This is a genomic window from uncultured Porticoccus sp. (assembly GCF_963975625.1).
Taxonomy (GTDB): Bacteria; Pseudomonadota; Gammaproteobacteria; order Pseudomonadales; family Porticoccaceae; genus Porticoccus.
In genome coordinates this window covers 1-176,219 of sequence record NZ_CAXBHS010000006.1, presented here as the reverse complement: position 1 = coordinate 176,219, position 176,219 = coordinate 1, and the positions used below count along the sequence as shown (strand labels likewise).

156 protein-coding genes, 1 tRNA gene, 2 other RNA genes and 1 pseudogene are annotated in these 176,219 nt (G+C 53.6%); 110 read left to right on the top strand and 50 right to left on the bottom strand.

The window, feature by feature from the left end:
* Positions 1-97: 97 nt before the first annotated feature.
* The 21 genes from rnpB (at position 98) to mutT (ending at position 24,168) form a co-directional block, all read left to right on the top strand.
* Positions 98-484, top strand: an RNA gene (gene rnpB / locus AACZ64_RS07610) — RNase P RNA component class A.
* A 470-nt stretch (positions 485-954) separates the two neighbouring features.
* Entirely contained in the window at positions 955-1,410 is a 456-nt protein-coding gene (gene mraZ, locus AACZ64_RS07605; RefSeq protein WP_036859270.1) for a division/cell wall cluster transcriptional repressor MraZ, read from the top strand.
* A gap of 17 nt (positions 1,411-1,427) precedes the next feature.
* Entirely contained in the window at positions 1,428-2,363 is a 936-nt protein-coding gene (rsmH, locus tag AACZ64_RS07600) for a 16S rRNA (cytosine(1402)-N(4))-methyltransferase RsmH (protein ID WP_293613582.1), read from the top strand.
* A complete protein-coding gene (ftsL, locus tag AACZ64_RS07595) occupies positions 2,360-2,665 on the top strand; it encodes a cell division protein FtsL (protein WP_339639851.1) in 306 nt (101 codons plus the stop codon). The genes rsmH and ftsL overlap by 4 nt, the downstream gene beginning before the upstream one ends.
* Positions 2,662-4,404, top strand: coding sequence for a penicillin-binding transpeptidase domain-containing protein (locus AACZ64_RS07590; RefSeq protein ID WP_293613580.1), 1,743 nt, complete (start codon positions 2,662-2,664; stop codon positions 4,402-4,404). The genes ftsL and AACZ64_RS07590 overlap by 4 nt, the downstream gene beginning before the upstream one ends.
* Entirely contained in the window at positions 4,404-5,906 is a 1,503-nt protein-coding gene (locus AACZ64_RS07585; protein ID WP_339639852.1) for a UDP-N-acetylmuramoyl-L-alanyl-D-glutamate--2,6-diaminopimelate ligase, read from the top strand. The genes AACZ64_RS07590 and AACZ64_RS07585 overlap by 1 nt, the downstream gene beginning before the upstream one ends.
* Positions 5,903-7,261, top strand: coding sequence for a UDP-N-acetylmuramoyl-tripeptide--D-alanyl-D-alanine ligase (gene murF / locus AACZ64_RS07580; protein WP_339639850.1), 1,359 nt, complete (start codon positions 5,903-5,905; stop codon positions 7,259-7,261). Before AACZ64_RS07585 ends, murF begins: the two co-directional genes overlap by 4 nt.
* Before the next feature lie 2 nt (positions 7,262-7,263).
* Entirely contained in the window at positions 7,264-8,346 is a 1,083-nt protein-coding gene (gene mraY, locus AACZ64_RS07575; RefSeq protein WP_339639849.1) for a phospho-N-acetylmuramoyl-pentapeptide-transferase, read from the top strand.
* A gap of 21 nt (positions 8,347-8,367) precedes the next feature.
* Positions 8,368-9,711 carry a UDP-N-acetylmuramoyl-L-alanine--D-glutamate ligase gene (murD, locus tag AACZ64_RS07570; RefSeq protein WP_293613578.1) on the top strand — a complete coding sequence of 448 codons (1,344 nt, stop codon included), beginning with the start codon at positions 8,368-8,370 and terminating at the stop codon, positions 9,709-9,711.
* Positions 9,708-10,892, top strand: a complete 1,185-nt coding sequence (ftsW, locus tag AACZ64_RS07565; RefSeq protein ID WP_293613577.1) for a putative lipid II flippase FtsW — start codon at positions 9,708-9,710, stop codon at positions 10,890-10,892. The genes murD and ftsW overlap by 4 nt, the downstream gene beginning before the upstream one ends.
* Positions 10,873-11,958 carry an undecaprenyldiphospho-muramoylpentapeptide beta-N-acetylglucosaminyltransferase gene (gene murG / locus AACZ64_RS07560; RefSeq protein WP_293613576.1) on the top strand — a complete coding sequence of 362 codons (1,086 nt, stop codon included), beginning with the start codon at positions 10,873-10,875 and terminating at the stop codon, positions 11,956-11,958. Before ftsW ends, murG begins: the two co-directional genes overlap by 20 nt.
* A gap of 22 nt (positions 11,959-11,980) precedes the next feature.
* The gene (murC, locus tag AACZ64_RS07555; protein WP_293613603.1) at positions 11,981-13,372 is read left to right on the top strand and encodes a UDP-N-acetylmuramate--L-alanine ligase; all 1,392 of its coding nucleotides are present in this window, start codon (positions 11,981-11,983) and stop codon (positions 13,370-13,372) included.
* An 18-nt stretch (positions 13,373-13,390) separates the two neighbouring features.
* On the top strand, positions 13,391-14,317 hold the full coding sequence (locus AACZ64_RS07550; protein WP_339639848.1) for a D-alanine--D-alanine ligase: 927 nt from the start codon (positions 13,391-13,393) through the stop codon (positions 14,315-14,317).
* Between the two features lie 78 nt (positions 14,318-14,395).
* The gene (locus AACZ64_RS07545; protein WP_293613574.1) at positions 14,396-15,226 is read left to right on the top strand and encodes a cell division protein FtsQ/DivIB; all 831 of its coding nucleotides are present in this window, start codon (positions 14,396-14,398) and stop codon (positions 15,224-15,226) included.
* Between the two features lie 8 nt (positions 15,227-15,234).
* Positions 15,235-16,473 carry a cell division protein FtsA gene (ftsA, locus tag AACZ64_RS07540; protein WP_036859281.1) on the top strand — a complete coding sequence of 413 codons (1,239 nt, stop codon included), beginning with the start codon at positions 15,235-15,237 and terminating at the stop codon, positions 16,471-16,473.
* Positions 16,474-16,511: 38 nt separating this feature from the next.
* Positions 16,512-17,696: a cell division protein FtsZ gene (ftsZ, locus tag AACZ64_RS07535; RefSeq protein ID WP_272992564.1), complete on the top strand. Its 1,185-nt coding sequence runs from the start codon at positions 16,512-16,514 to the stop codon at positions 17,694-17,696.
* 142 nt (positions 17,697-17,838) lie between these two features.
* Entirely contained in the window at positions 17,839-18,753 is a 915-nt protein-coding gene (lpxC, locus tag AACZ64_RS07530) for a UDP-3-O-acyl-N-acetylglucosamine deacetylase (protein WP_036859284.1), read from the top strand.
* Positions 18,754-18,795: 42 nt separating this feature from the next.
* Positions 18,796-19,716, top strand: a complete 921-nt coding sequence (locus AACZ64_RS07525) for a M23 family metallopeptidase (protein ID WP_293613573.1) — start codon at positions 18,796-18,798, stop codon at positions 19,714-19,716.
* A 71-nt stretch (positions 19,717-19,787) separates the two neighbouring features.
* Positions 19,788-22,493, top strand: coding sequence for a preprotein translocase subunit SecA (gene secA, locus AACZ64_RS07520; RefSeq protein WP_293613572.1), 2,706 nt, complete (start codon positions 19,788-19,790; stop codon positions 22,491-22,493).
* Positions 22,494-22,549: 56 nt separating this feature from the next.
* Positions 22,550-23,767, top strand: a complete 1,218-nt coding sequence (gene argJ / locus AACZ64_RS07515; RefSeq protein WP_293613571.1) for a bifunctional glutamate N-acetyltransferase/amino-acid acetyltransferase ArgJ — start codon at positions 22,550-22,552, stop codon at positions 23,765-23,767.
* A complete protein-coding gene (gene mutT / locus AACZ64_RS07510) occupies positions 23,764-24,168 on the top strand; it encodes an 8-oxo-dGTP diphosphatase MutT (RefSeq protein WP_293613570.1) in 405 nt (134 codons plus the stop codon). The genes argJ and mutT overlap by 4 nt, the downstream gene beginning before the upstream one ends.
* A gap of 43 nt (positions 24,169-24,211) precedes the next feature.
* Here mutT and yacG read toward each other — a convergent pair whose 3' ends face one another.
* The 5 genes from yacG to pilB all read right to left on the bottom strand — a co-directional run bounded on the left by yacG (position 24,212) and on the right by pilB (position 29,134).
* A complete protein-coding gene (gene yacG / locus AACZ64_RS07505) occupies positions 24,212-24,430 on the bottom strand; it encodes a DNA gyrase inhibitor YacG (RefSeq protein ID WP_293613569.1) in 219 nt (72 codons plus the stop codon).
* Positions 24,431-24,596: 166 nt separating this feature from the next.
* Positions 24,597-25,217 carry a dephospho-CoA kinase gene (coaE, locus tag AACZ64_RS07500; protein ID WP_293613568.1) on the bottom strand — a complete coding sequence of 207 codons (621 nt, stop codon included), beginning with the start codon at positions 25,215-25,217 and terminating at the stop codon, positions 24,597-24,599.
* 96 nt (positions 25,218-25,313) lie between these two features.
* On the bottom strand, positions 25,314-26,177 hold the full coding sequence (locus AACZ64_RS07495; protein WP_293613567.1) for an A24 family peptidase: 864 nt from the start codon (positions 26,175-26,177) through the stop codon (positions 25,314-25,316).
* A gap of 8 nt (positions 26,178-26,185) precedes the next feature.
* Entirely contained in the window at positions 26,186-27,394 is a 1,209-nt protein-coding gene (locus AACZ64_RS07490; protein WP_339639847.1) for a type II secretion system F family protein, read from the bottom strand.
* A 3-nt stretch (positions 27,395-27,397) separates the two neighbouring features.
* Positions 27,398-29,134, bottom strand: coding sequence for a type IV-A pilus assembly ATPase PilB (gene pilB / locus AACZ64_RS07485; RefSeq protein ID WP_339639846.1), 1,737 nt, complete (start codon positions 29,132-29,134; stop codon positions 27,398-27,400).
* Positions 29,135-29,554: 420 nt separating this feature from the next.
* On the opposite strand from pilB, the gene AACZ64_RS07480 reads away from it, so the two are divergent.
* The 3 genes from AACZ64_RS07480 to AACZ64_RS07470 all read left to right on the top strand — a co-directional run bounded on the left by AACZ64_RS07480 (position 29,555) and on the right by AACZ64_RS07470 (position 33,922).
* Positions 29,555-30,034 (top strand): pilin, encoded by a 480-nt coding sequence (locus AACZ64_RS07480; RefSeq protein ID WP_293613564.1) that lies wholly within the window; start codon positions 29,555-29,557, stop codon positions 30,032-30,034.
* A 126-nt stretch (positions 30,035-30,160) separates the two neighbouring features.
* A complete protein-coding gene (locus AACZ64_RS07475; protein WP_293613563.1) occupies positions 30,161-32,260 on the top strand; it encodes a sulfatase-like hydrolase/transferase in 2,100 nt (699 codons plus the stop codon).
* A 63-nt stretch (positions 32,261-32,323) separates the two neighbouring features.
* Positions 32,324-33,922, top strand: coding sequence for a hypothetical protein (locus AACZ64_RS07470; RefSeq protein WP_293613562.1), 1,599 nt, complete (start codon positions 32,324-32,326; stop codon positions 33,920-33,922).
* Positions 33,923-33,989: 67 nt separating this feature from the next.
* Here the strand turns inward: AACZ64_RS07470 and rffA are convergent, their stop codons facing one another.
* The 10 genes from rffA to AACZ64_RS07420 form a co-directional block, all read right to left on the bottom strand.
* Complete coding sequence (rffA, locus tag AACZ64_RS07465; protein ID WP_339639845.1) at positions 33,990-35,126, bottom strand: dTDP-4-amino-4,6-dideoxygalactose transaminase; 1,137 nt, start codon at positions 35,124-35,126, stop codon at positions 33,990-33,992.
* Positions 35,127-35,350: 224 nt separating this feature from the next.
* A complete protein-coding gene (locus tag AACZ64_RS07460) occupies positions 35,351-36,109 on the bottom strand; it encodes a class I SAM-dependent methyltransferase (protein WP_293613560.1) in 759 nt (252 codons plus the stop codon).
* Positions 36,099-36,542, bottom strand: a complete 444-nt coding sequence (locus tag AACZ64_RS07455; RefSeq protein WP_293613559.1) for a GtrA family protein — start codon at positions 36,540-36,542, stop codon at positions 36,099-36,101. The genes AACZ64_RS07460 and AACZ64_RS07455 overlap by 11 nt, the downstream gene beginning before the upstream one ends.
* The gene (locus AACZ64_RS07450) at positions 36,539-37,723 is read right to left on the bottom strand and encodes an ATP-grasp domain-containing protein (RefSeq protein ID WP_293613558.1); all 1,185 of its coding nucleotides are present in this window, start codon (positions 37,721-37,723) and stop codon (positions 36,539-36,541) included. Before AACZ64_RS07450 ends, AACZ64_RS07455 begins: the two co-directional genes overlap by 4 nt.
* Before the next feature lie 172 nt (positions 37,724-37,895).
* Positions 37,896-39,029 (bottom strand): Gfo/Idh/MocA family oxidoreductase, encoded by a 1,134-nt coding sequence (locus AACZ64_RS07445; RefSeq protein ID WP_293613557.1) that lies wholly within the window; start codon positions 39,027-39,029, stop codon positions 37,896-37,898.
* Positions 39,019-39,975 (bottom strand): glycosyltransferase family 2 protein, encoded by a 957-nt coding sequence (locus tag AACZ64_RS07440; protein WP_293613556.1) that lies wholly within the window; start codon positions 39,973-39,975, stop codon positions 39,019-39,021. Before AACZ64_RS07440 ends, AACZ64_RS07445 begins: the two co-directional genes overlap by 11 nt.
* A gap of 469 nt (positions 39,976-40,444) precedes the next feature.
* Positions 40,445-41,944: a hypothetical protein gene (locus tag AACZ64_RS07435; RefSeq protein WP_293613555.1), complete on the bottom strand. Its 1,500-nt coding sequence runs from the start codon at positions 41,942-41,944 to the stop codon at positions 40,445-40,447.
* A gap of 159 nt (positions 41,945-42,103) precedes the next feature.
* Positions 42,104-43,171, bottom strand: a complete 1,068-nt coding sequence (locus AACZ64_RS07430) for an ABC transporter ATP-binding protein (RefSeq protein ID WP_293613554.1) — start codon at positions 43,169-43,171, stop codon at positions 42,104-42,106.
* Position 43,172: 1 nt separating this feature from the next.
* Positions 43,173-44,837 carry an iron ABC transporter permease gene (locus AACZ64_RS07425; protein WP_293613553.1) on the bottom strand — a complete coding sequence of 555 codons (1,665 nt, stop codon included), beginning with the start codon at positions 44,835-44,837 and terminating at the stop codon, positions 43,173-43,175.
* Between the two features lie 20 nt (positions 44,838-44,857).
* Positions 44,858-45,883, bottom strand: coding sequence for a Fe(3+) ABC transporter substrate-binding protein (locus AACZ64_RS07420; RefSeq protein ID WP_293613552.1), 1,026 nt, complete (start codon positions 45,881-45,883; stop codon positions 44,858-44,860).
* Positions 45,884-46,218: 335 nt separating this feature from the next.
* On the opposite strand from AACZ64_RS07420, the gene AACZ64_RS07415 reads away from it, so the two are divergent.
* The 3 genes from AACZ64_RS07415 to AACZ64_RS07405 are packed head-to-tail and all read left to right on the top strand — an operon-like array spanning position 46,219 to position 48,476.
* Positions 46,219-46,953 (top strand): CDP-alcohol phosphatidyltransferase family protein, encoded by a 735-nt coding sequence (locus AACZ64_RS07415; protein WP_339639844.1) that lies wholly within the window; start codon positions 46,219-46,221, stop codon positions 46,951-46,953.
* Positions 46,954-46,957: 4 nt separating this feature from the next.
* Positions 46,958-47,350, top strand: a complete 393-nt coding sequence (locus tag AACZ64_RS07410) for a GtrA family protein (protein ID WP_339639843.1) — start codon at positions 46,958-46,960, stop codon at positions 47,348-47,350.
* A 31-nt stretch (positions 47,351-47,381) separates the two neighbouring features.
* Entirely contained in the window at positions 47,382-48,476 is a 1,095-nt protein-coding gene (locus AACZ64_RS07405) for an inositol-3-phosphate synthase (RefSeq protein ID WP_339639842.1), read from the top strand.
* Here the strand turns inward: AACZ64_RS07405 and nadC are convergent.
* A complete protein-coding gene (gene nadC, locus AACZ64_RS07400; protein ID WP_339639841.1) occupies positions 48,473-49,327 on the bottom strand; it encodes a carboxylating nicotinate-nucleotide diphosphorylase in 855 nt (284 codons plus the stop codon). The genes AACZ64_RS07405 and nadC overlap by 4 nt on opposite strands.
* Positions 49,328-49,584: 257 nt before the next feature.
* On the opposite strand from nadC, the gene AACZ64_RS07395 reads away from it, so the two are divergent.
* The 4 genes from AACZ64_RS07395 to ampE all read left to right on the top strand — a co-directional run bounded on the left by AACZ64_RS07395 (position 49,585) and on the right by ampE (position 55,818).
* Entirely contained in the window at positions 49,585-51,855 is a 2,271-nt protein-coding gene (locus AACZ64_RS07395) for a DUF1631 family protein (RefSeq protein ID WP_293613549.1), read from the top strand.
* A 188-nt stretch (positions 51,856-52,043) separates the two neighbouring features.
* Entirely contained in the window at positions 52,044-54,293 is a 2,250-nt protein-coding gene (locus tag AACZ64_RS07390) for a DUF1631 family protein (protein WP_293613548.1), read from the top strand.
* Between the two features lie 126 nt (positions 54,294-54,419).
* Positions 54,420-54,977 carry a 1,6-anhydro-N-acetylmuramyl-L-alanine amidase AmpD gene (ampD, locus tag AACZ64_RS07385; RefSeq protein WP_051921201.1) on the top strand — a complete coding sequence of 186 codons (558 nt, stop codon included), beginning with the start codon at positions 54,420-54,422 and terminating at the stop codon, positions 54,975-54,977.
* A gap of 1 nt (position 54,978) precedes the next feature.
* Positions 54,979-55,818, top strand: coding sequence for a regulatory signaling modulator protein AmpE (gene ampE, locus AACZ64_RS07380; protein WP_293613547.1), 840 nt, complete (start codon positions 54,979-54,981; stop codon positions 55,816-55,818).
* Positions 55,819-55,825: 7 nt separating this feature from the next.
* On the opposite strand, the gene AACZ64_RS07375 is transcribed toward ampE, so the two are convergent.
* A complete protein-coding gene (locus AACZ64_RS07375; protein WP_339639840.1) occupies positions 55,826-56,860 on the bottom strand; it encodes an ABC transporter permease in 1,035 nt (344 codons plus the stop codon).
* 4 nt (positions 56,861-56,864) lie between these two features.
* Positions 56,865-57,749 (bottom strand): ABC transporter ATP-binding protein, encoded by an 885-nt coding sequence (locus AACZ64_RS07370; protein ID WP_200877041.1) that lies wholly within the window; start codon positions 57,747-57,749, stop codon positions 56,865-56,867.
* Between the two features lie 68 nt (positions 57,750-57,817).
* On the opposite strand from AACZ64_RS07370, the gene AACZ64_RS07365 reads away from it, so the two are divergent.
* Positions 57,818-59,197, top strand: coding sequence for an AmpG family muropeptide MFS transporter (locus AACZ64_RS07365; RefSeq protein ID WP_339639839.1), 1,380 nt, complete (start codon positions 57,818-57,820; stop codon positions 59,195-59,197).
* Here AACZ64_RS07365 and AACZ64_RS07360 read toward each other — a convergent pair.
* On the bottom strand, positions 59,155-59,463 hold the full coding sequence (locus AACZ64_RS07360) for an MGMT family protein (RefSeq protein WP_293613545.1): 309 nt from the start codon (positions 59,461-59,463) through the stop codon (positions 59,155-59,157). The two genes, AACZ64_RS07365 and AACZ64_RS07360, sit on opposite strands and share 43 nt — an antisense overlap.
* 100 nt (positions 59,464-59,563) lie before the next feature.
* Here AACZ64_RS07360 and AACZ64_RS07355 point away from each other — a divergent pair, with 100 nt between their 5' ends.
* The 3 genes from AACZ64_RS07355 (at position 59,564) to groL (ending at position 62,164) form a co-directional block, all read left to right on the top strand.
* The gene (locus AACZ64_RS07355; RefSeq protein ID WP_293613544.1) at positions 59,564-60,031 is read left to right on the top strand and encodes an FxsA family protein; all 468 of its coding nucleotides are present in this window, start codon (positions 59,564-59,566) and stop codon (positions 60,029-60,031) included.
* A gap of 134 nt (positions 60,032-60,165) precedes the next feature.
* Positions 60,166-60,459 carry a co-chaperone GroES gene (gene groES, locus AACZ64_RS07350; protein ID WP_293613543.1) on the top strand — a complete coding sequence of 98 codons (294 nt, stop codon included), beginning with the start codon at positions 60,166-60,168 and terminating at the stop codon, positions 60,457-60,459.
* Between the two features lie 52 nt (positions 60,460-60,511).
* Positions 60,512-62,164 carry a chaperonin GroEL gene (groL, locus tag AACZ64_RS07345; RefSeq protein WP_293613542.1) on the top strand — a complete coding sequence of 551 codons (1,653 nt, stop codon included), beginning with the start codon at positions 60,512-60,514 and terminating at the stop codon, positions 62,162-62,164.
* 213 nt (positions 62,165-62,377) lie between these two features.
* On the opposite strand, the gene AACZ64_RS07340 is transcribed toward groL, so the two are convergent.
* Complete coding sequence (locus tag AACZ64_RS07340; RefSeq protein ID WP_339639837.1) at positions 62,378-63,703, bottom strand: sigma 54-interacting transcriptional regulator; 1,326 nt, start codon at positions 63,701-63,703, stop codon at positions 62,378-62,380.
* Between the two features lie 187 nt (positions 63,704-63,890).
* Between AACZ64_RS07340 and AACZ64_RS07335 the strand changes: the two genes are divergently transcribed.
* The 7 genes from AACZ64_RS07335 to AACZ64_RS07305 all read left to right on the top strand — a co-directional run bounded on the left by AACZ64_RS07335 (position 63,891) and on the right by AACZ64_RS07305 (position 72,016).
* Complete coding sequence (locus tag AACZ64_RS07335; protein ID WP_339639836.1) at positions 63,891-65,315, top strand: cytochrome ubiquinol oxidase subunit I; 1,425 nt, start codon at positions 63,891-63,893, stop codon at positions 65,313-65,315.
* Positions 65,315-66,307 (top strand): cytochrome d ubiquinol oxidase subunit II, encoded by a 993-nt coding sequence (locus AACZ64_RS07330; RefSeq protein ID WP_293613541.1) that lies wholly within the window; start codon positions 65,315-65,317, stop codon positions 66,305-66,307. Before AACZ64_RS07335 ends, AACZ64_RS07330 begins: the two co-directional genes overlap by 1 nt.
* Positions 66,308-66,329: 22 nt before the next feature.
* Positions 66,330-67,226, top strand: coding sequence for an MBL fold metallo-hydrolase (locus AACZ64_RS07325; RefSeq protein WP_293613540.1), 897 nt, complete (start codon positions 66,330-66,332; stop codon positions 67,224-67,226).
* A gap of 52 nt (positions 67,227-67,278) precedes the next feature.
* Positions 67,279-68,952: a TIGR01244 family sulfur transferase gene (locus AACZ64_RS07320; RefSeq protein WP_339639835.1), complete on the top strand. Its 1,674-nt coding sequence runs from the start codon at positions 67,279-67,281 to the stop codon at positions 68,950-68,952.
* Positions 68,953-68,968: 16 nt separating this feature from the next.
* A complete protein-coding gene (gene sulP / locus AACZ64_RS07315; protein WP_339639834.1) occupies positions 68,969-70,690 on the top strand; it encodes a sulfate permease in 1,722 nt (573 codons plus the stop codon).
* A 211-nt stretch (positions 70,691-70,901) separates the two neighbouring features.
* On the top strand, positions 70,902-71,528 hold the full coding sequence (locus AACZ64_RS07310; RefSeq protein WP_339639833.1) for a peroxiredoxin: 627 nt from the start codon (positions 70,902-70,904) through the stop codon (positions 71,526-71,528).
* 107 nt (positions 71,529-71,635) lie between these two features.
* Positions 71,636-72,016 (top strand): rhodanese-like domain-containing protein, encoded by a 381-nt coding sequence (locus AACZ64_RS07305; RefSeq protein WP_036859339.1) that lies wholly within the window; start codon positions 71,636-71,638, stop codon positions 72,014-72,016.
* 187 nt (positions 72,017-72,203) lie between these two features.
* Here the strand turns inward: AACZ64_RS07305 and AACZ64_RS07300 are convergent.
* Both AACZ64_RS07300 and AACZ64_RS07295 read right to left on the bottom strand, forming a co-directional pair.
* Positions 72,204-72,488 (bottom strand): annotated as a pseudogene (locus tag AACZ64_RS07300) (DDE-type integrase/transposase/recombinase); the annotation flags it as partial.
* Positions 72,489-72,580: 92 nt separating this feature from the next.
* Entirely contained in the window at positions 72,581-73,162 is a 582-nt protein-coding gene (locus tag AACZ64_RS07295) for a Fe-Mn family superoxide dismutase (protein WP_293613536.1), read from the bottom strand.
* A 476-nt stretch (positions 73,163-73,638) separates the two neighbouring features.
* Here AACZ64_RS07295 and AACZ64_RS07290 point away from each other — a divergent pair, with 476 nt between their 5' ends.
* The 10 genes from AACZ64_RS07290 to AACZ64_RS07245 all read left to right on the top strand — a co-directional run bounded on the left by AACZ64_RS07290 (position 73,639) and on the right by AACZ64_RS07245 (position 85,108).
* Positions 73,639-74,277 carry an antitermination protein NusG gene (locus AACZ64_RS07290; protein ID WP_293613535.1) on the top strand — a complete coding sequence of 213 codons (639 nt, stop codon included), beginning with the start codon at positions 73,639-73,641 and terminating at the stop codon, positions 74,275-74,277.
* 132 nt (positions 74,278-74,409) lie between these two features.
* Positions 74,410-75,204 carry a hypothetical protein gene (locus tag AACZ64_RS07285; protein WP_293613534.1) on the top strand — a complete coding sequence of 265 codons (795 nt, stop codon included), beginning with the start codon at positions 74,410-74,412 and terminating at the stop codon, positions 75,202-75,204.
* Positions 75,205-75,253: 49 nt separating this feature from the next.
* Positions 75,254-76,768, top strand: coding sequence for a fumarate hydratase (locus AACZ64_RS07280; protein WP_293613533.1), 1,515 nt, complete (start codon positions 75,254-75,256; stop codon positions 76,766-76,768).
* A 137-nt stretch (positions 76,769-76,905) separates the two neighbouring features.
* Positions 76,906-77,880 (top strand): OmpA family protein, encoded by a 975-nt coding sequence (locus tag AACZ64_RS07275; protein ID WP_339639832.1) that lies wholly within the window; start codon positions 76,906-76,908, stop codon positions 77,878-77,880.
* A gap of 89 nt (positions 77,881-77,969) precedes the next feature.
* Positions 77,970-79,388 carry an exodeoxyribonuclease I gene (sbcB, locus tag AACZ64_RS07270; protein ID WP_339639831.1) on the top strand — a complete coding sequence of 473 codons (1,419 nt, stop codon included), beginning with the start codon at positions 77,970-77,972 and terminating at the stop codon, positions 79,386-79,388.
* A gap of 74 nt (positions 79,389-79,462) precedes the next feature.
* Positions 79,463-80,479 (top strand): aspartate carbamoyltransferase, encoded by a 1,017-nt coding sequence (locus AACZ64_RS07265; RefSeq protein ID WP_339639830.1) that lies wholly within the window; start codon positions 79,463-79,465, stop codon positions 80,477-80,479.
* Between the two features lie 58 nt (positions 80,480-80,537).
* Positions 80,538-81,686 carry a 1-acyl-sn-glycerol-3-phosphate acyltransferase gene (locus AACZ64_RS07260; RefSeq protein WP_339639829.1) on the top strand — a complete coding sequence of 383 codons (1,149 nt, stop codon included), beginning with the start codon at positions 80,538-80,540 and terminating at the stop codon, positions 81,684-81,686.
* A 2-nt stretch (positions 81,687-81,688) separates the two neighbouring features.
* Positions 81,689-83,821 (top strand): ATP-dependent DNA helicase DinG, encoded by a 2,133-nt coding sequence (dinG, locus tag AACZ64_RS07255; protein WP_293613529.1) that lies wholly within the window; start codon positions 81,689-81,691, stop codon positions 83,819-83,821.
* Positions 83,822-83,846: 25 nt separating this feature from the next.
* On the top strand, positions 83,847-84,194 hold the full coding sequence (locus AACZ64_RS07250; protein ID WP_293613528.1) for a YqcC family protein: 348 nt from the start codon (positions 83,847-83,849) through the stop codon (positions 84,192-84,194).
* A gap of 74 nt (positions 84,195-84,268) precedes the next feature.
* Positions 84,269-85,108 (top strand): SDR family oxidoreductase, encoded by an 840-nt coding sequence (locus AACZ64_RS07245; RefSeq protein ID WP_293613527.1) that lies wholly within the window; start codon positions 84,269-84,271, stop codon positions 85,106-85,108.
* A gap of 41 nt (positions 85,109-85,149) precedes the next feature.
* Here AACZ64_RS07245 and dxs read toward each other — a convergent pair whose 3' ends face one another.
* The 3 genes from dxs to AACZ64_RS07230 all read right to left on the bottom strand — a co-directional run bounded on the left by dxs (position 85,150) and on the right by AACZ64_RS07230 (position 88,300).
* Entirely contained in the window at positions 85,150-87,087 is a 1,938-nt protein-coding gene (dxs, locus tag AACZ64_RS07240; protein WP_293613526.1) for a 1-deoxy-D-xylulose-5-phosphate synthase, read from the bottom strand.
* An 89-nt stretch (positions 87,088-87,176) separates the two neighbouring features.
* Entirely contained in the window at positions 87,177-88,067 is an 891-nt protein-coding gene (locus AACZ64_RS07235) for a farnesyl diphosphate synthase (protein ID WP_293615302.1), read from the bottom strand.
* Complete coding sequence (locus AACZ64_RS07230; RefSeq protein WP_293615303.1) at positions 88,067-88,300, bottom strand: exodeoxyribonuclease VII small subunit; 234 nt, start codon at positions 88,298-88,300, stop codon at positions 88,067-88,069. Before AACZ64_RS07230 ends, AACZ64_RS07235 begins: the two co-directional genes overlap by 1 nt.
* A 547-nt stretch (positions 88,301-88,847) precedes the next feature.
* Between AACZ64_RS07230 and AACZ64_RS07225 the strand changes: the two genes are divergently transcribed.
* Positions 88,848-89,408 (top strand): HNH endonuclease, encoded by a 561-nt coding sequence (locus tag AACZ64_RS07225; protein ID WP_293615330.1) that lies wholly within the window; start codon positions 88,848-88,850, stop codon positions 89,406-89,408.
* A gap of 115 nt (positions 89,409-89,523) precedes the next feature.
* Positions 89,524-90,291, top strand: coding sequence for an SDR family oxidoreductase (locus AACZ64_RS07220; RefSeq protein WP_339639828.1), 768 nt, complete (start codon positions 89,524-89,526; stop codon positions 90,289-90,291).
* Between the two features lie 9 nt (positions 90,292-90,300).
* Here AACZ64_RS07220 and AACZ64_RS07215 read toward each other — a convergent pair whose 3' ends face one another.
* Together AACZ64_RS07215 and AACZ64_RS07210 are read right to left on the bottom strand one after the other, a co-directional pair.
* On the bottom strand, positions 90,301-91,650 hold the full coding sequence (locus AACZ64_RS07215) for a sodium-dependent transporter (protein WP_339639827.1): 1,350 nt from the start codon (positions 91,648-91,650) through the stop codon (positions 90,301-90,303).
* A 60-nt stretch (positions 91,651-91,710) separates the two neighbouring features.
* On the bottom strand, positions 91,711-92,718 hold the full coding sequence (locus tag AACZ64_RS07210; protein ID WP_339639826.1) for a zinc-binding dehydrogenase: 1,008 nt from the start codon (positions 92,716-92,718) through the stop codon (positions 91,711-91,713).
* Positions 92,719-92,937: 219 nt separating this feature from the next.
* Between AACZ64_RS07210 and AACZ64_RS07205 the strand changes: the two genes are divergently transcribed.
* The 5 genes from AACZ64_RS07205 to AACZ64_RS07185 all read left to right on the top strand — a co-directional run bounded on the left by AACZ64_RS07205 (position 92,938) and on the right by AACZ64_RS07185 (position 97,211).
* Positions 92,938-93,357 carry a universal stress protein gene (locus AACZ64_RS07205; RefSeq protein WP_293615307.1) on the top strand — a complete coding sequence of 140 codons (420 nt, stop codon included), beginning with the start codon at positions 92,938-92,940 and terminating at the stop codon, positions 93,355-93,357.
* Between the two features lie 172 nt (positions 93,358-93,529).
* Positions 93,530-94,021 (top strand): Hsp20 family protein, encoded by a 492-nt coding sequence (locus AACZ64_RS07200; RefSeq protein WP_293615308.1) that lies wholly within the window; start codon positions 93,530-93,532, stop codon positions 94,019-94,021.
* Positions 94,022-94,225: 204 nt separating this feature from the next.
* Entirely contained in the window at positions 94,226-95,593 is a 1,368-nt protein-coding gene (locus AACZ64_RS07195; protein ID WP_293615309.1) for a Do family serine endopeptidase, read from the top strand.
* Positions 95,594-95,859: 266 nt separating this feature from the next.
* Positions 95,860-96,240 (top strand): PA2779 family protein, encoded by a 381-nt coding sequence (locus AACZ64_RS07190; RefSeq protein WP_293615310.1) that lies wholly within the window; start codon positions 95,860-95,862, stop codon positions 96,238-96,240.
* Positions 96,241-96,278: 38 nt separating this feature from the next.
* Positions 96,279-97,211 (top strand): PA2778 family cysteine peptidase, encoded by a 933-nt coding sequence (locus tag AACZ64_RS07185; protein WP_293615311.1) that lies wholly within the window; start codon positions 96,279-96,281, stop codon positions 97,209-97,211.
* 10 nt (positions 97,212-97,221) lie between these two features.
* Here the strand turns inward: AACZ64_RS07185 and AACZ64_RS07180 are convergent, their stop codons facing one another.
* Both AACZ64_RS07180 and AACZ64_RS07175 read right to left on the bottom strand, forming a co-directional pair.
* Complete coding sequence (locus AACZ64_RS07180; RefSeq protein WP_339639825.1) at positions 97,222-100,374, bottom strand: multidrug efflux RND transporter permease subunit; 3,153 nt, start codon at positions 100,372-100,374, stop codon at positions 97,222-97,224.
* A gap of 26 nt (positions 100,375-100,400) precedes the next feature.
* A complete protein-coding gene (locus AACZ64_RS07175; protein WP_339639824.1) occupies positions 100,401-101,585 on the bottom strand; it encodes an efflux RND transporter periplasmic adaptor subunit in 1,185 nt (394 codons plus the stop codon).
* Positions 101,586-101,892: 307 nt separating this feature from the next.
* Here AACZ64_RS07175 and AACZ64_RS07170 point away from each other — a divergent pair, with 307 nt between their 5' ends.
* Positions 101,893-102,573, top strand: a complete 681-nt coding sequence (locus AACZ64_RS07170; RefSeq protein ID WP_339639823.1) for a TetR/AcrR family transcriptional regulator — start codon at positions 101,893-101,895, stop codon at positions 102,571-102,573.
* 10 nt (positions 102,574-102,583) lie between these two features.
* Here the strand turns inward: AACZ64_RS07170 and AACZ64_RS07165 are convergent, their stop codons facing one another.
* From AACZ64_RS07165 to AACZ64_RS07140, 6 genes are read right to left on the bottom strand one after another with little or no spacing between them, the layout of a single operon-like run.
* Entirely contained in the window at positions 102,584-103,360 is a 777-nt protein-coding gene (locus AACZ64_RS07165; protein WP_339639822.1) for a heme ABC transporter ATP-binding protein, read from the bottom strand.
* The gene (locus AACZ64_RS07160) at positions 103,351-104,373 is read right to left on the bottom strand and encodes an iron ABC transporter permease (RefSeq protein WP_293615316.1); all 1,023 of its coding nucleotides are present in this window, start codon (positions 104,371-104,373) and stop codon (positions 103,351-103,353) included. Before AACZ64_RS07160 ends, AACZ64_RS07165 begins: the two co-directional genes overlap by 10 nt.
* A complete protein-coding gene (locus tag AACZ64_RS07155) occupies positions 104,373-105,215 on the bottom strand; it encodes an ABC transporter substrate-binding protein (protein ID WP_293615317.1) in 843 nt (280 codons plus the stop codon). Before AACZ64_RS07155 ends, AACZ64_RS07160 begins: the two co-directional genes overlap by 1 nt.
* Positions 105,212-105,625, bottom strand: a complete 414-nt coding sequence (locus tag AACZ64_RS07150) for a biopolymer transporter ExbD (RefSeq protein WP_293615318.1) — start codon at positions 105,623-105,625, stop codon at positions 105,212-105,214. The genes AACZ64_RS07155 and AACZ64_RS07150 overlap by 4 nt, the downstream gene beginning before the upstream one ends.
* Complete coding sequence (locus AACZ64_RS07145) at positions 105,622-106,173, bottom strand: MotA/TolQ/ExbB proton channel family protein (protein WP_036859381.1); 552 nt, start codon at positions 106,171-106,173, stop codon at positions 105,622-105,624. Before AACZ64_RS07145 ends, AACZ64_RS07150 begins: the two co-directional genes overlap by 4 nt.
* A gap of 15 nt (positions 106,174-106,188) precedes the next feature.
* Positions 106,189-106,659 carry an energy transducer TonB gene (locus AACZ64_RS07140; protein ID WP_293615319.1) on the bottom strand — a complete coding sequence of 157 codons (471 nt, stop codon included), beginning with the start codon at positions 106,657-106,659 and terminating at the stop codon, positions 106,189-106,191.
* A gap of 502 nt (positions 106,660-107,161) precedes the next feature.
* Here AACZ64_RS07140 and AACZ64_RS07135 point away from each other — a divergent pair.
* The 6 genes from AACZ64_RS07135 (at position 107,162) to AACZ64_RS07110 (ending at position 112,288) form a co-directional block, all read left to right on the top strand.
* On the top strand, positions 107,162-109,234 hold the full coding sequence (locus AACZ64_RS07135; protein ID WP_293615320.1) for a TonB-dependent hemoglobin/transferrin/lactoferrin family receptor: 2,073 nt from the start codon (positions 107,162-107,164) through the stop codon (positions 109,232-109,234).
* 26 nt (positions 109,235-109,260) lie between these two features.
* A complete protein-coding gene (gene hutX / locus AACZ64_RS07130) occupies positions 109,261-109,659 on the top strand; it encodes a heme utilization cystosolic carrier protein HutX (protein WP_293615321.1) in 399 nt (132 codons plus the stop codon).
* Between the two features lie 19 nt (positions 109,660-109,678).
* Positions 109,679-110,203 carry a pyridoxamine 5'-phosphate oxidase family protein gene (locus AACZ64_RS07125; protein WP_293615322.1) on the top strand — a complete coding sequence of 175 codons (525 nt, stop codon included), beginning with the start codon at positions 109,679-109,681 and terminating at the stop codon, positions 110,201-110,203.
* Positions 110,204-110,236: 33 nt separating this feature from the next.
* Entirely contained in the window at positions 110,237-110,725 is a 489-nt protein-coding gene (locus AACZ64_RS07120; protein ID WP_293615323.1) for a hypothetical protein, read from the top strand.
* A 185-nt stretch (positions 110,726-110,910) separates the two neighbouring features.
* The gene (locus AACZ64_RS07115) at positions 110,911-111,933 is read left to right on the top strand and encodes a hypothetical protein (RefSeq protein ID WP_293615324.1); all 1,023 of its coding nucleotides are present in this window, start codon (positions 110,911-110,913) and stop codon (positions 111,931-111,933) included.
* A 172-nt stretch (positions 111,934-112,105) separates the two neighbouring features.
* Complete coding sequence (locus AACZ64_RS07110) at positions 112,106-112,288, top strand: DUF6435 family protein (protein ID WP_339639821.1); 183 nt, start codon at positions 112,106-112,108, stop codon at positions 112,286-112,288.
* A 129-nt stretch (positions 112,289-112,417) separates the two neighbouring features.
* On the opposite strand, the gene AACZ64_RS07105 is transcribed toward AACZ64_RS07110, so the two are convergent.
* Complete coding sequence (locus AACZ64_RS07105) at positions 112,418-114,106, bottom strand: diguanylate cyclase (protein WP_339639820.1); 1,689 nt, start codon at positions 114,104-114,106, stop codon at positions 112,418-112,420.
* A gap of 244 nt (positions 114,107-114,350) precedes the next feature.
* On the opposite strand from AACZ64_RS07105, the gene AACZ64_RS07100 reads away from it, so the two are divergent.
* The 3 genes from AACZ64_RS07100 (at position 114,351) to AACZ64_RS07090 (ending at position 117,010) form a co-directional block, all read left to right on the top strand.
* Positions 114,351-114,626, top strand: a complete 276-nt coding sequence (locus AACZ64_RS07100; protein WP_339639819.1) for an acyl carrier protein — start codon at positions 114,351-114,353, stop codon at positions 114,624-114,626.
* A gap of 67 nt (positions 114,627-114,693) precedes the next feature.
* On the top strand, positions 114,694-115,590 hold the full coding sequence (locus AACZ64_RS07095; protein WP_339639818.1) for a hypothetical protein: 897 nt from the start codon (positions 114,694-114,696) through the stop codon (positions 115,588-115,590).
* A 19-nt stretch (positions 115,591-115,609) separates the two neighbouring features.
* A complete protein-coding gene (locus tag AACZ64_RS07090; RefSeq protein WP_293615328.1) occupies positions 115,610-117,010 on the top strand; it encodes a class I adenylate-forming enzyme family protein in 1,401 nt (466 codons plus the stop codon).
* A 232-nt stretch (positions 117,011-117,242) separates the two neighbouring features.
* On the opposite strand, the gene katG (AACZ64_RS07085) is transcribed toward AACZ64_RS07090, so the two are convergent.
* Positions 117,243-119,456 carry a catalase/peroxidase HPI gene (gene katG / locus AACZ64_RS07085; protein WP_293615329.1) on the bottom strand — a complete coding sequence of 738 codons (2,214 nt, stop codon included), beginning with the start codon at positions 119,454-119,456 and terminating at the stop codon, positions 117,243-117,245.
* Positions 119,457-119,762: 306 nt separating this feature from the next.
* On the opposite strand from katG (AACZ64_RS07085), the gene katG (AACZ64_RS07080) reads away from it, so the two are divergent.
* The 3 genes from katG (AACZ64_RS07080) to AACZ64_RS07070 all read left to right on the top strand — a co-directional run bounded on the left by katG (AACZ64_RS07080) (position 119,763) and on the right by AACZ64_RS07070 (position 126,127).
* Positions 119,763-121,934 carry a catalase/peroxidase HPI gene (katG, locus tag AACZ64_RS07080; RefSeq protein ID WP_339639817.1) on the top strand — a complete coding sequence of 724 codons (2,172 nt, stop codon included), beginning with the start codon at positions 119,763-119,765 and terminating at the stop codon, positions 121,932-121,934.
* Between the two features lie 358 nt (positions 121,935-122,292).
* Positions 122,293-122,664 carry a group 1 truncated hemoglobin gene (locus AACZ64_RS07075; RefSeq protein ID WP_272993745.1) on the top strand — a complete coding sequence of 124 codons (372 nt, stop codon included), beginning with the start codon at positions 122,293-122,295 and terminating at the stop codon, positions 122,662-122,664.
* Between the two features lie 1,468 nt (positions 122,665-124,132).
* Positions 124,133-126,127 carry an LTA synthase family protein gene (locus AACZ64_RS07070; RefSeq protein WP_036859404.1) on the top strand — a complete coding sequence of 665 codons (1,995 nt, stop codon included), beginning with the start codon at positions 124,133-124,135 and terminating at the stop codon, positions 126,125-126,127.
* A gap of 38 nt (positions 126,128-126,165) precedes the next feature.
* Here the strand turns inward: AACZ64_RS07070 and AACZ64_RS07065 are convergent, their stop codons facing one another.
* The 5 genes from AACZ64_RS07065 to AACZ64_RS07045 all read right to left on the bottom strand — a co-directional run bounded on the left by AACZ64_RS07065 (position 126,166) and on the right by AACZ64_RS07045 (position 131,066).
* Complete coding sequence (locus tag AACZ64_RS07065) at positions 126,166-127,380, bottom strand: HAMP domain-containing sensor histidine kinase (protein WP_293614781.1); 1,215 nt, start codon at positions 127,378-127,380, stop codon at positions 126,166-126,168.
* Positions 127,381-127,448: 68 nt separating this feature from the next.
* Positions 127,449-128,192 carry a response regulator transcription factor gene (locus tag AACZ64_RS07060; RefSeq protein WP_051921211.1) on the bottom strand — a complete coding sequence of 248 codons (744 nt, stop codon included), beginning with the start codon at positions 128,190-128,192 and terminating at the stop codon, positions 127,449-127,451.
* 1 nt (position 128,193) lies between these two features.
* Entirely contained in the window at positions 128,194-129,678 is a 1,485-nt protein-coding gene (locus tag AACZ64_RS07055) for a glycosyltransferase family 39 protein (protein ID WP_036859408.1), read from the bottom strand.
* The gene (locus AACZ64_RS07050) at positions 129,662-130,690 is read right to left on the bottom strand and encodes a glycosyltransferase family 2 protein (RefSeq protein WP_293614780.1); all 1,029 of its coding nucleotides are present in this window, start codon (positions 130,688-130,690) and stop codon (positions 129,662-129,664) included. The genes AACZ64_RS07055 and AACZ64_RS07050 overlap by 17 nt, the downstream gene beginning before the upstream one ends.
* Positions 130,683-131,066 (bottom strand): GtrA family protein, encoded by a 384-nt coding sequence (locus AACZ64_RS07045; protein WP_036859414.1) that lies wholly within the window; start codon positions 131,064-131,066, stop codon positions 130,683-130,685. Before AACZ64_RS07045 ends, AACZ64_RS07050 begins: the two co-directional genes overlap by 8 nt.
* Positions 131,067-131,820: 754 nt before the next feature.
* On the opposite strand from AACZ64_RS07045, the gene AACZ64_RS07040 reads away from it, so the two are divergent.
* The 6 genes from AACZ64_RS07040 to AACZ64_RS07015 all read left to right on the top strand — a co-directional run bounded on the left by AACZ64_RS07040 (position 131,821) and on the right by AACZ64_RS07015 (position 135,631).
* Entirely contained in the window at positions 131,821-132,582 is a 762-nt protein-coding gene (locus tag AACZ64_RS07040; protein ID WP_036859415.1) for a cell division protein ZapB, read from the top strand.
* 105 nt (positions 132,583-132,687) lie between these two features.
* On the top strand, positions 132,688-132,969 hold the full coding sequence (locus AACZ64_RS07035; protein ID WP_036861321.1) for an AlpA family phage regulatory protein: 282 nt from the start codon (positions 132,688-132,690) through the stop codon (positions 132,967-132,969).
* Positions 132,969-133,406 carry a helix-turn-helix domain-containing protein gene (locus AACZ64_RS07030; RefSeq protein WP_036859416.1) on the top strand — a complete coding sequence of 146 codons (438 nt, stop codon included), beginning with the start codon at positions 132,969-132,971 and terminating at the stop codon, positions 133,404-133,406. The genes AACZ64_RS07035 and AACZ64_RS07030 overlap by 1 nt, the downstream gene beginning before the upstream one ends.
* A gap of 36 nt (positions 133,407-133,442) precedes the next feature.
* A complete protein-coding gene (locus AACZ64_RS07025) occupies positions 133,443-134,555 on the top strand; it encodes a tyrosine-type recombinase/integrase (protein WP_036859419.1) in 1,113 nt (370 codons plus the stop codon).
* Positions 134,556-134,588: 33 nt separating this feature from the next.
* Positions 134,589-134,834: a hypothetical protein gene (locus AACZ64_RS07020; protein ID WP_036859421.1), complete on the top strand. Its 246-nt coding sequence runs from the start codon at positions 134,589-134,591 to the stop codon at positions 134,832-134,834.
* Positions 134,834-135,631 carry a competence protein CoiA family protein gene (locus AACZ64_RS07015; RefSeq protein WP_160172048.1) on the top strand — a complete coding sequence of 266 codons (798 nt, stop codon included), beginning with the start codon at positions 134,834-134,836 and terminating at the stop codon, positions 135,629-135,631. Before AACZ64_RS07020 ends, AACZ64_RS07015 begins: the two co-directional genes overlap by 1 nt.
* 96 nt (positions 135,632-135,727) lie before the next feature.
* Here the strand turns inward: AACZ64_RS07015 and AACZ64_RS07010 are convergent, their stop codons facing one another.
* From AACZ64_RS07010 to smpB, 3 genes are all read right to left on the bottom strand, one after another.
* Complete coding sequence (locus tag AACZ64_RS07010; protein WP_036859426.1) at positions 135,728-136,972, bottom strand: integrase domain-containing protein; 1,245 nt, start codon at positions 136,970-136,972, stop codon at positions 135,728-135,730.
* Positions 136,973-137,138: 166 nt separating this feature from the next.
* Positions 137,139-137,516: a transfer-messenger RNA gene (gene ssrA / locus AACZ64_RS07005) on the bottom strand.
* Between the two features lie 119 nt (positions 137,517-137,635).
* A complete protein-coding gene (gene smpB, locus AACZ64_RS07000; RefSeq protein ID WP_036859428.1) occupies positions 137,636-138,115 on the bottom strand; it encodes an SsrA-binding protein SmpB in 480 nt (159 codons plus the stop codon).
* Positions 138,116-138,241: 126 nt separating this feature from the next.
* Between smpB and AACZ64_RS06995 the strand changes: the two genes are divergently transcribed.
* Genes AACZ64_RS06995 through AACZ64_RS06985 form a run of 3 tightly spaced genes read left to right on the top strand, consistent with a single transcriptional unit; the run spans position 138,242 to position 140,405 of the window.
* Positions 138,242-139,651: a sodium-dependent transporter gene (locus AACZ64_RS06995; RefSeq protein ID WP_339639816.1), complete on the top strand. Its 1,410-nt coding sequence runs from the start codon at positions 138,242-138,244 to the stop codon at positions 139,649-139,651.
* Entirely contained in the window at positions 139,651-140,088 is a 438-nt protein-coding gene (locus AACZ64_RS06990; protein WP_272993736.1) for a type II toxin-antitoxin system RatA family toxin, read from the top strand. Before AACZ64_RS06995 ends, AACZ64_RS06990 begins: the two co-directional genes overlap by 1 nt.
* The gene (locus AACZ64_RS06985) at positions 140,085-140,405 is read left to right on the top strand and encodes an RnfH family protein (protein WP_293614777.1); all 321 of its coding nucleotides are present in this window, start codon (positions 140,085-140,087) and stop codon (positions 140,403-140,405) included. Before AACZ64_RS06990 ends, AACZ64_RS06985 begins: the two co-directional genes overlap by 4 nt.
* Here AACZ64_RS06985 and AACZ64_RS06980 read toward each other — a convergent pair whose 3' ends face one another.
* Complete coding sequence (locus AACZ64_RS06980; protein WP_339639815.1) at positions 140,406-140,789, bottom strand: outer membrane protein assembly factor BamE; 384 nt, start codon at positions 140,787-140,789, stop codon at positions 140,406-140,408.
* 73 nt (positions 140,790-140,862) lie between these two features.
* Between AACZ64_RS06980 and fur the strand changes: the two genes are divergently transcribed.
* Positions 140,863-141,273, top strand: coding sequence for a ferric iron uptake transcriptional regulator (gene fur / locus AACZ64_RS06975; protein ID WP_339639814.1), 411 nt, complete (start codon positions 140,863-140,865; stop codon positions 141,271-141,273).
* An 11-nt stretch (positions 141,274-141,284) separates the two neighbouring features.
* Here fur and AACZ64_RS06970 read toward each other — a convergent pair whose 3' ends face one another.
* Positions 141,285-142,502, bottom strand: coding sequence for a GGDEF domain-containing protein (locus AACZ64_RS06970; protein WP_339639813.1), 1,218 nt, complete (start codon positions 142,500-142,502; stop codon positions 141,285-141,287).
* A 147-nt stretch (positions 142,503-142,649) separates the two neighbouring features.
* Here AACZ64_RS06970 and AACZ64_RS06965 point away from each other — a divergent pair, with 147 nt between their 5' ends.
* Positions 142,650-143,435: a hypothetical protein gene (locus AACZ64_RS06965; RefSeq protein ID WP_339639812.1), complete on the top strand. Its 786-nt coding sequence runs from the start codon at positions 142,650-142,652 to the stop codon at positions 143,433-143,435.
* Here AACZ64_RS06965 and AACZ64_RS06960 read toward each other — a convergent pair.
* A complete protein-coding gene (locus AACZ64_RS06960; protein WP_293614773.1) occupies positions 143,432-143,809 on the bottom strand; it encodes a hypothetical protein in 378 nt (125 codons plus the stop codon). The genes AACZ64_RS06965 and AACZ64_RS06960 overlap by 4 nt on opposite strands.
* A 341-nt stretch (positions 143,810-144,150) precedes the next feature.
* On the bottom strand, positions 144,151-145,833 hold the full coding sequence (gene recN, locus AACZ64_RS06955) for a DNA repair protein RecN (protein WP_293614772.1): 1,683 nt from the start codon (positions 145,831-145,833) through the stop codon (positions 144,151-144,153).
* 155 nt (positions 145,834-145,988) lie between these two features.
* On the opposite strand from recN, the gene grpE reads away from it, so the two are divergent.
* From grpE to greA, 7 genes are all read left to right on the top strand, one after another.
* Complete coding sequence (gene grpE, locus AACZ64_RS06950) at positions 145,989-146,573, top strand: nucleotide exchange factor GrpE (protein ID WP_293614771.1); 585 nt, start codon at positions 145,989-145,991, stop codon at positions 146,571-146,573.
* 76 nt (positions 146,574-146,649) lie between these two features.
* Positions 146,650-148,569 carry a molecular chaperone DnaK gene (gene dnaK / locus AACZ64_RS06945; protein ID WP_339639811.1) on the top strand — a complete coding sequence of 640 codons (1,920 nt, stop codon included), beginning with the start codon at positions 146,650-146,652 and terminating at the stop codon, positions 148,567-148,569.
* Positions 148,570-148,728: 159 nt separating this feature from the next.
* Positions 148,729-149,859: a molecular chaperone DnaJ gene (dnaJ, locus tag AACZ64_RS06940; RefSeq protein WP_272993722.1), complete on the top strand. Its 1,131-nt coding sequence runs from the start codon at positions 148,729-148,731 to the stop codon at positions 149,857-149,859.
* A 60-nt stretch (positions 149,860-149,919) separates the two neighbouring features.
* On the top strand, positions 149,920-150,723 hold the full coding sequence (gene dapB, locus AACZ64_RS06935; RefSeq protein WP_293614770.1) for a 4-hydroxy-tetrahydrodipicolinate reductase: 804 nt from the start codon (positions 149,920-149,922) through the stop codon (positions 150,721-150,723).
* A 336-nt stretch (positions 150,724-151,059) separates the two neighbouring features.
* Complete coding sequence (gene carA, locus AACZ64_RS06930) at positions 151,060-152,205, top strand: glutamine-hydrolyzing carbamoyl-phosphate synthase small subunit (protein WP_293614769.1); 1,146 nt, start codon at positions 151,060-151,062, stop codon at positions 152,203-152,205.
* Positions 152,206-152,326: 121 nt separating this feature from the next.
* Positions 152,327-155,545, top strand: coding sequence for a carbamoyl-phosphate synthase large subunit (carB, locus tag AACZ64_RS06925; protein ID WP_293614768.1), 3,219 nt, complete (start codon positions 152,327-152,329; stop codon positions 155,543-155,545).
* The gene (gene greA, locus AACZ64_RS06920; RefSeq protein ID WP_036859453.1) at positions 155,545-156,021 is read left to right on the top strand and encodes a transcription elongation factor GreA; all 477 of its coding nucleotides are present in this window, start codon (positions 155,545-155,547) and stop codon (positions 156,019-156,021) included. The genes carB and greA overlap by 1 nt, the downstream gene beginning before the upstream one ends.
* Positions 156,022-156,039: 18 nt before the next feature.
* Here greA and yhbY read toward each other — a convergent pair whose 3' ends face one another.
* Positions 156,040-156,360, bottom strand: coding sequence for a ribosome assembly RNA-binding protein YhbY (gene yhbY, locus AACZ64_RS06915; RefSeq protein WP_293614767.1), 321 nt, complete (start codon positions 156,358-156,360; stop codon positions 156,040-156,042).
* A 56-nt stretch (positions 156,361-156,416) separates the two neighbouring features.
* Here yhbY and rlmE point away from each other — a divergent pair, with 56 nt between their 5' ends.
* The 20 genes from rlmE (at position 156,417) to AACZ64_RS06815 (ending at position 175,170) form a co-directional block, all read left to right on the top strand.
* Positions 156,417-157,043 carry a 23S rRNA (uridine(2552)-2'-O)-methyltransferase RlmE gene (gene rlmE, locus AACZ64_RS06910; RefSeq protein WP_293614766.1) on the top strand — a complete coding sequence of 209 codons (627 nt, stop codon included), beginning with the start codon at positions 156,417-156,419 and terminating at the stop codon, positions 157,041-157,043.
* 105 nt (positions 157,044-157,148) lie between these two features.
* Positions 157,149-159,056, top strand: coding sequence for an ATP-dependent zinc metalloprotease FtsH (gene ftsH / locus AACZ64_RS06905; protein ID WP_293614765.1), 1,908 nt, complete (start codon positions 157,149-157,151; stop codon positions 159,054-159,056).
* 109 nt (positions 159,057-159,165) lie between these two features.
* The gene (folP, locus tag AACZ64_RS06900) at positions 159,166-160,005 is read left to right on the top strand and encodes a dihydropteroate synthase (RefSeq protein ID WP_293614764.1); all 840 of its coding nucleotides are present in this window, start codon (positions 159,166-159,168) and stop codon (positions 160,003-160,005) included.
* A 3-nt stretch (positions 160,006-160,008) separates the two neighbouring features.
* Positions 160,009-161,349, top strand: a complete 1,341-nt coding sequence (glmM, locus tag AACZ64_RS06895; protein WP_293614763.1) for a phosphoglucosamine mutase — start codon at positions 160,009-160,011, stop codon at positions 161,347-161,349.
* 161 nt (positions 161,350-161,510) lie between these two features.
* On the top strand, positions 161,511-162,251 hold the full coding sequence (tpiA, locus tag AACZ64_RS06890; protein WP_293614762.1) for a triose-phosphate isomerase: 741 nt from the start codon (positions 161,511-161,513) through the stop codon (positions 162,249-162,251).
* 13 nt (positions 162,252-162,264) lie between these two features.
* Positions 162,265-162,654 carry a preprotein translocase subunit SecG gene (gene secG / locus AACZ64_RS06885; RefSeq protein ID WP_293614761.1) on the top strand — a complete coding sequence of 130 codons (390 nt, stop codon included), beginning with the start codon at positions 162,265-162,267 and terminating at the stop codon, positions 162,652-162,654.
* A 20-nt stretch (positions 162,655-162,674) separates the two neighbouring features.
* Positions 162,675-162,759 (top strand) — tRNA-Leu (locus AACZ64_RS06880).
* A gap of 165 nt (positions 162,760-162,924) precedes the next feature.
* A complete protein-coding gene (locus tag AACZ64_RS06875) occupies positions 162,925-164,154 on the top strand; it encodes an integrase arm-type DNA-binding domain-containing protein (protein ID WP_293614760.1) in 1,230 nt (409 codons plus the stop codon).
* A gap of 89 nt (positions 164,155-164,243) precedes the next feature.
* A complete protein-coding gene (locus AACZ64_RS06870; RefSeq protein ID WP_293614759.1) occupies positions 164,244-164,888 on the top strand; it encodes a hypothetical protein in 645 nt (214 codons plus the stop codon).
* Positions 164,889-165,074: 186 nt separating this feature from the next.
* The gene (locus tag AACZ64_RS06865; protein WP_293614758.1) at positions 165,075-166,268 is read left to right on the top strand and encodes a hypothetical protein; all 1,194 of its coding nucleotides are present in this window, start codon (positions 165,075-165,077) and stop codon (positions 166,266-166,268) included.
* Positions 166,269-166,414: 146 nt separating this feature from the next.
* Positions 166,415-166,639: an AlpA family transcriptional regulator gene (locus tag AACZ64_RS06860; RefSeq protein ID WP_293614757.1), complete on the top strand. Its 225-nt coding sequence runs from the start codon at positions 166,415-166,417 to the stop codon at positions 166,637-166,639.
* Between the two features lie 10 nt (positions 166,640-166,649).
* On the top strand, positions 166,650-166,991 hold the full coding sequence (locus AACZ64_RS06855) for a hypothetical protein (RefSeq protein WP_293614756.1): 342 nt from the start codon (positions 166,650-166,652) through the stop codon (positions 166,989-166,991).
* Entirely contained in the window at positions 166,988-167,530 is a 543-nt protein-coding gene (locus AACZ64_RS06850) for a hypothetical protein (protein WP_293614755.1), read from the top strand. The genes AACZ64_RS06855 and AACZ64_RS06850 overlap by 4 nt, the downstream gene beginning before the upstream one ends.
* A 205-nt stretch (positions 167,531-167,735) precedes the next feature.
* On the top strand, positions 167,736-168,137 hold the full coding sequence (locus tag AACZ64_RS06845) for a hypothetical protein (protein WP_293614754.1): 402 nt from the start codon (positions 167,736-167,738) through the stop codon (positions 168,135-168,137).
* A gap of 56 nt (positions 168,138-168,193) precedes the next feature.
* The gene (locus AACZ64_RS06840; RefSeq protein WP_293614753.1) at positions 168,194-168,397 is read left to right on the top strand and encodes a hypothetical protein; all 204 of its coding nucleotides are present in this window, start codon (positions 168,194-168,196) and stop codon (positions 168,395-168,397) included.
* The gene (locus AACZ64_RS06835) at positions 168,390-171,908 is read left to right on the top strand and encodes a tape measure protein (RefSeq protein ID WP_293614752.1); all 3,519 of its coding nucleotides are present in this window, start codon (positions 168,390-168,392) and stop codon (positions 171,906-171,908) included. Before AACZ64_RS06840 ends, AACZ64_RS06835 begins: the two co-directional genes overlap by 8 nt.
* A gap of 381 nt (positions 171,909-172,289) precedes the next feature.
* The gene (locus AACZ64_RS06830) at positions 172,290-172,544 is read left to right on the top strand and encodes a hypothetical protein (RefSeq protein ID WP_339639810.1); all 255 of its coding nucleotides are present in this window, start codon (positions 172,290-172,292) and stop codon (positions 172,542-172,544) included.
* Positions 172,545-172,837: 293 nt separating this feature from the next.
* Entirely contained in the window at positions 172,838-173,704 is an 867-nt protein-coding gene (locus AACZ64_RS06825; protein ID WP_293614751.1) for a TIGR04255 family protein, read from the top strand.
* A complete protein-coding gene (locus AACZ64_RS06820) occupies positions 173,691-174,359 on the top strand; it encodes a hypothetical protein (RefSeq protein ID WP_293614750.1) in 669 nt (222 codons plus the stop codon). Before AACZ64_RS06825 ends, AACZ64_RS06820 begins: the two co-directional genes overlap by 14 nt.
* 4 nt (positions 174,360-174,363) lie before the next feature.
* Complete coding sequence (locus tag AACZ64_RS06815; protein WP_293614749.1) at positions 174,364-175,170, top strand: hypothetical protein; 807 nt, start codon at positions 174,364-174,366, stop codon at positions 175,168-175,170.
* Positions 175,171-176,219 lie beyond the last annotated feature (1,049 nt).

Genomic DNA, 176,219 nt, shown 5'->3' with positions numbered 1-176,219 from the left:
ATTTCATCTTGGAATCACACCCGCCCTCCAGACTCACTTCATATTGGACAAGGCTGCCAATCGCCAGCGGGGCTGGCTTCGTGCTAACCTTGCCGCGGGAGTTGGCCAGACAACCGCCGCTTTAATTTCTCGCTATCTCCGCAGGTGATGGTGGGAGTGAGGGGGAGGAAAGTCCGGGCTCCATAGGGCAGAGTGCCAGGTAACCCCTGGGGGGCGTGAGCCTACGGAAAGTGCAGCAGAGAGTAGACCGCCGATGGCCGCAATACGTTGTGGCACAGGTAAGGGTGAAAGGGTGCGGTAAGAGCGCACCGCGCAACTGGTAACAGTTTGTGGCACGGCAAACCCCACTCGGAGCAAGACCAAATAGGGATCCTTTGGCGTGGCCCGCGCTGGATCCGGGTAGGTTGCTTGAGGTGTACGGTGACGTGCACCCTAGAGGAATGGTTGTCCACGACAGAACCCGGCTTATCGGCCAACTCCCTTTTTTATCCCTCTTTCTGAACAGTCTGTTCATCGGCTCGAATGGGCAAGCATTGTCGGTGGTCGGTGCTCACATCCGCGTTGAGTCCCAAGAATTTATCGAAGTCGACGGCCTAATGCCACTGGAATACGGTGCCGGGATCAACCCGTTTTCGCCCCTCTAGTTTGATTAAAAAATAATCAAAAAAATCTTCCTGTGTGTTTGCCCGTGCATCGTTATATGAAAGTTAATGTAAAACATTAACGGCGGATTCTAGCGAATTGTTTATCTTCGCTATATTTTTCAAGCAACTTTTCTTCCTTCTGTTGTTTGTCGCAAGTTGTTGAGTTTTCGAAACATTTTTCGTGATTCGGGTCCCTTTTTTTGCCTTGACATTGGCCTTGGTCGGCATATAGTGACGAAAAGTGGGTAAAAGTGGGGCAGAGTGGGTTTTCTCTCCCATTCCTCTTGTCATTTTGAGTCAGGCGATAGCAGTGTTTAGAGGCAGCAACGAAATTAATGTGGATACCAAGGGGCGGATGGCCATGCCCGCGCGGTACCGTGCCTCCCTGGAAGCTAGCTGCGGTGGCTGCCTGATTGCCACTATCGATATACAGGATAAATGTCTGCTGATCTATCCGCTACAGGAATGGGAAAAGATTGAAGAAGAAATAGCGGAGCTGCCTTCCTTCAACCCGCTGACGCGCAAGTTGCAACGAATCCTGATTGGCCATGCCCGAGAACTGGAACTGGACAGTAACGGGCGTGTTCTGATCCCCCCGGAGTTGCGCCAATACGCGCAACTGGACAAGAAAGTGGTGCTGGTAGGCCAGCGCCACCGCTTTGAGTTGTGGAGCGAAGAAAACTGGAATTCCGGTAGAGAGAGCTGGCTGGCTGACAGCGAAGGCGATCTACAGATACCGGTAGAAATGCAATCCCTGTCACTGTAATGCTGAGGTAAGGGGCTATGTCGGCACAGGTCGAACACACGACCGTTCTGCTGGACGAGGCAGTTACTGCCCTTGTCACCGACCCCGACGGTTTTTACGTGGACGGCACTTTCGGTCGGGGTGGGCATGCGACCAGAATTCTCGCCGCACTGAGTGAGCGGGGTCGACTGATGGGAATCGACAAAGACCCGGTGGCCTGTCAGGTTGCCAGCGAAAAATTTGCCGAAGACAACCGCTTTCAGATAGTCCGTGGCTCTTTTGCACAGTTGGCTGAAATGGTCTCGGTACAGCATCGACTGGGTGAGGTTCAGGGGGTGCTACTGGACCTGGGCGTTTCCTCTCCTCAGCTGGATGATGCCTCGCGGGGATTCAGTTTTCTTCGCGATGGGCCTCTGGATATGCGCATGGATCCGGAATCCGGTATCAGTGCGGCCGACTGGCTGGCAACCGCAGAAGAGCAAGAGATCACACGGGTGCTGCGCGACTACGGCGAAGAACGCTTTGCCCGGCGTATGGCGAGGGCCATTATTGCCGCCCGCAACGAGCAGCCAATTACCCGCACTGCGAGGTTGGCGTCGATTGTCGCTGAAGCCAACCCCTCCTGGGAAAAGGGCAAACACCCGGCCACTCGGGCTTTTCAGGGCATTCGTATTTTTATTAACCGCGAGCTGGAAGATCTTGAGCTGGCGTTGGCATCAATTCTGGATGTGCTCGCCGTTGGCGGACGGCTGGTAGTCATCAGTTTTCACTCACTGGAGGACCGGATTGTTAAGCGGTTTATCCGGGAAAAAGAACGCGGCAAGCCGCTGCCAAAAGGGCTGCCCATCATGGAGAAAGATATTGTTCGGCGGATGCGCTCTGTGGGCAAGGCCAGTAAACCCGGTTCGGCTGAAGTGGCCGCTAACCTGCGCTCCAGAAGTGCTGTGATGCGCGTTGCGGAGAAGCTGTCATGATTGCCAGGCGCCCTATGTCCGTCCGCACAGGTGGCTGGCTGCCGGTGCTGTGGTTGTTATTGGTGCTCTCGGCGCTGTCGGTCATCTATGTCAGTCATCTGTGTCGCCAGCTCTACAACGAGCTGGCCAAACTTGAGCAGGAGGCCAATGCGCTTCAGGTTGAGTGGGGTCGCTATTTGCTGGAGCAGAGTTCTTGGGCTTCGCTGAGTCGCGTGGAGCAACTGGCTAAATCGGAATTGCAGATGCGGGTACCGAAACCCGGTGAAGTTATTGTGGTGCGTGCCGGAGAGAAAGTCGAATGAGTGGCATCAGGCCCAACAAGCTCACCATTCAGCGCTGGCGTTACATGTTCGTGGTGATGGTGCTGGCAATTCTGCCGGTGGCAGGTTTCTGGCATATCGCCAGCCTGCAGGTGCTGCCGGACGTCGACCGTGGTTATGAGTTTTTGCAGATACAGGGTCAGGCACGTACAGTCCGGACCGAAACGATTCCGGCCTATCGGGGTGTCATTACCGATCGTCGCGGCGAACCGCTCGCTGTCAGTACACCGGTTGTAACACTCTGGGCCAATCCAAAGTTGATGGATAATCGGGCGCCCGAGCTCACCGAGCTGGCCAGCCTGTTGTCCATCACTCGGGAGGAGCTGCAGCAGCGGCTGGCTCGTTACGCCAACAAGGAGTTTATGTATCTGGCGCGCCAGGTGACACCCGAGCAGGCGGAGCAGGTGCTCAAACTTGAAATGCCCGGGGTATTTGGCCAGCCGGAATACAAACGGTTTTATCCTGCCGGAGAGGTTGCAGCCCAGTTGGTGGGCTTTACTGATATCGATGATCGTGGTCAGGAGGGTATGGAGCTCGCCTACGATCATCTGTTAACCGGTGTGCCCGGTGCAAAGCAGGTGCTCAAGGATCTCAAGGGTCGGGTGATCAAGGATCTGGCGTTGGTGCGCAGCGAAAAGCCGGGACAGAACCTGGCTCTCAGTATCGACCTGCGTCTGCAGTACACCGCCTACCGTGAACTCAAGGCAGCGATGGGTAAATTCCAGGCCGCCTCAGGTTCGGTGGTCATACTGGATGTGCGCACCGGCGAAGTGCTGGCCATGGCCAATCAGCCGTCTTTCAATCCCAACGACCGCAGTCAGCTGAGTTCTGATGCACTACGCAATCGCGCAGTGACCGATCTGGTAGAGCCCGGCTCCACTATGAAGCCGTTCACGGTGCTTGCGGCACTGGAAAGCGGCAAGTATTCACCCGAAACCCTGATTGATACCAACCCCGGCTCGATACGGGTCGGCAGAAAGACCTTCTACGATCATCGCAACTATGGCGTGATTGACCTGACCACGCTGTTGACCAAATCGAGCCAGGTAGGCACCACCAAGTTGGCACTGGACCTTGAGCCGGAGCATATTCGGGAGATGTTCTACCGGGTGGGAATGGGAAAAAGTCCCGGCACCGGATTTCCGGGAGAGAGCCCTGGCAGCCTGCCTGACTACCGTCGTTGGCCCTCAATCGAGCGGGCCAACTTTGCGTTTGGCCACGGGTTTTCTGCCACAGCATTGCAGCTGGCCCAGGCCTATGCCGTGATCGCCAGCGACGGTCTGAAAAAACCGGTATCGCTGCTCAGTGTGAATGATGTTCCACTCGGCGAGCAGGTGGTAGATCCAGAGCTGGCCGCCACCATGCGGGAGATGATGACCCATGTCACCCAAACGGGCGGCACAGCCACCCGGGCGGCGATCAGTTCCTACGATGTGGCAGGAAAAACCGGCACGGTGCACAAGGTGGGCAAGTTCGGCTACGAGAAACATCGCTATGTCTCAATGTTTGCCGGGATGGTGCCTGCTGACAACCCGCGGTTGGTGACCGTAGTGGTGATCAATGATCCGCGGGGTGATGATTATTTTGGTGGGGCAGTGGCTGCGCCAGTGTTTTCCGAAGTGACCGCCGATGCCCTGAGAATGCTGAAAATTCCACCATCGTTGGAGAATATCCAGCAGGAAGTGGTGTTGAACCATCGTCAGCCCGGAGATGCCACGTGATGACATCATCCGTGAACACCCCGCTGCCAACACTGGCAACCCTGTTGCCGGGGATGTCCCTATCTGCCGCATTGGCCGGCACACCCGTGAAAGGGTTGTGTCTCGACAGTCGCCTGATCGAGCCGGGTCAACTATTTATTGCGATTCCCGGTGCCAGCGCAGATGGTCGTGACTACCTGCATCATGTGCTGGCATCCGGTGCTGTCGCAGCACTGGCCGAGGCGGATGGGCTCGATTTCCAGGACCCGCTAGTGATCCCGGTTGAGGGTCTCAATCGTCAGCTGAGCGAACTGGCGGGACGTTTTTACGGCGATCCTTCGGCGTCACTGTCACTAACCGGCATCACCGGCACCAATGGTAAAACTACCTGCAGTCTATTGTTGGCGCAGCTATTCAGTCTGGCGGGTTATCCGGCCGGAATAATCGGTACACTGGGTTGTGGCGTAGCGCGGGACGGTCAGGTGGCACTTGCTGAAACCGGTATGACCACACCGGATGCCATCACTTTACAGTCGCTGTTGGCGGATTTTGTCAATGTGCCGGTAGATCGTGTGGCGATGGAGGTGTCTTCCCACAGTCTTGATCAATGCCGGGTGTCGGCCCTGGAATTTGATACGGCGGTATTCACCAATCTGAGTCGCGATCATCTGGATTATCACGGTGATCTGGTGAGTTACGCCCATGCCAAATCGCGGCTGTTCACTCTGCCCGGGTTGGCCCACGCAGTGATCAACATCGATGACCCGGTGGGTGCAGAAATGACCTTGCAGTTGCCCCCGTCCGTCACTTTGTATACCTACTCACTGTGCAATCCCGCAGCCACGGTGTATGCCTCGGACATCACGTTTTCCGACGGTGGCCTGCAGGCCAATGTAATAACCCCTTGGGGTGATGGGTTGCTCGTCAGCCCTCTGCTGGGCCGCTTTAATCTGCAAAATTTGCTGGCGGTGCTGGCCGCTGCCTGCATTCAGGGTCTGGCCCTGGAACAAGTGTTGCGCGTGCTGCCGGATTTGCAATCAGTGACAGGCCGTATGGAAAAAATCACCAATGGTGTCGGGCCGATGGTGATAGTGGACTATGCCCACACACCAGCTGCCCTGGAGCAGGTGTTGCTCACTTTGCGCGAGCATTGCAAAGGCCAGTTGTGGTGCGTATTTGGTTGTGGCGGTGATCGTGATCGGGGCAAACGCGGGCAAATGGGTGCAATCGCCAGCCAGCTGGCTGATCGAACCATAGTGACCAGTGACAACCCGCGCAGTGAAAAGCCCGACGAGATCATTGCCGATATTGTTCGGGGCGTTGCAGCAGGTGCTGCCGTGGACGCCATTGCCGATCGCGCCCTGGCCATTCAGAGCGCAGTCTGGGAAGCGGCCGATGTCGATGTCGTGCTGATTGCCGGCAAGGGGCACGAACACTACCAGTTGATCGGTGCCGAACGGTTGCCGTTCAGCGATCAGGCACAGGCCAGGTTGGCGCTGAACCAGCGAGGGGGGTGTCGATGATTCAGCCGATGACCCTGACGATGGCAGCGCAAACGTTTGGCGGCACACTCATGTATCCCGATTGTGAATTTAGCGCGGTCAGTACGGACAGTCGCCATATCCGTGAGGGCGATGTGTTTGTCGCCCTGCGCGGTGAGCGCTTCGATGCCCACAATTTTCTGCCCGATGTGGCCACCAGGGCCTCGGGAATGGTCGTGGAATACGCCGATAGGGATATCAATCTGCCCCAGTGGGTAGTGCCGGATACGATGGTGGCGCTTGGCCAGCTCGCATTGCTAAACCGCCAGTGCTTCCGCGGGCCGGTGGTGGCGATTACGGGCAGTAGCGGCAAAACCACGGTTAAGGACATGGTGGCCGCTATCCTCGGTGAATGTGGCGCCGTGCTGGCCACAAAAGGCAATTTGAATAACCAGATTGGGGTGCCGCTGACGTTGCTCCGCCTCACTGCCCAGCACCGTTTTGCCGTGATCGAAATGGGTGCCAGCGGGCCGTCAGAGATCAGCTATTTATGCAGTCTGGCCAAGCCGGATGTGGTGCTGGTGAATAATGTGCTGCCCGCACATGTGTCGGGCTTTGGCAGTCTGGAGGGGATTGCCAGCGCGAAGGGAGAAATATACAGCGGCGTCTGCTCCGAAGGCACCGCCGTGATCAATCTCGACGAAAGCTGGGCGTCCCAATGGCGTGCGGCCACTTTAGCCAGAGTGGTCAGCTACTCCCTCGTCAGCGAATCCGCTGATTTTTATGCCAAAGCCATGGTGCCAGACCCGCAGGGCTGTTTCTCTTTTGTGCTGGTGACTCCCGTCGGCGAAGCGGCCGTGCAGCTGGCGGTGAGCGGTCGCCACAACGTTGCCAATGCACTGGCAGCGGCGGCCTGTGCCCACGCAGCGGGCGCCGACCTCGGTGCAGTTGCCGCCGGCCTGAATAAAGTCCGGGCAGTGCCGGGTCGCCTGCACAGGCAGATGTTGGCCACTGGCGGCACGCTGATTGATGACACCTACAACGCCAATCCCGGTTCCGTAAAAGCTGCGGTGGATACCCTGATGACCATCAGCGGAAAACAGATTCTGGTGTTGGGTGACATGGGTGAGTTGGGTGACGACGAAGCTGCGCTGCATGGCGAAGTGGGTCGTTATGCCGCTGACAAGGGTGTCGGCCACCTGCTCGCAGTTGGACCTTTGTCGATCAATACGGTTCGTGAGTTTGGTGAAGGGGCCGAACATTTAGACAGCAAGGAACAGCTGCTGGAAAGGTTGAAGAGCCTGCTGGATAAAGATGCCGTGGTATTGGTGAAGGGATCGCGTTTCATGGCCATGGACAGTGTGGTGAAGATGATAACGGAACTGGGGGAACACTAGCCATGTTGCTTTTACTGGCAGACTACCTGACACAGTACTTCACCGTTTTCGGTGTGGTGAAGTACCTGACATTCCGCGGCATTCTCGGTGCGCTCACAGCGCTGGGACTGTCGTTGGTTCTGGGCCCGATGATGATCCGCCGGCTCAATCATCTGCAAATCGGGCAGTCGGTTCGCAACGATGGTCCACAGAGTCACCTCAGTAAATCCGGCACGCCGACCATGGGTGGCGCACTGATTATTCTGTCCATTTTTATCAGTGCACTGCTCTGGTCCGATCTCACTAACCGTTATGTCTGGGTAGTTCTGGCGGTGACGCTGGCCTTTGGCGCCGTCGGCTGGGTGGATGATTATCGCAAAGTGGTGGAAAAAAACTCCCGTGGCCTGCCGGCCCGGTGGAAATATTTCTGGCAGTCAGTTGCGGGATTTGGGGCTGCCTTTTTTCTTTATTACACCGGTAGTATCGGTGCGGAGAACGAGCTGATCGTACCGTTCTTCAAGGAGGTGGCGCTGCCACTGGGTTTGTTCTATGTGCTGCTGGCGTATTTCGTGATCGTCGGCAGCAGCAACGCCGTCAACCTGACCGATGGCCTGGATGGATTGGCGATCATGCCCAGTGTCGTTATCGGTGGTGCATTGGGGGTGATCGCCTATGCCGTGGGCAATGCCCAGTTTGCCAGTTATCTGCACATTCCCTATGTGGTGGGTGCCGGCGAACTGGTGGTGTTCTGCGCGGCACTGGGTGGTGCCGGTCTCGGCTTTCTCTGGTTCAACACCTACCCGGCCCAGGTGTTCATGGGTGATGTGGGTGCGTTGGCACTGGGGGCGGCACTGGGCACCATCGCAGTGATCGTGCGTCACGAAATTGTGTTTTTCATTATGGCGGGTGTGTTCGTGCTGGAAACCGTCTCGGTGATCATGCAGGTGGCCTCTTTCAAATTGACCGGACGGCGAATTTTCCGCATGGCGCCGATTCATCACCATTTCGAACTGAAAGGTTGGCCGGAGCCGCGCGTGATTGTGCGTTTCTGGATTATTACGCTGGTGCTGGTGCTGTTTGGCCTGGCTACCCTGAAGCTGCGTTAAGGGAAGGATACGGGAGTGGCAATGACGCAATTAATCGCCAGTAGCAAACTGAAGGTGATCGCCGGTCTCGGTGTCACCGGTTTGTCCGTGGCGCGTCATTTAAACGAGATGGGTGAGCGGTTCGTGGTGCTCGACAGTCGCACCAATCCACCCTGCCTGGCACAGCTGCAAGACGAGCTACCCGAAGTGTCGCTGGCGTTGGGTGAGTTGAGCGACGACGCTTTTTTGGGTGCCGATGAAGTCATTCTCAGCCCCGGGTTATCGCGCCAACATCCGGCGGTAAAAACAGCCATCGAAGCCGGGATCCCGGTGATCAGCGACATTGAATTGTTTGCCCGCCGCGCCAGCGCCCCCATTGTCGCTATCACGGGTTCCAACGGTAAAAGCACCGTCACCACACTGGTGGGGGAGATGTTTGCGGAAGCCGGCATCGACGCCGCCGTAGGTGGCAATCTCGGGGTGCCCGCACTCGATCTGCTGGCCCCCAGCGTCGCGTATTACGTGCTGGAGTTGTCCAGTTTTCAACTGGAGTCCGTGTTGGCGCTGAATGCTGAAGTCGCCACTGTGCTGAACATCAGTCTGGACCACATGGATCGCTACCGCAGCTTGTTGGACTACCATCAGGCCAAGCACCGAATTTTTATCGGGGCGCGTCAGGTGGTGACCAATCGCGACGACCGGCTCAGTGCTGCGCTGGTGGGGGATGCCGTCAAGCAGTGGAGTTTTGGGCTCGATCAACCCGATTTCAAAGGCTTTGGCCTGCGTCAGCACCAGGGCGAGTCCTGGTTGTACTACCAGTTTGAACCGTTGTTGGCGGAACGGGAACTGGGTATGACGGGACGACACAATACTGCCAACGCACTGGCGGCACTGGCGCTGGGGACGGCAGCTGGCCTGCCAATAGACCCGATGCTGGCCGTGTTGCGGCGTTTTGAGGGCCTGCCCCACCGCTGTCAGCGGGTGGTGACGCGCAACGGTGTCACCTATATCAACGACTCCAAGGCCACCAATGTCGGAGCCACCCTGGCGGCCATCGCCGGTCTGCGCGGTGCTGACAATTTGGTGCTGATCGCCGGTGGACAGGGTAAGGGGCAGGATTTCGCCCCGCTGGCCAGTGCCCTGTCAGGCGCTGTCAGGCAACTGATTCTAATGGGCGAGGACGCACCGGTCATTGGTGATGCTGTGGCCGGGACCGTTCCCGTGCTGTTTGCTACCGATCTCGATGCGGCAGTCAAGGCCGCCGCACAGGTTGCAAGACCCGGAGACACCGTGTTGTTGTCACCTGCCTGTGCCAGTTTTGATATGTTCCGGGGTTTTGCCGACCGCGGCGAACAATTTGTCCGGGCGGCGGAGGCATTGCGATGAACCTCGCCGCTGTCTACTGGCCGCGCATCAGTCTGTTCCTGCGGGAGCTCGATCAGTGGTTGCTGCTGTCGACAATCGCTATTGCCACCATCGGACTGGTGATGATCAGCTCGGCCTCCATCAGCTTTGCCGAACACAGTCTTGGCGACGGCTTCTATTTTCTCAAGCGCCAGATGTTTTACATGAGCCTGGGATTGGTAGTAGCTGCGTTGTTTCTCTACATGCCATCGCGATTCTGGTACCACAACGCAATCCCGCTGCTGGTGGTCACCATCATTTTACTGGTGGCGGTGCTGATTCCCGGAATCGGTCGCCGCGTCAATGGTGCCCAGCGCTGGATCCCCCTGGGGCCCATCAATCTGCAAGTGTCCGAAGTGGCCAAGTTCATGATGATTCTGTTCATGGCCAGTTATCTGGAACGTTATCAGCGAGAGTTACGTGAGTGCTGGAAAAGCATGATCAGGCCGGTACTGCTGTTGATAAGTGTCGCTGGCCTGTTACTGCTGGAGCCGGATTTTGGCTCAATGGTTGTGGTGTGCGGCACAGTGCTGGCTATGTTGTTCATCGGCGGCGCAAAGCTGTGGTTGTTCAGCGGGCTGTTGCTCGCCGGTATCGGTGGCATTGTATCGATGGCGTTGATCTCCCCCTACCGCCTGGAACGTCTGGTGACGTTCCTCGATCCCTGGGCCCATCAATACGACAGTGGTTATCAGTTAACCCAGTCGTTGATCGCCTTTGGTCGCGGCGAGTGGTTCGGGGTTGGTCTGGGCAACAGTATCCAGAAATTATTTTTTCTACCCGAGGCCCACACCGATTTCGTGTTCTCGATCTATGCCGAGGAGTTCGGCCTGATCGGGGTTGCGGTTGTGCTCGGACTCTACAGTCTGCTGGTGTCGCGAATCGTGCATGTGGCGAGAAAGGCGGTTCGGCAGGAAGACTGGTTTGCCGCCTACAGCTGTTTCGGTATTGCGATCGTGCTGGCGGGCCAAGCGTTTATCAATATTGGTGTCACCTCCGGGCTGTTGCCCACCAAGGGGCTGACACTACCCTTCATCAGTTACGGCGGCAGTAGCTTGCTGGTGTGTTGTGCCATGGTAGCGCTGGTGCTGAGAATCAGCCGGGAGATGGATGATGTTCAGGCCGTTGCAAAACAGGTGAGACGTGACAGAGCGGAGTTGTAACAAGGTGATGGTCATGGCCGGTGGCACTGGTGGACACGTGTTCCCCGCTCTGGCAGTGGCGCATGTCCTGCGCGCACGCGATATTGCGGTGTGCTGGCTCGGCACCCGGCGCGGTATCGAGGCCGAACTGGTGACCGCCAATCGCTTCCCGATCCGCTATATCGAGGTGGCGGGGTTGCGCGGCAAAGGGTGGCGCAAACTGATTGGCGCGCCCTGGAAGCTGTTGCGGGCACTTTGTCAGGCCATCAACGTATTGCGCAGCGAGCGTCCCGACGCAGTGCTGGGGTTTGGCGGATTTGCCTCCGGCCCTGGCGGCCTGGCGGCCAAATTGCTGGGTATTCCGCTGATTATTCACGAACAGAATGCCGTGGCGGGCACCACCAACCGTTTGCTGGCGAAGGTAGCCAACCGGGTGCTGTCGGCATTCCCCGCTGCCCTGCCCGACGCGCTCTGGACCGGTAATCCTGTGCGGTCCGAGATTGCTGAGCTCGGCGCCCCGCAGCAACGAATTGCCCCGGCGGACAGGCCCCGCCATCTTCTGGTGCTGGGCGGCAGTCTCGGCGCGCTGGCCATCAATCAGATCCTGCCAGTGGCGTTGGCTCTGCTACCTGAAGCCCAGCGGCCGGTTGTCCGTCACCAGTGTGGCAGAGACCATGTGGATGCCACCGTTGCGGCCTATGAGCAACAGGGTGTGAATGCCGGAGTCGAGCCTTTCATCGGGAATATGGCCGACGCCTATGGCTGGGCGGACCTGGTGGTTTGCAGGGCTGGAGCCCTGACTGTCTCCGAGCTGGCGTCGGCGGGTATCGGTGCCATCCTCATCCCTTACCCCCATGCCATTGACGACCACCAGACTGGCAATGGTCAGTGGCTGGTGGCCGAGGGCGCGGCCGACATGATCCAGCAGCAGGATCTGACTGCTGAAAAACTGGCTTCATTGCTGGCGGACTGGCTGGCGGATGCCGCCCAGCTGCAACAGCGCGCGGTGAATGCGCGAAAACTGGCCAGACCCGATGTGGCAGAGACCATAGCTGAAATTTGCGAGGAGGTTTGCCGTGGACGCTAAAGGCTTTCATCCCGTACCGGAAATGCGCCGTATCCGCCGTATCCACTTTATTGGTATTGGTGGCAGTGGTATGTGTGGCATTGCCGAAGTGCTGCTGAATCAGGGGTACCTGATTTCCGGTTCCGATCTGGCGGACAACAGCAATATTGTCAGGCTGCGTCAACTCGGTGTCCGGATCACCCTGGGGCATGCGGCTGAGCATATTGCGGATGCCGATGTGGTGGTGCAGTCCTCCGCGGTGGATGAAGACAACCCAGAGATTGTCAGTGCGCGGGAACGGCGCATTCCGGTTGTTCGCCGCGCGGAAATGCTGGCGGAACTGATGCGCTATCGACACGGCATTGCAGTGGCGGGTACCCACGGTAAAACCACTACCACCAGTTTGCTGGCATCGGTACTGGCCGCCAGCGGCAAGGATCCGACCTTCGTCATCGGCGGGCTGGTGAAGAGCGCGGGAACCAATGCGCGACTGGGGGAGAGTCGCTATCTGGTGGCCGAAGCGGATGAGAGCGATGCCTCTTTTCTTCACCTGCAACCGATGGTGGCCATCGTGACCAATATCGATGCCGACCACATGGAAACCTACGGGTTTGATTTCAACCGGCTCAAGCAGACGTTTGTCGAGTTTTTGCACAATCTGCCGTTTTATGGGTTGGCGGTGCTGTGTATTGATGAGCCGGTGATCCGGGAAATTCTGCCGCTGGTGTCGCGCCCGGTGCTGACCTACGGCTTTGCCGAGGATGCCGATTTCCGCATTGACCGGGTCAGTATTCACCAGAACAACAGTCATTTCGTGATCTATCGGCCCGATCATGCCGAGCCCCTGCCTATCTCTCTGAATATTCCAGGGGGGCACAACGTGCTGAATGCGGCGGCAGTGGTGGCTGTCGCCACCGATGAAGGTGTCGACGACCAGGCCATCCAGAGTGGGCTTGCCAATTTCCAGGGGGTGGGTCGACGTTTTGAAATTTACGGTGAATACCCCGTGAGCGGTGGCACGGCCATGCTGGTGGACGACTACGGCCATCACCCGAAAGAAGTAGCCGTGACGATCAAAGCCGTGCGTGAAGGGTGGCCGGAGCGGCGTCTGGTTATGGTTTTCCAGCCACACCGTTACACCCGCACCCGCGATCTCTACGAAGACTTTGTACAGGTGCTCTCCGGTTGCGATGTGCTGATCCTGCTGGAAGTTTATCCCGCCGGTGAAGAGGAGATTCCCGGCGCGGACAGTCGCGCCCTGTGTCGCAGTATCCGGCAGCGCGGTCTGGTGGAACCGATCTACGTGAAAGACATTGAAGCGGTCGGTGATGTGCTGAAAGACCTGCTCCGTGACGGTGATCTGGTAATGACCCAGGGGGCGGGCAGTGTCGGCAGGTTGGTGAAGCTGCTCGACGATCGACAATTGGTCCAGTGAAACATGACAGAGAGAACGATGGCAGTCAGTGAGGCAATGAAACAGAAATATGGCCGGGTGGGCGTGCTCTACGGGGGTACATCCGCTGAGCGGGAGATTTCGCTGATCTCCGGGAGTTCGGTGATCGCTGCCTTGCAGCGCAGTGGTGTCGATCTGGTGCCAATTGATGTGGGTGCCGACCTGTTGCAGCAATTACCGCAACTGTCACTGACACGGGTGTTGATCATGCTACATGGGCCAGGCGGTGAAGACGGCTCCCTGCAGGGCGCCCTGCAGTTTCTCGGTCTGCCCTATACCGGCAGCGGCGTATTTGCCTCCGCGTTGGCAATGGACAAATTGCACAGCAAACAGTTCTGGCAGGGCGTGGGGTTGCCCACGGCAAAATTTGCGGTATTGAACGACAGTACTGACTGGCAGGAAACACTCGATGCCCTGGGCGGAGTGGTGATGGTCAAGCCGTCCCATGAGGGATCCAGTCTCGGCATGACCCGGGCGGACAGTGCCGCTGAGTTGAAGAAAGCGTGGGTTGAGGCCGCTGCACTGGATAGCAGTGTGATTGCCGAACAGTGGATCAGTGGTGCCGAGTACACCGTGGCGCTACTCAACGGCGAGGTGTTGCCGCCAATCAGGCTGGAGACCGACCACAGTTTTTACGATTACAACGCCAAATATCTGGCTGATGACACCCGCTACCTATGCCCCTGTGGGCTGGATCAGGACCGGGAGGCCGAACTTAAAGAGTTGGCACTGACGGCATTTAACAGCCTCGGCTGCAGTGGCTGGGGTCGGGTCGATGTGATGTGTGATCAGGCCGGTAATTTCCAGTTGCTGGAAGTCAATACAGTCCCGGGCATGACCGACCACAGTCTGGTGCCTATGGCGGCGAAGGCGGAGGGCTACAGCTTTGATGAGCTGGTATTGAAGATTCTCGATACCTCTCTTTGAAAGCGCTTTGAAAGTCCCTCGGGGACGAGTGGTACAACTGAATATTTGGCAAGACAACAACGGAGAGATAGCAGAGCGATGGCAGGCAAGTTACCAAAGACGGCAGGGGCCAAACGGCGGGGCGAAGCCAGGCCCTGGCGCGAGCGCCTGGCTTGGCTGCAACGCAGCCTGTCACTGCTGATGCTGAGTGGCTTGCTGGTCGGCAGTGGTTGGGGTGCGTGGCTGGTGTTCAAGAAAGTCGATGCGCCCATTGGTGTGATCCTGGTACGGGGGCAATACACCCAGGTGGATCAGGCGCAGATTCAGAAGATGGTTGAGCCGCTGTTGAGTGGTGGCTTCATCAGCCTCGACCTGCAAAGGATCCGCGACGGGCTGGAGCGGCACCCCTGGATCGAGGAAGCCAGCATCAGTCGCCAGTGGCCTGACAGTGTGGTGATCCGGCTGGTAGAGGAGGTGCCCATAGCCCGCTGGGGCGACACCGCGTTCCTCAACCATCGCGGGGAGCGGCTGGAAATCGGCGACAACAGCATGCTGTCACACCTGCCTGTGCTGGAAGGCGTTGAACGCAGTGAGCGACAGATGATGCGCTCCTATAGGCAGATGGTGCAGATGCTGCAACCGGCCGAATTACGTATTGCGGCGTTGAAACGCGATGCCCGTGATGCCTGGCGGCTGACACTGACCAACGATCTGGAACTGGTGATCGGTCGCGACCAGATCATCGAAAAAATGCGCCGTTTCCTGTTGGTCTGGGATCAACACCTCAGGTCGCGGGCGGCAGAGGTTGACCGGGTAGATATTCGTTATGACAACGGTGTCGCGGTGCAGTGGATAGAAAAACCTGCGCAACAGGCGCAACTCAAACAACAGCAATTATCAATGGCATCTGGCGAACCAGAGCAAGTATGAGGTCGAGAATGGCGAACTCAAATGACGAACAACTCATTGTCGGACTGGATATCGGCACATCAAAAGTCGTGACTATCGTGGGGCTGGCGGGACCCGGTGGCACACTGGAAATCGTCGGTACCGGGCTGCACCCTTCTTCCGGTTTGAAAAAAGGTGTGGTGGTCAACATCGAGTCCACGGTTCATTCCATTCAGCGTGCAATTGAAGAAGCCGAGTTGATGGCGGGGTGCCATATTCACTCGGTCTATGTGGGGATCGCCGGCAGTCACATCCGCAGCCTGAACTCCCACGGTATCGTGGCCATTCGCGATCGCGAGGTGTTGCCCCTGGATATTGAACGGGTTATCGACGCGGCGCGGGCCGTGGCGATTCCCGCTGACCAGGAGATCCTCCACGTTCTGCCCCAGGAATTCATTATCGACAATCAGGAAGGTGTTCGCGAACCGCTCGGCATGTCGGGCGTCCGTCTGGAAGCCAAGGTGCATCTGGTGACCTGCGCTGCGAATGCCGCCCAGAACATAAAAAAATGTATTCGGCGCTGTGGCCTTGACGTCGACGACATCATTCTCGAGCAGCTGGCCTCCTCCTATGCCGTACTCACCGAAGATGAGAAGCAGCTCGGTGTCTGCCTGGTGGACATTGGTGGCGGCACCACGGATATCGCGATTTTCACTGACGGTGCCATTCGTCATACCGGGGTCATTCCCATCGCCGGGGATCAGGTGACCAATGACATTGCCCATGCCCTGCGCACGCCCACTGCGCACGCCGAAGAACTGAAGGTCAAGTATGCCTGTGCGCTGGCCAAGCTGACCGGTCCGGACGAGACCGTCAAGGTGCCCAGTGTCGGTGATCGTGCACCTCGGGATCTGTCCCGGCAGGCCCTGGCTGAAGTGGTCGAACCGCGCTACGACGAACTGTTCACCCTGGTGCAGGCCGAGTTGCGTCGCAGCGGTTTTGAGGACCTGGTGGCCGCCGGTGTCGTGCTGACCGGTGGTACTTCGAAGATGGAGGGGGTCATCGAACTGGCGGAAGAGATCTTCCATATGCCGGTGCGGGTTGGCTCGCCACACAATATCAAGGGGTTGGCCGACATTGTCGACAACCCGATCTACTCCACTGGCGTCGGATTGCTGCTCTATGGCTTGCAGCAACAGCAGGACGGTACCCGTCCCGTGCGACGCCGGGAGAGCGTCAAGGAAAGTTTTATCGCCCGGCTGAAAAGCTGGTTTCAGGGAAATTTGTAATTTTTTAACGCAGTTATACCAAATGAGGGGTATTTATCATGTTTCAAATCGTGGATAGCGCACCGGATAGCGCAGAAATCAAAGTAATAGGCGTCGGAGGCGGTGGCGGAAACGCTGTCCGCCATATGATGAGCAGCTGTGTGGACGGGGTAGAGTTTATCTGCGCCAATACCGATGCTCAGGCACTCAAGGACTTGGGGCACGCCACCATCCTGCAGTTGGGTAATGGCCTGACCAAGGGGCTGGGTGCGGGTGCCAACCCTGAAGTGGGGCGTCATGCTGCCATGGAGGATCGCGAACGTATCGCCGACGTTCTGCAGGGTGCCGATATGGTGTTCATCACAGCTGGCATGGGTGGTGGGACCGGTACCGGTGCTGCGCCCATTGTGGCCGATGTGGCCCGTGAGCTGGGTATTCTGACCGTGGCAGTGGTCACGCGGCCATTTATGTTCGAGGGCCGCAAGCGCATGGCCATCGCCGAAGAGGGCCTGAAAGAGCTGAAGGACCGGGTGGACTCACTGATCACAGTACCCAATGAGAAATTGCTGCAGGTACTGGGCAAAACCACCAGTCTGCTGGAGGCTTTCAAAGCGGCCAACGATGTGTTGCTGGGTGCCGTGCAGGGGATTGCCGACCTGATTATTCGTCCCGGTATGATCAACGTGGATTTCGCCGATGTGCGCACCGTAATGTCCGAAATGGGGCAGGCGATGATGGGTACCGGTGAAGCCACAGGCGAAGATCGTGCCCGGATCGCCGCTGAAACAGCGATTCACAGCCCGCTGCTGGAAGACATCAACCTGCAGGGTGCCCGCGGTATTCTGGTCAACATCACCGCCGGTCCCGACCTGTCTTTGGGTGAGTTCTCGGATGTGGGTGACACTGTAGAAGCTTTTGCCTCTGATAATGCCACCGTCGTGGTGGGGACAGTGATCGACCCGGAAATGGGTGATCGTCTGCGAGTCACCGTCGTGGCTACGGGTCTGGGACAGCCCGCACTGGAGCGCAAAGCCCCGTCCAAAGTTGTCGACAACGGCCATGTGGCGCCAATTCACATGCGCAAGAGCAGTGGTGAAACCGACTACGATGCCCTGGAAAAACCCACCGTCATCCGGCGCGGGTCCAGTGGTGGCGAGGCGGTGGCACGCAAACTTGACCCCCGTGCCGATGCCGATATGGACTATCTGGATATTCCGGCATTTCTGCGTCGTCAGGCCGACTGACCGGCGTATGTTATCCGGACCCACAAGGTGAACCGCCAGTGACACCCCTCAAATGTCTGGCGGTTTGCTTTATGGAGCTGTGGGCAGAGTTCTGCTAGTATTGCCGACAGTTTTTTGTAATTTTGGCAGGTATTCGTAACGCATGATTCGACAGCGTACTTTGAACAACATGATTCGCGCCACGGGTGTGGGTCTCCACACTGGCGAGAAAGTCTACCTGACCCTCCATCCAGCCCCTGTCAACACCGGCATTATCTTCCGTCGAACCGACCTCGATCCCGTGGTGGAAATTCACGCCAAGGCCGAAAATGTCGGTGAGACCACCCTGTCCACCACCCTGGTGAACGGCGACGTCAAGGTATCCACTGTGGAGCACCTGTTGTCCGCCATGGCCGGTCTTGGTATCGACAATGCCATTATCGATGTTACGGCGCCGGAAGTGCCGATCATGGATGGCAGTGCCGGACCTTTTGTATTCCTGCTGCAATCCGCGGGTATCCGCGAGCAGGAAGAACCGAAACGGTTCATTCGTATCCTGAAGCCGATCACAGTGACTGATGGGGACAAATCGGCATCCCTGCGACCGTTTAACGGCTTCAAGGTGACGTTTTCCATCGATTTTGATCACCCGGTATTTCACAACCGGACACTTAAGGCGGAAGTGGACTTTTCCACCACCTCTTTTGTAAAAGAAGTCAGCCGGGCCCGTACCTTTGGGTTCATGCACGAAATTGAATACCTGCGCTCCATGGGCCTGGCCCGGGGGGGCAGCATGGACAATGCTATTGTCGTGGACGAGTATCAGGTGTTAAATGAGGACGGTCTTCGCTACGAAGACGAATTCGTCAAGCACAAGATACTCGATGCCATTGGTGACCTGTACCTGCTTGGCAACAGCCTGATCGGCGAATTTGTTGCGCACAAATCCGGTCATGGACTTAATAATGCTTCGCTGCGGCAGTTGATTGCGCAGAAAGACGCCTGGGAAATGGTCACCTTCGAAGAAGATGAAGCCGATGTGCCCATCTCCTATATCAAGCCAATGGTCACCGCCTAGCGTGAGCTGTTGTGCAGAGCCAAAGAGGGTGGTCGTCAACCCGTGAATATCATTTTTATCGGTAACCGCAAGGGAAAAACCTGGACGCTGACCCTGAACAACTGGGCCAAATTCCTGTTGTCCATGTGCCTGCTGGGTTTGCCTGTGTCCGGTGGTATATACCTCGGCATGCAGCTCGGTGAAAGCAAGGTGGACGACCGGCTGATGGACTACATGCAGCAGGAGCTGGCCGAGCAGCAGGCCAATCTCGACGCGGGCCGTGAAGAGGCCAGACAAAAGGTGGCGGCTCTCACCAAAAAACTGGCTGTCCTGCAAACCCGTCTGTTGCGATTGGATGCACTGGGAGCACGGTTGGCAAACATCGCCGATCTGGAGGATGGTGAATTCGATTTCAGTCTTCAACCGGCTATCGGTGGCCCGGAGTTGGAGTCCTTTGCGCTTGAGTACAGCCACACTGAGCTGGACCTCATGTTCGCCCAGCTTCAGTCCCACGTGGAAAATCGTGAAGGTCAGCTCGGTGTCCTCGAATCACTGATGCTGAACCGCCAGCTCAACGGTCAAAGCCAACCGGCTGGGCGGCCGGTGCTGAAAGGTTGGCTATCCTCGCGTTACGGCAGACGAACCGACCCCTTTAGCGGCCACCGTGCCTGGCATAACGGTATTGATTTTGCCGGCCAGGAAGGGGATCAGATCATTGCGGTTGCCTCTGGTGTGGTCACCCGGGCGGGTCGACACAGCGGCTATGGTGAACTGGTCGAGGTGGATCACGGTGAAGGCTACCTGACACGCTATGCCCACAACCGCGAAAACCTGGTGAAGGCGGGCGATACCGTCAAGCAAGGTGATGTGATTGCCCTGATGGGCAGTAGCGGCCGCTCAACCGGTCCCCATGTCCACTTCGAAGTCTACAAAAATGGTCGTTCGGTCGATCCTGCCAGTTATATCCGACGCACCATCCGCTAGCGCTCCCATCTGTCCAAACCCCACACCCGCACGTTTTTCAGGGCGCATTGGCGCATCTTGTGATACTGGATTTGATAATGAAACTCATAAAGAAGCTTCTTGGCAGTAAAAATGACCGTGAAATCAAAAAAATGTGGAAGACTGTTCGTCAGGTCAACGCATTTGAACCGATTCTTGTGGAGCTCACCGACGATCAGATAAAAGCCAAAACCACCGAGTTCAGGCAACGTGTCAGCGAGGGAGAGTCTCTCGATCAGTTGCTCCCGGAAGCCTTTGCTGTGGTACGCGAAGCCGCCAGGCGAACCCTCGGGCTGCGCCACTTCGATGTGCAGATGATCGGTGGGCTGACGTTGCATCAGGGCCGCATTGCGGAAATGGGCACGGGTGAAGGTAAAACGCTGGTGGCTACTCTGCCGGCCTATCTCAATACCCTCGCTGGTGATGCCGTACACGTGGTTACCGTGAACGAATACCTGGCCCGGCGGGACGCAGAATGGATGTCGCCGGTTTACGAATTTCTCGGCCTGAGTGTGGGCGCAATCATGTCCCAGCAGTTGCCAGAGGATAAAAAGCGGGCTTATCAAGCGGACATCACCTACGGCACCAATAACGAATTCGGCTTTGATTATCTGCGCGACAATATGGTGCTGAGGCTCGACGACCAGGTTCAGCGGGGCCAAAAGTTTGCCATCGTGGATGAAGTGGATTCCATCCTGATTGATGAGGCCAGGACGCCACTGATCATCTCCGGTGCGGCCCAGGACAGCTCGGCTCTGTACAAGCGCATGAACAGCATGATGCCGATGCTGAAGCCCCACAGCGATGAAGAACCCGGCGACTTCATCATCGATGAAAAAACCCGCCAGATAGAACTCACCGAAGAAGGCCACAAGAAAATAGAGTCTTTGCTTGAAAGTGATGGCTTACTTCAATCCGGGGATAGCCTTTACAATGCATCCAACCTGGGGATGTTGCACCACGTGCAGTCCGCCCTCAAGGCCCACTACCTGTTCCACCGGGATGTCGAGTACATTATTCAGGAGGGCGAGGTTGTCCTGATTGATGAACACACGGGGCGCACCATGGCAGGACGGCGTCTCTCCGAGGGGCTGCACCAGGCCATCGAAGCAAAGGAAGGGGTGAAAATTAAAAGCGAGAGCCAGACACTGGCCTCCACCACCTTCCAGAATTACTTCCGTCTCTACGAAAAACTGGCGGGCATGACCGGCACCGCAGATACCGAAGCTTACGAATTTCATCAGATTTACGGCCTTCCGGTGGTGGTCATACCCTCGAATAAACCGCTGGCCCGAAAAGATCTCAATGACCTTATCTACCTCTCCACCGAGGAAAAATACGATGCCGTGGTGGAAGATATCCGCGCCTGTATTGAAAAAAAGGCGCCGGTACTGGTGGGTACAGCTTCCATCGAAACCTCGGAGGCCATGGCGGCCCGCCTTCGGGAAGCGAAAATACCCCATCAGGTTCTGAACGCCAAGCAGCATGAAAAAGAGGCGGTGATTATCGCCCAGGCGGGGCGGCCGGGCGCTGTCACCATTGCCACCAATATGGCAGGTCGCGGCACGGATATCGTGTTGGGAGGCAATCTGGAGGCCGAGATTGCCGAGCTGACTAATCCGGACGAGGCAAAAATTGCAGCAGTCAAAGAAGCTTGGCAGGAGCGTCACGATGCGGTCATTGCCGCCGGTGGTCTGCACATTCTCGGTACCGAGCGCCATGAATCCCGCCGTATTGACAATCAGTTGCGTGGTCGGGCCGGACGTCAGGGCGATCCCGGTGTTACCCGCTTCTATCTATCACTGGAAGACCAGTTGATGCGCCTGTTCGCATCGGACCGGGTCAAGAACATGATGCGCGCCCTCGGTATGGAGAAAGGCGAAGCCATTGAGCACCGCATGGTGACCGGTGCCATTGAAAAGGCGCAGCGCAAGGTCGAAGGTCGCAACTTTGATATCCGGAAAAACCTGCTGGAATACGATGATGTTGCCAACGATCAGCGGCAGGTCATTTATCAGCAGCGCGAAGACCTGCTGTCGGCAGATCATATCGCCGATGTGATCACGAACATCATGGCCGATGTGGTCAATCAGGCGATCGACTATTTTGTGCCGCCCCAGAGTCTCGCTGAACAGTGGGATATCCCCGGACTGGAAGAACACCTCTCCACGGAATTCGGGTTGAAACTGCCGATTCAACAGTGGCTGGATGAGGATTCTCGGCTGCACGAGGAAGGCCTTCGCAACCGTATTCAGCAGGCGATGAGCGAGCGCTATGAGCAAAAAGCCCAGAGCATCGGCGAGGATATCCGTACCATTGAACGGCAGGTGATGTTGCAGGTGCTGGATACCCTCTGGAAAGAGCACCTATCGAACATGGATCACCTCCGCCAGGGTATCGGTTTGCGGGCCTACGCGGCAAAAAATCCCAAACAGGAATACAAGCGCGAATCCTTCATGCTGTTCAGGGAAATGCTCGATAATATCAAGCTGGAGACCATCAAGTTTCTCTGTCGCGTCGAAGTTCGCAGTCACGAGGAAATCGAGGCTCTGGAACGTCGGCAGCGGGAAGCGCAGCAGCGTCAGCAGTTGCAGATGCAGCACGACGAAGTATCGGCACTGGGCGGACAATCGCCTGCACAGCAGCAGGAAAACCCGGAGCAACCATTTGTCCGGGAAGGTCGCAAGGTGGGCCGGAATGACCCCTGTCCCTGCGGCAGTGGAAAGAAATACAAACAGTGCCACGGACGCCTGTCGTGAGCGGGTTCATACCCTGCGACATGCGCCCATAGCGAAAACATAAAGAGACAGACATCATGGCCGTTGGCGAAGACTGTTTTCCGGTGATGCATCCGGTGCCGGGTTTCCGGCTTGGTACAGCCAGCGCGGGTATCAAAAAGCCCGGCCGCGAGGATCTGGTGCTGATGGCAATTGCGCCGGGAGGACGCGCCGCTGGCGTGTTCACCCAAAATGCCTTTTGCGCAGCGCCGGTTCAGCTGGCCAAAGCGCATCTTGCCGGGACTGCCACTCGTTATCTGGTAACCAATACCGGCAATGCCAACGCGGGAACGGGTAAGTCGGGCCGTATTAATGCGGCCCGGGTCTGCGAGAAAGTCGCCGAACTCGGTGATGTAGAGCCCACTGCGGTATTGCCATTTTCCACCGGGGTGATCGGCGAACCACTGCCGGTGGAAAAAATCCTGGCTGCCCTGCCAAACGCCATTGATGCCCTCAGTGAGGATGGCTGGACCAGTGCGGCCAAAAGCATCCTCACTACCGATACCCGCCCCAAAGGCGCCAGCGTCCAGCTGACCCTGGCGGGGCAGCCCATCACCATCACCGGCATTGCCAAGGGCTCCGGGATGATCAAGCCGAACATGGCCACCATGCTGGCCTATGTGGCCACGGATGCCGAAATCTCGGCAACCCGTTTGCAGACACTGGTCAGTACGGCCACAGAATGCTCCTTCAATCGCATAACCGTGGATGGTGATACGTCCACCAACGACGCCGCCATGCTGGTGGCCACTGGTGCGTCGCACCTGGATATTGACGGATTAGTCGCCGAGGAGCAGACCCGTTTTGAGCTGGCGGTGATCGAGGTGTTCATCTCTTTGGCGCAGCAGGTCATCCGGGATGGTGAAGGGGCCACAAAATTTGTCACGGTGCGTGTCACCGGTGGTGGTGACAGTGCGGAATGTCTGGCGGTGGCTTATACTGTGGCGGAATCGCCGCTGGTGAAAACCGCCCTGTTTGCCTCGGACCCCAACTGGGGGCGGATCCTGGCCGCCATTGGCCGGGCCGGTATTGCCAATCTCAACGTGGACGCCATTCAGGTCTACCTCGACGATGTGCTGATCGCTGAAGACGGTGGACGCGCAGCCAGTTACACCGAGCAACTGGGCCAATCGGTGATGAGTCAGGAAGACATTACCATCGAAATTCACCTCAACCGCGGCGAAGCCAGGGAAACTGTCTGGACCACCGACTTTTCCCACGAGTACGTCACTATTAACGCGGAATACCGCACTTGACCCCACGCATTCATGTGGCGGCGGCGGTGATTCTGGCGGCAGACCAGCGCATCCTGATTGCCCGACGGCACGAGAATAAGCATCAGGGTGGACTGTGGGAATTTCCCGGCGGCAAGGTCGAGTCGGATGAGACCGTGGCGGCTGCCCTGCACCGCGAACTTCGCGAGGAACTGGCGATTTCGGTGCAGTCCGCCGAGCCGTTTATCGAGGTGCAACACGATTACGCCGACAAGGCGGTTCTGCTCGATGTGTGGTGGGTGCGGGCATTTTCCGGCCAGCCGCAGGGTAACGAGGGCCAGCCACTACAATGGGTGACAGTGGCCGAATTGGCAGACTACGCGTTTCCCGCCGCCAATCAGCCGATTATCGATGCATTGCAATGGGCATTACAACAGGACTGACTGATCGCGCCTCCTCCCAGCTCCGCCCAGGCAGATTTGCAGATCAATGCCGGGTGACACCACCGTTTTCGGCATCTGAATCCGCATCGTCCGGCGGCATGGTCTCATCGCCCGGAATACTGAACTGTTCACTGGCCCAGGCGCCAAAGTCCAATTGCTGGCAGCGCTTGCCGCAAAATGGCCGATAGGGCGAGTCCTCTCCCCAGATCACGGACTTTTTGCAGGTGGGGCAGTTTACGGTAAGGACTTTTGATTCACTCATACTGACATCAGACACTGTTGTTGGAGGGATGGGGCTGTTATTAACTTATTGAAAGTGAAGCCGTTATTGACCATCACGTTAGTTGTTATGCGTTAGCAGTGATAAAGGGCAAGCCCGAATGTTACGGCATATTCACCGATTTATCATCCGTGCCTCTGTCACCCTGTTATGGCCGTTCTGACTGCCCGCTGTGCTGGCCTGCCAAGGCCAGATAACGCTGATGCAGTGCCGCCACGGCCGGCTCCAATGCCGCCAGTGGGCCATCGTTATCGATGATGTCATCCGCCCTGCCGAGCCGCGCATGGCGGCTGATCTGAGCATCCATAATGGCGCGAATCTGTGCCTCATCGCCACCGTCACGTTGTATGGCACGGGCCACCTGGGTCGCCTCGCTGACATCCACCACCAATATCCGGTTCACCAATGTATGCTGCGAGGTTTCCAGCAGCAGGGGCGATTCCAGAATGGCGTAGGGGCTGGCGGCATTAGCCAGGGCCTCGTCTATCAGCACTGCAATGGCCGGGTGTAACAAGGCTTCCAGCCACTGCCGTTGTTCGGGATCGGCAAACACCGCCTCCCGCAACCAGGCACGGTTCAGGGAGCCATCCTCCTTCAGCACCGCGGCCCCAAAATGGGCACGGATTTTCGCCAATGCCGGAGAACCGGGCAGTACGGCCGCGCGCGCCGCCTGATCGGCATCCACAACAGTGATACCGCGCTGTCGAAATAACTGTGCTACGGCACTTTTGCCGCTGCCGATGCCACCGGTCAGACCTACGGTAAACATGATGGGGCGCTCACAGGAAAATTGAAAACGTATTCATTACGGAGGAAAGCATAACCGGGCTAAACATCACCGAACAACATTCGTCGATGGCATCGCTCAGAACAGCGTCAGGTAACTCGTGGTCAATGTTTCACCCCAGAGCAGGGCAATCCAGCCAGCCGCTGCCAGGTAGGGGCCAAATGGAATGGGTATCTGTCTGTCCCTCCCCAGCAGAACAACCATCAGCAGGCCCACCACAGCGCCCACCAGCGACGACAGTAAAACGATCAGCAGCAATTGTTGCCAGCCCAGCCAGGCACCGAGCGCCGCCAGCAGTTTGAAGTCCCCGTGGCCCATGCCCTCTTTGCCGGTCACCAGCTTGAACAGCCAGAACACTGACCAGAGGCTGAGGTAGCCCGCTGCCGCACCAATCACCGCGTTGTCCAGCGAGGTGAACAGGCCGTTGACGTTGACCAGCAAACCCAGCCAGAGCAGGGGGAGGGTAATGCCATCCGGCAGTAATTGCTCGTTGAAATCAATGCCGGTGAGCGCCAGCAGGCTCCAGCTGAACAGTAATGCCAGCGCGGTGGTCGCCGTCAGACCAAACTGATACACCACCATTACCGTCAGCAGGCCGGAAACCAGTTCAACCAGTGGATACTGCAGGGAAATGGCAGTCCGACAGTGTGCACAGCGGCCGCGCAGCAGAAGATAGCTCAACAGTGGAATGTTGTGAATGGCCTTGATCGGGGCGCCGCATTGCGGGCAGTGAGAGGCGGGAAACACCACATTGAGCGGTTCCGGCACGGCCTCTGAATCCGGTTCGATCTCTAGAAACTCCTGTGAATCCCGGCGCCAGGTGGCGGCCAGTTGCCGGGGCAGCCGGTAAATCACCACATTGATGAAGCTGCCCACCAGCAAGCCCAGTATCAGACTGACCGCCAACACTGGCGCAACGGATAAACCCAGCATATCGGGCATCAACGGACCTAGATCACCGCGCCAAGTTTGAAGATCGGCAGGTACATGGCAATCAGCAGGCCGCCCACCAGAACCCCTAGCACGGCCATGATCATTGGCTCCAGCAGGGTAGTCAGGTTATCCACGGCATTGTCGACCGCCTCTTCGTAGAACACGGCAGACTTCTCCAGCATGTCATCCAGCGCGCCGGACTCCTCACCGATTGAGGTCATTTGCAGCAGCATTACAGGGAACTTGTTGGTTGTTTTGAGGGCCTGGTGAAGCTGAATCCCCGTGGTCACATCGTCCCGAACCTTGTAAATGGCCTCCCGGTAAACCGCATTGCCCGCGGCCCCCGCCACCGACGTGAGTGCATCCACCAGCGGCACCCCGGCGGCAAAGGTGGTGGAGAGTGTGCGGGCGAACCGGGCGATAATGGCCTGGTAGAGAATGTTGCCCACCACCGGCACTTTCAGTATGTATTTATCAATGAACGCATCAAACTTCGTTGAGCGCCGTTTGGCTTCACGGAAGATCAGAAAAAAGGCGACCAGGCTGATTATCCAGATAAACCACCACTCCTGTGCCGTATTCGACAGGCCCAGTACGAACTGGGTAAATGCGGGCAGGTCGGCCCCGAAGTTACTGAAGGTTTCGGCAAATACCGGCACCACTTTGACCAGCAGTATCCCGGTCACAATCACCGCCACCAGTACAACGGCAATCGGGTAGGTAAGGGCTTTTTTGATTTTGGCTTTCAGGGATTCAGTTTTTTCCTTGTAGGTGGCAATCCGGTCCAGCATGGTTTCCAGCGCACCAGCCTGTTCACCGGCGCCAACCAGGCTGCAAAACAGATCATCAAAGTGTTTGGGGTGTTTGCGCAGGGCGCCCTCCAGGCTGATACCAGAGGAGACGTCATCGCGAATGGTATAAATGATCTCGCGCAGGGATTCTTTATCGGCACCTTCGCCGACCAGATCAAAGCTCTGTACCAGCGGTACACCGGCGCGCATCATGGTGGCCAGCTGACGGGTAAAAATCGCGATATCCTGGGGTTTGACGGGTTTCTGACCTGTGAACAGGGGCTTGGCCTTTTTCTTGACCCGGCTGGCGGCAATGCCCTGCTTGCGGAGCTGGGCCTTCACCATCACTGCGCTACTCGCCTTCAGTTCGCCCTGGATGGGCTTGCCTCTTTTATCCTTTCCCTTGTAGGTATAGACCTGTGCCGTTGTTGCCATGGATTAGTCCTTGGTTACCCGATTAGCCTCTTCCAGGCTGATTATACCTTCGCCCGCGCGACGAAGTGCCGACTGGCGCAAAGTTCTGAAGCCTTCTTCGATGGCCGCCTGTTCAATTTCAATCGAATTGCCACCTTCCATAATCAGCCGGGCTATTTTGGGGGTTACTTTCAACACCTCGTAAACCCCCACCCGTCCTTTGTAACCGTTGGTACATTTCGGGCAGCCGACCGGGTGAAACAGGGTCAGCTCCTCCAGGGGGCGGCCAATGGTCTCAAAACCCTCATCGATCAGGATGTTATGGGGTATATCGTCAGCGGGCTTTTTGCAATGCACGCAGAGTCGCCTGCCCAACCGCTGGGCAATAATCAGGTTCACCGAGGTGGCCACGTTAAATGCGGGTACGCCCATATTGAGCAGTCGGTTGAGAGTTTCCGGGGCACTGTTGGTGTGAAGGGTGGACAACACCAGGTGACCGGTCTGGGCTGCCTTGATGGCGATTTCGGCGGTATCCAGGTCGCGAATCTCACCCACCATGATCACATCCGGATCCTGTCGAAGGAAAGCCCGCAGCGCCTCCGGGAAAGTGAGTTTCACCTTGTAATTGATCTGTACCTGGTTGATGCCCGGCATGTTGATTTCCACCGGATCTTCGGCCGTGGAGATATTGCGTTCGGTGGTGTTGAGAATATTCAGGCCGGTATACAGCGAGACGGTTTTACCGCTACCGGTGGGACCGGTCACCAGAATCATGCCCTGGGGTTGGTTCAGCACATCCAGATACATCTGCTTCTGGTCTTCTTCATAGCCGAGGTTTTCAATACCCACCTGGGCGCTGGTGGGATCAAGAATCCGCAGTACGATTTTCTCGCCGAACTGGGTGGGCAGAGTGTTCACCCGAAAATCGATGGCCCGGTTCTTTGAAATCCACAGTTTAATCCGGCCATCCTGGGGTACGCGACGCTCGGAAATATCCATTTGTGACATCACCTTCAGGCGCGCCGCCAGCCGTGGGGCCAGATTGGCCGGGGGCTTGGTAACTTCGCGAAGAATACCATCGGTCCTGAACCGCACCCGGTAGGTTTTTTCATAGGGTTCAAAGTGAATATCCGAACATCCCTGTTTGATGGCGTCCAGCAGCAGTTTATTGATAAACCGCACAATCGGGGCATCGTCTACATCGCTGGCGTCAATGCCAGTGCCGCCGCCTTTGTTATCCTCGTCGACGGCCTCAATATCCAGGTCATCGAGGTGCACATCATCCATGGTGCCGAGCGCATCGCCCATTTCATGTTCATCCTGCTCATGCAGGTAGGCATCCAGCGCCCGCTCCAGTTTGTCGTGTTCCACCAGCACCAGCTCAACGGACAGGCCGGTCTGAAAGCGCACCTCGCTTACTGCCTGGTGGTTGGTGGGGTCGCTCACTGCCAAAAACAGGCGGTTGGCCCGCTTGAACAGGGGCAGAACCTGGTGCTTGCGAATCAGCTTTTTCTCAACAAGCTCCTTCGGGCTGGCCTCAATGTTGTGGGCCGAGAGGTCGTAGAGTGGTGTGCCAAATTCATTGGCCGCAACTGCGGCGATCAGGCTGGGGGCCAACAGGTTATTGTGAGTCAGGTAATGCACCAGGTTGGACTGGTCGCTTTCACATTCAGCCAGTGCCTGCACGGCAACGTTTTCTTCCAGCAACTGATCCGTTACCAGACGTTTGGCCAAGCCTTTCAATGTATCGGTTTGTTTCATAGGCGGACAGATACTCAACGGCGCAAATAAGTAGAAACAGCAGTAGAACCAGCCGTGATGTTAATACAAGGTGACGGCGGGAGCCATAGCTGGGCGCAGGGCATTAGTCTCATTGGTTACGGCGCAACGGATTAGTGGTGGGCTGCGCAACCGGGTTGGTGATTGATAGAGGCTGATTCACGCCCGGATTCACAATCTGGTTCGGGGTGCCGGTCCGGAAGATCGGCGCTGGTGGAGGATATTGTCACCGGCTGAATGCGGCATGACTGCCGGGTCTGGTTATAAACTGACAAAAATTGTCAGTCTGCGGTGAGCTCAAACCCTTGATGTCCGCAGACCCGTTCTTTGGCACGGTAAATGCTAGACATATACCCTGCAATAACGCCAAATGGCATATCGTTATTTCATGGGAGAAATACAATGAAGAAAGTACAACAGGGTTTTACCCTTATCGAACTGATGATCGTGGTCGCGATTATCGGTATTCTGGCCGCCGTGGCACTGCCCGCCTACCAGAGCTACGTGATCAAGGCCAAAATGTCCGAAGTGATCCTGGCCACCAGCCAGTGTCGCACCACGATATCTGAGGTCTACCAGACTGCCTCTGATTCAACTTCCATTCCCGGCAGTAATGGATGGGGTTGTGGTGAGGGCAGTGGTCCTGGCGGCAACGGTATTAGCCAATACGTGGCCAGCATTGCGACAAGTCCTGACGGGGTGATCACAGTCACAACCCAAGGCTTTAATGACTCCGATGTTGACGGCGGAACAATTACCTTGACACCCGAACTTGCCAATTCTGTTACAATGACATCGTCAAATGTGGGTAATCAGGTGTTCAGGTTCAAATGTGAACCTGGCACTCTCAATACCCAATACTTGCCCGGTTCCTGCAAGTAGGTTTACTGGAGTGCAGTGAATGGGGTGGTTGACCCGTTCCATTCGCCATTGCAACAAGCAAAACCCTGCCTGGTTCCAATCAGGCAGGGTTTTTTAATGAATGATGATTACCACCAACAGATGTAGATGATGATGACGGATACTCCCGAGACAGAGGCCATCCAGTCCACCAGCCTGGACCAGCAAGCACCTCCACCGCGCCGACCAATTACACTCTATGCCTGGTTGATTCTGGGCTTTCTGGTGGTGGTGTTGGTGGCCAACTTTTACCAGGTGCTGATTGTGGCGCCGGATCAGGTTGATATGAAGGCCTTTTACCATGCGTTGCTGGTCAGCCCCGGTTTCTGGTGGGACCTAGGCTACTTTGTGCTGGCCATGGTGGCCATTCATCTGGCCTGGCTGTTTTTACTGTGGTTGGCCTCCGCGGGCTGGCTGGGCCTGCCCGCGATCAGCCCGAAAAACCGCCAGTTGTTGCCGGTATTGCTGTTTCTGTTATCGGCGCTGCTGTTGCTGGTGTGGAGCAACCGGCGCTATCCGCAGATGCAGGGCAGCGGCTTTCTGAATCAAAGCCCCTGGTTAATGAGTGACGCGGTATTCGTCGGCCTGCTGGCGATCTTTGTCGTGGCGTTTGTTGTAAGCCTGGGCTTTCTGATCCGGCACAACGCCCGCGTCTGGGGCTCGGCCTGTGTGTTGGCTGTGGGCGCGTTTGGCACGATGTACGGGTTGAGCACCACAGCCGGCAATGCGCAATTTAATGGCGCTGTGATTAATAGTGCTGACGGGCCACCCAATATCTTTATTATCGGTATCGATTCCCTGCGTCCGGACCAGACCGGCTATTTTGGCAACACTACCGGTCTGACGCCCAATGTAGACAAATTTCTACAACAGAGCACCGTTTTTGAAAATGCTTACACGCCGTATGCCCGAACCTTTCCGGCGTGGATGAGCATTCTTACCGGTGCCGAGCCGGTCAGCCATAATGGCCGCTACAACCTGACTAACCATAAATATATGGACAAAAATCGCGCCCTGGGACGCTGGATGCAGGACAGTGGCTATCGCTCAATTTATGCGATGGACGAGAGGCGCTTCAATAACATTGATGAAACCTTCGGCTTCGATGAGGTAGTCGGCCCCGAGTACGGTGCACTCAACTTCATGTTGGGCGGTTTTGATCACCCGCTCGTCAATTTGCTCTGCAATACTGTGGCAGGTAAATGGTTGTTCCCGAATATGTATCTGAACCGGGGACGCGACATGAACTACGATCCCGAGCGGTACAGTCAGGCCATTCTGGATGCCGTGGTTCGTGAGCCGGATCAGCCGGTGTTTCTGGCCGCTCACTTTGTGTTGCCCCACTGGCCCTGGTTGTCACGGGAGTGGGAACCGCTGGAAGGTGAGCCCTACAGTGAAGACCCCGCTGAGCAGTCGTTTTACCGCTACCGCATGATGCTGAAACAGGTAGACCGGCAGTTCGGTCAGTTTATGGCGGATCTGAAGGCGACCGGTGCGCTGGATAATGCCTACGTGTTTTTTATGTCGGACCATGGTGACGGATTCGACCTGCCGGCCGATGAGTTAACAGCGGCGCGGGACGATGCCATATTTGAGGTATATAGCACCACCCGTGGCCACGCCACCAACCTGCTTAACTTGGGCCAGACCCGCGTGCTACTGGCGGCCAAAAGTTACGGCAACGACGATTTTGGCCCGGCGCTACGCGCCGGTAACGGCTCACTGATGGATATTGCTCCGACGATCTCAGAATTGCTGGACAACCGCTTTGCGGATAAATCGTTCGATGGCCTATCACTGCTTTCTACCACCGACAGGGAGTTATCAAACAGGCCTCTGTTTATGGAAACCGGGGTGATTGTCACCGAACTGACCAAGGACGAGATAGACAAAAAACGCCTACTGACCCAGACCGTGGGCATTTATGCCACCAATGCTGCCGGCAAGCTGGTTGTTCGAGATGACTTCCGGGACATGATTATCAGGAGCAAACACCGCGCCGTGGTGAAAGGCGACTGGCAGTTGACCCTGATCCCCAGCATGGGCGAGCACATGGTGCTGATTAACATCCCCGAAAAAAAATGGTGGTCGCTGGACCAGTATGAAGGTGATGTCGACACCGCCGGTATGCTTCGTGATCTATGCGAGCATTATAAGAACGACGTCGGGTTTGATACGGCGGGGGTGTGTGCGAAGGCAGGTCAATAAGCATGAGCAATGGTTATTTGGAAGCCCAAACTTTTTATGGATACCTAAATTTCTAGGGAAGTTATGGATATTTTAAGAGGCAATAAACGCTTTTATACGTTTCTTGTATTTTTGGGTTTTTTCATTCTTGCTTGTATTCTTAATTGGGATGCTCGTTACGAAAAGCCTGTGTGGGATACGGCAGCTGGCGTCTTTGCTCCTGCAATTTATCTCTATGAAACAGGATTTGATTTTTACAGTTTGCTGGAAGAGCCTGGATTTCGGCAAGCGGGTCCGAACGTGCACGTGTATACACCTATCACTATTATAACGGCGGCAGTGATGTGGTTGTTCAATGGAGATACTGAGTTTGTCTACCTATCGCTTCATATAATCCAGTTTCTTCTGACCGGGTTGGTGTTGGCTGTCGTGTTTACTCTGAGTCGGTCAATTTTTGGCATTTACACTTCGTTGTTTGTGACAGCTGCGGTCATGCTCTTTCCGCCTTTTCTGATTCAATCAAGATATATGTATATGGAGATCGGAGGAAGTCTATGTGTCATCCTCGCCTTCTCAAATTGGGTTAAGCAGAATCATTTTTGGGCAGCGATTGCTGCAATTGCAGCCTGTTTGGTCAAGTCATCAGGATTACCAATAATAATATGTCTTTCTTTATTATTTATGCTCGAAAAAGATGGGCGGACCAAGCGCGTGTTTTATGTGGCTATGATGGTGATATCGGGTGTTGGCATTGAGCTGTTGCGCTGGATGCAAAAGGCCAATACAGCGTCAGTCAACAATACAGATTATACAGGCTATTTAATTCATCAGTTTCATGGCCGGCTGTCGCAGACACCGGATTTCTATCTGATATTGCTCTTTCTTATTATTGGAGGATGGTGGTATTTACTAAAAAACAGAGATACTTTCAAAAGGAAATTTGTGCTTGGTGATCAGGAAGATGGGGATTTAGATTTCGAGAGAAGGGTTTTGCTCGGCGGCGTATTGATGATAAGTGCCTTCGTGGGTTTTATCGCGGTAGTCCCGTTGTCCGGTATGGAATTTTACCCGCTCACAAGGTACTACATCTGGATTTGGCCTGTAATGGTTATAACACTTGTTGCCCTGATACTAATATCTTTCAGAAGTGGTGAGTTGCAGCAAGAAAATAAAAACGGTGGCCTTGCTGTGAAAGTCTTCGTCAAGATTATTATCGTCGTGATGATAGGCTTTTTTTGGAGCAATAAATCAGGGGAATACTATCCGAATTATGGTAAAGATATTACGGCATTTTCTATTGCCGAAAGAAGTATGGAATATAAATCATTCAATGAAATGCAAAGCGCCCTGATTAAGTCAGCAGAAGGAATAAATGACCGGAATGTCTATCTGAATCTTTTCGATACCTTTTATACATCAAGTCCAATAATGGGGTACATCGACCACGAGAAAGAAAATTTTAAATACATTGTGACATACCATGATAACCCGGCTGACCTGCGTGAATATCCTGACAACTTTGCCTTGGTATTGAGCAATGTGTCTCATGGGGGGCAATATATGTCCGCTTTGATGCATCAAGCACTAAGGGCGCCTGATATGTATGAGGTGAAAATTCTGGATGACTATAATATCGACGGTTTTACGGGTTCGATTGTGGGCATCTCCAAGCTTCATGAGTAAATATCGCACAAGTTAGTCCGGACTGATTAAATCACTACCAGTATCTGTTGACCCGCATCCAGAAAAATCAAGATACTGCATCAGACAACACATTGATTATTTTTTCCTGTTGCGCCTCTGTTAAGCCAACCCACAGTGGTAAACGCACCAATCGCTCTGACTGCCGGTTAGTTACCTCCAGATCGCCCTGTGCACGGCCATATCGCTTTCCGGCCGGTGAGGAGTGCAATGGTACGTAATGGAAAACCGAGAAGACATCATTTCCCTTCAACTCATCAAGCACTTTTTGCCGATCGATCTCCGGTGCTAATAAAATGTAGTACATGTGGGCATTGTGTTGGCACGTATCCGGAATGATGGGACGGCGCAGTAACCCTTTGGCCTCAAGTGGCTCAATAAGCTCGTGATAGCGTTGCCAGATTGTCAGCCGGTCGCTGGTGATGCGTTCGGCTTCCTCAAGTTGCGCCCACAAAAAAGCGGCAGTTAACTCGCCTGGTAAAAATGAAGATCCGGCCTCCTGCCAGGTATATTTATCCACCTCGCCTCGAAAAAAGCGGCTACGGTCAGTGCCTTTCTCCCGGATGATTTCAGCACGCAAGGCCAAAGCCGGGTCGTTCACCAGCAAGGCACCACCTTCCCCCGAAATCACATTTTTGGTTTCATGAAAGCTGTAAGTCCCCAGATCGCCAATACTGCCCAAGGCTTGCCCTTTATAGTTTGCCATCACCCCTTGAGCTGCATCCTCCACAACTTTGAGGTCATGACGTCTTGCAATATCCATAATACTGTCCATCTCGCAAGCGACCCCGGCATAGTGCACTGCTACGATGGCGCGAGTACGTGGTGTGATTGCCGCCTCGATAAGGCTCTCATCCAGATTCAGAGTATCTTCGCGGATATCCACAAACACCGGTATGCCACCACGAAGAACGAAGGCATTTGCAGTCGATACAAAAGTGTATGAGGGCATGATGATCTCATTGCCGGGCTCAATATCCAGTAGCAGAGCCACCATTTCCAGTGCGGCGGTGCATGAGTGCGTCAGCAGAGCCTTGTTGCAGCCACTCTTGTTTTCCAGCCATCCATGGCAACGTTTGGTAAAAGGTCCGTCACCAGCCAGCATGTTGCCTATCTTGGCCTCGGTAATGTAGTGCAACTCTTTACCAGTCATATATGGCCGGTTGAATGGGATTTTCTGTGTCATTGCGTGCTCTCCTGCAGCCTGGGCCACTCATCCGGCGACATGAAGCAGATACTCACTGTTATACCCGGGTATTGGTATTTCTTTAAACAGGCTTCCAAAATGACCAATAGATAGAAACCCATAAACTGAGAGTGCCTGCAAAAGTCGGTGCTGCCATCATTAATAATTACTTTTCTGGAACCGCTTAATAGTACATGACGGTCAGCCCTAGTTTATGAAACCATTCATGGTTTCCTTGCTAGCAGTAATAAAGAGCCTCCGACCGGCAGTCTTATTCCAAGTTTAATCAAAAACAATTCCAGGCGCATAACTGCTTCCAGTCCACAATTAATCCATCCAGGTAACCTGAGCTCGGACATTGAGTCACAATTTTGGCTATTGGCTTTAGCACGGGATCGGGCTAACCACATCAGAGGAAGCAACAAACTAACGAACGAGGTGACGAAACTTACAGATAATCCCGCCTGACTAACTTTAAATATTAGCTCATTTCGGGTGTAGCGCCGGACATGGCAGGCCTGTTGATCTACCTCAGACCACAACCATCGGTGTTGGGGCACAGTGAGCAAAAGCGCTCCATTCGGTTTCATCGCACGTGCCAGGTTGGCCAAGACAAGTTGATCTGGTTCGATATGCTCAATCACATCAAAAGCGCCTATTACGTCATAGTGTTCCGATTCAGTCATGCGAGTCGCATCAATTTGCCTGAAAGTTGCGGTAGGAACACGTGCGCGTGCGAACACCAAACCCTCCTCGAAATACTCTGAACCAAAACACTCGGTTTCCGGAAAGGCTTTAGCGACATCCCTCAGTACAAATCCCGTCCCACAGCCAACCTCCAGAAAACTTCTGAAAGAACCTACTTTTTTGGCAAGTACCCAGAGTAACAACCGATTCCTGGATAGAAACCACCAATGCCCGGCCTCAGCTTCAGCCAGCAAGGGGAATGAGCGGCTCTGAAAAGGTTGACGCTCATTGGTCATGCAACCTCTCCTTAAAGACAAAAAAATTGAGTGCTACAAACAAAAAAATCGCCACTATCAAGATAGCACCCGCCTGTACCAACTGATGTGGATAGCCTAGCTCGCCGTATAGCAATTGAATAAGGCCTATATTGATTAAATAGCCTGCCGCATACGCCATTATATAGCGACCTAGGGTGATTTTATCGAGAGTTTGAACTTTTTGTTGAAAGGTATGGCGACGATGAGCAAGGTAGCCGGCCAAAACGCTAAGCGGATAAAAAATGCTTACAGTCGCGATTGGACTTAGCCCAAGGGACGTCACTGCCAAATAAACGAGATAGCCCAGCAGATTCAGCGTCAGTCCAACGACTGCATAACGAAACAGTTTTGCAAATGGTAAATGGTGCAAACTATTAATAAAGCGTCTGAACCAACCCGTTGGATTAGTCACTGTGTCAGAATCCGAGCCGACAGCAGTGTTTGCAGATTTGGTGCCTGTTCGCGCATGTGCTCTGCATCTCGGTGCTCAACAAATACAATACCGAATTTGTGAGTATCTGCGTTATGAACTATCTCACCCTCACGGCCCCAGATCATGTGGTCAATGATGTTCATTTCTACTTCAGGATCGAAGTTGAAGCCCGCAAAAATACCGGGAGTATGTGCCATGAGACAGTGGCGTGTGATACAACGGCGTTCAGCCATGTGATGAACATCTGGTATTCCCATGCCACTGGCGGCGCGTACGATCCATTCCGCGTAGGGTGCACCAGTAGTATGACGAACCAAATCGATATAAAGGTCACCTGGTGGCCGGCGGCAGATCTCAATAATGACTGGATCACCTACTTTTGGCTGAATAAACTGTATATGAAAAATCCCGTCGACCAGACGTAGATCGGAGGCAATCGCCTCGCTGTATTCGATCAGTCGGTTGATTGAAGCGAGGGGGCAGCTAGATGGTGTAGAGGCAGCAGATACAAGGTAGGGGGAAAGATGGTAATGCTCATCGTCGGCAAAGTAGAACACCACGCGTCTATCGCGAAGCATGGCAGTAAAGCCGTGTCGGCTACCAGTGATGAACTCCTCGACCACAATACGCCCTGCTTTGGAAATGGCAAATGCAGCTTCTGCGCAGGCAAGCGCATCCTTGGGCGCCTCTGCACGGGCTATACCCTTCCCACCAGTTAAATCCACCGGCTTGATGATCAAGGGAAAACGGAGTTCATTCGCAGCCCGCTCAACCTCTTTCATATCGCTGCAGCCATGCGCACGAGGACTCGGATAGTTATAGCGTGAGGCGTAACCCCGCCAAGCATCCTTGTGATGGATTATTGATGCTGTCTCGAAACTGTCATGGCCGGGTAAACCAAGCTTTTCTGCAGCATAAGCACAGGATAGGGCAGAGAAATCATTGCAACATGCGCATAGCGCGTCTATCTCTAAAGAACGAGCCAACTCCAGTACCTCCTGCGGATCAGAGAAGTCGCATGGAATATAGGCGTCCGATTCTGAGTGTCCTAGATCCTTGGAGCGATTACCGCTAGTGATCACACGATAACCGAGCCTCTTTGCTGAACGGATTAAGGGGATATCCGAGTGGCCTCCGCCGACAAGTAAAAGTTTCTTCATGGTCGTGGAATAAAGAACATCACTGTTTCGGTGACACCCTCAGTATAGTGATGCAGATAAAGGTTATAATCATCACGTATGTTGAAGATGGTTTTCGGTATGGGCCAAAGATCGTCCGACTCGCCATCCATTTTAGCTGTAATAGGAATCTCATTGGAGCGATAACGCATAACTAGCTTTCCAATCCAACTGAAACCCAGCGTTTTTCCCGTGCTGAAGTAGCCATGGCTTCCAATACTTCAAGTCCTTCGCGTGCATGATGAACAGAAAATACATCAGCATACTGTGTTGAAGTTTCGCCTCTGAGGCTTGCAGCGATATCTGCATAGATATTAGCAAAAGCTTCTGTGAATCCTGCCGGATGACCGGCTTTAAACCGGTTGTACCGTGGTAGCTGTGCCAGTTGGACGTCCATGCTGGCGCGATCAAGGTTTGTTGTGCGACCGCAGTTATCGTGAAGCAGTAAACGCTCTGGATCCATTTGGTACCACTCCGCTGCACCACTTTCTCCATAGACGCGCACTCGAAGACCATTCCGATGGCCTAGAGCTGCTTTACTAAACCACATGCTGCATTCGATATCGTTACTGTAATGAATCAGAGCAGTAATATTATCAATAACCTGACGATACTGGCCCAGGCTGGTTTGGCTTGCAACCAACTCTAACGGGTGAGCACCAGTTAGAAAATATATAATGTGATGTACGTGTACTCCCAGATCTAGGGAGATTGTGGGTATAACCCCGTCTTTTAACCTCCACTGTTGAGGAATAATCGGTAAGCCATTCCGGTCAAGCCGGGCAAACCCTTCTTGGGGCATTTCGATATGGATTTGCTCGATTCGCCCGATGAAACCTTTTTGGATTTTCTCACGCAGCTCTCGTAGCATCGGGTAGCCAGAATAGTTGTAAGTGACAAACAAGGAGCCAGCATTTGCAGAGATACTCTGCTCGATACGCTGGACTTCCTCGCTGCTAGCCGCTAGGGCTTTCTCACAGATTACAGGTAGTCCAATCTCAAGTGCTGCAAGAACAACTGGGGTATGGTCGGGCGTTGGAGTCAGAACTACCACTGCGTCGAGGCTATCAGTCTCTTTGTTAAGAAGTTCTTGCCATGAGGAATAGAGGCGATTGCTATCAATATGGCGGCGAAAAGAAGTCTGCCGATTGATTTCCGCATCTTGACTGAAACAACCTGTCTCAACTTTGAATAGGCCATCCATTTGCGCGGCTATGAAGTGTGTATCACCCACAGCCGAGTTGATGCCACCACCAATAAACCCAAGTCGTAAGGGTTTAGTATTCATCGTCTTGAAGCTCAAAGGTTGTATCGCTAATAAGGTAAAGTGGACGACGCTTTACTTCGTCGAAAATCTTGCCAACATAAAGACCAACAACACCAACCGCACCGATAATTACCCCAGTAGAAAAATAAATGGAAACAATGAGACTTGTCCAGCCAGATATTGGTGTCGACCGTAAAAAATACTGGATGATAATCCAAAGCGCATAACTAAAGGAAAGCATCGAGAGCGTAAATCCTAGCATCACCGTTAAACGGAGCAATCTATCGGAGTGAGCGACAATGCTATCAAAGGCAAGGCGCAACATTTTTCTCAGTGTATAACTGGAACGACCATGAACGCGTGTAGCATGGTTGACATTAATTTCCGCTCGATGGAACCCCACCCATAGAGCAAAAAGCCCAAAAGATCGGTTTTGTTCTCTTAATTGCCTGATGCTCAGAATGGCTTTCTTTGAGTAAATGCCGAAACTTGCAATACGATGATCAACTTTGGATCCTGTAAAGTAGCTGAATAACCGGTAAAAGTTTTTTGAAAACCATTTTCTGATCAAGCTATCTTTCCGTTCCGCCCGCTTCCCAACTACGATATCAAAGCCGGTCTGGGCGACTTCATGTAGCTTGGGGATCTCTTCTGGAATATCCTGCAGGTCACAATCCATTACGACAACCCAATCGCTACGCGCAAAGTCGAGCCCAGCTGTGATGGCGTAATGCTGGCCGAAATTACGTGAGAAGTTAATACCCTTAACCCGGGAATCTTCTGTAGCAAGGGATTGGATTATTGCCCATGAGCCATCCGGGCATGCATCATTGACCATGATAATCTCATAGTCTGGCGTAATGCTACCCAAGACGATATGAAGACGTTGGCAAAGTTCAGGCAGTGCTTCAGCACATCCATAAACAGGCGTCACCACAGATATGTATGGGCTTGGTTTGCTAGTCAAGTTCGTAATCTCGAATATTTAGGTATGGTTTATCCATAAAAACTCCCAGCTGAAAACAGTCGGAGTAATAGTTATTTAAATAGTGTTTCACAGCCTTCAGAGGGATGTGATTGGGCCGAAGAATAGTGACTTTTTTCATCTTGTTCACTTACGAGAAAAAGTTGGGGGATTACCCAGATTCATTCGTGGACACCGGTATGTATCGCCTTAGCGTACAATTTGTTACCACTAAGGTAAACAAATCATCAGCACAACTCTCTTATTCAAGAGAGTTGTCACACTGTCCAGTGTGTGCTGTTTCCTTCCTCCCGAAATATTTAGAAAAACTTTATCCTTTATCAAAGCTGAATACTCGTGAGTAAACTATAAGTAATTGTGCGTTTGTACCAAACTGAATGGGACCGATTGATCCAAAAAACTTGTTATGACCACTGGTTTTCGATTGAACATTATCAGCCGTAAATTTCATTTACCCCAACGAATGAATGACGTAGTTCATATAACGCTTGACCTGTATACCGATGCCCGGTTTTTTTGCAGGCGGTAACGACGGCTGTCGGTTTACCGGGTGAGTTTTTCTCGCCAGCCGCTGAGGTGCGCGGTGGTAGTGTTCGGTCAGCAGGCTGGTAAGCACGGTGTATCTTTCATCGGCTGTAAAGATCAGGCTCATCGGTGCGTTGTGGTGATACTGCTCCGAGTAGGTTTCGCCGGTGTGGCTGTTGAAGGTCAGGGCGGGGTGGAAGTGCCACAGTCCGACGGGGATGTCGTCCCAGCGGTCGTCCCAGGCCCAGGGCGGTTTTGGGCGGGACCAGGCGCGTTTTTCGAAGTCGTTGGCGGCAAAGAATTTGCCGATCTGAATCTCCCTGCCGGTGGGATCTGTGCCCAGCAGAATGGTGTCTTCGAACAGGGTGGTGGCGTTGTTGCCTGAATCTGCATGGGTTTTAGCCAAGCGGTACCAGGGTTTCAGGCTGGCGAGTTGGTAGCCGATATTGTATTCGGTGTGGTCGTCGATGCCGGGGGCAATCAGCTCGTCCGGGTCGCTGGCCAGTCGCAGGATTTTGCTGTTGCTGGCCAGTTCGTCAAAATCTGCCGGGTTGGCGCAGCGCACGCCGTGCCCCATGCTCTGGACGAACAGGACGATGTGGGTGCCGCCCTCGAACAGGCTGCGGGTCTGGATGGGTTCGGTGCCTTGGGATTCGCCGGTGCGGTTGCACAGGAAGAAACGGTTGTGGAACCAGGTTTCCACCAGGGTAACCTGCATGCTGGCCTTGTCGATGCGCAATTGGATGCCTTCGTTGTCGCCGTCGTGAAAAGTGGCATCGGAGAGGGCTTCCCGCACGGGCAAATCATAATCCTTGACGTGATAGAGCATGTAAGTGAGGTAGTAGGCGTCATGGGTTTCGGCGATGACTTCACCGTGGACCACAGCGGGCACTGTGCCAAGGCTGAGGGCATTGCTCACGTTGTTGCGCGGGTCGGTGTCGCCGTCGAAAAAGATGTCGGTGGGAATATCCCACAGTGGTTCGTGACCCATTTTGTGAAGGATGGTTGGGCTGTAGCTTGCCAGTAGCTGGTCATAAAACTGGTCGCGTGGCAGTGTCGGGTCCGGCGGTTGGGATGCCTTATCCACATACCCGGGCAGTGTGACCTGTAGGTCTGAGGGCCATTCCTCCAGTGTCCTGCCGGGCCAGTGGTGAGTGGGGTTGTAGCTGGTCGATGAGAGTGGTTGCTGTGGGACTTCGTCGTCATCCATCGGTTGTGCCATCAGCTGGGTATTGATGACGATCAGCATTTCAAGCAACAGCAGGATGGACAGCGGCAGACCGATCAGGCCGTAAAGCAGCAGGCCGAGAGCCGTGTTGACGCGTGAGTGCCCCCGGTTGCCACGCAGCCGTATGGGGAGCCACAGGCAGGCCCGATAAATGGTGATGGGGAACAGCACCACATCCTTGCAGGTTTTTCTTAGCATCAATGATTATTAAAAATAGTTATTATTTTTAGGGGTTGGTCGAGTCGGCGCCTGGGCGGGTTGTCTGTGCGAAGTGTAATCCGGCAAAAGCCGTCTGGATAGATAGCAGAGCGGAGTTTTGTGGTTTTTTCAACGGCGCTCGCTATAGGTGACCGGGTATTAGGTTGCCGGGGATGTGTGTCGCCTGAAAACCGGCAGGTGGTCTGCCTCCAGACGGATGCCGAGCATTTCACCAATTTCGTGTTGGTGATGGCTCTGCACCAGACAGAGCACTTTCTGACCGCTCTCGAGGCGCAGGGTGTAAAGGTATACAGCGCCGCGAAACGCCCTGGCGACGATTTCAGCTTGCAGGTGGCTGTCTTCAACGTGAATGACGTCGTCGGGACGCAGCAACAGGTCGACTATTTTGGCAGGTGAGGTGGCTTCGCCGGGTTCCAGATCACCGGTGACTATCCCCAGTTCGGTGCGCACCTGCTTATCGTTGATGATCATGCCCGGCAGCAGCACACCCTGGCCGATAAAGTCGGCAACAAAGCGGTCGGCGGGCCGGTGGTAAAGGTCAAATCCCGTGCCCCACTGGTGCAGTGCGCCTTCTCCCAGTACGCCGATATGGTCTGCCATGGCAAAGGCTTCGTTCTGGTCGTGGGTCACCAGAATGGCGGTGATGCCATCTTTGCGCAGCAGTTGGCGTACGTCGCGGGCCAGTTGTTCGCGCAGTTCCGAATCCATACTGGAGAAGGGTTCGTCGAGCATCAGGATATCCGGGCGCGGCGCCATGGCGCGCGCCAGTGCGATGCGCTGTTGCTGGCCGCCGGAAAGCTGGTGGGGGTAGTGGTTGCGAGTGTCCTGCATCTCAACCAGCTTGAGCAGTTCATCGACCCGTTGCCGGCGCTGTCCGCGTGGCATTTTGCGCAGGCCGAAGGCGATGTTCTGGGCCACGGTGAGGTGGGGGAACAGGGCAAAGTCCTGAAACACCATGCCGATGTGGCGCTGTTCCGGCGGCAGTGTCTTGTCGGGGCCGGAGACGATCCGACCGCGCAGTTCGATCTGTCCGGCGGAAATCGGTTCGAAGCCTGCAATGGCTCTCAACAGGGAGGTTTTACCGCAGCCTGACGGCCCGACAAGGCAGGCAATTTCACCTGCTTCCAGGGAGAAGGAGATATGTTGCAGGATACTTGTTCCGGCGTAGTTGATTTGCAGGTCCGTGACGGTGAGTTGCGATGTCATGTCATGGGGTATCCCTGGTGACGGCCACCCGGCGGGTCCGGGTAATGGTCCAACTGATCAAGATGACCGGCAGTATACCAGCAGCGACGATGGCCAGGGCAGCGGGCGCAGCCTCGGCGAGACGTTCATCCGATGCCAGTTCGTAGGCGCGCACGGCGAGGGTATTGAAGTTGAAGGGCCTCAAAATCAGGGTGGCCGGGAGCTCTTTAAGGACGTCGACAAAGACCAGCAGCAGGGCGGTGAGCAGGGAGCCCTTCAGCATCGGCACATGCACCTGTCTGAGTATTTGCAGGGGGCCATAACCGAAGGAGCGACCGGCTTCGTCCATGGATGGGGTGATTTTGCTCAGGCCGCTGTCCACCGTTTGCAGCGATACGCCAAGAAACCGGGTCAGGTAGGCAAAAATCACGGCCACCACGGTGCCGCTGAGCATGAGCCCGGTGGAGATATCGAAATTGCTGCGCGCCCAGCCATCGATGCTGTTGTCGATGAAGGAAAACGGAATCATCACGCCTACCGCGATCACCGGACCGGGCACCGCGTAGCCCATGCCCGCCAGCCGGACGGCACCCTGTAAAACCTTGCCGGGAAACAGTCGCTGGCTGTAGGCCAGCAGTAAAGCCAGTAACAGAGCCAGCACGGCGGCGTAGCTGGCCAGCTCGAGACTGTTTGTCACCAGCCCCATGAACCGTGCATCGAGCACTTGGTCGGCAACACTGACCGTCCAGCTCAGCAATTGAGTGGCGGGCAGCAGAAATCCCAGCGCGACGATACCGAAGCAGAAACCGCTTGCCGCAACGGCCCGCATGCCCCGCAGTGAATAGCGGTGGATATCCTGGTGGCGGCGGCTGGTGTGGTGGTAACGGGCGCGGCGTCGGGAGTAGCGCTCAACCAGAATCAGAATCATCACGAAACACATCAGCCCTGCAGCCAGTTGGGCCGCGGCGGCGGCACTGCCCATGCCGAACCAGGTGCGGAAAATGCCGGTGGTAAAGGTGGAGACGCCGAAATATTGCACGGTGCCAAAATCCGCGAGGGTTTCCATCAATGCCAGCGACAACCCGGCGATTATCGCCGGTCGCGCCAATGGCAGGGCGACAAACAGGAAGGTGCGCCAGGGGCCGTTGCCCAGAGTGCGGCTGGCATCCAGTACGCAGATGGACTGATTGAGAAAGGCGGCGCGGCTGAGCAGGTAAACGTAGGGGTAGAGCACCAGTGTGAGCATGATGGCGGCCCCTTCGATTGAGCGAAGATCGGGGAAATAATAATCCCCGTAGCCCCAGCCGGTGAGTTCCCGCAGGGTAGTTTGTACGGGTCCCGAGAAGTCCAGCATGCCGGTGTAGGTGTAGGCGATGATGTAGGCGGGCATGGCCATGGGCAGCAGCAGGGCCCATTCGAAAATGCCCCTGCCGGGAAACTGGCACATGCTGGTAAGCCAGCCGGTGCTCACTCCGATCAGCAGGGTGCCGATGGCGACGCCAAGCATTAGCAGCAGCGAGTTGATAATGTAGTCCGGCAGCACCGTGGTGGCCAGATGGCTCCAGATTTCGCCAGTGGGTACAAACACGTAGCTCACCACGACAATCACCGGCAGCGCCAGCAACAGTGCCAGAAGCACTGCGCCGGTACTGATCAGTGTCTGTTGTTGTCGTGGAGAGTCTGGCATGGAGGGGGCTTGGCAGGCTGCTAGCGCCAACCAGCCCGATCCATCAGGCGCAGGGCTTCGCCATTGCCGGCTCCCAGCTTATACAGTTCCACCGGGTCCGCCTTGAAGGTGCCCCAGCTGCTCAGTACCGGACCGATCTCGATATCATTGCGGATGGGGTATTCGCCATTTTCACGTGCATACCAGGATTGTGCTGCATCGGTGCTTAAAAATTCCAGCAGGGCAATGGCGTTGTCGCGGTTGGGTGCCGAGGCGGTGACGGCAGCACCGGAGATATTGACGTGAGCGCCACGACCATCCTGGTTGGGCCAGAACACGGCCATTTTCTCGGCGGCAGCCCGCTGTTCTTCGTCATCGCTGGTGAGCATGCCCGCCAGGTAATAGGTGTTGGCGATGGCCAGGTCGCACTGGCCGGCCGCCGCCGCCTTGATCTGGTCGCGATCGCCCCCTCTGGGTGGCATAGCGAAATTGGCCACCAGCCCCTTGGCCCACTCCTCGGTGGCCTCCAGACCATTGGCGGCGATCAGTGATGCCACCATGGACTGGTTGTAAACATTGTTGGAAGAGCGAATACAGATTTTGCCTTTCCATTTAGGGTCGCTGAGGTCTTCGTAGCTGCTCAGTTCGGCCGGGTCCACTTTGTCCTTGACGTAAAGGATGGGCCGCGCACGGAGGGACAGACCAAACCAGTGATTGCTGTCATCGCGATACATTACGGGAATATTCTGCTCCAGTGTGGTCGATTCCACCGATTGGGTCAGGTTGGCCTCTTTGGCCCGGTACAGGCGGCCCACATCGGTGGTGAGCAGAATGTCTGCGGGGGAGTTGCGGCCTTCACTCTTCAGGCGCTGAATCAGACCGTCGGCGTCGCCGGTGACCAGATTGACCTCGATACCGGTCTGTTCGGTAAAGGTGTCCAGCAACGGTTTGATCAGTGCTTCGATCCGTGCGGAATACAAGTTGACCTCAGCGGCTGAGCTAACCGCCGTGGAGCAGGCCAGAAGCAGGCCCAGAATACAGTGTGAAAAACGCCTACTGATTTGCATAACACCCTCTCCGGTAGAAATAACCCTTAATGGTAATGAGATTTATTATTAAATGAAACAGTCGCTTTGAGAAATATGTGGCGGATCGTTGCGCTGGATCAAATTATCACCTCTCATTGCAACGGGTGTCATCGGTTTGAAATAAACGGTGGGAAGCGGCTCTTGACCTTCCTATAATGGCCGGTGTCGAGGGAGCAGAGCAGCACAGGTTTCCCCCGGTCGTAGATGCTGGCTGAAGGTGAAATAAAAATAACCATGTTGATTGGCATGTTATTCGGGCGGAGTCGCCGTCATTGGTTGCCGACTGGAGCCGGTCCGGTCCCTGGGTGTTCGCGGTGATAAAGAGCGAGGCATGGATTGTGCTGGCGGTATTTGTGTTGATGCTGTCGCTCGGCCTGATTTATTTTCTGCGGGGGTTGGCCGGCGGAGGTTTCAAACGCTATGAGCGGGTGGACCGCCAGGGTGGCAGTGCGTTGCTCGGCAAGGGGGTGATGAATTTTGCCGTTTGGTCTGTCGAGCCGCTGGTGAGATTGCTGCAACGCTGTTCGGTAACACCCAATCAGGTCACGTTCGTGTCTTTGCTGTTCGGCCTGCTTGCCGCTGCGTCGATTGCCCTCGGCCATTTTGGCTACGGGTTTTTCCTGGCTCTATTGTCCGGTATCAGCGATGTACTGGACGGTATGCTGGCGCGGTTGCAGGCGACAGCGGATCGCGGTGGTGTGGTGCTCGATTCGACTATTGATCGCTATGTGGATTTTATGTTGCTGGCCGGGTGTGCCCTGTTTTTCCGCCATCAGTTCTGGGCCCTGTTGGCCTGTCTGCTGGCGATTCACGGGTCGTTTATGATCAGTTACACCACGGCCAAGGCGGAGGCCATGACATTGGCTGTTCCCCGGGGTGCCATGAAGCGCACGGAGCGCTACGTGTATCTGTTGTTGGGGTTGGCGGCCTCGGCATTCTGGCCGCAGGGCCTGCCGTTATTGCTGGTGATCTGGGTTCTGGCCGTGTTGGGTAATGTCTCTGCAGCGCTGCGGTTCAAGGCGCTGTACCTGTCGGCACGGGCGGGCTGACGGGATGTTTTTTCGGGCGCAGACATCGGCTGTGGTGGCCACGGCGATCGATTTTCTGGTGATGATGCTGTGTTTTCAGGTGTTGGGTTTGCCGCTGGCGTTTGCTGTGGTGGCTGGGCCGATCAGTGGCGGGCTGGTAAACTTTTTTCTCAACCGTCGCTGGAGTTTCAATGCCCACCGGGAGGGTATTGGCTGGCAGATATACAGCTACATGCTGGTTTGTCTGATAGCCGCCGCAACCAATGTGGTTGGGGTGTTGGCGCTGGTGGCCTATTTTGCGCTGGATTATTTGTTGGCGAGGATATTGGTGGCGATGGTAGTGGCATTGGCTATTAATTATCCCTTGCACCGGCGGGTGGTATTTGTAACCTCTGGCAGGTTTGTCAGCGACGATTAGTGTTTGCTGTTTTTATGTTTAAGGAGCAGAAGTGGAAAGAAAGAAAATAAGAATAGCTGTGGTAGGTGTGGGCAACTGTGCCAGCTCGCTGATTCAGGGGATTTACCACTACCGTTTGCGCGGGGTGCAGGATTCAATCGGTTTGCTGAATTACGAACTGGGCGGTTACCGGCCGGAAGACATTGAGGTAGTGGCGGCTTTTGATATCGATAAGCGAAAAGTGGGCCGGGATGTCAACGAGGCGATTTTTTCACTGCCCAACTGCACCACGGTGTTTTGTCCGGATGTGCCGCCCTGCGGTGTAACGGTTTCGATGGGCAATGTGCTGGATGGCTATTCCGAGCACATGGCCGGTTACGGCGATGACCGTACTTTCTTGCCCGGGGCCGAGTCCCAGCCGAGCCTGGCCGATGTGGTGGCGCAACTAAAAAGCGCAGCTGTGGATGTGGTGATGAATTACCTGCCGGTGGGCTCCCAGAAGGCCACGGAATTTTACGCGGAGTGTGCCCTGGAGGCCGGTTGTGCCTTTGTTAACAATATCCCGGTATTCATTGCCAGCAATCCCGATTGGGCCGCCCGCTTCAAGGCAAAGCACTTGCCGATTATTGGCGATGATATCAAGGCCCAGTTGGGGGCGACGATTCTCCACCGCACGCTGGGTAACCTGTTCAAAAACCGTGGTGTGAAACTGGAGCGGACCTACCAGCTGAATACCGGTGGCAACACGGATTTTCTGAATATGCTGAACCGGGACCGTCTGGCCTCCAAGAAAGAGTCCAAGACTGAAGCGGTGCAGAGCGCCATTCCCCAGCGGCTGGCCGATGAGAATATTCACGTGGGACCGAGTGATTATGTGCCCTGGCAGAATGACAACAAGGTCTGCTTTATCCGTATGGAGGGCAAATTGTTTGGTGATGTGCCGATGAACATTGAGCTGCGGCTGTCGGTGGAGGATTCGCCAAATTCTGCCGGAGTCGCCATCGATACCCTTCGCTGTGCGAAGCTGGCGCTGGAGCGCGGCATCAGTGGGGCTGTGGACATTCCCTCGGCTTTCTTCTGCAAGCATCCGCCGCGCCAGATTCCGGACGATGAGTCCTATGCTGCTCTGATGGCGGAGTGGGTCTAGCCAGGCAGATTTTTCAACTGTATCCGCATCGACAGGTCAATGGCCCGGCAGTGCTTCGTCAGGCTGCCGGATGACAGGTAATCGATCCCCTCAATAGCTTTCGCAACGAGGTTGTCCACTTCCAGGTTGCCGGACACTTCCAGTCTGGCGCCCCCACGGTTTATGGCGATGGCTTCGCGGATCTGTTTTTCATCGAAATTGTCCAGCATGATAATGTCGGCTCCGGCCTGCAGTGCCTGCTGAAACTCCTCCAGACTTTCTACTTCCACCTCGACGGGTTTGTCGGGGGCGATTTCCCGTGCCCTGGTAACTGCGGCGGCGATACCGCCACAGGCGGCGATGTGATTTTCCTTGATCAGAAAGGCGTCGTATAGCCCGATGCGGTGATTGTGGCAGCCGCCTACGGTCACCGCATATTTTTGTGCCAGACGCAGGCCGGGTATGGTTTTTCGGGTATCGAGAATCTGGATGGTCGTCCCTTTTACCAGTGCCGCAAATTGCCGTGAAATGGTGGCTGTGCCGGAGAGGGTCTGCAGAAAGTTAAGTGCCGTGCGCTCACCGGTCAGCAGACTGCGGGCCGACCCTGAGAGGGTCAGGAGAATATCCCCCGGTTTCACCTCGTCGCCGTCGCGAACCTGCCATTCAATCCTGACGGTGGGGTCCAGCTGGGCGAACACTTCATCCACCCAGGCTGTTCCGCATACCACCGCCTGTTCGCGGGTAATGACGCTGGCTTCGGCACTATTTTCTTCTGGAATCAGGAGGGCGGTAATATCCCCTTCGCCGATGTCTTCTGCGAGGGCTTGCTTGACGGTGGCGGAGATATGGCTTTCAGGCAAATTGTTTGACATAGGGTATCCAGCTGCGATCCGGGCATATTACAGCAGTCATTTATGGGGGAACAGACTCGGGCTGAATAAGTTGCGGCAGTTATTGGTGGCGACAAGTGTGACCTGTTTCTCGATTTTGGACAAAGTGAGGATCGTCTGGCCCGTTTTGGGAACTGGTTGGCGTTTCACCTATCCCTGGTGCTGAGCAGGGAACCTATAATCCGAGTCAATATTTCACCATTTCGTCTAATACGATTTATCTCCGAGCAGGCCACACAATGATGAACGAACGTTTGAAATTAGTTGAGGCTGAAAAAATGAAGGGCCGAGGCTTTGAAATGCCTGAGTCGCTTCGACAGTTGAGAGATCACGCAAAAGTCGTTTTGGATCAGCGCTTGGCTGAGGTTTTTGACCATGTGGATGATACGTTTTTCGATCTTGCCGATCGGGCGGCAAGTAACGGTGAACAGGCAACGTATTTTGATGCCATGCGGTTGATTCGTCTGCAGCGAAAATCCATTGAGCATAAATTTTCACAGGCCATCGACAATTCGTTTCAACGACTTGGCAACCGGGGGTATCGGGGGGCCAGCCAGCGGGCAGTCGCAACGGAGAGCCCGGCGGGCCTCACACTGGTAGAAAACGAAGATCTCGAAGAAATGATAGCCATGGATAGCATGGTTTCCAAAGTTGCAAAGCGCCATAAATACGATCTCAGGCTGCTGGTGATGCGTATCAATTCCATAGTGCCGAGTGACGTTACCGCCATTAATAACCCTCTTGGGCCGGAAATTATCTGTGAATCACTGCGGCAGACGTTGTTGGAGCTGGAAATAGACATTCGCTCAAAACTGGTGCTGCTTAAACTGATTGACCGGCATGTCATGGATGCTGTTGGGCCTCTATTGATTGAAGGTAACCGGTTGCTCCGTAAGTTCGGTGTGTTGCCTGAGCTGGAAAAGCAGCAGGCAAAAAAAGCGATCAATTCCAGTCAATCTGCTCAGGCTGGTGGTACGGCAAAAAAACCGGATTATCATGAAGGGAATCCCGCCTTTGCAAAACAGGGTGCTGAGAGGGCCGGCGGACACAGCCAGCTTATTTCTCAATTACAGGAGTTTTTGGGGCAGCCGGATTATGGCTACAGTTCGGCGTCTGGCGCATCAATCAGCCAGGATCAGCTGGTCTCTCTGGTTTCCGGTCTGCAGCGTGAGTGGGGCGAGAACAGCCATAGCGAAGAAGGGCTGCTTGGCCTGATTGAGGAGCGACTCCAGCAGCAGGGTGGCCCGGGTCTGGGGCGTCAGGACTACAGCGTGGTCAGCCTGTTGGATCAGCTGTTCTCGAGAATGCGCAGTGAAAACCATATTTCGGGCGGGTTTTCCCGTGAGTTGCGGAAGCTCGAATTACCCCTTTTGCGAATTGTACTTCAGGACCCCAGTTTCTTTGATAAGGAGAAACACCCTGCAAGAAGATTGATCAATGAGATAACACAGGTTGCCATAGGGTTCCCCGAGGATGTGGATATCAACAGCGATCCTGTGGGTAGAGCCATCTCCGAAATCGCCCAAAAGCTTTCGGCAGAAGAAACCATGGGTACGGAGGACCTTAAACAGTTGCTGCTCGACTTTATTCAGCTGACAGAAAAGGAGCGTCGCAAGGCCCTCATGATGGAGCAGCGGGTTATAGAGAAAGCTGCAGCCTCCGAAAAGGTCAACCAGGCACACCAGTTGGTCGACAAGACCCTGAATGAGCGCATGCAGGACAAGTCTTTCCCTCGACTGTTGGTACATTTTGCCGAGAAAGCCTGGTGTCGGGTCATGTTCATGGCCTGTCTGCGGACTGAATCGTCGCCCGAGCAGTGGGAAACTGCAGTTGAAATACTGGACCGGGTACTGGCGCATGCAGATGACGGCGAGGTGAGTGATGACGACGTCAAGTCGTTATTGGCCACCATTCAGGAGCACCTCGAAGATATCGCTTATGAATCCTACGATCTTGGACGGCTGATAATCAGGCTCGAGGAATACTTTTATCGCAATAAAGCTGAAAACGAGAAACCCGAGGAGCGTGTTGGCCAAGCAGAACCGACCGCTCAGGACTCGCCCGGCCAAACGGAAGATCTCGCAGAGCCGAAAGTTCAGACAGTCGTTGTTTCCAATAAACCACATGAAACAGTGGTTATCAGGAAAATTAAAACGGAGATGCCCGGGCATCGCAAACTGGAGGAGGACGCTGTCACCGAGGGTGATGAGGTGGCAAACCCTGATGAAGAGTCTCTGAAGGCGCTCAATTCTCTCTGCCGCGGCGCCTGGGTTGATTTTCTGGATCAAACTTCTTCGAACAAGCGCTGCAAGGTGGCTGGGGTTATATCCCCCCCCGGTATCTATATTTTTGTGAACCGCCAGGGCACCAAGGTTGCTGAGATGAACCGCAACCGGACTGCCATCAGCATACAAAACAAAAATCTGGTTGTGTTGGATAACTCACACTTGTTTGACAATACCCTGGAGCGTGTCATAAAAGATATTCGAACCAGCCGTCAGGCCCACTAGGACCAGCACCTACTTTTCTAATGCCCTCTTCTGCGGCAAATGAACAGTTGGTGGCATAGCCAGCCTCTCTTGCGGCTTGACACCGTTGCTGTTCCCTGTTGTTAAGCTATTCTTCCAGGACAACCTGGGACTCAAGTGTGCAGGTAAGTTATGATCAGTAACTGGTTATTCTGGAATAGAGGGCGGAAGTGACAGATGTAGATAAGCTATCAGTAGCTTTGTTTCGGTTGCCTCGGCCACTGTTGGCACTGAAGGGGCGTATCCATACGTTCCTTTCCTCCCGTCTGAACAATATGTTTGATCAGGTGGATGACACTTTTTTCGATCTGGCCGATCGTGCAGACAATAACCGCCAGCAAACCATGTATTTTGACGCGATGCGTCTGATCCGGATGGAACGAAAAAATATTGAGCACAACTTTTTTGGCGTGCTCACCCAGAGCTTTCAGCAGCTGGGCCAGTACCATGATCCGGAATTACCCAGTCAGGAGCCCGAAGGGCTGGAAGTGGTCGAGAACGAACAGCTCGAAGAAATTATCGCACTGGATACCATGGTGTTTCGGGTATCAGAGCTCTGTAAGCCTGAACTCGAAGCCCTCAATACTCGTCTTAGCTCAATGGTCCCGGCTTCGGTAACCCTGAAAAATAATCCGGTCGGGCCCGAAGTCATCTGTGAATCCTTTAATGAGGCTGTGGCCCACCTCGAGCTCAAGCTGCCGGTTAAACTGGTGCTGTTTAAGTTGTTTGATCGCCAGGTAATGGTGTCGTTGAAGGACTTCCTGGTGGAGGGTAACAAGCGCCTCAGCGATATGGGGGTGTTGCCCGATCTGGAGCAGTTGCGCAAGGCCCGGGCTGAGCCGCGTCAGCAGGAAAAACCCCCGGCGCCGCCGTCGGAGCTGACATCCGCGGCTGGCGCTACACATTCTTCCTCTCCCCCTGCCTCTGGAGAGGCCGCTGGTCGGCCCGACCCGGATAGTCGCGCTACCGATAGTCGCCGTCAGGCTGGTGCCGGTCAGGCGAAGAAGCGCAGACAGGATGATGGTCAGCGCTATGGTCAGTTGCTTTCCCAATTGAAAAATCTGTTGCACTGGGGGCCGTCGGGAGCTTCGGGTTCTGATGCCGGCATGCACCAGCGAATTGAGGGAGATGAGCTTGTTTCCATGGTGGGCAACTTACAACAGGACTGGTCCAATGCAGTCAGTACGGAAGCTGATGATAGCGAGGGGCTTTTGCAGCTCATTGATGACCATCTCGAGCAGCAGGGAGAGGCTCGCCTCGATGGGACTGAACGAGGGCTCGTCGATTTGCTCGACAGGTTGTTTGTCAGGGTCAATCACCAGACGATTGCCTGTGCCCAACTGGCGACGGAATTGCGCAAGCTGGAGTTGCCTATTCTGCAGTTGGCTCTCAAGGACAGCACATTTTTTGATCGGGAAAAGCATCCAGCCAGACGGCTGTTAAACGAAATTGCCGAAGCGTCCATCGGTTACACGGAAAAGGTCGATGTTGACGAAGACCCCGTTGCGCGAGCGATTTCCGGTGTGGCCGATGAGCTGGCTGGACAGCCCCCCGGCGATCATACGGCGCTGACGCAGTTGTTGCTGAATTTCATTGATCTGGTAGACAAGGAGCGACGCCGTGTTGCCGTGCTTGAGCAGCGGCTGATGGAGGAGGCGACTGCCACGGAAAAGGTCAATCATGCCCATCAGGCCGTGGTGAGAGTGCTGATGGAACGCGTAAAGGGCAAAACTCTGCCGCGTTTTGTCGTCAGTTTTGCCGAGGACGCCTGGTGCAAGGTGCTGTTTCTGAATCACTTGCGGTCTGGTGAGGATTCTGAAGAATGGCATGGCAGCATCCGAGTGTTGGACCGTTTGCTTGAACTGGTCGCGCAGGGGCAGGCGGATGCCGGGGTTGTCGCACCAGTACTGACAACCATCAAGGAAAGCCTGGAAAATGTTTCTTACGACGCCTATGACATGGGCCGTTTGCTGGGGGCGATGGAGCAATATTTTCGTGGTGAGCTCAGCAGTGAGGAGAACCTGCGTCAGGGGGTGTCTGCCAGTCCACTGCAGTCGGTGCTGGTGGATGCGCTCAGAACCAATATTCCGGGTAATCCCGCAGCGCTGGAGGAAGATTCCGTCGGCTCGGTGGATGAGCAATATCTGCGTCGCGCCGATAGCCTCACCAGAGGAGCCTGGGTTGAAATGACCGATGACAGTGCCGACAAGCGGCGTTGTAAGCTGGCGGGTGTTGTATTGCCTTCCGGTAAATTTATTTTCGTGAATCGCCAGGGTGCCAAGGTATCTGAAAAGCACCGCAACCGGGTGGCGATGGATTTGCAAAGTGAGAAGCTGCGTCCACTGGAAAAAAACCAGCTGTTTGATCGTGCCCTGGAAGGTGTGGTCGGTGAGATGTGCCAATCCAAATCGGTGCATTGAAGCTATGTCGGCTTACCTGCTGCAAACAGGGGGTTGCGGTGCCGTCCCCCGCTGATTCTTCAACCCATGGACAACCCCCATCGGCTTGCCTAGTATTCAGGTGATTCTTTGCCGGGAGCATAGACTATTTCTGGTTTTTCTATCGATTCGCAGGGCTGGCTGACGGGTGCGCGGCATGTGCCTTCGCCAAATTTTAATCAGCGCCCGGCAACGGCAGCGCTATCTCTGCTGGTGATCCATAATATCAGCCTGCCGCCCGGTGAATTCGGCGGGACGCACATCTGCGATTTTTTTACCAATTGCCTGGATGCCGACGCTCATCCCTATTTTCGCGAAATTGTCGATCTCAGGGTCTCCGCCCACCTGTTGATCCGGCGCGATGGTGACGTGGTGCAGTTTGTATCGTTTCACGATCGTGCCTGGCATGCGGGACAGTCCTGCTTTGACGGGGCGGAAAACTGTAATGACTTTTCATTGGGGATAGAGCTAGAGGGCAGTGATGACAAGCCCTACACCGATCAGCAGTACCGCTGTCTGGCGGCGCTGGTTCGGGTTTTGCTGGCGCACTACCCCGGTCTATCAAAACAGCGTATTGTCGGTCACAGTGACATCGCTCCCGGCCGCAAGACCGATCCGGGCCCCTGCTTTGACTGGCGGCGATTAAGTGCTGCCCTGGAGGCGTGATATGGAGTTTATTGTAATTGTGGTGGGGCTTTTGCTGTTGCGTCAGCTGGGTTCGTTGGCGTCGATCCAGTCCGATGGCTGGTTTCACCGGTTCTGTGATCGGCTTGCCAACTGGCCAAAGCTTCAGTCTGCTCCCCGCGTGCAGCAGCTGATCACCCTGTTGCTGCCGGTAGCTGCCCTGGCGCTGGTGATCGGGTTGCTGGGCAACAGCTGGTTGGGTTTGCCGCAGTTTGTGCTGAGTTTGCTTGTGTTTCTCTATGCGCTCGGGCGCGGCAGCTTGGAGCCTGAGGTAGCAGACTATGAGGAAGACCTGGGGCGGGGTGATCATCAGGCAGCTTATCGCGATGTTGCGGTGCTCAGCCCCGAGCGTCAGGACGATGTGATGAATGCGGATCAGTCCCGCCAGGCGGCCCTGGAGGTGATTGCCTACCGCTACTTCGAACGTTATTTTGCTGCGATGTTCTGGTTTATCCTGGCGGGCGCTCCCGGTGCACTGTTATACCGGTTGTCGGTGATTCGGCGGGATCGCGCAAGCACAACCGGCGAGTCTGTCGATGCCGGCTGGCTCTGGTTGCTGGAATGGTTGCCAGTCAGGCTGGTGGGTATATCCATGTGCTTTGTGGGTAATTTTTCGGCCTGTCTCAGGCGCTGGCAGCGTTCCTTCTTTTCTTCTGCCGAAAGTGCCGAGGTGTTAGGTGGTTATGCGGAGCACGCTGTGCCCGAGGATGAGGTGGCGCTCAATGCAGCCGGTGAAGAGATGCCGGCCAACCTTCAGGCGTTGTTCACCCGGACCTTGATCTTTGCGCTGTCAATGGTGGCGCTGTTGGTAGTGCTCTGGTGAGGGTGGTTCATTCGTGCCAGCGGAACAACAGGCCTGCCAGGGTAATGAATACTGCTGTCATGGCGACCAGTGCCAGTAACTGAGGAGCGACCTGTAGGAATCCGGCGCCTTCCAGCATGACGCCCCTGGCGGCCGACACCAGGTGGGTTAACGGCAGCAGTTGGGATAGTTGCTGTAACCAGTTGGGTGCATCGTCAAGCGAGAACCACAGTTCCGATAGCAACAGCATGGGAAAGCTGATCAGGTTGAGCAGACCGTTGGCGAGCTCTTCACTGGCGGTGCGGGCGGCCATCAGCAGTGAAATGCTGATGATGGACAGGTTGCCGATGATGGCAATCAGCAATAACAGCAGATAACTGCCGGCCATCATGAAACCGATGAACAGATGGCAGACCAGAAACACAATGACGGTGACGGCAAGCATGATGCCCAGTCGCGACAGCCCCTGAGATATCAGAAATTCCCAGGCCCTGAGAGGGGTAGCCTGAAGCCGCTTCAATACACCGTTTTTGCGGTAGCGAACGATGACATAGCCAATTCCCCATAGACCACTGAACATCATGTTCATGGCCAGTATTCCCGGGATGACCCAGTCGATGTAGCGAATTTTTTTCCCGCTGACTTCCTGCCTCTGCCAGTCCGATTGAGGTGGCGAGGTTGCTCCAGTCTGTTGCCGGGCGAGCAGCAGTTTTTCCAGTAGTCGGCCCTTGGCTGATTCGGTATTGACCCAGTACCGGGGTGGTTGTTGGGTGGTGAGGAGAATATCCAGTTGATGAAACTGGACCCGCCGCAGGGCCTCCTGTCGGTCGGTATATTCCACCAGGCCAATGGCGGTTTCTTCGCCAAATGGGTGTGTGTAAGTGCGATAAGAAGCGCCGTCGATTAACAGGCCGGCACGGAATATTTCCTCGTTTTCGGAGGAGAACGCGACCGCCAGTACAATCACGATGAACGGGGTGGCAATGAAGGACCAGAACAGGGAGCCTTTGTCCCGGTAGTATTCGCGGTTTCTCGCCATCCACAGGGCCAGTATTCGTCGCATGGGCTTATTCCCTTAAATGGTGGCCGGTGAGTTTGAGGAACAGATCGTCCAGTGAGGGGTTGCGGACTCGCAGGGAGCGTAGATTGATATTGAGGGCCACCAGCTCGGCGAGGGTTTTTTCGACTTCGGAGGTGGCGATGGCAATACCGTCTTCACGCACCTCAACCCGGCTGCCAAGGCTTGCCAAGTCATCGTCGAGATCTTCCCTGTTTAGGCAGATGTAGCTGTCCTTGAAGTGCTGGCGCAACAGGGATTGGGGCGACCCCTCGGCGATGATATTGCCCTTGTCCATAATGATCAGCTGATCGCACAATAGCTCGGCTTCCTCCATGTAGTGGGTGGTGAGCAGCACGGTTTTGCCGCGGGCCTTGATGGTTCGTATCAATGACCAGAAATGTCGTCGGGACTGGGGATCGAGTCCGGTGGTGGGTTCGTCCAGAAACAGAATTTCCGGATCGTTAATCAGTGCCACCGCCAGCAACAGGCGTTGGCGCTGGCCGCCGGACAGGCGGGTGGCATAGGTGTCCAGAAAATCTTCCAGTTGGCACAACTCGATCAGCGCTTCAATGGGCGTGCTGTTGGCGTAAAAGCGGGCAAACAGGGCCAGCACTTCGCGGGTTCTGAGATAGTCCATCAGCGAGGTGGATTGAAACTGTATGCCGGTTTCCTCCAGGAAGCTACTGTCTCTGGGCTTGCCCTTGTAGTAGATCTCACCCGAGCTGGGGGTGGTGATGCCTTCCACCATTTCGATGGTGGTGGTTTTTCCTGCGCCATTGGGCCCGAGTAGCCCGAAACAGGCCCCTTTGGGAATGGCAAAGGAGATATCATCCACGGCTTTCAGTGAACGAAATGATTTGCTCAGGTTGCGTACTTCGAGGATGGCTGTCATGGCGGCGTAGTGTATAGCATCTGCAGGTTTATCTGTTAGGGTATTGCCCTGTTTGGAGAGGCGTCGTTATGGCATTGAAAGATGGTACGGCAAGCTGGGGTGAGGCGGTGCGGGTCTACTCCAGGCCACAGGTCATTGCCATGCTATTTCTCGGCTTTGCTGCCGGTTTGCCCCTGTTGTTGGTGTTCTCGACCCTGACCGCCTGGCTCAGGGATCTGGGGATCAGTCGCAGCACGATCGGTTTTTTTGGTTGGGTGGGCATCACCTATTCCATCAAGGTCCTCTGGGCGCCGGTGGTGGATCGTCTCAGACTACCGGTGTTGACCCGGCTGCTGGGTCAGCGACGCAGCTGGATATTGCTCGGTCAGATGGGGGTGATGCTGGGGCTGGTGGCAATGGTGCTCACCGACCCGACTGTGTCGCTGGTCAGTGTGGCCATCTGTTCGCTACTGGTGGCTTTTTCAGCCTCTACCCAGGACGTGGCCATCGATGCATTCCGGATCGAGTCGGCCATTGATGAATATCAGGGCGCCATGTCGGCCATGTACATCTTTGGTTACCGGATCGCCATGCTGGTGGCAGGTGCCGGTGCCTTTTATCTCGCCGACTGGTCAGGCTGGAGTACGGCGTATCTGTGTATGGCACTGCTGATGCTGGTCGGCGTGGTAACCGTGTTGCTGGTCAGTGAACCCCAGCGGGCTGTTCCAGAAGAAACGCGACAGCTTGAATCAGGTTTGAAGCATCGGCTGCATGCCGATCAATCCGGTTGGTGGTGCAGGCTGGAAAGCTGGTTTCTGGGAGCGGTGGTGGCACCGTTTGTGGAATTTTTCCAACGCAACGGGACCTGGGCCATTCTAATCCTGTCCTTTATTGGCCTTTATCGGCTCAGTGATATCACGATGGGCATCATGGCCAACCCATTTTATCTCGATCTCGGTTTCAGCAAAACGGATATCGCCAATATCGGCAAGCTCTACGGCTTTGTGATGACCCTGGTCGGCTCCTTTCTGGGGGGGCTTCTGGTGGTACGTTACGGTATATTCCGGCCCCTTTTTGCCGGTGCGGTGATGGTAGCACTGACCAATCTGCTGTTTGTGAAGCTCGCTCTGGTGGGCGCTGATCTGACCTGGCTGGCGGTAGCCATCAGTGGCGACAATTTGAGTGGTGGTTTTGCCAATGCCGCTTTTATCGCCTATCTGTCCAGCATGACCAATCGGGCCTATACGGCAACCCAGTATGCGTTATTCAGTTCGTTGATGACGTTGCCGGGAAAATTTTTCAGCGGATTTTCCGGTGTGATTGTCGATGCCAGCAGTTATGAGGTGTTTTTTACCTACGCGGCTCTGATGGGATTGCCCGCTGTGTTGCTCTCCTTGTTGTTGTGGCGACACGCAACGGTTGCGGGTCAGCCTTTCCAGCCAAACTCGGATAAATCCACTCTGCCCTGAGTGACGGTTACGCCCTCGCTTTCAAGTTGTTGCAGCTGACGACGGTATGATGGGCTGTTCTGCGGAAAGGCAATTGCGCCATCGGCTCTGAGTACCCGGTGCCAGGGTAGTGTTGTTTCAGCGGGAAGCTGGCTGAGGAGTCTGCCCACCTGTCTGGCGCCCCGGGGGAGTTGTGCGAGTGTGGCCACGCAACCGTAGCTGGTAACGAGCCCCGAGGGAATGGCATTGAGCACACTGTAGATACGTAGTTGGTCATCGTGTTTCATAGTGAATGATAGAAATGTTTTCTTCTGTTCGTCTACTGATTGCCTTGAATTTAGCGACGACCGCCCCCATTTCGTTGGCTATGGGTTCAGGAGGACGGCTTTGAGATATCTGTTGCTGCTTTTTATCGTCATGCCGGTCGTGGAGATGTGGTTGCTGATTACGGTTGGGCGGCAGATTGGTGCATGGCCTACCATCGGTCTGGTGTTGCTCACGGCCGTAGTGGGTGTCGCGCTGTTGCGGGCGCAGGGTTTTGCAACCCTGTTCAGGGCGCGACAGAAAATGGATGTCGGGGAGTTGCCGGCAATGGAAATGGCGGAAGCCATCGTGCTGGCTGTTTGCGGCGCGCTGCTCCTGACACCGGGTTTTGCCACCGATGTGCTGGGTTTTGCCGGCCTGACCCCCCCTGTGCGGTATTGGTTGGTCTCCAGGTTTGTGAAAAATCTGGTGGTGGCTCGCCATCAGCCGCCGCCTGCCCGTGACCCCTTTTCTGCCGATCAGGCCCCTGAAAAAGACCGGGGCAAGACCTTGGAGGGGGAATTCTGGCGGGACCAAGACGAGAAAAAATGAAGGTTGAATGCGCGAAATATTTTTTTAGGGCCCTTGAAATACCTTCAGGTGCCTCCACATAGTGCACAGCTCGGTTACATCCGGACTCTGTTCTTATTAATAGGGTAGAACGTTAAAAGTTGGAGAGAAACACAATGAAAATTCGTCCCTTACACGACCGTGTCGTTATTCGTCGCAAGGAAGAAGAAGAAAAAACAGCTGGTGGCATCCTGTTACCTGGCTCTGCCAAGGAAAAGCCCAATGAAGGTGAGGTCGTCGCCGTAGGTAGTGGGCGAGTATTGGATAACGGTGAAGTCCGTCCGGTCGACGTCAAAGTTGGCGACAAGGTGGTATTCGGTAAATATGCCGGCAGCGACACCATTGAAATTGATGGCCAGGAACTGGTTATTCTCGCTGAAAACGACATCAAAGCCGTTATAACCGCTTGATACCTCGTCACTCAGTACATTCTATTAGCACGATTTTTAAGGAAGGTTAATTATGTCAGTCAAAGACGTAAAGTTTGGAGATGATGCACGCCACCCGATGCTAGCAGGTATCAATATTCTGGCGGACGCCGTAAAGGTTACCCTGGGGCCAAAGGGCCGCAATGTGGTTTTGGAGAAATCTTTTGGTGCGCCCACCGTCACCAAAGATGGTGTTTCTGTGGCCAAGGAAATCCAGCTGAAGGACAAGTTCCAGAACATGGGTGCGCAAATGGTGAAGGAAGTCGCTTCCAGAGCATCTGATGATGCGGGCGATGGTACTACCACAGCCACTGTGCTGGCCCAGGCGATTGTTAATGAAGGCTTGAAGTCCGTTGCTGCGGGTATGAACCCGATGGACCTGAAACGTGGCATCGACAAAGCGGTGATCGCTGCTGTGGCAGAAATCGCGAAACTGGCGAAGCCCTGCACCAATAACAAGGAAATTGCCCAGGTCGGTACGATTTCTGCCAACAGTGATGCCCACATCGGTGATGTGATCGCCGAGGCGATGGACAAGGTTGGCAAGGAAGGCGTCATTACCGTAGAAGAGGGCACCGGTCTGGAGAATGAGCTGGATATCGTGGAAGGTATGCAGTTTGATCGCGGTTACCTTTCACCCTACTTTATCAATAATCAGGAAAGCATGAGCGTTGAACACGACGATGCCTTCATTTTGTTGGTTGATAAGAAAATTTCCAATATTCGCGAATTGTTGCCGCTGCTGGAAAATGTTGCCAAAGCCGGCAAGCCATTGGTTATTATCGCGGAAGATGTGGAAGGTGAAGCACTGGCTACGCTGGTAGTGAACAATCTGCGCGGTATCGTCAAGGTCGCCACCTGTAAGGCGCCGGGATTTGGCGATCGTCGCAAAGCCATGCTGGAGGATATTGCTGTGCTCACCGGTGGTACGGTGATTTCTGAAGAAGTGGGTCTGGACCTGGAGTCAGCGACGCTGGATCACCTGGGTACTGCCAAGCGCGTGGCCATGACCAAGGAAAATACCACTATTGTGGACGGTTCCGGCGATCACGGCGCCATTCAGGGTCGAGTCAATCAGATCCGTGCGCAGATCGAAGATACTTCCTCGGACTACGACCGTGAAAAGCTGCAGGAACGCGTTGCCAAATTGGCTGGCGGTGTTGCCGTGATCAAGGTCGGTGCTGCCACTGAAACGGAAATGAAAGAGAAGAAAGCCCGTGTGGAAGATGCGCTGCACGCCACTCGCGCTGCAGTAGAAGAAGGTGTTGTGCCCGGCGGTGGTGTTGCCCTGATTCGTGCGCTTCAGGCAATTGAGTCACTGAAAGGTGAAAACCACGACCAGGATGCCGGAATCAGTCTTGCCCGTCGTGCCATGGAAACCCCGCTTCGCCAGATCGTTACCAACGCTGGTGAAGAAGCCTCTGTGGTGGTGGCGAAGGTCAAGCAAGGTGAAGGCAACTACGGTTACAACGCCGGCACAGGTGAATACGGTGACATGATCGCCATGGGTATTCTCGACCCGGCCAAGGTGACCCGTACAGCGCTGCAGGCGGCAGGTTCGATTGCCGGTCTGATGGTGACCACCGAAGCCATGGTGGCAGAGGCACCCCAGGAGAACAATGCTGGTGGTGGCATGCCCGATATGGGTGGTATGGGTGGCATGGGTGGTATGGGCGGCATGATGTAAACGTCCAAGCATACTCTCAATAAATCCCAAGAAGGCCTGCAAGCCCAGTGTTTGCAGGCCTTTTTGTTAGCTTGGTTTAGCATTTTTTATGTGTAATAACTCATTGATTACTGTGATATTGATTGGGGGCGGGTCAGTTAGAAAAAATAATGCATCTAGCCACTTGGCGGTCTTCGCGTCTTCACGAGAGGTGTTCTTGTTTTCAGAAGTCTGTTACTCCTCGGCGAGTTTGCGGTACAGCGAACGCACACTGATGCCAGCGATCTTTGCTACTTTGTCCTTGTCCCCCTGGTGCGCTGACATTAACTTCCGCAGGTGATTGTATTCCAGTGTCTTGAGATCGATGTCCAGTTGCTCGATGCGAGGTTTCAGTATCTGCGGTAAGCCGTTCAGGCACCTGTTAATCACTGAGTCATCAATGACATTGGATTGCTTGAAGATTAGCGCGCGCTCTAGTAGGTTGCGCAATTCCCGGACGTTCCCCGGAAAGGTCTGTTGTTGCAGGAGTTTGACGGCGGAATTGCTGATATGGAGCTTGTCGCCGCCACTGATTTTCTCGAGAACGGATTTGGCGATCAAAGCGATGTCTTCGTACCGCTTGCGCAGTGGTGGTAGCTCAATGGGGAAGACATTGATGCGGTAATAGAGATCTTCGCGGAACCCGCCGCGCTCAATTAGTGCCGGCAGATTCTTGTGAGTGGCGCAAATCAGCCGAAACCGGGCGCGCTTGATTTCCGTGTTGCCCACTGCACGATAGGTTCCTGTTTCCAGCAAGCGCAAAAGCTTGACCTGCATGCCCAGTGGCACGTCGCCGATTTCGTCGAGAAACAGCGTGCCGTCCTCGGCTGCTTCTATCAATCCGGCTTTCCTGGAGGTGGCGCCGGTAAACGCCCCCTTGGCGTGTCCAAACAGCTCACTTTCGAACAGCGTCTCTGTAAGACCGGCACATTCTACGGTGACTAGGGGGCGATCGCGCCTGGGGCTGGCTTGATGGATGGCGCTGGCGGCCATTTCCTTGCCCGTCCCGGATTCGCCCAGCAGCAACACGGCGGTGTCCCTGGCTGCAACCAGGTTGATCATATCCACCATGCGGTTGAAGGGGGGGCTACGGCCCACCATCTGTATAGTGCTGGATTCTGCGCTGGCGATGTTGACCGGCTTTAATAACTCTACAAAAAACTTGGGGCGTCCCTCATCGTCCAGGATGGGTAGCATTTCCACGTCCACATATTCCTTCCCCCGAGATGTATTGTGAATATGCAGAACCCGCTCTTTTTTTCGGGAGTCTGTGCAGGTGGCCAGGGGGCAAGTCTCGCCGGCCTGATCGCAGGGGCGGTCGTAGCCATGAGATACCTCAAAACAATGAGCGGGGCGTCCGGGTTCGATCTCGCCGAAACTCTCCAGGTATCGTTCGTTGGTGGCGAGGATCCGGTAGTCGTTGGTGACCAGGATGGCCGGGCATTCAAACCCGTCGAGTATGCGGGCGGCATCCTGATTGGTATCGCTGGCAATCAAGTGCATGGCTGTCAAATCCGGCAAACGTGTTTGCCAATAATGACAAAGGTGGGCTGGCTACGGCAACTGCTTTTATCACTCTTGAGTTTTTTTCTAAAAAAATTCAGGTAAAACAATCGACTACTGCATATAGTGTTATTTGATAAACACTTGGCATAAGGATTGCGATAATAATCTCAAGATCAGAGTTGCTGGCATAGTGGAACGCGACATGCAGTCCACCCCACCCCACAGTGGAGCCGGCGTCTCCATTCACCATAATTGGGGGGAGTCTCTTTTGGAATTTGATGCCTTTGTCCTGGCGCGCATGCAGTTCGCCGCCAACATAACTTTCCATATTCTTTTTCCCAGTATTTCCATCGGCCTGGCCTGGGTGTTGTTTTATTTTCGTGCCCGCTTTACGTTGAGTGGCGACAGAGCCTGGGAGTATGCCTACTATTTCTGGGTGAAAGTCTTTGCCCTGACGTTTGCCATGGGTGTGGTTTCCGGGATCACCATGAGTTTCCAGTTCGGCACTAACTGGCCGGGTTTTATGGAACGCGCCGGCAATGTCGCCGGTCCTCTGCTGGGTTATGAAGTGCTGACTGCGTTCTTTCTCGAAGCCTCTTTCCTCGGGATTATGTTGTTCGGTAAGGATCGGGTATCAAATCGCATGCATTTGATCTCCTCCTTTCTCGTGGCTTTCGGCACCCTCCTGTCTGCCTTCTGGATTCTCAGTCTCAATTCCTGGATGCAAACGCCATCTGGTTTTTCCATGGAAAACGGCCGGGTAATGGTGGACAGCTGGTGGGCAGTTATTTTCAACCCGTCGTTTCCCTATCGGTTTATTCACATGACGCTGGCGTCGTTTCTGACCACAGCCTTTTTGATCACCGGGGTCAGTGCCTGGCGGCGTAGAAAAAAGGTCGACGGGCCGGCAACCTGGCACGTCATGAAAACCGGTATTGTCATCGCCGCGGTGCTGGCGCCCTTGCAGATCCTGGTGGGGGATATCCACGGGCTGAACACGCTAGAGCATCAACCGGCGAAAATCGCGGCCATGGAGGCGATCTGGGAGACGGAGAAGGGCGCGCCTTTTACGGTCTTCGGTTTGCCCGATGAAGAGAGCCGGGAAACGCGATTTGCACTGAAGATCCCCTATGCCGCCAGCTGGATTTTGACCCACGAACTGGACGGTGAGGTGAGAGGCTTGAGCGAATTCGTCGATCATCCTCCTGTGGGTTGGGTGTTCTGGTCCTTCCGGGTCATGCTGGCGGTTGGCAGTTTAATGCTGTTGGTTAGCTGGTGGGCTGCCTGGTATGTCTGGCGCGACCGGGCGCCTGGTCCGGCCTTGTTGCGGGCGCTCTCGTGGATGACTTTTTCCGGCTGGGTTGCGGTGGTAGCCGGCTGGTATGTGACCGAGATCGGCCGTCAGCCTTGGATCGTCGATGGCGTGCTGCGTACTGCGGATGTGGTGGCGGACCACGCCTCCGCGACGCTCACGGGGACTCTGTTGGGCTATGTCGCACTCTATGTCTTTCTCCTGATGGCCTATATCGGCGCCTTGCGTTATCTGGCTAGTAAACCGGCGGCATCCCTGGCGATAAAACAACAACCAATCGTTTCGCAGCAGCAAGGCACGGAGGGAGCGCACTGATGGAATTCTGGTTACCAATTATCTATGTCGCCATCATGGGACTGGCGTTGTTGATCTATGTCGTGCTGGATGGTTACGACTTGGGGGTAGGCCTGCTTTTGCCGGCCGCCGACGAGCGGGAAAAAGACATCATGATCGCGTCCATAGGTCCGTTTTGGGATGCCAATGAAACCTGGATCGTACTAGGTGTGGGCGTGCTGTTGATCGCTTTTCCCATGGCTCACGGTGCCATCCTGACAGCGCTTTACATCCCCGTGACCCTGATGTTGATGGGTTTAATCCTGCGTGGGGTAGCTTTCGATCTGCGCGTCAAGGCGGGTGACCATCGCAAGCAGTTGTGGAACCGGGCCTTCTTTCTGGGGTCATTGGTCGCCGCGGTCTCCCAGGGCTGGATGCTTGGTGCCTATGTCACTGGCCTGCGCGGTGATCTGACTAGCCATCTGTTTGCCCTGTTAATCGGGCTGACTCTGCCGGCGTTCTATCTGCTGCTGGGATCGACCTGGTTGCTAATGAAAACGGAAGGCGCCTTGTTCGACAAGGCGTTGCGTTGGGCTCGCTGGTCGGTGTTGCCCACCGGGCTGGGTCTGCTGGCGGTGTCGGTAGCCACGCCGATTGCCAGCGGGGCTATCGCCGCCAAATGGTTCACGCTGCCGAATTTCATAGGACTGTTGCCGATTCCAGTGTCCTGCCTGGTGCTCTACGCGGGCATCGTATGGCTCCTGCAGCGTGACAACTGGCTCCGCGAGGGTTACAGCTGGGTGATTTTCGTCGCGATTGTGTTGATCTGCCTGATGGCATCACTGGGGCTGGCCTACAGTATCTATCCCGATATCATCATCGGTGAGATGACGATCTGGGAGGCATCGGCCTCTGTCAGTTCCCTTTTGTTTACTCTGGTGGGCATTGTTATCACGTTGCCCGCGATCCTTTTTTACACCATTTATGTCTACCGTGTTTTTCGCGGCAAGGCGACCGAATTGTCCTATGACTAACATGAGATTGAGGAGCGAAACCATGAATCAGACCATCGACTTTGAAGTAGATTTTGAGCACAAACCCGCAGTTGTGCCGTTTTTCGATGAGCAGACCAGTACCTTTTCCTATGTGTTGAAGGATCCTACTTCCAGTGCCTGCGCAGTGGTGGATTCGGTGATGGGCCTCGATTATGCGGCTGGACGCTTAAATCTGGACGGTGCCGACAGGATTATCGACTACATCCGCAAGCAGGGGCTTGAGTTGGAATGGCTCATCGAGACCCATGTACACGCCGATCACTTATCCGCTTCGCCCTATATTCAGGAGAAACTGGGCGGCAAGCTCGGCATTGGCTCGGAAATTGTTACCGTACAGGAAACCTTTGGCAAGATTTTTAACGCCGGTACCGAATTCCAGCGTGATGGTTCCCAGTTTGATCACCTGTTTACCGATGCAGAACAATACACCATCGGCAATATCGTCTGTCATGCCATTCACACACCGGGACATACGCCTGCCTGTATGACCCATCTCATCGGCGATGCCGCGTTTGTGGGGGACACTCTTTTCATGCCGGATGCCGGCACCGCACGGGCGGATTTTCCGGGTGGTGACGCCCGCGTGCTTTACCAGTCCATCATGCGCGTACTGTCACTGCCGGACGAGGTGCGGATTTTCATGTGCCATGACTACCAGCCCGGCGGCCGCGAGGTGGAATTTGCAACCACTGTGGGGGAGCAGAAAGCGAACAACATCCATGTGGGGGCAGGCAAGACCGAGGACGATTTCGTTGAGATGCGGGAGGCGCGCGACGCCACACTCGACATGCCGCGTCTGATACTGCCTTCCCTGCAGGTGAATATGCGCGCGGGGCATATGCCGCCGGCCGAGGACAATGGCACGGTCTATCTGAAAATACCGCTGAATGTCCTGTGATAAGTAACCGGGCAGCATCGTGACCATTGCAATCCAATAAGAGAGGCAGTTAATGGAAATTAAGCGAATCAATGACAGCTACTCCGTCTCCGGTCAAGTGAGTCCGGCGGACATCGACAAGCTGGTGGAGGCCGGTATTCGCAGCATCGTTTGCAATCGTCCGGATGGCGAAGGCGCCGACCAGCCCAATTTCTCGGAGATCGAGCAGGCGGCGCAGGCCAGAGGTATGGAGACGTACTACCTGCCGGTAACCTCGGGTAAGGTGCTGGATGAGGACGCGGCCAAGTTCGGCAAATTGATGCAGACCTTGCCGCAGCCAGTGCATGCGTACTGTCGCAGCGGCATGCGTTCGACGACACTCTGGGCGTTGAATGAAGGCGCCAGACAGGTGGATCTGCAACAGATTCTGAAATCAGCCCGGGATGCTGGATACGATATGAGTGGCGTGGTGCAGCGGATCGCCGGACAGGGAGTTGAGGGGGCTGTCGAACCCGTCGGTCAGTACGATATTGTCATCGTTGGAGGTGGTGCCGCAGGTATTGCCGCTGCCTCGAGTATTCGGCAACGCTCCCGCAACGTTTCCATCGCCATCATCGATCCGGCTGAGCTTCATTATTATCAGCCCGGCTGGACCTTCGTTGGTGCCGGCGTGTTCAGCCCGGAAAAAACCGAACGCCGTATGGCCGCTCTCATTCCCAAGGGGGTGGAGTGGATCAAGTCGGCGGTGGCGGCCTTCGACCCGAAAAACGACGCGGTGATTCTGGAAGGCTGCCGAGCCCTGAAGTACAAACGGCTAGTAGTGGCGCCTGGTATAAAACTGGACTGGGATGCCATCGAAGGGCTGCCGGATACCCTGGGCCGCAATGGCGTCACCTCCAACTACCGTTTCGATCTGGCCCCATATACTTGGGAACTGGTGAAAAACATGACCTCCGGTCGAGCCCTGTTCACCCAGCCGCCCATGCCCATTAAATGCGCCGGCGCGCCCCAGAAAGCGATGTACCTGTCGGCGGACTGGTGGTATCGCCAAGGGGTGCTCGGGGATATCGATGTCGAGTTCTACAATAGCGGTGCCGTATTGTTCGGTATCAAGGAGTATGTCCCGGCACTGATGGAATACGTGAAAAAGTACAACGCCAGTCTCAATTTTCAGCATCGACTGTTTAAAATCGACGGTCCGGCACAGAAGGCGTGGTTCGAGCACACGGATGACAACGGCAATACCGAGGTGGTCGAGCGCACTTTCGATATGATTCACGTCTGTCCGCCGCAAACCGCGCCGGACTTTATCCGGGTTAGCCCACTGGCGGATGAAGCCGGTTGGGTAGATGTGGATCAGACCACATTGCGCCACAAAAAATACGACAACATCTGGTCATTGGGGGATGTCATAAACGCCCCCAACGCCAAAACGGCAGCGGCCGCCCGCAAGCAGGCACCGGTGGTGGCTACTAATGTCCTGTCGGACATGGGGCTGATAAAAGGTGTGGCGCATTACGATGGCTACGGGTCCTGTCCTCTGACGGTGGAGCGTGGAAAAGTGGTGCTGGCAGAGTTCGGTTATGGCGGCAAACTATTGCCCAGTTTCCCGCGCTGGTTGGTCAATGGTACCCGTCCGTCGCGCCTGTCCTGGTTGCTCAAGGAAAGAGTCATGCCACCGCTTTACTGGAAGGGCATGCTGCGTGGCAGGGAATGGCTGGCTAATCCCGTGATCAGTGACGAATGAAAAGAACTAACCACTGATGGCAGTAAGAGAGCTGTTTCCTTGTGTTGAGTGGTTGCGGCAATACGACCGCAAGATGCTGATCTGCGACACGATTGCGGCGGTGATCGTGACCATCATGCTCATTCCCCAGTCGCTCGCCTACGCCATGCTGGCGGGGTTGCCGCCGGAAATGGGACTTTACGCCAGTATCCTGCCGTTGATTGCTTATGCCGCGTTCGGCACCAGTCGTACCCTCGCTGTGGGGCCGGTGGCAGTGGTATCGCTGCTCACCGCCGCCGCCGCGGGCAAGGTGGCTCAGCAAGGCTCGCCGGAGTACATGATGGCGGCCATTGTTCTGGCTCTTTTGTCGGGCATGATGTTGTTGTTAATGGGGGTTCTCCGTCTCGGCATGCTGGCGAACTTCCTGGCCCACCCGGTGATCGCGGGCTTTATAACGGCGTCCGGGATTATTATCGCAGTCAGTCAGGTACGCCACATTCTCGGCATTGAAGCCCATGGGGAGAATCTTTTTGATTTGTTGGTCTCGCTTTATCAACATCTGGGTGATGCCAACATTTCCACCATGGTGGTAGGTGTGGGAGCCGTTGCCTTTCTCTTCTGGGTGCGCAGTGGACTTGCACCACTTCTCGTGCGCACAGGGCTTAACCCTGAGGCTGCCGGGATGGCTGCCAAAGCCGGGCCGGTATTATTGGTGATTGTCACCACGCTGGCCGCCCATGCCCTGGACCTGAAGGGGCAGGGTGTGGCTCTTGTCGGTGCTGTGCCCAAGGGCCTGCCGGACTTGACGATACCCACATTTTCACTGGAGCTTTGGGGTGAGCTGGCCGGTTCCGCGCTTTTGCTGTCGGTTATCGGTTTCGTGGAATCAGTCTCTGTCGGCCATACGCTGGCGGCCAAGCGTCGCCAGCGTATCTCTCCCAATCAGGAGTTGATCGGACTGGGCGCTTCCAATGTGGCTTCGGCGATTTCCGGGGGCATGCCGGTTACGGGCGGCTTTTCCCGCTCAGTAGTTAATTTCGACGCCGGCGCAGTCACCCCGGCAGCCGGTGTCTTCACAGCAGTCGGCATCGCGCTGGTGGCGTTGTTGCTCACACCCCTTCTATTTTTCCTGCCCAAAGCGACATTGGCAGCAACGATTATTGTCGCGGTCCTATCCCTAGTAGATCTGGCGATCCTGAAACGTGCGTGGAATTACTCCCTGTCGGATTTTCTCGCCGTGGCAATCACCATCGGTGTCACTCTGATATTGGGTGTGGAGCTGGGCGTTCTATGCGGTGTGCTCGCGTCCATTGGTATGCATCTGTACAAGACCGCCAAGCCCCATATTGCTGTAGTGGGGCAGGTGCCGGGTACTGAGCACTTTCGCAATGTCAATCGACACGAGGTCATCACCGATCCCCGCATTCTATCGTTGCGTGTGGATGAGAGTCTGTACTTCGCCAACGCGAATTACCTGGAAGATCGTGTCTACGAGTTGCTTGCTCAGCGCCGGGAGCTCGAGCACGTCATCCTCCAGTGTACCGCAGTCAATGAAATCGACATGAGTGCCCTGGAATCACTGGAGGCGATCAACACCCGCTTGCGGGAAGCCGGCATTCAATTACATCTGTCGGAAGTTAAGGGGCCGGTCATGGATCTGCTGAAGTGTACGGACTTTCTTGAGCACCTTTCCGGTGAGGTCTACCTCAGTCATTATCAGTCAGTGAAGGCGCTGTCCGGTGACGGGGAGACGTCCTGATGTCGGTAGCGAGGCTGTTGATCACCAGTGTGGCGCACTGACGACATCTTGAGCAGGGTTGATGATGTCCCTGTTGCCGTTGATTCCGGTGTTTTTGCCGGAAGTGAGGAAAAGTGCTATTTGTGTAATGGCAAAGATTTACCAAACTGATCGCGGGCGAGGATGTCCGAGCTCCGCGGTCATTACAATTGTTAATCAGAAGGAGTCAACTATGAGTTTACGTCTTGGCGATACTGCCCCCAATTTTAAGATTGCCACCACCACAGGTGAAATCGATTTTCACGAGTGGGCCGGTGATTCCTGGGTGTTCTTTTTTAGCCACCCGGCAGATTTCACCCCGGTCTGTACCACGGAGATGGGCCGAACGGCACAGCTGGATGCCGAATTCACAGCCCGCAACGTCAAACCGCTGGGCCTGTCCACCGACACCGTGGAAGAGCACCTGAAGTGGATCAAGGATGTGGATGATACCCAGAATACCAGTCTCAAGTTTCCCATCGTCGCGGACAAGGATCACAAGGTGGCCCAGCTCTACAGCATGATCCATCCCGGGGAGAGCGAGACTGCCGCAGTGCGTTCGGTCTTCATCATCGATCCGGACAAGAAAATCCGGCTCACCATGACTTATCCCATGAGCGTGGGTCGCAATTTTACGGAGATGCTGCGGGTTATCGATGCCCTGCAGCTATCGGATGAAAAAGGTATCGCCACTCCCGCAGACTGGAAGAAAGGTGACAAGGTGATCATCCCGCCGAGTGTTTCGAACGACAAGGCGAAAGACCTCTTCCCCAACGGTTGGGATGAACTGCGCCCCTACCTGCGGCTGACTAAGGTGTAGGATCCAGAGCCGGTACGACGCCGGCTTTTAGTAATCGCCGCGCCCGTTGTCGGCGTGGCAACCGCTTCCTGGTTCGGGACCACTCGGAGCATTAGTTGGAGTAGCCTATGAAAACTGCACACGATCTGGTGTTAGAAGCCAAACAGCATATTACCGAGATCAATACCGACGAGGCAGAAGTAGAAATAAAAAATGCTGATATTGTCATCGATATTCGGGAGCCTGAAGAGTTCCACCAGGGGCACATTCACGGTGCGGTGAATATCCCCCGCGGTATTCTGGAATTCAGACTCTCGTCAGTGCCGGAATTCGAAAACAGGGAAATGGGTATTGTGCTTTACTGCAAAACTAACGGTCGGGGCGCTCTGGCAGCAAAAAGCCTGAAGGAGATGGGTTACATTCAGGTTAAAACCATTGCTGGCGGTATGGATGCTTGGGCAGCGGCAGACAAACCCATCGCAGTTCCTAGCAAACTCGATTTCGACTGATGATTGTAGCCATTTTACGCTTGGTAGTAATATGCCCGACAGCTGGAGGATCACCGTAACTCCAACCCTGATCCGCATTTTTAAAGTTAGGACGCTGTTGCTCTTTATCGCCGGAGTAACCCCTCCCTCCCCTCTCACTTTATGGGCAGACGGAATCCAATGGTAGGCAGTGATGACAAACTGACCAATGAAAAACAGCGCTCATGGAGCAGTTTATCCCGTTCTGTTTGAGAGGCCGCTGATAATTGCCACAGAGGAACTGGCTGCCCCGATCTGAGTGAAGGATCGGTGAAGTCTCAACTTGCCTCTGTCAGATAGCCATCTCAACAGCAGGCATCACCATTTGCCGATCCTGTCGGTAATGCATAATCCAGCCGACAACTAACTTGCTGAACAGGTCGATAATCACACACAAATAGAGCTTGCCTTCGCTAATAGATACCTCAATTATATCAGTGGCCTACCGGGTTTCGGCGCAGTGAAGTTGCGCTCTAGATGGTTCTGTCACCCCCAATAAAAAAGGCTCCCAAACGGGAGCCTTTTTTATTGGATACAGCAAATTGCTCAGGCAAAGTTGCTGTTGACGAACTGCCAGTTCACTAACTTCCAGAAAGCTGCCAGGTAGTCGGGCCGGGAATTGCGGTAATCAATGTAATAGGCGTGTTCCCAGACATCAACAGTAAGCAGTGGAGTGACACTGCTATCGGTCAGAGGGGTTTCGGCATTGCTGGTATTCACGATGGCGACAGACCCATCCGCTTTTTTCACCAGCCAGGTCCAGCCTGAACCAAAGTTATTGGCGGCGCTGGTGTTGAACGCTTCCTTGAACTTGTCGAAAGACCCGAAAGTGCTGTTGATGGCATCGGCGACCGGGCCGGTGGGCTCACCGCCGCCATTGGGGCTCAGGCAGTTCCAGTAGAACGTGTGGTTCCATATCTGGGCGGCGTTGTTGAAGGTGCCTCCGGAGGCGGTTTTCACGACTTCTTCAAGACTTTTGCCTTCGAACTCGGTACCGGGAACCAGGCCGTTCAGTTTGTCGACGTAGGTTTTATGATGCTTGCCGTAATGGTACTCCAGAGTTTCCTGGGAGATCTGTGGGGCGAGGGCATCCATCGCGTAGGGAAGTTCAGGTAATGTAAAAGCCATGATAGTCATCCTTTAGTTACAACGATAAAGGCGCCTTGAATGTGTTGTGACGACAACAGGCATCCATTTGGCGGAGAGATTTAGTCCAGGTGGACGCGATCGGAGCGGGGAAGTATTGCGGATGGATAGCCCGGTAGTCGATGCCACCAGATTATCCGGAAAAGCCTTCCAAAAGTCTGCCGAGAAAAGCTGGCGTCCATTGGATGAGTTAGTGTAGCAAACATTGGATGGAAAAGCCTGGTCAGTGCTGACAGGACAGGATTTAACCCGACCTGCTTCAGGGTATAAGCCAGGATTGGCGGGCGCTTTTTTATCTTCAGGACATTTTGTGACAGAATTAAATAGATATGATGGGTGCTTCCGGTTGCTATAATTACGGCGTCGGGGGGATTTATCCGTAGCCCAACAAGTGCTCAAATGCTTTAATAAAAGAAAATCAACTATAACAATCACTCGCTGTCTGTAAGGAGATTCACATGGAATTCATTAACTTCCTCATCCGCTGGGGGCATCTGCTGTTCGGTATTACCTGGATTGGTATGTTGTACTACTTCAACTTTGTACAGGGTGGCTATTTCAAGCAGGCTACCCCTGAAGCGCTGGCCGATGCCAAAGCCAAGCTTGCGCCCAACGCCTTGTGGTGGTTCCGCTGGGGCGCCATGTTTACGTTTATAACCGGTGTTTTGTTGCTGGGTGGACTATCCCACAATAACCAATTCAACAACTCCATTGTCATCGCGGCCCTGATGGGTACGTTGATGTTTCTGAACGTCTGGCTGATTATCTGGCCAAATCAGCAAGTCGCCTTGGGCATGAAGGAGGGTGATGGCCCCGCTGCCGGTGCCAAGGCCCTGCTGGCCTCGCGCACGAATGTGCTGTTTTCCGGGCCTATGGCCTTTGGCATGCTGGCAAGCCCCCATGCATCACAGTGGGGTGGAAGTGGTTACGGCACCGGCGTTGGCGGGATTGACCTGATTGTCTGTATCGTGATCATTGCTGCGCTCCAAGTAAATGCGCTGATGGGTAAGCAGGGCCCCATGGCATCAGTGAAAGGTGTTATTCATGCAAGTCTCGGCCTGACGGTGGTACTGTTTGGTATCCTCTACTATTTGTAAGTACTGTATGGCACAAAAAAGCCGGCCTTGAGGCCGGTTTTTTTGTGCTTGAGACGTATATAATAACGCGCTCCGCTCGGCGGGGTGTGTCCATACTTGAACGATGTTTTGTAACCAAAGGTTAACGCCATCATGACAGACAGGGATTTTAAGCGTTTTGATCCAATCGTTCCGGAAAGTGATGACCGTATTGGTCGATCCTCTGGTGGTACGGTTGATGACGGCCGCAGGCGAGCAGCGAAAAGGCCGCCACCGTCTGATTCGCACGGTGGTGGATCAATCGGCGGGGTCTGGAAGCTTTTGGTGCTGTTGCTGTTGCTGGGTCTTGCCGGAATGGGCTATATGCTGGTTCAGGAGAAAGCTCGCCTGGCGCAATTGCAGTCCCGCTTTGACGAGCTGGAAGCCAAGATCGTCTCCACGGATGAATCGCTCAATCAGTCTGGTGCCACCCTCGGCATGAAAATACGCGAACACACTGAGGCGCTGGATAAGCACTGGTCGGAAATTCGTAAGTTGTGGGGTGTTTCTTACGATACAAATCGTAAAACTATTGATACAAACAGCAAAACTATCGAATCCCAGGGCGCAACCCTTGCTGCGCAGGATAAGGCCATTAACGGTTTACAGGCCTCTGCTGCGGCCCGCAAAAAGGAGATAGCTGCGCTTGCCAGTAAAGTTGACAAGGCCGGCCAGTCGGTGGAAACCGCGGCGAGTTCTGCCATGGCAGCCAAGCTGGAGGTGAACGATTTGGCGAGTCAGTTGCAGGATATTACTGCACGTCTCAACGCGGTCGATAAAACGGCCAGGGATTCCAGTGCCCGGACTGCGGCAAATGAAGAGGCAATTCGTGCCATTGATGCCTACCGGCTTCAGGTCAATCGTGATCTGCAGTTGATCAAGCAGCAGTTGGGCGCCCCCCCAGGCTGATCACCAGGAACTGAAACCATTTTGGATAGATTACCCTTGAGAGAGTGACATGACTGTAATTCGACAAGACGATCTGATTGATAGTGTGGCCGATGCGCTGCAATTTATTTCTTACTACCACCCCGTGGATTTTATCCAGGCAGTCAATGAAGCCTATGAGCGGGAAGAATCCCAGGCTGCCAGGGACGCCATGGCGCAGATTCTGATTAACTCGCGCATGTGTGCCATGGGACACCGCCCGATCTGTCAGGACACCGGTATCGTCAACGTGTTCGTCAAGGTCGGTATGAACGTGCAGTGGCAGGGTGACATGAGTGTCACCGACATGATCAACGAAGGGGTGCGCCGTGCCTATAAAAACCCGGACAACGTTTTGCGCGCTTCGGTGTTGGCGGATCCGGACGGTGCCCGCAAAAACACTGGTGACAATACGCCGGCGGTGATCAATTATGAAATAGTGCCGGGTGATACCGTGGAAATCGATGTGGCCGCCAAGGGTGGCGGCTCCGAGGCGAAATCCAAGTTCGCTATGTTGAACCCTTCCGACTCAGTGGTGGATTGGGTGTTGGAGCAGGTTCCGAAAATGGGAGCAGGTTGGTGCCCGCCGGGCATGCTCGGTATCGGCATCGGCGGGACTGCCGAAAAAGCCATGCTGTTGGCGAAAGAGTCACTGATGGAGCCCATCGATATTCACGAGTTGCGAGCCCGTGGCGCATCCTGTCGTGCGGAAGAGCTGCGCCTGGAGTTGTTTGAGAAGGTGAACAACCTGGGCATCGGCGCGCAGGGATTGGGCGGTTTGACCACCGTGCTGGATATCAAGGTCAAGGATTTTCCCGCCCACGCAGCCAATAAGGCGGTGGCGTTGATTCCCAACTGTGCTGCTACACGCCATACCCATTTCACGCTGGACGGCTCGGGGCCAGCCTATCAGGCGCCGCCGGATCTCAATGATTGGCCGGATATTGCCTGGGAAGTCGGCGACAGTGTGCGCCGGGTCAATCTGGATACCGTCACCCGGGAGGATATCAAGGCCTGGAAAACCGGTGAAACCCTGCTGTTGTCCGGCAAAATGCTGACCGGACGCGATGCCGCCCATAAACGGATGGTGGACATGCTGGCTAAGGGCGAAAAACTACCGGTGGATATGACGGGTCGATTTATCTATTACGTCGGGCCTGTGGACCCCGTCAGAGATGAAGTGGTGGGCCCCGCCGGTCCAACCACCGCAACCCGGATGGACAAATTTACCCGTACCATGCTGGAGCAGACCGGGCTGATCGGCATGATCGGCAAAGCCGAGCGCGGGCCGGTAGCCATTGAGGCGATTCGCGATAATGCGGCCGTTTATCTGATGGCGGTGGGTGGTTCAGCCTACCTGGTATCCAAGGCGATTACCGGTGCGAAGGTGGTGGCGTTTGAAGATCTCGGCATGGAGGCGATCTACGAATTCGAGATTGTCGATATGCCGGTGACCGTGGCGGTGGACTCGAAAGGCGAGTCGGTGCACCAGACTGGTCCAAAGATCTGGCAGGCCCGTATCGAAGAGCGCGAGTTGATAATTTGACCGGTTGATTAGGCAATCTTTTCTGTAAAAAGAGTGTCATAACAGGAAAAAAAACCGCAGATGTAGTAAACTCAGCACAGTTACTGTTGTAACAAGGCGAGGAGCCTGGTTTTATTAAATTGGAATTTATGGTGGATATGATGAAGAAGATTTCAGCTGTAATGGGTACATTACTTTTAGCCGTATCTGTGTCAGCGACAGCGCAGACACCGGAAGGTTTATATTTGGGTCCGTCACTCGGTTACTACTATCTGGATAGTGATCGTGTTATCAGTGGACATGATGAATCGGGTGTTTTGGGTCTGAACCTTGGTTATCGTTTTTCAAATGACTGGGCTATTGAAGCCAGCTACGGTCACGATATCGCCGATGCGGATCTCGAAGTTTCGCAGATCAATGCCTACTACTGGTTTGGTGAAGACAACGGTGGCTGGCGTCCTTACATGCTGGCAGGTGCAAGCTACTATGATCGCAGTGGCAGCAATGAAAATAACCTGCAGTCCGAAGAAAAATATACCCACCAGCTACAAATCGGTCTGGGTCTCTCCAAAATGATTGCCGAGCAATGGGAATTTCGTGGCGATGCACGTTTGCACAGCAAAGTGCGTGAAGGCGGTTTTCAGGGCGTTAACGATGCTTCCGTCAACTTCGCCGTGAATTACTACTTCAACAAGCCGGTTATGCCTGTCGCTGCCGAGCCTACCCCTGCCCCTGCTCCTCAGCCAGAACCGCCGGCACCAGAGCCTGAAAAACGCACCATCACGATTCGCCTGAATGTTGAATTCGAATTTGACAAGGCAATCGTTCGTGCCATCTACGGTGATGAACTGCAGGCAGTGGCCAGTGCGATGAAGGTGCATGATGACATTACTCTGGAACTCGAAGGTCACACTGACTCGCTTGGCCCGGATGAGTACAACCAGAAGTTGTCAGAAGACCGCGCCGCAGCGGTTAAAGCAAAAATCGTCGAAGATTACGGTATTGCTGCCAACCGCATTACCACTAGCGGCTACGGTGAAACCCGTCCGCTTGTCGACAACAACACCGACGAAGGACGCGCTCGCAACCGTCGTGTGGTCGGTGAAATGACCTACACCGAAGTGGTTAAATAAACCGGGTTTGACGGTTTTTTGCACGACACTAACGGCGTCCTCGGACGCCGTTTTTCGTTGAGGGATGCGTGGGGGCGATGGACACTGGCGTGAACACACTTTACTGGCACGATTACGAAACCTTTGGTATTGACCCCGCCCGCGATTGCCCCTCGCAGTTTGCCGGGATTCGCACCAACGAGTCATTGGAGGTTATCGGCGAGCCGTTGCGACTGTATTGTCGGCCACCCCTGGACCGCCTGCCCTCTCCAATGGCGTCACTGGTGACCGGCATCACCCCCCAGAAAGCGCTCGAGGAAGGCGTGCCAGAGCGCACTTTTATTGAGCAGATTCACCGTGAATTGTCGGTTCCCGGCACCTGTGGCGTCGGTTACAACAGTATCCGGTTTGATGATGAGGTGACCCGCCATACCCTTTACCGGAACTTCTATGACCCCTATGAGCGGGAATGGAAGCAGGGCAATTCCCGCTGGGATATTATCGATATGGTCCGGCTTGCCAGAGCACTGCGACCCGATGGTATCGAGTGGCCCGATTACGACGATGGTTCTCCCTGTTTTAAACTGGAGCAACTCACTCAGGCCAATGGCATCAGTCATGAGTCGGCCCACGATGCCCTATCAGATGTTATGGCGACCATTGCCATGGCAAGGCTTGTTCGGGAGAAGCAGCCACAGCTGTATCAGTATGTCTATGAGCACCGCCTGAAACACAAGGTGGCTGAACTGATTGATCTCAATCACCGCAAACCTTTTTTACATGTTTCCGGGAAACTACCCAGGGAAAATGGCTATACGGCGCTCATGATGCCCCTCGCCCGACATCCAGTGAACAAGAATGCCATTATCTGTTTTAATCTGATGGGGGATGCCCGCACGCTGATGGAGCTTTCCCCGGAGCAGATCAGTGAGCGGGTCTTTACACGCACGGATGCATTGCCCGAGGGAGTCGCCCGGATACCATTGAAAGGAGTGCAGTTGAACCGTTGTCCGGTCGTGGCAACACCACGGTTGATGGATGCTGCGGCCGCGCATCGGCTGGGTATTGATCTTGCGAGATGCGAAAGACAATGGCAGCTGCTGCTTGAACAGGATTTGACCGCCAAGTTGGCAACAGTTTTTTCAAGTCAGCAATATGCGCCCTGTGAGAATGCCGAACAGGCTCTCTATGAGGGTTTCGCCAGTGAGGCCGACAAGGCACTTTTTCCGGCGGTGCGGTCTGCCAGTGCGAGCGAGCTAGCCAGTGATATCATGCATTTTCAGGATCGGCGCTATCGTGACTTGTTGTTCCTGTATCGAGCGAAAAATTTCCCCGACACGCTCACTGATGAAGAGCAAAACCGTTGGCAGGAGTGCCGCTTTCAACAGTTGACCAATGGCAGGGACGGCTATCTCCCGCTGAATGATTTTTACGCACAGATAGAAGCGTTGCACGACAGGGAGGATTTGTCCGAGCGGGACAGAACTATTCTCTATGCCCTGCGAGAGTGGGGCGAACAAATTTTATAGTGGGTGAGCAACTGGTTCACACCTGACAAAGTCGCTAAAATGCAGCGGTTTTGTTATTCATCTAGGGGCAGTGTGTGGAATTCAAAGGCGCCAGTATTCTTTCTATCAGTCAGTTTGAGCGCAATGATATTGATCGGATTTTCCGGGTGGCCGATCGCATGGAACCCTACGCGCAGCGGCAGAAAATTACCCGTGTACTGGAAGGCGCAATCCTCGGCAATATGTTTTTTGAGTCGAGTACTCGAACGCGGATCAGCTTTGGCAGCGCATTCAATCTTCTCGGTGGTGAAGTACGTGAGACGGCCGGTTTCGAGGCGTCGGCCCTGACCAAGGGCGAGTCCCTCCAGGATACGGCACGGGTATTATCCGGTTTTAGCGACATTATCTGCTTGCGCCATCCCCAGTCGGGTTCTGCAGCGGCCTTCGCCTCCTCCAGCCGGGTCCCGGTGATCAATGGCGGTGACGGCAGCAATGAACACCCCAGTCAGGCACTACTGGATCTGTATACCATTGAAAAAGAGTTGAAAGGTCGCGGGCGTCAGCTGGACGGACTGCGGGTTGCCATGATCGGTGACCTCAAGCATGGCCGTACGGTACATTCCCTGTGCCGACTACTGATGCTGTTCCGGCACATTTCAGTGGAGCTGGTTTCCCCGAGGGAGCTGGCCATGCCCAAGGAACTGGTGGAGGAGATGCGCACAGCGGGGATCAAAGTGGACGAATCGGATCGGCTTGAGCCGAGCATTGCACATGTGGATATAGTCTACTCCACACGCATTCAGGAAGAACGTTTTTCCAGTAAGCATGAGGCAGACCTGTATCGCGGCCGGTTTCGTCTTAACCAGGCGATTTATACCTCGAACTGTGAACCCAATACCGTCATTATGCATCCACTGCCGCGAGACTCCCGGGCGGAAGCCAACGAGCTGGATTGTGATCTGGACAGCAACCCGAATTTGGCTATTTTTCGTCAGACGGACAATGGCCTGCTGGTGAGAATGGCGCTGTTTTCGATGATTCTGGATGTCACCCACCTGGTGGAAAAATACGCCACTGAGGTCTGTTGGTATAACCCGCGCTTGTCACCCTGATCCATCCCACGGCTTTCCCTGTGGACAGTCGATAATCATTTATTACCATGCAGGTCCTATGAACGAATTTGACGATATTCGTCCCTACTACGATAGCGAAGTGCCCGATGTCCTGGCCCGCCTGGCCATTGATCGGGAATTCATCGATACGCTGATGTCCATCAAATATCGGCGTCTGGGTCGCTGGATGCCCTGGCTGATGCGACCACTGATCAGCCGTGTACTGAGAAAAGCCTTTGCCAAAATTGATAATGTACGGGATTTTCAGGAAGCCGTGGGCACCAGCATGGCCAACCTGCTACGCAATATTGGTACCGAGGTAACCGTATCGGGACTGGAGAAGTTGGACCCGGACTCGGCTTATTTGTATATCAGCAACCATCGCGATATCGCCATGGACCCGGCGTTTGTCAATTTTGTGCTCTACCACAACGGTCGCGATACGGTGCGGATTGCTATTGGTGACAATTTGTTGACCAAGGATTTTACGTCCGATTTGATGCGCATCAACAAGAGTTTCATCGTCAAACGCTCCCCGGTAGGGCGGCGGGAAAAACTCACTGCACTGGTACAACTGTCGCGCTACATCCGTTTTTCCCTGCTTGAAGAGCGGGCTTCTGTGTGGATAGCTCAGCGGGAAGGCCGAGCAAAGGACGGTGTGGATAAAACGGAAAAAGCCCTGTTGAAAATGCTCTCATTGAGCAAGACCAAGGAGCAGAGTTTTGCCGAAGCCATCCGTGAATTAAAGGTAGTGCCAGTGGCCATTTCCTATGAGCTGGATCCGCTGGATGAGGCGAAGGCCAAAGAGCTGTATACCCGTCAAACAGCGGGGGCTTATGAAAAAGAGGCACATGAAGACCTGCTGAGCATCTATCAAGGTATTGTGGGGCGCAAGGGCTCTGTCCATGTGACTTTCGGTGATCCGCTGGACGGGTCAATTGACACCCCCGAAGCCATGGCCGAGGCGGTGGACCGGCAAATTATCGGTAATTACCATCTGCAACCCACCAACCTGATTGCCTTTCAGAAACTGGAAGGCGATTCACCGCAACTGGCTCACTGGAAAGCACAGCATCCCTGTGACTGGGCGAGGAAAACCAGGGCTTTTGAGGGGCGCATCCTCGCCATGCCGGAGGCCTATCGAGATATTGTACTGAACATGTATGCCAACCCGGTGCGCAGCAAACTGAAACTCGGTCTGGTTTAGGCGTGCTGGAAGAGGAGCTGAGGAACACTATCCAGGGAGGCTACCGCGCTTTTCTCGACAGTAATGGTTTGCGGGCCCGATTGGGCCAGAAGCAGATGATTGCGGCTATTGCCAATAGTCTGGGTTCCATTGACAGTGATGCGGAAGGGCACCGCAAAGCGGGCAACCCCGTCTGTGTGGTGGAGGCGGGCACTGGCACTGGCAAGACCCTGGCGTATCTATTGGCGGCGTTACCGATCGCACGGCATCGCGGCAAGCGGGTGGTGATTGCCACCGGCACGGTGGCGCTGCAGGAACAATTGGTCAATCGCGATATCCCGGCCCTGCTCAAAAGTACCGGCTGGGATTACCGGGTCTCCCTGGCCAAGGGGCGTGGTCGCTACCTTTGTCCGGTTCGTCTTGAACAATGTCTGGACAGTGCTACTGCGAAAGATAGCGGTCAGTTCCTGTTCGAAGACGAGATCAGCTTTAATCCCACCGGCAAATTGATTGCCAGCTATCGCGCCATGAATGACGCGCTGCAAGAAGATCAATGGGCGGGTGACCGGGATGCCTGGTCGGAGTCGCTGGAAGACAGCGACTGGCGGCCTCTGACTGTAGATCGGCGTCAATGTGCTGGTCGTCGCTGTCGCCTGATTCGTGAGTGCTGTTTTTTCAACGCCCGCGATGCACTGGATCAGGCCGATTGTATCGTGGCCAATCACGATCTGGTCATGGCCGATCTGGCCCTGGGTGGTGGTGTCATCCTCCCTCCACCGGAGGACACGATTTACCTGTTTGATGAGGGGCACCGCATTGCTGGCACAGCGCTCAATCATTTTTCCGGCAGCTGCAGACTGCGAACTACAACCCATTGGCTGGGCAAGCTGCAGAAGCAGGTGGATAGTTGGTCCGAATTACTGAAAGACGCGCCGGAGATACAGAGCCGTCTTGAAAAGCTGACGGCCGCTGCCGGTGATGCAGAGAAATTATTGGGGCTGGTCTATCCGGTGCTGGAGAAATCTCTGGCCCAGGCTGGTGATGGGGATGCGGAGCCTCGCTGGTGTTATCCGAATGGTGATCCCGGTGAGGATATTCGCGAGCTGGCAGGTCATCTGTCGCAAGCGTTTGGTGTTCTATCAACCCTTCTGGAAGTGCTCTCCGACCGGCTGGGTGATGCGATGGATGAGCCCCATTTTCCAGTCCCCAGGGTGGATCTTGAGCAGCTTTTTCAACAGGTGGGGATCTGGCAGGGACGGACCGATGGCGTGCTGAAACTCTGGTGCTGTTATGCCCGCGAGGATGATCTTGCCAACAGCTCGCCCTATGCCCGCTGGCTCTCTCTTGAGCAGCAGGCCGGCGGTGTCCTGGACATCCAGGTATCGGCATCACCCACCGATGCGGGTGGCCTGTTCAGGGAGAACCTTTGGCAAAGATGTCATGCGGCGGTGATTACCTCGGCGACCCTGCGTACTCTTGGCAAATTCGAGAATTTCGGCAAACGTTGTGGCCTGCCGGCGGATACGGCGTTCACGGCGGTGGCCGGCGCGTTTGATTTTGCCCGGGCCGGATCACTGTCGGTACCGGATATCGGCGCCGATGGCAGTGACAGCAAGGCCCATACCGATGCGCTTATCCGAACAATGCCAGAGCTGGTGGACTGGTCAGAGGGGACGTTGGTGCTGTTTGCCTCGCGGCGACAGATGGAACAGGTTTACGAGCAGTTGCCCGATACTTGCCGGGAGTCCATTCTGCTCCAGGGGCAGTGGGCCAACCAGGAGATTGTCCGTCGGCATCGCGCAACGATTGATAAGGGATCGGGCAGCGCGATTTTTGGTCTGGCCAGTTTTGCCGAGGGCATGGATTTTCCCGGTGACTACTGCCGCCATGTGGTGATTGCCAAGCTGCCATTTTCCGTACCGGATGATCCGGTCTATCAAACCCTGTCGGGCTGGCTGGAACTCCGCGGCGTCAATCCGTTTATGGAGTTGATGTTGCCCGATGCCTCCCTGCGATTACACCAGGCCTGTGGGCGGCTGATTCGAACGGAGCAGGACACCGGTAGAATTACTATCCTCGACCGCCGGATTGTGAGCAAACGCTATGGTAGGCAAATGCTCGATGACCTGCCCCCTTTTCGCCGAGAGTTGAATTGATGATACAAGCTGTCGGGAGGCTAAAATGAATGATGTCCGTCGGCAATTGACGATACGGCTCTTTGCTGTGGAGCAGCATTTGCGCGATCTCGATGTCTGGTCCGAATCGGCCCCGAGCGCAGAGGCTCTCGCCAGCGACCAGCCCTTTGCCATTGATACGCTGGAATTTGTTGAATGGTTGCAGTTCATTTTTCTGCCGCGTATGCAGGATCTGGTGCAAAGCGGGGCTCCCTTGCCCGCCACCTGCGGGGTCGCGCCCATGGCAGAGGAATATTTCAAAGGGCGACCGATAGTCAGGGAACAGTCTAACGAGGCGAATACGGAGCAATTGATCGCGGCGCTGTCAGCAATTGATCGGCTGCTGTCCGGCTGACCAAAAGTGCTGTTTGCCTCATAGGCTACTGGCGACCGGACCTGTTCAGTAACACCATTTCAGGAGACAGATTCATGTCCCAGTGTTCTTTCGATTACCGTGGCAGCGTGGTATTTGTTGCCGGCGGCACTAGCGGTATCAACCTGGGCATTGCCCGGGATTTTGCACAGGCGGGTGCGGCTGTCGCTGTGCTCAGTCGCTCTCAGGACAAAGTCAATGCGGCGGTACTGTCGTTGCAGGAGTATGGTGGTACCGTATTGGGTTTTGCTGCCGATGTGCGCGATGCCGGGCAGCTGGAAGTGGTTTTTGGGGAGGCTCACCGCCAACTGGGTCCTATTGATGTACTGGTATCCGGTGCGGCGGGCAATTTTCCGGCAGCGGCCAACAGCATGTCTGGTAATGCATTCAAGGCGGTGATGGATATCGATCTGCTTGGGACTTTTCAGGTGCTCCGTTTCTGTTATCCCTACCTGCGGAAACCGGGCGGTTGTGTGATAAATATTTCCGCGCCACAGGCCTTTGTGCCAATGGAAATGCAATCCCATGTCTGCGCCGCCAAAGCGGGTGTCGATATGCTCACTCGCACGACGGCACTGGAGTGGGGGGCGGAAGGCATTCGGGTGAACTCACTGGTGCCGGGCCCTATTGAGGGAACTGAGGGAATGAAGCGACTGTCGCCCCCGGGACCGGGGGGTGCCCGGCAGATAGCAGATTCAGTGCCCATGAAACGGCAGGGCACGGCGGCTGATATTGCCGCAGCGGCGATGTTTCTCGGTTCTTCTGCCGCGAGCTACATCAGTGGCGCCGTGTTACCGGTGGACGGTGGCTGGAGTCTTGGTGGTGCCGGACTGATTGGACAGATCCTGTCGGGCCAGTCTGAAACAGAACGCGGTAAAAAACTCCCCCAGCAGTGAAGTTTTTGCCAGCTTCCGTTGCCAATGCCAGCGGCCTGATTTCAGGAAGCGGTACCTGACAGATTATTGTTTTTTTCTTGCAGCCGTTGCTGAATGCTGCGCAGTATGCCGGCAGCATCCAGTCCGGCCGCTGTCAGTTGCTGCTGATGGCTGCCATGTTCCAGAAATATATCCGGTAGACCCAGGTGCATTACCCCTACCAGAAAGCCCATACAGGCCAGATGTTCGCTGACTGCGGCACCTGCGCCGCCCTGGGTGGTATTTTCTTCGAGAGTGACCAGCAGCGTATGTTGCGTAGCCAGCCGGGTTATCAGATCTTTGTCCAGGGGTTTTACAAAGCGCATGTCCACCACGGTGGCGTCCAGCTGTTCGGCGGCGTCCATGGCAGCTGGTAACAGTGTGCCAAAGTTCAGTATAGCTACCTGATGCCCTTTCCGGCGAATGACCCCTTTGCCTATTGGCAGTGCGGTCATTGCCTGCTCTATCGCTGCGCCGGGTCCCGTTCCTCTGGGGTAGCGGACTGCAGCCGGGCCCTTGTGTATATAGCCGGTATAGAGCAACTGGCGGGTTTCGTTTTCATCAGAGGGCGTCATCACTAACATATTCGGGATGCAGCGCAGGTAGGTTAGATCAAAACTGCCGGCATGGGTGGGCCCGTCTTCTCCCACAAGCCCGGCGCGATCAATACCAAAAAGTACATCCAGACCCTGTAGGGCGACATCGTGAATCAGCTGATCATAGGCGCGCTGCAGAAAAGTGGAGTAGATAGCCACGACAGGCTTGATTCCCTCACAGGCCATTCCGCCAGCCAATGTGACGGCGTGTTGCTCCGCGATAGCAACATCGTGGAAGCGATTGGCAAAGCGATTGGCAAATTCGACCATCCCAGAGCCTTCGCACATGGCCGGTGTAATCCCTACCAGGCGTGAATCTTTTTCCGCCATATCACACAACCAGTTACCGAATACCTGCTGGTATTTGAGTTTTGGCGGACTGACCTTGGCAACGGGTTTTGCCACAGCGATCTGGGGTTTGGTTTTCGGCTCAATCTTGTTCAGCGCATGATAGCCCACCGGGTCTGCTTCGGCGGGGCCAAATCCCTTGCCCTTGCGGGTAATGGTATGCAGCAGGATAGGGCCATTCAGGCAGCGCAGATTGCGCAGTGTTTGCACCAGCAGGGGCAGATTGTGCCCGTCAATAGGACCGATGTAATTGAAGCCCAGCTCTTCGAAAACAATACCGGGAGCTACCATGGCCTTGAGATGTTCTTCTGTTTTGCGAACAAAGGTGGCCGCTGAAGGTATGGAGCGGAGCACCTTTTTGCCACCTTCGCGGATGGAGTTATAGAACCGGCTTGACCAGATTTTGGAAAAATAGGTAGCGAGCCCCCCCACATTGTGGGAGATAGACATATTGTTGTCGTTCAGCAACACCAGTAGGTCGGCATCGGTGTGGGCGGCATGATTGAGTGCCTCGAAAGCCATGCCTGCGGTCATGGCCCCATCCCCGATGACCGCCACCGCCTTGCGTTTTTCACCATTGATGGTGGAGCCCAGCGCCATGCCCAGGGCGGCGCTGATGGATGTGCTGGAATGACCGCCACCGAAGGTGTCATATTCACTCTCGGACCGTTTTGGGAATGCCGAGAGGCCTTCCATCTGCCGGATATGGAGCATCAGGTCGCGTCGACTGGTCAGTATTTTATGGGGGTAGGCCTGATGGCCAACATCCCATACCAGGCGGTCGTGGGGGGTGTTGTAGACATAATGCAGGGCAATGGTCAGCTCGACGGTTCCCAGGCCAGCACCGAAATGGCCGCCGCTTTTCCCAACACTGTAAAGCAGGTAGGCGCGCAATTCGTTTGCGAGCTCTGGCAGCTGCTCCGGTTCCAGTTCGCGGAGATGAAAGGGCTGATCAATGGTGTCCAGCAGCGGGGTATCCGGACGAACCAGTGGTATGTCATCAAAGGTCTTTGGCATGCAAGATCAATTCTGGGTAAAGGGTACAATCTTACACCAAAAAGACGTGTGAAACGTCCCCGGTTTACCGAGGTCAATAGTCCAGTGCGTTAGTATTCCCTTTTGACAATATAGTTTGCTATGGCGCGAAGCTGGTCTGCGCGCTCATCGAAACTGGCCAGTGCGGACAGTGACTTGCCGTGAAGCTCAGCGGCTTTTTGTCGGGCACCATCAATGCCCAGTAGAGATAGATACGTGGGTTTGTTGCGGGCCTGGTCTGATCCCTGTTGCTTCCCAAGCACAGCGGTATCGGTTGTGCCATCGAGAATATCATCCTGTACTTGAAACGCGAGACCGATGGCTTCGCCATAATCTTTCAGCGCACCGAGTTGCTCTTCCGAAGCGCCGGCTGTCATCCCCCCCATTATGACGCTGGCGGAAATCATGGCGCCGGTCTTGTGGCGGTGCATATGTTCCAGTTGCAGGAGTGTGAGCGTTTGGTTGACGGCAGCCATATCGATGGCCTGACCGTAAACCATGCCATTGATGCCGGCTGCTTTGGTCAGCATCGCGAGTAAGCGCAGTGTTGTCTGCGGGGGCAACTGCGGTGCCTCAAGTAGCTGTTCAAATGCGAGTGTTTGCAGGCCGTCGCCAGCCAGGATCGCCGTGGCCTCGTCAAAGGCAATGTGGCAGGTGGGCTTGCCACGACGCAAATCATCGTTGTCCATCGCGGGAAGGTCATCGTGAATCAGGGAATAGGCGTGAATCATTTCCAGCGCTGCCGCTACCCGGTCGGTGGAAGGATTGATTTCACCCACTGCATTGGCCGCAGCGTAGGCCAGTAGAGGACGAATGCGTTTGCCACCGTTGAACAGACTGTAGCGAATTGCCTCGAAAAGGGTGGTTTCTCCCTGGCCGGCAATGGGGAGTATGGCATTGAGATGTTGATCAATTCGCTGCTGCGACTGCTGCTGAAAGTCTGCAAAAGGAAGCGTGTCCATCAGCCGCTCTCGGGATCAAAAACCTTGGGCTCAGAGGAGTCGCGAGTCAGCATATCGACTTTAAGTTGGGCATCCTTGAGTGCCTGCTGGCATTCGCGGGTTATTTTAATACCAACTTCAAAGGCTTTGAGTGAATCCTCCAAGCTTAAAGTCCCCTTTTCCATGTCGTTGACCAGTTCTTCAAGCTGGTGCAGTTTTTCCTCAAAATCCAATGGTTTTTTGCGGCTGGCCACGTTTTACGCTCCAAAAATCAAGCTGCAACACTAACCGAGCCAGGTGATGTGGTCAATTCTGTGAGCACACATCTGTAATCTTTTTCCTACAAAAAAAACAGAAAAATACCAATAGTGGCTGCATTGGAAAGAGTAGATAGTGGCGTGGCATGGATGCTGTGACACATGGATGTGTAACGTAATGACCACGGAAAAACACGGATGTTAGGTTACCCTGTGGTTTCCAGATGGAAACCACAATTTCCTGTACTGCCCCTAGAAGCCCTGATATCTCCTGTATCAGGGCTTTATTTTTTACCTGTTGACAGTGTTTTCTCGGGGGTTATTATTGCTGAAGTTGTACCTTGCAGGAGCAATAGGCCTTCAGTTGCAGCAATGAGCCCAAAGCAGTGTGCCGTCCCCAAAAAATACCCGTGATGCTGCGGTGGGACTGCTTTACGCCTTTTTGCCCTGGTCCCCAGGCCCCGTCCTTTATTGATGGGGCTTTTTACATTTTGGAAGAACAGTCTTCAGCCCCCTCTGGAATTCAGCAGTGGTGGTCGGTGTGATACAACCGAGGATTTTACGACTCAATCAGGCAGGCCAACCGATCGAATGGCTGGATTGGCAGGAAGCCGTGTGCCTGTTTGCCAGGGAGCTTGTCGTCTGGACGCTGGGTGATGTGGTCAAAAAAGTTCATGGGGGTTATAGCCGTCATACCGGAGAACAGTCCCGTATGGTATTGCCCAGTATCGTTGCCTGTACCGGTGAGCAGTTGGCGCGTCCACAGACACGGCACCCGCTGAGCAATCCTGCACTGTTTGCCCGCGATGGTTATTTGTGCATGTACTGTGCCCGTCCCTTTGAGAGCAATGCGCTCACACGTGATCACATCGTGCCCACTTCCAGGGGTGGGGAGGATCGCTGGGAGAACGTGGTTGCCGCCTGTCGCCGTTGTAATCAGCACAAAGCTGACCGTCTGCTCGATGAATTAAATATGCAGTTAGTCGCTCTGCCGTTCAGGCCCAACAACGCGGAATATCTGGCACTGATTAACTCCAGGCGGATATTGGGGGATCAGATGGAGTTTCTGCGGAGCCAGTTTTCCAGAAATTCGAGGTTGTTGTAGTCTATTTGTTCGATACTCCCCGGCAATCCTGCAGTTTTAACAGGCGTCATTTGTTGCTGATTTCATGCTAGCCTTTGGCCCCGAAAGCCATTAACCCATTGTTGAGGATCATTGAATGGAGCTCGGAATTGCCGGAAAAACGGCGTTGGTTTGTGCCGCTAGTAAAGGGCTGGGCAAGGGGTGTGCGATGGCCTTGGCAGCGGAGGGCGCCAAGTTGGTGATTATGGCAAGGCAGGCCGATACGCTGGCAGCAACCGCTGAGGAGATCCGGGTAGCCACCGGTGCCGAGGTGACCACAGTGGTGGGTGACATTACCACGGAGGCCGGTCGGGATGCCGTCCTTGCCGCCTGCTCTGCACCGGATATTCTGGTGAATAATGCCGGGGGACCGCCGCCGGGAGATTTCCGCAACTGGGGACAGAAAGAATGGTTCGAAGCGGTCAATGGCAATATGTATAGCCCGATTGACATGATTCGCCGTACCCTGGATGGCATGATCGAGCGACGGTTTGGGCGGATTATCAATATCACCAGTGCTGCGGTAAAGCAGCCGTTTGAACCGCTGGGGTTGTCCAACGGTGCCCGTTCGGGGTTGACGGGTTTTGTGGCCGGGATCTCCCGGGACCCGGCGCGCTTTAATGTGACCATCAATAATTTATTACCGGGACTCTTTGATACCGAGCGGGGTCATGGCGCCGCCGCACTGATCGGTAACAGCAGGGGGCTTTCTGCCCGGGACATTATTACCGGTCTGCCCGCCGGCCGGTTGGGTATGATCGAGGAATTTGGCGCCACCTGTGCGTTCCTGTGCAGCCGACAGGCAGCCTACATCACCGGCCAGAATATCCTGATTGATGGTGGCAACTACCGCGGTACTTTCTGAGGTGTAGCGCTAGTTCATCAGACTCTGTGCCAGCACCAGCAGTATCAGTGCCGGGCAGCAAAATTTTGCGTAGCCGGGCCAGACTCGCCAGAACAGACTGTGCTGTACATCGGGCAGACCTCGGCGAATTTCCTCCAGAACCTGGTCCCTGCGCCAGACCCAGGTGGCGAAAACACATAACATCAGTCCCAGCAGGGGCTGGCTGTAGCGGGTGGTGAGGGTCACGACGACCGTAAACAGGGTGTCAAAATTCATCACGATTACCGTGCTGATGGCAAAGACTATCGCGCCGGACAGCCAGGTAGCCATAGGGCGACTGGCAACATGTTGTTCGAGAGTGTAGGAAACGGGCACTTCGAGCATGGAAATCGATGATGTGAGCGCTGCGATAGATAGCAGGGTAAAGAACAGCAAAGCAACCACAGTACCGCCAGCCATGGTTTGAAACAGGGCGGGTAGTGTTTGAAAAATCAGGTCTGGCCCGGCCATCAACGTCCCCTGAGCCGTATAGATTTCCACCCCCTGATGCCGGGCGACAAACATCGCTGGCAGTACAAGCAGACCCGCCAGAAAGGCTACGGATGAATCCAGTGCCGTGACAATGGCGCCCATGGCGGGAAGATTGTCATCTGGCCTGAGATACGAGCCGTAGATCAGCATGGTGCCGACCCCGAGTGACAGGGAAAAGAAAGCCTGACCGAGGGCACTGAGGATCAATTTTGGATCACCGATGCGGCTGAAATCCGGGATCAGGTAGAGTTTGAGCCCCTCGACTGCGCCGGGCTGAGTGAGCACATAAACGATCAGAAAAACCATCATTGCCAGCAGAGCGGGCATTAACCGGCACGACCATTTTTCGATGCCGTGCTCAACACCGGCACTGATAACCGCGCAGGTGACAACCAGGAAAATTGCGCAGAACAGCAGGTTTCGGGGTGCGCTGAATTCAGTGAGCCAGTTGGCCAACTCCGGCATTCCGCTGAGACTGACCATCGGTTCCAGCAGATAAGCGAGCATCCAGCCGGCTACAATGCCGTAAAAGCTGAGGATCAGTGCGGCGACAATAATGCCGTAAAAACCCGTCAGTTTTCCCAGCAATCTGGTGGTTTTTCCGGGGGATATGATTTGCAGCGCAGAAACCATATTGGCGCGTGTATGACGACCGATAATCAATTCGGCCATGAGTGCCGGGTAGGCCAGGCAAAACGCCAGCAGGAAATACACCAGTACAAAGGCACCGCCGCCATTCTCGGCGGCATTGGTGGGAAATCCCCAGATATTCCCCAACCCCACTGCCGATCCCGAAGCCGCCAGAATAAAGCCAATACGGGATGAGAACTGCCCGCGGGGAGAAGACATGGCAATCACTCGTGTTGAGCGTTGAGTTCTGACGACCGAAGTTGCCGTCTTGCTGGGATGTTAGTCATTCAGCAGCACTATTTTACCGGTGTGTGAAAACCCTTCCATCCGTTGATGGGCCGCGACCGCGTCCTCCAGCGTCATCACCCGATCAATAACAGGCAGGATCCGGTGTGCTGTCACAAAGTCGATCATGGCGGCAAACTCTGCATTGCTGCCCATGGTGGTACCCTGTATACGGATTTGTCGGAAGAAAAGTTTAGCCAGTTCCAACCCTTTGGCCGGGTTGCCGAGGGTGGCACCAAAGAAGACCAGTCGCCCACCGGGTAACAAACTATCCAGCAGGCTGTTGAGCGCGTCGCCGCCAGCGCTGTCGATCACTGTGTGAAAGCCGCCGGATTGTTGCCGAAGTTTTTTATAGCACGCCGGATCCCGGTAGTTTTCGCCACCGGTTACCCCCATGACTTTGGCGTGAGCCAGCTTCTCATCGCTGCCACTGCTGACATAGACTTCGGCGCCGAGATTAAGGCACCAGAGAACGGCAAAGGTCGAAACACCACTGCCGGCACCGGTAATCAATACCCGCTGACCGGGCTGTACATCTCCCTGGGTGGTCACGGCACGCCAGGCAGTCAGTCCCGCCAGCGGCATAGCGGCAGCCTGTGGCCAGTTGAGATGGGCGGGTTTTGGGTAAACATCGCTCGCGGCAACACAGATGTATTCGGCGAAAGTGCCCTGATCTGGCATACCCAGTACCCGAAAATCCGGGCCGTAATGACGCTGTTCTGGGCCCCAGTTTTTGGCAGGGTAGATCACCACCTGTTGTCCGAGCAGCTCGTTCTGGACACCCTCCCCCAGTTCATCGACAATCCCTGCGCCGTCAGAGCCGGGAACACAGGGTAACTCTATTTTTGGGTACTTGCCCTGTGTGATCCAGAGGTCGCGGCGGTTCAGTGCACAGGCAGCCAGCTTTATACTCACTTCGCCTGGCCCTGGGGCTTTTCGTTCAATATCACGCAGTGTCAGCTTTTCAGGCCCACCAAGACTGTCGAGTACCACTGCCTTCATGTTTACTCTCCATTGTTCGCAGGCGAAAACAGATAACCCTTGCCAATAGTCGCGTTGCCTGCGACTTTGACCATGGATACCGACTACACCGCAATGATACTAACATGTCATTATGGACAGGGAGTGTAAACAGTTGTGACAGCCATCCTGAACGGTTTTGGACGTTAGGTGGTTGCATAATCGAGTCATATTGCAATACTCAAGAATAGGGGCATAGCGATGTATAAAAATATTCTGGTGCCGACAGATTTGACGGATAAAAGTGAACCTGCTATCCGGGAAGCACTGTCGATAGCAATTCGGTCCGACGGCCAGCTACACCTGCTACATGTACTGGAGAAACTGGGTGGTGAAATCGATGGAGAGCTGGAAGCCTTCTACCAGAAGCTTGCCAGTCAGGCCGACGAGACCCTGACGCGTTGGCAGCAACATTTTCAGTCAGAGTTTCCCGGTGTGCCAATTGAAAAGGTGATTGCAGTGGGTAAGCGGGCCCCTGAAATTATCCACTGTTGCGAAGAAGAGAAGATAGACCTGATTGTGATGGCGGCCCGCACCGTCAAGCCGGAACAAAAATCGTTTGGCACCCTGAGCCATCAGGTCGCCCTGTTCGCGCCTGTATCCGTGTTGATGGTCCGCTGAAACGCCTTTTGCGGTCCTGTTTTCCAGGATGAGGATGATTTCAGTGCCCATCCAAAGCGACCCTTGAAATTCAGATTGCCGTACCTACATAAGCTATGTGGGTGTCTCGTCTCCCGCAGAGTGCATGCCCGCGACCATTACTTTTTATATTGCTTCTAATGGAGGATATGTTATGGCAACTGTTGATCTGACCCCGCTGTATCGCAGCACAATCGGCTTTGATCGTCTCGAACCGATGCTGGAAACCGCGTTGCGCACTGAGCAAACCTCGACGGTGTACCCGCCCTACGACATTGAAGTGCTTGATGAGGACCGTTATGCCATCACCATTGCTGTGGCTGGCTTTGACCGCGCCGAACTGGATATCCAGGTCGAGAAAGGGGTACTTACGGTGTATGGCAAAAAGGCGAGTGACAAGACATCCAGAAACTACCTGCATCAGGGGATCGCCCGGCGTGCCTTCGAACGCAAGTTCAACCTGGCGGACCATGTTGAAGTGACGTCTGCGGATCTTAACAAGGGCCTGCTGACCATCAACCTGCTCAAGGAAATTCCGGAGGCCATGAAGCCAAGAACCATCCCGATCAGTGATGGCGAGAATGTACTTGAAGATACTAAGGGCAGTAGCGAGGATAGCAGCCAGGTAAACAGCCAGGCGGCCTGAGCAAACGGGGCGGCAGGTGATTGCCGCCCCACCTACTGAAAATACTTGGGAATTATTTTTTCCAAACCGTGTCCCACAACACTGTCAAGGGCGAGAACCTAGCCGGTTGGCTCGGCGTCAAGGCAAGTGGTCAAGCAAGTAATAAATGGGTTGGGTCCTGTCATTGGACAGCCAGGCCTTCGGTAATCCTCAGGAGTTTTTAGCATGCATCAGTTCAGACATTTCATGCTCGCGGTATCCATGTTGTTGGTGGCCGGTTTTACCCAGGCGGCGCTACCGCTGCACGATGGCTCGGACAGGGAGCTGCCCTCGCTGTCGCCAATGCTGAAGAGTGTCAGTCCGGCAGTTGTCAATATTGCGACATTTTCCAGCCAGCAGGCTACGAACAATCCCTTGATGAACGACCCCTTTTTCCGACATTTTTTCAATGCGCCCGACCCCCGTCAGCAGCGTCAACAGCCGCCCAGAAAACGACAGCAAAGCGCGGGTTCAGGGGTGATAGTCAATGCCGATGACGGCATTGTGATGACCAATTACCACGTGATCAAAGGTGCAGATGAAGTCCAGGTATCCATGGAGGATGGCCGTTCGTTTACCGCCAAGGTCAGAGGTTCCGACCCCGAGTTGGATATCGCCATTTTGCAGATTGAGGCAGATAACCTGGCTGAAGTACCACTGGGTGATTCCGGCAAACTGGAGGTCGGCGACTTTGTCGTGGCCATCGGCAGCCCGTTTGGGCTTGGACAGACCGTGACAACCGGTATCGTCAGTGCGCTGGATCGCACCGGCCTCGGTATTGAAGGCTATGAAAATTTCATACAGACAGATGCGTCCATCAATCCCGGCAACTCCGGTGGTGCACTGGTCAGCCTGGGTGGGGAGCTGGTGGGAATCAATACTGCCATTCTGGCACCGGCCGGCGGCAATATCGGCATCGGCTTTGCTATTCCAGTCAACATGGCCAAAGCCAGTATGGATCAGATTCTCGAATATGGCGAAGTGAAGCGCGGTCAGCTGGGTATTGGTATCCAAGATATTACGCCCGAGTTGCGCGAAGCCTTCAATCTTGAGAACGGTCAGAGAGGCGTACTGGTGACCGGTGTCAGTGACGACTCCACTGCCAAGAAAGCGGGCGTAGAGGCAGGGGATGTGATTATTGCCGTCGATGGTGAAGCGACCAACTCATCCGGGCAGCTGCGCAGCCAGATCGGCATCAAATCCATTGGTGACGAAGTGCGACTCACCTACATTCGCGATGGCAAGGTGAAAAAAGTAGATATCAAGGTAGGTGAGCCACAGCAATTGACGTCCACCACGGGTGAATTGCACAAGCTGCTGGAAGGTGCCCGCTTTGAAAACAACCCGGATGGTGAGGGTGTACTGGTGTCGGGCTTATCACCGAACTCGGTAGCCGCCTATAACGGTTTGCGCCCCGGTGATGTGATTCTGGGTGCCAACCGGCAGCGCGTCACCAACCTAGATAGCTTCAAAAAAGCGCTTTCCCTGAGCAAGCAGTCCGTCCTGCTCCATGTCAACAGGAATGGCAACTCCCTCTACCTGGTGATCCGCTAGCGTTCCATATTATCCGGTGGGCCTGTCTCTTGCAGGCCTCACCGGATACCTTGCTTGCCATGAAAAATCCCTTTGCCTGTGCCGGTTACATTCATTTGTCATGCAATGATCGATTTAACAGTTATTCAGTCAGAACCGGAGTAGGATGAAGGTGTTCCCTGAGTGGCCAGTCGGTATCGGTATGTCAGCCACGTTTCTACTATCTTTAAAGTATCCGCGCACTTCAGACTTGCAGCGGCCAATTCTTTTCAATAGGGAGTTCAAGTATGAATAATCAATCCGTTAGGCAACTGGTCTGCTACATACTGGTTTCCATGGTGATGTTCGCTGGATTGGTGAGTCAGTCCCATGCGGTGATGGTGGGTACCGATACGGTTGCCGCTGAGGTGGCTTCCGATCTGGGTCGTGAAGAAATCAAAGACCTTCTGGCTCGTCAGGATGTATCCGATAAACTGACCAGCCTAGGTGTTGATATTGCCGATGTCAGTGATCGGGTTGACTCAATGAGCGACGCGGAGGTCGCCGAGCTGAACCAGCAGATGGCCGACCTGCCTGCAGGGGGCGCTTTGGGTACAATCGCATTGGTATTGTTGATCCTGATTCTGCTTGATATTGCCGGGGTGACCGATATCTTCCCCGGTGTCTAAAATTGGCTCACAGTAGTCCGGCCTTTCAAAAACACGCGATGACCTCGCGTGTTTTTTTTCTGTGTTCTGTTCTGCTTTCCGGGTGTGTCAGCACGCCCCAGACAAACCAGCTGCTGGCGGGGCAAGCCGAAGACAGTTCCCGGCATGCGTCCCATCACATAGAGGGAGTGCCTTTTTTTCCGCAGAACGATTATCACTGTGGTCCCGCCGCGCTGGCTACGGTGCTCTCTGCATCGGGACTTGCTTCAGTGGTTCCCGACGACCTGGTGAGCAAGGTGTATGTGCCCGACAGAAAAGGCAGTTTTCAGGTAGAAATGCTGGCCGCTGCCAGATCTTACGGGCGAATCCCCTATATTATCGAACCCCGTATCGAGCATCTGATCGGTGAAGTGCAGGCCGACAACCCGGTGTTGGTGTTACAGAATCTTGGCGTCAGCTGGTATGAGGTCTGGCACTATGCGGTCGTGGTTGGTTACGACCTGAGCAGCGAAAAACTGGTGATGCATTCCGGTGAGAAAAAGCGGCGCATGACCAAGCTGGGAGTGTTTGAACAAACCTGGCGGCGCAGCGATTACTGGGGTGTGGTCCTGCTCAAACCGGGGATGTTGCCCCGGCAGGTGGACGAACAGAAATACTTCCTTTCGGTGGTCGACTTTGCGCGCAACAATCCTGCAGTGGACGTGGTGAAAGCCTATCAGGCAGGGCTGGGACGCTGGCCGGACAGCAAGATATTCGGGTTTGCCCTGGCCAACCTGTATTACGATATGGGCAAACTGCCGGAGGCGCTTGCCGGGTATCGGCGGTTACTCACCGTCGCCCCGGATTTTGCCCCTGCCTATAACAATCTCGCTCAATTGCTCTCGGAACTCGGTGAACACGCTGAGGCGATTGTCATGGCTGAACAGGCAGTGGCCCTGGGTGGGCCACACGCATCACTGTATCAGAAGACCCTCGACGCGCTTCGGGAGTGATCCGTCCGATTTATTCTGCGGGTACGTGGACTTTGCTGGTGCCTGACAGTTTTCTGAACAGCACATAGAAAACCGGGGTAAAGAACAACCCGAAAAACGTTACGCCTAGCATACCGGAGAAAACCGCAACCCCGATATCACTGCGCATTTCAGAACCTGCACCGGTAGACAGTACCATTGGGACTACACCCATGATGAATGCGAAGGACGTCATCAGAATTGGCCGCAACCGCATCCGGCTGGACGTCACTGCAGCGTGCCAGGTATCCATGCCCTTGTGCTCCAGCTCCCGGGCAAACTCCACGATCAGAATGGCGTTTTTGCTGGCCAGTCCAGCCAGCACAAACAGGCTGATCTGGGTGAAGATATTGTTGTCGCCACCGGTCAGCCAGAGGCCGGCCACTGCCGACAATACTGACAATGGCACAATACTGATCACCACCAACGGCAGTACCAGGCTTTCGTACTGTGCGGCCAGCACGAGAAAGACCAGCAACAGGCATAGAGGGAAAATAAAGATGGCGGTATTGCCGCTCAGTACCTGTTGGTAGGTCAGATCTGTCCACTCAAAGGTCATGCCGAGTGGTAGTACCCTGTCGAGGATTTTGCTGATGGCATCCTGGGCCTGCCCACTGGAATAGCCGGGTGCCGCATCACCATTCATGTCTGCCGCCAGATAGCCGTTGTAGCGAATGGCGCTTTCCGGACCGTAGCTCTCTTTCATTTCCAGCACACTTCCCAGCGGCACCATCTCTCCGCGGTCATTTTTCACTTTGAGGTTCAAGGCGTTTTCAGGGTTGGTGCGGTATTCGGCATCCGCCTGGGCAATCACCTGGTAGGTGCGGCCAAAACGGTTGAAATCATTCACGTACAGCGAGCCGAGGTAGACCTGCATGGTGTCGAAGATTTCCTTGATATCCAGGCCGAGCTGTTTTGCCTTGGTTCGGTCAAGATCGGCGTATAACTGGGGGACATTGATCTTGTAGTTGGAATAGACATTGACCAGTGCCGGGTCCTGCCATGCGGCCTGTTGAACACTGTCCACGACCGCGGCCAACTGCTCATAGCCGAGGTTGGCGCGGTCCTCGATCTGCAGCTTGAACCCGCCGGTGGTGCCGAGACCCATCACCGGCGGTGGTGGAAAAATTGCAATGAACGCTTCCTCGATACCGGCATATTGCATTTGCAGTCGTTCGGCGATGGCCGCAGCAGACAGTTCGGGCGAATTGCGCTGGTCAAAGTTTTCCAGTGTGACAAAAACGATGCCGGCACTGGCGCTATTGGTAAAGCCGTTCACCGAGAGGCCGGGGAACTGCACCGCATTGGCGACACCCTCTTCGGCCATGGCAATGCTGCCCATCTCCCGGATGACGGCTTCCGTGCGGGCCAGAGACGCACCATCGGGCAGCTGCGCGAAACTGATCAGGTACTGTTTGTCCTGGGGTGGAACAAACCCCTTCGGCAGGCCGCTGAAGCCAATAGCCGTCACGCCGATCAATACCAGATAAACCGCAAAAGACGTGGTTTTATGGCTCAGTAAACCGGCGATGGATGTGGAGTAGGCGCTGGACGATTTTTTGAAGCCCCGGTTGAACAACCGGAAAAAACCGCCAAACAATTTGTCCATGATCCTGGTTAGACGATCTTTGGGTGCATCCTGGCTTTTCAGCAGCAGCGCCGCTAGGGCAGGGCTTAGAGTCAAAGAGTTGAAAGCCGAGATGGTGGTTGAGATGGCAATGGTCAGGGCGAACTGCTTGTAGAATTGGCCGGTCAGCCCACTGATAAAGGCAATCGGCACAAATACAGCCACCAGAGTGAGCGAGATCGCAATAATCGGCCCACTGACTTCCTGCATGGCTCGATAAGTGGCCTCACGGGGATCCAGTCCCTCGGAAATGTTGCGCTCGACGTTCTCCACCACCACGATGGCGTCGTCCACCACGATGCCAATGGACAACACCAGCCCGAACAGTGACAGAGTGTTGATGGAAAAGCCGAACATCCACATCAGGGCGAAGGTACCGATAATCGATACCGGCACAGCCAGCAGCGGAATAATCGAGGCGCGCCAGGTCTGGAGGAAGACCACGACCACAATCACCACCAGCAACAGGGCTTCCAGCAGGGTTTTCACCACGGCCTTGATAGAGTCTTTGACGAACACTGTGGGATCGTAGACCACTTCGTAGTCCAGGCCCTCGGGAAACAGCGGCTTCAGTGTCTCCATGGTGCGCCGCACCTCATCGGAGATGGCGATGGCATTGGCACCGGGTGCCTGAAAAATCGGGATCGCCACAGCGGGTTTGTTATCCAGCATGGCATTGAGATTGTAATCGGCCGCCGCCATCTCAATGCGTGCAACATCCCTGAGCCGGGTGATCTGACCACTGCTGCCGGCATGCACGATGATGTCCGAAAACTCCTCCGGGGTTTCCAGTCGCCCCATGGCATTGACGGGCAGCTGTACATCCACCGGCTCGGCCATGGGTGCGCCGCCGATGATGCCCGCTGCCACCTGCACATTCTGTTCCCGGATCGCCGCAATTACTTCATTGGCCGAGAGATGGCGCTCGGCAATTTTCTCCGGGTCGAGCCAGATACGCATCGCATAATCGCCGGAGCCAAACAGGCGCACTGTACCAACCCCATTGACCTTGGCCAGTTCGTCCTTGACATGCATCAGCGCATAGTTGCGCAGGTAGAGTTCATCGTAGCGCTGATCCGGTGATACCAGGTGGACCACCAGGGTGAGATCTGGCGAGCTTTTCACGACCGTTACCCCGAGCTGCCGCGTCACTTCCGGCAAGCGGGGCAGGGCCTGAGATATCCGGTTCTGCACCATCTGTTGGGCGAGATCGGGGTCCGTGCCTATTTTGAAGGTGACGGTGAGGGTCATCCGCCCATCCGAAGTGGCCTGGGAAGACATGTAAAGCATGTTTTCCACGCCGCTGAGTTGCTCCTCAAGCGGCGTCGCCACTGACTCGGCAATGACTTTGGGGTTGGCGCCGGGAAAAGACGCATTCACGACCACTGAAGGCGGCGTGACCTCGGGATATTCGGAAATCGGCAACTGAAACATCGCCAGCATGCCGGCGATCATCACCATCAGGGAGAGCACCCCGGCGAAGATCGGTCGATCTATAAAGAATCTGGAAATATTCATGGCGGTCCTTCAGGGGAATATTGAGTCTATTCAGCTGTTGTGTCGGCAGCCTTGGGTTGGGCAGGTGTGGGATCGACCGGCATCCCCGGTCGAATGTGGGCGAGTCCGTTGATGACTACCTGATCGCCAGGTTGCAACCCGCTCAACACAACCCGTTGCCCTTTGTGATACTGGCCCAGGGTGACTTCGCGGTAGGCGGCGATATGGTCTTCGCCGACCACATAGACAAACTTCTTGTCCTGATTGGTGCCCACCGCGCCAGTGGGGATCAGCAATACCTCCATTTCGGTGGCTGCACCGAGTTGAACATTGGCGTACATGCCGGGTGTCAGGGCACCGTCGGTATTGTCAAAGATGGCCCGCGCCCGAATGGTTCCGCTGGAAATATCCAGTTGATTATCGAAGGCATGGACTTTGCCCCGGTAAACCCGGTCGTCGTTCGCCAGTGTCAGTTCTACCGGCATCGACGCGGTATTACCGGTGGTCCGGATTGATTGCAGATAGGTTTGCTCGTCCACATTGAATTCGGCATACAGCTGCTGGTTGGATACCAGTGTTGCCAGTACGGGCGCACTGCCACCGGCTTCCACCAGGTTGCCGACGGTGAGCTCTGCACGGCTTATCCGGCCAGAAAAAGGCGCCTTGATGTGCGCATACTGGAGATCCAGCTCCGTTCTTACCACGGCACTTTCGGCCTCCCGAATCATTGCGCTGGCCACCTGGTACTCATTTTTCGCCGCATCATAAATGCTGTCCGATACCAGTTTCCGCTCGACCAGCTTGCTGGCCCGTGCCAGCTCGTCTCGCGCCAGGGTGGTGCGGGACTCTGCAGAGGCAAGTTGCGCTTTTGCCTGTTGCACGGCGGCCTGGTAGGGCCGGGGGTCAATGACAAACAGTAGCTCTCCCCGCTCGACCAGTTGACCATCCTGAAACAATACCTGCTGAATCTCGCCGCTTACCCGGGGTTTTATCTCGGCGGTATTTACTGCGGTCAGGCGTCCGGCAAAGCGTGTCCAGAGGCGAACGGATTGCAGTGTTACCGCTGTAACGGGAACCTGTCTTGCAGGTGGTGCACCTGTTGCCGTCTCGTCACTGGAATAGCCCTGCTGTGGGAATGCGACGTAATAGAGGGTCGCCAGCAGGGCCAACAGTACAGCGGTGATTGCGCCCGCAGCAAAGCGAGGGTGCCTTTTGCCAGATGTGTCGGGCATGGTTGAGCTCCAGATGCAATGTGTTAAGCAGTCTCCTGCAGCAGCAGGTGGCTATTTATTACCTAACAGAGCAGCTTACATACCGGTCGGTATGCCCGTCAATTGCTGAAATCAAAATAGGTTGCCTGGGGCCTCGTTTTGTATTTGAGTAATTTATAAATATATTTCAACAGGTAAACGCAGTTACACCATCGTGGGTTTTCAGACGGCAGCGGTGTCAGGGGTTTTGCCAGCTGGCATGGGTTGCTGGGCAAACCGTTAGGTATCTATACTGTGAAGCCTGACTTCAACCTGAAAGATACCTGATATGTCGTTAACCGAAACCCGGGAGCGCCTGCTGGAAACAGCGCTTGAGCTGATCTGGCAGAGTAATTACAACAGTGTCGGTGTGAATGAAATCTGCAAACAGGCGGGCGTCACCAAGGGTGCCTTTTACCACCACTTTGATTCGAAGGCGGCACTGTTCTGTGAGGCTACAGCCTATTACTGGCAGGTGATAAAAAGTGATCTTGATGCGGTTTTTTCACCGGTCAACACCCCGCTCGAGCAACTTGAAAATCTGGTGCATTTTCTGTTTGTGGCGAAGATGGGCAATGATCGTGCGGGTATCCGGGGCTGCCCTTTTTACAATGCTGGGGCACAGATTGGCTCCGGTGACGAGAAAGTGATCGAAGCGCTCCAGCTGCTGTCTCAAACTGCGGTAAAATACAACCTGTCACTGGTAAATGCCTTGCAGTCAGCGGGGTATCTCGATGACGGTGTGGATGCCGAGCAAACCGCCAGATTGCTCTATCACTACATCCACGGCGTACTCAGTTATGCCCAGGTGCACAGTGATGACGAGGAAATCAAACGTGATCTGCCCACCGGTCTCTACCGGTTGCTGGCACTGAAAACGGACTACTGGTTTAGCGCCAGGCCCAACTGGGAGCCACAGCCGGGGGGTTCCCCTCTGGTCGGTGAGATACTGCTGCCAAGACTCAGGTAGCCGTATACGGTTATACAAAAACCGGGATGGATTCCATATGGCCGACCAGTTGTGGTCGGTATTCCCAGTGTGCCTCAATAGTATTCTGGGTGAGCACATCGCCGGGTTTTCCCTGTGCGGATAATCTGCCTTCCTTCATCAATACACAATGGTCGCAGTAGCGCAGCACATGGTTGAGATCATGCAGCACGGCGATGACTGCGTAACCGCGTTGGCGACATAGTGAGCGGGCCAGTGCCAGTATTCTGTGCTGTTGTTTGAGATCCTGTGCCGAGGTCGGTTCGTCCAGCACCAGCAGTGGGGGCTGTGTGGCCTGGCTCAATTGCAGTAACACCCTGGCCAGGTGAACTCTTTGCTTCTCTCCTCCGGACAGTGATGGAAACGCCCTGCCGATCAGGTGGTGGCAATCCGTGTCTTTCATCAAAGCGGCTACCTGCTGCCTGCCTTCTTGACGGGACAGGGAAAGTGGAATCATTCCCATGGCAACAATTTCGTCGGCGGTAAATGAAAAGCCGATCTGGCTGAACTGGGGAAGTGCGGCCAGGTGTCGCGCCCTGTCCAGTGGATCCCAGTGGCGTAAGGATCGCTGATAAAAAAGGATGTCACCGGCGACTGACAGAGCACCACCGATGGCCCTGAGCAAGGTGGATTTTCCCGACCCGTTTGGACCGGCGACCCCTACCATCATGCCCGTCTCGATACGCAGTTGCTCAACGGCAAGGTGTGGCATCTTGCCGCTTTGAGAGCGGAGATTGGTCAACTCAAGCATGGCGGGAACTAGCTCCATTGGCGTCGTTGCTGAATTAACAACGCCAGAAAAAAGGGCGCCCCCAGCAATGCGGTGACCAGACCCACCGGCAGTTCGGCTGGCTGTACCACGAGTCTTGCCATGAGGTCGGCCACCAGCAGGAGCAGGGCGCCGCAGAGTGCAGAGAGCGGGATCAGGCTGCGGTGGTCAGGCCCGGTCACCAGCCTTACCAGGTGCGGTACTACCAGCCCGATAAAGCCGATAATGCCAGCGTAGGCGACGGAGATGCCCACCCCAACGGCGACCAGAATAATCAGCTGCCGTTTGAGCCCTTCCACGTTGATACCGAGATAGCGGGCCTCACATTCTCCGAGTACCAGTGCATTCAGTGCGGATGTCTTCCTTTGGAATGCAATAGCCAGGGCAACAACGGTGAAAAATCCCAGCCACAGGTTTACCTGACTGGCACCGGCAAGACTACCCATCTGCCAGAGGCTCAATTGGCGAAGCTTTTCATCGTTTGAAAAGTAGCTGATAAAACCGATGGTCGCACCGGCAAAGGCGGAGATGGCCACTCCGGCCAACAACAGTACCAGCACGGAGGTGCCCTGTTTTGACCGGGACAGGCTGTACACCAGCATTGTGGTGAGCAGGCCGGCAACAAAAGCACTCACGGGCACGGCCAGAGGGCCCATGGAGGCGGGAAAGATCGCGATAGCAACAATAGCGCCGACCGCAGCCCCGGAGGAAACGCCGATAATACCGGGGTCTGCCAGTGGGTTGCGAAACAGCCCCTGCATCACTGCGCCACACTGTGCCAGCATGGCGCCGACAAACACAGAGAGCAGTAATCTTGGCAGTCTCAACTCAGTGATGACTACCCGCTGGTAATCATCCAGTATGCTCCAGTGGGTGCCGAACAGGGTATCGCACAGTGCCAGCAGGCTCTCTGTTGGCGGTAAATCCAGCGCGCCCTGCAATAGCGACAGCAAGCTGCCGAGGATAATCATGGCAACCAGCGCGATACCGGAGATCATAACGGGAAGTCGCATCAGTCCGCCTTTACTGCAAGGGTCAGTTGTCTGGCTTCTTCGATGGACGCCAGGCTCAGTCCCGCGACCAGTGTACTGCCATCAACGGCAATAATGTGCCCGGAGCGGGCGGCCCGGCTGTGCGCCAGTACCGGATTGCTTTTGAGAAAACTATCCAGAGCGCGGTCTTTTTCCTGCCCGGCGAGAATGATGATGTCGGGATCCATGGCCAGCAGGGATTCTGCCGAGACAGTGCGGTAATTGGTGAAATCGGCAACATTGTGGCCGCCGGTGAGTCGAATGAAAGCTTCGCCGGTGGTGCCGTGACCGGCCAGGCGAAGCTTTGTGGGATCTGTGGCCAGCAAGAAAGCGGCACTGCTGCCTGTTACTGGCTGGCTTTCCAGGGCGAGTAACTGTTGATCCAGCCTCGCCAGCAGGGGTGTCACTGTCTCGGTCAGGCCCAGCGGTTCGGCCACTCGCTGAATATTGTCACGCAACTGCTGTGGATGATCTGGAGAAGGCAATTGCAGCAAGGTGACGCCAGCCTGCCTGAGTGCATCAAGTGCGGGTGCCGGACCCATATGTTCACTGCCAATCACCAGCGTGGGTGACAGGCTCAGCAGGCCTTCTGCAGACAGGTTGCGGTGATAACCGACGATTTTAAGTGGCCGGTAATTCGGTGGCAGGTGGCTGGTGACGTCCACGGCAACCAGATACTTGTCTGCCCGCAGGGCAAAGATCAGCTCAGTGGCCAGCGCATCGGTGCTCACCAGCCTTGTGTCAGCCTGCGCCGTGACAGCAGCGCCAAATAATATCCCGGTCAACAGGGCTGACATCAGGGACGAGCGGGGGCATTTTTTCATGGTTTCGATTCCATCAGGATTTGGGTATCGGTCATCTGTCGTTCATTCAACAGCGCCAGCAGTTTGACCAGCGATTCCACGGATGCGCGGCTATCGGGGGCGACCGTCACAGGCCGGTTTTTGTCATCCAGCTGGGGCAAAAGGCGGGACTGAAATTCCTGCCAATGGTTGTAGCGCTGTTCGCCAATACCCCAGTGGGGCGAATCCTTATAGAGCGTGATCAGCAGCCGTTGAGGCCCTGCCGCCAGTTCGCTGGTAGCCTGGTCGGTATCCGGAATATTCACCGGCAGAGAGAGCAGTCGATGGTTGGCGGTAAGCAGCAGGAACACCACGACGATAAAGATGATGTCAATCAACGGGGTCAGTTCCAGGCCTGCTTCCAGCTTGATCTGGCGGGGCGAGCGAATCACGGCAGGGTACCCATCGAGACGCCATCGAGCTTCAGCAGTTGTAGATTGATAAACTGTTCAGTCCCACTGATCAACTGGTCGACCCACATATTGAAGCCGTGTGCGCCCACCAGTGCTGGCACCGCAATGATCAGTCCGGCGGCCGTTGTTTTCATGGCGATCCCCAACCCGCCGGCAAGCATGGCGGGCTCAATGGGGCCCCGTTGTTCCCCCAGGGTATCAAAGACCTGTATCAGTCCAACCACTGTACCCAGCAGTCCCAATAGTGGCGACAGCAGGGCGAGTATTTGCAGTAGCCGGATGCCGCTCGCCAGCCGCCGTTGGCGGTGTTGCAGCCACACGGCAGCAATTTCCTGCTGGATATGTTTTGGTTGTCCAGCATGTCCTGTCATGACGGTCAGGCTGTCCCGTCTGAGTTTGCCGCGCACGGTTGTGTAACCAATCACAACCAGCCGCTCTGTCAGGATGATCAAGGACAGTAGCGCACAAAGTGAGAGCGGATAGGCCATTGGGCCCAGTTGTTGTTCAAGCAGTGTCATCAGATTCATGGGACGTAGCAGGCATTACTGGTAGGTTGAATTTTTCAGGGCGAATTGCACCGGAACCCTGACCCTTGATGCGGCGCTCTTGCCATTTATCCGGTAAGGCATGAACTCCCAACTGGCAACGGCCTGTAGTGCGGCCTCGTCCAGTACAGCGATTCCCGAACTTTTGCTGACTGACAGTTGACGCTGTTCGCCTTCGTCGTCGAGCCAGATATCCAGCCAGACTGTGCCCTGCTGGCCCCGCTTGCGAGCAACTGTGGGGTAATTGGGCGGTGTAGGTGGCCTGGCGAACAGGGGTTCGGTGACCAGCGGCGCTGTGTGAATGCCCTGCTGTTTGGGCGATTCTGGCTGGCTAGCCACAATGCTTGCCGTATCGTCAAGCTGCTCTGTGTTGTCCCCCGTTGTGGCGGGTGGCCGCTTCGCTTCCGGTATTTTTTCCCGAAGTGGTTTTGTCTCTGCAGCGGACTCGACATTCGGTTCGGTAGTCACTTTGGGCTGCTTTTTTTCAGGTGTGTGGGTTACCACTGGCTCTGAAGCCGGGGACTGTCTGTGCTTAATAGGTTCAACAGCTTTGAGCATACTCTGTTCGCGGCGGAATGAGATCGACACCGCCACTGGCGCGGTGTGAAACGAGGATGCCGATTCAGCAGATGGCGCTTCTGTTGGCGGGAGAGTGATTGCCCAGCTGTGGGCAACCAAAGCCATCAAAAGGCTCCCGCTCCGCCAAAGCAGTGTTGGCCAGTATGTTTTCAGTGCTTTGCCCATAACCGAGATGCTTCAAATGTCAGTGGTGCCCATGGTATACAGTCGGACTCTTTTTGTAAATGATAATGATTCGTATTTACATTTGAGATTGGTGTGTGTAAATTGCTGTTCCCATAGTCAGGTAAGTAGTCAGGTAAGTAGTCGGGTAGGTTAATTTGGTTTCTTGCCAAAAGCGTCGCTATTCCGGGTGCAATTAGTGATGGGGAACAGTGATGGGGAATCCGTTATGAATGATTGTCAAAAACAGAAAAACTTTTTTTCAGTTGGCTGGTATCAACTGGGTCTGGTGCCCGCGTTACTTCTGTCGTACCCGGCGGCCACTGTTGCCGTCGAGGCCAACGACAATAGTAGTCAGTCTGCAGAATCTTCGGCCTTTGAAGTCGCACCAGTGGTAGTCAGTGCAACCCGGGTAGAGCAGGACATTGACGACGTATCTCGTGCCATTGTGGTGATAGACGAGGATGAAATAAGCACCATGCAACCCCAGTCGGTGGCGGAAATATTGCGCTATCAGCCAAATATTACGGTATCCGGTGGCCCCAGACCCGGCAATCAGTCGGTCAATATTCGGGGGCTGACCGGCCAGAAGGTGCTACAAACCATAGATGGGGTGCGTCAGACATTTGAGTCTGGTCATCGTCCCACTTACTTTTTGGATCCTGAGCTAATTCGTGATGTTGAAGTTCTCAAAGGGCCCACCAGCAGCCTGTGGGGTTCGGGTGCACTTGGCGGGGTAGTTTCCCAAAATACCATTTCTGCCAGAGATTTGTTGAAGCCGGGTGCCAATCTGGGTGGCCTGGTCAAATCGGGTTACAACAGCAACAACCATCAGCAAACCACCACCACGGCATTGGCCGGGCGAGTGGGTAATGTAGATCTGCTGGCTAGTGGTTATTACCGGGATGCCAATGACATCGAGCTCGGTAATGGTGACGCCCTGGCGGGCTCAGCCACGCGGGATCAGGGCGGATTGCTGAAGGCAGAATGGCAAATCGACGACCAGCAATCCCTGGCGATAAATTACCGCCGTGCCGAAGTGGAAGGCGGTGTGCCTTCCAATGGTGCCGCTAACCTGGGTAGCAGCAATTTCCTGATTGACCGGGATCAGCGAACGACCACCTGGTCAATGGAATATCACCTGGATACCAATTCTCCCCTGGTGAACAGTCGGCTGCTGGCCTACAGAAACAAGGTGGAAATGGATGAGTCCAGGGTCAGTGATGGACGCTACGATTCCACTGAACTGGTGGTGCGGGGTATTAATCTGAACAATCTTTCCATGATCGGTGATATCGCGCTGCTCTACGGAATCGATGGTTATCGAGAGGAATTCGATGCTCGTCGGGGCGGCATAGACCGCCCTGCACCTCCGGATGCGGAAACCGACGTCTGGGGCGCATTTGTACAGGCCACCGTACCGCTCTCGGAAGCCTGGAAACTGGAACTTGGTGTCCGTTATGACCGCTTTGAAACCGAGGCTAAGAACCTCAATGCTGACAGCAGTGATAGCGATGTCTCCCCATCGATTGCTGTCATCTGGCAGTCATCGGACTGGTTGAAACTGACCCTTCGCCACGATCGGGCATTCCGGGCGCCCGGGGCAGAAGCCCTTTACAGTACGGGAACCCATTTCTGTATGTTCCCGGGATTTTGCAACACATTCCTGCCCAACCCGGATTTGAAGCCCGAACAAGCGGCCAACACGGAACTGCTGGCCAATATGCAATTCGAGAACCTGTTTGCCGATGACAGCCTGCGTATCAATGCCGCTGTTTTCCGGAACAAAGTGGATGATTTTATCGAACAGATCGTCACAGACCCTACCTTCTTCCCGGTGATGGACCCCGGCTACACCACCTGGGTGAATGTGGATGAGGCGGAAATAAAAGGCTATGAACTGAGCGCGGATTATCGGCTTGACCAGTGGCAGTTGAAACTGGCCTATGGCCAAACGCGGGGTGAGGACGATAAAACCGGAGATGATCTCACCAATATTCCAGCTGATACTTTCTCAGCTGACCTGAATTACCGTTTCGGTAACAGGCCATGGCTGGCCGGTGTGCGCTTTACCCATGCGGCCAGACAGGACCGTACCGACTATCCGGAGAACACGGCTGGTCAGGAGTACAGCGATTACAACATCACGGATCTGTATGCCAGCTGGCAGCCGGAAAGCCTGAACGGCGTGAAGCTTGATCTGACGGTTAACAACATCACGGACAAGCACTATCGGCGGGCCTGGGAAGAGCTCTATGAGTCAGGACGCGAAATTATCCTGACGGCAACTTACCGTTTCTAGTGGCGAGAGGGTGTGGGTAACTAACAATGACAGCGTGGGATGACAATCAGGGGATGCCGGGAAATCAGGCAGAAGCACTGCTCCGGCTATTGGCCGAGTGGGGCAATACAACGACCGTCATTGTACACGGCGGTTGTGTGTTCGAGTTCAAGGGGTCTTTTCCTGCCGGTAGCCTCGGCGAGGGTTACTACAATCTCGCCGGTGGCACTTCGGGGCTGCACGGGCACATCAATCTCGGCAGGATCCGGCAGGTGGCTTTCCAGGCGCGTCCCCACCGGGGCAGGGAAAGCTATGCTTTTGTGTTTCTGGACAAGGACAACGAACCCATTTTCAAGGTCTTTCTGGGCAGGGATAACGACGGCGCGTTATTTCCCGACCAGGTGGCCAAATTTCATCGTATTAAAGAGCACCGCTCGGTGCAGTGACGAATGTCAGGAGAGCAGAATGAGAGAGTCTATTGTACAGAAACGTATTAATGAAGAAGTGATCAACTTTATCAGCAGCCGGAAAAGCCTGATGTTATCGACCCTCACGATGGAGGGGGCACCCTATGCTTCCTACGCGCCTTTTGCGATTGGCGAGGAATGTCTGTATGTGTTGATCAGTGAAATTGCTCTGCATGCCGTTAACCTTCAGCATTTTCCGGAAGCCTCTGTCCTGATCATCGAGGATGAGGACAGTGCCGGCGAGCTGTTCGCCCGGATCAGGGTAAATTACAGCGTGCAGGCAAAACACATTGAGCCGGATGGCAAGCATTGGGCCGAGGGCATAGCACGATTGGCCGACAGACATGGCGAGCGTATTAATCACCTCAGCCAGTTGGCAGATTTCAAGCTATTTCGACTTGTTCCCCAGGGTGGACGTTATGTGAAAGGCTTTGGTCGGGCATTTTCCCTGGCGGGAAAAACCCTCGCCGGTGAAACAGTGGATCACCTCAGGGATGGTCACCAGAAAAGGGACGTGGCCTGAAATACCCATTAACCGGAGAGGGGGAGAATCGCTATGGAACCACAATTCCTGTGTGTACATCACAGACAGTTTCTGTCGGTTAACCCCTGTATGGCAAGACGTTACTGGGAGCGGTGTATGCAGGAAGGGCAGGTGTTTGTGACACGCAGCCACTATCGGGCAGCGCTCCCCCATTTTGGTAGCGGTTTTGAAATTGCCATGATTCTGTTGGCCAATGACTGTCAGCCGGTACAGGTTCAGGCCGGGGGGTGTGCCGATGTGGACAGGCTAGTGGATGCCGGTCATGGTACGGCTGCCTGTTACAGGCAGTTGGGGCAATTTCATCTAGAGAAGAATTATCTGTTGACGACGTACTATGCGGTACTTGAGGCCGGTGAATTTGTCCGTAGGGATCAGTCTGCCATTTATCGAGAAGCCATTTCCAGGGTGCTGGAAAAAATCAGCGAAGTCTCCCTGGCCAGCTATGGTCTACCCGATAGCGACCCCGCTCAGCGCCACATGCTGAGCCGTGCGATGCATTAGAATCTCTTCACGATTTTCATGATTGACCCCAACAGGGTTGTCCACCATCGAGTCAGTTGTTTTTGGCATAACCGCAATAGGGATCGGGGTTACCATCTGCCCTTGAGCTTGCCTATACTGTGGCACTGTTATACCGACTACAGACCGATGTAACTGAACACGATAATAACGAGAGGGTGGTATCCATGAAAAAAATCAAAGCTGTGGTTTATGGTGTCGGGACAATGAATTCGATCATTACCCGTATGTTGCTCGACAAGGGCGTCGAGATTATCGGGGCCATTTCCCGCAGTCCGGCAAAAGTCGGCAAGGATCTGGGGGAGCTCACCGGGCTCGGGCGCCAGCTGGGAGTCGCCGTGAGCAATGATGCCGCAGAGGTGTTGAGTCGTGGAGCCGATATCGCGGTTATCGCCGTCAACAGCTATATGTCCGATGCACAGGAGCAGCTCCGCCTTTGTGCCGAGCACGGCGTGAATGCGGTGACATTGTCTGAAGAGGCACTGTACCCGTGGGAAACCTCGCCCGAAATTACTGCAGAGCTGGACGGGATCGCCAAACGCACCAGTGTGACTTTGACAGGCTCCGGTCATCAGGACAGCTACTGGCTCAATATGGTAAGTATGCTGATGGGTACCACCCACCGTATAGACACAGTGCTGGGCCAGGCCAGCTGGAATGTCGACGATTACGGGCCCGAACTGGCTCGTGAGCAACAGGTTGGTACCACCCCGGAGCAATTCAACACGTGGCTGGAGTCCGCTTCGCGCCCGCCCACCTTTGGTCGCAACGTGTTGGATGCGCTGGTGGCGGATACCGGGCTGACGCCCGTGTCGATTACCACGACATCGCGGCCGGTATTGGCGACGGAACCTCTGCCGGTCGCCTCGCTTGGAATCACGGTTCCTGTTGGTCATGTTCTGGGTTTTACCGATATCGATGAAATTAAAACCAGTGAAGGGCCGAGCTTTGTGTTTGAGATGACCGGTTGTGTGTATCGGCCTGATCAGGCTGATATGAACCACTGGAAAATCGCGGGGGAGCCCGACGTTGAGCTCTCTAATGGGGCTGTTCCCACTGCCATGACCACCTGCACCCAGCTGGTCAATAGAATTCCCGATGTGATTAACGCCCAGCCCGGCTTTATCACTGCCGAGAAATTACCCCGGCTGCGCTATCGGGCATTCAGTCTGGAAACCTACTTATCCTGACAGAGCTGCCTTGAGGTCGGAAGGTGTGTGGACAACCGAGGACGCTACCCGGTGGTTTGATTATTCCAATCCTCTACCGGGTACCGGTCCAAAATGTCGATTGAATCGTAGGAGTATTGATTGGCCGCTGTCCCATCGCGGTTGCTATGAACCCTGCGACACGAGAATGACTATGTTTGGACTGTTCAGAAAGAATCCGTTGGAAAAGCTGGAGAAGGACTACCAGAGCAAGCTTCAACAAGCTATGGAGGCACAACGATCAGGCAATATTCAAAGGTACGCGGAATTGAGCGAAGAAGCGGACGGTATCTATCAGAAAATCAAAGCGCTGGAAAATACTGACGATCGGGAGTAATGCGCTGGGCAATTCAGTTCAGGAAGCCCGCCCCACATGAATTGCTAAAGGCCAGCCTGCCAAGAGATCGGTTGCCAGGCTACATCGTCATTGGCTGAGCGTATACAGCAGCGCCCCCTCTTTCCCCGATCAACCGGCCTTGATCATACGGTTGCGGCCTGAGGCTTTGGCTTCATAAAGTGCATCGTCCGCGGATTTCAGCAGCCTTTCCAGCTGGTCTCCTGGTTGTGCCAGACAGCTGCCAACACTGACGGTTATTTTTCGTCCCTCCGGTAGCCCGGTCTGCTCGATGCTCAACCGCAGGCGCTCTCCGATCTGCTGTAACGTCGTTTCATCACAAGGTGAAAGCAGCACCAGAAATTCGTCTCCGCCCCAGCGGGCTGCATGATCATAGGGTCTGATACCCGCTTTCAGAAGGCCGGCAACATTGACCAGTGCGCGGTCGCCGACTGCGTGTCCGAAGGAATCATTGATAGTCTTGAAATGATCAAGGTCAAGCCAGATGATGCCGAAGGTATTTTGCTGGCGGCGTGAACGGTCTATCTCCAGCGTCAGTTGGAGATTCATGCCACGCCGGTTGAGCAGACCGGTCAGTGGATCGAGTTTAGTCAGTTCATTGAGTGCCTGTGTACGGTCCTTGACCCGGGTTTCCAGTTCTTCAGTGTGATTGCGAATTGCCTCGGCCATGTCGGAAAAATGGTTGATCAGTCGACCGATTTCTCCCGAACCACTTGGCAGGTCGGCAGGTCGAAGATCGCCACTTTTCACCTTGAGCATGGCATTATCCAGTGCCGCCACCGGTGTCAGGACCAACTTTCGCAGCGCCAGGTGCACCAGCAATATGGCGATTAACAGGATGAGGGTAAACAGCAGCATCATTGCTGCAAAACTACTGACAGGAATCACTTCCTCCAGATCCAGTAGTGTGAGCTCAAACCAGTCCAGCGAGGGAAGGTAGACAACACCTGCCAGATAGCGCTTGCCGTCAATGACCACGAACTGGCTTTTTACCTCGCTGGTATTGCCGCCGACCTCGCGCAGGGTTGTCATTGTATTCCACAGGGCCTGTTGATCGCGCGGTTGGTCAAAGAGCAATTCAATGGTGTTCTTCTGGCCTTCCGGTTTTACCAGGCTGGCGTAATCAATGATGCCGGGGTCGCGGTGTAATTGAATGGCACCTGTGTGATCTACAAACACGGTTGTGATACCGGGTTGCTCGATATCGACAATTTCCTCCAGGAAGGCTTCTAAGGGCAGGCCGGTGCCGACAATACCCAGCGTGTTATCGCCGTCTTTCATTTGCACGTCAATCCACAGCTGGGTAATACCCAACTGTGTATCGGGATTGACATTGATATGAAAGGACTTGTTCAGTTTAAGTAGCTGGTAAAACCAGGCGTCATCGGGCTTGTCACTGTCCAGCGTATAGCGAAGCTGTTTGCCGGCAAACTCGTCGTCGGCGTTGTTGTAGTAATAGGAGCCCGATTCCTTGAGCGCCACAAAATAATTTTGTGCACTAAAGTTTCGACGATAACTTTCCATCTCACGGATGGCAGCGGTGGCCAGTGTGGGGTCATCCTCGTTCTTTGCCCAGTTCTGGATAATGCGGGAATCGGCCATCTGCCGGGCCAGCGCAAGTTCCCGCTCAATCGGTTTGAGTAGGCGGGTACTGTCGTAGCGCACCTGAATGTCGGCGGCGCGCAGACCCCATTCTTCGATAATATTTTTTGCAACCTGTTGGAACAGCAACCAGGCGCACAGAGAGGAAATAACGATGAGGGCTGCCGTCAGAAGTTGAAAACGTGTTTTGATGCTCAAAGAAAACCCCTGATTAAGCCATACGCTAAATTATCATTGGATTACCCGGTGTAGGCAACTGGTCAGTGACTCAAACGCATTTGATTCGACGCCGATTGCCTGCCTGGTACTCAATTTTTTTATTCGAGGACAAATTTCCTGGAACATGTTCCATGTCGGTAGCCACCGTGTTCCAATTTGCGCATCTTGATTACTGGCTTGGATAGAACGGTGGTTATGGTGCAAATTGCCGGATTATATTGAAATGAACAAAACTGCTATTAGAGAGTTGCTCGTTCCCATCCTGCAGGACGCCGGAATTTTTTATCTTCGGGATACTGTTGCCGAAAGCGATTTTGTCGCTGGAGTCTGGGATATTGATCTGGCCGAGTTGGAAATAGACAGTCTGTCGGCGATGGAGCTCTGTATTGGGCTGGAGGCCGAATGGGGGCTGACTGTTTTGCCTGAGGAGCTGAACAGCCTGGGTACACTTAACCAACTGGTTAATAGCGTAGAAAAATATTGTGAACAGACTGTATAAACGGCTTGCCGGGTGCTGTAAGTCACCCAACCAACTGAATAAACTCCATATTACCCTGGAAAACCGGATGACTCCCATGGAGTTGGCCGCCTTGCGTGATGAGTTCATTACCCGAAAAGGGAGTAGCTGGTTGTGGAAAAAAATCATTCAGGTTTTTTTCAAAATCCGAAGAAATATTTTCGGAAAGGACAGTGTTGTCAAAAAATACATTTCGATTAACGCCCGTGAGCTGTCGAAAGTCTGGCTGACAAAACTCCATGATCAATACTTGCTTGCTGCGGGCAACAATGCCCTTGCGCCTTTTGTGCGGAAACGCCTGGGACGGGCTGTCGTTATCTATGAAGCCGGGGGTGATCGCGCCGGCAAAACATTGGTGGTCTGTTTTAGCGGAAACTTCCAGCGCATGATGATGCCGACACCGGTATTTCTGCAGTCGATAGATGCAAACAGTGCCGACGTGGTTTTGCTCCGAACAGAAAAGCACAAAGGTTATCGAACGGGCATCCAGGGACTCACGTCTGATCTGCCGTCATCACTTGCAGCGCTTAAAACCCTGTTGAGATTTGATGAGTACCGCAGAGTCGTGACGGTTGGCACCAGTGGCGGGGCAATGCCTGCCCTGTTATCTGCGTTGTACTGGCATGCCGATGCATGCCTCAGTGTCAGCCCGAATAACCCGGAGGACGACCGCTGGCGTTCATTTACTGACGGTGAAGGGGCTCTGGGGCTTTGCAAGCACTTTGGCATGGGTGAGAACCCGCCTCCTGTGCATATTGTTTATGGTGAGAACAGCATCAAAGACGCTGAGTCTGCGAGAGTGATCGAATCCATCCTCCCGTCAGTGAGTCTTGTTCCGGTGCCGGGGGCCGGGCATGTCGCGCTATTTCCGCTGCTTGAGCGAGGCGAACTGGGTGGTGTTCTGCAGAGGGCGCTATTCGATGCCAGTCTGCCAAGAAGTGGTTGATTTATGACGGTGATTTAATATGGGCTTTTTTGCCAAACTCGCGTCACATGCCGCGAATAAAATGGCGCATCCGGCCATTATTTCGGAGGGCCAGTCACTCACGTACGGTGAGTTTTTCGACTGTGTCAAAAAAACCGCTTTAAACCTTGATGCAGCCGGATTCGGCACGTCAGAAGTGGTGGGGATCCGCATTGAAGACGAAGTTGATCACCTGATAATCAGCCTTGCTCTTTTGGCAACAGGTGCCAGTATTATTACCCTTCCCGGGCATGATTCCCCGCAATTGCGAGCTAATCTGGCCCACAAAGTTTCAGTGACCCGGATAATTGAGTCCGCAGACGCACATAACTTCCTGGATTACCGTTGCGGTGAATCTCTGTCTCCGGCGTTTCTCTCCGTAGGGCAAATAGCTGCTGCCAGTGTTTTGTACTTCAGAACGTCAGGTACCACGGGTGATGTGAACATTGTGCCATTCTGTGAAGCGCAGATTGCCGCCCAGGCAGATCGTCACAGTGAGTATGCTGGGGACCGGTTGCTGAGACTTGCCTCCATCGAACATAACAATTCCAAAAGGCACAGGTTTTATTGCGTCTGGCAGGGTGGAACCAATGTCTTCAAGCCTCGGGGAAAATTTGATCTGGTACAGTTTGTTTTACAGCACCGGGTGAGTTGTCTGGACATTTCACGTATGCATGCTTCGGACCTGACCGCGCTGAATACCGCGGGCAAGCTGTCCGGACTCAAGATCCGTACCGGTGGTTCAGCTGTTCCCTATGCGGTTCGTTGCGCAATTCAGGAAAAATTGACCGCAAACCTTTATGTCAGATACGCCGCCACAGAATGTGGCGCTATATCCATGGCCGGCCCCGACGATCATGATGAAGCGGACGCAGTTGGTATACCACTTGATGGTGTCGAGTTGGAAATAGTGGACGGTGAGGGCTGTCGACTGCCACTTGGTGAACGAGGGGAGATTCGAATTCGGGCCGAGGGAGTAGCCAGTACCTATCTGAACTCACCCTCAGACACGGCAAAAAGATTCAGGGGCGGTTGGTTTTATCCGGGGGATCTGGGGCATATCCATGATGATGGGCAGCTCGTACTGGATGGGCGAACCGATGACATGATCATTCTCAATGGGCTCAATATCTTTCCCGCCGAGATTGAGAGAGTGCTGGAGAGCCACCCTGATGTCGACTGTGTGGCGGCACTTGGGTTGCCTTCGCAGGTGCATGGGCAAATCCCGGTTGCTGCCGTTATCCTTAAGGCCGGAGTATCAGCGACTGCAGTGGAACTCCGAGGTTTTGTCAGGGCAAGTCTGGGATTGAGAGCACCCCGCCGTATTATTGTGCTAGACAGTTTTCCCAGAAACTCCCAGGGAAAAGTGCTGAAAAGAGAATTACTCAAGTTATTTCAATGATTGAAGACGTGAAAATTCTGTTGCTCAGGGAGTTTCCGGTTGTTCTTGAGAATTTTCTGTGAGGATGTTTACCGGATAAAGAAAAACGGCGGTGTTGTTAACACCGCCGTTTTTGTGTCAGTTCCGAAAAAGGATAAATGACCGCTTCTCAGAACCGGAGTCTGGTGCTCGAGTGGCTTTGTTTTTTCTGCCGTTGCGAGCACCTTCCCCGTTGGGATTAAAATTGATCGGGTTAGAAGCGGTCGAGCGTCATTACTTTGTGCCATGCATCGACAAAATCATTGACGAACTTTTCTTTTGCGTCATTGGCAGCATAGACTTCTGCAATGGCACGCAACTCAGAGTTCGATCCAAAAACAAGATCGACCGGTGTTGCTGTCCATTTGAGCTTGCCTGTTTTGCGATCACTGCCCTCATAAATCCCGTCAGTCTTGGCTTTTGACCACTTGGTGGACATATCGAGCAGATTGACAAAGAAGTCATTGCTCAATGTTCCGGGCCGGTCGGTAAATACACCGTGTTTGGATTTTCCGGTGTTTGCATCCAGTGCGCGCATACCCCCCACGAGAACGGTCATTTCAGGCACCGTCAGTGTCAGCAGGCTGGCCCGATCCACCAGCATGTCTGCGGGTGATCTGGAATGGCCCTTGCCGAAGTAGTTGCGGAAACCGTCTGCAGTGGGCTCCAGCACAGCGAAGGAGTCGACATCAGTCTGTGCCTGCGTTGCATCGGTGCGACCCGGTTTAAAGGGGACCTCTACCTCCTGACCGGCCTTCTCGGCGGCCTGCTCAATGGCTGCGGCACCGCCCAGAACAATCAGGTCGGCGAGTGATACTTTTTTGCCACCCGATTGTGAGCCGTTAAAGTCTTTCTGGATTTTCTCCAGACGCTTTAAAACCTTGTCAAGCTCTGCTGGGTTGTTCACATCCCATTTGTTCTGTGGCGCAAGACGAATCCGTGAACCATTGGCACCACCGCGCATGTCGGTACCGCGGAAGGTGGCGGCAGATGCCCACGCAGTTCTTACCAGTTCAGAGGTCGTCAAACCTGATTCCAGGATGTCTGACTTCAGCTTGGTGATGTCCTTTGAGTCGATCAGTGGGTGATCAACTGCCGGGATGGGATCCTGCCATAGCATGGTATCTTCAGGAACCTCACTGCCGACATAGCGTGCCCGAGGACCCATATCGCGGTGGATCAGTTTGAACCACGCCTTGGCGAAGGCAAGCTCAAACTCTTCCGGGTTCTTTAGGAAGCGCTGGGATATCTTGCGGTACTCAGGGTCTTCCTTGAGTGCCAAGTCGGTGGTAAACATCATGGGTGCGTGAAATTTACCATCAACGTGGGCGTCGGGAACTGTGCTTGCCGCTGCCCCGCCCTTGGGCTGCCATTGGATGCCACCCGCCGGGCTGCGGGTCTGTTCCCATTCAAAGTTGAACAGATTTTGCAGGAACATCATGCTCCACTGGGTGGGCGCCGAAGTCCATGCGCCTTCCAGACCACTGCCGACGGTGTCTTCAGCGTTGCCTTTGCCGCACTTGTTTTCCCAGCCAAGTCCCTGCTTCTCGATAGGGGCGGCCGTCGGCTCGGGACCGACGCATTCGGAAGGTTTGTGGGCACCGTGGGTCTTGCCAAAGGTGTGGCCACCGGCGATCAGAGCGACGGTTTCTTCATCATTCATCGCCATCCGACCAAAACTTTCCCGGATCTGCTTTCCAGCTGCCACTGGATCAGGATTACCGCCGGGACCTTCCGGATTGACGTAAATGAGACCCATTTGGGTGGCAGCGAGGGGGTTTTCCAGCTCACCTTTCTTGTTGTAACGCTCTCGCCCCATCATCTCGGCTTCCGGGCCCCAATAGACAAGATCTGGCTCCCAGTCATCGGTTCGGCCTCCGGCAAAGCCGTAGGTTTTGAAGCCCATGGATTCCAGCGCCACATTGCCGCTCAGAACCATCAGATCGGCCCAGGAAAGGCTGCGACCGTATTTTTGCTTGATCGGCCACAATAAGCGCCGGGCCTTGTCGAGATTCACGTTGTCCGGCCAGCTGTTCAGTGGTTCAAATCGTTGTTGTCCCCCAGCAGCACCACCGCGGCCGTCAGCGACACGGTAGGTGCCCGCAGAGTGCCATGCCATCCGGATGAAGAAAGGTCCGTAGTGGCCATAGTCTGCCGGCCACCAGTCCTGCGGCGTCTTCATCAACGTCTTAATGTCCTTTTTGACAGCCTCGAGATCCAGGCTTTCGAATGCCTTGGCATAGTCGAAGTCGTCGCCCATCGGATTGGACTCCTGGCTGTGCTGGCGAAGCGGACTCAGGTTCAGCTTTTCAGGCCACCAGAATTGGTTGGATTTTGGCTCACCCATGGCCATCGCCGTACTGGGTGTCATGACTTGCGACACGGCTATCACCAGAGCAGCAACTATAGGTGTTGTTTTTGTAAGCATTGACGTAGCTCCCATAAGATACAAAAAATAAAGTAGTTCAATACACAATATAGCGTAGCCTCGCGTAAATACGGCATTTACATTCACTATGAAATGGATTGAAAAATTATATTGGTAACGGTGAGCACACTGATCGTTCCATGTCTGGTGTAACGTGGTAGCGTGTACCGTCAAAAGATCGCTGATGAACTGATCGGCATATTGGCAGACAGCTGGAGAATCTTCCGGGTAGTATTATTTTTCCGCAACTGGATATCAGGCATCCTGCTACTATAATTTTCTGAATACTCGAAGAGGGACTTGAAAATGGATAACAACGCGACGACAGGTGGCAAGTGCCCGGTGATGCATGGCGGCGCCACATCAACCGGTATGTCGAACATGGAGTGGTGGCCGGCTGCCCTGAATCTCGACATTCTACATCAGCACGATATCAAGACCAATCCGATGGGAGAGGGCTTCAGTTATCGCGAAGAGGTTAAGAAGCTGGATGTCGCGGCGCTCAAAAAGGATATGCACGCTCTGATGACCGACAGCCAGGATTGGTGGCCGGCGGACTGGGGACACTACGGCGGGCTGATGATCCGTATGGCCTGGCACTCTGCGGGTACTTATAGGATCGCCGATGGCCGTGGTGGCGGTGGCAAGGGCAACCAGCGTTTTGCGCCGATCAATAGCTGGCCGGACAATGTCAGTCTGGACAAGGCCCGGCGCTTATTGTGGCCGATCAAGAAGAAGTACGGCAATAAAGTCAGCTGGGCCGATCTGATTATTCTGGCTGGCACCGTGGCCTATGAGTCCATGGGCCTGCCTTCTTTCGGCTTTTCATTCGGTCGCGAGGACATCTGGCACCCTCAGAAGGATACCTATTGGGGTGCCGAGAAAGAGTGGCTGGCCCCCTCCGACGAGCGCTATGGCGATGTCGATAAGCCCGAGACCATGGAGAACCCGTTGGCTGCGGTGCAAATGGGTCTGATCTACGTGAATCCGGAAGGCGTCAACGGTCAGCCCGACCCCCTCAAAACCGCCGAACAGGTGCGCATGACCTTTGCCCGTATGGCGATGGACGACGAAGAGACGGCAGCGCTGACTGCCGGTGGCCACACCGTGGGCAAATGTCACGGCAATGGCGACGCCGAAGCACTTGGCCCCGAACCTGAAGCCGCCGATGTGGAAGAACAGGGCTTTGGTTGGAAAAACCCCAACGGTTCCGGCAAGGGTCGCGACACCGTTACCTCCGGTATTGAGGGTGCCTGGACCACCTATCCCACACAGTTTGACATGGGTTACTTCGACCTGCTGTTTGGTTATGAATGGGAGCTGAAAAAGAGTCCGGCCGGGGCCAATCAGTGGGAGCCGGTGAATATCAGGGAAGAGGACAAGCCGGTAGATGTGGAAGACATGACCACCCGCCTTAACCCGATCATGACCGACGCCGATATGGCGATGAAGGTGGACCCCAAATACCGGGCCATCTGTGAGAAGTTCATGGCCGACCCGGCGTACTTTCGCGATACTTTTGCCCGCGCCTGGTTCAAGTTGACTCACCGCGACCTGGGGCCAAAATCCCGCTATATCGGTCCGGAAGTGCCCGCTGAAGATCTGATCTGGCAAGATCCGGTCCCCGCCGGCAATCGCGACTACGATGTGGGCGCGGTAAAGACCAAAATTGCCGACAGCGGCTTGTCCATCGGTGAAATGGTCAGCACCGCCTGGGATAGCGCCCGAACATTCCGCGGCTCCGACATGCGCGGTGGTGCCAATGGTGCGCGCATCCGGCTGGCACCGCAGAAAGACTGGGCCGGCAACGAGCCGGAACGCCTCGCCAGAGTCCTGCCAATCTACGAAAAGATCGCTGCCGACACTGGTGTCAGCATGGCCGATGTGATTGTGCTGGCCGGTAACCTGGGTGTTGAGCAGGCGGCCAGGGCTGCCGGTGTGAATATCACCGTTCCCTTTGCGCCGGGCCGCGGCGATGCCAGCGACGAGATGACGGATGCCGCGTCCTTTGAACCGCTTGAGCCTCTGGCCGATGGCTTCCGCAACTGGCAGAAGAAAGATTATGTGGTCAAACCCGAGGAAATGCTGCTCGATCGCGCTCAACTGATGGGACTGACGGCACCCGAGATGACCACATTGGTGGGCGGCATGAGAGTCCTGGGCACCAACCACGGTGGCAGCCAGCATGGCGTGCTCACCGACCGCGTGGGTGTGCTGAGCAACGACTTTTTTGTCAACCTGACGGACATGGCCTACACGTGGAAGCCCGCTGGCAACAACCTGTACGAAATCCGCGACCGCAAGACCGGTGCAGTCAAGTGGACGGCGAGCAGGATTGATCTGGTATTTGGCTCCAACTCGATCCTGCGTGCCTATGCCGAAGTCTATGCTCAGGACGATAGCAGGGAAAAGTTCGTGCAGGACTTTGTCGCTGCCTGGACCAAGGTCATGAACGCGGACCGTTTCGATCTTGTGTAGTGTTTGGGTTGGCTGAACCCGTTACGCGGGCAGTGAGTCAGGTCACAGTAGTAACTAAAAAGCCCCAACTGATATCAGCTGGGGCTTTTTAGTGTTGGTGGTGGCAGGAATTACTCGCCTCTGCGAGGCTCGGATGGCGGCGTCTACTAAATAAAGTCTATAACTATATGAATAATGTAGTTATATGGCTACGCTGTTTTTATTTATACCCCCATAAATACCCCCAAAAGTAAGCAAGCCGTTAGGGTGTTTTTAGGTATTTCTGCTATCGGTGACTGTTAACGAGAAGTTTTGACCACTTTATTCTTACCCTGTACGCTGGTTTGTTCGAGATAAATAATAATGAAGGTAGGTAATCATGTCAGATAAAACACTTTATGATCGACTCGGGGGCTATGATGCTATCGCTGCATTTGCTGAAAATATCATACCTCGTTTTCGACAAGACGAATTGCTAGCTCGCTTTTGGACTCATAGATCAATCGACGAAGTTGCTCGCGAAACACAAACGTTTATTAACTATATTTGTTCTACGACGGGTGGCCCAGTGTTTTATACAGGTCGTGATATGGTCACAGCCCACAGAGGCATGAGGATCAATAATGACGACTGGGATGCACTTTTGTTCCACTTGGATGCGACCTTTGATCATTTTCAAACCGGCGAGATGGAACGAGAAGAGATGATAGCTATGATCAATAGTGTAAAATCAGATATTGTTGAAGCTTAATCTTTCTGGGTTAAGTATTTCCGTAACTTGCAACGGAGTGCAGGTTACGTCTGGGTCTAATATCTCATCACTCTGATGAGGTTTTATCAGGTTTGCCCGCCTCCAGTGCACCTGAACGCAATGATTCAATGCCCATTCGTATCTATACCTCTTGAAGGTATCAGCCTTTGTGTGGTGGGTTGTACCCCTCCCCCATAAACACCCTCATATACCCCCAGATGATAATGCACATAGGTGGGCGTTGCCAGACGATTAGGCATAAAAAAGCCCCGAATATCAGGGCATTGTGGACATCATTGGATATTGTTAGATGTCGAATTGGTGGGGCGGCGGGAGCTTAACTAGTCAATTAATGCTATGATAAATATATAAAATAATAAACTTGATAATAATCAATACTACTATTGGTACTACTAAAATCTTATGTCACTACCGATTCCAAGACATTCAATCCCTGAATGTGGAATTGAATGTCGATCTATCAAATTCAATGTTTGCTGCCTTGCATCACTCCTTGAGTGTCTTGCTCCACCGCTATGGTAAATAGGCAATTGCCTTCACTCGTTGTTGCCATTGTAGTTTTTCTGTACCTTCTTGCGGTTTAGGGGGAATTAGGTCGCTAAATGGCTCTAGTAAAGGTAATTTGTTTTTTATCAGAGCTATGAGCGTGATGTCTACCTGTTTCGGGATGTTGTCTATCAACCTGGCGAGAAATTGAAGCAGTTCGGCCTGAAGGGTGCCAGGCTGCTTGGCATTCCTATGCCAAAAATAGTACTGATGCATCATGTTAGTCGATCAATGGGGCTAAGAACTCCCTTCCCCCACGATTCACCACATGCGTATATATCTCTGTGGTCGCCTTATCTGAGTGGCATAATTATTCTTTAATTGTAGAAAGGTCGTAGCCTGATTTTAGAGTGTGGATAAGCTGAACCTGAAACTATGAAATTTTTCGGGTTTATTGATTTCCTATTGTTGTAGTTGTCTGCTTTATTTTCTTGCGTAGTGAAGATGAGTGCAAATACATCAAATTGTAATTTACCAATAGCTGAATCAATAACAAAGCTAGCAGCTCCCTGATGAATACCTCTATAAACTATCAGTTTGAGCAACATCCTAGATATACTTCAACAGATAGAAAGATTCGGATTCGTAGGTACGAAGTGGTGGGGCAATTTCTAACAAAACAACAATTCTTTTGCTTCCATCTTAACGAATTTCGCGAATCAGCGAAGGCAGCCAAAAATTCAGTAGAAGAGATATGCATACACCTCAGTACTTCCTGGCGTGTGGCTGGAAACGAATACCTGATTTCTATAAAGCCGGTGCAATTGTACTGAATGCCTCTGCGAACTTTGACATTTTCTTGACTTTTTCCTGACACATCACTGATGTCCCTACCTCTATTCTGCACTCCTGTAAATGAATCGCTCGGGTGGACTCCCCGACTGAAACTGAGAGTGCAGGCATGCCTTCATCTTTTTTTTCCAAAAAACACGCAATACCTGAACGTTTGTACCGGTGGTTCAGTTGGGCCGGTGCCTACGCTCCTTTACTGATGTTGTTTTTCGCAATACTTCTTATCGGTAGCCTGTCTCGAACACTTTTGGTTGCATGGCAATTTGACCGGGTTACAGAAACGTCTGTATGGCCTAGTATATTTCTCCATGGGCTACGGGTAGACCTGATCATGGCAGGCATGGCCGTGGCGCCACTGGTCTTGCTTTTGCCAATTCTAGGTAATCGTTTCTGCTGGATTGTTTGGAAACGCTTGACAGGCCTGTGGGCGCTAATCTTCTTTTTTGGATTTCTATTCATGGAGCTCGCAACTCCAACTTTCATCGCCGAGTATGATACCCGGCCCAACCGCCTGTTTATCGAATACCTGAAGTATCCAAAGGAAATACTGAGTATGCTTTGGCAGGGCTATTTGCCGAACGTAGCCGTTGGGGTCTTGTTTTGTATTTTGCTGACCGGTCTGTTCACTTGGTTGATGAAACCCTGGTCGCGGGAAACCGATCCAGGCAGTTACCGCAAAGCGATTTTGGTATGGCCAATCGTGGTTCTAGTTGTATTTATCAGCATTCGCTCCACGACGGGCCATCGCCCGGCTAATCCGGCAATGTTTGCATTGACTTCCGATGTGCTCGTTAACTCACTGATTATAAACTCCACTTGGTCCGTGGCGTTTGCCGTCTACAATCTCAAACATGAAGGGAATGCGAGTGACAAATACGGCGATATGGCGATGTCCGAAATTCTGGACGAGGTCAGGAGCGTACCGTGGCTTAGTAGAACAGAGTTTAACTCCAAAAGTTTTCCGACTCTGCACAATCAAATTCCTATAAAAAATAGACCGCGCCCCCTTAATTTAGTAATTGTTCTTGAAGAAAGTCTGGGCGCTACTTTTGTCGAATCATTAGGTGGCACTCCGGTCACTCCACGCCTCGAAGCCTTGAAAAAATTCGGTTGGTGGTTTGAGAATTTGTATGCAACAGGTACAAGATCTGCCCGAGGCATTGAAGCTGTGGTAGCTGGCTTCTTGCCTTCTCCGGCACGTAGTGTGGTTAAATTATCATTATCCCAAACCAGTTTTTTTACGCTGGGAGAATTGTTGAAGCGCAATGACTACGACACAGGTTTCATTTACGGTGGAGAAGCGCACTTCGATAATATGCGCAGTTTTTTCACCGGCAATGGGTTTGACACGATAGTAGATCAGCACGACTTCCTTAACCCCGCCTTTATCGGGAGCTGGGGTGTAAGCGATGAAGACCTGTTCACTAAGACCCATGAAGACCTTCAGAAGCTTCACGCATCAGGTAAACCTTTTTTTCGCCTAGTTTTCTCGTCTTCCAATCACTCTCCGTTTGAGTACCCTGACAACAGAATTGAGCAATATGACGTAGAGAAGAACACAGTCAATAATGCCGTCAAATACGCTGATTATGCCTTGGGTGAGTTTATAGATAATGCACGGAAAAGTGACTACTGGAAAGATACGCTGTTCTTGATTGTTGCAGATCACGATGCCAGGGTTTGGGGCGATGAGTTAGTCCCCATCAAGAATTTTCAAATTCCAGGGCTGATACTTGGAGCAGATATTGAAAGCCGCCGTATTAAAACGATCACGAGTCAGATTGATCTTGCGCCAACGCTGCTTTCGCTCATGGGTATTAGCAGCAAACATCCTATGGTTGGCCGTGATTTGGTGAGGTTTCCGGACGAACCCGGACGAGCGATGATGCAGTTCAACGATTACTATGCATGGATGGACGATCGCTATAATGTGACTATATTGCGTCCCGACAAAGTGCCTTTAGCAGGAATGTATTCGCGAGAAACCAGAGCCACCCAGTACCTAGAGGATGCCCCGGACGAAACCACCACAAGAAAAGTTTTGGCTCATGCACTTCTCCCTCTGATACTGTATCGCAAGCAAGCCTATGCGCTACCTGAATAACTTGGTCAGAACAGTAGAGTTAGTGTGTGGTCTTTTAATTAAGCGACGTTAACGTGGATCAGAAACTCCGTTCCTTCGTTACTTGATTGTGCGATTTCGAGATTCCATCCCAATCGCTCGCAAACCAACCTGACGATCAACAAGCCAAAGGTGGTGTTACTGAATTCTCCGGCTGTAGATTTCTCACTACTTGGCATTCCAATAACGTTCAGATCTTTAGTTATTTTGTCAGGAAGCCCAGGCCCGAAGTCTCGTACCGAAATTTTGTTCTCGATTAATCGAACCTCCACTTCTGCATGGGTGTGACGTAGCGCATTCTGTAACAAATTACGCAATAACATTCGTACCAAAGCAGGATGAGTAGTGACTCGTAGCTCCGGGCTGTTGTTGGAAACTGTGATGCGTCCGGCATGCTCCGGAAGTCCATGTTCCAGATCATCAATGGTGTTGAGAATGACATCTTGCAGGACTATGGTTCTGGCATCGCCTTCGGACACCTCACTGCGAGCAAGCTCAAGCAGTACCTCCGTATCGTCGCGCATGGTTTGCATGACCCGGCGGATGCGGCCAATGGTTTTTTGATCCGCTGGAGACAGGCTTTGACGTTGTTCTAATACGTTCAAGGCACCACTCATTACGGCCAAAGGCGTGCGTAGTTCATGGCTGGCTAGTTTCACAAAGGATTTTTCGCGTTCGATATGGTTTTCCAGCGCGAAAAGAAATCGGTTAAATGCCTCGGCAATATCGCAAAACTCCTGATCACGATAGTCTGTGTCGATTTTTGGTATTGTAGATCCAGGTGCTGTGTTAAAGACTTCATGAGTGAGCTTTTTGAAAGGACGTACCAAGTATCGGGCTCCTGTGTGGGCAGCAAAAAAGCCGATCAGAATTATCAGGCCAGCCGCTCCAACCAGCATAAGCTGAACCAAGGCCTCACGATTTTCCATGATGGTAATATCTTGGGCCAAAAAGAGCTTGCCATTGGTTGCTTCCAGTTGCTCGCCATGGATTAGCAACGTTGTTTGATCTATCTCGATTTCCTCTGAAAACGGCAACAAACGACTCTGAAAATATTCCGGAAGTATAAGCTCCGTTTCACCTTTTGGTAGGTAAATGGCTTCCAGTTGCGCCGTTTTTATTGGTTGAAAACTCCCTTCCTGAATTTGCTTCTTGAAATACTCTGCGTCTGCTTTCAGTTCAAGGTCAAGAATGGTGTTTTCAACGTCATTAACAAATACCTCAACAATGAACATCGAGGTTGCGGTCGTAGTGGCAATCAAAAAAAATAGAGTTCGGGACAACCGTATGGTCAAAGATGACTTCATGGCGTATCTTCGCCCCTATTTGCTGGTACGTCCAAACGATACCCACGACCATGGATTGTTTTTACCAGCCCGTTGCCCAGGCTCGCTTGCAGGGATTTTCGAAGTGTGTAGATATGTGTGCGAAGACTATTGCCTTCCGGTTCCCCATGATGGGCGCCCCATACGGCATCAGTTAGCGCCTCGTGGCTGAGAAAGCTCGGATACGCTCGCATCAACAATTCAAAAAGACGAGCTGGTGTGCCGGACAAATCTGTTTTCAACCCACGCAGTTCCACTTCCAGTGTGCCTGGATCGAATCGAACATCCCCAGCTCTCAAGACCGGTCTCTGTGGCGAATAGCGCCGATGGAGAGCTTCAACCCGTATCTGTAATTCACGCAGTTCAAACGGCTTCACAAGATAATCATCGGCACCAGAATCAAACCCTTTTTCTTTGTCGGCCAGGGCGCTTAGTGCTGTCATCAAAATAATAGGAGTCTGGCATTGCAGATCTTGTCGGATACGACAACAAATATCATAGCCATTGACGCCGGGCAGCATAAGATCGAGTACGATAACGTCATAGGTGTGTGTGGCCAGTAAATGCAGAGCGGTCAAGCCATCAGCAGCGAAATCTAGTGTGTAGCGATTTTCACCTAGGAACTCGAACAGGTTTTCTGCAAGATCCACTTCGTCTTCGACAATCAATAACCTGAGAGGAGATTGTAAAGTAGGTTCGAGAGAAGTCTGATCAGATGTCATTTTAGCGAACTCCGTTGGCATTAGACACTGGTTGCTTGTTGTGGATCAATCCTTCAATAACCAACAATTGATAGCGTTTATTTTCCATAATCTTTAGAGCTGACGAAGATAAATTAGCTACTTTGTCCTCTGACCAGTCTCTGGGAATTGCGACGTATAAGCTTTTAAACCTGTTGGCACTTGACAAGATTTTCAAATCGTTCTGCGTTACTTCCAAAGCATTTCCACCTGAGTAAAATCTGGCTGAAAATGGCAGATCATTCAAATAGATCAATGGGCTGTCATCGGCTTCCTTGATCAATTGATAATAGTTTACCAGTTCTTTTTCTGTTTTGAGCGGTGCCCAACCTGCTGCGGTTAGGCTCACGAATACGGTTAATAAAACCGGCACAAGCGCGACTATTCCACCCCGCATACGACATAAATATAAAGACTCCCATCGCGACACCCAGCGGCCGATAAGAATAGCTGTAAACGGCAACGAGGGCAGTATATACGTCCAGAGTGTATTTCCCGCGAGTGTGAAAAACAGCATTGGCGCTAGTGCGCTAATCAGCAAAAAGCTAACACCAGCGTTTGATGTGATCTTATGTACAACGCCTTTTCTTGTGCCCCTGAACCAAGTGAGGACTAGACAGACCAATGCAACGATGCCCCAAGGGAAAGATGCCCACAACCAGAAAACCCAAATCATGCCTTTGGGCTGATCGTGAGCGTTACCATAGAGGTCTCCTGCCCACCCTGGATCCAGAAACCGACGGATATGCTCACCCACGATGAAGTAGTCCAGAAAACCGGGGGTCTTTAACTCAGCCAATAGGTACCAGGGGCAGACGAGCAGGGCCGTCATCAGTATTCCTCTTAACCAAGGCAGACGCCGTAGGTTCGTGATCGCTTCCCGCCAGAGGGATAACCACAAAACGATGGGAATCCCGACCAGCACTATGGCCAGCGGCCCCTTCGACAGAAATCCGATTGCCAGTCCAAGAAAAAAAAGCCATCGCCATAGGCCACTTTTCCCTGACATCACTAGACAAAAGCTGACCAAACTAAGCGTGGTGCCCAGCGCCAAGAAGGCGTCTGTCATCACGGCACCGGAGCTGATATAAGTGAGTGCCATGGTTGCGAAGACCAAGCTGCTCCATTGGGCCACTTGTAAATTCCAGAGCTGCCGTGCCAATCGCCAGATCAGTCCGATCATAGCAATCGTTGCCAGCCAAGAGGGAAAACGTAGAGAAAACTCCGAGACACCAAATATATTGATGGCCCCAGCCTGAGCCCAGAATGACAAGGGTGGTTTGCCCCAAAACGGAACCCCGGGCTCAAACCATGGGGTGATCCAGTCACCAGTTTCAGCCATCAAGCGAGCAATTTCTGCGTAGCGCGGCTCGGTGGTGTCGGAAAGTGGAAGTAGTACCATACCAATGAAACGACTAACAAGTACCGCTGCCAATATCAGCATCCAGAGGTTAAACCGCTTTGACATGACGCACCTCAGTTCTATGGCGACTGGCCTGTTGAGGTATGCCATTCCAGCCTTCAATCACTTCCTCTGTCAGGTACGCCGGGCGCTGCTTCGACTCCATATAGGTCTTGCCGACGTATTCACCTACGATGCCCACACCCATCAATTGAATGCCACCCAGAAAGCTGATGATGGCGACAAGCGACGGATAACCGTTGGTTGCATCACCCAGCATGATTGCTTTCACTACAATCCACAACCCGAACGCCCCACCCATGCTGGCCGCGATGAGCCCGATAACGGTTGCCCAGCGCAATGGTGATACAGAAAACGAGGTTAGCCCTTCAAGAGCCAAGCCTATTAACTCGGGGTAATCCCATTTTGTCTCACCTGCCGCCCGGGGCTCACGATCATACTGGATGACCTGAGTAGGCAAGCCGATCCAGGCAAACAATCCTTTCATATAGCGATTGCGCTCCTTGAGTACTAGAAGAGCATCTATTGCTTTTCGGCTCATTAGCCGAAAGTCCCCGGTATCCACCGGGATATTCGTCCGGCTGGTTCGGTTCAACAACCGGTAAAAAAGGTGAGCACTCCAGCGTTTGAACAGGGTTTCGCCCGCTCGTGAGCGACGCTGCATCAGGACAACATCTACACCAGATAGCCAGCATTCAATCATTGCAGGAATCAGTTCAGGCGGATCTTGCAGATCAGCATCTAGCACAATTGCCGCATCGCCCTTAGCATGGTCTAGGCCCGCTGTCATTGCGGCTTCCTTTCCAAAATTTCTGCTTAGTTTGATAAGTCGGATGCTGGGCGTTCGGTTCATAACACTCCGGATATACTGAGCACTGCCATCGTCACTGCCGTCATCTATCAAGACGATTTCCCAATAGATGCTTAACTTGGCAAGCACCGGCAAGAGCCGCTCAAAAAAGAGCGGTAGCATCGGACGCTCATTGAACAGCGGTACCACCACTGATAACAGTGGTTTATCAAACAGCAGAATGGGAGATTCAATGTGTTTATTCATGAAAAACGAACCTCTGATAGATGATGTAATTCATTGCAGCGACAAGACCTGTGGTGGCGACTTGTGAAAGAGTAACGTGAATTGTCAGGACACTATGGAACAGAAAGAAAAAAACGAGATTGCATAGCCAAGCGACAAAACAAGAGCTGACATAGCGCCATATTGTGCGCCTGTGAGAGCCGCTAATACGGAACGTTAGACGTCGTTGGAGGACGTAGTTGAATGCCGCTCCAGTCACGCTCCCACCTGCAGTTGCTCTCATTGGCTCAAGCCCGAGGGTGATTAGCGCCGTCATAACAAACCAGTGAAACAGCGTGGCAAGGCCACCTGCAGCTATAAATCTCTGCAATTGGAGCGGTAAGAAGAACTTGTTCATAAGGGAAACAACCACTTTGGTGACTGACAGAGACTGCAAGATATTGTGTCGGTACCTTAGCCTACCCAGTGTCACGGCTTTGTGAGGGTTTCATCAGGAAAATATCAAAATGTGAAATGATTGAAGTCCGAAAGTTTCTTTAGGTAGTTGATTGCCAAATGCTGCGGCGGAGCTGTTTGGGGATTTGAATATCCCCAAGAGTCTAGATACTCCGCATGGTAAAAATGAACCATCGGAAGAAGCATGAACAAACTTCGTCAATTTAGGGAAGGATTCAAAAAAGTATCAACAAGAGGCTGTTACGGAAAATTTACCGGCTTGCACTCCTGAATTTTCGCAGAGCGTCGCAGTTAGGCATCATCCCAGTTCAGCCAGTGCAGTATCAGCCAGTGCAGTATGGGCATTGCGTCAACTAGTTGAATTTTTGTTCGCTTGTATCCTTGGGGGACTGAGTGGCATGATCGTACGCTAATATTTCAGAACGTCCGGGATGATACCGTCTTGGCAGGGATTCACAAACAGGGATGGCGCAAGTCAGGCAGAGATTGAGGCCGGGTTTCTGGATGATATATGTTCTTTCCTGTGAAGGCGGTGTGGTGCTGGTGTCAACGATTCCAACGACCCCGCTGCCGAAACGATGAATAAACCCAACTACCCGTTGGAGTAGTTATGGGAGAGATTGCCGTTAGCTTGGAAACGAACAAGACTGTGGTAGATTCGCCCACTTTCTAAATATAACAGGAAGTTAACTTCTATGAATTCTGGTTATGACTCTAAAAGTTGTAATGCGTTAGAGAAGCCGTTTTATAAACCTATTGAAGCGGCGTTGCGTTGGTGCAATCTCATTGCTCAAGAGGAAGTGATTCTTCGTGCTGTGGGAGAGGCAGTTATACCTACACCTAGTATGTTCCCCCAATGGCCCTGCTTGCGTGCTAATGCGGAACGCATTTTAGATGCGGTATTGAATGGCGGATTAACTTATGGTCGCGACGGTCGATCTGTTGTGGCGGGTGAACAGGTGGCTAAAGCACGTTTGACCATTCGCCATGCAGACTTAAAAGAGTGGATGCAAAAGTACTATCCTGACCAAAAGCCCGCATTTTTGTTTGATGAAATTGAGAAAGCTACCCACACCGCCATAAATGCAGATACGTTTCGGGCTCTACAGGCAGATCGTGATGCACTAAAAGCTCGTCTTGAAAAAGCTACTGAAGTGTACCGCGAGTTAAAACAAGATAATGATATTATCACTGCCGAACGTGATTCGCTCCGCGCGATAGTTGAAAAAATGTCGGCTCCGAGTGAGCGAGCAGAGACAACATATCTCAATGTTATTGGTGGGTTAGTAGAGTTAATGCTCAGCCAATCACCAGGTGGAAAAGCTCATTCGATATTTAATTCTCAGGGGGCCATTATCGCCGCGTTGCTTGGATACTATGAAGGAAAACCGGGCATTGCAGCTCGAACCTTGGAAGAGAAGTTTGCGGCAGGGAAAAGGAGTCTCAAATCTAGCTGATTTATTACCGCAACTGCGGCTGAGATTGCCGCACCTGCGATGACCGGCGCAAGTTAAAATCATCACTATGAAGTCATGTTCAGCAACACCCAAGAGGGTACTAACATGCTTCAAACCATCCTGCGGCTCCCTGCCGTCAAACAACAAAGCGGCCTTTCTCGCTCTACTCTTTACCTGCGAATTAGCAAAGGGCTATGGACTAAACCCATCTCATTAGGTGGTCGATCTGTTGGTTGGCCTGCCTCGGAAATTGAAACCCTTAATGCCGCTCGGATCGCCGGTAAAACGGATGATGAGATACGTAAGTTGGTTCTTGCCTTGCAGAAAGAAAGGGAAGAATCCTATCGGCTGTTGCTTTCAGGGGTATCTTCCAGTGGGGTTCTCTGATGGCCAACTACAACCCCAATCTGGCAAAAATTCATCGCAATTACACGGTGGAAGAAGTGGCTTCTCTGTTTGGTATCCACAAAAACACGGTGCGGGGGTGGATCAAGACGGGGATGCCTGTTTGTGATGACAGGCGGCCAACGCTGATTCTTGGGTATGAAATACGTCGTTACCTGCAGCGTACACGTACAGCAGGAAAACAACGTTGCAAACCCTTTGAACTCTATTGCATGCGGTGCCGATCACCCAGGAAGCCTGCTGAGAATATGGTTGATTTCACCCCTATAAATGAGACTACAGGTCGGTTAGTGGGGATTTGTCCCGACTGTGAAACGCTGATGAACCGCTACGCGAACAAGTCCAGTTTGGCCCAGATTCGGCAGCATCTGGAGGTGTGCTTCCCGATAGGTCAAAAACACATAAGCAAGACCAGTTAGTTCCCCGTAAACAGTGACTATGTGTGGAGGTATCAGATGACTAGAAAATATCACCCGGATAATGAGCGGATGAAGCGTAAGTATTTCATCTTTTTGAAAGAGGCGAAGCGTCAGGATGACTCATCGGTTGATGCCGTTGCCAAGGCGATAAGTCGTTTTGAAGCCTATACCAAGTGGCGTGATTTTAAGGCGTTTCACTTTGAGCAGGCGGTTGGATTCAAGGCGCACTTAAACAAGTATCGGAATGAACAGACGGGTTCCAGCTTGAGCAAGGCAACCATGAATTCCGCGTTACGCAGCTTGAAGACCTTTTTTCAATGGCTGGCAATGCAGGCGGGGTATAAGTCCCGTATCAATTACACCGACACGGAGTATTTCAATCTGTCAGATAAGGATACAAGGGTTGCCACGGCAAAACGGAATCGGCCTGTACCAACGCTTGAACAGATTCAGCGGGTAATTGCAGTCATGCCTTCTAATACCGTGCTGGAAAAGCGCAGCAGGGCTTTGGTGGCCTTTACGCTGTTGACGGGTGCCAGGGATAGCGCCATTGCTTCATTTAAGCTGAAGCATGTGGATTTGGCTGCCGGGAGCGTTTTTCAGGATGCTCGGGAGGTTAACACCAAGGCCAGCAAGACCTTCACTACGTACTTTTTCCCGGTTGGTGACGATATTCGGCAGATTGTGGAAGATTGGGTTCACTACCTGAAAAATGAGCTGTTATTCGGTAACGATGACCCGTTATTTCCTAAAACCGAGGTAAAGCCAGGTGCACGGCGTGTCTTTGAGTCGGTTGGTGTTCTGAAAGAGCACTGGAGCAATGCCACCCCCATTCGAAAGGTGTTTAAGGAAGCATTCGAGCAAGCGGGACTGCCTTATTTCAATCCCCACAGCTTTCGCAAGACCTTGGTGCAGTTAGGTGAAAAAACCTGCCGTGGCCCTGAAGAGTTCAAGGCGTGGAGTCAGAATCTTGGCCATGATGGTGTGCTGACGACGTTCTATAGTTATGGCGAAGTGCAGCAATCCCGGCAGTATGAAATATTAAAGGCGCTACGGGAGCCGCGTGCTGATGTTCAGTCTAGTCAGGTTGATGAAATTGCCAGGGCTGTGGCACGCGAAATGAGAGCGCATTCTCTCGCCGAGCTATAGTGCTGGGAGGCTGTAAAAAAGAGGAGGGATTCATTGAAAAAGCCAGCAAGGAAAAATAAGGATAAATTGCCTCCAGCGCCGGAGTTGGCTCCGGAACTGGCTGAGTCACCACCGATTAGTGATGTGTATTTTGCGGAAGAGCATATGCATGAGGTGCTGACCGAGTATTACGGCAAGGAAGAGACTGATAGGGTGAGAAAGCGTATTTATGGGGATAGCAAAAAGCCATGTTCGCAAACTCACATTATTTCCCCTCTCATTTGCTCAATAACTATCTGATGAATGAAGTCGCTCTACCATACGGACTCAAAAACAATGAGCTGGTGCACATCTCTGAGGTAGAAGCAGGGTTGGGATGTGATTGTTTTTGTCCATGTTGCCAGTCCAGGCTTGTTGCAAGGAAAGGCAACGAGAAGAGACATCACTTTGCGCATTATTCGAATGAAGCATGCTCTGGAGGGCTTGAAACGGCTGCTCATCTATTGGCCAAGGATATCTTGAGTAAGGCAGCATACATAGCGCTACCTCCGGTAGAACTATACTTTGAGACTGGTCGGAGGTTGTTGCGTTTATCTGACGCTAGAAAATATAAGATCGACCGCGTGAGGGTGGAGAGTAGCATCGAAAATATAAGGCCTGACCTTATTCTTACGATTGGTGGGCGTGATCTGATTGTTGAAGTGTTTGTAACTCATAAGGTGGATGATGAGAAAGTCAGTCGCATTAAACGACTGGGGGTGTCTGCTATCGAAATAGATTTGAGCCACTCTATTTGGGATGGAACCAGAGAAGATATGTCCTCCTTAGTCGTAGATGAATGGTTTTTTAAGAACTGGATTTTTAATGCTCGAGCTGTTCAGGAGTTCGATCGGTTGATGGGTCTAGCTCTCAAGAAACCCACTATAGTTCGAGGGTTTTCAACGCATGTGGACTTGTGTCCTCTAAAAAAAAGAACATACAAAGGGAGGCCTTATGCGAGCTTTAATGATGACTGTGTAGGCTGCGAGTATCTTTTAGAGGGTATGACTGAAAGAGGCTATATATGCTGTATCGGCCATTTGCCGGATGAGATTTAAGTATTTCTTGATAGGAATAATCACGTCTGAGTGTCTTGTATACGCGAGCTTGGCGCATCTCAGTCCAGAGGTGCTAGATCAAGGTCGGTGCTGAAATTACCCATTGACGACGGAGAGGGCTGCTGTACCGGTGAGGCTCATATTTCCGGTGGCGGCCTTTTCGATATGTTCGCTCCACCAAGTCATGACGGGAATACGACGTTCAATGTATTGGGCGCGGTTATAGGCGTTTCGCACTTCATTTTTTCCGGTATGGGCCAGTGCTGCTTCAATGACTTCTGGGTCAAAGCCCTGTTCATTGAGCGTGGTGCTGGCTAAAGCTCTCATGCCATGTGCTACCAGTTGCTTGTCGAAGCCCATGCGCTTTAGCGCCATATTAGCGGTTTGCGGGTGTGTGTGGGTTCGGAGATTTCTGTCAGAGGGGAATACAAACTCACTGCAGCCACTGATGGGTTTCATCAATTCCAGTAAGCCGACGGTTTGCCGCGTCAACGGGACAGTGTGAGCTTTCTTCTTTTTCATTCGTTCAGCAGGGATATGCCAAAGCTGGTTCTCCAGGTCAATTTCATCCCAGCGAGTACCGGCAGCTTCGCCAGGGCGCATCATCGTATGTAGTTGCCATTCGATCAAACAGCGAGTGGTTAGTTTGATGCTGGCCAAGGATAGGGCCTTCATCAATTCTGGGAGCTGGCTGGGGGCGAGTGTGGGCTGGTGTTGTTTGTCAGGTGTTTGAAAGGCTTTGCTAATACCGGAAAGGGGATTGTTTGGGATCACACCCGTGTTGACTGCAAAGGTCATTATTTCATTCAGGCGTTGGCAGAGCCGTTTAACTGTTTCAAGGCTGCCTTTGGCTGCAATGGGCTTGATGGTGGCAATGGCTTTGACGGCAGTTACCTTGTGAATCGGCATTTTTCCCAATGTAGGGAAGATATGCAGCTCCAGTGAACGCCAGGAGTCATTGGCGTGCTCGGGGGTGACGGTGGTTTTTTTGATCTCCAGCCAGTCACTCGCAATTTTCATCAACGTATTGTTGTGGGCCTCTTCATTGGCTTTGGCCAGTTCATCCCGGTGTTCTTTGGGGTCAATGTCCTTTGCCAGTAGCTTTCTGGCCTCTTCTCGTTTGGCGCGTGCGCCCGCTAATGACAGTGTAGGGTATGCCCCAAGGCTGAGACTGGTACGAACCTTGGTGAAGGGTCGGTGGTAATCCAGCAGCCAAATTTTGGAGCCGTTGGGCTTTACGCGAAGCTGTAAGCCACCCCCATCGGAAAGAGAGTAAACCTTGGCCTTAGGCTTTGCCTGACTGACTTCGGTATTGGTGAGGGGCTTGGTTGTACGGGCCATTTTAGTAGTACCGCTTTGGTTGATAAATTGATGGTACTACAATGGGTACTACTAAAAAAGCTGGATTAGATAGGGTTTGTTAGGATGCTATAGGCGTAAAAAAACCCGTAATTCGTTAAAATTACAGGCTTTTTCGGCCTTCTTGGTAAGGTGTAAAACCTTGAATTGGTGGAGGCGGCGGGAATTGAACCCGCGTCCGTCAGTCCTCTGCCGAGGGATCTACATGCTTAGTACAGTCTATTAAATTTAGCGGGTTGCAACCCGACAGACAGGGCGCGCAAACCGCGATTCCGGTGAGTTTTTAACGAATCCACCCCGGACGAGCTTCATCGCGATCATGTGAGATATGACACCTGATAGCCCCGAAAGGCTCCGGACGCACAAGCACGGCTCCGGTCAGATGGCACCCTACCGGGTATTAAGCGGCGAGTGCGTAGTTGTCGTCGTTGGCAACTATAATTTGCGACTTTGGATTTACGAGATTGGTCGCCATCTCGGCATGCACCCAGGGTTTTGTAACCGGCGTCGAATCCAAATCGCCCCCTGAAACTGCTTTGAGTGTTTCTGTTAAAAAACATCGTCTCAAGTTGGATGTTACCACAGAGACCATTGCTTCATTAGACTTATTCTGTCGATGAAGTTCACTGACAAGGTGTTAATTGATCACCGGGCGCGGCGGACCAGGCGTTGTTTCTGCCGTGCCCAATCACGATTTTTTTCAGTTTCGCGTTTATCGTGTTCTTTTTTGCCCTTGGCGAGAGCGATTTCACACTTCACCAGGTGGTTTTTCCAATACAGTGCAGTGGCTACACAGGTGTAGCCCTTCTGATTGACACCGTTGAACAATTTACCGAGTTCACGCTGATTGAGCAGCAGCTTGCGGGTGCGGCCGGGGTCAGTGACGTAGTGGGTGGACACGGTTCCCAGTGGGGTGATGTGTGAACCGATCAGATAAGCCTCGCCGTCTTTCAGTAATACATAGCTGTCGGTGAGCTGGGCTTTGCCGGCTCGCAGGCTTTTTACTTCCCAGCCCTGCAGAACGAGACCCGCTTCGAATTTTTCCTCGAGCTGGTATTCGTGACGGGCCCGCTTGTTGAGTGCAATGGTGGGGTTTTTTTGAGGGTGTTGGGATTTGTTAGCCATGGGTCGGCATTATAAGGATTGCGTTGGGGTGCGCCTATGGTTTTGTGGCGTTATGCGTGATTGCCCTGGTTTTGTATATCGTGGATTGCCGGTACAATCCGGTCAGTTTTGACAAGGGTATCGCCGATGGCGGAACAACAGCAGCAATCCCCGGCAGAGGTTGATGGGTCTGGATCAGTTCCCGGGGGGCATCCTGTCTGGTCCAGTCGCTGGACCTTTGTGCTGGCGGCAACCGGTTCGGCGGTGGGCCTGGGGAATATCTGGAAGTTTCCCTATATTGCCGGTGAAAATGGCGGTGGCGCTTTTGTGCTGGTGTATCTGCTGTGTATTTTACTGGTAGGCATTCCCGTCATGGTGGCGGAGGTCATGTTGGGTCGGCGGGGCCGACAGAGTCCGATCAATACGATGCGTCGCCTGACTACAGAGGCGGGTCTGGAGCGGCACTGGCATGCGATAGGCTGGCTGGGTGTCATGGCCGGACTGATGATTCTTTCCTATTACGCGGTGATTGCCGGGTGGGCGCTCAATTACATTGGGAAGATGGCCGGTGGTGCATTCCAGGGCGCCAGTGCCGATCAGGTTGCCATTATTTTTGCAGACCTGTTGTCCGACCCGAAAGCGCTGATTCTGTGGCAGACAGTCTTTATGATTCTGACCCTGTTAGTGGTGATTGGCGGGGTAACCCGTGGGCTCGGTGTTGCGGTAAGAGTATTGATGCCGGTGTTGTTTGTGCTGTTGCTGATCCTGTTGGTGTTCGGCATTCAGCGAGGGGACTTTGCCCAGGCTGTCGATTTTCTGTTCAGTTTTAACTATGAGGCGCTGACCTGGGCGGGGGTTCTGGAGGCCATGGGCCATGCGTTTTTTACCCTCAGTCTGGGGATGGGTGCCATTATGGCCTACGGTGCCTACATGCCTGAGCATGCCCGGATTGGTCGTACTGTGCTTGCCGTCGGCTTTCTGGATACGGTGGTGGCGCTGGTTGCCGGGCTGGCCATATTCCCCATTGTGTTTGCGAACCCGTCGATTGCACCCGGAGCGGGCCCGGGATTGCTGTTTGTCAGCTTGCCAATCGCATTTGGCAATATGACGGGAGGATTATTATTTGGCAGCCTGTTCTTTGTGCTGGTGACATTGGCTGCCTGGAGCTCGGCGATCTCGCTGATCGAACCCGCCGTTGCCTATCTCATCGAGTCGAAAAAATTTACCCGTATTACCGCGAACCTGCTGCTCGGAGGTATTGCCTGGGTTGTTGGGCTGGGGAGTGTTTTATCCTTTAATATCTGGGCAGAAAAGCAGGTTGCCGGGTTTAATTTCTTTGAGTTTATGGATTTTCTGACCTCCAGTGTCATGCTGCCACTCACCGGTTTGTTTATCGCCTTGTTTGTGGGCTGGATGATGCGACCGGAGACCGTGCGGGGTGAACTCGCCGATGAGTCGGGTCGGGTCTTTGCGAGCTGGTACTGGATATTGCGATATGTATCGCCTATAGCCGTGGGTATCATTTTTGTGATGGGCCTCTACAAGACATTTTCCTGATGCTGACAACCATAAAACGCAGTGCGCTGGTGATGTTCTCCGCTGAGCAAATGTATGATCTGGTCAACGATGTGAACAGTTACCCACGCTATATGGAAGGCTGTGTCGGAGCCGATATATTAGAGCAGTCAGAGGACGGTATGGTGGCCAGACTAGACTTGAAAAAAGGGGGCATCGGTTACAGTTTTACCACTCGAAATACCCTGAAAAAACCCGAGCAGATTACCATGAGCCTTGAGCAGGGGCCTTTTAAAAAGTTGTCCGGTGAGTGGCACTTTAAACCATTGACGGCAAATGCCTGCAAGGTGATGCTCGACCTGGAATTTGAATTTAACAGTTTGTCGGTAGGGCTTGCCTCCACCAGCCTGTTTACTTCTGTGGCGAACAATCTGGTGGATTCGTTGGCAAGGCGTGCTCAGGAGGTCTACGGTCCGTGAAAGATATTGAGTTGATTACCGTAGAGGTGGCCTATGCGTTGCCTCATCGTCAGCAACTGCTGGCGCTCAAGGTTGCACCCGGAACCACTGCGTATGAGGCGGTTCGACAGTCCGGAATTGTGCAGCAGTTCCCCGAGATTGATCTGGAAAATGTAAAAATGGGTATCTTCGGGCAGGCCCTGGGTACCAAGGGCCTCAATCCGCCAAAGACCTATGTGTTAGAAGCGGGTGATCGGGTCGAAATTTATCGACCCCTGACTGTGGATCCCAAAGAGATTCGCAAACGACGTGCGGCGAAGGCCAGCCAGGGTAATTGATTACTCCGTGGTATCAATATTCACCGCGGTGGGAATAAAGTCACCTCTGAAACCCACCAGTTGGTCGTTTTCAAAGAAAATAGCCATCCGTTCCCTGACTTCTTCGCCGTTGCTGGGCGACAGACTGTAGTAATAGTCCCAGCGGTCTTCATTGAAGGTGTCCGAAATCAGGGGTGTCCCCATCACAAAGCGCACTTGGGACTTGGTCATGCCCGGACGAAGCTGGTCAATCATGTCCTGGGTGATAACATTGCCCTGTTGGATGTCGAACTTATGCACATTGGGCAGTTTGGGCATACTGAAATCCGGCATTGAGACACCTGAGCAGCCGGCGAGTAACGCGGTCATTGCCAGGCAGCAGGTAATTCTTGCAGTAAAATGCATTGGGGGTTCCAGAGTTTTCAGTGAACGGCGATAATACAGAATCAATTGAGTGTATTAAAGAGGCGGTAGCAGAATGAAGGATGAAAACCGGGACTTACGGAAGGCGGGGCTCAAGGTCACCGTACCCCGTCTGAAAATCCTGCAGATTCTTGAGGAAATCGATGAAAGTCACATGAGTGCCGAGGATGTGTACCGCAAATTACTCGAAGCCGGTGACGATGTCAGTATTGCCACGGTATATCGTGTGCTGACCCAGTTCGAGAGTGCCGGCCTGATTACACGCCATAATTTTGACAGCGGGCCGGCAGTTTATGAAATTGATCGGGGCATTCATCACGATCATATGGTGAATGTGGATAGTGGTGATGTGATTGAATTTCAAAGCAGTGAAATTGAAGCGTTGCAGCAAGCGATTGCTACCAAGCATGGGTTCGATCTGGTGGGTCACAATCTGGTGCTCTACGTAAAAAAGGCTAAAAAATAATTGAGGGTTGATTACGCGATTTTGGTCTGATTTCTGCCAGCTTCTTTGGCGCGATACATGGCGCTGTCGGCGGCTTTCATGACGCCATCAAAATGCAGGGCGTCCTGTGCATCGGCAACACCTATACTGACGGTCACCCGGATATTGCCTCGGCGTCGTGAAGCGCCACGCTTCTTTTCACCGCTGGACTGATAGCGCGGCCGATTTTTGTTGTCCCGGGTGGCCATGTCGTAATTTGCAATATTCTTGCGCAGTTGTTCCAGGTAATCGACGACCTGCTCCCGTGTTTTGCCGCGAAACAGCAGGCAAAACTCCTCTCCCCCAAAGCGGTAGGCTCGTCCGCCCCCGCTGACCCGGCGCAGTTGCGCGGCAATGGCACGAAGTACCTGGTCGCCCAGGTCGTGACCATATTGATCATTGATGGATTTGAAATGGTCCACATCCACCATCGCCAATGCATAGTGGTTTCCCATGGTGCGTACATCGCGGAGCAGTGCCCGCCGGTTGGGGATCTGGGTCAGTTCGTCCCGGTACACCATGTTGAGCAGGGCCTGGGTCTGGTTGATAATCAACAGTAATCCGGCGGCAGAAAACATGATTGAGGAAATATGCGGTAACTGAAACCATCCCACGGTGATAAAGCTGAAGAACACGCAGCCTGGCAGACTGCTGTCCAGATACTCCCGGCGAAGCAATGGTAGGATGATGCTGAAGGTATAGACCAGTAGAAACAGTAATCCCGCTGTGGCGGATATCTTCAGGCCGAAAAAAGTACTTTCGTTGATGCCGGGTAGGAGGTGGGAAAACCAGAGGGGTTGCCACTGAAACAGGCTGATGATGATCAGTGCAAAGATTGAGATGAAGGCCGTTAATACCAGAAAAGCCGGGTGTCGCCAGCCGGTGTCGGGGAGAACAATGAACACGCCCAGTATCAGTGGCAGACAAAGTGAGATGAGGCTGAAGATCTGGCTGGCCGGCTCAGCATTCAATGGCGCCTGCAGGAAATGCCGAATCAGCCAGTAGCTGATCAGCATTGTCATGGCCGTACCCAGATTTTTGGATTGGTTTGCCAGTAAAGCCATGAAAGCGGCGAGCCCGCAGACGATGAAGGGCAACTGCTCCAGCAGAGCCCGTTGATCGTTGTTCAATGCGGGGTATTGCCAATAGGTGAAGACTGCCAGCATCAGGCAGAACATCGGGGCGAGCAGGCGAATAATAATTTGTGACATAACTGGCGAGTTGCGTTCGCCTTCCCTGTTCAAAAGATAATCAGTCTAAAAGGTTACGGCTGTTGCGTAAATATCCGTGCGCGAGGGCTGTCTCATCATTTGTGAGTTACACGGCTGTGTTCCAGACTCTATAAAAGCGGTGTGTACATGTGGAAATGGTTGAGAATAACAACAGGGTATTTACTGCTCTTATCCCCGGTTCCTGCAGTAGCAGACCGGTTTTGTTGGTTGCTGGCTGAAACCTATTACGAGCAACTCTACTGTGAAGTGCAGGCTGCGGGTCAGGGGGCTGACTTACCTTCATTGCTGGACTTTCGGCGTAACAACGACAAAATCCAGGCCCTGCTGCTCAGACGACCTGCCACCAGAGCCGGTATTGACGTTGCCGTGCCAGCCGATACCCGACTGCCTGTGCCGGAGATCGTTGAGGCAGCAAAACCCCTCGAGACTGACAACGTACTGGATGGCTGCCAGTTCGATCATCCGTGGTTGATTTGCGAGGGAGTTCGCTATGCGCTGGTGAGCAATCTGGCCAATAGCAGGCTGGCGGGAGGCGTGCTCAAACCATCGAATAAAATGCGCATACCGGCATTTCACGGCGCAACGGATGATCGGGCGACCCGGGCTGATTACCTGGCGGCGGCCTATCGACAATATTTGGAGAAGATGATGGAAATCGGTCTTGGCGGGTCGACGTTCTCCTATGCGAAATTTGTTTATCTGTTTGACGATGTGATGGCCAGGGGGGTGGATTTCGCCCAGCGCTTTGAAACGATGTTTGGTTTCCTGAAGAAGGATAAGCAGCGTCTGGCTGTTAACGAGTCACAGCCAGACTCACTGGCGCTGCAGTTGGAGCATTGTGATCAGGTTGGGCGGCAACTGGTGGCATGCAATAACGGCAGAAAGAATTATCTGTTTCGCCGACAGGATTAATCGATCCGCTCTGCGCGTCCGTATTCGATCACCCGCGAAGGTTTGGCTGACAATACCCGGTATGCCTTGAGCATATTAAACATGGCGTGGCCGAGGTGCTGTTCTGCCATGGCCAGTTCGCGGGCAGTGATCATCTCACGTTCGTGATTGCTCAGGTTGGCGGGGTCGCCGCCAATTTCCGAATCAATACGTTGCATTAGCTGATCGATAAACAGTTGGCTGTCTCCGCAGGACCGGTGTAAGCCGCCGGCATATTGTTTCACTGTTCCGGGGAGGTCGCGCATTGCCTGAAAAGAGGCTTTGGTATTTCGTATGGCCAGTCTGGCCGGCAACATGCTCAGGTTAAAGCTCGCTGATAAAAACTGGTGGATCATAACTGGCTCCTTCCGGGTTTCTTTGCGGAAATATCAGTATAGCAGAGGTCTGCGGTCGACAATCCACGGGTCTACCTCAAAAGGAATTACACGTGCCTGGTACATGTGGCGATACGTTGGAACGGCCAGCTTGACACTTGAATGTTTTGCGAGCTCATCAACCGGGTTAGCCGATCATCGAGGCGGCGGCAATGAGCAATAGCATGATGCCAACGCCTATCAGTACCAATTTTCCAACTCTGGCCAGGGTTTCTGTATCTTCTTTCTGCACGGTAACACCCTATTATTATGGAGAAAGGGCCCAGCATAGCGGTTTGAATACTTAAAATTATTGATCTGTATCAAGCGGTTTGCTCACCCAATTGTAGCATTTCCCTGGCATGATTGAGGCTGGTATCGGTCGTTCTGGCACCGCCGAGCATGCGTGCGATTTCATTGGTGCGGTCAGCTCCTGAAAGCGACTGGATGCTGCTGTTGGCAGAATGTTCGTGGGTGGTTTTTGTTACCAGCAGGTGGTGGTGAGCGCAAGCGGCAACCTGTGGCAGATGCGTTACACAAATAACCTGTCCCTGCCCGCCGAGCTGGCGTAACAGTTTGCCCACCACATCTGCAGTGGCGCCACCGATGCCCACATCCACCTCGTCGAAAATCAGGGTGGGGACCGCCGAATGGTTTGCGGCGATAACCTGGATAGCCAAACTGATTCGTGAAAGCTCGCCACCGGATGCGATTTTGGCGAGGGATCTCGGTGGCTCGCCGGGATTGGTGGTGATCAGAAATTCGATGGTCTCCATGCCATTGGCTGTTAATTGCCCCGATTTGACCGGGGTAAGTTGGGGTATGAATTGTGTGCCATCCATCGAAAGTGCCGAAAACTGCTGTTCAACCAGCGCAGAAAATTCAGTTGCTGCGGCTGTTCGGCGGGCCGTGAGATTTTCTGCCAGCGCGAGGTACTGGTCGGAGAGAGTGGCGGCCTGTTGTCGAAGCTTTTCAATACTGCCCTCGCCACCGGCGAGATTATCCAGTTCTTCCTGTAGCGCCAGATGTTTGGCCGGTAGCGCTGGTGGGTCGATGCGGTGTTTGCGCGCCAACTGATAGATGGCGCTCAAGCGTGTTTCCAGTTGCAGTAGCCGCTCCGGGTCCAGTTCGAATTTGTCCAGGTGTTGCTGGATTTCACGGCTGGCTTCCGCCACTTCAATGGCCGCACTGTTCAGCAGCTTTTCTGCCTCGATCAGCTCGGCAGGTTTGCCGGGCATGTTGGCCAGCAACTGTAAGGCCTTGCCTAGGCTGTCTTGCAAGTTGAAGTCTTCGGCTTCACAGCAGAGCTGTAACAGTGCCCCGCTGTCCCTGAGTATGGCCTCTGCATTTCCCAATTGCTGTTGCTGTTGTTCCAGCTGCTCCAGCTCACCTTCTGCCAGGGAGAGTTCATCCAGTTCCGATAACTGAAATGTGAGCAGTTCCCGTCTGGCATTCAGTTCGTCTGTGGCGTTCTCCAGTTTATCCAGCAGTTGTGTTGTGGTCGCCCACTGTTGATAAATCTGCCGCAACTCGCCAGCCAGCTCCGAACACCCGGCAAAGCTGTCCAGTATTTTGTGATGAGTCTCCTTGCGCAACAGGGACTGGTGTTCATGCTGGCTGTGAATGTCGATCAGCATCTCGCCAAGATCACGCAGCTGCTGCATGGTGGCGGCCTGGCCATTGATGTAGCCCCGGGATCGGCCTTCGCGGGTCAACAGCCTCCGCAATAATACTTCGTCACCGTTTTCGGCAAAATCGTTATCGACCAACCACTGTCGGGTCGCTGCAATCTCTGTCAGATCAAATAATGCCGAGACCTCGGCGCGCTCCTGACCCTGGCGAATCCGATCTGTATCGGCGCGATCTCCCAGCGCCATTGCCAGGGCGTCGAGCACCAGGGACTTGCCTGCGCCGGTTTCGCCGGTTAGTGCTGTCATGCCAGCGCCGAAATCCACTTCGAGGGATTCCACCAGCGTGAAATGTTTGACTGTCAGGGTAGTAAGCACCAGTAATGCCTGTTTGTGTGAAGTGACATCAGAAGAGCAATGTTATACACAATTTTTCAACGCGTCTGCCCTTGAAACATGGGTCAATGGCCCAATATAGCGGGTTGAAGCAAAGTCCTGAAGCAGCGTATTCAACAGAAGAAGGGAGATGTTGCGTGTCAACAGAACAAAATCATCAGGAGCCGGATCCGCAGGATCCCGGTTCAGAGGACGCCGCTGAGTCGCGGCCTGAAACAGAGCAGTCAGATGCGCAGTCAGCAACCGGCGAGGTTGAACAGTTGACGACCGATCTGGCCAACGCCAAGGATCAGGTACTGAGAACCCACGCGGAAATGCAGAACCTGCGACGGCGTATGGAACGCGATGTGGAAAACGCCCACAAATATGCTCTCGAAAAGTTTGTCGGTGAGCTGCTGCCAGTGGTCGATAACCTTGAACGCTCCATTCAGGCAATGGCGGATGTCGATGGCGACTTCAAGGCGGTCAGTGACGGCATTGAGCTCACCTTAAAGAGCTTTCAGGATGTGCTGGCTCGCTTCAAGGTGGAGGCCGTCGATCCCGGCGGTGAGGCGTTTAACCCCGACCTTCATCAGGCGATGAGCATGCTTGAAGTGCCGGATGCAAAACCCAATACCGTCATTGATGTGTTCCAGAAGGGTTACACCCTCAATGGCCGGCTGATTCGCCCCGCCATGGTGGTGGTTGCCAAATCAGTGGCAAATAAAGGCAGTGAGCCTTGAAATTCCGCAATGCGGGCCAATATACAGACTCAGAAACCAATTTTTACCAGTTTAAGCAAACCCGGAGAAACAGATAATGGGCAAGATAATCGGAATTGACCTCGGCACCACTAACTCTTGTGTGGCTGTACTTGAGGGCGACAAGCCGAAAGTGATCGAAAATGCCGAGGGAACGCGTACCACGCCTTCAATCGTCGCATTTGCCGAAGACAATGAAATCCTGGTGGGCCAGTCAGCCAAACGCCAGGCAGTGACTAATCCCAGTAATACCCTGTTCGCCGTCAAGCGGCTAATTGGTCGTCGTTTTGATGATGATGTCGTGCAGAAAGACATCAAGATGGTGCCTTACAAAATTGTCAAGGCGGACAATGGTGATGCCTGGGTGGAAGTGAAAGGTGACAAAAAAGCGCCGCCGCAGATTTCAGCCGAAGTGCTGAAAAAAATGAAGAAGACGGCTGAAGATTATCTGGGCGAGAAAGTTACTGAAGCTGTCATCACAGTGCCGGCTTATTTTAATGACTCCCAACGGCAGGCAACCAAGGATGCCGGTCGGATCGCAGGTCTTGATGTCAAGCGCATCATCAATGAGCCCACTGCGGCTGCGCTTGCCTACGGCATGGACCGCGATCCAGGTGATCGCGTTGTGGCAGTCTTCGATCTGGGTGGCGGTACCTTTGATATCTCGATAATCGAGATTGCCGATGTGGATGGTGAGCATCAGTTTGAAGTGCTGTCCACGAATGGTGACACATTCCTCGGGGGTGAAGATTTTGACCTGCGATTGATCGAGTACCTGGCCGCCGAGTTCAAAAAGGACAGCGGCATAGACCTGCACAGCGATCCGCTTGCGCTACAACGTCTCAAAGAGGCTGCGGAAAAAGCCAAGATTGAGCTGTCGTCCAGTCAGCAAACTGAAGTGAATTTACCCTACATTACTGCCGATGCTACCGGTCCGAAACACCTGGTGGTCAAGTTGACTCGCTCCAAACTCGAGTCTCTGGTGGAAGAGCTGGTTGCCCGCTCCATGGAGCCGGTGAAAGTGGCACTGAAAGACGCCGGTAAATCCGCCTCGGAAATTGATGATGTGATTCTGGTGGGCGGTCAAACCCGGATGCCGCTGGTACAAAAATATGTCACTGAATTCTTTGGTAAAGAGCCGCGCAAGGATGTTAACCCCGACGAAGCTGTTGCCGTTGGTGCTGCAATTCAGGCTGCAGTCATGTCTGGTGATGTAAAGGATGTGCTGTTGCTGGATGTGACACCCCTGACCCTGGGTATTGAAACCATGGGTGGTGTGGCGACACCTCTGATCGAGAAAAATACCACGATTCCGACGAAAAAATCGCAAATCTTTTCCACGGCGGATGATAACCAGCAAGCAGTAACGGTTCACGTCGTACAGGGTGAGCGCAAGCAGGCAGCCGGCAATAAGTCATTGGGCCGTTTTGACCTGGCTGACATTCCCCCGGCACCTCGCGGCATGCCTCAGATTGAGGTGACTTTTGACCTTGATGCGAACGGCATTCTCAATGTCAGTGCCAAGGACAAGGCTACCGGCAAAGAGCAGTCCATTATCATCAAAGCGTCCTCTGGCCTCTCCGATGACGAAATCGACAACATGGTCAAGGATGCCGAGGCAAATGCCGCCGAGGACAAGAGATTTGAAGAGCTGGTGAGTTCCCGCAATGCTGCGGACGGCCTGGCCCATGCCGCCAGAAAAACGCTGGAAGAAGCGGGCGACAAGGCCAGCGCTGAAGAGAAAGAGGCGATTGAGTCTGCTATCAAAGGCGTGGAAGATGCCGTCAAAAGTGATGACAAGGAGGGGATCGATGCCGCCGCGAACACGCTTTCCGAGGCCTCTGCTGCGCTGGCACAGAAACTTTACGCCGAACAGGCTGAGGCTCAACCTGAGGGGGCAGAGTCGGCCGAGGGTAGCACGTCTGATGACGCAGTGGATGCTGAATTCGAAGAAGTGAAAGACGACAAAAACAAGTAAGGCTTGTCTTACTTGGAATGCCCGGCATGCCAGTGCCGAAAGCAGGCGCGGTTTCCAGTCCGCGCCTTGCCGTGTCCGGTGTGCTGCCAAGGCAGTGCACCGGACAACATGATAATTACTGCCTCTGGCAGTAAACCCAACCAGAGAAGTTGAAACGCAATGGCCAAACGCGATTATTACGAAATTCTCGGTGTTGCCAAAAACGCCTCCGCTGACGAAGTTAAAAAAGCCTACCGCCGGATTGCGATGAAAAATCACCCGGATCGGAATCCGGACAACAAGGCGGCGGAAGATGTATTCAAGGAGGCTACCGAGGCCTATGAGGTGCTTTCCGATAAAGAGAAGAAAGCGGCCTATGATCAATACGGTCATGCTGGGGTGGATCCCAATGCCGGATTTGGCGGTGGTCAGGGTGGCCCCGGGTTCGGTGGTTTCAGCGATATTTTCGGCGATGTTTTCGGCGATATTTTCGGCGGTGGTGGCCGCGGCAGGGGCGGTCCTATGCGGGGTTCAGACCTGCGCTATGATATGCAGCTCGACCTCGAAGATGCGGTAAAAGGTAAAACGGTCCAGATCAGGGTGCCCACTCTGGTCAATTGTAAAACCTGCGACGGCTCCGGTGCCAAAAAAGGCAGTACGCCAACCACTTGTGGTACTTGCGGTGGTCATGGCCAGGTGCGTATGTCGCAGGGTTTCATTGCTGTTCAGCAGACCTGCCCGACCTGTCGCGGTCGTGGTCAGGTTATTTCTGATCCCTGTGGCGTTTGCCATGGTCAGGGTCGCGTACAGGAAAGCAAGACGCTGTCTGTCAAGGTTCCTGCCGGTGTTGATACCGGTGACCGCATTCGTCTGGCGGGTGAAGGCGAGGCCGGGCCGGAAGGTGGTCCTCCGGGCGATCTTTACGTTCAGATCCACGTTCGCGAGCACTCGCTGTTCAAGCGTGAGGGTAGAAACCTGTATTGCGAGGTGCCGATCAGTATTGTGGATGCCATTCTGGGTGGAGAAATTGAGGTGCCGACGCTGGATGGCCGGGTGAAATTAAAAATTCCGCCTGAAACTCAGACTGATCGAGTCTTTCGTCTGCGGGGCAAGGGCGTTGCCAGCGTGCGCGGTGGTGGTCCCGGAGATCTCCTGTGCCGGGTTGTCCTCGAGACCCCGGTGAATCTCAATGCCGAACAGAAAGAATTGTTGCGCCAGCTCCAGGAAAGTCTTGAAAAAGGCAAGCACTCACCCAAAAGAGCGTCCTGGTTTGAAGGTGTGAAAAAATTCTTTGATGGCTTTACGATATAGTGATTATCTGCGCATGTGACCTCCTTCAGGTCACCTGTGCCATCACCATGAGATATATCAATGACGCGAATAGCAGTTACCGGCGCTGCCGGGCGTATGGGAAAGGCGCTGATTGAAGCGGTCACTCTGAATCCCTCTATGCAGCTCACGGTTGCCTTGGAGCGGCCTGGCAGTTCCCTGATAGGGGTTGATGCCGGTGAGCTGGCGGGTGTCGGTTCCAATGGTGTCAAGGTGCTCGGTGATATCCGTCAGGCACTGGAACAATTTGATGTGCTGATCGATTTCACCGCCCCCGATGCCACACTTGTGAATGTCGAGGCCTGTGCCGCCAGTGGTCGCAAAATGGTGATAGGTACCACCGGTTTTACCCCGGAGCAGCGCGCTCAACTGATTTCCCATGCGGACCGCACTGCCTTGTGTATGGCATCCAACTTCAGTACCGGCGTAAATTTGTGTTTCAAATTGCTGGATATGGCGGCCAGCGTGCTGGGTGATGAAGTCGATATTGAGATTTACGAGGCCCACCACCGCCATAAGGTTGATGCCCCCTCAGGTACTGCACTGAGTATGGGGGATGTGGTCGCCAGTGCACTGGGTCGTGATCTGAGTGAAGTTGCCGTCTACGGTCGCGAGGGGCAGACGGGTGCGCGTGATCGGCAGACCATCGGTTTTGCCACTGTCCGGGCCGGTGATATTGTTGGCGACCACACGGTGATGTTTGCGGCTGAAGGGGAGCGAGTGGAAATTACCCACAAAGCCTCGAGTCGTATGTCGTTTGCCCGCGGTGCCGTTCGCGCCGCTGGCTGGCTACAGGAAAAACAAACCGGCCTGTTCGATATGCAGGATGTCTTGGGGTTGAAATAGACGGTGTGCCAATCAAGCGGAGACTTCGCTCTTCTGTTGTTAGCTTGCCAATCTCCAGTGTGCACCCGGTTTTTTTGCCCCCGACCAGCCGCTTGGAAACGGATTAGCACTGGACATCGGCATGCCTCTTGCCTAGAATATCGAGCTAGTTTCTGCTGATGTGAAACGCCCTGCAAAGACACAGGTGAAAAGCGCGATTGAATGATTTGAAAGCGAGGTGAGACGTACGGTTTCATCTCGCTTTTTTGCAGCCTGATATCATTGAAATCAATGGGTTAGTTTTTGATACGGGCAATTCCTGCAGTTCTGGATTCCCGGTAATTTGAGGAGGTTGCTTTGAATACCGATAGCCATCGGTCCGCCATTCTTGCACTTGAGGATGGCACTGTTTTCGAAGGCATTGCCATTGGTGCGGAGGGTGTTTCCAGTGGTGAGGTGGTATTCAATACAGCATTGACGGGATACCAGGAAATTCTCACTGATCCCTCCTATGCCCGCCAGATCGTGACACTGACCTACCCACACATTGGTAATACCGGTGTCAATGATGAGGACAACGAGTCTGACCGGATCTGGGCTGCGGGCTTGGTAATCCGGGATTTGCCGTTGATGGCAAGTAATTTTCGGTCCCGTCAATCGCTCGACGCCTATCTGAAGGCAAATAACATTCTCGGTATTGCCAATATAGATACTCGCAAACTGACGCGAATTCTGCGGGAGAAGGGTGCCCAGAATGGTTGTCTGATGGCGGGTTCTGTCGATCAGGCAAAGGCCTTGTCTTCGGCAAGAAGTTTTGCTGGTCTAAAGGGCATGGATCTGGCCCGGGAAGTGACGACCGCAAAATCCTACCTTTGGCGGGAGGGTACCTGGCGACTCGGACAGGGTTGTTCAGTCCCCTCGGAAAAACCCTACAATGTTGTTGCCTACGATTTCGGCACGAAGCGAAATATTCTGCGTATGCTGGTGGATCGTGGCGCCAATTTGACGGTGGTCCCTGCGGAGACACCTGCCGCCGAGGTGTTGGCCATGAACCCGGACGGTGTGTTTCTCTCGAACGGCCCCGGCGACCCGGAACCCTGCGATTATGCCATCCGGGCCATTCGCGATATTCTCGACTACGATATCCCGGTGTTTGGTATTTGCCTGGGTCACCAGCTGTTGGCCCTGGCCAGCGGTGCGAGAACTGTAAAAATGAAATTTGGCCACCACGGTGCCAATCATCCGGTGAGAAGTCTTGATGACGGGCTGGTATTGATTACCAGTCAGAACCACGGCTTCGCGGTGGACGAACAGACATTACCCGACAATCTGCGTGCAACCCACCGATCATTGTTCGATGGATCATTGCAGGGCCTGCACCGCACTGACAGGCCGGCCTTCAGTTTTCAGGGGCACCCGGAAGCCAGCCCTGGTCCCCATGACGCTGCGCCACTGTTCGATCTTTTTTTTGAGCTGATCCGGGCCAGGCAGACCAAGGGCTAGTGCACGAATCCAGGTAAGCGGAGAGCCACAGTCGCTCCTGGTTACTGCTAAGTGGTTGTGACCTGCATTGCGTCCAGCAGGTAGTCCAAGCTAACGACAATTGCCATACTGACGATAATTTATGCCAAAAAGAACCGATCTTAAAAGTATCCTGATCCTCGGCGCCGGCCCCATTGTTATCGGGCAGGCCTGCGAGTTTGATTACTCGGGTGCACAGGCCTGTAAAGCCCTGCGAGAAGAGGGTTATCGGGTGATTCTGGTGAACTCGAATCCGGCGACGATCATGACGGATCCGTCCATGGCGGATGCGACCTACATCGAGCCTGTGGAATGGCGGACCGTGGCCAAAATTATTGAGCAGGAGCGTCCCGATGCTCTGCTGCCCACAATGGGCGGGCAGACTGCACTCAATTGTGCCCTGGATCTGGCTCGCGAAGGTGTGCTCGAGAAATTTGGTGTCGATATGATCGGGGCTGATCAGGATGCTATCGATAAGGCCGAGGATCGCAATCGTTTTGACAAAGCCATGAAGGCAATCGGGCTGGCAACGCCCAAGGCCGTTATCGTGCACAGCCTTGAGGAGGCACTACAGGTGCCGGACCAGTTCGGTTACCCCTGTATTATTCGTCCGTCCTTCACTATGGGTGGTTCGGGTGGTGGTATTGCCTATAACCGCGAAGAGTTTGAAGAAATCTGTCGCCGGGGGCTGGACCTCTCTCCCACCAAGGAACTCCTGATTGACGAGTCCCTTATTGGCTGGAAAGAATACGAAATGGAAGTGGTGCGGGACAGGAATGACAACTGCATCATCATCTGTTCCATCGAAAATCTGGACCCCATGGGTGTACATACCGGTGATTCAATTACCGTAGCCCCGGCCCAGACCCTCACCGACAAGGAATATCAGATCATGCGCAACGCTTCCATCGCGGTGTTGCGGGAAATTGGCGTGGAGACCGGTGGCTCCAACGTACAGTTTGCCGTGAACCCGGTGGACGGTCGGTTGGTGGTGATTGAAATGAACCCCAGGGTGTCGCGTTCCTCTGCCCTGGCCTCCAAGGCGACGGGCTTCCCGATTGCCAAGGTGGCGGCGAAACTGGCGGTGGGATATACCCTGGATGAGTTGCAGAACGATATTACGGGGGGTGCCACCCCGGCTTCCTTTGAGCCCAGTATCGACTATGTGGTCACCAAGATTCCCCGTTTTGCCTTTGAGAAATTCAGTGCAGCCAATGCCAAACTGACCACGCAGATGAAGTCGGTGGGCGAGGTCATGGCGATTGGCCGTACTTTTCAGGAATCCCTCCAAAAAGCACTCCGTGGCCTGGAGGTCGGGTCTGCCGGATTTGAACCCAAGGTGGATGTCAATACTGACGAGGGCCTGAATGAGTTGCGGGAGCAGCTCAGTGATCCGGGCGCAGAGCGTATCTGGTTCGTGGGTGATGCGTTTCGCGCTGGCATGTCCGTGGATGACGTGTTTGATCTCTGCGCTATTGACCCCTGGTTTCTGGCGCAGATTGAAGATTTGATCAGGGAAGAGCAAAAATTGGAGGGCCGGACACTGGGGAGTCTTGATGCCGACCAGTTGTATGCCCTTAAACGCAAAGGCTTTTCCGATATTCGGCTGGCGAGCCTGCTCAACAGTTCGGAGACCGCCGTGTGCGAGAGGCGTAGAGCCCTGAACATCCACCCGGTTTATAAGCGGGTGGATACCTGTGCTGCAGAGTTCGCCACCGCTACGGCGTATATGTACTCCAGCTATGAAGAGGAGTGTGAATCACAGCCTTCAGACCGCAATAAAATTCTGGTTCTGGGTGGTGGTCCCAACCGTATTGGCCAAGGCATTGAGTTTGATTACTGTTGTGTGCACGCGGCGCTGGCCATGCGTGAGGACGGTTACGAAACGATCATGATCAACTGTAACCCCGAGACGGTATCAACGGATTACGATACTTCGGACCGTCTCTATTTCGAGCCTGTCACCCTCGAGGATGTGCTGGAAATAGTGCGGATTGAAAAGCCGGTCGGTGTGATCGTGCAGTTTGGAGGGCAGACGCCGCTGAAACTGGCACGCGCACTGGAGGCACAGGGTGTGCCCATTATCGGTACCACCCCCGATGCCATCGACCGGGCAGAAGATCGTGAACGATTCCAGCAGATGATTCACAAGTTGGGATTATTGCAGCCGGCCAATGCCATTGTCCGCTCTGCTGAGGAAGCGATTGCCGCAGCTGCCGGGATCGGTTATCCGCTGGTCGTCAGGCCGTCCTATGTGCTCGGTGGGCGTGCTATGGAAATTGTCTATCGGGAGGAAGAGCTGCAACGCTATATGAATCAAGCAGTGAGGGTCTCTGAAGACGCTCCGGTACTACTTGATTACTTCCTTTCTTCGGCGGTAGAAGTAGACATCGATGCTGTCTCGGATGGTGAGCACGTGGTGATTGGTGCCATCATGCAGCATATTGAGCAGGCGGGTATTCACTCGGGTGACTCTGCCTGTGCGTTGCCGCCCTACAGTTTGCCTGATGATGTACAAGATGAAATGCGCGAAACGGTCAAGGCAATGGCCGTGGAGCTGAATGTCAAGGGGCTTATGAACGTCCAGTTGGCGTGGCAGGATGGCAAGGTCTACGTGATTGAAGTCAATCCGCGGGCCTCCCGCACCGTACCGTTTGTCTCAAAATGTATCGGGACATCGCTGGCAAAAGTGGCGGCACGTTGTATGGTGGGTGTATCGCTGGCGGAGCAAAATTTTACTACCGAGATTATCCCCGATTATTTCAGTGTCAAAGAAGCGGTCTTACCGTTCAATAAATTTCCCGGCATTGATCCCATTCTTGGACCGGAGATGAAGTCCACCGGGGAAGTGATGGGTGTAGGCGATACGTTCGCGGAAGCCTATGCCAAGGCGGAACTGGGTGCCAGTGATCCGATTCCGACTTCGGGAACTGCCTTCCTCAGTGTTCGGGAGCCGGACAAAGCCGGGATTGCGGCGGTGGCTCGCAGCCTGATCAATAGCGGGTTCAATCTGGTGGCCACCAGTGGAACCGCCCAGGTGATTGAAGATGCAGGGTTGCCGGTTGAACGGGTCAATAAAGTGAAACAGGGGCGTCCTCATATCGTGGATATGATCAAAAATGATCAAATCAGCCTGATCGTCAATACCACAGAGGGTCGCCAGGCGATTGCCGACTCCTCTACCATACGATCCAGTGCGGAGCAGCGGGGGGTGTATTACACAACAACACTCGCTGGTGGTCAGGCGGTCTGTATGGCCCTTGAACAGAGTGGAGAAATTAAAGTCCGTCGGTTGCAGGAATTGCACGAGAGGAATCAGTAATGCAAAAGATACCCATGACAGTTGAAGGCGCGGCAAAACTTCGCCAGGAACTGGATAACCTGAAAAAAGTAGAGCGTCCCCGGATTGTTGCGGCCATAGCAGAGGCCCGTGCACACGGTGATTTAAAGGAAAACGCAGAATATCATGCCGCTCGGGAGCAGCAGAGTTTTGCCGAAGGGCGTATACAGGAAATAGAAAGCAAGCTGAGCAACGCCCAGATTATTGATATCAAGAAGATTCCACAGGGTGATAAAGTGATTTTTGGCTGCACTGTGGATCTGATCAACCTGGATACCGAGGAGCGCGTGACCTACAAGATTGTTGGCGATGATGAATCGGACGTAAAGTTGAACATGATTTCTTACCAGTCACCGATCGTCCGCGCGATGATAGGCAAGGAAGTTGGTGACATTGTGGTCGTTAAAACACCGGCCGGTGACGTGGAATATGAGCTTGATGATGTTCGGCATACCTGATGCCGAACGCCGCATTGCTCACTGCCGGGACGAAGGCAACCGCAACAGATTGGATAAATGCCGATTGGGTTGTTCTGCTCTTCTCAGCAGGAGCACAATATGCCCAATGGTTTGAACCACCTCTGCCCCCAGCGTATCCGTTAGGGTTTCAATGATTGTCTGCTTTACCTCGCGGTCGTCCACAGCAAGTTTCACTTTGATGAGCTCATGGTCATTGAGTGCGCGGTCAATTTCTGCGATAACTGATTCGGTGAGGCCTTTTGCGGCAACGGTGACCACCGGGTTCAGTTTGTGCCCCAGGCGTCGCAGATGCTTTTTGTCATCATTGGAAATTGTCATAGAATGGTTGTCCTCTAAAACGGCGCGTATTCTAGCCGAACTGATAACAGGTTGATATGGGCCGGTCAAAAAGTAGTCAGCGCTGGTTGCAGGAACACAATAGCGATCACTATGTAAAACGTGCCCAGCAAGATGGCTATCGTTCCCGTGCCAGCTATAAACTGCTGGAGTTACACAAAAAAGATCGTTTGTTTAAGCCCGGGATGACCGTGGTTGATCTGGGTGCAGCTCCTGGCGGTTGGTCTCAGGTAGCTGTAACACTGGTTGGCGACAAGGGCCGTGTTATTGCCTCGGATATTCTGCCCATGGACAGTATTGCCGGCGTCGACTTCGTCGAGGGGGATTTTACCGAAGAATCCGTACTCGATGAAATTCTGGAGTTGCTTGAGGGTCAACAGGCCGACCTTGTAATTTCGGATATGGCCCCCAATATGAGTGGTATGAAGGCTGTTGATCAACCCAAGGCAATGTATCTGATAGAGTTGGCGCTTGAATTGGCCTGTCAAATATTGAAACCTGAAGGGGTTTTTGTTGCCAAAGTTTTTCATGGTGAAGGTTTCGACGACTTTTTGCGTGATGTAAAACGGCGTTTCCAGCAGGTGGTCACACGAAAACCCGATGCGTCCCGTTCCCGATCCCGTGAAGTTTATCTGGTTGCCCGGGGGCTTAAGGTCTCGGACTAAACAACATCAGCCGGTATGGGCCATCCCTCCCGGTTACCACTGCGCTCAAATGGCCGGTAGAATAGAAACCGGTGGCGCTAAAATGAGGAAGTTCAGTTGAACGACATGGCAAAGAATCTTGTATTGTGGTTGATTATTGCGGCAGTGTTATTGTCGGTATTCCAGAATTTCAACCCACCCCCTAAAGAAGACAGCATCAGCTATTCTGCTTTTATCGAAGAGGTGCAATCCGGTCGTGTCAGCAGTGTCGTCATTGAGGGTCTGACGGTCGAGGGCAAACGTGCTGATGGCAGCGCCTTCAAAACGATACGCCCCAACGTTCCCGACTCGGGTTTGATGAGTGACCTGCTCAATAACAATGTCAGTGTCGAAGGTCGGGAGCCCGAAAAACAGAGTCTTTGGGTGCAGTTACTGGTAGCGTCCTTTCCGATTCTTTTGATTCTCGCTATTTTCATGTTTTTCATGCGTCAGATGCAGGGCGGTGCCGGTGGTCGTGGTGGCCCGATGGCTTTCGGCAAGAGTAAGGCGCGCCTGCTGGGTGAGGATCAGATTAAAACCACATTTGCCGATGTGGCCGGTGTGGACGAGGCTAAGGAAGATGTGCACGAACTGGTGGATTTTCTCCGCGATCCATCCCGTTTCCAGCGTCTTGGTGGCCGCATTCCCCAGGGTGTTTTGATGGTGGGTCCGCCGGGGACGGGTAAGACACTACTGGCTAAGGCGATTGCCGGTGAAGCCAAGGTTCCGTTCTTTTCCATCTCGGGCTCTGATTTTGTCGAAATGTTTGTCGGGGTAGGCGCTTCGCGGGTGCGTGATATGTTCGAGCAGGCCAAGAAGCAGTCGCCCTGTATTATTTTTATTGATGAAATCGATGCCGTTGGTCGTCATCGCGGTGGTGGTTATGGCGGTGGTAACGATGAGCGTGAACAGACTCTCAACCAACTGTTGGTTGAAATGGATGGCTTTGAAGGCAACGAAGGCGTGATCGTCATAGCCGCCACTAACCGGCCCGATGTGCTGGATAAAGCACTGTTGCGCCCCGGTCGTTTTGACCGCCAGGTCTATGTGAGCTTGCCCGATATCCGTGGTCGCGAGCAGATTCTCAAAGTGCATGGCCGCAAAGTTCCTTTGGACGAACGCGCTGATTTGGGCATTGTGGCCAGAGGCACTCCCGGTTTTTCGGGGGCCGACCTCGCCAACCTTGTAAACGAGGCATCATTGTTTGCAGCACGCGCCAACAAGCGCACTGTGACCATGGAAGAATTCGAGAAAGCCCGTGACAAGATCATGATGGGTGCCGAGCGGCGCTCCATGGTCATGTCCGAAAAAGAGAAAGAAAATACGGCCTATCATGAGGCAGGTCATGCCATTGTCGGGCGCATGATGCCTGAGCACGATCCGATCCATAAAGTCAGTATTATCCCCCGCGGTCGTGCGCTCGGTGTCACCCAGTTTCTGCCGGAAGAAGACAAATACAGCATGAGCCGCCGCCAGTTGGAAAGCCAGCTTTGCAGTCTCTTTGGTGGCCGTATCGCTGAACAGCTTGTTCACGGGGCTGACGGTGTGACTACCGGGGCATCGAACGATATCGAACGGGCTACACAGATGGCCCGTAACATGGTGGTACGTTGGGGTTTATCCGACAAGATGGGGCCGGTTTTGTATGGCACGGAGGAATCGCAGATTCCGGGTGCCGGCAATACAACCTACTCGGAAGAGACTGCCCGTGAGATCGATGTTGAAGTGCGTCAGGTACTCGATAATTGCTATGAACGTGCGAAAAAAATTCTCGAAGACAACATCGATGTACTGCATTCCATGAAAGATGCCCTGATGGAGTATGAAACAATTGATGTGGAGCAGGTCGATGATCTCATGGCTCGCAAGCCGGTTCGCCCGCCCCATGACTGGCGTGACGACGATTTTGGTGGCAAACCCGCTCCCGGTGATCCGCCGCCTGCGGATGATTCTGGTAAACCCGGAGTTGTCGGAGGTCCCGCCGAAGAACATTGATGGTTCGACAGCCCCGCCCTTAATGGGCCGGGGACTGTACCGTCAAATTTTTTGAGTCGGTGGCAAGGTATCCTGAGTTTTTCTTTCCTCTGTTGATGAGTAAGGTTGAATGACAGATCTCACTCATTCGTTTATGGACTTTTCTCTACCGAAAATCATGGCGGTATTGAATGTCACACCGGATTCGTTTTCCGATGGTGGCACGTTTTACACTGGCAATCGCCAGCCCGATCTCTCCCGGGTTCTCAACCGTGTTGATTTAATGCTTTCAGAAGGGGCTCACCTGATTGACGTAGGGGGGGAGTCCACTCGACCTGGCGCCGAACCGGTTTCATCTGAAGAAGAGTTGGCGCGTGTTCTGCCAGTGGTTGAAGCGATAGTCAGTCGGTTCGATGTGCCTGTTTCAGTCGATACCAGTACGCCCTCTGTCATTAGTGAGGCGGCTCGTGCCGGCGCCTCAATGATCAATGATGTTCGCGCACTTCGACGCCCCGGAGCGTTGACTGCCGCCGCTACCAGTGGTTTGCCAGTCTGTCTGATGCATATGTTGGGGGAGCCACAACAGATGCAACTGGATCCCGGATATGTGGATATAACTGCCGATGTAAAGGCGTTTTTGTTGGAGAGGGCTGCCACCTGCGAGGCGGCAGGTATTCCTCGAAGCAAAATTCTGATTGACCCGGGCTTTGGTTTCGGTAAAACCCTGCAACACAATTTAATATTGTTCAGATCCTTGCCGGAGTTGGTGGATCTGGGATTTCCGGTGATCGTGGGGGTGTCGCGAAAATCTTTGGTCGGGGCTATTCTGGACAAGCCGGTGGAAGAGCGCATGGTGGGCAGTGTTGCGCTCGGCATGCTGGCAATCCGGCGAGGTGTAAAAGTGCTGCGGGTACATGATATATCGGCGACCGCCGACGCACTTAAAATATTGCAAGCTGTTGAGGGATAAAACATGGCAAGAATGTATTTTGGTACAGATGGTATTCGCGGGCGCGTCGGTGTGCATCCGATTACAGCAGATTTTGTGCTAAAACTGGGTTGGGCTGCGGGCAAAGTTTTCAGTTCACAAGCTGGTGGGCGAAAACTGATTGTTATGGGCAAGGATACCCGGGTGTCGGGCTATATGTTTGAGTCCGCACTACAGGCAGGGCTGATTGCTGCCGGTGTCGATGTGGCACTGTTAGGTCCGATGCCGACCCCCGCCATTGCCTATTTGACCCGGACTTTTCGGGCCCAGGCGGGCATTGTCATCAGTGCGTCCCACAATCCTTACTACGATAACGGAATAAAATTTTTTGGCGGTGATGGTTTCAAGTTGCCCGATGAAGTGGAGCTGGCTATTGAAAGCTATATGGACAAGCCGCTGGTGACCGAGGACTCCCTCAAATTAGGTAAGGCGCACCGGGTTCCCGATGCGGTCGGTCGCTATATCGAGTTCTGCAAAGGCACTCTGCCATCGGGCAGTGACTTTCAGGGTTTGAAAATTGTTGTGGACTGCGCCAATGGAGCCACCTACCACACCGGACCCAGTGTGTTCAGGGAACTGGGCGCAGAAGTTGTAGAAATGGCGGTGGATCCGGATGGTTTTAATATCAATGAGGACTGTGGTTCCACGCGTCCCGCCTTGTTACAGGATGCTGTTATCAGCGAGAAGGCGGATATGGGCATCGCGTTTGATGGCGATGGTGATCGAGTGATGTTTGTAGATCACAAGGGGCATATGGTGGATGGCGATGAATTGCTTTTTGTGATTGCAAAGCATCGTCACCAGCGCGGCGAATGCAGCGGTGTTGCCGGAACCTTGATGAGCAACCTGGGCATGGAGCTTTCGCTCAAGGAGCTCGGTATACCGTTCTATCGCGCCAACGTGGGTGATCGCTATGTCATTGAGGCAATGCGTGAGCGCAAATGGCAGCTGGGGGGCGAGAGCTCCGGCCACATTATTTGCAGTGATCTCACCACAACCGGTGATGGGGTAGTGGCGGCACTGCAGGTATTGCATGCGATGCGTGACACAGATACGCCTCTGAACGCACTCAAAAAAGGCATGCAAAAATATCCTCAGAAAATGATCAATGTGCGGATCAAGCAGAAATTTAATCTGGAGGATTTCCCTGCGATTCAGCAAGCTGTGGTGGCTGCGGAGTCGGAGTTGGCAGAACGAGGCCGTGTATTGCTCCGGCCCTCGGGAACCGAGCCTTTGGTGAGGGTGATGGTCGAGGGAGAGGACGATCAGCAGGTAGCTACACTGGTAAAACAGATTGCCGCCGTGGTTGAAAAAGAGATTGGCTAGTTTACTGCGCGAAAGAGCGATTGATCCTCTGCGATCCCTGATGAGGCACCCTGTGCGGCCCATGGGTTTCCAGGGCCGGTATTTAGCCGTGCTGACTGGTTGTATGTTTTCTGCAACTCCGCTAAGATTGCGCCCCTTTTCAGGGTCGGGAAAACCCTAACATGCGACGTCCATTGGTGGCAGGCAACTGGAAAATGAATGGCAGTCGTGAAGCGATTGACCTTCTTCTGGACGGGTTGTCGGGGATTAGCACAACAGCTGAAGTGGCCGTTTTCCCACCTTATGTTTATCTCCCACAAGTGGTATCTACACTCTGTGGTTCCGGTATCGACGTGGGCGCCCAGAATGTTTCCGAGTATCAGGCTGGTGCCTTTACCGGTGAAGTTGCAGCAGACATGTTGCTGGATATCGGGTGTCGCTATGTGCTCGTTGGTCATTCTGAACGTCGCAGTCTGTTCGGAGAGAAGGACAGGCAGGTAGCGGAGAAGTTTGTTGCCAGCCAGCGCAGCGGTTTGATTCCGGTGCTATGTGTCGGCGAAACCCTTGAACAGAGGGCGTCCGGAAAGACCCTGGCGGTGATTGCGGCCCAATTAGACGCAGTATTGGAGCGAGCGGGTCTGGAATCCGTGTGCAATGGAGTGATAGCCTACGAACCAGTCTGGGCGATAGGTACAGGCAAAACTGCCACCGCGGAACAGGCACAGGAAATACATCGGGAAATTCGTCAGCAGTTGGGCGAACCCGGAATGAAAACAAGAATACTTTACGGTGGCAGTGTTAAAGCTGCCAATGCTGCAGAGCTGTTTGCACAACAAGATGTTGATGGCGCTCTGATCGGCGGGGCCTCTCTGGATTCAGGCGAATTCAGGGAGATTTGTAAAAAAGCATGCGTTGCGAATTGACTGAATTGAGTAAATGGAAAAAATTATACTGATTGTTCATTTGTTAACGGCGCTTGCCATTATTGGCATGATTCTGCTGCAACAGGGAAAAGGCGCAGAGGCAGGTGCATCATTTGGTGCCGGTGCCTCGCAAACCATCCTGGGCAGTGCCGGAGGCTGGAATTTCTTCAGCAAAGTAACCGCAATACTGGCAACCCTATTTTTTGTTACCAGTGTATCTCTGGCTGTGATCGCCAAAGATAAGGTGGCGGTGGGTGACAAGATTCTGCCAGAGCTGGAAGCTATCCAGCAGATGATGGAATCAGATGTTCCCAATGTGGAAGATGGTGAGGAGATTCCTGCTGCACCAGGCGGTGATACCGGTTCCGCATCGGATATTCCCGTGCCTGATACTGCGCAATAGGAAGCATGAAGCAATGTTTTGCCCAAGTGGTGGAATTGGTAGACACGCTATCTTGAGGGGGTAGTGGCGAAAGCCGTGCCGGTTCAAGTCCGGCCTTGGGCACCATATCAACACCCGGTAACGTCCGTTACCGTTCGTAAGGCCCCGAATTTCGGGGCTTTTTTTTGCCTTTTTGTCTGTGGTTGTCCGATAACGTCCGTTGACATAGGGGGTATTTCGGGGGTACTTTTGTGGGGTGCCCCAGATTTTCATCAGCTTAGGTACCCCCAGATGGCCACGGATAAGCTCAACGCGACGGCTGTAAAGAACGCAAAGCCCCAGGATCGAGACTATAAGCTCTTCGATGGGGGTGGTCTGTTTCTTCAGGTAAAACCCAACGGTGGCCGTTACTGGCGCCTGAAATACCGTTTCCACGGCAGGGAAAAGCTTCTGGCCTTGGGGGTTTACCCTGCTGTGTCGCTGGCAGAGGCCCGTGAAGCAGCCAGAGAGGCGAAAAAGGCACTGTCGAAGGGGGAAGACCCGGGCTTGCTGCGTAAACAAGAGAAACGTGCCAAGCGTATTGCCTCGGCTACCAGTTTTGAGGCTATCGCCCGGGAGTGGTGGCAGCATCAAAAGGGCCGCTGGACTGAAGATCACGCCCGCCGGGTAATCGAGTCGCTGGAGCGCGATGTCTTCTCTCACATCGGGTATCGACCTGTTTTTGAAATACAGCCGCCGGATGTGCTCGAGGTGGTTCGCCGCATTGAGGCGCGCGACGCACTGGACGTTGCCGGCCGTGTTCTCCAGCGTTGTTCGGCAGTCTTTCGCTACGCGGTTCAAACCGGTCGATCCCAGGTAAACCCCGCCGCTGAGTTGACGGGAGTGCTCAAAAAGCGAAAACAGGAACACCGGGCCGCGGTGACGCGCCAGGAACTGCCTGAGCTGCTTCGCAAGGTTTCTGGCTATGATGGCCACCCCCTCACCCGTTTTGCGCTGAAACTGCTGATTCTGACCTTTGTCAGGCCTGGAGAGCTGAGGGGTGCCCGTTGGGAGGAATTCGACCTGATAGCGAAACTGTGGCGCATTCCCGGTGAACGTATGAAGATGGGAACGGAGCACCTTGTCCCGTTGTCCCGCCAGGCGCTTGCCCTGCTGGAAGACATCCGGCCTATCTCTGGCCACTACGATTTGGTGTTTCCCGGGGAAAAGTCACGGGCCAAGCCCATCTCCGAGAATACCATGACATACGCCCTATATCGTTTGGGCTACAAGTCCAGGGCCACGCCCCACGGCTTTAGGACAACCGCCTCTTCAATTTTGAACGAGGAAGGCTTTAACCCTGATGCCATTGAAAGACAGCTGTCACATCTCGAACGTAATCAAGTTCGCGGCGCCTACACCAAGCACGCTGAGTACTTGAAAGACCGGGCGGTGATGATGCAGTGGTGGGCCGATTACCTTGATCAGATGGAAACCGGATCGAACGTCGTGCCGGCGAAGTTTGGCGGCGAGGGTGCTTGAAGAATTTGCCTATAAGGGCAGATAGCGGGGGTGAACGGTGCTGCAACACCGCCACCCCCTTAACCAAAACTGACGAAAGGACATCAAAAATGGTCAATAGAAATGTTAACACATACGAAGAAAACGATACGCGCCTTGAGGCGGCGTTGAATGAGATCGCCACCGGTGCGGGCGTCCTCCGGGAGCTATTGGGTGACGTTGGGGAGTGCTTAGACGCAGGCAGTCACAAGGGGCTCTCCGCAAAAATTTTGGCAGCCGAAACCCTGGTTGCAAAAATTGGCTGGATTGCCGACGCCGAGGCGCTGTCGGTGTGTGGTTCACAAGCCTTTGGCGATGCGGCCCGCTGGTTTGTGTCCCCCGCCTATCGGGAGGCGAAGGCGCCGGGCGCTGAGGTGGGTGTGGAAAAGGCTGGCCTGCGGCAGACTCGTGCCATTGGGAGTGACGATAACCACCTTCCAGATCGAGCACTCCAGAAACTGGAAAATATGGAGCGCGATTATCTTTCGGTTCAACATTGTGTCAGTGCGGTGCGGAGTTTCGCCGATGAGCTGCACGACGCATCTTATCAGGATGAGCCACCGGAACTCTTCTCTGAATTTGCTGGAATACGTGTTCAGGCGATCAGCCGCCTGGCGCAACTGGCATTGAATGACATTGATCGAATCGACATGTGCGCCCGGGAGTTGCGGGGGTTGCCAGATCCAATGGCCGAGGCGATGAAGGCCGCTAGTTAAGGTGAGTCACCGGGGGCAAGGTTGCCCCTTTTTTGCTACCTGAAGGGTGAAGTTCTGGCTGCAGCGAAAAGGGATAAATTATTTTGCTTGGCCGGAGTTGCTGAAGATAAAGCACACCCTCTGTAACTCCCGAAACACTGGTGTGCCCTTAGTTTTCCTCACCACTAACAATAATAGGTAATGACCGTGAAAAAGGAAAAGCTAATTCGCGACCTGGATGGCCAGTTATTTGCCTTTGAGTATTCCGTTGTTGTCAGTGACCCAACAAGCAGTGATGGTGATCAAAGACTTGCTGTCTCAATCTCTTTTGTGAAGCAGAGCGGTGATTCTGACCGGGTTGAGAGCTATTCTTTTCCGCTGATTCCTGAACTGTTGGCAGTTTCAGAGGGTGGTGTAGATGCAATCAAAGAAAATATTGAAACAGAAATCCTCATCTGTAAGGAAGCGCTTTTATCTGTAGCTAGAGTCCTCCCATATCAAGGGTGTCTGGCTTTTTCGAGGGCTTTTTACATACCGACTGGCACTCGTTTTTCAGACCATTCCTTGGATGTATTGATTGAGCGAATTCTCGCACTAGAGTTATTTTGGCCTATCTATCATAAATCCATTCTTGCCGGTGATGGTGCGGGTAAGTGCGAGGCGTTTATCGACTTGTTTGTAATTCTGGCCAACCCGTTTGAGAAGAGAGAAGCAATTTCGTTGCAGCAGCTTAAAAGTCGCAGTGAAAAAACAAGAAAAGATCTGCTTGGTCTTAAAAAGAAAATATCCCAGAGCTTTGTGGGGAGGTTATGGCTCCATGACTTGGTGAATATTGCCAACGAGGAAAGAGGGATAAATTCTCGGCTATATCAAGGCGATATTGTTGAAGCCAATTTTCTTGATTTAGTAGAAATGCTAATTACCAGGTTGGAGTCCGACCTTGAGCTCTACGATAGTTTTTCGGGTGACCCCGTGACCTGCGACTACGACCGTAATCTCAAGAAGGTAGAGCGAAACTGGCTGCAAGAAGAAATAGAGATACTTAAGTACTACATTGAATCTAAAGGGCTTAACGCTGCAGCTATATCGTATATAAATCAGCTCATTAGGTGGTATGAAACCAGAAAGCTAGATTTGGATATGGAGATTAATTGCAGTTTTGGACCTCCCTTGGATAGCAGTGGTTTTTCTCGCTTGAGCAGGTTTCGGGGGGATATTTTTACAGAGAAGAGGATCTGGGGGGAAAAGACTGTGGTTGATGAAGTGTTGAGGCAGCATTTCCTTTTCTATACTGGCGGACCACAGCCAACACTAACAGCAAGTGTCTGGTCTGTAATATTTATTGATACGCCCAGGGGGTCTAATGATGTTTCAAAGGCTAGATCTGACAGAAAAAAATAAATTTGGTTCATCCTCTGAATATGTCGCACCCTTTTCTGGCCTATTTTGAAGGATCGTAGATAGCCCCCGTGGTGATCTTGAAATAGTCCCCTTAATGTTCTCCTTACTGAGACTCATAACTCTCAGTCATACACAAGGAGAGCATCATGCAAAAACCTGAATTTGACCCCATCCTACGGTGGCCCGAGGTGAAAACCCTTATTGGCCTGAGTCGACCGCGCGTTTACGAGTTAATCGCCGCCGGCAGATTTCCCCGATCCATCAAATTGACCCCCGGTGGGCGTGCCACTGGTTGGCTGAAATCAGAAATCGAGTCTTACCTTGAAGCACGTGTTGCCGAACGTGATTCCCTTTCCGGCCAAGCGGCGTAGGGGGTGGGAAATGGAGACAAAAAAATACCCCGGCCAAGAGACCAGGGCAGCAAATGATCAAGGCAATTATACCCCAAAACCCACCCGAAAGAGCACCGGAAAACTTGCTTATATGCTCAGGCAGTTCTCAACCGGCCAGCGGCTGCATCGCTTTGCGGCGGAACGTATCGGGGACCACTCCTTACCTTCGACCATCTCATCATTGCAGCAGTCGCACGGCATTACATTTGCCCGCGAGTGGGTTGAGGTGCCGAATAATTTCGGTGGAGAAACCAAAGCGATGGCCTATTGGTTAGAAGGTGATGACCTGCTCAAAGCGCGGAACCTCGTTATAGGAGGGGCCGTATCGTGAAGGCTCCTAAATTCTATCGATACTGCCGGCGTGCCTGGCGCGATTCAGAGCATCAGGAAATTGTGGCCCTTGGGCCTGAAGTGTTTCTTGTTGCGACTTATCTGCGGACCTGCCCGAGAGGTAATTTCTCGGGTATTTACCATGCGCCGATTCGTTCAATGTCAAAGGATTGTTGTCTGCCCGTAGAGGTCGTGAACGATGCTGTGACAGCCCTGGCTGGAATCGACTTCTGCCGGTACGACGATGATGCGGAATATGTTTGGGTCCGTGGTGCTGCGTTTGACGAGCTTGGCGACAACCCCTCGCCGCAGCAGATCTCGGGAATGTACAACATGATCACGCGCTTAGTCGTTGACGAGGGCGCGCCCTTTGCTATGGAACTGGATCACCAGCTCCGCTCCATTCCTGAATACGCGGCCAAGCTCAACAGCTCCCACAAAAAGGCCAAGCCGCCTGATCAGGCAGTGATTCAGGCTCAGACCAAATTCCAGCCTCAAACCATAGATGGCTTCATGGCCCACAAAATTGGGAAGGGTTAGCCATAGGGTATAGCTATGGGTATGTGGATGGGTAAAGCAATGGCTATCCGATACAAGAGAGAAGAGAGAAGAGAGAAAGGAAAAGAGAAAAGTAATCAACGAAAAGTGAGCCTGCATCAGTAAGAAAGTGAAAACAGAGAATGTAGACGCGGCCTGACGGCCGCGGCAACAACAGCAACAACACCATGAAAGAGGTAATCGTTAGATGAGTATTCCCACATACACACCACCGACCACAACCGTCCCTTTGTGGGAGGGTGCAGAGATCGCCGTGAGGGCTTTGTCGCTGGCTGATGTAACCGAGATCCAGAGAGTTGATCCTGAATTGTTCGAAAAAGTGGCGGCTGCTGTTGAGTCAGCAAACGGTACCACCTTCGGCGCCATCTCTGAGCTGATCAGTCGCTTCGGCAACCTCGCGGCATTATGTGTCGCGGCCTGTTCCGATCAAGCGGATGTTGCAGAGGCCGCCGCCGAGGTGAAGCAGTGGCCAATTGGTGCCTTTGCTGCTGTGTTGCTGGAAATCTACGCGCTAACCGTTCATGGAAATGACCTCGCAAAAAAGCAGCTTGCTCAAATCTTGCCGGCGGGACTTCAGGGAATCCAGTAAATCCATTAGGTGGGGGTGCGCTCAATGGCGATACGTTGGAAAAGGCTTGGTTGGAGATGGAAGGCCGAGCCAATCTTCTGGTGGCGGAAGGTCACCAGTACGCGCGGCAGTATCACCTCGGGTGGGTGCTGTTCCAGTCGACATTGGTCAGCAAGCGTATCAATTCCCGCCTGGCTGCAGAGGCCGCACTACGCCGCCACTCTGTCTGGGGCGAACAGGCCGATTTTCAAAAGATTGTGGAAGGTTTGAGCGATGGCTAATACCAAATCGATTGTAGAGCTGATCCTGCAGGCCAAGGTGGAAGGTGAGCAAACCTTTCAACAGCTGACGGACGCCACCACAAAACTGATCAATCAGCAGGAGCAGGCCGAGAAGGCTGCTGGCAGTTATGACCAGAAGCTGGAGAAGCTGCGCAGTACCATGGATGGTCTGGTGCGTGCCGAACGCGACCTGATTACCAAAGGTCGCCTGGTTGAGAAGTTCAAACAGCAGGCGGCGGCTACAAGTCAGGCGGATGCCAGGGCAAAGGAGCTGATTCAAACTGCAAGGACATTGAGAGCCCAGCTAAATGCTACGTCGTCCGGCGATGCAAATAGAGCAAAGCTGTCAGCACAGTTTGACAAGGCAAGTGCGGCTGCCCAAAAGGCAGTTCTTTACTTTCAGAAGCAGCGTACCGAGCTGGCCAGGCTGACTGGCCAGATGAATCAGGCTGGCCTATCTACTGCCAATCTGGCTAATGCTGAAGCAAGGCTTTCTTCTGAGGCTGTCCGTCTTCAGGCTGCTCAAAACCGGACTGCTGATGCTATTGGTCGCGTTCAGCAAAAAACCGATTCTGCTGCGAAGTCGATGGCAAGGTTTGGGCGTGACAGTCGTACAAGCCTGAGTTTGCTTCAGCGGTTGAGGGGTGAGGTGTTATCACTTGCTGCCGCCTATGTCGGTCTGTTTGGTATTGGCCGGGAAGTTGGCAATATATTTGAAGCCAACCGGAAAAAGCAGGCTATTGAGAGTCGTTTCCGGGTTGCCTTTGATGGGGATCCGCAAGCAGTAGACCGTGAACTTAATTTTTTGCGGGAAACTGCTGATCGATTGAAGGTATCGTTCGTTGACCTCGGGACAGAATACTCTCAGATGGTCGCGGCAATGCCGGAGGGGCTGTTTACCCTTGAGGAAGTGCGCAAGCTGTTCGTCGATGTAACTACTGCTGGCCGTGTTATGCGGCTATCGCAAGAGCAGCTTCGTGGTGTTTTTAAAGCCTTCAGGGACATCGTTTCTAAATCCACGGTCCAGATGGAGGAACTAAAAGGCCAGCTGGGTGACCGCTTACCTGGCGCGGTGTTGCTGTTTGCCGAGAGCATGAAAGTTACCACCCGTGAGCTTGTCAAGATGGTGGAGCAGGGCGAGGTTGGGGCTGATGCTCTGAAACCTTTCGCTGCTTTGCTTGAAAAGAAATATGGGGGTGACCTGGAGCGGGCACTGCAGGCGGCCACGTCGCAGCTCGATGCGTTTCTGGTTGAAGTTGAGCGGTTGCGCCTTGAGATCGGTGAGGACAGCGGTTTTATTGAGACGCTTGGCCAGTCATTGAGGGATCTATCAGAGGAACTTCGCAAGCCAGAAACCAAGGAAGGGTTGACTAACCTTGCTGATCTGATGGGCGATCTTGCCAAGGCTGGTGTTTTTGTTGTCCAGAATCTTGATGCAATTAAAAATGCAGTGATTGCATTCGTCGGTGCCCGTGTGCTCGGTGGTTTGATCAGGGGATTCTTTCAGGCCCGGTTGGCTGCAGTAGCGCTGGGTGGTTCTCTTCGGACCTTGGGGTTTGCTGGCCTATTGGCAACTGGCCCAGCTGGTTGGATTGTGGCACTTGCAGCCGGGATCGGAACCATTGCCCTTGCCAGCAGAAACTCCGGGTCAGATATTGATGCGCTTAGAAAAAAATATAAGGATCTCGGTGATGCGGCTGAAACCGCTGGAGAAAAAGCATCCAAAGCGTTTGGATCAAAGGGCGGACAGAGCCCTATCGATGAAATAGACAATGAATTAGATAAAAAGCTGACTGAGTTTGGCCTGTTGGTTGCCGAAGAGGACAGGCTTAGGGTCAGGACCATTCGATTCCCACGTCTGTCTAGGCTATTCGGCACGGACGATGATCTGGCCGATACCAGATCCGCATTGAAGAACATTGGCGATGTGATTGTCGATTTGCGCCGCAAGCGTGATGCTCTTTTGGCAGGCCCGGATAAGCCTGCAGCAGCAGCGCCTGAACTTTTGCCCGGGCTGTCAGATAAACAGATTGAGGAAGTTGAAAAAGCGATAAAAAAGGCAAATGAGGCAATAGAGGATTTCCAGGCCGTTACCCTGGCGCAAAAGTTAGCCCTGGTTGACAAGGAGTTTGCTTCATTATTGGCAACTGCCCGTAGTGCGTCTGACCTCGAAACTCGAAATTCGCAGGAAGCCCTGGTGCTCAAAGCGTTAGCAGCGAAGAAGCGCGAGATTGTGCTTGAGGCAGAACAGGCACTGTTAAAAGAGGCCGACAAACTTGAGAAGAATGCTGCAAAGCGCTCTGAAGATAACCTGAAAGGTCGCCTTGATAACATTCGCGCAAAGTATGCTGACACTCTTAGCGGGCTACGGGAGCTGAATACAGCTGAATCCCGTGTTGTTGCCGACAGATTGGAGGGGGTGCTGGCTGGTGAGCTATCCGGCGAGATTGACAAGGTTAAAAAGGAACTTGCCAATACCGTGGCAGACCTACGAACCCGTCTGGCTTTTGCTGAGGGCAATGAACGTCAGGCCGGGCTAGATGAGTTAGGACGGGAGTTCGAGGCCACTATAAGCCGCCTGAAGGGATTGGGGGATTCGGCGGGGGTAGAGATTGCTCGCAAGCTCTTCAATGTCGAGGCTGCGAAAATTGAGCTTCAGGCACTGGAAAAAGAGCGGCAGAAAGCCTTGGATGATTTTCAGCGCAAGCTGGACAGTATTACCAATCAAGAAAGCATTGGCGCTCTGTCTTCCGGGCAGGCAATCGACCAGGCCGACACCGCACAGACGGATCTGAATGCCACTCTTGATGGCCTGATTGCACGTAGTCGTGAGCTGTTGGACTTATACGGTGATAACACTGCCGTGGCCGATTGGTTCAGTCAGTTCGGGCAACAGACGCAGCAGGCCAAGGAAGCCATTAAGGGGCTGGCTGATAACGCGAAGCTATCGGCTAAAGACATCAACCAAGAATTTTCTGGCGGGCTCACAAATGCCTTATCAGGATTCATTCAAGGCACCGTCAAAGCAAAGGACGCCCTACGCGAGTTTGCGGCCGATTTTCTCCGGTTCATAGGTGAAGCGGTCCTTAGGGTTCAACTACTCAAAGCTGTTGGGGGTGCCAGCGGCGGGGGAGGTATTGGTGGGTTATTGGCGCCGCTATTGTTTGGTGCGGCCCACACCGGTGGTGTGATCGGGGAGGGCTTCAGTTCCTACAAGGCTGTGCCTCCTGTGGCGTTTGTAGGCGCGCCCAAGTATCACTCTGGCGGTGTAGTGGGGCTATCCCCGGGTGAAGTCCCGATCATTGCCAAGAAGGGTGAGGAGGTGCTGACCAGTATGGACCCTCGCCACCGTGACAACCTGACCAAGAGCGGCAAGGCTGCAAGCCCGCAGATTCGCAACTATGTTCTATTCGATCGTGACCAGCTAACCCGTGAGATGCTGTCCAGTCCGGCAGGGGTAGAAACCATGGTAACGGTGGTTGGTGAGAACCCTCAGAAGTTTGGTAAGTGATGAACCGCCACCGAAACCCTCGGGTCCTTACTGGCCATTTTTGCCTGCCGGGGGTGGCGCTGAGCGCGGTGAGGCAGAAATTTTCCGGGGGGGTAGGGGCGTCAACAACATGAAAGTGGAAATCGCCTGTAACCCCTTAGGGGTGAGGGTTTCAGCGATACGCCAACATGGACGGGTTGTCGATTCTGTACAAGGTGTCCGAAATAACGGAAAACCCCATTTCTTGCCAAAGTCAGTCAAGGTAAGACTTTCAGCAGTATAGGGAGAGTGTGTTCATGTTGAATTAGTACACTCCACAACACAGAAAGGATTGATGGTTATGAAATAATCCAATGAAATTAGTATGCCCTGAGCTGAAGTGTAGCTTTGGTAAGCTTAGTAATGTACAGAAAAGAGGTTCAGGTAATGGGTGCTTCAAATAAGCCTTCAAAGAAGGATGCTTTCAATATCTCCTGGTACGCACGGAACTTCGGCATGGACAGGCGCACTGTGGCTGAGAGGATCAAGCGTGCTCGACTGCGGGAGGTAGGTATTAGGGGCAAGGGGCAGTTTTACTATGTGAACGAAGTGGCGCCACTTTTGGTGCTTGCAAGGTTAAATAGTGAACTTCAGCGTTTAGGCGGGATCATCAAATAGTTGATCAGCAAGGCTAGAGCCACAAAGGCATTTGTAACCCACCTTGAAGAGCTCATGAAAAGGATTTCCACCCATGATGATGGTTGTTAGTGCTGTACTGGATTGAATTACGCTTCTTCTCATCAGGGGAGCAAGTGGCTGTTGCCCTAGACAACAATGATTTGTGAGGATGTAATGACAAGCGGCGAAAGGACGCAACTAAGCGGTGCGCAAAGTGTCAGATATAGTGTTAGATTTAGTTGACGAAACTTGGCATAAGGATTAGCCTGCTTTACGCGGGAGGCGTGATAGAAATGGGTAAAAAGCTGGAAGTTGCACCTTTAATCTACGTCCAATTGGACATTTCGTGGTCAGAATTACCTTCTTCAGGGGTATTCACTGAAGAGGAGCTGACCCAGTTCCACAGGGCTATGCTCAAACTAGGGTTTACTCAAAAACATGAGTTAGAACACCAGTGGGAGGAAGTTGCTATTTCTGCGGGGGGAAGCAGTATCCGCCCCAACTCAATGCGACGATATATCTTCTCCAATGCTGAAAAAGATTGTCAAGTCGAAGTAACTCGATCCCTATTGTCGATTAGACAAAGCCGTTACACAGGTTTTGACGATCTTGTTAAATTGATACTAAGTGTCTCTGAAGCGCTAAAGGGAATAGAAGACATTGGCAACACTGGGGTCAGCCTCTTCTCTATTCATTACGTAGATATAATTATCCCTAGTAGCGGCCTCGAACTACATAATTATGTAGATGACCACTTAATCCCGTACGATCCACCTGTTAGCAATCCAGTGGCTAAACAAAGGTCTACGTCATCAGTTTCTCTTTTGGAGAAAAGTGATTCAAAGATTAGAGACATCGCTGTTCGCTTCAATATGTTTAAAGCTGCAGAAAAAAAATTCCCAGTTTTAATTCCTGTTGAGCTTCAAGAGAAGCAGGATGAAGTAGCAATGCCATTGTTTCTCCCACATATCGAGTTTAAGGAAAACACTGATTACGGAATCCTTGATATAAGACACGGGTGTCGCTTGTTAAAGCAGCAAAAATTTTCAGATTTTCAAGTTGAATCAGAAATACGCACCCTTTATCAAACTGCTAGCAATGTCTTTTGGGATATTTTATCAGACCATGCAAAAAAGGAGTGGGGCTATGAGTGCTCTTGATTGTCTAGAAACTAATGCTAGAAGTAGTAGAGATGATTACATGGCGCACGTCTATCCTACCGAAGCATTTCCATTACCTGTGGACAACTCAGTTAGGTACCAAGAAAGATATATCCCTAGAGTAGATGTTCAAAAAAGAGCAGAGAGCCTTTCTTCTATGTGGAATGTCTTTTTGTCTCTTTGGTTAACTCAAGATGGTTACTTGGCATCTGCTGCCTCAACACATCAAATTAACTCCCTAGAAAATGTTGATCAAGATATATCAAGTGTTTGCGATAGGGTTAAAATGCTAGATAAAGAGTTGCAGCTGCCAAGAAAATTATTGGCAAAAATTCTTCACATATCGAGAACCACTTTGTACGACCTGCTCAATGATGTGGCAAGGGAGTATAGAAATGAAAGCAGGCTCAAAGAGATAGAAATAGCAACAAGAACTATTCGAAAAATTACCACTTATCCAATTGGTCGAAGTGCTATTTTGGTCAAGAAGGACGGTATCAGCCTCGCTGAATTGCTCGATAGTGATAATGTTGACCATAACAAGTTAGAAGAGTTAGCTAGGGTCATAGATGCTCGAAAAGAAAAAGAAAGAAGTGAAAGCAAAGTTTTCACAGCTGAGCATGAGCAGTACCTCCTGACAAGAACAGCTGGGTAACTGAATGGAATCACCCCCGATGGATTGGGTTCAAGGGCACTTTTTTAACTTCTCTTGTTTGGCTAGCCGTGACAAGGAGATTATTCGTTCGCGGGTTGATGGTGGCGTTAAGGAGAATGCTATATGTGTCTTAATAACCCAGGATTGTGATATATGTGCCCACCCAAATATAGAGCCAGACGTTCAGTTCGTCATTGGTGAAAAAGATCGCAACCCCAGTCCTCTCAATGAAAATTGCAGGTCTTCTCGATATCTGATTTTCGATATTGAAGGTGTTCCGTATAAACTAAAAATTTTAAAAACGGTATACCTCAAAAAAGAACTTTTTTTTCAAAACCAAGAAGCCATTTCTGACCGCAATCGTCTTGCCGAGTATCAATTAAACCAGCTTAGGCGTTGGTTAGCTCAGCGCTATAATCGGACAGCGCTACCTGATGCTTTTAATTCTAAGCTAAAGGATGTTGTTAATAATCTTCCAAATGAAAAGGTTGATATATACATAAGACTCAATTCTTTGGATGAAGATCTTGAAAATTACCAAGTCGCACTTGTTGCTATACCATATCAGGGAGCAATGCTTAGCCCTGAAGATCTTCAGCAGTTGGGTGAAAAAATGCAGCTGCTCGCACAAAAAGTAGATGAACAAGATGGGCTTTCTTTCGACTGGGAGTGGTTGGATGAGAATTATTGCACCTTAGCGATGAGTCGCTCAGAAGTTACGCTGGACATGTTGGATCACTTTATGAGGTGGCATCTGGACTTTATTTCTTTCAAAGAGAATGACTACGAGTGTGGTCAAACGGAAGGATAAAGGCATCATCGAAATGTGGCTCTGAAAGTCGAGCCTAGTCACTTTACATAATGGATAAGGACGCCCAATGCTCAAGGTAAGCCGACGCGAGAAGGAGTCCATCACCCTATTCACTGGCAACGGTAAGATAACTATTTCCATCGAGAAGATACGCGGCCGGCAGGTGAGGGTGGGTATTCATGTTCCAGAATCGGTTAGAGTGGCTAGGTCGGAGATACTTCGGAGCGACGACGCTAGCTATACACCAGTTGCGAGTGAACAAGTAACTGTACTAAGAAAATTGGTTCAACTTCTTAAACGGGTTTTTGGTCTGGGTAATTTCAGTGCCCGAGATTCGGGACAAGTTTCCAGCTGTAAAGACATACTTCCAGTGCCAAAAGCTTAAATGTGGGGCTTCAAACAATCTCATCTAAGAGGTGTTTGTGGGGTTCCTTTGGTTGAGATGGTGTGGGATTGTTCATGTACGCCTTGATTGAGGAGGGTGAGTAAAAAGTGAATGAAGAAATCATTATTGAATATGAAGGTATAACCTATAGCGCTGAGTACTCGGTTTCTGGGGATTCACTAACGGTATATCTGCCTGATGGTACATCAAGGAGAACCGAGCTAAGAGGTCTGAAGCCCGAGTCCGCTGCCAGGACGCACCTGATGAGTTATATCAAGCTAAAAGTATAGGGTTTAGGTCCAGCCCCCTGTATTTGGGGGTATATTTGGGGGTGCTTTTTAATCAAATAAATATAATTATCAATTTATTCAGTGCGATAGGTCTTAGATGTTGGTGAGGCCTTGGCACCATTTTATAGTCCGTTGAAGTCCGACGGAATCCAAAAACCCGCGTAACTGCGGGTTTTTTTATTGGGATTTTTGGCGGCCTAGACAGGAAATAAGGCGTTGATTATCGGAACGATACTGGTTGTGGATTCGAAGGAACGTTAAACGATACTGATAGATTGATAGTTAATATCGAGGACAGACTGATTATTAGAGAAGGTTTCGTAAGCTTCCCCGTCAAGTGGACAATTCAAAAGTAGAGTTTCTGACGGTTTGTT

Bases quoted from the DNA above. Each gene is read 5' to 3' on its own strand.
- rsmH (WP_293613582.1), top strand. From the start codon at position 1,428: ATGTCGGCACAGGTCGAACACACGACCGTTCTGCTGGACGAGGCAGTT.
- ftsL (WP_339639851.1), top strand. From the start codon at position 2,360: ATGATTGCCAGGCGCCCTATGTCCGTCCGCACAGGTGGCTGGCTGCCG.
- AACZ64_RS07590 (WP_293613580.1), top strand. From the start codon at position 2,662: ATGAGTGGCATCAGGCCCAACAAGCTCACCATTCAGCGCTGGCGTTAC.
- AACZ64_RS07585 (WP_339639852.1), top strand. From the start codon at position 4,404: ATGACATCATCCGTGAACACCCCGCTGCCAACACTGGCAACCCTGTTG.
- murF (WP_339639850.1), top strand. From the start codon at position 5,903: ATGATTCAGCCGATGACCCTGACGATGGCAGCGCAAACGTTTGGCGGC.
- mraY (WP_339639849.1), top strand. From the start codon at position 7,264: ATGTTGCTTTTACTGGCAGACTACCTGACACAGTACTTCACCGTTTTC.
- murD (WP_293613578.1), top strand. From the start codon at position 8,368: ATGACGCAATTAATCGCCAGTAGCAAACTGAAGGTGATCGCCGGTCTC.
- ftsW (WP_293613577.1), top strand. From the start codon at position 9,708: ATGAACCTCGCCGCTGTCTACTGGCCGCGCATCAGTCTGTTCCTGCGG.
- murC (WP_293613603.1), top strand. From the start codon at position 11,981: ATGCGCCGTATCCGCCGTATCCACTTTATTGGTATTGGTGGCAGTGGT.
- AACZ64_RS07550 (WP_339639848.1), top strand. From the start codon at position 13,391: ATGGCAGTCAGTGAGGCAATGAAACAGAAATATGGCCGGGTGGGCGTG.
- AACZ64_RS07545 (WP_293613574.1), top strand. From the start codon at position 14,396: ATGGCAGGCAAGTTACCAAAGACGGCAGGGGCCAAACGGCGGGGCGAA.
- ftsA (WP_036859281.1), top strand. From the start codon at position 15,235: ATGGCGAACTCAAATGACGAACAACTCATTGTCGGACTGGATATCGGC.
- ftsZ (WP_272992564.1), top strand. From the start codon at position 16,512: ATGTTTCAAATCGTGGATAGCGCACCGGATAGCGCAGAAATCAAAGTA.
- lpxC (WP_036859284.1), top strand. From the start codon at position 17,839: ATGATTCGACAGCGTACTTTGAACAACATGATTCGCGCCACGGGTGTG.
- argJ (WP_293613571.1), top strand. From the start codon at position 22,550: ATGGCCGTTGGCGAAGACTGTTTTCCGGTGATGCATCCGGTGCCGGGT.
- yacG (WP_293613569.1), bottom strand. From the start codon at position 24,430: ATGAGTGAATCAAAAGTCCTTACCGTAAACTGCCCCACCTGCAAAAAG.
- coaE (WP_293613568.1), bottom strand. From the start codon at position 25,217: ATGTTTACCGTAGGTCTGACCGGTGGCATCGGCAGCGGCAAAAGTGCC.
- AACZ64_RS07495 (WP_293613567.1), bottom strand. From the start codon at position 26,177: ATGCCCGATATGCTGGGTTTATCCGTTGCGCCAGTGTTGGCGGTCAGT.
- AACZ64_RS07490 (WP_339639847.1), bottom strand. From the start codon at position 27,394: ATGGCAACAACGGCACAGGTCTATACCTACAAGGGAAAGGATAAAAGA.
- pilB (WP_339639846.1), bottom strand. From the start codon at position 29,134: ATGAAACAAACCGATACATTGAAAGGCTTGGCCAAACGTCTGGTAACG.
- AACZ64_RS07480 (WP_293613564.1), top strand. From the start codon at position 29,555: ATGAAGAAAGTACAACAGGGTTTTACCCTTATCGAACTGATGATCGTG.
- AACZ64_RS07475 (WP_293613563.1), top strand. From the start codon at position 30,161: ATGATGATGACGGATACTCCCGAGACAGAGGCCATCCAGTCCACCAGC.
- AACZ64_RS07470 (WP_293613562.1), top strand. From the start codon at position 32,324: ATGGATATTTTAAGAGGCAATAAACGCTTTTATACGTTTCTTGTATTT.
- rffA (WP_339639845.1), bottom strand. From the start codon at position 35,126: ATGACACAGAAAATCCCATTCAACCGGCCATATATGACTGGTAAAGAG.
- AACZ64_RS07460 (WP_293613560.1), bottom strand. From the start codon at position 36,109: ATGACCAATGAGCGTCAACCTTTTCAGAGCCGCTCATTCCCCTTGCTG.
- AACZ64_RS07450 (WP_293613558.1), bottom strand. From the start codon at position 37,723: ATGAAGAAACTTTTACTTGTCGGCGGAGGCCACTCGGATATCCCCTTA.
- AACZ64_RS07445 (WP_293613557.1), bottom strand. From the start codon at position 39,029: ATGAATACTAAACCCTTACGACTTGGGTTTATTGGTGGTGGCATCAAC.
- AACZ64_RS07435 (WP_293613555.1), bottom strand. From the start codon at position 41,944: ATGCTAAGAAAAACCTGCAAGGATGTGGTGCTGTTCCCCATCACCATT.
- AACZ64_RS07430 (WP_293613554.1), bottom strand. From the start codon at position 43,171: ATGACATCGCAACTCACCGTCACGGACCTGCAAATCAACTACGCCGGA.
- AACZ64_RS07425 (WP_293613553.1), bottom strand. From the start codon at position 44,837: ATGCCAGACTCTCCACGACAACAACAGACACTGATCAGTACCGGCGCA.
- AACZ64_RS07420 (WP_293613552.1), bottom strand. From the start codon at position 45,883: ATGCAAATCAGTAGGCGTTTTTCACACTGTATTCTGGGCCTGCTTCTG.
- AACZ64_RS07410 (WP_339639843.1), top strand. From the start codon at position 46,958: ATGTTTTTTCGGGCGCAGACATCGGCTGTGGTGGCCACGGCGATCGAT.
- nadC (WP_339639841.1), bottom strand. From the start codon at position 49,327: ATGTCAAACAATTTGCCTGAAAGCCATATCTCCGCCACCGTCAAGCAA.
- AACZ64_RS07395 (WP_293613549.1), top strand. From the start codon at position 49,585: ATGATGAACGAACGTTTGAAATTAGTTGAGGCTGAAAAAATGAAGGGC.
- ampE (WP_293613547.1), top strand. From the start codon at position 54,979: ATGGAGTTTATTGTAATTGTGGTGGGGCTTTTGCTGTTGCGTCAGCTG.
- AACZ64_RS07375 (WP_339639840.1), bottom strand. From the start codon at position 56,860: ATGCGACGAATACTGGCCCTGTGGATGGCGAGAAACCGCGAATACTAC.
- AACZ64_RS07370 (WP_200877041.1), bottom strand. From the start codon at position 57,749: ATGACAGCCATCCTCGAAGTACGCAACCTGAGCAAATCATTTCGTTCA.
- AACZ64_RS07365 (WP_339639839.1), top strand. From the start codon at position 57,818: ATGGCATTGAAAGATGGTACGGCAAGCTGGGGTGAGGCGGTGCGGGTC.
- AACZ64_RS07360 (WP_293613545.1), bottom strand. From the start codon at position 59,463: ATGAAACACGATGACCAACTACGTATCTACAGTGTGCTCAATGCCATT.
- groES (WP_293613543.1), top strand. From the start codon at position 60,166: ATGAAAATTCGTCCCTTACACGACCGTGTCGTTATTCGTCGCAAGGAA.
- groL (WP_293613542.1), top strand. From the start codon at position 60,512: ATGTCAGTCAAAGACGTAAAGTTTGGAGATGATGCACGCCACCCGATG.
- AACZ64_RS07335 (WP_339639836.1), top strand. From the start codon at position 63,891: ATGCAGTCCACCCCACCCCACAGTGGAGCCGGCGTCTCCATTCACCAT.
- AACZ64_RS07330 (WP_293613541.1), top strand. From the start codon at position 65,315: ATGGAATTCTGGTTACCAATTATCTATGTCGCCATCATGGGACTGGCG.
- AACZ64_RS07325 (WP_293613540.1), top strand. From the start codon at position 66,330: ATGAATCAGACCATCGACTTTGAAGTAGATTTTGAGCACAAACCCGCA.
- AACZ64_RS07320 (WP_339639835.1), top strand. From the start codon at position 67,279: ATGGAAATTAAGCGAATCAATGACAGCTACTCCGTCTCCGGTCAAGTG.
- sulP (WP_339639834.1), top strand. From the start codon at position 68,969: ATGGCAGTAAGAGAGCTGTTTCCTTGTGTTGAGTGGTTGCGGCAATAC.
- AACZ64_RS07310 (WP_339639833.1), top strand. From the start codon at position 70,902: ATGAGTTTACGTCTTGGCGATACTGCCCCCAATTTTAAGATTGCCACC.
- AACZ64_RS07305 (WP_036859339.1), top strand. From the start codon at position 71,636: ATGAAAACTGCACACGATCTGGTGTTAGAAGCCAAACAGCATATTACC.
- AACZ64_RS07295 (WP_293613536.1), bottom strand. From the start codon at position 73,162: ATGGCTTTTACATTACCTGAACTTCCCTACGCGATGGATGCCCTCGCC.
- AACZ64_RS07290 (WP_293613535.1), top strand. From the start codon at position 73,639: ATGGAATTCATTAACTTCCTCATCCGCTGGGGGCATCTGCTGTTCGGT.
- AACZ64_RS07285 (WP_293613534.1), top strand. From the start codon at position 74,410: ATGACAGACAGGGATTTTAAGCGTTTTGATCCAATCGTTCCGGAAAGT.
- AACZ64_RS07280 (WP_293613533.1), top strand. From the start codon at position 75,254: ATGACTGTAATTCGACAAGACGATCTGATTGATAGTGTGGCCGATGCG.
- AACZ64_RS07275 (WP_339639832.1), top strand. From the start codon at position 76,906: ATGATGAAGAAGATTTCAGCTGTAATGGGTACATTACTTTTAGCCGTA.
- AACZ64_RS07260 (WP_339639829.1), top strand. From the start codon at position 80,538: ATGAACGAATTTGACGATATTCGTCCCTACTACGATAGCGAAGTGCCC.
- AACZ64_RS07250 (WP_293613528.1), top strand. From the start codon at position 83,847: ATGAATGATGTCCGTCGGCAATTGACGATACGGCTCTTTGCTGTGGAG.
- AACZ64_RS07245 (WP_293613527.1), top strand. From the start codon at position 84,269: ATGTCCCAGTGTTCTTTCGATTACCGTGGCAGCGTGGTATTTGTTGCC.
- dxs (WP_293613526.1), bottom strand. From the start codon at position 87,087: ATGCCAAAGACCTTTGATGACATACCACTGGTTCGTCCGGATACCCCG.
- AACZ64_RS07235 (WP_293615302.1), bottom strand. From the start codon at position 88,067: ATGGACACGCTTCCTTTTGCAGACTTTCAGCAGCAGTCGCAGCAGCGA.
- AACZ64_RS07220 (WP_339639828.1), top strand. From the start codon at position 89,524: ATGGAGCTCGGAATTGCCGGAAAAACGGCGTTGGTTTGTGCCGCTAGT.
- AACZ64_RS07215 (WP_339639827.1), bottom strand. From the start codon at position 91,650: ATGTCTTCTCCCCGCGGGCAGTTCTCATCCCGTATTGGCTTTATTCTG.
- AACZ64_RS07210 (WP_339639826.1), bottom strand. From the start codon at position 92,718: ATGAAGGCAGTGGTACTCGACAGTCTTGGTGGGCCTGAAAAGCTGACA.
- AACZ64_RS07205 (WP_293615307.1), top strand. From the start codon at position 92,938: ATGTATAAAAATATTCTGGTGCCGACAGATTTGACGGATAAAAGTGAA.
- AACZ64_RS07200 (WP_293615308.1), top strand. From the start codon at position 93,530: ATGGCAACTGTTGATCTGACCCCGCTGTATCGCAGCACAATCGGCTTT.
- AACZ64_RS07195 (WP_293615309.1), top strand. From the start codon at position 94,226: ATGCATCAGTTCAGACATTTCATGCTCGCGGTATCCATGTTGTTGGTG.
- AACZ64_RS07190 (WP_293615310.1), top strand. From the start codon at position 95,860: ATGAATAATCAATCCGTTAGGCAACTGGTCTGCTACATACTGGTTTCC.
- AACZ64_RS07185 (WP_293615311.1), top strand. From the start codon at position 96,279: ATGACCTCGCGTGTTTTTTTTCTGTGTTCTGTTCTGCTTTCCGGGTGT.
- AACZ64_RS07180 (WP_339639825.1), bottom strand. From the start codon at position 100,374: ATGAATATTTCCAGATTCTTTATAGATCGACCGATCTTCGCCGGGGTG.
- AACZ64_RS07175 (WP_339639824.1), bottom strand. From the start codon at position 101,585: ATGCCCGACACATCTGGCAAAAGGCACCCTCGCTTTGCTGCGGGCGCA.
- AACZ64_RS07170 (WP_339639823.1), top strand. From the start codon at position 101,893: ATGTCGTTAACCGAAACCCGGGAGCGCCTGCTGGAAACAGCGCTTGAG.
- AACZ64_RS07165 (WP_339639822.1), bottom strand. From the start codon at position 103,360: ATGGAGCTAGTTCCCGCCATGCTTGAGTTGACCAATCTCCGCTCTCAA.
- AACZ64_RS07160 (WP_293615316.1), bottom strand. From the start codon at position 104,373: ATGCGACTTCCCGTTATGATCTCCGGTATCGCGCTGGTTGCCATGATT.
- AACZ64_RS07155 (WP_293615317.1), bottom strand. From the start codon at position 105,215: ATGAAAAAATGCCCCCGCTCGTCCCTGATGTCAGCCCTGTTGACCGGG.
- AACZ64_RS07145 (WP_036859381.1), bottom strand. From the start codon at position 106,173: ATGAATCTGATGACACTGCTTGAACAACAACTGGGCCCAATGGCCTAT.
- AACZ64_RS07135 (WP_293615320.1), top strand. From the start codon at position 107,162: ATGAATGATTGTCAAAAACAGAAAAACTTTTTTTCAGTTGGCTGGTAT.
- hutX (WP_293615321.1), top strand. From the start codon at position 109,261: ATGACAGCGTGGGATGACAATCAGGGGATGCCGGGAAATCAGGCAGAA.
- AACZ64_RS07125 (WP_293615322.1), top strand. From the start codon at position 109,679: ATGAGAGAGTCTATTGTACAGAAACGTATTAATGAAGAAGTGATCAAC.
- AACZ64_RS07120 (WP_293615323.1), top strand. From the start codon at position 110,237: ATGGAACCACAATTCCTGTGTGTACATCACAGACAGTTTCTGTCGGTT.
- AACZ64_RS07115 (WP_293615324.1), top strand. From the start codon at position 110,911: ATGAAAAAAATCAAAGCTGTGGTTTATGGTGTCGGGACAATGAATTCG.
- AACZ64_RS07110 (WP_339639821.1), top strand. From the start codon at position 112,106: ATGTTTGGACTGTTCAGAAAGAATCCGTTGGAAAAGCTGGAGAAGGAC.
- AACZ64_RS07100 (WP_339639819.1), top strand. From the start codon at position 114,351: ATGAACAAAACTGCTATTAGAGAGTTGCTCGTTCCCATCCTGCAGGAC.
- AACZ64_RS07095 (WP_339639818.1), top strand. From the start codon at position 114,694: ATGACTCCCATGGAGTTGGCCGCCTTGCGTGATGAGTTCATTACCCGA.
- AACZ64_RS07090 (WP_293615328.1), top strand. From the start codon at position 115,610: ATGGGCTTTTTTGCCAAACTCGCGTCACATGCCGCGAATAAAATGGCG.
- katG (WP_293615329.1), bottom strand. From the start codon at position 119,456: ATGCTTACAAAAACAACACCTATAGTTGCTGCTCTGGTGATAGCCGTG.
- katG (WP_339639817.1), top strand. From the start codon at position 119,763: ATGGATAACAACGCGACGACAGGTGGCAAGTGCCCGGTGATGCATGGC.
- AACZ64_RS07075 (WP_272993745.1), top strand. From the start codon at position 122,293: ATGTCAGATAAAACACTTTATGATCGACTCGGGGGCTATGATGCTATC.
- AACZ64_RS07070 (WP_036859404.1), top strand. From the start codon at position 124,133: ATGCCTTCATCTTTTTTTTCCAAAAAACACGCAATACCTGAACGTTTG.
- AACZ64_RS07065 (WP_293614781.1), bottom strand. From the start codon at position 127,380: ATGTTCATTGTTGAGGTATTTGTTAATGACGTTGAAAACACCATTCTT.
- AACZ64_RS07060 (WP_051921211.1), bottom strand. From the start codon at position 128,192: ATGACATCTGATCAGACTTCTCTCGAACCTACTTTACAATCTCCTCTC.
- AACZ64_RS07055 (WP_036859408.1), bottom strand. From the start codon at position 129,678: ATGTCAAAGCGGTTTAACCTCTGGATGCTGATATTGGCAGCGGTACTT.
- AACZ64_RS07050 (WP_293614780.1), bottom strand. From the start codon at position 130,690: ATGAATAAACACATTGAATCTCCCATTCTGCTGTTTGATAAACCACTG.
- AACZ64_RS07045 (WP_036859414.1), bottom strand. From the start codon at position 131,066: ATGAACAAGTTCTTCTTACCGCTCCAATTGCAGAGATTTATAGCTGCA.
- AACZ64_RS07040 (WP_036859415.1), top strand. From the start codon at position 131,821: ATGAATTCTGGTTATGACTCTAAAAGTTGTAATGCGTTAGAGAAGCCG.
- AACZ64_RS07035 (WP_036861321.1), top strand. From the start codon at position 132,688: ATGCTTCAAACCATCCTGCGGCTCCCTGCCGTCAAACAACAAAGCGGC.
- AACZ64_RS07030 (WP_036859416.1), top strand. From the start codon at position 132,969: ATGGCCAACTACAACCCCAATCTGGCAAAAATTCATCGCAATTACACG.
- AACZ64_RS07025 (WP_036859419.1), top strand. From the start codon at position 133,443: ATGACTAGAAAATATCACCCGGATAATGAGCGGATGAAGCGTAAGTAT.
- AACZ64_RS07015 (WP_160172048.1), top strand. From the start codon at position 134,834: ATGAATGAAGTCGCTCTACCATACGGACTCAAAAACAATGAGCTGGTG.
- AACZ64_RS07010 (WP_036859426.1), bottom strand. From the start codon at position 136,972: ATGGCCCGTACAACCAAGCCCCTCACCAATACCGAAGTCAGTCAGGCA.
- smpB (WP_036859428.1), bottom strand. From the start codon at position 138,115: ATGGCTAACAAATCCCAACACCCTCAAAAAAACCCCACCATTGCACTC.
- AACZ64_RS06995 (WP_339639816.1), top strand. From the start codon at position 138,242: ATGGCGGAACAACAGCAGCAATCCCCGGCAGAGGTTGATGGGTCTGGA.
- AACZ64_RS06990 (WP_272993736.1), top strand. From the start codon at position 139,651: ATGCTGACAACCATAAAACGCAGTGCGCTGGTGATGTTCTCCGCTGAG.
- AACZ64_RS06980 (WP_339639815.1), bottom strand. From the start codon at position 140,789: ATGCATTTTACTGCAAGAATTACCTGCTGCCTGGCAATGACCGCGTTA.
- fur (WP_339639814.1), top strand. From the start codon at position 140,863: ATGAAGGATGAAAACCGGGACTTACGGAAGGCGGGGCTCAAGGTCACC.
- AACZ64_RS06970 (WP_339639813.1), bottom strand. From the start codon at position 142,502: ATGTCACAAATTATTATTCGCCTGCTCGCCCCGATGTTCTGCCTGATG.
- AACZ64_RS06965 (WP_339639812.1), top strand. From the start codon at position 142,650: ATGTGGAAATGGTTGAGAATAACAACAGGGTATTTACTGCTCTTATCC.
- AACZ64_RS06960 (WP_293614773.1), bottom strand. From the start codon at position 143,809: ATGATCCACCAGTTTTTATCAGCGAGCTTTAACCTGAGCATGTTGCCG.
- dnaK (WP_339639811.1), top strand. From the start codon at position 146,650: ATGGGCAAGATAATCGGAATTGACCTCGGCACCACTAACTCTTGTGTG.
- dnaJ (WP_272993722.1), top strand. From the start codon at position 148,729: ATGGCCAAACGCGATTATTACGAAATTCTCGGTGTTGCCAAAAACGCC.
- dapB (WP_293614770.1), top strand. From the start codon at position 149,920: ATGACGCGAATAGCAGTTACCGGCGCTGCCGGGCGTATGGGAAAGGCG.
- carB (WP_293614768.1), top strand. From the start codon at position 152,327: ATGCCAAAAAGAACCGATCTTAAAAGTATCCTGATCCTCGGCGCCGGC.
- greA (WP_036859453.1), top strand. From the start codon at position 155,545: ATGCAAAAGATACCCATGACAGTTGAAGGCGCGGCAAAACTTCGCCAG.
- yhbY (WP_293614767.1), bottom strand. From the start codon at position 156,360: ATGACAATTTCCAATGATGACAAAAAGCATCTGCGACGCCTGGGGCAC.
- rlmE (WP_293614766.1), top strand. From the start codon at position 156,417: ATGGGCCGGTCAAAAAGTAGTCAGCGCTGGTTGCAGGAACACAATAGC.
- ftsH (WP_293614765.1), top strand. From the start codon at position 157,149: ATGGCAAAGAATCTTGTATTGTGGTTGATTATTGCGGCAGTGTTATTG.
- folP (WP_293614764.1), top strand. From the start codon at position 159,166: ATGACAGATCTCACTCATTCGTTTATGGACTTTTCTCTACCGAAAATC.
- glmM (WP_293614763.1), top strand. From the start codon at position 160,009: ATGGCAAGAATGTATTTTGGTACAGATGGTATTCGCGGGCGCGTCGGT.
- tpiA (WP_293614762.1), top strand. From the start codon at position 161,511: ATGCGACGTCCATTGGTGGCAGGCAACTGGAAAATGAATGGCAGTCGT.
- secG (WP_293614761.1), top strand. From the start codon at position 162,265: ATGGAAAAAATTATACTGATTGTTCATTTGTTAACGGCGCTTGCCATT.
- AACZ64_RS06875 (WP_293614760.1), top strand. From the start codon at position 162,925: ATGGCCACGGATAAGCTCAACGCGACGGCTGTAAAGAACGCAAAGCCC.
- AACZ64_RS06870 (WP_293614759.1), top strand. From the start codon at position 164,244: ATGGTCAATAGAAATGTTAACACATACGAAGAAAACGATACGCGCCTT.
- AACZ64_RS06860 (WP_293614757.1), top strand. From the start codon at position 166,415: ATGCAAAAACCTGAATTTGACCCCATCCTACGGTGGCCCGAGGTGAAA.
- AACZ64_RS06855 (WP_293614756.1), top strand. From the start codon at position 166,650: ATGGAGACAAAAAAATACCCCGGCCAAGAGACCAGGGCAGCAAATGAT.
- AACZ64_RS06845 (WP_293614754.1), top strand. From the start codon at position 167,736: ATGAGTATTCCCACATACACACCACCGACCACAACCGTCCCTTTGTGG.
- AACZ64_RS06840 (WP_293614753.1), top strand. From the start codon at position 168,194: ATGGAAGGCCGAGCCAATCTTCTGGTGGCGGAAGGTCACCAGTACGCG.
- AACZ64_RS06835 (WP_293614752.1), top strand. From the start codon at position 168,390: ATGGCTAATACCAAATCGATTGTAGAGCTGATCCTGCAGGCCAAGGTG.
- AACZ64_RS06830 (WP_339639810.1), top strand. From the start codon at position 172,290: ATGTACAGAAAAGAGGTTCAGGTAATGGGTGCTTCAAATAAGCCTTCA.
- AACZ64_RS06825 (WP_293614751.1), top strand. From the start codon at position 172,838: ATGGGTAAAAAGCTGGAAGTTGCACCTTTAATCTACGTCCAATTGGAC.
- AACZ64_RS06820 (WP_293614750.1), top strand. From the start codon at position 173,691: ATGAGTGCTCTTGATTGTCTAGAAACTAATGCTAGAAGTAGTAGAGAT.
- AACZ64_RS06815 (WP_293614749.1), top strand. From the start codon at position 174,364: ATGGAATCACCCCCGATGGATTGGGTTCAAGGGCACTTTTTTAACTTC.